Annotated in this window: 216 protein-coding genes, 3 tRNA genes and 5 pseudogenes (1 of these 224 running past the window's edge); 91 read left to right on the top strand and 133 right to left on the bottom strand. The window is 72.5% G+C overall.

The genetic code is table 11. The features are described from left to right. The 7 genes from ACFZAT_RS01120 to ACFZAT_RS01090 form a co-directional block, all read right to left on the bottom strand. Positions 1-666: the start of a DHA2 family efflux MFS transporter permease subunit gene (locus tag ACFZAT_RS01120; protein WP_391258356.1), read on the bottom strand. The gene continues 789 nt to the left of window position 1, outside the view; the window shows 666 of its 1455 coding nt (coding positions 1-666); its start codon is at positions 664-666; the stop codon falls past the left edge of the window. Positions 667-743: 77 nt separating this feature from the next. Further along, positions 744-1292 carry a TetR family transcriptional regulator gene (locus tag ACFZAT_RS01115; RefSeq protein ID WP_391260149.1) on the bottom strand — a complete coding sequence of 183 codons (549 nt, stop codon included), beginning with the start codon at positions 1290-1292 and terminating at the stop codon, positions 744-746. Between the two features lie 140 nt (positions 1293-1432). Continuing rightward, positions 1433-1861, bottom strand: a complete 429-nt coding sequence (locus tag ACFZAT_RS01110; RefSeq protein WP_018101271.1) for a MaoC family dehydratase — start codon at positions 1859-1861, stop codon at positions 1433-1435. Then, positions 1861-2313: a MaoC family dehydratase N-terminal domain-containing protein gene (locus tag ACFZAT_RS01105; protein ID WP_391258353.1), complete on the bottom strand. Its 453-nt coding sequence runs from the start codon at positions 2311-2313 to the stop codon at positions 1861-1863. Before ACFZAT_RS01105 ends, ACFZAT_RS01110 begins: the two co-directional genes overlap by 1 nt. A gap of 133 nt (positions 2314-2446) precedes the next feature. Beyond that, complete coding sequence (gene rpmG / locus ACFZAT_RS01100; protein ID WP_003956487.1) at positions 2447-2611, bottom strand: 50S ribosomal protein L33; 165 nt, start codon at positions 2609-2611, stop codon at positions 2447-2449. An 88-nt stretch (positions 2612-2699) separates the two neighbouring features. After that, positions 2700-2772 (bottom strand) — tRNA-Met (locus tag ACFZAT_RS01095). A 44-nt stretch (positions 2773-2816) separates the two neighbouring features. Further along, positions 2817-2889: transfer RNA gene (locus ACFZAT_RS01090), tRNA-Thr, on the bottom strand. A gap of 214 nt (positions 2890-3103) precedes the next feature. Between ACFZAT_RS01090 and ACFZAT_RS01085 the strand changes: the two genes are divergently transcribed. Both ACFZAT_RS01085 and ACFZAT_RS01080 read left to right on the top strand, forming a co-directional pair. Further along, positions 3104-4363 (top strand): amidohydrolase family protein, encoded by a 1260-nt coding sequence (locus ACFZAT_RS01085; RefSeq protein ID WP_391258352.1) that lies wholly within the window; start codon positions 3104-3106, stop codon positions 4361-4363. A gap of 34 nt (positions 4364-4397) precedes the next feature. Next, the gene (locus ACFZAT_RS01080) at positions 4398-5054 is read left to right on the top strand and encodes an NAD(P)H-binding protein (protein WP_391258349.1); all 657 of its coding nucleotides are present in this window, start codon (positions 4398-4400) and stop codon (positions 5052-5054) included. A gap of 48 nt (positions 5055-5102) precedes the next feature. On the opposite strand, the gene ACFZAT_RS01075 is transcribed toward ACFZAT_RS01080, so the two are convergent. Continuing rightward, positions 5103-5184, bottom strand: a tRNA-Tyr gene (locus ACFZAT_RS01075). A gap of 191 nt (positions 5185-5375) precedes the next feature. Between ACFZAT_RS01075 and ACFZAT_RS01070 the strand changes: the two genes are divergently transcribed. The 3 genes from ACFZAT_RS01070 (at position 5376) to ACFZAT_RS01060 (ending at position 7193) form a co-directional block, all read left to right on the top strand. Then, complete coding sequence (locus ACFZAT_RS01070; protein WP_018519335.1) at positions 5376-5864, top strand: YajQ family cyclic di-GMP-binding protein; 489 nt, start codon at positions 5376-5378, stop codon at positions 5862-5864. A gap of 146 nt (positions 5865-6010) precedes the next feature. Continuing rightward, a complete protein-coding gene (locus ACFZAT_RS01065) occupies positions 6011-6517 on the top strand; it encodes a methylated-DNA--[protein]-cysteine S-methyltransferase (RefSeq protein WP_391258346.1) in 507 nt (168 codons plus the stop codon). A gap of 13 nt (positions 6518-6530) precedes the next feature. Further along, positions 6531-7193 (top strand): alpha-ketoglutarate-dependent dioxygenase AlkB, encoded by a 663-nt coding sequence (locus tag ACFZAT_RS01060; RefSeq protein WP_391258344.1) that lies wholly within the window; start codon positions 6531-6533, stop codon positions 7191-7193. Positions 7194-7195: 2 nt separating this feature from the next. On the opposite strand, the gene ACFZAT_RS01055 is transcribed toward ACFZAT_RS01060, so the two are convergent. From ACFZAT_RS01055 to ACFZAT_RS00990, 14 genes are all read right to left on the bottom strand, one after another. Next, positions 7196-7468 carry a GlsB/YeaQ/YmgE family stress response membrane protein gene (locus ACFZAT_RS01055; protein ID WP_391258341.1) on the bottom strand — a complete coding sequence of 91 codons (273 nt, stop codon included), beginning with the start codon at positions 7466-7468 and terminating at the stop codon, positions 7196-7198. A 90-nt stretch (positions 7469-7558) separates the two neighbouring features. Continuing rightward, positions 7559-7951 carry a YccF domain-containing protein gene (locus tag ACFZAT_RS01050; protein WP_391258338.1) on the bottom strand — a complete coding sequence of 131 codons (393 nt, stop codon included), beginning with the start codon at positions 7949-7951 and terminating at the stop codon, positions 7559-7561. Beyond that, positions 7948-8811: a zinc metalloprotease HtpX gene (gene htpX, locus ACFZAT_RS01045; RefSeq protein ID WP_391258335.1), complete on the bottom strand. Its 864-nt coding sequence runs from the start codon at positions 8809-8811 to the stop codon at positions 7948-7950. Before htpX (ACFZAT_RS01045) ends, ACFZAT_RS01050 begins: the two co-directional genes overlap by 4 nt. Before the next feature lie 196 nt (positions 8812-9007). After that, positions 9008-9472: an MscL family protein gene (locus ACFZAT_RS01040; protein WP_391258332.1), complete on the bottom strand. Its 465-nt coding sequence runs from the start codon at positions 9470-9472 to the stop codon at positions 9008-9010. A 116-nt stretch (positions 9473-9588) separates the two neighbouring features. Beyond that, positions 9589-11106, bottom strand: a complete 1518-nt coding sequence (locus tag ACFZAT_RS01035) for a proton-conducting transporter membrane subunit (protein ID WP_391258330.1) — start codon at positions 11104-11106, stop codon at positions 9589-9591. Then, entirely contained in the window at positions 11103-12653 is a 1551-nt protein-coding gene (locus ACFZAT_RS01030; protein WP_391260146.1) for an NADH-quinone oxidoreductase subunit M, read from the bottom strand. The genes ACFZAT_RS01035 and ACFZAT_RS01030 overlap by 4 nt, the downstream gene beginning before the upstream one ends. 27 nt (positions 12654-12680) lie before the next feature. Beyond that, positions 12681-14681 (bottom strand): NADH-quinone oxidoreductase subunit L, encoded by a 2001-nt coding sequence (locus ACFZAT_RS01025; RefSeq protein ID WP_391258327.1) that lies wholly within the window; start codon positions 14679-14681, stop codon positions 12681-12683. Then, the gene (gene nuoK, locus ACFZAT_RS01020) at positions 14678-15109 is read right to left on the bottom strand and encodes an NADH-quinone oxidoreductase subunit NuoK (RefSeq protein ID WP_391258324.1); all 432 of its coding nucleotides are present in this window, start codon (positions 15107-15109) and stop codon (positions 14678-14680) included. The genes ACFZAT_RS01025 and nuoK (ACFZAT_RS01020) overlap by 4 nt, the downstream gene beginning before the upstream one ends. Then, the gene (locus ACFZAT_RS01015; protein WP_391258321.1) at positions 15109-15693 is read right to left on the bottom strand and encodes an NADH-quinone oxidoreductase subunit J; all 585 of its coding nucleotides are present in this window, start codon (positions 15691-15693) and stop codon (positions 15109-15111) included. The genes nuoK (ACFZAT_RS01020) and ACFZAT_RS01015 overlap by 1 nt, the downstream gene beginning before the upstream one ends. After that, a complete protein-coding gene (locus tag ACFZAT_RS01010) occupies positions 15690-16334 on the bottom strand; it encodes a 4Fe-4S binding protein (RefSeq protein WP_391258319.1) in 645 nt (214 codons plus the stop codon). The genes ACFZAT_RS01015 and ACFZAT_RS01010 overlap by 4 nt, the downstream gene beginning before the upstream one ends. Further along, positions 16334-17302 carry an NADH-quinone oxidoreductase subunit H gene (locus ACFZAT_RS01005; RefSeq protein ID WP_391258316.1) on the bottom strand — a complete coding sequence of 323 codons (969 nt, stop codon included), beginning with the start codon at positions 17300-17302 and terminating at the stop codon, positions 16334-16336. The genes ACFZAT_RS01010 and ACFZAT_RS01005 overlap by 1 nt, the downstream gene beginning before the upstream one ends. Next, on the bottom strand, positions 17299-18141 hold the full coding sequence (locus ACFZAT_RS01000) for an NADH-quinone oxidoreductase subunit C (RefSeq protein WP_391258314.1): 843 nt from the start codon (positions 18139-18141) through the stop codon (positions 17299-17301). Before ACFZAT_RS01000 ends, ACFZAT_RS01005 begins: the two co-directional genes overlap by 4 nt. Continuing rightward, on the bottom strand, positions 18138-18773 hold the full coding sequence (locus ACFZAT_RS00995; RefSeq protein ID WP_391258311.1) for an NADH-quinone oxidoreductase subunit NuoB: 636 nt from the start codon (positions 18771-18773) through the stop codon (positions 18138-18140). Before ACFZAT_RS00995 ends, ACFZAT_RS01000 begins: the two co-directional genes overlap by 4 nt. Beyond that, positions 18764-19186, bottom strand: a complete 423-nt coding sequence (locus tag ACFZAT_RS00990) for an NADH-quinone oxidoreductase subunit A (protein ID WP_376455720.1) — start codon at positions 19184-19186, stop codon at positions 18764-18766. The genes ACFZAT_RS00995 and ACFZAT_RS00990 overlap by 10 nt, the downstream gene beginning before the upstream one ends. A gap of 211 nt (positions 19187-19397) precedes the next feature. On the opposite strand from ACFZAT_RS00990, the gene ACFZAT_RS00985 reads away from it, so the two are divergent. From ACFZAT_RS00985 to ACFZAT_RS00950, 8 genes are all read left to right on the top strand, one after another. Further along, entirely contained in the window at positions 19398-20594 is a 1197-nt protein-coding gene (locus tag ACFZAT_RS00985) for a sensor domain-containing protein (RefSeq protein ID WP_391258308.1), read from the top strand. A gap of 160 nt (positions 20595-20754) precedes the next feature. Next, positions 20755-22110, top strand: a complete 1356-nt coding sequence (locus ACFZAT_RS00980; protein WP_391258306.1) for a sensor domain-containing protein — start codon at positions 20755-20757, stop codon at positions 22108-22110. Between the two features lie 150 nt (positions 22111-22260). Next, positions 22261-22920, top strand: a complete 660-nt coding sequence (locus ACFZAT_RS00975; RefSeq protein WP_391260145.1) for a LuxR C-terminal-related transcriptional regulator — start codon at positions 22261-22263, stop codon at positions 22918-22920. A 242-nt stretch (positions 22921-23162) separates the two neighbouring features. Beyond that, the gene (locus ACFZAT_RS00970) at positions 23163-25109 is read left to right on the top strand and encodes a 2-oxoacid:acceptor oxidoreductase subunit alpha (RefSeq protein ID WP_391258304.1); all 1947 of its coding nucleotides are present in this window, start codon (positions 23163-23165) and stop codon (positions 25107-25109) included. Next, on the top strand, positions 25102-26160 hold the full coding sequence (locus ACFZAT_RS00965) for a thiamine pyrophosphate-dependent enzyme (protein WP_391258302.1): 1059 nt from the start codon (positions 25102-25104) through the stop codon (positions 26158-26160). The genes ACFZAT_RS00970 and ACFZAT_RS00965 overlap by 8 nt, the downstream gene beginning before the upstream one ends. A gap of 155 nt (positions 26161-26315) precedes the next feature. Then, positions 26316-27176 carry an NmrA family NAD(P)-binding protein gene (locus ACFZAT_RS00960; protein ID WP_391258300.1) on the top strand — a complete coding sequence of 287 codons (861 nt, stop codon included), beginning with the start codon at positions 26316-26318 and terminating at the stop codon, positions 27174-27176. Positions 27177-27293: 117 nt separating this feature from the next. Beyond that, entirely contained in the window at positions 27294-28298 is a 1005-nt protein-coding gene (gene rarD, locus ACFZAT_RS00955; RefSeq protein ID WP_391258297.1) for an EamA family transporter RarD, read from the top strand. Next, entirely contained in the window at positions 28286-28744 is a 459-nt protein-coding gene (locus ACFZAT_RS00950) for a VOC family protein (protein WP_391258294.1), read from the top strand. The genes rarD and ACFZAT_RS00950 overlap by 13 nt, the downstream gene beginning before the upstream one ends. A 202-nt stretch (positions 28745-28946) precedes the next feature. On the opposite strand, the gene ACFZAT_RS00945 is transcribed toward ACFZAT_RS00950, so the two are convergent. After that, complete coding sequence (locus tag ACFZAT_RS00945; protein WP_391258291.1) at positions 28947-29645, bottom strand: hypothetical protein; 699 nt, start codon at positions 29643-29645, stop codon at positions 28947-28949. A 370-nt stretch (positions 29646-30015) separates the two neighbouring features. Between ACFZAT_RS00945 and ACFZAT_RS00940 the strand changes: the two genes are divergently transcribed. From ACFZAT_RS00940 to ACFZAT_RS00930, 3 genes are read left to right on the top strand one after another with little or no spacing between them, the layout of a single operon-like run. Further along, positions 30016-31428: a DUF4331 family protein gene (locus ACFZAT_RS00940; protein ID WP_391258288.1), complete on the top strand. Its 1413-nt coding sequence runs from the start codon at positions 30016-30018 to the stop codon at positions 31426-31428. Then, positions 31425-32687 (top strand): tetratricopeptide repeat protein, encoded by a 1263-nt coding sequence (locus ACFZAT_RS00935; RefSeq protein ID WP_391258286.1) that lies wholly within the window; start codon positions 31425-31427, stop codon positions 32685-32687. Before ACFZAT_RS00940 ends, ACFZAT_RS00935 begins: the two co-directional genes overlap by 4 nt. A gap of 3 nt (positions 32688-32690) precedes the next feature. Next, positions 32691-34271: a nickel transporter gene (locus tag ACFZAT_RS00930; protein ID WP_391258284.1), complete on the top strand. Its 1581-nt coding sequence runs from the start codon at positions 32691-32693 to the stop codon at positions 34269-34271. A 91-nt stretch (positions 34272-34362) separates the two neighbouring features. On the opposite strand, the gene ACFZAT_RS00925 is transcribed toward ACFZAT_RS00930, so the two are convergent. Next, a complete protein-coding gene (locus ACFZAT_RS00925) occupies positions 34363-34881 on the bottom strand; it encodes a hypothetical protein (RefSeq protein WP_391258282.1) in 519 nt (172 codons plus the stop codon). Positions 34882-35221: 340 nt separating this feature from the next. Then, positions 35222-35461, bottom strand: coding sequence for a hypothetical protein (locus ACFZAT_RS00920; RefSeq protein ID WP_391258280.1), 240 nt, complete (start codon positions 35459-35461; stop codon positions 35222-35224). A 105-nt stretch (positions 35462-35566) separates the two neighbouring features. Between ACFZAT_RS00920 and ACFZAT_RS00915 the strand changes: the two genes are divergently transcribed. From ACFZAT_RS00915 to ACFZAT_RS00905, 3 genes are read left to right on the top strand one after another with little or no spacing between them, the layout of a single operon-like run. Beyond that, the gene (locus tag ACFZAT_RS00915) at positions 35567-36403 is read left to right on the top strand and encodes a Scr1 family TA system antitoxin-like transcriptional regulator (RefSeq protein WP_391258278.1); all 837 of its coding nucleotides are present in this window, start codon (positions 35567-35569) and stop codon (positions 36401-36403) included. Then, positions 36400-36609 (top strand): DUF397 domain-containing protein, encoded by a 210-nt coding sequence (locus tag ACFZAT_RS00910; RefSeq protein ID WP_391258275.1) that lies wholly within the window; start codon positions 36400-36402, stop codon positions 36607-36609. Before ACFZAT_RS00915 ends, ACFZAT_RS00910 begins: the two co-directional genes overlap by 4 nt. A gap of 23 nt (positions 36610-36632) precedes the next feature. Further along, positions 36633-36842, top strand: a complete 210-nt coding sequence (locus ACFZAT_RS00905) for a DUF397 domain-containing protein (RefSeq protein WP_391258273.1) — start codon at positions 36633-36635, stop codon at positions 36840-36842. Here ACFZAT_RS00905 and ACFZAT_RS00900 read toward each other — a convergent pair. Further along, positions 36839-37303 (bottom strand): MarR family transcriptional regulator, encoded by a 465-nt coding sequence (locus ACFZAT_RS00900; RefSeq protein WP_391258270.1) that lies wholly within the window; start codon positions 37301-37303, stop codon positions 36839-36841. The two genes, ACFZAT_RS00905 and ACFZAT_RS00900, sit on opposite strands and share 4 nt — an antisense overlap. 87 nt (positions 37304-37390) lie before the next feature. On the opposite strand from ACFZAT_RS00900, the gene ACFZAT_RS00895 reads away from it, so the two are divergent. From ACFZAT_RS00895 to ACFZAT_RS00885, 3 genes are all read left to right on the top strand, one after another. After that, positions 37391-38317, top strand: a complete 927-nt coding sequence (locus ACFZAT_RS00895) for a zinc-binding dehydrogenase (protein WP_391258268.1) — start codon at positions 37391-37393, stop codon at positions 38315-38317. Positions 38318-38388: 71 nt separating this feature from the next. After that, a complete protein-coding gene (locus tag ACFZAT_RS00890; protein WP_391258265.1) occupies positions 38389-38838 on the top strand; it encodes a hypothetical protein in 450 nt (149 codons plus the stop codon). Between the two features lie 80 nt (positions 38839-38918). After that, positions 38919-39725: a Cof-type HAD-IIB family hydrolase gene (locus ACFZAT_RS00885; RefSeq protein ID WP_391258262.1), complete on the top strand. Its 807-nt coding sequence runs from the start codon at positions 38919-38921 to the stop codon at positions 39723-39725. 24 nt (positions 39726-39749) lie between these two features. Here the strand turns inward: ACFZAT_RS00885 and ACFZAT_RS00880 are convergent, their stop codons facing one another. The 5 genes from ACFZAT_RS00880 to ACFZAT_RS00860 form a co-directional block, all read right to left on the bottom strand. Beyond that, on the bottom strand, positions 39750-40337 hold the full coding sequence (locus tag ACFZAT_RS00880; RefSeq protein WP_391258260.1) for a TetR/AcrR family transcriptional regulator C-terminal ligand-binding domain-containing protein: 588 nt from the start codon (positions 40335-40337) through the stop codon (positions 39750-39752). A 193-nt stretch (positions 40338-40530) separates the two neighbouring features. Then, positions 40531-41418, bottom strand: a complete 888-nt coding sequence (locus ACFZAT_RS00875) for an ABC transporter permease subunit (RefSeq protein WP_391258257.1) — start codon at positions 41416-41418, stop codon at positions 40531-40533. Then, positions 41405-42385 carry an ATP-binding cassette domain-containing protein gene (locus ACFZAT_RS00870; protein ID WP_391258254.1) on the bottom strand — a complete coding sequence of 327 codons (981 nt, stop codon included), beginning with the start codon at positions 42383-42385 and terminating at the stop codon, positions 41405-41407. The genes ACFZAT_RS00875 and ACFZAT_RS00870 overlap by 14 nt, the downstream gene beginning before the upstream one ends. 75 nt (positions 42386-42460) lie before the next feature. Continuing rightward, a complete protein-coding gene (locus ACFZAT_RS00865) occupies positions 42461-43714 on the bottom strand; it encodes an outer membrane lipoprotein carrier protein LolA (protein WP_391258252.1) in 1254 nt (417 codons plus the stop codon). A 228-nt stretch (positions 43715-43942) separates the two neighbouring features. Further along, a complete protein-coding gene (locus ACFZAT_RS00860; RefSeq protein WP_391258250.1) occupies positions 43943-44953 on the bottom strand; it encodes a polyprenyl synthetase family protein in 1011 nt (336 codons plus the stop codon). Positions 44954-45109: 156 nt separating this feature from the next. On the opposite strand from ACFZAT_RS00860, the gene ACFZAT_RS00855 reads away from it, so the two are divergent. The 3 genes from ACFZAT_RS00855 to fahA all read left to right on the top strand — a co-directional run bounded on the left by ACFZAT_RS00855 (position 45110) and on the right by fahA (position 50006). Next, the gene (locus ACFZAT_RS00855; protein WP_391258247.1) at positions 45110-46609 is read left to right on the top strand and encodes an oligopeptide:H+ symporter; all 1500 of its coding nucleotides are present in this window, start codon (positions 45110-45112) and stop codon (positions 46607-46609) included. A 9-nt stretch (positions 46610-46618) separates the two neighbouring features. Further along, positions 46619-48613, top strand: coding sequence for a CocE/NonD family hydrolase (locus tag ACFZAT_RS00850; protein ID WP_391258244.1), 1995 nt, complete (start codon positions 46619-46621; stop codon positions 48611-48613). Positions 48614-48773: 160 nt separating this feature from the next. Continuing rightward, the gene (gene fahA, locus ACFZAT_RS00845; protein WP_391258241.1) at positions 48774-50006 is read left to right on the top strand and encodes a fumarylacetoacetase; all 1233 of its coding nucleotides are present in this window, start codon (positions 48774-48776) and stop codon (positions 50004-50006) included. A 12-nt stretch (positions 50007-50018) separates the two neighbouring features. Here the strand turns inward: fahA and recQ are convergent, their stop codons facing one another. The 15 genes from recQ to ACFZAT_RS00770 all read right to left on the bottom strand — a co-directional run bounded on the left by recQ (position 50019) and on the right by ACFZAT_RS00770 (position 68262). Next, positions 50019-52064 carry a DNA helicase RecQ gene (gene recQ / locus ACFZAT_RS00840; RefSeq protein WP_391260142.1) on the bottom strand — a complete coding sequence of 682 codons (2046 nt, stop codon included), beginning with the start codon at positions 52062-52064 and terminating at the stop codon, positions 50019-50021. A 168-nt stretch (positions 52065-52232) separates the two neighbouring features. After that, positions 52233-53897 (bottom strand): NADH-quinone oxidoreductase subunit NuoN, encoded by a 1665-nt coding sequence (gene nuoN, locus ACFZAT_RS00835; RefSeq protein ID WP_391258238.1) that lies wholly within the window; start codon positions 53895-53897, stop codon positions 52233-52235. After that, on the bottom strand, positions 53894-55465 hold the full coding sequence (locus ACFZAT_RS00830) for an NADH-quinone oxidoreductase subunit M (protein WP_391258235.1): 1572 nt from the start codon (positions 55463-55465) through the stop codon (positions 53894-53896). The genes nuoN and ACFZAT_RS00830 overlap by 4 nt, the downstream gene beginning before the upstream one ends. A 4-nt stretch (positions 55466-55469) precedes the next feature. Further along, complete coding sequence (gene nuoL / locus ACFZAT_RS00825; protein ID WP_391258232.1) at positions 55470-57365, bottom strand: NADH-quinone oxidoreductase subunit L; 1896 nt, start codon at positions 57363-57365, stop codon at positions 55470-55472. A 14-nt stretch (positions 57366-57379) separates the two neighbouring features. Then, entirely contained in the window at positions 57380-57679 is a 300-nt protein-coding gene (gene nuoK / locus ACFZAT_RS00820) for an NADH-quinone oxidoreductase subunit NuoK (protein ID WP_018101339.1), read from the bottom strand. After that, positions 57676-58503 carry an NADH-quinone oxidoreductase subunit J gene (locus tag ACFZAT_RS00815; protein ID WP_391258229.1) on the bottom strand — a complete coding sequence of 276 codons (828 nt, stop codon included), beginning with the start codon at positions 58501-58503 and terminating at the stop codon, positions 57676-57678. Before ACFZAT_RS00815 ends, nuoK (ACFZAT_RS00820) begins: the two co-directional genes overlap by 4 nt. Beyond that, positions 58500-59195: an NADH-quinone oxidoreductase subunit NuoI gene (gene nuoI / locus ACFZAT_RS00810; RefSeq protein WP_391258228.1), complete on the bottom strand. Its 696-nt coding sequence runs from the start codon at positions 59193-59195 to the stop codon at positions 58500-58502. The genes ACFZAT_RS00815 and nuoI overlap by 4 nt, the downstream gene beginning before the upstream one ends. Beyond that, the gene (gene nuoH, locus ACFZAT_RS00805; RefSeq protein WP_391258225.1) at positions 59188-60591 is read right to left on the bottom strand and encodes an NADH-quinone oxidoreductase subunit NuoH; all 1404 of its coding nucleotides are present in this window, start codon (positions 60589-60591) and stop codon (positions 59188-59190) included. Before nuoH ends, nuoI begins: the two co-directional genes overlap by 8 nt. Continuing rightward, positions 60588-63095: an NADH-quinone oxidoreductase subunit G gene (locus tag ACFZAT_RS00800; protein ID WP_391258223.1), complete on the bottom strand. Its 2508-nt coding sequence runs from the start codon at positions 63093-63095 to the stop codon at positions 60588-60590. Before ACFZAT_RS00800 ends, nuoH begins: the two co-directional genes overlap by 4 nt. Then, on the bottom strand, positions 63092-64456 hold the full coding sequence (gene nuoF, locus ACFZAT_RS00795; RefSeq protein ID WP_383167719.1) for an NADH-quinone oxidoreductase subunit NuoF: 1365 nt from the start codon (positions 64454-64456) through the stop codon (positions 63092-63094). The genes ACFZAT_RS00800 and nuoF overlap by 4 nt, the downstream gene beginning before the upstream one ends. Beyond that, the gene (nuoE, locus tag ACFZAT_RS00790; RefSeq protein WP_391260139.1) at positions 64456-65271 is read right to left on the bottom strand and encodes an NADH-quinone oxidoreductase subunit NuoE; all 816 of its coding nucleotides are present in this window, start codon (positions 65269-65271) and stop codon (positions 64456-64458) included. Before nuoE ends, nuoF begins: the two co-directional genes overlap by 1 nt. Before the next feature lie 29 nt (positions 65272-65300). After that, positions 65301-66623, bottom strand: coding sequence for an NADH-quinone oxidoreductase subunit D (locus ACFZAT_RS00785; protein ID WP_365678776.1), 1323 nt, complete (start codon positions 66621-66623; stop codon positions 65301-65303). Beyond that, complete coding sequence (locus tag ACFZAT_RS00780) at positions 66623-67333, bottom strand: NADH-quinone oxidoreductase subunit C (protein ID WP_391258220.1); 711 nt, start codon at positions 67331-67333, stop codon at positions 66623-66625. Before ACFZAT_RS00780 ends, ACFZAT_RS00785 begins: the two co-directional genes overlap by 1 nt. Further along, positions 67330-67884, bottom strand: a complete 555-nt coding sequence (locus tag ACFZAT_RS00775; protein WP_073964532.1) for an NADH-quinone oxidoreductase subunit B family protein — start codon at positions 67882-67884, stop codon at positions 67330-67332. Before ACFZAT_RS00775 ends, ACFZAT_RS00780 begins: the two co-directional genes overlap by 4 nt. Before the next feature lie 18 nt (positions 67885-67902). Then, entirely contained in the window at positions 67903-68262 is a 360-nt protein-coding gene (locus ACFZAT_RS00770; RefSeq protein ID WP_003967084.1) for an NADH-quinone oxidoreductase subunit A, read from the bottom strand. A gap of 761 nt (positions 68263-69023) precedes the next feature. On the opposite strand from ACFZAT_RS00770, the gene ACFZAT_RS00765 reads away from it, so the two are divergent. Further along, the gene (locus ACFZAT_RS00765) at positions 69024-69857 is read left to right on the top strand and encodes an NlpC/P60 family protein (protein ID WP_391258217.1); all 834 of its coding nucleotides are present in this window, start codon (positions 69024-69026) and stop codon (positions 69855-69857) included. 126 nt (positions 69858-69983) lie between these two features. Here ACFZAT_RS00765 and ACFZAT_RS00760 read toward each other — a convergent pair whose 3' ends face one another. Then, positions 69984-71267, bottom strand: a complete 1284-nt coding sequence (locus ACFZAT_RS00760) for a geranylgeranyl reductase family protein (protein ID WP_391258215.1) — start codon at positions 71265-71267, stop codon at positions 69984-69986. 97 nt (positions 71268-71364) lie between these two features. On the opposite strand from ACFZAT_RS00760, the gene ACFZAT_RS00755 reads away from it, so the two are divergent. After that, positions 71365-71883 carry a GNAT family N-acetyltransferase gene (locus ACFZAT_RS00755; protein ID WP_391258212.1) on the top strand — a complete coding sequence of 173 codons (519 nt, stop codon included), beginning with the start codon at positions 71365-71367 and terminating at the stop codon, positions 71881-71883. Between the two features lie 138 nt (positions 71884-72021). Here the strand turns inward: ACFZAT_RS00755 and ACFZAT_RS00750 are convergent, their stop codons facing one another. Both ACFZAT_RS00750 and ACFZAT_RS00745 read right to left on the bottom strand, forming a co-directional pair. Beyond that, positions 72022-74292 (bottom strand): DUF3824 domain-containing protein, encoded by a 2271-nt coding sequence (locus ACFZAT_RS00750; RefSeq protein WP_391260290.1) that lies wholly within the window; start codon positions 74290-74292, stop codon positions 72022-72024. A gap of 99 nt (positions 74293-74391) precedes the next feature. Continuing rightward, positions 74392-74460 (bottom strand): annotated as a pseudogene (locus ACFZAT_RS00745) (zinc-ribbon domain-containing protein); the annotation flags it as partial. Positions 74461-74652: 192 nt separating this feature from the next. Between ACFZAT_RS00745 and ACFZAT_RS00740 the strand changes: the two are divergent. Both ACFZAT_RS00740 and ACFZAT_RS00735 read left to right on the top strand, forming a co-directional pair. Further along, entirely contained in the window at positions 74653-75393 is a 741-nt protein-coding gene (locus ACFZAT_RS00740; RefSeq protein WP_391258209.1) for a peptidase inhibitor family I36 protein, read from the top strand. A gap of 2 nt (positions 75394-75395) precedes the next feature. Further along, a complete protein-coding gene (locus tag ACFZAT_RS00735; protein WP_391258206.1) occupies positions 75396-76847 on the top strand; it encodes a phosphodiester glycosidase family protein in 1452 nt (483 codons plus the stop codon). Between the two features lie 2 nt (positions 76848-76849). Here the strand turns inward: ACFZAT_RS00735 and ACFZAT_RS00730 are convergent, their stop codons facing one another. Beyond that, a complete protein-coding gene (locus ACFZAT_RS00730; RefSeq protein WP_391258203.1) occupies positions 76850-77545 on the bottom strand; it encodes a demethylmenaquinone methyltransferase in 696 nt (231 codons plus the stop codon). A gap of 134 nt (positions 77546-77679) precedes the next feature. On the opposite strand from ACFZAT_RS00730, the gene ACFZAT_RS00725 reads away from it, so the two are divergent. From ACFZAT_RS00725 to ACFZAT_RS00710, 4 genes are all read left to right on the top strand, one after another. Beyond that, complete coding sequence (locus tag ACFZAT_RS00725) at positions 77680-78189, top strand: SigE family RNA polymerase sigma factor (RefSeq protein WP_391258201.1); 510 nt, start codon at positions 77680-77682, stop codon at positions 78187-78189. Between the two features lie 11 nt (positions 78190-78200). After that, positions 78201-79088, top strand: coding sequence for a hypothetical protein (locus ACFZAT_RS00720; RefSeq protein ID WP_391258199.1), 888 nt, complete (start codon positions 78201-78203; stop codon positions 79086-79088). A gap of 121 nt (positions 79089-79209) precedes the next feature. Then, positions 79210-79932 carry a DUF3152 domain-containing protein gene (locus tag ACFZAT_RS00715; protein ID WP_391260136.1) on the top strand — a complete coding sequence of 241 codons (723 nt, stop codon included), beginning with the start codon at positions 79210-79212 and terminating at the stop codon, positions 79930-79932. 124 nt (positions 79933-80056) lie between these two features. Further along, on the top strand, positions 80057-80731 hold the full coding sequence (locus ACFZAT_RS00710; protein WP_391258197.1) for a DUF3152 domain-containing protein: 675 nt from the start codon (positions 80057-80059) through the stop codon (positions 80729-80731). A 3-nt stretch (positions 80732-80734) separates the two neighbouring features. On the opposite strand, the gene ACFZAT_RS00705 is transcribed toward ACFZAT_RS00710, so the two are convergent. The 4 genes from ACFZAT_RS00705 to ACFZAT_RS00690 all read right to left on the bottom strand — a co-directional run bounded on the left by ACFZAT_RS00705 (position 80735) and on the right by ACFZAT_RS00690 (position 85766). Then, positions 80735-81394, bottom strand: coding sequence for a hypothetical protein (locus ACFZAT_RS00705; RefSeq protein WP_391258194.1), 660 nt, complete (start codon positions 81392-81394; stop codon positions 80735-80737). 206 nt (positions 81395-81600) lie between these two features. Then, positions 81601-82800 (bottom strand): cyclic dehypoxanthinyl futalosine synthase, encoded by a 1200-nt coding sequence (mqnC, locus tag ACFZAT_RS00700; protein ID WP_073964542.1) that lies wholly within the window; start codon positions 82798-82800, stop codon positions 81601-81603. 72 nt (positions 82801-82872) lie between these two features. Beyond that, positions 82873-84645: a protein kinase gene (locus tag ACFZAT_RS00695; protein WP_391258192.1), complete on the bottom strand. Its 1773-nt coding sequence runs from the start codon at positions 84643-84645 to the stop codon at positions 82873-82875. 242 nt (positions 84646-84887) lie between these two features. Beyond that, entirely contained in the window at positions 84888-85766 is an 879-nt protein-coding gene (locus tag ACFZAT_RS00690; RefSeq protein ID WP_391258189.1) for an MqnA/MqnD/SBP family protein, read from the bottom strand. Between the two features lie 284 nt (positions 85767-86050). On the opposite strand from ACFZAT_RS00690, the gene ACFZAT_RS00685 reads away from it, so the two are divergent. The 4 genes from ACFZAT_RS00685 to ACFZAT_RS00670 all read left to right on the top strand — a co-directional run bounded on the left by ACFZAT_RS00685 (position 86051) and on the right by ACFZAT_RS00670 (position 90836). Next, entirely contained in the window at positions 86051-86254 is a 204-nt protein-coding gene (locus ACFZAT_RS00685; RefSeq protein WP_003967102.1) for a cold-shock protein, read from the top strand. A 154-nt stretch (positions 86255-86408) separates the two neighbouring features. Beyond that, entirely contained in the window at positions 86409-87242 is an 834-nt protein-coding gene (locus ACFZAT_RS00680; RefSeq protein ID WP_391258186.1) for a MerR family transcriptional regulator, read from the top strand. 239 nt (positions 87243-87481) lie between these two features. Continuing rightward, complete coding sequence (locus ACFZAT_RS00675; protein WP_391258184.1) at positions 87482-90448, top strand: BTAD domain-containing putative transcriptional regulator; 2967 nt, start codon at positions 87482-87484, stop codon at positions 90446-90448. A gap of 208 nt (positions 90449-90656) precedes the next feature. Next, positions 90657-90836, top strand: coding sequence for a hypothetical protein (locus ACFZAT_RS00670; protein ID WP_391258181.1), 180 nt, complete (start codon positions 90657-90659; stop codon positions 90834-90836). Between the two features lie 89 nt (positions 90837-90925). On the opposite strand, the gene ACFZAT_RS00665 is transcribed toward ACFZAT_RS00670, so the two are convergent. Further along, the gene (locus tag ACFZAT_RS00665) at positions 90926-91483 is read right to left on the bottom strand and encodes a hypothetical protein (RefSeq protein WP_391258179.1); all 558 of its coding nucleotides are present in this window, start codon (positions 91481-91483) and stop codon (positions 90926-90928) included. Between the two features lie 193 nt (positions 91484-91676). Between ACFZAT_RS00665 and ACFZAT_RS00660 the strand changes: the two genes are divergently transcribed. Further along, positions 91677-91940 carry a hypothetical protein gene (locus tag ACFZAT_RS00660; protein WP_391258176.1) on the top strand — a complete coding sequence of 88 codons (264 nt, stop codon included), beginning with the start codon at positions 91677-91679 and terminating at the stop codon, positions 91938-91940. A 45-nt stretch (positions 91941-91985) separates the two neighbouring features. Here ACFZAT_RS00660 and ACFZAT_RS00655 read toward each other — a convergent pair whose 3' ends face one another. Together ACFZAT_RS00655 and ACFZAT_RS00650 are read right to left on the bottom strand one after the other, a co-directional pair. After that, complete coding sequence (locus tag ACFZAT_RS00655; protein ID WP_391258174.1) at positions 91986-94385, bottom strand: PQQ-binding-like beta-propeller repeat protein; 2400 nt, start codon at positions 94383-94385, stop codon at positions 91986-91988. Between the two features lie 174 nt (positions 94386-94559). Next, entirely contained in the window at positions 94560-95360 is an 801-nt protein-coding gene (locus tag ACFZAT_RS00650; protein WP_391258171.1) for a VOC family protein, read from the bottom strand. Positions 95361-95645: 285 nt separating this feature from the next. On the opposite strand from ACFZAT_RS00650, the gene ACFZAT_RS00645 reads away from it, so the two are divergent. Continuing rightward, positions 95646-96293, top strand: coding sequence for a TetR family transcriptional regulator (locus ACFZAT_RS00645; protein WP_391258169.1), 648 nt, complete (start codon positions 95646-95648; stop codon positions 96291-96293). A gap of 148 nt (positions 96294-96441) precedes the next feature. After that, positions 96442-97140, top strand: coding sequence for a pyridoxal 5'-phosphate synthase (locus ACFZAT_RS00640; protein ID WP_391258166.1), 699 nt, complete (start codon positions 96442-96444; stop codon positions 97138-97140). 9 nt (positions 97141-97149) lie between these two features. Here ACFZAT_RS00640 and ACFZAT_RS00635 read toward each other — a convergent pair whose 3' ends face one another. Together ACFZAT_RS00635 and ACFZAT_RS00630 are read right to left on the bottom strand one after the other, a co-directional pair. After that, positions 97150-97329, bottom strand: coding sequence for a ferredoxin (locus ACFZAT_RS00635; protein ID WP_391258164.1), 180 nt, complete (start codon positions 97327-97329; stop codon positions 97150-97152). Positions 97330-97343: 14 nt separating this feature from the next. After that, positions 97344-98567, bottom strand: a complete 1224-nt coding sequence (locus ACFZAT_RS00630) for a cytochrome P450 (protein WP_391258163.1) — start codon at positions 98565-98567, stop codon at positions 97344-97346. Positions 98568-98740: 173 nt separating this feature from the next. On the opposite strand from ACFZAT_RS00630, the gene htpX (ACFZAT_RS00625) reads away from it, so the two are divergent. The 3 genes from htpX (ACFZAT_RS00625) to ACFZAT_RS00615 are packed head-to-tail and all read left to right on the top strand — an operon-like array spanning position 98741 to position 100720. Next, positions 98741-99652 (top strand): zinc metalloprotease HtpX, encoded by a 912-nt coding sequence (htpX, locus tag ACFZAT_RS00625; protein ID WP_391258160.1) that lies wholly within the window; start codon positions 98741-98743, stop codon positions 99650-99652. A gap of 29 nt (positions 99653-99681) precedes the next feature. Beyond that, the gene (locus tag ACFZAT_RS00620; RefSeq protein ID WP_391258158.1) at positions 99682-100266 is read left to right on the top strand and encodes a hypothetical protein; all 585 of its coding nucleotides are present in this window, start codon (positions 99682-99684) and stop codon (positions 100264-100266) included. 13 nt (positions 100267-100279) lie between these two features. Beyond that, positions 100280-100720: a GNAT family N-acetyltransferase gene (locus ACFZAT_RS00615; RefSeq protein WP_391258155.1), complete on the top strand. Its 441-nt coding sequence runs from the start codon at positions 100280-100282 to the stop codon at positions 100718-100720. Between the two features lie 129 nt (positions 100721-100849). On the opposite strand, the gene ACFZAT_RS00610 is transcribed toward ACFZAT_RS00615, so the two are convergent. Then, entirely contained in the window at positions 100850-101710 is an 861-nt protein-coding gene (locus ACFZAT_RS00610) for a hypothetical protein (RefSeq protein ID WP_391258152.1), read from the bottom strand. A 62-nt stretch (positions 101711-101772) separates the two neighbouring features. Between ACFZAT_RS00610 and glsA the strand changes: the two genes are divergently transcribed. Beyond that, complete coding sequence (gene glsA / locus ACFZAT_RS00605) at positions 101773-102801, top strand: glutaminase A (protein WP_391258150.1); 1029 nt, start codon at positions 101773-101775, stop codon at positions 102799-102801. Positions 102802-102811: 10 nt separating this feature from the next. On the opposite strand, the gene ACFZAT_RS00600 is transcribed toward glsA, so the two are convergent. The 14 genes from ACFZAT_RS00600 to ACFZAT_RS00535 form a co-directional block, all read right to left on the bottom strand. Then, entirely contained in the window at positions 102812-104023 is a 1212-nt protein-coding gene (locus ACFZAT_RS00600) for an NADase-type glycan-binding domain-containing protein (protein WP_391258147.1), read from the bottom strand. Next, positions 104020-104562, bottom strand: coding sequence for a phage tail protein (locus ACFZAT_RS00595; protein WP_391258146.1), 543 nt, complete (start codon positions 104560-104562; stop codon positions 104020-104022). The genes ACFZAT_RS00600 and ACFZAT_RS00595 overlap by 4 nt, the downstream gene beginning before the upstream one ends. 49 nt (positions 104563-104611) lie before the next feature. Next, on the bottom strand, positions 104612-106567 hold the full coding sequence (locus tag ACFZAT_RS00590; RefSeq protein ID WP_391258143.1) for a putative baseplate assembly protein: 1956 nt from the start codon (positions 106565-106567) through the stop codon (positions 104612-104614). Then, entirely contained in the window at positions 106567-106974 is a 408-nt protein-coding gene (locus ACFZAT_RS00585) for a GPW/gp25 family protein (protein WP_018101386.1), read from the bottom strand. Before ACFZAT_RS00585 ends, ACFZAT_RS00590 begins: the two co-directional genes overlap by 1 nt. After that, a complete protein-coding gene (locus ACFZAT_RS00580) occupies positions 106971-107288 on the bottom strand; it encodes a PAAR domain-containing protein (RefSeq protein WP_391258140.1) in 318 nt (105 codons plus the stop codon). Before ACFZAT_RS00580 ends, ACFZAT_RS00585 begins: the two co-directional genes overlap by 4 nt. Before the next feature lie 27 nt (positions 107289-107315). Continuing rightward, positions 107316-109085: a VgrG-related protein gene (locus ACFZAT_RS00575; RefSeq protein ID WP_391258139.1), complete on the bottom strand. Its 1770-nt coding sequence runs from the start codon at positions 109083-109085 to the stop codon at positions 107316-107318. Further along, positions 109082-109771 (bottom strand): LysM peptidoglycan-binding domain-containing protein, encoded by a 690-nt coding sequence (locus ACFZAT_RS00570; RefSeq protein WP_391260134.1) that lies wholly within the window; start codon positions 109769-109771, stop codon positions 109082-109084. Before ACFZAT_RS00570 ends, ACFZAT_RS00575 begins: the two co-directional genes overlap by 4 nt. An 85-nt stretch (positions 109772-109856) precedes the next feature. Continuing rightward, positions 109857-110282 (bottom strand): phage tail protein, encoded by a 426-nt coding sequence (locus tag ACFZAT_RS00565; protein ID WP_018101390.1) that lies wholly within the window; start codon positions 110280-110282, stop codon positions 109857-109859. Positions 110283-110298: 16 nt separating this feature from the next. Then, positions 110299-113382, bottom strand: a complete 3084-nt coding sequence (locus tag ACFZAT_RS00560; RefSeq protein WP_391258136.1) for a hypothetical protein — start codon at positions 113380-113382, stop codon at positions 110299-110301. Positions 113383-113386: 4 nt separating this feature from the next. Next, on the bottom strand, positions 113387-113545 hold the full coding sequence (locus ACFZAT_RS00555) for a DUF6760 family protein (RefSeq protein WP_391258134.1): 159 nt from the start codon (positions 113543-113545) through the stop codon (positions 113387-113389). After that, positions 113542-114030: a hypothetical protein gene (locus ACFZAT_RS00550; RefSeq protein WP_391258131.1), complete on the bottom strand. Its 489-nt coding sequence runs from the start codon at positions 114028-114030 to the stop codon at positions 113542-113544. Before ACFZAT_RS00550 ends, ACFZAT_RS00555 begins: the two co-directional genes overlap by 4 nt. Further along, positions 114027-114467, bottom strand: a complete 441-nt coding sequence (locus ACFZAT_RS00545; protein ID WP_018101393.1) for a phage tail protein — start codon at positions 114465-114467, stop codon at positions 114027-114029. Before ACFZAT_RS00545 ends, ACFZAT_RS00550 begins: the two co-directional genes overlap by 4 nt. Before the next feature lie 63 nt (positions 114468-114530). Continuing rightward, a complete protein-coding gene (locus ACFZAT_RS00540; RefSeq protein WP_391258128.1) occupies positions 114531-116057 on the bottom strand; it encodes a phage tail sheath subtilisin-like domain-containing protein in 1527 nt (508 codons plus the stop codon). A gap of 470 nt (positions 116058-116527) precedes the next feature. Further along, a complete protein-coding gene (locus tag ACFZAT_RS00535; RefSeq protein WP_391260131.1) occupies positions 116528-117835 on the bottom strand; it encodes a hydrolytic protein in 1308 nt (435 codons plus the stop codon). A gap of 224 nt (positions 117836-118059) precedes the next feature. Between ACFZAT_RS00535 and ACFZAT_RS00530 the strand changes: the two genes are divergently transcribed. From ACFZAT_RS00530 to ACFZAT_RS00510, 5 genes are all read left to right on the top strand, one after another. Then, entirely contained in the window at positions 118060-118782 is a 723-nt protein-coding gene (locus tag ACFZAT_RS00530) for a LuxR C-terminal-related transcriptional regulator (protein ID WP_391258126.1), read from the top strand. A 181-nt stretch (positions 118783-118963) separates the two neighbouring features. Further along, a complete protein-coding gene (locus ACFZAT_RS00525; RefSeq protein WP_391258123.1) occupies positions 118964-120355 on the top strand; it encodes a DUF4157 domain-containing protein in 1392 nt (463 codons plus the stop codon). A 127-nt stretch (positions 120356-120482) separates the two neighbouring features. Beyond that, on the top strand, positions 120483-123677 hold the full coding sequence (locus tag ACFZAT_RS00520) for a hypothetical protein (protein ID WP_391258120.1): 3195 nt from the start codon (positions 120483-120485) through the stop codon (positions 123675-123677). Beyond that, positions 123674-124384 carry a Pvc16 family protein gene (locus ACFZAT_RS00515; RefSeq protein WP_391258117.1) on the top strand — a complete coding sequence of 237 codons (711 nt, stop codon included), beginning with the start codon at positions 123674-123676 and terminating at the stop codon, positions 124382-124384. The genes ACFZAT_RS00520 and ACFZAT_RS00515 overlap by 4 nt, the downstream gene beginning before the upstream one ends. Further along, entirely contained in the window at positions 124381-126483 is a 2103-nt protein-coding gene (locus tag ACFZAT_RS00510; protein WP_391258115.1) for an AAA family ATPase, read from the top strand. Before ACFZAT_RS00515 ends, ACFZAT_RS00510 begins: the two co-directional genes overlap by 4 nt. 53 nt (positions 126484-126536) lie before the next feature. Here ACFZAT_RS00510 and ACFZAT_RS00505 read toward each other — a convergent pair whose 3' ends face one another. Beyond that, the gene (locus tag ACFZAT_RS00505; RefSeq protein WP_391258112.1) at positions 126537-127319 is read right to left on the bottom strand and encodes an acyl-CoA thioesterase domain-containing protein; all 783 of its coding nucleotides are present in this window, start codon (positions 127317-127319) and stop codon (positions 126537-126539) included. Between the two features lie 173 nt (positions 127320-127492). Between ACFZAT_RS00505 and ACFZAT_RS00500 the strand changes: the two genes are divergently transcribed. Beyond that, complete coding sequence (locus ACFZAT_RS00500; protein ID WP_391258109.1) at positions 127493-128683, top strand: NAD(P)-binding domain-containing protein; 1191 nt, start codon at positions 127493-127495, stop codon at positions 128681-128683. 156 nt (positions 128684-128839) lie between these two features. Here ACFZAT_RS00500 and ACFZAT_RS00495 read toward each other — a convergent pair whose 3' ends face one another. Then, positions 128840-130153, bottom strand: coding sequence for an MFS transporter (locus tag ACFZAT_RS00495; RefSeq protein WP_391258106.1), 1314 nt, complete (start codon positions 130151-130153; stop codon positions 128840-128842). Positions 130154-130341: 188 nt separating this feature from the next. Further along, positions 130342-131622, bottom strand: a complete 1281-nt coding sequence (locus tag ACFZAT_RS00490) for an MFS transporter (RefSeq protein WP_391258103.1) — start codon at positions 131620-131622, stop codon at positions 130342-130344. A 103-nt stretch (positions 131623-131725) separates the two neighbouring features. On the opposite strand from ACFZAT_RS00490, the gene ACFZAT_RS00485 reads away from it, so the two are divergent. After that, on the top strand, positions 131726-132718 hold the full coding sequence (locus ACFZAT_RS00485; RefSeq protein WP_391258100.1) for a helix-turn-helix domain-containing protein: 993 nt from the start codon (positions 131726-131728) through the stop codon (positions 132716-132718). Here ACFZAT_RS00485 and ACFZAT_RS00480 read toward each other — a convergent pair. The 3 genes from ACFZAT_RS00480 to ACFZAT_RS00470 all read right to left on the bottom strand — a co-directional run bounded on the left by ACFZAT_RS00480 (position 132715) and on the right by ACFZAT_RS00470 (position 134556). Continuing rightward, the gene (locus ACFZAT_RS00480) at positions 132715-133182 is read right to left on the bottom strand and encodes an ATP-binding protein (protein ID WP_391258097.1); all 468 of its coding nucleotides are present in this window, start codon (positions 133180-133182) and stop codon (positions 132715-132717) included. The two genes, ACFZAT_RS00485 and ACFZAT_RS00480, sit on opposite strands and share 4 nt — an antisense overlap. 384 nt (positions 133183-133566) lie before the next feature. Continuing rightward, a complete protein-coding gene (locus tag ACFZAT_RS00475; RefSeq protein WP_391258094.1) occupies positions 133567-134088 on the bottom strand; it encodes an EF-hand domain-containing protein in 522 nt (173 codons plus the stop codon). Between the two features lie 93 nt (positions 134089-134181). Continuing rightward, positions 134182-134556: an anti-sigma factor antagonist gene (locus ACFZAT_RS00470; protein WP_391258093.1), complete on the bottom strand. Its 375-nt coding sequence runs from the start codon at positions 134554-134556 to the stop codon at positions 134182-134184. A gap of 236 nt (positions 134557-134792) precedes the next feature. Between ACFZAT_RS00470 and ACFZAT_RS00465 the strand changes: the two genes are divergently transcribed. Together ACFZAT_RS00465 and ACFZAT_RS00460 are read left to right on the top strand one after the other, a co-directional pair. Further along, positions 134793-135389 (top strand): sigma factor, encoded by a 597-nt coding sequence (locus ACFZAT_RS00465; protein ID WP_391258090.1) that lies wholly within the window; start codon positions 134793-134795, stop codon positions 135387-135389. After that, a complete protein-coding gene (locus ACFZAT_RS00460) occupies positions 135386-136678 on the top strand; it encodes a zf-HC2 domain-containing protein (protein WP_391258088.1) in 1293 nt (430 codons plus the stop codon). The genes ACFZAT_RS00465 and ACFZAT_RS00460 overlap by 4 nt, the downstream gene beginning before the upstream one ends. A 9-nt stretch (positions 136679-136687) precedes the next feature. Here the strand turns inward: ACFZAT_RS00460 and purU are convergent, their stop codons facing one another. Both purU and ACFZAT_RS00450 read right to left on the bottom strand, forming a co-directional pair. Continuing rightward, on the bottom strand, positions 136688-137557 hold the full coding sequence (gene purU, locus ACFZAT_RS00455) for a formyltetrahydrofolate deformylase (protein WP_391258085.1): 870 nt from the start codon (positions 137555-137557) through the stop codon (positions 136688-136690). Positions 137558-137585: 28 nt separating this feature from the next. Next, positions 137586-138023 carry a hypothetical protein gene (locus tag ACFZAT_RS00450; protein ID WP_391258083.1) on the bottom strand — a complete coding sequence of 146 codons (438 nt, stop codon included), beginning with the start codon at positions 138021-138023 and terminating at the stop codon, positions 137586-137588. 183 nt (positions 138024-138206) lie between these two features. On the opposite strand from ACFZAT_RS00450, the gene ACFZAT_RS00445 reads away from it, so the two are divergent. Then, positions 138207-139487, top strand: a complete 1281-nt coding sequence (locus ACFZAT_RS00445) for an ABC transporter substrate-binding protein (protein ID WP_391258080.1) — start codon at positions 138207-138209, stop codon at positions 139485-139487. A 40-nt stretch (positions 139488-139527) separates the two neighbouring features. On the opposite strand, the gene ACFZAT_RS00440 is transcribed toward ACFZAT_RS00445, so the two are convergent. Both ACFZAT_RS00440 and ACFZAT_RS00435 read right to left on the bottom strand, forming a co-directional pair. Further along, a complete protein-coding gene (locus ACFZAT_RS00440; RefSeq protein WP_391260127.1) occupies positions 139528-140916 on the bottom strand; it encodes a hypothetical protein in 1389 nt (462 codons plus the stop codon). Between the two features lie 223 nt (positions 140917-141139). Next, a complete protein-coding gene (locus ACFZAT_RS00435) occupies positions 141140-142522 on the bottom strand; it encodes a transcriptional regulator (RefSeq protein WP_391258077.1) in 1383 nt (460 codons plus the stop codon). A gap of 312 nt (positions 142523-142834) precedes the next feature. Here ACFZAT_RS00435 and ACFZAT_RS00430 point away from each other — a divergent pair, with 312 nt between their 5' ends. The 3 genes from ACFZAT_RS00430 to ACFZAT_RS00420 are packed head-to-tail and all read left to right on the top strand — an operon-like array spanning position 142835 to position 146003. After that, positions 142835-143482 carry a bifunctional DNA primase/polymerase gene (locus tag ACFZAT_RS00430; protein ID WP_391258074.1) on the top strand — a complete coding sequence of 216 codons (648 nt, stop codon included), beginning with the start codon at positions 142835-142837 and terminating at the stop codon, positions 143480-143482. Positions 143483-143532: 50 nt separating this feature from the next. After that, positions 143533-144354 (top strand): ATP-binding cassette domain-containing protein, encoded by an 822-nt coding sequence (locus tag ACFZAT_RS00425; RefSeq protein WP_391258071.1) that lies wholly within the window; start codon positions 143533-143535, stop codon positions 144352-144354. Further along, entirely contained in the window at positions 144351-146003 is a 1653-nt protein-coding gene (locus ACFZAT_RS00420) for a transporter (protein WP_391258068.1), read from the top strand. Before ACFZAT_RS00425 ends, ACFZAT_RS00420 begins: the two co-directional genes overlap by 4 nt. Positions 146004-146066: 63 nt before the next feature. Here ACFZAT_RS00420 and ACFZAT_RS00415 read toward each other — a convergent pair whose 3' ends face one another. Further along, entirely contained in the window at positions 146067-146954 is an 888-nt protein-coding gene (locus tag ACFZAT_RS00415; protein ID WP_391260124.1) for an alpha/beta fold hydrolase, read from the bottom strand. Between the two features lie 574 nt (positions 146955-147528). Then, positions 147529-148221: an iron dependent repressor, metal binding and dimerization domain protein gene (locus tag ACFZAT_RS00410; protein ID WP_391258065.1), complete on the bottom strand. Its 693-nt coding sequence runs from the start codon at positions 148219-148221 to the stop codon at positions 147529-147531. Positions 148222-148405: 184 nt separating this feature from the next. Here ACFZAT_RS00410 and ACFZAT_RS00405 point away from each other — a divergent pair, with 184 nt between their 5' ends. Next, a complete protein-coding gene (locus tag ACFZAT_RS00405; RefSeq protein WP_391258062.1) occupies positions 148406-149161 on the top strand; it encodes a sugar isomerase domain-containing protein in 756 nt (251 codons plus the stop codon). A 3-nt stretch (positions 149162-149164) separates the two neighbouring features. Here the strand turns inward: ACFZAT_RS00405 and ACFZAT_RS00400 are convergent, their stop codons facing one another. After that, a complete protein-coding gene (locus tag ACFZAT_RS00400) occupies positions 149165-150502 on the bottom strand; it encodes a PAS domain-containing protein (RefSeq protein WP_391258059.1) in 1338 nt (445 codons plus the stop codon). 370 nt (positions 150503-150872) lie between these two features. Further along, entirely contained in the window at positions 150873-151508 is a 636-nt protein-coding gene (gene pdxH / locus ACFZAT_RS00395) for a pyridoxamine 5'-phosphate oxidase (protein ID WP_391260121.1), read from the bottom strand. Between the two features lie 123 nt (positions 151509-151631). Between pdxH and ACFZAT_RS00390 the strand changes: the two genes are divergently transcribed. Continuing rightward, positions 151632-152735 carry a citrate synthase gene (locus ACFZAT_RS00390; RefSeq protein WP_391258056.1) on the top strand — a complete coding sequence of 368 codons (1104 nt, stop codon included), beginning with the start codon at positions 151632-151634 and terminating at the stop codon, positions 152733-152735. A gap of 7 nt (positions 152736-152742) precedes the next feature. On the opposite strand, the gene ACFZAT_RS00385 is transcribed toward ACFZAT_RS00390, so the two are convergent. The 5 genes from ACFZAT_RS00385 to ACFZAT_RS00365 all read right to left on the bottom strand — a co-directional run bounded on the left by ACFZAT_RS00385 (position 152743) and on the right by ACFZAT_RS00365 (position 155934). Beyond that, positions 152743-153288 (bottom strand): GNAT family N-acetyltransferase, encoded by a 546-nt coding sequence (locus ACFZAT_RS00385; RefSeq protein ID WP_391258053.1) that lies wholly within the window; start codon positions 153286-153288, stop codon positions 152743-152745. Positions 153289-153354: 66 nt separating this feature from the next. Then, complete coding sequence (locus tag ACFZAT_RS00380; RefSeq protein ID WP_073964601.1) at positions 153355-153951, bottom strand: TetR/AcrR family transcriptional regulator; 597 nt, start codon at positions 153949-153951, stop codon at positions 153355-153357. Beyond that, complete coding sequence (locus ACFZAT_RS00375; RefSeq protein WP_391258050.1) at positions 153939-154676, bottom strand: enoyl-CoA hydratase family protein; 738 nt, start codon at positions 154674-154676, stop codon at positions 153939-153941. Before ACFZAT_RS00375 ends, ACFZAT_RS00380 begins: the two co-directional genes overlap by 13 nt. A gap of 106 nt (positions 154677-154782) precedes the next feature. Beyond that, on the bottom strand, positions 154783-154959 hold the full coding sequence (locus ACFZAT_RS00370; protein WP_391258047.1) for a hypothetical protein: 177 nt from the start codon (positions 154957-154959) through the stop codon (positions 154783-154785). Positions 154960-155067: 108 nt separating this feature from the next. Then, positions 155068-155934 (bottom strand): NmrA family NAD(P)-binding protein, encoded by an 867-nt coding sequence (locus ACFZAT_RS00365; RefSeq protein ID WP_391258044.1) that lies wholly within the window; start codon positions 155932-155934, stop codon positions 155068-155070. Positions 155935-156094: 160 nt separating this feature from the next. Here ACFZAT_RS00365 and ACFZAT_RS00360 point away from each other — a divergent pair, with 160 nt between their 5' ends. Continuing rightward, positions 156095-156730 carry a Type 1 glutamine amidotransferase-like domain-containing protein gene (locus ACFZAT_RS00360; protein WP_391258041.1) on the top strand — a complete coding sequence of 212 codons (636 nt, stop codon included), beginning with the start codon at positions 156095-156097 and terminating at the stop codon, positions 156728-156730. Positions 156731-156751: 21 nt separating this feature from the next. Here ACFZAT_RS00360 and ACFZAT_RS00355 read toward each other — a convergent pair. Beyond that, positions 156752-157146 (bottom strand): annotated as a pseudogene (locus ACFZAT_RS00355) (helix-turn-helix transcriptional regulator); the annotation flags it as partial. 51 nt (positions 157147-157197) lie between these two features. Further along, the gene (locus ACFZAT_RS00350; RefSeq protein ID WP_391258038.1) at positions 157198-158055 is read right to left on the bottom strand and encodes an oxidoreductase; all 858 of its coding nucleotides are present in this window, start codon (positions 158053-158055) and stop codon (positions 157198-157200) included. A gap of 79 nt (positions 158056-158134) precedes the next feature. Between ACFZAT_RS00350 and ACFZAT_RS00345 the strand changes: the two genes are divergently transcribed. After that, entirely contained in the window at positions 158135-158284 is a 150-nt protein-coding gene (locus tag ACFZAT_RS00345; RefSeq protein ID WP_391258035.1) for a hypothetical protein, read from the top strand. A gap of 241 nt (positions 158285-158525) precedes the next feature. Here the strand turns inward: ACFZAT_RS00345 and ACFZAT_RS00340 are convergent, their stop codons facing one another. From ACFZAT_RS00340 to ACFZAT_RS00330, 3 genes are read right to left on the bottom strand one after another with little or no spacing between them, the layout of a single operon-like run. Next, complete coding sequence (locus ACFZAT_RS00340; protein WP_391258033.1) at positions 158526-159254, bottom strand: DUF2625 family protein; 729 nt, start codon at positions 159252-159254, stop codon at positions 158526-158528. A 42-nt stretch (positions 159255-159296) separates the two neighbouring features. Continuing rightward, the gene (locus ACFZAT_RS00335; protein WP_391258029.1) at positions 159297-160274 is read right to left on the bottom strand and encodes an oxidoreductase; all 978 of its coding nucleotides are present in this window, start codon (positions 160272-160274) and stop codon (positions 159297-159299) included. 33 nt (positions 160275-160307) lie between these two features. Beyond that, positions 160308-161060, bottom strand: coding sequence for a phosphotransferase (locus tag ACFZAT_RS00330; protein ID WP_391258026.1), 753 nt, complete (start codon positions 161058-161060; stop codon positions 160308-160310). A gap of 150 nt (positions 161061-161210) precedes the next feature. On the opposite strand from ACFZAT_RS00330, the gene ACFZAT_RS00325 reads away from it, so the two are divergent. Beyond that, positions 161211-162086, top strand: coding sequence for a hypothetical protein (locus ACFZAT_RS00325; RefSeq protein WP_391258024.1), 876 nt, complete (start codon positions 161211-161213; stop codon positions 162084-162086). A gap of 250 nt (positions 162087-162336) precedes the next feature. Here ACFZAT_RS00325 and ACFZAT_RS00320 read toward each other — a convergent pair whose 3' ends face one another. From ACFZAT_RS00320 to ACFZAT_RS00270, 11 genes and pseudogenes are all read right to left on the bottom strand, one after another. Next, positions 162337-163062, bottom strand: coding sequence for a dienelactone hydrolase family protein (locus tag ACFZAT_RS00320; protein WP_391258021.1), 726 nt, complete (start codon positions 163060-163062; stop codon positions 162337-162339). 114 nt (positions 163063-163176) lie between these two features. Next, a complete protein-coding gene (locus ACFZAT_RS00315; protein WP_391260118.1) occupies positions 163177-164025 on the bottom strand; it encodes an aminoglycoside phosphotransferase in 849 nt (282 codons plus the stop codon). A 319-nt stretch (positions 164026-164344) separates the two neighbouring features. Then, positions 164345-164869 carry a signal peptidase II gene (lspA, locus tag ACFZAT_RS00310; protein WP_391258018.1) on the bottom strand — a complete coding sequence of 175 codons (525 nt, stop codon included), beginning with the start codon at positions 164867-164869 and terminating at the stop codon, positions 164345-164347. A gap of 77 nt (positions 164870-164946) precedes the next feature. Further along, positions 164947-166533 carry an AMP-binding protein gene (locus ACFZAT_RS00305; RefSeq protein WP_391258016.1) on the bottom strand — a complete coding sequence of 529 codons (1587 nt, stop codon included), beginning with the start codon at positions 166531-166533 and terminating at the stop codon, positions 164947-164949. A 67-nt stretch (positions 166534-166600) separates the two neighbouring features. Beyond that, the gene (locus tag ACFZAT_RS00300; RefSeq protein ID WP_391258012.1) at positions 166601-167767 is read right to left on the bottom strand and encodes an acyl-CoA dehydrogenase family protein; all 1167 of its coding nucleotides are present in this window, start codon (positions 167765-167767) and stop codon (positions 166601-166603) included. After that, positions 167764-169713 (bottom strand): biotin carboxylase N-terminal domain-containing protein, encoded by a 1950-nt coding sequence (locus ACFZAT_RS00295; protein ID WP_391258010.1) that lies wholly within the window; start codon positions 169711-169713, stop codon positions 167764-167766. Before ACFZAT_RS00295 ends, ACFZAT_RS00300 begins: the two co-directional genes overlap by 4 nt. A 6-nt stretch (positions 169714-169719) precedes the next feature. Beyond that, a complete protein-coding gene (locus tag ACFZAT_RS00290) occupies positions 169720-171318 on the bottom strand; it encodes a carboxyl transferase domain-containing protein (protein WP_391258007.1) in 1599 nt (532 codons plus the stop codon). Then, positions 171315-173015: an acyclic terpene utilization AtuA family protein gene (locus tag ACFZAT_RS00285; protein ID WP_391258005.1), complete on the bottom strand. Its 1701-nt coding sequence runs from the start codon at positions 173013-173015 to the stop codon at positions 171315-171317. The genes ACFZAT_RS00290 and ACFZAT_RS00285 overlap by 4 nt, the downstream gene beginning before the upstream one ends. Continuing rightward, positions 173012-173806 (bottom strand): TIGR03084 family metal-binding protein, encoded by a 795-nt coding sequence (locus ACFZAT_RS00280; protein WP_391258003.1) that lies wholly within the window; start codon positions 173804-173806, stop codon positions 173012-173014. The genes ACFZAT_RS00285 and ACFZAT_RS00280 overlap by 4 nt, the downstream gene beginning before the upstream one ends. 110 nt (positions 173807-173916) lie before the next feature. Then, positions 173917-174120, bottom strand: coding sequence for a hypothetical protein (locus ACFZAT_RS00275; RefSeq protein WP_391258000.1), 204 nt, complete (start codon positions 174118-174120; stop codon positions 173917-173919). A gap of 143 nt (positions 174121-174263) precedes the next feature. Next, a pseudogene (locus ACFZAT_RS00270) lies at positions 174264-175716 on the bottom strand (MFS transporter). A 153-nt stretch (positions 175717-175869) separates the two neighbouring features. On the opposite strand from ACFZAT_RS00270, the gene ACFZAT_RS00265 reads away from it, so the two are divergent. Further along, on the top strand, positions 175870-176271 hold the full coding sequence (locus ACFZAT_RS00265; protein ID WP_391257997.1) for a winged helix-turn-helix transcriptional regulator: 402 nt from the start codon (positions 175870-175872) through the stop codon (positions 176269-176271). 4 nt (positions 176272-176275) lie between these two features. Here ACFZAT_RS00265 and ACFZAT_RS00260 read toward each other — a convergent pair whose 3' ends face one another. After that, a complete protein-coding gene (locus ACFZAT_RS00260) occupies positions 176276-177238 on the bottom strand; it encodes an EamA family transporter (protein WP_391257994.1) in 963 nt (320 codons plus the stop codon). Positions 177239-177488: 250 nt separating this feature from the next. Here ACFZAT_RS00260 and ACFZAT_RS00255 point away from each other — a divergent pair, with 250 nt between their 5' ends. The 8 genes and pseudogenes from ACFZAT_RS00255 to ACFZAT_RS00220 all read left to right on the top strand — a co-directional run. Beyond that, entirely contained in the window at positions 177489-178934 is a 1446-nt protein-coding gene (locus ACFZAT_RS00255) for an ATP-binding protein (protein ID WP_391257991.1), read from the top strand. Next, positions 178931-179368 carry a roadblock/LC7 domain-containing protein gene (locus tag ACFZAT_RS00250; protein ID WP_391257988.1) on the top strand — a complete coding sequence of 146 codons (438 nt, stop codon included), beginning with the start codon at positions 178931-178933 and terminating at the stop codon, positions 179366-179368. The genes ACFZAT_RS00255 and ACFZAT_RS00250 overlap by 4 nt, the downstream gene beginning before the upstream one ends. Next, a complete protein-coding gene (locus ACFZAT_RS00245; RefSeq protein ID WP_391257985.1) occupies positions 179365-179730 on the top strand; it encodes a DUF742 domain-containing protein in 366 nt (121 codons plus the stop codon). Before ACFZAT_RS00250 ends, ACFZAT_RS00245 begins: the two co-directional genes overlap by 4 nt. Further along, complete coding sequence (locus tag ACFZAT_RS00240) at positions 179711-180358, top strand: ATP/GTP-binding protein (protein ID WP_391257982.1); 648 nt, start codon at positions 179711-179713, stop codon at positions 180356-180358. The genes ACFZAT_RS00245 and ACFZAT_RS00240 overlap by 20 nt, the downstream gene beginning before the upstream one ends. Beyond that, positions 180355-181590: a cytochrome P450 gene (locus tag ACFZAT_RS00235; protein WP_391257979.1), complete on the top strand. Its 1236-nt coding sequence runs from the start codon at positions 180355-180357 to the stop codon at positions 181588-181590. The genes ACFZAT_RS00240 and ACFZAT_RS00235 overlap by 4 nt, the downstream gene beginning before the upstream one ends. Further along, positions 181587-182819 (top strand): cytochrome P450, encoded by a 1233-nt coding sequence (locus tag ACFZAT_RS00230; protein ID WP_391257977.1) that lies wholly within the window; start codon positions 181587-181589, stop codon positions 182817-182819. Before ACFZAT_RS00235 ends, ACFZAT_RS00230 begins: the two co-directional genes overlap by 4 nt. 117 nt (positions 182820-182936) lie before the next feature. After that, positions 182937-184055 carry a phosphoserine transaminase gene (gene serC, locus ACFZAT_RS00225; RefSeq protein ID WP_391257974.1) on the top strand — a complete coding sequence of 373 codons (1119 nt, stop codon included), beginning with the start codon at positions 182937-182939 and terminating at the stop codon, positions 184053-184055. Between the two features lie 75 nt (positions 184056-184130). After that, positions 184131-184283, top strand: a pseudogene (locus ACFZAT_RS00220) (Uma2 family endonuclease); the annotation flags it as partial. Between the two features lie 4 nt (positions 184284-184287). On the opposite strand, the gene ACFZAT_RS00215 reads toward ACFZAT_RS00220, so the two are convergent. Further along, complete coding sequence (locus tag ACFZAT_RS00215; RefSeq protein ID WP_391257971.1) at positions 184288-184782, bottom strand: GNAT family N-acetyltransferase; 495 nt, start codon at positions 184780-184782, stop codon at positions 184288-184290. A gap of 82 nt (positions 184783-184864) precedes the next feature. On the opposite strand from ACFZAT_RS00215, the gene ACFZAT_RS00210 reads away from it, so the two are divergent. Both ACFZAT_RS00210 and ACFZAT_RS00205 read left to right on the top strand, forming a co-directional pair. Next, entirely contained in the window at positions 184865-185260 is a 396-nt protein-coding gene (locus tag ACFZAT_RS00210) for a PPOX class F420-dependent oxidoreductase (RefSeq protein ID WP_391257968.1), read from the top strand. A gap of 56 nt (positions 185261-185316) precedes the next feature. Then, entirely contained in the window at positions 185317-190101 is a 4785-nt protein-coding gene (locus ACFZAT_RS00205; RefSeq protein WP_391257965.1) for a CHAT domain-containing protein, read from the top strand. A 6-nt stretch (positions 190102-190107) separates the two neighbouring features. Here the strand turns inward: ACFZAT_RS00205 and ACFZAT_RS00200 are convergent, their stop codons facing one another. The 3 genes from ACFZAT_RS00200 to ACFZAT_RS00190 all read right to left on the bottom strand — a co-directional run bounded on the left by ACFZAT_RS00200 (position 190108) and on the right by ACFZAT_RS00190 (position 192021). Next, positions 190108-190290, bottom strand: a complete 183-nt coding sequence (locus ACFZAT_RS00200) for a hypothetical protein (protein WP_391257962.1) — start codon at positions 190288-190290, stop codon at positions 190108-190110. Further along, a complete protein-coding gene (locus tag ACFZAT_RS00195; protein WP_391257958.1) occupies positions 190259-190930 on the bottom strand; it encodes a DUF6338 family protein in 672 nt (223 codons plus the stop codon). The genes ACFZAT_RS00200 and ACFZAT_RS00195 overlap by 32 nt, the downstream gene beginning before the upstream one ends. A gap of 104 nt (positions 190931-191034) precedes the next feature. Beyond that, entirely contained in the window at positions 191035-192021 is a 987-nt protein-coding gene (locus ACFZAT_RS00190) for a WD40 repeat domain-containing protein (RefSeq protein WP_391257956.1), read from the bottom strand. Between the two features lie 58 nt (positions 192022-192079). Here ACFZAT_RS00190 and ACFZAT_RS00185 point away from each other — a divergent pair, with 58 nt between their 5' ends. Next, complete coding sequence (locus tag ACFZAT_RS00185; RefSeq protein ID WP_391257953.1) at positions 192080-192787, top strand: GDSL-type esterase/lipase family protein; 708 nt, start codon at positions 192080-192082, stop codon at positions 192785-192787. Between the two features lie 208 nt (positions 192788-192995). Here the strand turns inward: ACFZAT_RS00185 and ACFZAT_RS00180 are convergent, their stop codons facing one another. The 3 genes from ACFZAT_RS00180 to ACFZAT_RS00170 all read right to left on the bottom strand — a co-directional run bounded on the left by ACFZAT_RS00180 (position 192996) and on the right by ACFZAT_RS00170 (position 194879). After that, positions 192996-193583 carry a helix-turn-helix domain-containing protein gene (locus tag ACFZAT_RS00180; RefSeq protein ID WP_073964641.1) on the bottom strand — a complete coding sequence of 196 codons (588 nt, stop codon included), beginning with the start codon at positions 193581-193583 and terminating at the stop codon, positions 192996-192998. Between the two features lie 44 nt (positions 193584-193627). Beyond that, entirely contained in the window at positions 193628-194278 is a 651-nt protein-coding gene (locus ACFZAT_RS00175) for a TetR family transcriptional regulator (RefSeq protein WP_391257950.1), read from the bottom strand. Between the two features lie 202 nt (positions 194279-194480). Beyond that, positions 194481-194879 carry a hypothetical protein gene (locus tag ACFZAT_RS00170; protein WP_391260114.1) on the bottom strand — a complete coding sequence of 133 codons (399 nt, stop codon included), beginning with the start codon at positions 194877-194879 and terminating at the stop codon, positions 194481-194483. A 144-nt stretch (positions 194880-195023) separates the two neighbouring features. Here ACFZAT_RS00170 and ACFZAT_RS00165 point away from each other — a divergent pair, with 144 nt between their 5' ends. Further along, positions 195024-195800: a Scr1 family TA system antitoxin-like transcriptional regulator gene (locus tag ACFZAT_RS00165; RefSeq protein ID WP_391257947.1), complete on the top strand. Its 777-nt coding sequence runs from the start codon at positions 195024-195026 to the stop codon at positions 195798-195800. After that, positions 195797-196036 (top strand): DUF397 domain-containing protein, encoded by a 240-nt coding sequence (locus ACFZAT_RS00160; protein ID WP_391257944.1) that lies wholly within the window; start codon positions 195797-195799, stop codon positions 196034-196036. The genes ACFZAT_RS00165 and ACFZAT_RS00160 overlap by 4 nt, the downstream gene beginning before the upstream one ends. Positions 196037-196043: 7 nt before the next feature. Here ACFZAT_RS00160 and ACFZAT_RS00155 read toward each other — a convergent pair whose 3' ends face one another. Beyond that, on the bottom strand, positions 196044-196841 hold the full coding sequence (locus tag ACFZAT_RS00155; protein ID WP_391257941.1) for a carboxymuconolactone decarboxylase family protein: 798 nt from the start codon (positions 196839-196841) through the stop codon (positions 196044-196046). Between the two features lie 94 nt (positions 196842-196935). Between ACFZAT_RS00155 and catA the strand changes: the two genes are divergently transcribed. Beyond that, complete coding sequence (gene catA / locus ACFZAT_RS00150; protein ID WP_391257939.1) at positions 196936-197589, top strand: type A chloramphenicol O-acetyltransferase; 654 nt, start codon at positions 196936-196938, stop codon at positions 197587-197589. Between the two features lie 22 nt (positions 197590-197611). Continuing rightward, positions 197612-197722 (top strand): annotated as a pseudogene (locus tag ACFZAT_RS00145) (DUF1330 domain-containing protein); the annotation flags it as partial. A 62-nt stretch (positions 197723-197784) separates the two neighbouring features. Here the strand turns inward: ACFZAT_RS00145 and ACFZAT_RS00140 are convergent. After that, on the bottom strand, positions 197785-198627 hold the full coding sequence (locus tag ACFZAT_RS00140; protein WP_391257936.1) for an oxidoreductase: 843 nt from the start codon (positions 198625-198627) through the stop codon (positions 197785-197787). A gap of 77 nt (positions 198628-198704) precedes the next feature. Here ACFZAT_RS00140 and ACFZAT_RS00135 point away from each other — a divergent pair, with 77 nt between their 5' ends. After that, the gene (locus ACFZAT_RS00135; protein ID WP_391257933.1) at positions 198705-199352 is read left to right on the top strand and encodes a DNA-binding response regulator; all 648 of its coding nucleotides are present in this window, start codon (positions 198705-198707) and stop codon (positions 199350-199352) included. 36 nt (positions 199353-199388) lie between these two features. Here ACFZAT_RS00135 and ACFZAT_RS00130 read toward each other — a convergent pair whose 3' ends face one another. The 7 genes from ACFZAT_RS00130 to ACFZAT_RS00100 form a co-directional block, all read right to left on the bottom strand. Beyond that, complete coding sequence (locus tag ACFZAT_RS00130; protein ID WP_391257930.1) at positions 199389-199739, bottom strand: hypothetical protein; 351 nt, start codon at positions 199737-199739, stop codon at positions 199389-199391. Positions 199740-199861: 122 nt separating this feature from the next. Then, positions 199862-200254: a VOC family protein gene (locus tag ACFZAT_RS00125; protein WP_391257927.1), complete on the bottom strand. Its 393-nt coding sequence runs from the start codon at positions 200252-200254 to the stop codon at positions 199862-199864. Further along, positions 200251-200946 carry a VOC family protein gene (locus tag ACFZAT_RS00120; RefSeq protein ID WP_391260111.1) on the bottom strand — a complete coding sequence of 232 codons (696 nt, stop codon included), beginning with the start codon at positions 200944-200946 and terminating at the stop codon, positions 200251-200253. Before ACFZAT_RS00120 ends, ACFZAT_RS00125 begins: the two co-directional genes overlap by 4 nt. A gap of 59 nt (positions 200947-201005) precedes the next feature. Continuing rightward, on the bottom strand, positions 201006-202031 hold the full coding sequence (locus ACFZAT_RS00115; protein WP_391260109.1) for an endonuclease/exonuclease/phosphatase family protein: 1026 nt from the start codon (positions 202029-202031) through the stop codon (positions 201006-201008). Positions 202032-202033: 2 nt separating this feature from the next. Then, the gene (locus ACFZAT_RS00110; protein ID WP_391257924.1) at positions 202034-202714 is read right to left on the bottom strand and encodes a TetR family transcriptional regulator; all 681 of its coding nucleotides are present in this window, start codon (positions 202712-202714) and stop codon (positions 202034-202036) included. Beyond that, positions 202711-203385: a DUF4166 domain-containing protein gene (locus ACFZAT_RS00105; RefSeq protein WP_391257922.1), complete on the bottom strand. Its 675-nt coding sequence runs from the start codon at positions 203383-203385 to the stop codon at positions 202711-202713. Before ACFZAT_RS00105 ends, ACFZAT_RS00110 begins: the two co-directional genes overlap by 4 nt. Then, positions 203382-204092 carry an SRPBCC family protein gene (locus tag ACFZAT_RS00100; protein WP_391257919.1) on the bottom strand — a complete coding sequence of 237 codons (711 nt, stop codon included), beginning with the start codon at positions 204090-204092 and terminating at the stop codon, positions 203382-203384. The genes ACFZAT_RS00105 and ACFZAT_RS00100 overlap by 4 nt, the downstream gene beginning before the upstream one ends. Positions 204093-204283: 191 nt before the next feature. On the opposite strand from ACFZAT_RS00100, the gene ACFZAT_RS00095 reads away from it, so the two are divergent. Together ACFZAT_RS00095 and ACFZAT_RS00090 are read left to right on the top strand one after the other, a co-directional pair. Beyond that, complete coding sequence (locus tag ACFZAT_RS00095) at positions 204284-205810, top strand: collagen-binding domain-containing protein (protein WP_391257916.1); 1527 nt, start codon at positions 204284-204286, stop codon at positions 205808-205810. Between the two features lie 111 nt (positions 205811-205921). Beyond that, the gene (locus ACFZAT_RS00090; RefSeq protein ID WP_391257913.1) at positions 205922-206707 is read left to right on the top strand and encodes an alpha/beta hydrolase fold domain-containing protein; all 786 of its coding nucleotides are present in this window, start codon (positions 205922-205924) and stop codon (positions 206705-206707) included. Between the two features lie 52 nt (positions 206708-206759). On the opposite strand, the gene ACFZAT_RS00085 is transcribed toward ACFZAT_RS00090, so the two are convergent. Then, complete coding sequence (locus tag ACFZAT_RS00085) at positions 206760-207251, bottom strand: hypothetical protein (protein WP_391257911.1); 492 nt, start codon at positions 207249-207251, stop codon at positions 206760-206762. 64 nt (positions 207252-207315) lie between these two features. Here ACFZAT_RS00085 and pip point away from each other — a divergent pair, with 64 nt between their 5' ends. Together pip and ACFZAT_RS00075 are read left to right on the top strand one after the other, a co-directional pair. Then, positions 207316-208284: a prolyl aminopeptidase gene (pip, locus tag ACFZAT_RS00080; protein WP_391257908.1), complete on the top strand. Its 969-nt coding sequence runs from the start codon at positions 207316-207318 to the stop codon at positions 208282-208284. A gap of 63 nt (positions 208285-208347) precedes the next feature. Beyond that, entirely contained in the window at positions 208348-209343 is a 996-nt protein-coding gene (locus ACFZAT_RS00075) for an aldo/keto reductase (RefSeq protein WP_391257905.1), read from the top strand. A gap of 193 nt (positions 209344-209536) precedes the next feature. Here the strand turns inward: ACFZAT_RS00075 and ACFZAT_RS00070 are convergent, their stop codons facing one another. After that, positions 209537-210871, bottom strand: a complete 1335-nt coding sequence (locus ACFZAT_RS00070; protein ID WP_391257902.1) for an MFS transporter — start codon at positions 210869-210871, stop codon at positions 209537-209539. Positions 210872-210948: 77 nt separating this feature from the next. Next, a complete protein-coding gene (locus ACFZAT_RS00065; RefSeq protein WP_018101514.1) occupies positions 210949-211389 on the bottom strand; it encodes a MarR family winged helix-turn-helix transcriptional regulator in 441 nt (146 codons plus the stop codon). A 167-nt stretch (positions 211390-211556) separates the two neighbouring features. On the opposite strand from ACFZAT_RS00065, the gene ACFZAT_RS00060 reads away from it, so the two are divergent. Continuing rightward, a complete protein-coding gene (locus tag ACFZAT_RS00060) occupies positions 211557-211781 on the top strand; it encodes a hypothetical protein (RefSeq protein WP_391257898.1) in 225 nt (74 codons plus the stop codon). Positions 211782-211808: 27 nt separating this feature from the next. Here the strand turns inward: ACFZAT_RS00060 and ACFZAT_RS00055 are convergent, their stop codons facing one another. Further along, the gene (locus ACFZAT_RS00055) at positions 211809-213263 is read right to left on the bottom strand and encodes a solute carrier family 23 protein (protein WP_391257895.1); all 1455 of its coding nucleotides are present in this window, start codon (positions 213261-213263) and stop codon (positions 211809-211811) included. Positions 213264-213474: 211 nt separating this feature from the next. Here ACFZAT_RS00055 and ACFZAT_RS00050 point away from each other — a divergent pair, with 211 nt between their 5' ends. Together ACFZAT_RS00050 and ACFZAT_RS00045 are read left to right on the top strand one after the other, a co-directional pair. Next, on the top strand, positions 213475-213747 hold the full coding sequence (locus ACFZAT_RS00050) for a DUF2530 domain-containing protein (protein WP_391257892.1): 273 nt from the start codon (positions 213475-213477) through the stop codon (positions 213745-213747). A gap of 24 nt (positions 213748-213771) precedes the next feature. Then, on the top strand, positions 213772-216201 hold the full coding sequence (locus tag ACFZAT_RS00045; RefSeq protein WP_391257889.1) for an HAD-IC family P-type ATPase: 2430 nt from the start codon (positions 213772-213774) through the stop codon (positions 216199-216201). A gap of 19 nt (positions 216202-216220) precedes the next feature. On the opposite strand, the gene ACFZAT_RS00040 is transcribed toward ACFZAT_RS00045, so the two are convergent. The 3 genes from ACFZAT_RS00040 to ACFZAT_RS00030 form a co-directional block, all read right to left on the bottom strand. Beyond that, entirely contained in the window at positions 216221-217159 is a 939-nt protein-coding gene (locus ACFZAT_RS00040; protein WP_391257886.1) for a hypothetical protein, read from the bottom strand. Positions 217160-217334: 175 nt separating this feature from the next. Next, positions 217335-220550 carry a sacsin N-terminal ATP-binding-like domain-containing protein gene (locus ACFZAT_RS00035; RefSeq protein WP_391257884.1) on the bottom strand — a complete coding sequence of 1072 codons (3216 nt, stop codon included), beginning with the start codon at positions 220548-220550 and terminating at the stop codon, positions 217335-217337. A gap of 301 nt (positions 220551-220851) precedes the next feature. Then, the gene (locus tag ACFZAT_RS00030; protein ID WP_391257881.1) at positions 220852-221754 is read right to left on the bottom strand and encodes a DUF3027 domain-containing protein; all 903 of its coding nucleotides are present in this window, start codon (positions 221752-221754) and stop codon (positions 220852-220854) included. A 446-nt stretch (positions 221755-222200) separates the two neighbouring features. Between ACFZAT_RS00030 and ACFZAT_RS00025 the strand changes: the two genes are divergently transcribed. From ACFZAT_RS00025 to ACFZAT_RS00005, 5 genes are all read left to right on the top strand, one after another. Continuing rightward, on the top strand, positions 222201-223619 hold the full coding sequence (locus ACFZAT_RS00025) for an MFS transporter (protein ID WP_391257878.1): 1419 nt from the start codon (positions 222201-222203) through the stop codon (positions 223617-223619). A 27-nt stretch (positions 223620-223646) separates the two neighbouring features. Further along, entirely contained in the window at positions 223647-224132 is a 486-nt protein-coding gene (locus ACFZAT_RS00020) for a DUF2771 domain-containing protein (RefSeq protein ID WP_391257875.1), read from the top strand. A 1-nt stretch (position 224133) separates the two neighbouring features. Then, the gene (locus ACFZAT_RS00015; protein WP_391257871.1) at positions 224134-224838 is read left to right on the top strand and encodes a futalosine hydrolase; all 705 of its coding nucleotides are present in this window, start codon (positions 224134-224136) and stop codon (positions 224836-224838) included. Continuing rightward, positions 224813-225676 (top strand): MqnA/MqnD/SBP family protein, encoded by an 864-nt coding sequence (locus ACFZAT_RS00010; protein WP_391257868.1) that lies wholly within the window; start codon positions 224813-224815, stop codon positions 225674-225676. Before ACFZAT_RS00015 ends, ACFZAT_RS00010 begins: the two co-directional genes overlap by 26 nt. 104 nt (positions 225677-225780) lie before the next feature. Beyond that, positions 225781-226038, top strand: a complete 258-nt coding sequence (locus tag ACFZAT_RS00005) for a hypothetical protein (RefSeq protein WP_391257865.1) — start codon at positions 225781-225783, stop codon at positions 226036-226038. Positions 226039-226217: the final 179 nt, after the last annotated feature.

The raw sequence follows: 226217 nt of genomic DNA, 5'->3' as shown, positions 1-226217 counted from the left end.
GGCGTTGGCGTTGACGAGGCCGTAGACGATGCCGAAGAGGCCGCCGCTGACGAGGAGGGTGCCGGGGATGTCGAGCCGGGCGCCGGGGGCGTACGACTCCGCGAGGCGGAAGCGGGCGAGCGGCAGCAGGAGCAGGCCGATCGGGACGTTGAGCCAGAAGATCCACTGCCAGGAGATGTGCTCGGTGAGGCTGCCGCCGATCAGGGGTCCACTGGCCACGGCGAGGCCGGTCGCGGCGCTGAAGATGCCGAGCGCCATGCCCCTCCGGGCGGGTTCCACGGCGGCCGTGAGCAGGGTGAGCGTGAGCGGCATCATGATCGCGGCGCCGACGCCCTGGACGGCGCGGAAGGCGATGAGTTCGTTGATGCCGGGCGAGAGGGCGGCCGCCGCGGAGGCGCCGGTGAAGACGGTGAGGCCGGTGAGGAAGAGCCGGCGGCGGCCGAAGCGGTCACCGAGGGCGGCGCCGAACATCAGCAGGACGGCGAAGGTGAGCGTGTAGGCGTTGACCGTCCACTCCAGCTCCTCCATCTCTCCGCCGAGGCTCTCGCGGATGGACGGCAGGGCGGTGGTGACGACGAGGTTGTCGAGGGCCGCCATGAAGCCGGCGACGCTGGTGATGACGAGGGCCCAGGCCGCTCCCGCGCGGCCCTTCGCTTGCTGGTTCACTGCTCCCCCTGAGGGTTAGTTATTGATGACTAACTTTTCCGGGCAGAAAACCGGGCAGAACCCGGGGTGGGACACGTTCAGGAGACCGGCTGGGCGGAGGCGTAGAAACCGGACCAGATCCGGTGTCCCGCCGGGAAGCCGAGCGAGGTCAGCGTGTTGGCGAGCATGCCGTACGCGAGGAACTGGGTGGTCTCGTCGACCTCGGCGCCGAGCGCGAGGTTGACGGAGTCGAAGAGCTCCAGCCAGCCGGCCCGCACCGATTCGCCGAACCCGTGGTCCCCCGAGGCTTCGGCGGCGGCGACGGCCGCGTACATCTGCATCTGCATGAGCAGCTTCTCGGGGTCGTCGGCGATCAGCTGCTGGTAGGCACTGGCCATGGCGTGCAGCGCCTCTTCACCGGCCAGCCCGTCGGCCGCCTCGGCGAAGACCCGCCGGGTCTCTTCGAGGCAGCGCTCGGCCGCCGCGAGGAACATCGCTTCCTTGTTGGGGAAGAGACGGAAGAGGTACGGCTGCGAGACACCCACCCGCTGGGCGATCACCGCGGTGGAGGTCGCGCTGTACCCGCCGCGGGCGAACTCGGTGATCGCCGCCCGGATGACGCTCTCGCGTCGCTCATCTGCACTCATCCTTGCCATGCCCATAAGTTAGTACTCAATCACTAACTAAGTCAAGCGGCCTGTCGGGCGGAGTCTCGGGCGACGGTACGCGTAAGGGGCACGGCCCCATGGACCGTGCCCCTTACAACGCGTCGCGTCGCCTGTCGCCCCTAGGCGAGCTGCACCACGGCCCGGGACATGCCCAGGACCTTCTTGCCGTCGCTCATGACCGTCAGGTCCACGCGCACCCGCCGGTCGTCCAGCAGCGCGCCCACCTTGCCGCTGACCTCGATCTGCGCGCCCTTGTCGTCGTCCGGGACCACGACGGGCTTGGTGAAGCGCACCCCGTACTCGACCACCGCGCCGGGGTCGCCGGTCCAGTCCGTGACCACGCGGATCGCCTCGGCCATGGTGAACATGCCGTGCGCGATCACATCGGGCAGCCCGACCTCGCGCGCGAAGCGCTCGTTCCAGTGGATCGGGTTGAAGTCGCCCGAGGCGCCCGCGTACTGCACGAGCGTCGCCCGGGTGACCGGGAAGGACCGCGCCGGCAGCTCCGTGCCGACCTCGACGGACTCGTAACTCACCTTCGCCGTCATCACGCCTCCTCGGCGGCGCGCGCCACCAGCTTCGTCCAGGCCGTCACGACCAGCTCACCGGACTCGTCGTGGACATCGCCACGGACGTCCAGGATGTCGTTGCCCGCCATCGACTTCACGGCCTCGATGGTCGAGACGACCGACAGCCGGTCACCGGCGCGCACGGGGCGGACATAGACGAACTTCTGGTCGCCGTGCACGACCCGGCTGTAGTCCAGGCCCAGCTGGGGGTCCTCGATGACCTGGCCGGCGGCCTTGAAGGTGATCGAGAACACAAAGGTCGGCGGCGCGATCACATCGGCGTGGCCGAGGGCCTCGGCGGCCTCGGGGTCGGTGTACGCGGGGTGGGCGTCGCCCACGGCCTCGGCGAACTCGCGGATCTTCTCCCGTCCGACCTCGTACGGCGCGGTGGGCGGATAGGTCCGTCCCACGAAGGACTGGTCGAGCGCCATGAACTCGCAACCTCCTGATGAAAGAACGTCTGGGCCGGCCTGTGGCGGCGTCCGGCACCATTCAACGCCAAACCCGCCGCACAACGACGCGAGGCCGCCCCCCGAAGGGGACGGCCTCGTGTACGAGCCTGATTCAGCGCGTTTCGCGGTGCGCGGTGTGCGAGTTGCAGCGCGGGCAGTGCTTCTTCATCTCAAGACGGTCCGGGTTGTTACGCCGGTTCTTCTTGGTGATGTAGTTCCGCTCCTTGCACTCCACGCAGGCCAGCGTGATCTTCGGGCGGACGTCGGTGGCAGCCACGTGAGTGCTCCTTGGACGGACGATGGACGGATGAACGCAGAAAAGAGTAGCCGATCGAAGGACCGACCCCACAATCGGCTACTTTTAGTAGCGGTGACCGGACTTGAACCGGTGACACAGCGATTATGAGCCGCTTGCTCTACCGACTGAGCTACACCGCTTTGATGACTGGTCCCCCCGCCGAAGCGGGGTTTCCGATCACCAGAGCCCCAATGCGGAATCGAACCGCAGACCTTCTCCTTACCATGGAGACGCTCTACCGACTGAGCTATTGGGGCGAGCGATGAAGACATTACACGCTCGGTCGCCGATCGCCCAAATCCGTTTCGCGGCGCCCGGCCGACCTGGTCCCGTACCCCGCTTCGGGCGCCCTCACACCGCTGATCAGCAAGGCCGCACCGGTACGACTATTGCGCTCCTCCTCCGACCGGACCGCGCCCGCCCCTAGGCTCTACTCACTCTGCGTGATCTTGACCCCTTTCCAGGAGCACGATGCCCGACAGCCAGCCGCAGCGGCCCGACGACCACGCGGCCGACGCCACCGGCGGCCCGGAGACCTCGGCCCTGACGCTCTGCGGCGCCCGCCTCACCGACGGCCGCGTCGTGGACGTACGGGTCCGCGGCGGCCGCATCGAGGCCGTCGGTACCGCGGGCAGCCTCACCGCCGCCCCCGGCGCCCGCGTCGACCTGCGCGGCCACCTCCTGCTCCCCGCGCCCGCCGAGCCGCACGCCCACAGCGACACCGCCCTCACCGCGGACGGCACCGGCCCCGCGTCCGAGCGGCCCGAGGACGTCCAGCGGCGCGCCACGGAGGCCGCGCTGCTCCAGCTCGGCCACGGCGCGACGGCGCTGCGCTCGCACGTACGGATCGGCGGCCCCCGGGGCCTGGCGGCGCTCGAAGCCGTCCTCCAGGCCCGGCGCTCGCTGCGCGGCCTGGCCGAGCTGACCCCGGTCGCCGTCCCCCGGCTGCTCACCGGCGTCGCCGGGGCGGGCAACCTCGCGATGCTCCGCGACGCGGTGAAGATGGGCGCCGGGGCGGTCGGCGGCCGCCCCGACCTCGACCCGGACCCGGCGGGCTACGCGGAGGCCGTGCTCGAAGTCGCCGCCGAGCACGGCTGCCCCGTGGACCTGCACACGGACGGCGACGATCCCGCCCGGCTCGCCCGGTTCGCCGCCCTGGCGGGCGGCCTGCGCCAGGAGGTCACCATCGGCCCCTGTGCCGGTCTCGCCCGCCTCCCCGCCGATGTCGCCGCCCGGGCCGCCGGACAGCTGGCGGCGGCCGGGGTGGGCGTCACCTGCCTCCCCCAGGGCGGCTGCTGCGGTACGGAGCACCGGGGCGCCGCCCCGGTGAGGCTGCTGCGCGAGGCCGGGGTGCGGGTCGCGGCGGGCAGCGGGGCGCTGCGCGATCCGGCCAACCCCGTGGGGCGCGGCGACCCGCTGGAGGCGGCGTTCCTGCTGTCCTCGCAGGGCGGCCTGCGCCCCGAGCACGCCTACGCGGCGGTGTCCGCCGAGGCCCGGCACGTGATGGGGCTTCCCGAGGTCCGCGTCGAGGCGGGCTTCCCGGCCGAGTTGCTCGCCGTACGCGGAGAGGGGCTGGCCGGGGCGCTGTCGCTGGCGTACAGCCGGATCGTGGTGCACCGGGGGCGGGTGGTGGCCCGGACCAGCGCGGTGCGCGAGTACTGCGATTCGGAGGCCGGCGGCGGGCCCGGTCTTCCCCGCCAGGGACGGCCTGAATCCACCGGCGGGCCGTGAGCGTCGCGGCGCGCTCCGGCGTACCGTCGGTTGTATGCGCATTGTCATCGCAGGTGGACATGGTCAGATCGCGCTGCGGCTGGAGCGCTTGCTCGCCGCGCGCGGGGATGAGGCGGCCGGCATCATCCGCAACCCCGGACAGAGCGACGACCTCAGGGCGGTGGGCGCCGAGCCCGTGGTGCTGGATCTGGAATCGGCCACGGTCGACGAGGTCGCCGAGGTGCTGCGGGGAGCCGACGCGGCGGTCTTCGCGGCCGGTGCGGGCCCCAACAGCGGTACGGCCCGCAAGGACACGGTGGACCGGGGCGCGGCCGTGCTCTTCGCGGACGCGGCGGAGCGGGCGGGGGTGCGGCGTTACGTCGTGGTCTCGTCCATGGGCGCGGACCCGGACCACGCCGGGGACGAGGTGTTCGACGCGTATCTGCGGGCCAAGGGCGAGGCGGACGCGGACGTGCGCTCCCGCCCGGCCCTGGACTGGACGATCCTGCGCCCCGGGATGCTCACCAACGACGCCGGCACCGGCCAGGTCCTCCTCGCCGCCTCCACGGGCCGGGGCCCCGTCCCCCGCGACGACGTGGCGGCGGCCCTGCTCGAACTCCTGGACACCCCGGCCACGGCGGGCCTGACCCTGGAACTGATCTCGGGCAACGTGCCGTTGACGGTCGCGGTGAAGGACATCGCGGGCAACTGACCGCGACAACGAAGAAGGCCCCCGTTCGAGGAACGGGGGCCTTGCTTGTGGCGGCGCCAGGGTTCGAACCTGGGTAGGCTGAGCCGGCAGATTTACAGTCTGCTCCCTTTGGCCACTCGGGCACACCGCCAAGGGATGCCGCCGTCGAGTCCCGGTTTCCCGCGGTGCTCTCTGGCAACGACGTAAACAATACCTGATGACCGAGGGTGCTACGCCACCGGTTTGTTCGGAGGCCCGTGCGGTCTCGGGTGGCTAGGCTTTACGCGGCCGCTGCGCCAGGTACGCACTTTCCAGCACCCCCGATCCAAGGAGCCACACGTCATGGCCGACTCCAGTTTCGACATCGTCTCGAAGGTCGAGCGGCAGGAGGTCGACAACGCCCTCAACCAGGCCGCCAAGGAGATCTCCACCCGTTACGACTTCAAGGGCACGGACGCGTCGATCGCGTGGTCCGGCGAGAAGATCCTGATGCAGGCGAACGGCGAGGAGCGGGTCAAGGCCATCCTCGACATCTTCCAGTCCAAGCTGATCAAGCGCGGGATCTCGCTGAAGTCGCTGGACGCCGGTGAGCCGCAGCTGTCCGGCAAGGAGTACAAGCTGTTCGCCTCGATCCAGGAGGGCATCTCCCAGGAGAACGCCAAGAAGGTCGCGAAGATCATCCGCGACGAGGGCCCCAAGGGCGTCAAGGCCCAGGTCCAGGGCGAGGAGCTGCGGGTCACCTCGAAGAGCCGGGACGACCTGCAGGCCGTGCAGGCCCTGCTGAAGGCCCAGGACTTCGACTTCGACGTGCAGTTCGCGAACTACCGCTAGAGCGGGGTGGTCCGGGTGCGGAAGGTTCCGTTCCGTGCCCGGACTGCATGTCCGAATACCGCCGGTTCCGGCGGTTCGGGCGCAGCAGACTGGTCCGTGGCGGCCGGCGTTCCGGCCCGTCGTACGGACGAGGAGAGGGACCGGTCATGACCATGTACGCGACGGTCGACAGCCCGCTGGGTGAGCTGCTGCTGGTCGGGGAAGAGGCCCCGGGAGCGGCGGGCATCGCGCTCGTCTCGCTCTCCGTGCCCGGTCAGAAGGGCGGCACCGTCGTCCAGGACGGCTGGGTGTGCGCGCCGGAGGCGTTCGCGGGGGTCGCCGCCCAGTTGCGGGAGTACTTCGAGGGGCGCAGGACGCGCTTCGACCTGGTGTACGCGCAGGGGCGGGGCACCGAGTTCCAGCGGCGGGTCTGGGACGCGCTGGACGCCGTCCCGTACGGCGAGACGGTCTCGTACGGGCAGATCGCCGCGCGCGTCGGCGCGAGCGGGGCCGGAGTGCGGGCCGTGGGCACGGCGATCGGGCGCAATCCGCTGCTCGTCGTGCGGCCGTGTCACCGGGTGATCGGTGCGGACGGCGCGCTGCGCGGGTACGCGGGCGGGCTGGAGCGCAAGGAACGGCTGCTGGGGCTCGAAGGGGCCCTGGCGGGGCGTTGACGGGCGGCCGCTGATGGACGGGCTCTTCCCCAGGTCGCGCGCGGTCATCGCGCCGGGGGCCGTGCATGTGCCCGACTGGCTGTCGCCCGAGCGCCAGCGGGAGCTGGTGGTGGCGTGCCGGCAGTGGGCGCGGGGGCCCGTCCCGCTGCGGCACACGGCGTTGCCGGGCGGCGGGGTCATGTCGGTGCGGACGGTGTGCCTCGGGTGGCACTGGCAGCCGTACCGCTATGCGCGTACCGCCGACGATGTGAACGGCGCCCAGGTTGCCCCGTTCCCCGGCTGGCTCGCGGAGTTGGGGCGGGCGGCGGTGGCGGAGGCGTACGGGCCGGGCGGCGGTCCGGAGGCGTACGCGCCGGATGCCGCGCTGGTCAACTTCTACGACGGAACGGCCCGGATGGGCATGCACCGGGACAACGAGGAGCGGTCGGAGGCGCCCGTCGTGTCGCTCAGCATCGGGGACACGTGTGTCTTCCGGTTCGGCAACACGGAGAGCCGGGGCAGGCCGTGGACGGACGTGGAGCTGGCGTCCGGGGATCTGTTCGTGTTCGGCGGGCCGTCGCGCCGGGCGTATCACGGTGTGCCGGCGGTCCGGCCCGGCACCGCCCCTCCCGGTACGGGGATGAGCGGCGGCCGGCTCAATGTGACGTTGCGTGAAACAGGGTTGGGGCCTGTCTGACGTCAGCGTCGTTCGCGGGAGTTGCCGAAGAGCAGGCGGTAGGCGATCAGCAGGACCAGGGAGCCGCCGATGGCCGCGACCCAGGTCGCCGGGTCGAAGAAGTCCTTGGTGATCTCGCGGTCCAGGAAGCGCGACGATATCCAGCCACCGAGGAACGCGCCGACGATTCCTATGAGCGTGGTGCCGATCAGGCCACCGGGGTCGCGCCCCGGCAGCAGGATCTTGGCGATGACGCCCGCGACGAGCCCGAGAATGATCCAGCCGATAATGGTCATGCGTGCGAACCTACCCGTCCCTCTGTCCTGGAATCCAAGACGCCCGGGACGGGCGGGCGGTTGCGTGCGGCGGTCTGCGGGCCGGGGGGCTTACCAGCCGGCGAACTGCTCGTCGGTGTCGACGATCTCCTTGCCGAACGGCATCAAGGACACCGGGATCAGCTTGAAGTTGGCGATGCCCAGGGGGATTCCGATGATCGTGAGGCACAGCGCGATGCCCGTGGTGATGTGACCGAGCGCCAGCCACCAGCCGGCGAGGACCAGCCACAGCACGTTGCCCACGCAGGACGCTCCACCGGCGTCCCGGCGGTCGACCACCCGGTGCCCGAAGGGCCACAGGGCGTAGACGCCGATCCGGAAGGCGGCCAGGCCGAAGGGGATGCCGATGATCGTGATGCAGAGCAGGACTCCCGCGAGCAGATAGCCGAGGAACATCCAGAATCCGCAGAGGACCAGCCAAATGACGTTCAGAATGGTTTTCACGGGCGAGGGCCTGCCATCTGCTCGAGTCGGGCGATGCGCTCCGCCATCGGCGGGTGGGTCGAGAACATCTTGGACATCCCCTGCCCCGCGCGGAAGGGGTTGGCGATCATCATGTGGCTCGCGGTCTCGATCTTCGGCTCCGGGGGCAGCGGGAGTTGCTGCGTCCCTGCCTCCAGCTTGCGCAGGGCACTGGCGAGGGCCAGCGGGTCGCCGGTGAGCCGGGCGCCCGAGGCGTCCGCCTCGTACTCCCGGGAGCGGCTGACGGCCAGCTGGATGACGGACGCGGCGAGCGGGCCCAGGATCATGATCAGCAGCATGCCGAGGAGGCCCGGGCCCTCGTCGTCGTTGGACCGGCCGACCGGTATCAGCCAGGCGAAGTTGACCAGGAACATCACGACGGAGGCGAGCGCTCCGGCGACCGACGAGATGAGGATGTCCCGGTTGTAGACGTGGCTCAGCTCGTGGCCGAGGACGCCCCGCAGCTCGCGCTCGTCCAGGAGGCTCAGGATGCCCTCGGTGCAGCAGACCGCGGCGTTGCGCGGATTGCGGCCGGTCGCGAAGGCGTTGGGGGCCTGGGTCGGGGAGATGTAGAGCCGGGGCATGGGCTGGCGCGCCGACGTGGAGAGCTCGCGGACCATGCGGTAGAGCTGGGGCGCCTCGAATTCGCTCACGGGGCGGGCGCGCATGGCCCGCAGCGCCAGCTTGTCGCTGTTCCAGTACGCGTACGCGTTGGTGCCGATCGCCACCAGGAGGGCGACGAGCAGCCCCGTACGGCCGAAGAAGCTGCCGATGACGATGATGAGTGCGGACAGGCCCCCGAGGAGTACGGCGGTTCTCAGCCCGTTGTGCCGGCGGTGCACGGTACGCCCTCCAAATCGTGCAGCAGGGGAGCCCTTGGCGGGTGGGGCCCCACCGCTCAGTGGAGCCTCCCTTACCGGTCAACGCCAGGCGGCGGGAGCGAGTTCCCTGCTGCGGACGGCCCGACGGCCCAGGCCGGCCCCGCTGTACGCGTGGGGTCCGGGCTCTGGGCCGTCCGGGTGGAGGTGCGGGGTGCGCTCAGCGCTGGGCGGGGAGCTTGGCGAGCTCCAGGGCCTCGGGGTCGGGCTCGACCTCGCTGGTGCAGTGGGCGCAGCGGGAGGCGATGGCCGGGATCGCGGTGTAGCAGCGGGGGCAGTCGCGCAGGGCGGCCTTGATGTCGACGGGCTCGTCGGCCTTCTTGGCGGTGAAGCGGTCCTGGACCTTGGCCATCGGCATGACGACGCAGAAGTAGAGGACCGCGGCGGTGATGACGAAGGCGATCGCGGCGCTGAGGAACAGGCCGTACGGGAAGTCCACGCCGTCGACGTCGAAGTGCGCCTTGCTGAAGTCGCCGGTGCCGCGGGTGAAGACGCCGATGAGCGGCACGATGAAGGCGTTGCTGAACCCGGTGACGACCGCGGTGAACGCGGCTCCGACGGCGAGACCGACCGCCATGGAGATGACGTTCCCGCGCAGGATGAAGTCCTTGAACCCGCTCAGCACTGCTCTGGCTCCTTGTGGTGAGGTGAACGTCGTACGCGTTCCAAGGCACCGACCTTGCCCTGTGCGGGCGGCCGGGGGCAAACCGATCTTGTCACCTTTCGAACAGGCGAACGAGATCAGAAGAGATTGACGGAAGCGAAGCGCAGGACGGTCTGCGGGGCGCCCGACAGGACGACTCCGGCGGCCGCGGTGAGGACGATCGCCGCGGTCAGGGGCGCCGGAACACGGTGCCGTAGGGCGGGCGCGGACTCTTCCCCGTCCACGGGCGCGCGGAACAGGGCGGCCGTCCACTGCAGGTAGTAATAGAGGGCGACGACGACGTTGACGGCCATCACGACGGCGAGCCAGCCCAGGCCCGCGTCGACGGCGGCGGAGAACACCGTGACCTTGGCGAAGAGCCCGATGATGCCCGGCGGCAGCCCGGCCAGGCAGAGCAGGAAGAACGCCAGCGCGAGGGCGGCCAGGGGCCGGGTGGCGTACAGGCCCCGGTAGTCGTCCAGCCGGTTGCCGGGGCGGGTACGGGCGACCAGGGCGGCCACCGCGAACGCGCCGAGGTTCACGACGGCGTACATCAGGGCGTACGCGACGGTGGAGCCGATCCTGCGCTCCCCCGCGTACGCGGCGGCGGCGATCGGGACGAGCAGGTACCCGGCCTGGGCGACGGAGGACCAGGCGAGCAGGCGTACGGCGCTGCGCGCGCGGGAAGCGCTCTGGCGCAGCGCGGCGACGTTGCCGACCGTCATCGTGAGCGCGGCCAGGACCGCGAGGGCGGGGCCCCACACGTCCGCGTAGGCCGGGAAGGCGATCACGGTGACGAGGATGAGGCCGGTGAAGCCGACCGCCTTGCCGACGACCGAGAGGTAGGCGGCGATGGGCAGCGGGGCGCCGACATAGGTGTCGGGCACCCAGAAGTGGAAGGGCGCGGCGGCCGTCTTGAAGGCGAAGCCGACCAGGGTCAGCGCGACGCCCGCCCCGGCGAGGGTGGAGAACCGGGGGTCGACGTGGCCGAGCCGGCCGGTCAGGTCCGTGAGGTGGAGCGTGCCGGTGGCCGCGTACACGAAGCTGACGCCGAGGAGCATCACGGCGGTGGCGGTCACGGAGGACAGGAAGAACTTCAGCGCGGCCTCGGAGGAGCGCCGGTCGCCGCGCTTGATGCCGACGAGGGCGAACGCGGGCAGCGAGGCCACTTCGAGGGCGATGACCAACGTGGCGAGGTCCCGGGACGCGGGCAGCAGCGCGGCGCCGGCCGCGGACGAGAGCAGCAGGAACCAGAACTCGCCGGCCGGCAGCTTGCGGGTGTCGCCGATCGAGAGCAGCGCGGTGAGCAGCGCGCCGCCGAGCACGAGGGCCTGGATGACCAGCGTGAAGTGGTCGGCGGTGTAGCTGCACGCGTGGCTGCCGGTGGTGAGGCAGAAGGTGGAGCGGTCGCCTTCGTGGAGCGGGATGATCAGGGCGAGCGAGGCGACGAGCCCGGCGACGGCCCCGTAGCCGAGGAGTGGTTTGCGGGCCTCGGCGACGAAGAGGTCGGCGACCAGGACGACGAGGGCGACGGCCGCGGCGGTGAGCGGGGGCGCGATGGCGAGCCAGTCGACGGACTGGACGAGGCTGGTGGCGCTCTCGGCCGCTGTGGTCACGACTTGCCTCCTGCGAGGAGCTTCTGCACGGCCGGGTCGGTGAGGCCGAGGAGGACGGCGGGCCACAGGCCGGCGAGGACGGTGAGGGCCGCGAGGGGGGTCCAGGCGGCGAATTCGTAGCGCTGGACGTCGGCGATCAGCTGCGGTTCGTCGCGCTGGGCGCCCATGCAGACGCGGCGGACCACGATCAGCAGGTACGCGGCGGTGAGCAGGGTGCCGAACGCGGCGATCGACATGAACGTCAGGAACGCGGGCCGGCTCAGCCCCTCGGCCGGGTCGAACGCGCCGAACAGGGCGAGCATCTCGCCCCAGAACCCGGCGAGTCCCGGCAGCCCGAGCGAGGCGACCGCGGCGAAGGCGAGGAGGCCGCCGAGGCGGGGCGCGCGGCCGTAGAGGGCGGCGCCGGTGGCCCCGGCGAGGGTGTCCAGGTCGGCGGTGCCGTAACGGTCCTTGACGGCGCCGACCAGGAAGAACAGCAGGCCGGTGATGAGCCCGTGGGCGATGTTGGCGAAGAGCGCGCCGTTGACGCCGGTGGGGGTCATGCTCGCGATGCCGAGGAGCACGAAGCCCATGTGCCCGACGGAGGAGTACGCGATGAGCCGCTTCAGGTCGCCCTTGGCGCCGGGCCGGGCGAGGGCCAGGCAGGCGAGCGATCCGTAGACGATCCCGGCGACGGCGAAGGCCGCGAGGTACGGGGCGAAGGTGTGCATCCCGTCGGGGGCGACCGGGAGCAGGATGCGGACGAAGCCGTACGTGCCCATCTTCAGCAGGACGCCCGCGAGGAGCACGGAGCCGACGGTCGGGGCGGCGGTGTGGGCGTCGGGCAGCCAGCTGTGCAGCGGCCACATCGGGGTCTTCACGGCCAGCCCGATCCCGATCGCCAGAACGGCGGTGACCTGCACGGACGAGGTGAGCCCGCGGCCGTTGTCAGTGGCGAGTGCCACCATGTCGAAGGTGCCGCTCTTCAGTCCGATGAGGAGCAGGCCCAGCAGCATGACGACCGAGCCGAGCAGTGTGTAGAGGATGAATTTCCAGGCGGCCGCCTGCCTCCCCGCACCGCCCCATCGGGCGATCAGGAAGTACATCGGGATGAGCACCATCTCGAACGCCAGGAAGAACAGGAGCAGGTCGAGGACGGCGAAGGTGGCGAGGGTGCCGGACTCCAGGAGGAGGACCAGCGCGACGAACGCCTTCGGGGAGGGGCCTTCGGGCAGCTTGAAGTAGCTGTAGAGCGCGCAGAGGAAGGTCAGCAGCGCGGTCAGGACGAGCAGGGGGAGCGAGATGCCGTCGATGCCGAGGTGGATGCGTACGTCCAGCGCCGGGATCCAGCTGATGTCGGTGGTGGCCTGCATCTTCGACGGGTGGTCGTGGTCGAAGCCGGCGGCCAGCACCAGGGTCGCCAGGAGGATGACCCCGGTGACGGTCACGCCGTGGCGGAGCACGGCCTGGTCGGGGCTGCGGCCCTTCAGCCCGGGCGGGGCGGGGAAGAGGGCGGCGACGGCCCCGATGAGCGGGCCGACGACGACGAACGCCAGAAGGAACTGCATCACGGATGCGCTGATATCGATCACGGCTCAGGACCCCGCGTTGACGTTGGCGTAGACGACGGCGGCGACCGCCAGGACCAGGGAACCGGCCAGCAGTGCGCTGAGGTAGGTCTGCACATTGCCGGTCTGGGCGCGGCGGACCGCCGTGCCGAGCCAGCGTGCGCCGGTGGCGGAGCCGCGTACGTAGGTCTCGACGACCTCGCGGTCCAGGAAGCGGACGAGGCGTGCCGCGGCCTGGACGGGGCGGACGAACAGCGCCGCGTACAGGGCGTCGAGGTGGAAGCCGGTGGCCGCGTGGCGGTGGAGGGGGCCGAGCAGCAGGCGTCCGGGGTCGGCGGGGTCGGGGGCGTCCCCGGCCGGGCCGTAGGCGGCGGTGCGGGCCTCGATGGCCTCGATCTCCACGAGGGCCGGTTCGGCGTCCGGGTGGGCGACGACCGAGCCCATGGGGACACGGGCGGCGAGCGCGGTGGTGTGGCGCCAGGCCCCGTAGGTGACCAGGCCGCCGACGAGGCCGACGCCGGTGGACAGGACGGCGGTGGTCAGCGAGGGGACGAGGCGGTGGCCGTCGAACCAGTCGCCGATGACGCCGACGCTCAGCCCGAGGGCGATGGTCGGGACGGCCAGGACCCACAGGACGGCGGTCATGGCGGCGGGCTGCCTGCCGTGGTCGGGGGCCTCGGCGCCCCGGCCCCGGAAGGCGAGGAGCCAGAGCCGGGTGGCGTAGGCGGCGGTGAGCACGGCGGCCAGCAGCCCGGCGACGAGGACCGTCCAGCCGGCGGCGGCCGGGGCGACGTGCCGGTCGCCGAGCGCGGTGTGCTCGGCGGCGACGAGGACGGCTTCCTTGGAGAAGAAGCCGGCGAACGGGGGGATGGCGGCGAGCGCGAGCAGCGCGATGGTCATCGTCCAGTAGGCGTCCGGGATGCGGCGGGCGAGGCCGCTCATCCGGGACATGGCGGCCAGTGAGTTGGTGCCGGCGGCGTGGATGACGACGCCGGCCGCGAGGAAGAGGACCGCCTTGAAGGCACCGTGCGAGACGAGGTGGAAGACGGCGGCCCCCCGGTCGCCGACGGCCAGGGCGCCCGACATGTAGCCGAGCTGCCCGATGGTCGAGTAGGCGAGGACGCGCTTGATGTCGTCCTGGGCGAGCGCGGCGAGCCCGGACCCGATCATCGTGACGGCCGCCATCACGGCGAGGACGACCAGGGCCGCGCCGGAGGACGCGAAGACGGGGAGGAGGCGGGCGACGAAGTAGATGCCGGCGGCGACCATCGTCGCCGCGTGGATCAGCGCCGAGACGGGGGTCGGGCCGGCCATGGCGTCGGGCAGCCAGGTGTGCAGGGGGAACTGCGCGGACTTGCCCGCGACCCCGGCCAGGAGGAGGAGCGCGATGAGGGTGGGGTGATCGAGGCCGCCGTGGGCGACGGCGCCCAGGATGCGGGTGATGCGGAAGGAGCCGGTGTCGGCGGCGAGCGCGAACAGGCCGATGAGGAAGGGGACGTCGCCCAGCTTGGTGACCAGGAACGCCTTCAGGGACGCGGCGCGCGCCTCGGGCGTCTCCCAGTAGTGGCCGACCAGGAAGTACGAGCAGATGCCCATGACCTCCCAGCCGACCAGCAGCACCATCAGGTCGCCGGAGTAGACGACGAGCAGCATCGCGGAGGTGAAGAGGGAGACCAGCGCCGCGTACGAGGGGTAGCGGGGGTCGTCGCGGAGATACGCGGTCGAGTAGATCTGCACGCAGCTCGCGACCAGGGCGACGAGCACGGCGACCAGGACGGCGAAGCCGTCGAGGTGCAGCGCGAGGTCGATGGGGACGGAGCCGGTGGGGGTGAGCTGGGTCGCCGCGTCGATGGCCCGGCCGCCGCCCTGCCGCGCGGCGACCACGGCCGCGAGGACGAGCGAGACCAGCGAGGGCAGTACGGCGACCGGGCGCACGTACGCGGGTGCGGTGCGGCCGATGAGCAGACCGGCGGCCGCGCCCAGGAACGGGAGGAGGGGGACGAGGACGGCGAGGGTCGTGGTGGTCACGGGGTGGCCTCCGCCTTCTTTGCCTTCCCTGCCGCAGCAGTGGCCTGGTCTTCGGGGGCGGGTACGGCGTCCGCCGGGGCGTCGTCCTCGTCGTCGCCGGCCGGGACGGTCTCGGCCTCGTCGGTCTCGGCGGTGTCGCGGAGGCGGTCGACGTCGGAGCTGCCTCGGTTGCGGTAGACGGCGAGGACGATCGCCAGGCCGATGCCGATCTCCGCCGCCGCGATGGCGATGGTGAACAGGGTGAGGGCCTGGCCGGAGTGCAGGCGGTCGCGGAGCCAGACGTCGAACGCGACCAGGTTGAGGTTGACGGCGTTGAGCATCAGCTCGACGGACATCAGGACGAGGATCGCGTTGCGGCGGGCGAGGACTCCGTACAGCCCGGTGCAGAAGAGGAGGGCGGCGAGCACCGCGGGATAGGCGAGGTGCATCAGCGCTTGTCCTCTCGGGTCGGGGTGGCGTCGGCCCGGCCGCCCTTGCGGGAGAGGACGATCGCGCCGACCAGGGCGGCGAGCAGGAGGACCGAGAGCGCTTCGAAGGGCAGCACCCAGTTGCGGAAGAGGAAGGCGCCGGTGACCTCGGTGGAGCCCCGGGCGGGCCCGTCCAGTTCGATCCACGTCGTGCGGAAGGCGTCCACGACGACCCAGACGAGGGTGCCGGCCGAGGCGACGGCGACCGCGAGGGCGGGCCACCGGTTTTCCGAGTCGGCGTCCGGGGAGCGCCCGATCGGGGCCCTGGTGAGCATCAGGCCGAACAGGAGGAGGACGACGACGGAGCCCACGTAGATCAGTACCTGCACCCAGGCGATGAACTCCGCGGTGAGCAGGAGGTACTCGACGGCGAGGCCGCCGAGCGCCACGATCAGCCAGAGGGCGGCGTGCACCAGCTGACGGGTCGTGACGGTCACCACCGCCGCGCCGAGGGTGACGATACCGACGAGGGCGAAGACGATCTCCACGCCGGTCGGGGAGAGGAATCCGGGAGCCGCCGGAGCGGCCGCGAGAGCGGTGATCATGCGTCGCCCCCCTGCGTCGGGCCGTCCTGCGCCGGGCCGCCCTGCCCCGGGCCGCCCTGCCCCGGGCCGCCCTGCGCCGGGCCGTTCTGCGCCTGCTGGGCGGCCGCTTCCGCCTCCTGCTGGGCGCGGAGCTTGTCCGCCGTCTTGCGGGCCGCGGCGAGTTCCTTCGCTTCCTCGGCGCTCGGGTCGAGTGCGGGCGGTTCCGGGACCGTCCACATCCAGTCGCGCAACTTGTCGCGCTCATGGGTGAGGTCGAGGATGTCCGTCTCCGCGTACTCGAACTCCGGCGACCAGAACAGCGCGTCGAACGGGCACACCTCGATGCAGATGCCGCAGTACATGCAGAGCGAGAAGTCGATCGCGAAGCGGTCGAGCACGTTGCGGCTGCGTTCGCGGCCGCCCGGGGCCGCGGCGGGCACCGTCTCCTTGTGGGAGTCGATGTAGATGCACCAGTCGGGACACTCGCGGGCGCACAGCATGCAGACCGTGCAGTTCTCCTCGAACAGCGCGATGACGCCGCGCGAACGGGGCGGCAGCTCGGGCTGCACGTCCGGGTACTGGGCGGTGACGGTCTTCTTCGTCATCGTCCGCAGGGTGACGGCGAGGCCCTTGGCGAGACCTGAGCCGGGGATCGGGGGCACTAGTTGATCGCCACCTTCACGATGCCGGTGAGCGCGATCTGCGCGAGGGCGAGGGGGATGAGGGTCGTCCAGGCGAGCTTCTGCAGCTGGTCCTCGCGCAGGCGCGGGTAGCTCACGCGCAGCCAGATCACGATGAACGCGAGGATGCCGGTCTTCAGCAGGGTCCACACCCAGCCGAGTCCGTCGGCGCCCAGCGGGCCGTGCCAGCCGCCGAGGAACAGCACGGTGGTCAGCCCGCACAGCACGACGATGCCGGCGTACTCGGCGAGCAGGAACAGCGCGAAGCGGAGGCCGGTGTACTCGGTGTACGCGCCGAAGATGATCTCCGAGTCGGCGACCGGCATGTCGAACGGGGGGCGCTGGAGTTCGGCGAGACCGGCCACGAAGAAGACCAGGGCGCCGGTGATCTGCCAGGGCAGCCACCACCACGCGAACGCGTCCAGGATGCCGGGCAGCGAGACCGTCCCCGCCGCCATCGCCACCGAGGCGGCGGCGAGCAGCATCGGCAGCTCGTACGCGAGGAGTTGCGCGGCGGTGCGGAGGCCGCCGAGCAGGGAGAACTTGTTGGCCGACGCCCAGCCGGCCATCAGCGAGCCCAGCACACCCACGCCCATCACGGCGAGCACGAAGAAGATGCCCGCGTCGACGACCTGGCCGACCGCGCCCTCGCCCGGGCCGATCGGGATCGCGACGAGGACGAGCAGGTACGGGAGGAGGGCCACGGCCGGCGCCAGGCGGAAGACCTTGCGGTCGGCGCCGGCGGGGACGATGTCCTCCTTCTGCGCGAACTTCACGCCGTCGGCGACGAGCTGGGCCCAGCCGTGGAAGCCGCCGGCGTACATGGGGCCGAGGCGGCCCTGCATGTGGGCCATGACCTTGTGTTCGGTCTGGCCCACGAGGAGGGGGAGGACCATGAAGACGGCGAAGACGATGACGATGCGGAGGGCGACGTCCAGGGCGTCGTTCACTCTTGCTCGCCTCCGTTGTCGGGGGTGGGGGTGTCGGGGGCCCGATCGCCTCGGGCGTCGTCGGGGGCGGGGGTGTCGGTGCGGTTCTCACCCGGCGTGCGCCACGGTGCGTCCGTCGCGGGAGGCGACCCCGCCTCCCGCTGGCTCGCCGAGCCCTGGGACGCGCTGCGGGTGCGGCGCGGGCGGGGTTCCGCCGGAGCCGTCGGGGTCGCGTCGCCCGCGGTGCGGGCGCGCCGCGCCGGGCGTGCCGGGGCCGGCGGCAGCTGGCCCTTCAGGGGGCCCCACTCGTTCGGGTCCGGGACGCCGGGCGGGAGCATCGTGCGGCGCTTCGGCCCGCCGTGGTCCGACTCGCCCGGTTCCTTCGCGCCCGGCCACGCCTTCGCGACGCGGGCGGCCAGGACGAAGTCCTTACGGAGGGGGTGGCCCTCGAAGTTCTCGGGGAGGAGGAGCGGCACCAGGTGCGGGTGGTCCTCGAAGACGACGCCGAACATCTCGTGCGTCTCGCGCTCGTGCCAGGCGGCCCCCGCGTACACACCGATCGCCGTCGGCAGCGCCGGGGCCTCGTGCGGCACCGTCGTGCGGAGGAGGAGGCGGCGGACCCCGGAGCCGGGCAGGGCCACCACATGGGCGCACACCCGGAAGCCGGTGCCCGGTTCGTCCACCGCGCTCAGCCAGTCGAAGTACGTGCAGCCGAGGGTGGACCGGGCCGTTTCCAGGGCGCTGATCCACGCGGCGGGCGGGACGTCGACCGTCAGCAGGTCGTACGCCCGTTCCGCCGTGGCGTCCTCGCCGAAGACGTCCGTCACCGCGTCCGGGAGGCGGTCGAAGGCGTCGGTCACTTGTCCTCCCCCGCGGCCGGAGGCGGCGTCACCAGGCCGCTGCGCAGCGCCGCCGTCGACGGACGGGCGCCCGCCGCATCCGCGTAACGCTCCCCCAGCGACTCGCGCGCGATCTTCTCCTGGAGCTTCAGGATGCCCTGGAGCAGCGCCTCGGGGCGGGGCGGGCAGCCGGGGACGTAGACGTCGACGGGGATGATCTGGTCGACGCCCTTCGTGACGGAGTACGAGTCCCAGTACGGGCCGCCGCAGTTGGAGCAGGCGCCGAAGGAGATGACGTACTTGGGCTCGGGCATCTGCTCGTACAGGCGCTTGACCGCCGGGGCCATCTTGTCCGTCACCGTGCCGGAGACGATCATCAGGTCGGCCTGGCGCGGGCCCGGCGCGAAGGGGATGACGCCGAGCCGGATGAAGTCGTGGCGCGCCATGGAGGCAGCGATGAATTCGATGGCGCAGCAGGCGAGTCCGAAGTTGAAGACCCAGAGGCTGTAGCGGCGGCCCCAGTTGAGGACCACCTTCATCGGTTCGGGCGCGAGCCTGGACAGGACGCCCAGGCGCTTCGGTTCCGGGAGGAACGTGGGTACGGCGGCGGGTTCGTCCCCCGCCCCGGCCGACGACGGGCTCGTCACGTCCATTCGAGGACGCCCTTCTTCCATGCGTAGAGCAGTCCCACGGCCAGGAAACCGAGGAAGATGAACATTTCCACCAGCGTGGTCGCGCCGTAGCCCGGCGCCGCGAAGACCGTCGCCCAGGGGAAGAGGAAGATCGAGTCGACGGCGAAGATCACGTACAGGAAGGCGTACACGTAGTAGCGGACCTGGGTGTGTGCCCAGCCCTCCCCCACGGGGTCCACGCCGCATTCGTACGTGAGCAGCTTCTCCGGCGTCGGGACCACCGGCCGCAGCAGCCGGCCCGCGCCGAAGGCGACGGCGACGAACAGGACGCCCACCAGGGCGAGGAGTCCGACCACCGAGTAGCTGTGGAAGTAGTCCGACGACGCGAGCACCGTCCGCGCCGGTGTCGATGCCGCACCGGGAAGACCCGTCACGTCCGCCCCTCGCTCCCTAGCCCCGTCCGAAGCCCCGTCCACGATCTGTACGCACGGGAGTCTAGGCCCTGTAAAGGACGGGTAAGCAGTTGCGTCGGGCAACGAACGGGGAACGAGGGCGGTACGGGTGGGGCACGGGTGGGGATATCCCTACTTCACCTCACCCACGAGCCCCATGGCATCCGCCTCGCGCGCCCGGCAGGCTTGGCGTATGACCACGAGCCCCCAGGCACCCTCACACGAGGGGCCGCCCCCTGTCCGCTTCGTCTTCGGCCGGTGGACGTGGAAGGAGGTCGCGCACCTTCTTTCCAACCTGCCGATGGCGATCGTCGGATTTGTTTACACCGTGTTGATGATCGCGGTCGGCGTGGGCCTCGCGGTCACCGTCGTCGGTCTGCCGCTGCTGGCCGCCGGGCTCCAGGGATCCCGGCTGATCGGGCGCGCCGAACGCGCCCGCGCCCGCAAGCTGCTGGGGGTCGTGGTCGACGAGCCGAGCCCGCCGGCCCTGGGCCGCGAGGGCGACGGGTTCTTCGCGTGGCTGTGGGGCGGCCTGCGCGACCCGGTCGCCTGGCGGGCGGCCCTCTACTCGTTCATACGGCTGCCGTGGGGCATCCTCACCTTCGCCGTGACGCTCGTCTGTCTCATCCTGTGGCCGGCGCTCCCCTATGCGGCCCGGCTGATGGGCAACGCGGACCGGGCCATGGTGCGCGGGCTGCTCTCGCCCTCCGACGACCTGGAACGCCGCATCGCGGAGCTGGAGTCGGACCGGGGCGTGGTGGTCGACACGGCCGCCGCCGACCTCCGCCGCATCGAGCGGGACCTCCACGACGGGGCGCAGGCCCGCCTCGTCGCCCTCGCCATGGGCCTCGGCCTCGCGAAGGAGAAGCTGACCGACGACCCGGAGGCCGCCGCGCGCATGGTGGACGAGGCGCACGGCGAGGTGAAGATCGCCCTCCAGGAACTGCGCGACCTCGCCCGCGGCATCCACCCCGCCGTCCTCACCGACCGCGGCCTCGACGCCGCGCTCTCCGCCATCGCCTCGCGCTGCACCGTGCCGGTCACCGTGCGGGTGGATCTTCCGGGACGCCCGGCGCAGGCCATCGAGGGCATCGCGTACTTCACGGTCTCCGAACTCCTCCAGAACGTCAGCAAGCACAGCGGGGCGCGTGCCGCGTCCGTCGACGTCTGGCGCTCGGGCGACCGGCTGCTGATCCAGGTCGGCGACGACGGGCGGGGCGGGGCCTCGATGGACGGCGGTACGGGCATGGCGGGGCTCGCCGAGCGGCTGGACGCCGTGGACGGGGTCTTCGTACTCGAATCGCCCGCCGGCGGCCCGACGACCGTCACGGCGGAGCTGCCGTGGCGCGACCGGGGCGCGGAGAAAAGCGCACAGCGCGTCAAGGGGTAGGGAAAACCCCCGGTCCGAGACGGCGACCGTCCTCATGGTGCGGCGGCCCGCCGCCCAGCACCCTTGAAGTACAGAACGCACGCACCTTCGCAGCCCCTCGCTCGCACCTTCGCAGCCCCTCACGCACCTTCGCGCACGCGGAAGAAACGGACGGAACCCCATGGCCACGGCATACGGACCGGACACACTGGACCCTCGGCGGTCGGGGCGCGGCCTCGGGGACCGTCCCGCCCGGCGGCATGTCCTGCCGGCCGCGCTGCGGGCGCCGCTGGAGGGCAGGACCTGGCGCGAGTTCCTCTATCTGATGCTGAGCCTGCCGATCAGCGTCGTGCTCTTCTCCTTCGCGATCACCATGGTCTCGCTGGGTGCCGGGCTCCTCGTCACCTTCCTCGGCATTCCGGTGCTGGCGGCGGGCCTGGCCATGTGCCGGGGCTTCGGGATGCTGGAGCGGACCCGGGCGCGGGCGCTGCTGCGGGCGGACGTGGCCGATCCGGCTCCGGCGCGCGGCCGCAAGGGCGGGCTGATGTCCTGGGTCGGCGCGGTCCTGAAGAGCGGGGTGTCCTGGCGCCACCTGCTGTACGCGCTGCTGCACTTCCCGTGGGCGGTCTTCGCGTTCTGCGTCGCGCTGACCTTCCAGGCATGGGGCTGGGCGGCGCTCACCTACCCGCTGTGGCACTGGTTCGTGCCCTCGCACACGGGCGTCTCGGGCATCCAGCTGTACGGGGACACCCAGCACGAGGTCTACCTCGACTCGGGCGTCGACCTCGCGCTGACCGCGGGGCTGGGCCTGGGCGTCGTCCTCGTCACCCCCTGGGTGATCCGGGGCCTGGCGACCGTCGACCGGCTGATGGTGGCGGGCCTGCTGAGCCCGTCCCGGCTGGCGGAGCGCGTCACGGAGCTGGAGTCCGACCGGGGTGTCGTCGTGGACACGGCCGCCGCCGACCTCCGCCGCATCGAGCGGGACCTCCACGACGGGGCGCAGGCCCGCCTCGTCGCCCTCGCCATGGACCTGGGCCTCGCGAAGGAGAAGCTGACCGACGACCCGGAGGCCGCCGCGCAGATGGTGGACGAGGCGCACGGCGAGGTGAAGGTCGCCCTCCAGGAACTGCGCGACCTCGCCCGCGGCATCCACCCCGCCGTCCTCACCGACCGCGGCCTCGACGCGGCGCTCTCCGCCGTCGCCTCGCGCTGCACCGTGCCGGTCACCGTGGAGGTGGACCTCCCGTACCGGCCCGCGCAGGCCATCGAGGGCATCGCGTACTTCACGGTCTCCGAACTCCTCCAGAACGTCAGCAAGCACTCCGGGGCCACCCGCGCCTCGGTCGACGTGTGGCGCACGGAGGACCGCCTCCTGCTCCAGGTGACCGACAACGGACGCGGCGGCGCCGACCCGGCGTCGGGCAGCGGGCTCGCCGGTCTCACCGAGCGGCTGGACGCCGTCGACGGGGTCCTGGTGGTCGACTCGCCGGTGGGCGGCCCGACGAAGATCACGGCGGAGCTGCCCTGGCGCGGCTGACCGCGGATCCACGGCACGGCACGGCACCACTTCAGGTCAACCCCGCGAACGCTCGCGACGTCACTGCCGTTACTGGGATGCTGGACGGCGTACGGACCGTGCCGGCGAGCGAGCAGCAGTGGGGGAAACAGCGTCGTGGTGGAGGACAGGGTGCGCGTGGTCATCGCCGAGGATTCGGTACTGCTCCGGGAGGGGCTGACCCGGTTGCTGACCGATCTCGGGCATGACGTCGTGGCGGGTGTCGGGGACGCGGAGGCGCTGATCAAGACGATCGGCGACCTCGACGGGGAGGGCGCGCTGCCCGACGTCGTCGTCGCGGACGTGCGGATGCCGCCGACCCACACCGACGAGGGCGTCCGGGCGGCGGTGCGGCTGCGCCGGGACTACCCGGGGATCGGGGTGCTGGTCCTCTCGCAGTACGTGGAGGAGCAGTACGCCACCGAGCTGCTGGCCGGGTCCAGCCGGGGCGTCGGTTATCTGCTGAAGGACCGGGTCGCCGAGGTCCGGGAGTTCGTGGACGCGGTGGTCCGGGTGGCCCAGGGCGGGACCGCGCTGGACCCGGAGGTGGTGGCGCAGTTGCTGGGCCGCAGCCGGAAGCAGGACGTGCTGGCCGGGCTGACGCCGCGTGAGCGCGAGGTGCTGGGCCTGATGGCGGAGGGGCGTACGAACTCCGCGGTGGCCAAGCAGCTGGTGGTGAGCGACGGAGCGGTCGAGAAGCACGTCAGCAACATCTTCCAGAAGCTGGGCCTGGCCCCGAGCGAGGGCGACCACCGCCGGGTGCTCGCCGTGCTGACGTATCTGAACTCCTGACGCGTCCGAACTCCTGACACGGCCCCACCGCCCCGGGCGCGGGTCCGACGGGGAGCCGGGCGGCTGGTGGATCATGACGGAGCAGCGCCGGGAAACGTCTCAGCATCCAGAATCACAGTGTCTCAAAATGCCGTCCATCATGTGATCTGCCCGAGGAAGGCGACCCTTACGGACGTAGGGTGAGCGGGGGACCTCCGGCGGGCCGGACGGTTCCGAGCCGCCGTCCGAGGGAGGTCCAGTACGTGACCAGCCAGGTCAGTAGCACAGCCGAGCAGGCCGACGAGGCGCTCGTAGGGGGGCAGCGCGCCCCCCAGTCCGCAGCCGCGGGAAGCGGTGAGAAGGAAGTCCGCCGTCTGGACCGGGTGATCATCCGCTTCGCGGGTGACTCGGGTGACGGGATGCAGCTGACGGGTGACCGGTTCACCTCGGAGACGGCGTCCTTCGGGAACGACCTCTCCACGCTGCCGAACTTTCCCGCCGAGATCCGCGCCCCCGCAGGCACCCTGCCGGGGGTCTCGTCGTTCCAGCTGCACTTCGCCGACCACGACATCCTGACCCCGGGCGACGCACCGAACGTGCTGGTCGCGATGAACCCGGCGGCACTGAAGGCGAACATCGCCGATGTACCGCGCGGGGCCGAGATCATCGTGAACACCGATGAGTTCACGAAGCGGCCGATGGCGAAGGTGGGGTACGAGACCAACCCGCTGGAGGACGGCTCGCTGGAGGCGTACAACGTCCATCCGGTGCCGCTGACCACGCTCACGATCGAGGCGCTGAAGGAGTTCGGGCTCTCCCGCAAGGAGGCCGAGCGCTCGAAGAACATGTTCGCGCTCGGGCTGCTGTCCTGGATGTACCACCGGCCGACCGAGGGGACCGAGGCGTTCCTGCGGGCGAAGTTCGCGAAGAAGCCGCAGATCGCCGAGGCGAACGTGGCGGCCTTCCGGGCGGGGTGGAACTTCGGTGAGACGACGGAGGACTTCGCCGTCAGCTACGAGGTCGCGCCGGCCTCGCAGGCGTTCCCCACCGGCACCTACCGCAACATCTCGGGGAATCTCGCCCTGTCGTACGGGCTGATCGCCGCGGGCCGCCAGGCCGACCTGCCGGTCTACCTCGGCTCGTACCCGATCACGCCGGCCTCGGACATCCTGCACGAGCTGAGCAAGCACAAGAACTTCGGCGTGCGCACCTTCCAGGCCGAGGACGAGATCGCGGGCATCGGTGCCGCGCTGGGCGCCGCCTTCGGCGGTTCGCTCGCCGTGACGACGACGTCGGGGCCGGGTGTGGCGCTGAAGTCGGAGACCATCGGGCTCGCCGTCTCGCTCGAACTGCCGCTGCTCATCGTGGACATCCAGCGCGGCGGGCCTTCGACGGGGCTGCCCACCAAGACCGAGCAGGCCGACCTGCTCCAGGCGATGTACGGGCGCAACGGCGAGGCCCCGGTCCCCATCGTCGCCCCCCGCACCCCCGCCGACTGCTTCGACGCGGCGCTGGACGCGGCCCGGATCGCCCTGACCTACCGCACCCCGGTCTTCCTGCTCTCCGACGGCTACCTCGCCAACGGCTCCGAGCCCTGGCGCGTCCCGGAGCTCGACCAGCTGCCCGATCTGCGCGTCCAGTTCGCGGGCGGCCCGAACCACGAACTGGCCGACGGCACCGAGGTGTTCTGGCCCTACAAACGCGACCCGCAGACGCTGGCGCGCCCGTGGGCGGTCCCGGGCACGCCCGGTCTCGAACACCGCATCGGCGGCATCGAGAAGCAGGACGGCACCGGCAACATCTCGTACGACCCCGCCAACCACGACTTCATGGTCCGCACCCGCCAGGCCAAGGTGGACGGCATCGAGGTCCCGGACCTGGAGGTCGACGACCCCGCAGAGGCCAAGACCCTCGTGCTGGGCTGGGGTTCGACGTACGGGCCGATCACGGCGGCGGTGCGGCGGCTGCGCGCTTCGGGGCGGACCATCGCCCAGGCCCATCTGCGCCACATCAACCCCTTCCCCAGGAATCTGGGCGAGGTGCTGAAGCGTTACGACAAGGTGGTCGTCCCCGAGATGAACCTCGGCCAGCTGGCCATGCTCATCCGCGCCAAGTACCTGGTGGACGCACACAGTTACAACCAGGTCAACGGCATGCCGTTCAAGGCCGAGCAGCTCGCCACCGCTCTTGAGGAGGCCATCGATGCCTGAGACGAACGAACTGCTGCAGCTCGTGCCGAAGGCCGAGACCAGGCAGTCCATGAAGGACTTCAAGTCCGACCAGGAAGTGCGCTGGTGCCCCGGCTGCGGCGACTACGCCGTCCTCGCCGCCGTGCAGGGCTTCATGCCCGATCTCGGTCTGGCGAAGGAGAACATCGTCTTCATCTCCGGCATCGGCTGCTCGTCCCGCTTCCCGTACTACATGAACACGTACGGGATGCACTCCATCCACGGCCGCGCCCCGTCCATCGCGACCGGCCTGGCCACCTCGCGGCGCGACCTGTCGGTCTGGGTCGTCACGGGCGACGGCGACGCGCTCTCCATCGGCGGCAACCACCTCATCCACGCGCTGCGCCGCAACGTCAACCTCAAGATCCTGCTCTTCAACAACCGGATCTACGGACTGACCAAGGGCCAGTACTCGCCCACCTCCGAGCTGGGCAAGATCACCAAGTCGACCCCCATGGGATCGCTCGACGCGCCGTTCAACCCGGTCTCGTTGGCGATCGGCGCGGAGGCGTCATTCGTGGCCCGCACCGTCGACTCCGACCGCAAGCACCTCACCGGCGTGCTGCGCGCCGCCGCCGACCACCCGGGCACGGCGCTGGTGGAGATCTACCAGAACTGCAACATCTTCAACGACGGCGCCTTCGAGGTCCTCAAGGACAAGGACCAGGCCCAGGAGGCGGTGATCCGCCTGGAGCACGGGCAGCCGATCGTCTTCGGCGCGGACGGTGCGAAGGGCGTCGTACGGGACTCGCTGACCGGCGACCTCAAGGTCGTCGCCGTCACCGAGGACAACAAGTCGCAGATCCTCGTCCACGACGCGCACGCCCCGAGCCCCACGACAGCCTTCGCGCTGTCCCGGCTCGCCGACGCGGACACCCTGCACCACACGCCGATCGGCGTCCTGCGCAGCGTGGAGCGCCCGGTCTACGACACGACGATGGCGGAACAGCTCGACACCGCCGTGGATCGGCACGGCAAGGGCGACCTGGCCGCACTGCTCGCCGGCAACGACACCTGGACGGTCGTCGGCTGAGATCTCCGCCCGTCACGCGAGAGCGCGCCGGACCTGCCCATGAGGGGCGGGTCCGGCGCGCTTTTACATGCGCTGACCAGCGCACTTTCCTTTAGTTAGCGCATTCCGTAAGGTGGTGTGCGAGAACGAAGCGAACAAACGAGGAGGAACCCCCCATGAGCATCGTCGTCACCGGAGCCACCGGAGCACTCGGCCGTCTCGTCGTCGAGCACCTGCTGGCCACCGTCCCCGCCTCCGAGGTCGCCGCCGTGGTCCGCGACAGGGAGAAGGCCGCCGCCCTCGCCGCCCGGGGCGTCGAGCTGCGCATCGCCGACTACGACCGCCCCGAGACCCTGGCGGACGCCTTCCACGCCGGCGACCGGGTCCTCCTCATCTCCGGCAACCAGGTCGGCAGCCGCGTCGCCCAGCACACCGCGGTCATCGACGCGGCCAAGGCGGCGGGCGTCGCCCAGCTCGCGTACACCGGCATCCTCGGCGGACCCGACGCCGACTTCCTGCTCGCCGACGAGCACAAGGCCACCGAGCAGCTGATCCTGGACTCCGGCCTGCCGTACACCTTCCTGCGCAACGGCTGGTACACGGAGAACCAGACCGAGAACCTGGCCCCGGTCCTGGAGCACGGCGCGGTCGTCGCCAGCGCCGGAGACGGCCGCATCGCCTACGCCACCCGCGACGACTACGCGGCCGCCGCTGCGGCCGTCCTGACCGGCGAGGGCCACCTCAACCGCGCGTACGAGCTGAGCGGCGACACCGCCCTGTCCTACGCCGACTACGCGGCGCTGGTCGCGAAGGCCACCGGCAAGGAGATCGCCCACAACGACGTCCCGGCCGCCGTCCACCAGGAGATCCTGACCGGCGCCGGGCTGCCCGAGGGCTTCGCGGCGATCCTGGTCGACGTGGACCAGGCCGTCCGGCGCGGGCGCCTGGCCGGCACCAGCGGCGACCTGGCCCGCCTGATCGGCCGCCCGACGACCCCGGTCGCCGACACCGTCGCCGCCGCGGTCGCCGCGCGCTGACCCGCACCCCGCCCGGTGTCATGACCGTCTGTCGATACGGACATGACACCGGGACCCCGGCGGCGCTACCTTCATGTGGTTGAGGGTCGTACGACAGCCACCCACCAGGAGGGGCCCGTGCAGGGGACGAATGAGCAACGGGCCGGACTCCTCTCCGGCTTCGCCGCGTACGGGATGTGGGGCATCGTCCCGCTGTACTGGCCGCTGCTGAAACCGGCCGGGGCGGTCGAGATCCTGGCCCACCGCATGGTGTGGTCGCTCGGCGTGGTGGCGGTCCTGCTGCTGGTCCTGCGCCGCTGGTCCTGGATCGGCCCGCTGCTGCGGCAGCCGCGCAAGCTGGGGATGCTCGCCGTCGCGGCATGCACGATCACCGTCAACTGGGGCCTGTACATCTGGGCCGTGAACAGCGGCCATGTGGTCGAGGCGTCCCTCGGCTACTTCATCAATCCGCTGGTCACCATCGCCATGGGCGTCCTCCTCCTCAAGGAGCGCCTGCGCCCGGCGCAGTGGGCGGCGGTCGCCACCGGCGTCGTGGCGGTGCTCGTCCTGGCCATCGGGTACGGGAAGCCGCCCTGGATCTCGCTGATCCTGGCGTTCTCCTTCGCGACGTACGGGCTGGTCAAGAAGAAGGTCGACATGGGCGGCCTGGAATCGCTCACCGTCGAGACCGCCGTGCTCTTCCTGCCCGCGCTCGGCTATCTGATCTGGCTCGGTGCGCAGGGCACCTCGACGCTGACCTCCGAGGGCGTCGGCCACACCGCGCTCCTCGCGTCGACCGGTGTCGTCACGGCCGTGCCGCTGATCCTGTTCGGGGCCGCCGCGATCCGCATCCCGCTCTCGACCATCGGACTGCTCCAGTACATGACCCCGATCGCCCAGTTCCTGCTGGGCGTCGCCTACTTCCACGAGGCGATGCCGCCGGAGCGGTGGGCCGGGTTCGCCCTGGTGTGGGCGGCGCTGATCGTCCTCACCTGGGACGCGCTGCGGACCGCCCGCCGCAACCGGGCCCAGGCGCAGGCGGCCCGGCTGGCCGCGACGGCGACGGCCGCGCCGGCGGGCGCGGAACGAATCGACGTATCACCCGGCAAAAGCCCCGGCGCCGGGACAGAATGCCGGTCATGACCCTTGAGTGGAAAGTCGTCATCGACGCCGCCGACCCGCACGCGCAGGCCGGCTTCTGGTCCCAGGCCCTCGGTTACGAGATCGAGGACAACAGCCCCCTCATCGAAAAGCTCCTGGGCGCCGGGGCCGTACCCGAAGCGCTCACCACCACCGCGCACGGCCGCCGCGCCTGGCTCGACCTGGCGGCGCTCCGGCACCCCGACGACCCGTACGACGAGGAGAGCGGCGCCGGACACGGCCGCCGGCTGCTCTTCCAGCGCGTCCCCGAGCCGAAGACCGTCAAGAACCGCCTCCACCTCGACCTCCACGCGGGCCGGGAGCGCCGCGAGGCCGAGGTGGCGCGGGTGGTCGGCCTGGGCGCGAAGGTCGAGCGCGAGGTCGACGAGCCGGGGGGCCGCTGGACGGTGCTCACGGACCCCGAGGGCAACGAATTCTGCGTGGAGTGAGCAGGGGCCGGGGTGGTTCGCCGCCCCCGGAAGGGGCCGACCCCGACGAACCTGGGGGAGACACCCACCCGTCCTCCACGCTTCCTCGCCCGGGACCGCGTGCACCCTGCGTTGAGCGGGTGCGCGGGAAGAAAGGCCGTTCCGTCGTTCCGCCCCGCCGAATAGCTCGACGGGGCGGACGCATCACTGGGGGCCGGGTTGCTTACGGGAAGGTCGGGAACGGCGCGGGCTGCGCCTTGCCGGGGATGTAGTCGAAGTTGGGCGTCAGCGTGCCCCAGAGGCTGCCGACGCGAGGGGGCGTGGCTCCGGTGACCGAGGCGAAGAGATCGGCGAAGTCCTGGGAGACGTAGCCGCGTACGTTCTTCACGCGGAAGCCGGTGGGGCTGGGCCGGGCGCCGGTCATGACTTCGGTGTAGACGGAGTCGGCGACCATGATCTCCTCGGAGTACGCGTGGCCGTCGACCGCGACAGACGCGGAGTAGCCGGGGGTCGGCATGACGCGGATGTACGAGGGCGTCAGGGTGATCGTCCTGCCGGATGCGGCGTGGTGGAACTCGATGCCACCGGGGTAGTAGATGCGCCCCTTGGAGTCGAGGCCGTCGCCGGCCGTGGTGCCGATCAGCATGCTGAATCCGCGGTTGTCGTCGTCCATCACGAAGGGGCTCACGGCCGACAGGGTGATGCCTTCGCGCTCCATCCAGCTCAGCATCTCGTCGCTCATCGCCACGTGGGCGTCGCCCCAAGGGGAGATGTAGGCGCCGGGCAGCGGGTCGGCGGCCGCGGTCCTGGCGGTGTGGGCCGGCGGCTGGGCGGCCGCTCCGGCCGAGGCCAGGCCGATCGGTACGGAGAGCGCGGTCACGGTGGCGAGGACGGTGAGACGGCGCAGTGCACGCATACGCATGGAGCGTTTCCAGTCTGTGAGGGGTGAGGAAGGCGTCGGAACTCGCCCCGGGAAGGCCCGACAGGTCCGGGGGCGCCCGGGTTCAACGGCGGGCATCGACGCGGTCGAAGATCGACTTCCCGGGAGAGTATGTCCGAGGATGCATGGTTGTGCGACGCGGAAAACCGCCCGTTAGGCCGTCCGGGGGAAAGAGTCATTCGAGGAGTGGATGCGTGCCGCGCAACGATCACCTCAAGATCACTTCGCGCGTTGTCCGGGGTGACCTCCGCCCCCTCGCAGCCCTTGGAGAACACACGTGCCGGGAACTCCCAGAACGTCCGCACCCCGCCCTCCGCATCGCCTGCGGCTCGCTCTTTGGGCCGCCACCACGGTGGCACTCACCGCCGCAGCCCTGTCGGGGCAGTTCGCGGGAACCAGCGAGGCGGGCGGGCACATTGACGCCCCATCGGCCGTGCTCGACTCCCCGGCGGACCTGACCGACGTGTATGCCTTCACCAGCCCGGAAGACGCGGACATGGTGACGCTCATCGCGAACGTCCGCCCCTTCCAAGTGCCCGGCACCGCGGCCAACGCACTGGTCGACTACCCCTTCGCGACCGGAGCCCGGTACGAGATCCACACGGACGCCGATGGTGACGGGGCGGCGGACACCACCTACCGCTGGACCTTCAGGGACGAGGACCGCAGGCCCTTCGGGCAAGGGCCCAAGGTCGGGCCCTTGCCGGTCAACTCGCTCGACGACGCGTCGCTGCGGGTACGCCAGAAGTACACCTTGGAGAAAGTCGCGGCGGGCGGCGCCGTCCGGACACTGCTGAAGGACGCCATCGCCTCCCCCACCGACACGGGCCGGGCGCTGATGCCCGACTACGGCAGGCTGCGCGCCCAGGCGGTCCGTCAACTTCCCGGTGGCGGACGGACCGTGGCCACACAGGCGGCGGAATCGTTCAAGGTCGACACCCAGGTATTCGGCCTGTACACGGTCGGCACCCGCGGCCCGGTACCGGGATGGCTGCCCGACGCCCAGCCGCTGTCGGCGCTGAACGTGAACAGCCTGGTCCTGCAGGTCCCCAAGAGCGAGGTCGCCCTGAACGGTGACCCCGACCGCAATCCGGTCGTCGGCGTGTGGGCATCCGTCTCCCGGCAGGGCGCGAACCTGGAGCGCGGCCTCGCGCAGCAGGCACCCGTCTTCCGACAGGTCTCCCGACAGGGCGCCCCGCATGTGGCGTTCGCGCTGTTCGGCTCCACCATCGGGCTGGCCGAACCCGGCGGGCCCGAGGACCGCTATCAGGCCCGCGCGCCGAAGGACGACCACCTGGAGAAGGACTTCCTGGCCGTGACGCTCGACCCCGTACCGCCGCACCGGATCGAGCGGGCACAGGGCCGTCCAGCGCCGGCGACCCCGCGTCACGACATCCAGGCCCTCTTCATGAAGGGCATCGGCAAGGACAACGGGGCCGGGTTCGGCTTCGACCTCAACACCCACGCGATGAACGCCGACGCCGATGTCACGCGCATCGTGCTCGCCGAGGAACTGCGCCTGAACCTCAGTACTCCCGTCAGCACCGACCCGAAGGCATTCGGTGTCCTCGACGGGGATCCGCAGGGATTCCCGAACGGGCGGCGGCTCAACGACAACATCGACGTGCCGCTGATCCGGATGCTGGAGGGCGAGCCCGCCGGGCCGTCCGCCGCGGGGCTGCTCCCGAAGCCGGTCGTCGGCCTCGAACCCGCCGACGCCCAGAGCGTTTTCCCGTACATCAACCTCCCGCACGCGGGCCCGTGAGGCGTCTGATCACCGCCGCCGGCGGGGCGGCGGCCGTGGCCGGGTGTGTGGCGGGACTTGTCTACCTCGGTCCCGGCACACCCCGGCCGCGGACCGCCGCCCCGCCCGCGGCCGCCCCCGACGCCCGGATCAACCCGGTCGACACCGCCCGCAGGGCGACCGCGGCATACCCCGAGAACCCGGCCGTCTGGGCCGGCCTGGCGCGCGCCGAGATCGAACAGGCCCGTACCACCCTCGACGCGGGTCGGCTCGACGGCGCCGACAAGGCACTGCACCGCTCCCTCGCCCTGGACCCCACGGACAACTACGGTGCCGTGACGGGCCAGGGACTGCTCGCCAACGCCCGGCACGAGTTCAGTCAGGGGCGCGCGTACGGACTGCGCGCCACCCGCATGGCACCCGACCGGGCCGACGGGTACGCCGTACTGGCGGATGCCGAGATCCAGCTCGGGCACTATCCCCAGGCGCGGGCCGCCGTACAGCGGATGCTCGACATCGCCCCGGCCACCGCCGCCTACAGCAGAGCCGCCTACGACCTGGAGACCAACGGAAGGCCCGAGGACGCGGCCATCGCCCTCCAGAGAGCACGGGACAGCGCGGTCTCACCGGACGAACGAGCCTTCACCGAAGCCCGCCTGGGCGACCTCGACTGGTCACTCGGCAAGGTGGACCGGGCGGAACAGCACTACCAGCGCGCCTTGGCCGCCGTACCCGACCATCCCTACGGGATGTCCGGGATCGCCCGGGTGGCTGCCGCACGTGGGTACACGAGTAAGGCACTCACGCTGTACTCACGGCTCGCCGAACGGACGCCGTCGCCCCAGTTCCTGCTGGAGGCGCTGGACCTTCGGCGAGAGGCCGACGGGTCCGGCCGGGGCAGCGAGAAGGCCGCCCTGTCCGCGCAACTGCGGATGGCCGACGCGGACGACGGCCCGGTCGACCCCCATCTCATCCTCTACGCGGCCGACCACGACGACCCGGACGTGGCGGTGGAGCTCGCGCGCAGGGAGTGGAAGCACGCGCACAGCGTCATCGTCGCCGACGCACTCGGATGGGCGCTGCACCGTGCTGGGCGGAACACCGAGGCCCTCACCTATGCCCGCCGGGCCGTCGCGACCGGATGGAAGAACGCCCTGTTCCTCCACCACCTCGGCACGATCGAGCGAGCACTCGCCCTGCCGGAAGGCACCCGTCATCTACGCGAGTCCGCCGCCCTGAACCCGTTCCTCTCCCTGTACCGCCCCGACCCGGATGAGTAGTCGATGAATGTTCCACGTCGTGCGGCGACCGTCGCGGTGCCTGTGCTGGTGCTGTTCGGTCTGGCCTCGGCACCGATGGCCCACGCCCACCCGCTGGGCAACTTCAGCGTCAACCACCATGACGGCCTGCGCATGTCGCACGACCGGATCCAGGACACCGCCGTCGTCGACAGCGCGGAGATCCCCACCGCGCAGGACTGGGAAGCCACCGACACCGATCACAACGGCATGATCTCCCCGGCCGAAGCGGCGGGCCGGGCGGCCGAGCGGTGCTCCCGGCTCGCCGACCGCACCCGCGTCACGGTGGGCGACGAGCCCATCGTCTGGACGGTGGGCCGCTCCACCCTGACGTACGGGAAGGGGGCGGCGGGACTTCCCGTCGCCCGGCTGACCTGCGCCCTGGGGGCCGACGCCGACCTCTCCCGGAGCACCACCGTCTCCTTCACCTCGGGAGCGGATGCGTCGCGGACCGGCTGGAAGGAGGTCACCGCCGTCGCCGATGGCGGCGTACGGCTGGCTGAATCGTCGGTTCCCACGAAGAGCCCGAGTGACGTGCTGCGCCACTATCCCCGTGCCGGGGACGAACCACCCCTGGAGGTGGTCGGGGCGGAACTGCGTACGGAACCGGCGGCGGACGGAACCGCCGCTCACGGAGCCCCCGGGGCGCTGGCGCCGGGTGAGAACGCGGCGGCTCAGGCCGCGGACCGCGGCGCCGTGCTCTTCCCGGCACTGGAACACCGGCTCACCGCTCTGACGGCGAGCCGGGATCTCACCTGGCCGATGGGGCTCCTCGCCGTGGTGCTGACCCTGCTCCTGGGCGCGGGCCACGCGGCACTGCCCGGCCACGCCAAACTCGTTGTCGCCGCCTGTCTGGCCCGCCGGGAAGGCGGCCTCCGCGCCGCGCTCGCGGTCGGAACAACCGTCACGGCCACCCACACCGCCGGTGTCCTGGCCATGGGCCTGATCCTCACCGCGGGCGGCGGACTCGTCGGCGAGCGGCTGCTCGGATGGCTGGGGGCACTCAGCGGCGCGCTGATCGCGGTCCTGGGAATGGTGCTGGCGGCAACGGCGGTACGGTCCCTGCGAACCGGACGGCCACCGGCTCACTGGCACCACGGACACACTCACGCACACCAGCACGACCACGCCCATGCGCACGCCGCGCACGCGCACGCGCACAGTCACGGCAGCGGCCACTCACACGACCACAGCGACCACACGCACGAGGCCGACACCCACAAAAGAGGGGCGGCGCGCCGCACCGGCCTGCCCGCCCTCCTCGGCGTCGGACTCGCGGCCGGCCTGGTACCCAGCCCTTCCGCGCTCGTCGTCCTGCTCGGCGCCATCGCACTCAGCCGCACGTACTTCGGCGTCCTGCTCGTCATCGGCTACGGCGCCGGAATGGCCCTCACCCTGACCGCCGCCGGCCTGCTGCTCTCCGGCAGCGGAACCAGAATGGTCGCCCTGGGCGAACGCCGCCTGCCCTCCCTGCGCCGCTACACCCGGTATACGACCCTCCTCACCGCTCTCGCCGTCCTCACCGTAGGAACCGGCCTCACCCTGCGAAGCGTCCTCACCCTCTGAGAGAGCGGGTTCGACAGCGCTGCGCGGTAGGCCCGTCCGGGGCTGTGGAACGTTCGGTCCCGGACGGGCGGGCGGGTGGTGTGCCTGGGTTCTACCGCGGGTTCGCGATCGGGTCGAAGGCGAAGAAGCCGGCCTGCTCAGGCGTCGTGCCGTTGCCGCGTACCTGGAACCCCAGGACGTTCCCGTGGCTGTTGTGCTTGAACGGGGACCAGTACGTCCTGGTGATGGAGTTGTCCTCCTGGCGGGAGACCCGGCCGTTCTTGTCCTCCTGCCACGCGTGGCCGTAGGGACTGCGGCAGAGGGACCGCTCGATCGATCCGCTTGCCAGGCACTTCCCGGTGGACAGGCTCTTGATGGCTGAGCCGTTGGGAGTCAGCTGCCACCGCTGTGCCGAGTCCGTGCTGTCACACGGGACGAGCGCGTACGTGATCGCGTCGGCTTCCCTTGAGGAGACACACAGCATGGCACCGTCGAAGGCCGTCTTGATCTGGAAGGTCGTACCGACGGCAGGTACGTCGGCTCCGGCCGGGGCGCCAACGGCCGTGACCAGTGCGGCGCTCGCGCAGAGCGACACGGCACCGCGCGTAAGAATGGACGTCCAGGCAAACAAGATTGGCTCCTCTGGGTTCGACACTTTGTCCGTACTCCGGCACGGAGAGCCCTCCGCCTCGATGACTGGGCAGGCGGGCCCTCGTACCGTGGGACAAACGATCTTTCCGGCCGTAGGTTGCGGCCGGCCGGAAGCGCCCTTCGTCAACCGCATCAACCGCACGATCAAGGAACCCGCCGGGAAGACGTGGGGCTGATCCCCGCGTGCTCCGCCTCCACGTGCCGCCTGCGCAGCACCCGGGCGTCCGTCTCCCGGCTCCCGTCCCGCTCGCTCCGGGCGACGGCCTCCGCGAGGTCGAACTCCTGGCACGTGCGGCACGGTTCGGGTTCCCCCGGCGTGCTCACGCGACCTCGCCCCGGCTCCGCGCGTTCTCCCTCGCGGTGCGCGCGGCGAGCCGTTCGGCGGGGGTCGCGTCCCGGGTGTGCTCGGGCCGCACCTCCCACTCGGTGCCGCCCCTGGGCGACCGGAGGGTCCAGTAGGGGCCGGCGACCCCTCGGAACTCCCCCACCAGCGGCTGTTCCCAGCGCCCCACGTCCACGACGATCGTTCCGATGGCCGGAACCTGCTCCTCTACGGGCATAGATGTTCCTCTCCGTAGTCATTCCACTACCAAGCGGACTCAGCGTGGCCTAGAGTCAGGGCCTGTTCAACGTGTCACTTGCGAACGAAAGGTCGGTGACGCCCCTTGAACCGCAAGGAGTTAGAGCCGGACAGCAGCCCGCAGGCCGCCTTCGGCGCGCGTATCCGCAGCTTGCGCGAGGGTCGGGGGTGGAAACAGGAGAACCTGGCCGAACGCACGGGCTACTCCAGTACGCACATCTCGGCCGTGGAAACTGGTCGCAAGATGCCAACGCTCCGTTTCTCACGCCAAGCTGACGCGGCGTTCGGCATCCAGGAAACCACTGACACGTTCGAAAGCGCGTGGCGGGAGATCCGGAACGGATCGCTGCTGGAGGGCTTCCCGCAGTACGTGGGACACGAGGGGCGGGCAGTCGAACTCCGGCTGTACGAGATCGGGATCATCCCGGGCCTGCTTCAAACCCCGGAGTACGCACGGGTGCTGGCCAACAGCGCGGTGCAGCGCGGAGCAATCGCCCAGGAGCAAGCCGATGAGCGCGTCGCGGTCCTGGCGGAAAGGCAGGCAGCCCTTGTGCGCCCCAAGCCGCCCATGCTGTTCGTCACCCTGGACGAGAGCTGCATCCGGCGTCCCGTGGGCGGTTCGGCCGTGATGGACGCCCAGTTGGAGCGGCTGATCGAGTTCGCCGAGCTGCCCAACACGCTGCTCCAGATCGCCCCGTACGAGATAGGAGAACGTCGGACCTTCAATCTGCCCGTCACTCTCCTGACCCTTCCGGATCGGTCCGTGGTCTGCTACGCCGAGTCCCAAACTCAAGGTCATCTAGACCGTGAAAGCACGTCCGTACTGCCGGTGTTGACGGCCTACCATCAGCTTCAGGCCGTAGCGCTGTCTCAAGAGGCGTCCGTGGCCATGATCAGGCAATTACGAAAGGGCACATCGTGACGACCGAATCCCCCCGCTGGTACACCTCCTCGTACAGCGACAACGGCGGCCAGTGCGTCCAGGTCGCCACCAACCTGGTTCCGGCCACCGGCACCGTTCCGGTCCGGGACTCCAAGAACCCGACCGGCCCCTCCCTCGGCCTCCGCGCCAACGCATACGCAGCCTTCGTGACGGGCATCAAGGACGGCGGGTTCAACACCCTCTGATCCGCCCTACGAAGGGAAGCCCCATGGCCACCGAATCCCCCCGTTGGTGCACCTCGTCGTACAGCGAGAACGGCGGCCAATGCGTCTCGGTCGCCACCAACCTCGCCGCCACCACCGGCACCATCCCCGTCCGGGACTCCAAGGTCCCGGACGGGCCCGCCCTCCCCCTCCGCGCCGCCGCGTTCACCGCCTTCGTGGCGGGCGTCAAGGGCGGCGGGTTCGGCGCGGTCTAGGCTCGTCCGGCCCCGCTGATCCGGCGCAGCATGTCCAGGAAGCGGACCCGCTCGTCCGGGGTCAACGGGGCCAGGAGTTCCGCGTTGGCGCGGTCGCCGGCCGCCGTGCACTCCTCCAGGCGGCGGCGCCCCGCCTCCGTCACGCTGACCGCGTTCTTGCGGCGGTCCTTCGGGTCCGGGGCGCGGACGATCAGGGACTCCTCCTGAAGGTCGTTCAGGATGCCGACCAGGTCCTTCGGGTCGAGCGCGACCGCGCGGCCCAGGTCCGCCTGGGCGACGGGTTCCAGGTCCTCGACCGCTGCGAGCACCACGTGGTGCCACATCTTCATGCCGTGCGCGGCCAGCGCATCCGCCACCAGGGACCGGCCCCGCGCGGCCGCCCGGCCCAGGAGCCAGCTCGGGAGCGGGCGGATGCGGCTCGGGGCCGTCGTCGCTGCTGCCTTGTCTGCCATGCCTCGCATCGTATCCAGGAATCGTTGGACTTCCCCACGACTTTCCGCATACCGTTGGGATTCCCAACGAACCCCGGCCGGTCGGAGGTCATCGCCATGCGGCGCATTCGGTACGAACACAGCGGCGGGCCCGAGGTGTTGTTCGAGGAGGACGTGCCCGTGCCCACGCCCGGCCCCGGCGAACTCCTCGTCAAGGTCGAGGCGGTCGGCGTCACCCTCCCGGTGGTGCGCAAAGTCCGCGAGAGCGCGCAGCCCATCCCGCTCGGCGGCGAGATCGCCGGGGAGGTGGTGGCGCTCGGGGACGGCGCGGGCGCGCACGCCGTCGGCGACCGGGTCACCGGTCTCTGCTTCGGGCACGGGTACGCCGAATACGCCCTGCTGAGCCAGGCCATGGCGTCGGCCGTCCCCGCCGGGGCCACCGCCCAGGACGCCGTCGCGCTCGTCCGCAGCGGGGTCGTCGCGCTCGGGGCGCTGGAGTCCGCGCGGCCGGAGAAGGGCGAGTCGGTCCTCGTCACGGCAGCCGCGAGCGGCGTCGGGCACCTGGCGCTCCAACTCGCCCGTCTCCGGGGCGCGTCCCGGGTCGTCGCGGCCGTGGGCGATCCGGCGAAGGCGGACTTCGTGCGGTCGCTGGGCGCCGACGAGGTGGTGACGTACGCCGACGAGAGCTGGGGCGAGCCCTGCGACATCGTCCTGGACGCGGTCGGCGGCGACCTCCTCCCCCGGGCCGTCCGGGCAACCGCCCCCGGCGGCCGGCTCGTCGCGTACAGCTCGGGCGGGGGCACGATCGAGGCGTACGACCTGCTCGTCGGCGGCAAGTCGGTCATCGGCTTCCAGGTCGCCCACATCGCCCGCACCCAGCCCGCGCGGTACGCCGCCTGGATCGCGGAGCTCTGGGCCCTGCACACGGAGGGCAGCCTCCGCCCCGCCGTCCACGCGACCCACCCCCTCGCGGACGCGACCCTCGCCCACGCGACGATCGAGGACCGGGCCAACCAGGGCAAGGTCGTCCTCACCGTCCCCTAAAAGCTCCTCACGCGACGGCAGGTTGAGGAATTCCGTTGCGGTGGAACAGGCGGGTGCCGTGATACTTCGCCATGAGCAGAGACGCCGAGGTCATCGTGCTCGCCCGCTGGGCGCACAAAGTGATGGAACCCCTGACCAGGGACGATCCGGAACGAACGTGGCGGGGCCGCTTCGTTCCGATAGTGGGCCACTGGGGCTACGGGATCGGGTGGGCCCTGGAGCTGGAGAAGGTGCGCGCCCGCAAGGGCCTGCTCAAGCACCTGGAGTCGCTGCCGTGGCCGTATCCGCTCACGGTGCAGGTCCTGCTGCGCGACCAGGACGACGACTGCTTCGGGCTGTGGATGCTCCAGGAGGGCCGACTCGTGGAGGTCCCCCTTCCGCGCACCGAGCGCTTCCACCAGCCGGCACCGCCCAACGAGGACTTCGAGCCCGACCCCGGCATGCTGCTGCGCACGGACGGCCCCGAGAAGCTGCCCGAGCAGACCCCGGAAGCGCTCCGCGACACCCGCCCGCCCTGGTAGGGCGCACACGCCTTACCCCACACCCCCGCCCCGCCACAACTCCGCCGAGGCTCCGGAAACGGGCACCTACGCTTGCTCCCATGCCCATCCCACCCGCATATGCCCTCGTGGCCACCGACCTCGACGGCACCCTCCTGCGCGGCGACGACACCGTCAGCCCCCGCACCCGCGCCTCGCTCGCCCTGGCCCGCGCGGCCGGCGCCCGCCACCTCGTCGTCACCGGGCGGCCCGTGCCCGGCGTACGGGAGCTGCTGGACGGGCTCGGGTACGAGGGGCTGGCCGTCTGCGGGCAGGGGACGCAGGTGTACGACGCCGGGGCGCGGCGCACCGTGCGGGCCGTCACGCTCGACCGGGAGGCGGCCGGGACCGCGCTCGGGAAGATCGAGGCTCAGGTGGGCCAGGTCTTCGCCGCCGTCGACCAGGACGGGCCCGGGGGGCGCACGCTCGTCGAGCCCGGCTACCGGCTGCCGCACGCCACGCTCCCCGCGCAGCGCACCCGGCACCGGGACGAGCTGTGGGCCGAACCCGTGATCAAGGTGCTCATCCGGCACCCCGAGCTGAGCGACGAGGCGCTGACCGCCGAGGCCCGCGCGGTCGTCGGAGACCTCGCGACGGTGACGCACTCGGGCCCCGGGACCGTCGAGCTGCAGCCGTACGGCGTCGACAAGGGTGCCGGGATCGCGCTCGCCGCCGAGGAGCTGGGCGTCGACCCGCGCACCGCGATCGCCTTCGGGGACATGCCCAACGACCTGCCGATGTTCCGCAGCTGCGGCTACGGCGTCGCCATGGGCAACGCCCACCCGGAGCTGCGCGCGGCGGCCGACGAGGTGACGCTCTCCAACGAGGACGACGGGATAGCGGTCGTGCTGGAACGCCTCTACGGCTGAGGCACCAGGAGACCCTGGGAGGCCCTAGAGGGTCGCCCTCAGCGCCCGCAGCACGTGGTCCACCAGCTTTCCCACGTCCTCCGCGTCCTGCATCGGCTTGCGCAGCACATGGCGGTAGTACAGCGGGCCGTAGAGCATCTCCACCGCGAGATCCAGGTCCGCGTCCGGCGGGATCTGGCCCTGCTCCTGCGCACTCCGCAGCCGGCCGACCGCCTCGTTGAAGCGGGGTTCGATCAGCTGCGTGCGAACCGTTTCGGCCAGCTGGTCGTCGTGGTGGAGCTCCGAGAGGATGCCCGCGTAGGCCGGGCCGAACGGGGGTACGGCGAGGACGTTCACCGCGCCCGTGAGGTGGGTGCGCAGGTCCTTCGCGATGTCCCCGGTGTCCACGAACGGAGTCGCCGAGACCAGCATCTCCGTAAAGGCTTCCAGGAGCACCGCGCTCTTCGACGGCCACCAGCGGTAGATCGTCTTCTTGCTCACGCCCGCCCGCGCCGCGATCGCCTCGACCGTGACCCGCCCGTAGCCCCTCTCCGTACAGAGGTCGACGGCGGCTTGCAGGGTCGCCCTGCGGGCGCTCTCGCTCCGGCGCAGTGAACTCGGCGATGTGGTCATTCGGTGAGCATAGGACTGTTCGAGCCAAACCTTATTGACAGCGAGTCGCTACAAGTCGAACAATGCTCTGGCGGAAACGGAACGTACCGTGTCGGCTCGTTCCCTCTGTTTTCCGCGCCGTTCGTGCCGTTCGTGCCGCGACGAGCCGATCGGGGGACGGCTCGCCGGCCGACGGTACGGGCGCGGCTCCCGGTCAGGCGGTGATGTCCTTCGCCGTGAACCGGGCCCAGGCCGCAGAGCCGAACACGGCCACGTACAGGCCCTGAAGTTCGAGGTTCTTCAGCAGCTGGTCCCAGTAGACGGGCTCCCGCAGCAGGTCCGCGAAGGACAGCCAGTAGTGCGGGAAGAGGTAGGGGTGGACCCCGCTCAGCTGGGGGATGGTGTCCACGATCTGGACGGTGATCAGCACGCCGACCGTCGCCGCCATGGCCGCGATGCCACTGTTCGTGAGCGTCGAGACGAACAGCCCGAGCGCCGCGAAGCCGGTGAGGGACGCCGCCACGAAGACCGCGACGACCCCCGCACGCACCAGGCCCTCGCCGAAGCCGATCGTCGTCCCCGAGATCGTCGTGACCTCGCCCACCGGGAACAGCAGCGCGCCCACCGCCAGCGCGGACGCGGCCACGACAAGGGTCGCGACCAGGCAGAAGCCGAGCGTCGCGGCGTACTTCGCGAGCAGCAGCCGCGTCCGGCCGGCCGGGGCGACGAGCAGATAGCGCAGGGTCCCCGCGTTGGCCTCGCCCGCGACCGCGTCGCCCGCGATGACGCCGACGGCCATGGGCAGGAAGACGGGGAGCGTCGCGGCGAGCGCGGCGAAGACCAGGAAGAGCCCGTTGTTGGTCACCTGGGAGAGGAAGGCGGGCCCGCCGCCCCCTCCGCCGGCCCCCGCCGACGAGCCGTCCGCCGTCTCGATGCGCACGGCGATCCCGATCAGGACGGGCACGGCGGCCAGCACGCCGAGCAGCGCGAGGGTGCGCCAGCGGCGCAGGGTGGTGGTGAACTCGGAGCGGAGGATGCCGAGGGTCCAGAGGGGGTTGCGCCCAGCAGGCACGGTTTCGGGTGCGGCTTCAACTCGCGACATCGAATCCCTCTCCCGTCAGGGCCACGAACGCGTCCTCCAGCGAGGCCCGTTCCACGCCGAACGCGCGCACCCGGACGCCCGCCCGCACCAGCGCCGCGTTGAGATCGGCCGGTTCCACCGTGCCCGGCGGGGCGTCCGCGCGGACCCGGTCGCCGTCCACCGTGATCCCCGTGACGCCCTGCTCCTTCAGCACGCGCGCCGCGTCCGCCGCGTCCGGCGTGGTGACGGCCAGGTGGCTGCCCGTGGCCAGGCCCGCGACCGGGCCCTGGGTCAGGAGGCGGCCCCGGGCCATCACCGCCGCGTGCGTGCAGACCTGCTCGATCTCGTCCAGCAGATGGGAGGAGAGGAAGACCGTGGTGCCGTCCGCCGCCAGCTCCCGGACCAGGGCGCGGATCTCGCGCATGCCCTGCGGGTCAAGGCCGTTGGTCGGCTCGTCCAGGACGAGCAGCCGGCGCGGCCGGAGCAGGGCGGCGGCGAGGCCGAGGCGCTGCTTCATGCCCAACGAGTACGCGCGCGCCTTCTTGCCGGCCGCCGGGGCGAGCCCGACCCGGTCCAGCGCGTCCCCGACCCGGGCCGTGCGGGTGCGCGGGTCGGCGGTCGGATCGGCCCGGTCGAACCGCAGGAGGTTGTCCCGGCCGCTCAGGAACCCGTACAGCGCGGGCCCCTCGATCAGCGCGCCGACCTCGGGCAGGACGGTGCGCGAGGCGTCCGGCATGGGGCGGCCGAGGACGCTCGCGGTGCCGGAGGTGGGGGCGATCAGGCCCATGAGCATCCGGATGGTGGTGGTCTTGCCGGAGCCGTTGGGCCCGAGGAAGCCGAAGACGCTGCGGCCGGGCACGGTGAGGTCCAGCCCGTCCACGGCGAGCTGGCCGCCCCGGTAGCGCTTGGTCAGCCCGCGCGTCTCGATGACGGGTGCGGTGCCGGGTGCCCCGGGCTGCCCGATGGGCTCGGCGTCGGGCCCTGCCATGCGTGCTCCCCACTGGTCGTACGGTCGCGCCCGCCCCGCCGCGCGACACGCACGGCGGGGCGGGCGTCAGGAGCGTCAGCCCGCGTTCGCGGCGGCGACCAGCGCGTCCTTGGTGACCGCGCCCACGTAGACGCGGCCGTCGTCCGTCATCAGCGCGTTGATCAGGCGGGTCTTGAAGACCGTGCCCGAGCCGAACTTCCCGCTGACCTTGTCGCCGAGCGCGTCCAGGAACTGCTGGGCCTCGGCCGGGACGTCCTTCGACGCCTCGGAGGGCAGCGCCGCGCCGCCGGGGGTCTTGAACTCGGCGATGCTGTTCCAGCCCTTGCCGATGACCTTCGGGGCGCCGGCGCCCTCCGCGTCTTCGAACGCGCCCAGGCCGCCCCGCGACTTCTCGTGGCCCTTGGCCTTCGCGTCGTCGGCCTCGGTGACCTTCGCGCCCTTGGGCGGGGTGAAGGCGAACGAGGACGCGGCGGGCTTCCCGAAGTCGACCGAGGTGAAACCGGCGTCCACGACCGCCTTGCCGCCGCTGCTGGGCTGCAGCGTGAACTTCAGCGGCACGCCGTTCTCCGCGTCCACGGCGACGGTGATGGACCCGACCGTGGAGCCCTTCTGCTCGGGCTTGAGGACCAGACGGTACGCGTCGCGCCCGGCGACCCGCGCGGTGCCGTCCACCGAGACGGACGTCGTGCCGTCGGCGGCCTTCAGAGCCTCCTCGGCGAGCGCCTTCGGCGTGGTCGGGACGCCCTCGGGAGCGGCCTGCTCCTTGCCGTGCGGAGCCTTGCCGTGCGGCGCCTCGCCCCTGCCCCTGCCGTCCGCGTGGAAGACCTCGTTGGACCCGCTGTCGTAGGCCCAGACCTCGTCGCCGTTGTGGATGAGGCTGTACTCGGAGGCCTGGTCCAGGACGGACAGGCGCTGCTTGTCGGGGCCGTCGGCGGCCACCCGGAGGGTGTGCGTACCGGAGGCCAGCTCGGTGAGCTTGCTCTGCGGGTCGGCGCTCGATCCGCCCTTGCCGCCGTCGCCGCCCTCGGCCGCGCCGGACAGGAAGGAGCCGGCCAGGCCGCCCATGGACGGGATGCCGAGGTCCGTGCTGATCTTCACCGTGCCGGAGAACTGCTCGGTGTCCGAGGCGGCGATCTTCTCGATGAGTTCCTGAGCGGTGATCTTCGGCAGATCGGGGTCGCCCGAGCTGGCGAGCGCCGGGACCAGGCCGATCGTCGCGGCCGCCACCCCCGCCACCGCTACGGGGACGATGTAGCGCGCGGCCTTGCGGCGGCCGGCGGGCCTCCGGACGGCCGTGCCTTTGGTCTCCGCGCTGTCGTTCGGTGCCATGTGTGCCCTACCTCCGTGGTCGGCGGCTTCCGTCGGGATGCACTCGTCCACTCCGTGCCGCCATTCTCACCCGTTTTGGTCAGGAGTGGTTGTTCTCCATCTGACCAAATCGGGCGGCCCGAAGCGTCAACCCCCGGGAGCAACCTCGTGTACCTCTTCGGTATGACGGCGGAGCGCCATTTCTCCGCCGCCCAGTAGGGGTTGGGCGGTCACCGGCTCCGGGGTCCGTCAGCCGGCGCGGTGGACCACCGCGTCGCACATCTCTTCCAGCGCGAGCTTCGCGTAACACTCCGGGAGCGGCTTCAGCACCGCCCGCGCCTCCTGGGCGTACCGCACGGTGTCGCGGCGGGCCTGCGCGAGCGCCGGGTGGGCGCGGAGCAGCCGCAGCGCCTCCGCGAGCCGGTCCGGGTCGCCGAGGTCGCCGTCGAGCAGCTCCACCAGGGCCAGGTCGTCCGCCTTGCCGTGCGCCGCGGCCTGCGCCCTGAGGTGGAGGACGGGGAGGGTCGGGATGCCCTCCAGGAGGTCCGTGCCGGGGGTCTTGCCGGACTCGTGGGAGTCCGACGCGATGTCCAGGACGTCGTCGGCGAGCTGGAAGGCCACGCCGAGCCGTTCACCGTACTGGGTGAGGATGTCCACCGCGGTGTCGTCGGCGCCGGACATCAGCGCCCCGAACCGGCAGGCGACGGCGATCAGGGAGCCGGTCTTGCCGCGCATCACTTCGAGGTAGTGGTCGACCGGGTCGCGGCCGTCGCGCGGGCCCGCGGTCTCCAGGATCTGGCCGGTGACCAGGCGCTCGAACGCCTCCGCCTGGATGCGGACGGCCTCCGGGCCGAGGTCGGCCAGTATGTGCGAGGCACGGGCGAACAGGAAGTCGCCGGTCAGTACGGCGACCGAGTTGCCCCAGCGGGAATTGGCGCTGTCGACCCCGCGCCGCACTTCGGCCTCGTCCATGACGTCGTCGTGGTACAGCGTCGCGAGGTGGGTCAGCTCGACCACGACGGCCGCGGGCACCACGCCCGGGGCGTCGGCGTCGCCGAACTGGGCGGCGAGCATCGCGAGGAGCGGCCGGAACCGTTTGCCGCCCGCGCGCACCAAGTGCTGGGCGGCTTCCGTGATGAAGGGCACGTCGCTCTTGGTGGCATCGAGCAGGCCCGACTCGACAGCAGCCAAACCGGCCTGGACACCGGCCTCAAGAGCCTGGTCCCGCACGCTCAGTCCGAACGGCCCGACGACGGTCACGAGGGGATCTCCTGTCTGCTGACGATCACACGGAATGTCGATGTGTCGTTGTCACCACTCAAGTCAGCGTATCCGGTCCCCTTTGGATCACCGTGGGCGCCTTCCCGCCACCGCCGGTATGTTCGGGATCAGCTCATACGATCAGGAGTTGCCGCTTTGTCCCACACAGCAGCAGACACCGAACCGGCACAGCCGCCCCCGGCCGACGACCACGCCTTCTTCGGCCAGCCACGGGGTCTGATGACCCTGTCCGGCCTGGAGGTCTGGGAACGGTTCTCGTTCCTCGGCATGCAGGCGATCCTGGTCCTCTACTTCGCGGACACGGTCGCCAACGGCGGCATGGGCATGGAGGCCGGTACCGCCGCCTCCGTCTCGGCCGCGTACGGCACGCTCGTCTATCTGGTCTCCGTGGCCGGAGGCTGGCTGGCCGACCGCATCCTGGGCTCGTACCGGGCGGTGCTCTACGGCGGCATCCTGATCGCCTGCGGGCACTACGCCATGGCGGTGCCCACCAACGCGATGACCTGGGTCGGTCTCGGCCTGATCAGCGCCGGTACGGGCCTGCTGAAGCCGAATGTGGCGACGATGGTCGGCAAGCTCTACCGGACCGACGACGAGCGCCGGGACGCGGGCTTCGCCCTGTACTACATGGGCATCAACATCGGCGCCTTCCTCGGCCCGCTGATCACCGGCTGGCTCGGTGACCACGCGAGCTGGCACTGGGGCTTCTCGGCCGCCGCCTTCGGCATGACGCTGGGCCTCATCCAGTACGTGGCGGGCCGCCGTCACCTGGCCGGGCGAAAGCACGCCGCCGAATACGCGCTGGCCCCCGGACCCATGCGCCGGGCGGTCCTGCTCATCGTCGCCGGGGCCGTGGTGGTGGCGGTCGTGGCGACCGCGCTGGCCCTGGCGGGCTGGCTGACCATGGACCGGTTCGTGGACGTGCTCACCCTGATCTCGGTGATCGCGCCCGTCGTCTACTTCGTGGTGATGTTCCGCAGCCCCCGCGTCACCGCCGAGGAGCGCGGCAGGCTGCGCCCGTACGTGGTGCTCTTCCTGGCGTCCGTGGTGTTCAACTTCATCCTCTTCCAGGCGTACTCGACGATGATGCTGCTCGCGTCGACCAACGCCCGTACGGAGATCTTCGGCTTCCACTTCCCGGCGAGCTGGTACGCCTCCGCGCTCGGCGCCTTCGAGGTGCTGCTCGCCCCGGTGGTCGCCGCCGTCTGGGCGAGGATGGGGCCGCGCCAGCCGCACGCCTCCAACAAGATCGCGATCGGGGTCATCCTCGGCGGTCTCTCGTTCCTGCTGATGGTCCTGCCCACCTCCGGGCACACCGGCGACACGTACAAGATGGCCGCCTGGTGGATCGTCGGCTCCTATCTGCTGCTCGGGCTCGGCGACATCCTGCTGGAGACCTCCGGCATGTCGGCGACGACCAAGCTGGCCCCGCAGGCGTTCGCCAGCCAGACCATGGCCCTCTGGTTCCTCTCGCTGGCCCTCGCCAACGGCATCCAGGCCCAGATCGTGAAGCTGTACGGCGAGGTGTCCAACCCCGCCTACTTCGGTGTCAACGGCGCCGTGGCGGTGGTGGCCGGTGTGGCCGTCATCGCCGCCGCCCCCTGGCTCAGGCGCACGATGCACCCCGTCCACTGAGGTACGCCCATGCACATCCAGACCGCGTTCCCGTACGAGACGACCCGCGAGGACCTCTACATCCCGCTGGCGGACGGCACCCAGCTGTACGCCCGGATCTGGCGGCCGGTCACGGACGAACCCGTGCCCGCCCTGCTGGAGTACCTGCCGTACCGGCTGAGCGACTGGACCGCGCCGCGTGACTGGCAGCGCCACCCCTGGTACGCCGGACACGGCTACGCCTCCGTCCGCGTGGACGTGCGCGGCCACGGCAACAGCGAGGGCATGCCGGGCGACGAGTACGACGCGACGGAGCTCGCCGACGGGGTCGCGGTCGTCCACTGGCTGGCCCAGCAGGAGTGGTGCTCGGGCCGGGTCGGCATGTTCGGGATCTCCTGGGGCGGCTTCAACTCGCTCCAGATCGCCGCGCTGGCCCCGGAGCCGCTGAAGGCGATCGTCACGGTCTGCTCGGCGGACGACCGCTACGACAACGACGTCCACTACATGGGCGGCTCGGTCCTCGCCGTGGACATGCACGCCTGGGCGGCGACCATGCTCGCCTTCGTCTGCCGGCCGCCCGACCCGGCGGACGTCGGCGACGACTGGCGGCAGATGTGGCTGGACCGGCTCGAAGCCGTGGACCCCTTCATCCACACCTGGCTCTCCCACCAGACCCGCGACGCCTACTGGAAGCACGGCAGCGTCTGCGAGGACTACTCCGCGATCAAGGCGAACGTCCTCGCGGTCGGCGGCTGGCACGACCCGTACCGCGACACCGTCCTGCGGCTGGTGGAGCACCTGGACCCGGCGAAGGTGCGCGGGATCATCGGCCCCTGGTCGCACCAGTACCCCGACCGGGGGCTGCCGCCCGGACCGGGCATCGGCTTCCTCCAGGAGACCCTGCGCTGGTGGGACCAGCACCTGAAGGACGAGGACACCGGGGTGATGGAGGAGCCGCTGCTGCGGTCCTGGATCAGCGAGTCGCACCCGCCCGCCACGGTGTACGAGACGCTGCCCGGCCGGTGGGTCGGGGAGACCAGCTGGCCCTCGGAGAACGTCACCCCGGTCGCGTACGCCCTCCAGGGCGGGCCGCAGATCGTCCACTCGCCGCAGCAGACCGGGCTGGACGCCGGACGGTTCTTCCCGTTCGGCAACGACGCCGACCTGCCGCCGGACCAGCGCGACGAGGACGCCAAGTCGCTCTGCTTCGAATTCCCGGTGACCGACGCGCCGATCGAGATCCTGGGCAGACCCCGGGTGAGCCTCCGCATCACCATGGACGTGCCGCGCGGCCAGGCCATCGCCCGGCTCTGCGACGTCGCCCCCGACGGCTCCTCCACCCTCGTCACGCGCGGCGCGCTCAACCTCGCCGCCCGGGGCGGCCGGGACCGCACCGAGGACTGGACCCCCGGCGCCACCGAGGACGTCACCTTCGAGCTGAACGGCATCGGGCACACCTTCCCGCCCGGCCACCGCATCCGGCTCGCCGTCTCGTCCTCGTACTGGCCCTGGATCTGGCCGCAGGCGGGCTCGGCGGGCTTCACCCTGGAGGCGGACGGCAGCCTCGTCGAACTCCCGGTCCGGCGGCACACCGAGGACCCCGCCATCCGCTTCGAGGAACCCGAGCAGTCCGAACCGCTCGGTGTGGTCTACCCGGAGACGCTGGACGCGCCGCGCCCGGAACGGCTCGTCGTCCGCGATGTGGCCGAGGGCGAGTGGCGGATGGAGGTGGACCCGCGCTACGGCGGCACGCGCGTCTACCCGGACGGGCTGGAATTCACCGAGGACGCGGTGGAGAAGTACACCATCCACGAGGGCGACCCGCTCTCCGCGCGGACCCGGTCCGACTGGACGATCCGGCTCCACCGGCCGGAGATGGCCTGGGACGTGCAGATCGACACCCGCTCCGAGATCACCGCCGACGCGCACGACTTCCACACCGTCAACGAGGTCGTCTGCACCGAGGGCGGCGAGGTCGTCTTCCACCGGACCTGGGAGAAGAGCATCCCGCGCACGTCCGGGTGACGTCGCGAGCGAGGCGTACTTTCCAGGGCATTGGGGATGGTTGGGGCACTGCCGTACGGCAGTCGTCCCGACGTGACGACCTCACCCGCGACGCCGCTGACAATCGCGGGTGGGGTCGTAACGTTGTCCCCAAGCGACCCGGAAAGCGAGGCAGCGAACGATGCCCGAGCAGAGCAGTCCGCTCGATGTGACCGAGGGCGACCCCTTCGGCCCGCACAACCTGCCGTACGGCGTGTTCTCCACCCCCGACCGCCCGGGCGAGCGGCGCGTCGGCGTCCGCATCGGCGACCACGTCCTGGACGCCGGGGCCGCCGCGCTCGCCCTCGGTTCGCCGTACGCCCAACTCCTGGCCCAGCCCGACCTGATGGCCCTGCTCGCGGCCGGGCGCACCGCCTGGCGCGACGTGCGCCGGGCGCTCACCGCCTGGGTCACGGTCCCCGCCCACCGCGCGGACATGGAGCCGCTGCTGCACCCGCTGGACGCGGTCACCCTCCATCTGCCGTACCAGGTCGCCGACTACGTGGACTTCTACGCGAGCGAGCACCACGCCACCAACGTGGGCCAGATCTTCCGGCCCGACGCCGACGCACCGCTCACCCCCAACTGGAAGCACCTGCCGATCGGTTACCACGGCCGCGCCGGGACCGTCGTGGTCTCCGGCACCGAAGTGGTCCGTCCGGCGGGCCAGCGCAAGGCACCGGCCGACCCGGCGCCCGTCTTCGGCCCCTCCGTGAAGCTCGACATCGAGGCGGAGGTCGGCTTCGTCGTCGGCACCCCGTCCGAGCAGGGCAGGCCCGTGGCCCTCACGGACTTCCGCGAGCACGTCTTCGGGCTCTCGCTGCTCAACGACTGGTCGGCGCGCGACATCCAGGCCTGGGAGTACGTCCCGCTCGGCCCGTTCCTCGGCAAGTCCTTCGCGACCTCCGTCTCCGCCTGGGTCACCCCGCTGGAGGCCCTGGACGCCGCCCGCACCGCCCCGCCCGCCCGCGACCTCCCGCTGCTCCCCTATCTGGACGACGCGGACGAGGACGAGCCCGGCGGCTACGACCTGCGGATCTCCGTCGCGGTCAACGGGCACGTCGTCGCGGAGCCGCCGTTCTCCACGATGTACTGGACGGCCGCCCAGCAGCTCGCCCAGATGACGGTCAACGGCGCCTCGCTGCGCACCGGCGACCTCTTCGGCTCCGGCACGGTCAGCGGTGCCGAACCGTCCCAGCGCGGCTGCCTGCTGGAGCTGACCTGGAACGGCCGCGACCCGCTGGAACTCCCCGAGGGCAAGCGCACGTTCCTGCAGGACGGCGACACGGTGACGATCACCGCCTGGGCGCCGGGGCCGGACGGCACCCGGGTGGGCCTGGGCGAGGTCTCCGGGCGGGTCGTGCCGACGGACTGACGCGGGCCCGTCTCACTCGTACTCCGGGGGCTCCTCGTCCCAGCCGAACTCGGCGTCGTCGTGGGAAGCGGAGGCGGGCGGGGCCGTCCGGGCCGGCTTCGGCCGGGCGGGCCCGGGCGGGGTCTCCGGGGCGGCGGCCGGGGCGTCCGGGGTGTCGTCGGCCGCCGGGGCCTCGGGCGTGTCCAGGCCCGACAGGACCTCCAGCACGCCCTCGCCGTACGTCGCGAGCTTCTTCTCGCCCAGGCCGCTGATGCCGCCCAGCTCCCCCAGCGTCGTCGGGCGGATCGTGGCGATCTCGCGGAGCGTGGCGTCGTGGAAGATCACGTACGCCGGGAGGCCCAGTTCCTTGGCCTGGGCGGCTCGCCAGGCACGCAGGGCCTCGAAGACGGGGACGGCTGTCCCGGGGAGGTCGGCGGCGGCCGCCGCCTTCGGCTTGCGCTCGCCCCGGGCAGGCGACGAGGACCGGGAGTCGGTCGGCTTCTTCGGCTCCTTGCGGAGCTGGACCTCGCGCTCGCGGCCCAGGACCGCGCCGCTCGCCTCCGTGAGGACCAGCGTGCCGTACTCGCCCTCGACGGCGATCAGGCCCTGGGCGAGGAGCTGGCGGACCACGCCGCGCCACTCCGCCTCGGAGAGGTCCTCGCCGATGCCGAAGACCGACAGCTGGTCGTGGTCGAACTGGATGACCTTGGCCGTGCGGCGGCCGAGCAGGATGTCGATGATCTGGCCCGCGCCGAACTTCTGGCCGCGCTCCCGCTTCAGCCGGACCACCGTGGACAGCAGCTTCTGGGCGGACACCGTGCCGTCCCACGTCTCCGGCGGGGTGAGGCAGGTGTCGCAGTTGCCGCAGGAGGTGGCCGTGGGCTCCTGGCCGAAGTACGTCAGGAGCTGGGCGCGGCGGCACTGGGCCGTCTCGCACAGGGCGAGCATCGAGTCCAGGTGCGAGGCGGCCCGGCGGCGGAACGCCTCGTCGCCCTCGCCGCCCTGGATGAGCTTGCGCTGCTGGACGACGTCCTGGAGGCCGTACGCCATCCACGCCGTGGACGGGGCGCCGTCGCGGCCGGCCCGGCCGGTCTCCTGGTAGTACCCCTCGACGGACTTCGGGAGGTCCAGGTGGGCGACGAAGCGGACGTCCGGCTTGTCGATGCCCATGCCGAAGGCGATCGTCGCGACGACGACCAGGCCCTCCTCGCGCAGGAAGCGGGACTGGTGGGCCGCGCGCGTCCCGGCGTCGAGCCCCGCGTGGTACGGGACGGCCTCGATGCCGTTGCGGCAGAGGAATTCGGCGGTCTTCTCCGTGGACGCCCGGGAGAGGCAGTAGACGATGCCCGCGTCCCCGGCGTGCTCCTCCTTGAGGAAGGCGAGCAGCTGCTTCTTCGGGTCGGCCTTGCCCACGATCCGGTACTGGATGTTGGGCCGGTCGAAGCTGGCGACGAAGTGCTTGGCGTCGGGCATGCCGAGCCGCTGGGTGATCTCCCGGTGCGTCGCGTCCGTCGCGGTGGCCGTCAGGGCGATGCGCGGCACGTCCGGCCAGCGCTCGCCGAGCACCGACAGGGCCAGGTAATCCGGGCGGAAGTCGTGGCCCCACTGGGCGACGCAGTGCGCCTCGTCGATGGCGAAGACGGAGATCTCGCCCCGGGACAGCAGGGAGAGCGTGGAGTCCAGCCGCAGCCGCTCCGGGGCGAGGTAGAGCAGGTCCAGCTCGCCTGCCACGAACTGGGCCTCCATCGAGCGGCGCTCGTCGAAGTCCTGCGTGGAGTTGATGAAGCCGGCCCGCACGCCGAGCGCCCGCAGCGCGTCGACCTGGTCCTGCATGAGGGCGATCAGCGGGGAGATCACGATGCCGGTGCCCCGCCGGACCAGGGCCGGGATCTGGTAGCAGAGGGACTTGCCGCCACCGGTGGGCATGAGCACGACGGCGTCTCCGCCGGCCACCACGTGGTCGACGATCGCCTCCTGCTCACCGCGGAACGCCTCGTAACCGAAGACGCGGTGCAGGGTGCGCCGCGCCTCGCTCTCGGCCGCGGCGGTGGTCCCGCCCGTGCTCAGATCCGTGGTCATGCCCGTCACGCCCGTCCCGCTCATCGCTCTGTCCCCCGATACCGCTCCCGCTGCGTCCCAGCGCTCTTCCCCTGCCACCATAGGCGCCCCCTCCGACAACGCCGGACGGGCTTGACTTCCCCTGGGGAATGCCAAGCCCGTCCGGCGTTGCCGTACAGCCGTTTCCGGCTACCTCACGAACGTCCCCGCCTGGCCCGCCAGGTCCAGGAAGTACTGCGGGGCCACACCCAGGACCACGGTCACGGCCACGCCGATCGCGATGGTGGTCATCGTCAGCGGGGACGGGACGGCGACCGTGGGGCCGTCCGCCTTCGGCTCGCTGAAGAACATCAGCACGATGACCCGGATGTAGAAGAACGCGGCGATCGCCGAGGAGATCACACCGACCACGACCAGGCCGCCCGCGCCGCCGTCCGCCGCCGCCTTGAACACCGCGAACTTCCCGGAGAATCCCGAGGTCAGCGGGATACCGGCGAAGGCGAGCAGGAACACCGCGAAGACCGCGGCGACCAGCGGCGAGCGCCTGCCCAGCCCGGCCCACTTCGACAGGTGCGTCGCCTCGCCGCCCGCGTCCCGCACCAGCGTGACGACGGCGAAGGCGCCGACCGTCACGAAGGAGTACGTGCCGAGGTAGAAGAGGACGGACGAGATGCCGTCGGGGGTGGCCGCGATCACACCGGCCAGGATGAACCCGGCGTGCGCGATCGAGGAGTAGGCCAGCAGCCGCTTGATGTCGGTCTGGGTGATCGCGACGACCGCACCGCCCACCATCGTGACGATGGCGACGCCCCACATGACCGGCCGCAGGTCCCAGGTGAGCCCGGGCAGCACCACGTACAGCAGACGCAGCAGCGCGCCGAACGCGGCGACCTTCGTGGCCGCGGCCATGAAGCCGGTGACCGGGGTCGGGGCGCCCTGGTAGACGTCCGGGGTCCACATGTGGAACGGGACGGCGCCGACCTTGAAGAGCAGGCCGGTCAGGATCATCGCGCCGCCGATGAGCAGCAGCGCGTCGTTGCCCATGGTGTCGGCGAGCGCCGGGTCGATCTTCTGGATCGAGCCGTCGACCACGGTGGCGATCTGGGCGTACGAGACGGAGCCCGCGTACCCGTAGAGGAGGGCGATCCCGAAGAGCAGGAACGCCGAGGAGAACGCGCCGAGCAGGAAGTACTTCACGGCCGACTCCTGCGACATCAGCCGCTTGCGGCGGGCGACGGCGCACAGGAGGTACAGCGGGAGGGAGAAGACCTCCAGGGCCACGAACAGCGTCAGCAGGTCGTTGGCCGCCGGGAAGACCAGCATGCCCGCCACCGAGAAGAGGACGAGCGGGAAGACCTCGGTGGTGGTGAACCCGGCCTTGACCGCGGCCTTCTCGCTGTCGCTGCCGGGCACCGACGCGGCCTGTGCCGCGAAGGAGTCGACCCTGTTTCCGTGCGACTCGGGGTCGAGCCGCCGTTCGGCGAATGTGAAGACCGCGACCAGGGACGTCAGCAGGATGACGCCCTGGAGGAACAGCGCCGGTCCGTCGACCGCGATGGCACCCATCGCGGCGATGTGCGCCTTGGTCGTCCCGTAACCGCCGGCCGCGAGGCCGACCACCGCGGCGAACGCGGCGACCAGCGCGACGACGGTCAGGAAGACCTGCGTGTGGTACCGGGCCCGGCGCGGCACGAACGCCTCGACCAGGACACCGAGGACGGCGACGCCGATCACGATCAGGACCGGGGTCAGCTGGGTGTACTCGATGATCGGGGCCTTGAACTTCTCGTCCGGAGCGGCGGATGTCACCCCGCTCGCCGTCGTCCACAGGCTGTGGACAGCTGTTGCGCTCACTTGGCGGCCTCCACCTCGGGCTGGGGGTCCTTCTTCTGTACGTCCGACATGGTGTGCCGCACCGCCGGGTTGACGATGTCCGTCAGCGGCTTCGGGTAGACACCGAGGAAGAGCAGCAGCGCGATCAGCGGGACGACCACCACGAGCTCACGGGCCTTGAGGTCCGCCATGCCCTGCACCTCGGCCTTGACCGGGCCGGTCATGGTGCGCTGGTAGAGGACCAGGACGTAGATCGCGGCGAGCACGATGCCGGTGGTGGCGATGATGCCGACCGCCGGATACGCGGCGAACGCGCCGACCAGGACCAGGAATTCGCTGACGAACGGGGCGAGCCCCGGCAGCGACAGCGTGGCCAGGCCACCGATCAGGAAGGTGCCGGCCAGGACCGGGGCCACCTTCTGCACCCCGCCGTAGTCGGCGATGAGGCGCGAGCCGCGCCGGCTGATCAGGAAGCCCGCGACCAGCATCAGCGCGGCCGTCGAGATGCCGTGGTTGACCATGTACAGCGTCGCGCCGGACTGGCCCTGGCTGGTCATCGCGAAGATGCCCAGGATGATGAAGCCGAAGTGCGAGATGGACGCGTAGGCGATCAGCCGCTTGATGTCGCGCTGGCCGACCGCGAGCAGCGCCCCGTACACGATGCTGATCAGTGCCAGGACCAGGATCACCGGCGTCGCCCACTTGCTGGCCTCCGGGAAGAGCTGGAGGCAGAAGCGGAGCATCGCGAAGGTGCCGACCTTGTCGACCACGGCGGTGATCAGCACGGCGACCGGGGCGGTCGCCTCACCCATGGCGTTGGGCAGCCAGGTGTGCAGCGGCCAGAGCGGGGCCTTCACCGCGAAGGCGAAGAAGAACCCGAGGAACAGCCACCGCTCGGTACCGGTCGCCATCGAGAACGTGCCGTTGGCCCGGGCCTCGGCGATCTCGGAGAGCGAGAACGAGCCGGCCACCACGTACAGGCCGATCACCGCGGCCAGCATGATGAGGCCGCCGACCAGGTTGTAGAGGAGGAACTTCACCGCCGCGTACGAGCGCTGCGCCGCCGCGTTCTCGTCGCTGCCGGTGTGCGCCCGGTCCCCGAAGCCGCCGATGAGGAAGTACATCGGGATGAGCATGGCTTCGAACAGGATGTAGAAGAGGAAGACGTCGGTGGCCTCGAAGGAGAGGATCACCATCGCTTCGACCATCAGGATCAGGGCGAAGAAGCCCTGGGTCGGGCGCCAGCGCGAGGAGTTCGTCTCCAGGGGGTCGGCGTCGTGCCAGCCGGCCAGGATGACGAACGGGATCAGCAGGGCGGTGAGCGCCATGAGCGCCACCCCGATGCCGTCGACGCCCAGCTCGTAGCGGACGCCGAAGTCCTTGATCCAGGCGTGCGATTCGGTGAGCTGGAAGCGGTCGCCGCCGGGCTCGAAGCGGGCGAGCGCGATGCCCGCCAGGACCAGCGTGGCCAGCGAGAAGAGCAGCGCCAGCCATTTGGCGGTGGTGCGCCGGGCGGCCGGGACGGCGGCGGTGGCCACCGCGCCGATCGCCGGGAGCGCCGCCGTCGCTGTCAGGAGGGGAAAGGACATGTGATCAGACCGCCCTCATCAGCAGGGTCGCGGCGATGAGAACCGCCGTACCGCCGAACATCGAGACCGCGTAGGAGCGGGCGTAGCCGTTCTGCAGCTTGCGCAGCCGGCCGGAGAGCCCGCCCATGGACGCGGCCGTGCCGTTGACGACGCCGTCGACCAGGGTGTGGTCCACGTAGACCAGGGAGCGCGTCAGGTGCTCGCCGCCCCGGACCAGGACCACGTGGTTGAAGTCGTCCTGGAGGAGATCGCGGCGCGCGGCCCGGGTGAGCAGGGAGCCGCGCGGGGCGGCCACCGGCACCGGCTTGCGGCCGTACATCCCCCAGGCGATGGCGACCCCGATGACGAGCGCGACCATGGTGGCCGCGGTGACGGTGGACGCGCCGATCGGGGCGTCCCCGTGGTCGTGGCCGGTGACCGGCTCCAGCCAGTGCAGGAAGCGGTCGCCGATCGAGAAGAAGCCACCGGCGAAGACCGAGCCGAAGGCCAGCACGATCATCGGGATCGTCATGGACTTCGGGGACTCGTGCGGGTGCGGCTCGTGGCCCTCGGTGTCGGGCTGCCAGCGCTTCTCGCCGAAGAAGGTCATGATCATCACGCGCGTCATGTAGAACGCGGTGATCGCGGCGCCGAGCAGGGCCACGGAGCCGAGGATCCAGCCCTCGGTGCCGCCCTTGGCGAACGCCGCCTCGATGATCTTGTCCTTGGAGAAGAAGCCGGAGAGGCCGGGGAAGCCGATGATCGCGAGGTAGCCGAGGCCGAAGGTGACGAAGGTGACCGGCATGTACTTCCGCAGGCCGCCGAACTTCCGCATGTCCACCTCGTCGTTCATGCCGTGCATGACCGAACCGGCGCCGAGGAAGAGCCCGGCCTTGAAGAAGCCGTGCGTCACCAGGTGCATGATCGCGAAGACGTAGCCGATGGGGCCGAGCCCGGCGGCCAGGATCATGTAGCCGATCTGCGACATCGTGGAGCCGGCGAGGGCCTTCTTGATGTCGTCCTTCGCGCAACCGACGATCGCACCGAACAGCAGCGTGACCGCGCCGACGACCACGACGACCGTCTGGGCGTCCGGGGCGGCGTTGAAGATCGCTCCGGAGCGGACGATCAGGTAGACACCGGCGGTGACCATGGTCGCGGCGTGGATGAGGGCGGAGACCGGGGTCGGGCCCTCCATCGCGTCACCGAGCCAGGACTGGAGCGGCACCTGGGCGGACTTGCCGCAGGCGGCCAGCAGCAGCATCAGGCCGATCGCCGTCAGCTTGCCCTCGCTCGTCTCGCCGGTCGCCTCCAGGACGGGTCCGTACGCGAACGTGCCGAAGGTGGTGAACATCAGCATGATCGCGATCGACAGGCCCATGTCGCCGACGCGGTTGACCAGGAACGCCTTCTTGGCGGCGGTCGCCGCGCTGGGCTTGTGCTGCCAGAAGCCGATGAGCAGGTACGAGGCGAGGCCCACGCCCTCCCAGCCGACGTACAGCAGCAGGTAGTTGTCGGCGATGACCAGGATCAGCATCGCCGCCAGGAACAGATTCAGGTAGCCGAAGAAGCGGCGCCGGCGCTCGTCGTGCTCCATGTAGCCGATCGAGTAGATGTGGATCAGCGTGCCCACACCGGTGATCAGGAGGACGAACGTCATCGACAGCTGGTCGAGCTGGAAGGCCACATCGGCCTGGAAGCCCTCGACCGGGATCCAGCTGAACAGCTTCTGGTGCAGCGCCCGGTCCTCGGCGCCCTTCCCCAGCATGTCGGTGAAGAGCACCACGGCCACGACGAACGAGGCGGCGGCGAGCAGGGTGCCGAGCCAGTGCCCGGCACGGTCGAGGCGCCGGCCGCCGCACAGCAGCACCGCCGCTCCGAGCAGGGGCGCCGCGACGAGCAGCGCAATCAGGTTCTCCACAGTGCAAACGCCCCTTACAGCTTCATCAGGCTGGCGTCATCGACCGAGGCCGAGTGGCGGGAACGGAACAGCGACACGATGATCGCGAGCCCGACCACGACCTCCGCGGCGGCGACGACCATCGTGAAGAAGGCGATGATCTGGCCGTCGAGGTTGCCGTGCATCCGGGAGAAGGTCACGAACGCGAGGTTGCAGGCGTTGAGCATCAGCTCGACGCACATGAACACCACGATCGCGTTCCGCCGGATCAGGACCCCGGCCGCGCCGATGGTGAACAGCAGGGCGGCGAGATAGAGGTAGTTGACCGGATTCACTTGGCGACCTCCTCTTCTTCGGTGTCCCGGCCCAGCCGCTCACCGGAGCGCTGCTCCAGTGCCTTGAGGCCGGCCAGTGATTCCTGGGACACGTCACGCATCTGGCCGCGCTTGCGCAGCGTGTTCATGACGGTCAGCTCGGACGGGGTGCCGTCGGGGAGCAGGCCCGCGATGTCCACCGCGTTGTGCCGGGCGTAGACGCCGGGGGCGGGCAGCGGCGGGAGGTGGTTGCTCCGCACGCGGTCCTCGGACATCTCCCGCTGGGTCTTGGCCCGTTCGGTGCGCTCGCGGTGCGTGAGCACCATCGCGCCGACGGTCGCGGTGATCAGCAGGGCGCCGGTGATCTCGAAGGCGAAGACGTACTTGGTGAAGATGAGGCTGGCGAGCCCCTCCACGTTTCCGCCGTGCACGGTGTTGGCGGTGCCCAGGCCGTTGAAGCTCTTCAGCGAGGCGTTGCCGATACCGGCGATCAGGAGGACACCGAAGCCGATGCCGCATCCGGCGGCCAGCCAGCGCTGGCCCTTGATCGTCTCCTTCAGCGAGTCCGCCGCCGTGACGCCGACGAGCATGACCACGAAGAGGAACAGCATCATGATCGCGCCGGTGTAGACGACGATCTGGACGATGCCGAGGAAGTACGCGCCGTTGGCGAGGTAGAACACCGCGAGGATGATCATCGTCCCGGCGAGGCTCAGCGCGCTGTGCACGGCCTTCTTCATGAGCACGGTGGACAGGGCGCCGATCACGGCGACCGTCCCGAGCACCCAGAACTGGAACGCCTCGCCGGTCGAGGTCTGCGAGGCCGCTGCGGCCAGGCCGCTCATGCGCCCACCTCCTGCGAAGCGCCGTTGCCCCGGGCCTCGTCGTCCGGCTTCTCGCCCTTGGAGACGGCGAGCTGACGCTCCGTACCGGGGGCGGCCTCGGTGACCAGGCCCCGGTAGTAGTCCTGCTCGTCCATGCCGGGGAAGATCGCGTGCGGGCTGTCGACCATGCCTTCCTCCAGGCCCGCGAGCAGCTCGTCCTTGGTGTAGATGAGGCTCTCGCGGGTGGTGTTGGCGAGCTCGAACTCATTGGTCATCGTGAGCGCCCGGGTCGGGCACGCCTCGATGCACAGTCCGCAGAGGATGCAGCGCGCGTAGTTGATCTGGTAGACGCGGCCGTAGCGCTCACCCGGGGAGTAGCGCTCCTCCTCGGTGTTGTCCGCGCCCTCCACGTAGATCGCGTCGGCGGGACAGGCCCAGGCGCACAGCTCGCAGCCGACGCACTTCTCCAGCCCGTCCGGATGGCGGTTGAGCTGGTGGCGGCCGTGGAAGCGGGGCGCCGTCACCTTCGGCGTCTCCGGATACTGCTCGGTCAGCCGCTTCTTGAACATGGCCTTGAAGGTCACGCCGAAGCCGGCCACCGGGTTGTGGAACTTGTCCTCCGAGGACTGGGAGGACTGCGACGCCGTCGACCCCGTCGGGCCGGTGGATGTCGCCGGCCTCCTGGACCCCGGCGCATCAGGCAGTTCAGACACCGTCGGCCTCCTTTCCGTCACTCGGACTTCCGTCACTCTGAGTATCCATCCCGCCACTGACAACGAGCTCCCGCTCGCGACGCGGCCGGCGCCGGGGCACCGGCGGCAGGGTCTGTCCGGGCAGCGGCGGCACCGGGAATCCGCCCGCCATCGGGTCGAACGCCGGCTCGGGCCCGGCCTGTTCGGCGGCGGCCTTGTCCTTCTTGTCGCGGAAGATGTCGGCGACGAAGGAGATCAGCAGCACCGCGATCACGGCACCCGCCACGTAGAGCAGGATCTTCGAGAAGTCGTAGCCCTCGTTGCGCAGCGCCCGTACGGTCGCGACCAGCATCAGCCAGACGACGGAGACCGGGATCAGGACCTTCCAGCCGAGCTTCATCAGCTGGTCGTAGCGGACGCGGGGCAGCGTGCCGCGCAGCCAGATGAAGAAGAACAGCAGCAGCTGGACCTTGACGACGAACCAGAGCATCGGCCACCAGCCGTGGTTCGCGCCCTCCCAGAAGGTGCTGATCGGCCACGGGGCCCGCCAGCCGCCCAGGAACAGGGTCGTGGAGACGGCGGAGACGGTGACCATGTTGACGTACTCGGCGAGCATGAACATCGCGAACTTGATCGACGAGTACTCGGTGTTGAAGCCGCCGACGAGGTCGCCCTCGGACTCCGGCATGTCGAACGGGGCGCGGTTGGTCTCGCCGACCATCGTGACGATGTAGATGATGAAGGAGACCGGCAGCAGGATGATGAACCAGCGGTCCTGCTGCGCCTCCACGATCTTCGACGTCGACATCGACCCGGAGTAGAGGAACACCGAGGCGAAAGCCGCGCCCATCGCGATCTCGTACGAGATCATCTGCGCGCACGAACGGAGCCCGCCGAGCAGCGGGTACGTCGACCCGGACGACCAGCCGGCCAGCACGATGCCGTAGATGCCGACCGAGGCGACCGCGAGGATGTACAGCATCGCGATCGGCAGGTCGGTGAGCTGCATCGCCGTACGGTGACCGAAGATCGAGACCTCGTTGTCCGAGGGGCCGAAGGGGATCACCGCGATGGCCATGAACGCGGGGATGGCGGCGACGATCGGCGCGAGGACGTAGACGACCTTGTCCGCGCGCTTGACGATGACGTCTTCCTTGAGCATCAGCTTGATGCCGTCGGCGAGCGACTGGAGCATGCCCCAGGGGCCGTGCCGGTTGGGGCCGATGCGCAGCTGCATCCAGGCGACGACCTTGCGCTCCCACACGATGGAGAAGAGCACGGTCACCATCAGGAACGCGAAGCAGAAGACGGCCTTGATGACGACGAGCCACCAGGGGTCGTTGCCGAACATCGACAGGTCCTCGGCGGCGAGCACCGAACCGTGCGGTGCCGCGGCCAGTTGAGCGAAGGCGGTCACGCCCGCACCTCCGGTGTGACGTCGGGAGTACCGGCAGCGGCGGGGCCGATCCGGACCAGGCCGCCGGGGCGGGCCCCGGTCGTGGCCGGCACGCCCCGCCCGGCCGAGTTCAGCGGCACCCAGACCACGCGGTCCGGCATGTCGGTGACCCGGAGCGGGAGTTCGACGCCGCCCGCCGGGCCGGACACCGCGAGCAGGTCGCCGTCCTTGACCCCGGTCTCCGCCGCCGTGGCGGCCGAGAGCCGGGCCACCGCCTCGTGCCGGGTCCCGGCGAGCGCGGTGTCGCCCTCCTGGAGGCGGCCCAGGTCGAGCAGCATCCGGTGGCCGGCCAGGATCGCCTCGCCGTCGCCGGGCCGGGGCAGCGGCTGCGCGGAGACGCGCGGCTCGTCCGCGTACCCGCCCTGCCAGCCGCCGAGGCGGTCCAGCTCGCGGCGGGCGGACTTCAGGTCCGGCAGCGCGAAGTGGACGTCCATGGCGTCGGCCAGCATGTGCAGGACGCGGGCGTCGTTCGGGGCGAGGTTCCGGGTCATCTGGTCGGGCTTCAGCGCGGCCTCGAACATCCGCGCCCGGCCCTCCCAGTTGAGGAAGGTCCCCGACTTCTCGGCGACCGCGGCCACCGGGAACACCACATCGGCGCGGTCGGTGACCTCGCTCGGGCGGAGCTCGAAGGAGACCAGGAAGCCGACCCGGTCCAGGGCCTCCAGGGCCCGCGCCGGGTCCGGCAGGTCCTCGGTCCCGACACCGGCGACGACCAGCGCGCCCAGCTCGCCGGTGGCCGCGGCCTCGACGATCTGGCCGGTGTCGCGGCCGAAGCGGGACGGGAGTTCGGCGACGCCCCACGCGGCGGCGACCTCGTCCCGGGCGCGCGGGTCGGTGGCCGGGCGGCCGCCGGGCAGCAGCGACGGGAGCGCGCCCGCCTCCACCGCACCGCGTTCGCCCGCCCGGCGCGGGATCCACACCAGCCGGGCCCCGGTCGCGGTCGCGGCCCGGACCGCGGCGGTCAGCCCGCCGGGCACCCCGGCCAGCCGCTCGCCGACCACGATCAGCGCGCCCTCGGCGCGCAGGGCCTCGGCCGCGGCGGCCCCTTCGCCCTCCAGGCCGACCCCGCCCGCGACGGCGTCCAGCCACTCGGTCTCGGTGCCGGGTGCGGCGGGAAGCAGCGCGCCCCCGGCCTTCGCCAGGCCCCGGGTGGCGTGCGAGGCGACGGAGAAGGTGCGCTGGCCGTGCTTGCGGTGGGCCTTGCGCAGCCGCAGGAAGACCCCGGGGGCCTCCTCCTCCGACTCGAACCCGACCAGCAGCACGGCCGGCGCCTTCTCCAGCGAGGTGTAGGTGACACCGGAGCCGTCCAGGTCCTTGCCGCGCCCGGCGACGCGCGAGGCCAGGAAGTCGGCCTCCTCGTCGCTGTGGACCCGGGCCCGGAAGTCGATGTCGTTGGTGTTCAGGGCGATCCGCGCGAACTTGCTGTACGCGTAGGCGTCCTCGACGGTCAGCCGGCCGCCGGTGAGGACGCCGGTCCGGCCGCGCGCTGCGGACAGCCCCTCGGCCGCGGCGGCCAGCGCCTCGGGCCAGCTCGCCGGTTCCAGCTCGCCGGACCCGCCCCGGACGAGCGGGGTGGTGAGGCGGTCGCGCTGCTGCACGTAGCGGAAGCCGAAGCGGCCCTTGTCGCAGAGCCACTCCTCGTTGACCTCGGGCTCGTTGGCCGCGAGGCGGCGCATGACCTTGCCGCGCCGGTGGTCGGTGCGGGTGGCGCAGCCGCCGGCGCAGTGCTCGCACACGGACGGCGTCGACACGAGGTCGAAGGGGCGGGAGCGGAATCGGTACGCCGCCGAGGTCAGCGCCCCGACCGGGCAGATCTGGATGGTGTTCCCGGAGAAGTACGACTGGAACGGGTCGCCCTCGCCGGTGCCGACCTGCTGGAGCGCGCCGCGCTCGATCAGCTCGATCATCGGGTCGCCGGCCACCTGGTTGGAGAAGCGGGTGCAGCGCGCGCAGAGCACGCAGCGCTCACGGTCCAGCAGCACCTGGGTGGAGATCGGCACGGGCTTCTCGTACGTCCGCTTCCTGCCGTCGAAGCGGGAGTCGGAGTCGCCGTGCGACATCGCCTGGTTCTGCAGCGGGCACTCGCCGCCCTTGTCGCAGACCGGGCAGTCCAGCGGGTGGTTGATGAGCAGCAGCTCCATCACACCGCGCTGCGCCTTGTCGGCGACCGGCGAGGTGATCTGCGACTTGACGACCATGCCGTCGGTGCAGGTGATGGTGCAGGACGCCATCGGCTTGCGCTGGCCCTCGACCTCGACGATGCACTGGCGGCAGGCGCCGGCCGGGTCGAGGAGGGGGTGGTCGCAGAACCGGGGGATCTCGATGCCGAGGAGTTCGGCGGCGCGGATGACCAGGGTGCCCTTGGGCACGCTGATCTCGATGCCGTCGATGGTCAGCGTGACCAGGTCCTCCGGCGGGATCGCCGCTTCGCCGCCCCCGGAGGGCGCACTCGTGGTGACTGTCATGCGTTCACCCCCTGGTGAGCGTTCTTGTCGTCGGCCCAGAGGGTCGACTTGGCGGGATCGAAGGGGCAGCCCTTGCCGGTGATGTGCTGCTCGTACTCCTCGCGGAAGTACTTCAGCGAGGAGAAGATCGGCGAGGCGGCGCCGTCGCCGAGGGCGCAGAACGACTTGCCGTTGATGTTGTCGGCGATGTCGTTGAGCTTGTCCAGGTCGGACATCTGGCCCTTGCCGGCCTCGATGTCGCGGAGCAGCTGGACGAGCCAGTAGGTGCCCTCGCGGCAGGGGGTGCACTTGCCGCAGGACTCGTGCGCGTAGAACTCGGTCCAGCGGGTGACGGCCCGCACCACGCAGGTCGTCTCGTCGAAGCACTGGAGCGCCTTGGTGCCGAGCATGGACCCGGCCGCGCCGACGCCCTCGTAGTCGAGGGGCACGTCGAGGTGTTCGTCGGTGAACATCGGTGTGGAGGAGCCGCCGGGGGTCCAGAACTTGAGGCGGTGGCCTGGGCGCATGCCGCCGCTCATGTCGAGCAGCTGGCGCAGCGTGATCCCGAGCGGCGCCTCGTACTGGCCGGGGCCGGCGACGTGGCCGCTGAGCGAGTAGAGCGTGAAGCCCGGGGACTTCTCGCTGCCCATCGACTTGAACCAGTCCTTGCCCTTGTTCAGGATCGCGGGAACCGAGGCGATGGACTCGACGTTGTTCACCACAGTGGGGCAGGCGTACAGACCGGCGACCGCAGGGAAGGGGGGCCGCAGCCGGGGCTGGCCACGCCGTCCTTCGAGAGAGTCGAGCAGCGCGGTTTCCTCACCACAGATGTACGCACCGGCGCCCGCGTGCACCGTGAGTTCCAGATCGAGCCCTGAACCCAGGATGTTCGTCCCCAGATATCCCGCCTCGTACGCCTCTCGAACGGCCTCGTGCAACCGTCGCAGCACGGGGACGACCTCACCGCGCAGATAGATGAACGCGTGCGACGACCGGATCGCGTAACAGGCGATCACGATGCCCTCGATGAGGCTGTGCGGGTTGGCGAAGAGGAGCGGGATGTCCTTGCAGGTCCCCGGCTCCGACTCGTCGGCGTTGACGACGAGGTAGTGCGGCTTGCCGTCGCCCTGCGGGATGAACTGCCACTTCATGCCGGTGGGGAAGCCGGCGCCGCCGCGTCCGCGCAGACCGGAGTCCTTGACGTACGCGATGAGGTCGTCCGGGGACATGGTGAGGGCCTTGCGCAGTCCCTCGTACCCCTCGTGGCGGCGGTAGGTGTCCAGGGTCCAGGACTCCGGCTGGTCCCAGAAGGCGGACAGGACGGGCGCGAGCAGCTTCTCGGGGCTGGTCCCGTTGTGATCGAGCTCGGTGGCCAACGTCATCACTCCCCCTCCTCGGCTGCGGGTCCGGCCGGGTGGTCCGGGTCGGATGCCGAGGTCTGCTGCGGCGCGTCGTGGGAGCTGAGGTGCTCGGCGCCCTTCTGCGGCTGGTCGCTGGGCGCCTCGCCGCGCGGGCTCACCACGCGGGCCTTCGGCGCGGCCTCGCCCTTGGCCAGCTTGAGGCCGATGAGCGAGGCGTGGCCGGCGCCGCCGGTGGCCTCGACGGCGCCGGGGCGCTCGTCGGGGAAGCCGGCGAGGATGCGCGCGGTCTCCTTGTACGTGCACAGGGGCGCGCCGCGGGTGGGCTCGACGGTGCGGCCGGCGATGAGGTCGTCCACCAGCTGGGTGGCGCTCTCCGGGGTCTGGTTGTCGAAGAACTCCCAGTTGACCATCACGACGGGCGCGAAGTCGCAGGCGGCGTTGCACTCGATGTGTTCGAGCGTCACCTTGCCGTCCTGGGTCGTCTCGTCGTTGCCGACGCCGAGGTGCTCCTTGAGCCGGTCGAAGATCGCGTCGCCGCCCATCACCGCGCAGAGCGTGTTGGTGCAGACGCCGACCTGGTAGTCGCCGCTCGGCTTGCGCCGGTACATCGTGTAGAAGGTGGCGACCGCGGTGACCTCGGCGGTGGTGAGGTCGAGCATCTCGGCGCAGAAGGCCATGCCCGTACGCGAGACGTATCCCTCCTCGGACTGCACGAGGTGCAGCAGCGGCAGCAGTGCGGAGCGGCTGCCGGGGTAGCGGGCGATCACCTCCTTCGCATCCGCTTCGAGCCTGGCGCGCACCTCGGCCGGGTAGGCGGGGGCGGGGAGCTGCGGCATCCCCAGACTGACTTCCTGACGTGCTTCGGTCACCGGTCGACGCCTCCCATCACGGGGTCGATGGATGCGACGGCGACGATGACGTCGGCGACCTGGCCGCCCTCGCACATCGCCGCCATGGCCTGGAGATTGGTGAAGGACGGGTCGCGGAAGTGGACCCGGTAGGGGCGGGTTCCGCCGTCCGAGACGACGTGCACGCCGAGTTCGCCCTTGGGGGACTCGACGGCGGTGTACGCCTGTCCGACGGGGACCCGGAAGCCCTCGGTCACCAGCTTGAAGTGGTGGATCAGGGCCTCCATGGAGGTGCCCATGATCTTCTTGATGTGGTCCAGCGAGTTGCCGAGGCCGTCCGGGCCGAGCGCGAGCTGCGCGGGCCAGGCGATCTTCTTGTCGGCGACCATGACCGGTCCGGGTTCGAGCCGGTCGATGCACTGCTCGATGATCCGCAGCGACTGGCGCATCTCCTCCAGGCGGATGAGGAAGCGGCCGTAGGCGTCGCAGCTGTCGGCGGTGGGGACCTCGAAGTCGTAGGTCTCGTAGCCGCAGTACGGGTCGGTCTTGCGCAGGTCGTGCGGGAGGCCCGCCGAGCGCAGGATCGGGCCGGTGGCGCCGAGGGCCATGCAGCCGGTGAGGTCGAGGTAGCCGACGTCCTGCATGCGGGCCTTGAAGATGGGGTTGCCGGTGGCGAGCGCGTCGTACTCCGGCAGGTTCTTCTTCATGGTCTTCACGAACTCGCGCAGCTGGTCGACCGCGCCCGGGGGCAGGTCCTGGGCGAGGCCGCCGGGGCGGATGAACGCGTGGTTCATGCGGAGCCCGGTGATCAGCTCGAAGAGGTCGAGCACCAGCTCCCGGTCGCGGAAGCCGTAGATCATGATCGTGGTGGCGCCGAGCTCCATGCCGCCGGTGGCGATGCACACCAGGTGCGAGGAGAGCCGGTTGAGCTCCATCAGGAGCACGCGCAGCACGCTGGCCCGGTCGGGGATCTGGTCCTCGATGCCGAGCAGCTTCTCGACGCCCAGGCAGTACGCCGTCTCGTTGAAGAACGGCGTCAGGTAGTCCATGCGCGTGACGAAGGTGGTGCCCTGCGTCCAGCTGCGGAATTCGAGGTTCTTCTCGATGCCGGTGTGGAGGTAGCCGATGCCGCAGCGGGCCTCGGTGACGGTCTCGCCGTCGATCTCCAGGATGAGCCGGAGCACGCCGTGCGTGGACGGGTGCTGCGGGCCCATGTTGACGATGATGCGCTCGTCGTCGGAGGCGGCGGCGTTCTCGACGATCTCGTCCCAGTCGCCGCCGGTGACCGTATATACGGTCCCCTCGGTGGTGGCGCGGGGCGTCGCGTGGGGAGTGGTCATCAGGAGTACGACCTCCGCTGGTCCGGAGCCGGGATCTGGGCGCCCTTGTACTCGACGGGGATGCCGCCGAGCGGGTAGTCCTTGCGCTGCGGGAAGCCCTGCCAGTCGTCCGGCATCATGATCCGGGTGAGGGCGGGGTGCCCGTCGAAGACGAGCCCGAAGAAGTCGTACGCCTCGCGCTCGTGCCAGTCGTTGGTCGGGTAGACCGGAACCAGCGAGGGCAGATGCCGGTCGTCGTCCGGCGTGGAGACCTCCAGGCGGATCAGCCGGCCGTGGGTGATCGAGCGCAGGTGGTAGACCGCGTGCAGTTCGCGGCCCTTGTCGCCGGGGAAGTGGACGCCGCTGACGCCGGTGCACAGCTCGAAGCGGAGCGCCGGGTCGTCGCGCAGGGTCTTGGCCACGGTGACCAGGTGCTCGCGGGCGACGTGGAAGGTCAGCTCGTCCCGGTCGACCACCGTCTTCTCGATGGCGTTCTCGGGGAGGAGGTCCTGCTCCTCCAGGGCGCCTTCGAGCTCGTCGGCGACCTCGTCGAACCAGCCGCCGTAGGGGCGGGAGGAGGCGCCGGGGAGGGCGACCGTGCGGACGAGGCCGCCGTAGCCGGAGGTGTCGCCGCCGTTGTCGGCGCCGAACATGCCCCTCCGTACGCCGATGACCTCGCCGTGCTCGTCGCGCGGGGCGGGGACGGCGGAGCCGTTCTGCTCGTCGCTCATCGCAGGAGCCCCTTCATCTCGATGAGGGGCAGGGCGTTGAGCGCCGCTTCCTCCGCCTCGCGGGCGGCTTCCTCGGCGTTGACCCCGAGCTTGGAGCCCTGGATCTTCTGGTGCAGCTTGAGGATCGCGTCCATCAGCATCTCGGGCCGCGGCGGGCAGCCCGGCAAATAAATATCAACCGGGACAATGTGATCGACACCCTGAACAATGGCGTAATTGTTGAACATCCCGCCCGATGATGCGCAAACCCCCATGGAGATGACCCACTTGGGGTTCGGCATCTGGTCGTAGACCTGCCGCAGGACGGGGGCCATCTTCTGGCTCACCCGGCCGGCCACGATCATCAGGTCCGCCTGCCGCGGCGAACCGCGGAAGACCTCCATGCCGAAACGGGCCAGGTCGTAACGGCCTGCCCCGGTGGTCATCATCTCGATGGCGCAACAGGCGAGGCCGAAGGTCGCCGGGAAGACGGAGGACTTCCGCACCCAGCCGGCCGCCTGCTCGACGGTGGTCAGAACGAAGCCGCTCGGCAGCTTCTCTTCGAGTCCCATGGTGTGCCCCTCAGCCCCTCAGTCCCATTCCAGACCGCCGCGCCGCCACACATACGCGTAGGCGACGAAGACGGTGAGCACGAAGAGCAGCATCTCCACGAGCCCGAAGATCCCCAGGGCGTCGAAGCTGACCGCCCAGGGATAGAGGAAGACGATCTCGATGTCGAAGACGATGAAGAGCATCGCCGTCAGGTAGTACTTGATGGGAAAGCGGCCGCCTCCGGCCGGCGTGGGTGTCGGTTCGATACCGCACTCGTACGCTTCGAGCTTTGCCCGGTTGTACCGCTTGGGGCCGATAAGCGTGGCCATGACCACGGAGAAGATCGCAAACCCTGCCCCGAGGGCGCCGAGCACGAGGATGGGCGCGTAGGCATTCACGCTCCTCGCTCCTTCCAGTCGTCCTTGACCGTTGGACCGCATCGGGCGAACCGGCTCCCCGCCTCACCAAGATCGTGCACATGTGAGGCAGTTCACAAGCCCGACTGCCCCGCATCCTATGCCCGCCGTCCTGTGATCTGCGACACGGGGGTAGCCAACGTCTTTGTGATCTCCACCACCTGACGAACGATCATGAAGTCGGATGAGCGGTGATCTTCGTACACGAAGCGGCCGAGTGATCACGAGAGGTGACATCTACTGCCGTTACCGCTGGTCAAAGGGGTGTCGCACTATCAAGCCACGGCGCTGCGCGCAAAATTGGCGATGGACGCGATGGGGTGATAAAGGGATCTGCCCCACTCTGGGGCCGCGAAGGGCGGGACGGGATGACCGGATGCGCGGACCGGACGGGCGTCACTCGCGCGAGGGTTCACGCGGAACGAAGTGGACGCGGACCGCGCCGCTTCCCGTGCCGAGTCCTCGTATGCCCATCACAGCAAGACCATGCTGTGAGCTGCATCACTCCACACCAGCCGTTATAGAAGCGGGCTTGGCCAACAGTGTGAACGGGTGGTAAGCGACGGGCAATTCGGGCGTATTACTGAAAACCCATGATCACAGCCATGATCACGACTGCCCGATTTGCCCGTTACGGCGTCAATAAAGGCCGTCAGAAAGCGGATTCACAGATTCCGGACGTAACTGTGTCGCAACACACGTTTCTTGATGGGACCCCGCGCGCCCTGATAGCGCTAGTACCCATGTCCCACACCGCTCACATACCCAGCCACCGGAAGCCCCGCCGAAACGCCTCGACGACGGCGCTGCGGGCCGGAGTTGCCGGTGGCGTCCTCAGCACCATCGCGGTCGCGGGTGCCGCGGGCCCGGCCCAGGCCGAACCGGTGACCCAGACGATCGAGATGCCCACCATCACGGCGGGACTCTCCACCACCGTCGCCGCCACCGCCGAGGCGACGCAGCAGGTCGCCCTGGACCTGGAGACGCAGGCGCAGGAGGACGCGGCGGCCAGCAGCGCCGCCAAGGACGCCAAGAAGGCCAAGGCCGAGGCCGTCCGCAAGGCCGAGGCCAAGAAGAAGGCCGAGGCGGCCGCCAAGGCCAAGGCGGAGGCCGCCGAGCGCGCCTCCCGCGACGCCGCGCGCACCACCCTCCAGAAGTCCACCGGCTCCTCGTCGTCCGGCTCCACCAACGCCGCCACGACCTCGTACTCCTCCAACGCCACCGGCTCCGCGGCCTCCGTCGTCGCGTTCGCCCAGGCGCAGGTGGGCGACGCGTACGTGTCCGGCGGCACCGGCCCGAACTCGTGGGACTGCTCGGGCCTGGTCCAGGCCGCGTTCCGCACCGTGGGCGTCGACCTGCCGCGCGTCTCGCAGAGCCAGTCGACCGCCGGCACCCAGGTCTCGCTGAGCAACCTCCAGCCGGGCGACATCCTGTACTGGGGCAGCGCGGGCAGCGCGTACCACGTCGGGATCTACGTGGGCGGCGGCCAGTTCGTCGGTGCGCAGAACTCCTCCACCGGTGTGGTGCAGCGCCCCCTCGACTACGACATGCCGACCGGCGCGGTCCGCGTCCTCTAGCAGCGACGCGTTCACGGATTCACAAGCCTGATCCGCACGTCAGGCCCAGAAGAAGGAGCCTCACTCCCCCGCTCGGGAGTGAGGCTCCTTCTCTTTGTGAACGGGCGCTCTCTTTGTGAACGGGCGCTACGAGCGCGGCGCGACCTTCGCCAGGCCGTTGATGATGCGGTCCATCGCGTCGCCGCCGGTCGGGTCGGTGAGGTTGGCGAGCATCTTCAGCGTGAACTTCATCAGCAGCGGGTGCGTCAGGCCGCGCTGGGTCGCGACCTTCATGATCTTCGGGTTGCCGATCAGCTTCACGAAGGCGCGGCCCATCGTGTAGTAGCCGCCGTAGGTCTCCTTGAGCACCTTCGGGTAGTTGTTCAGCGCCAGCTCCCGCTGGGCGGGGGTAGCGCGGGCCTGCGCCTGGACGATGACGTCGGCCGCGATCTGGCCGGACTCCATGGCGTACGCGATGCCCTCCCCGTTGAACGGGTTGACCATGCCGCCCGCGTCACCGACGAGCAGCAGGCCCTTGGTGTAGTGCGGCTGACGGTTGAAGGCCATCGGCAGGGCGGCGCCCCGGATGGGCATCGTCATGTTCTCCGGGGTGTAGCCCCAGTCCTCCGGCATGGACGCGCACCACGCCTTCAGGACCTCGCGCCAGTCCAGCTCCTTGAAGGCGGACGAGGAGTTGAGGATGCCGAGGCCGACGTTGGAGGTGCCGTCGCCCATGCCGAAGATCCAGCCGTAGCCGGGCAGCAGCTTCTCCTGGGGCCCGCGCCGGTCCCACAGCTCCAGCCAGGACTCCAGGTAGTCGTCGTCGTGCCGGGGCGAGGTGAAGTACGTACGCACGGCGACGCCCATCGGGCGGTCCTCGCGGCGGTGCAGGCCCATCGCCAGGGAGAGCCGGGTGGAGTTGCCGTCGGCGGCGACGACGAGCGGGGCGTGGAAGGTGACCGGGGTCTTCTCCTCGCCGAGCTTCGCGTGGACCCCGGTGATCCGGCCGGTGCGCTCGTCGGTGATCGGGGCGCCGACGTTGCACCGCTCGTACAGCCGGGCACCGGCCTTCTGCGCGTTGCGGGCCAGCTGTTCGTCGAAGTCGTCGCGCTTGCGGACGAGTCCGTAGTCCGGGTAGGAGGCCAGATCCGGCCAGTCCAGCTGGAGCCGGACGCCCCCGCCGATGATGCGGAGGCCCTTGTTCCGCAGCCAGCCCGCCTCCTCGGAGATGTCGATGCCCATGGACACGAGCTGCTTGGTGGCGCGCGGGGTGAGGCCGTCGCCGCAGACCTTCTCGCGCGGGAACGCGGTCTTCTCCAGGAGGAGGACGTCGAGTCCGGCCTTGGCCAGGTAGTACGCGGTCGTGGAGCCGGCGGGGCCCGCCCCGACGACGATGACGTCCGCGCTGTGTTCGGACAGGGGTTCGGTCACGGTCGGTTCTCCCGAAGACTCGAATTCGCGTGCCGCGCGGCACAGGTCCAAGGCAGTCTATGGGGGCCTGCCGACCAACCCTCCGAAGGGCTGCCTCATGTCAATCGCGCCTGCCGCTCCGCCCGTCGTACAGCTGCGTGTCCCGACCGACGAGGACGCCGTCGCCTGGCACCGGGCCTTCGCCGACCCGGAGGTGATGCGGTTCTTCGGCGGGCGGGCCGAGGAGCTGTCGATGTACGAGGAGTGGACCGCCCGCCAGCGCAGGCACGACGCCGAACTCGGCTACTGCCTGTGGACCGTGCTCGACGGGGAGGGGCGGGTCGTCGGCTTCACCGGCGCGCAGCCGTGGGGCCCGGCGGCCTACGGCCCGGTGGGCGAGACCGAGATCGGCTGGCGGCTGGCCCGCTCGGCCTGGGGCCTCGGTTACGCGACGGCCGCCGCGCGCGTCACGCTGGAGCGGCTGCGTGCGGCAGGCGTGGAACGCGTGGTGGCGGCGGTCGACGTGCTGAACGAGCGGTCGGCCGCGGTGGCGGTGCGCCTGGGCATGGAACCGGCCGAGACCTTCACGACGCACCGGCCGGGCCAGGAGGTGCGGGTCTTCCGGCTGGAGCTGTGACGTCCGGGCGTAGGGGGTGTCTTGTCGATCAGGACCCGGCCATGATCGGCAAGACACCCCCTAGGGTTTCGTTTGGGTCATGCTGGGCTCGCGTGCCACGCCCCGCTCGCTGATCCAGCCTGATCCGAACGAAAGGCCCTAGTCGACGTCGTTGAGCATCCAGGTGGACAGGGCGGTGTCGAAGACTTCGCGGGCACCGGCCCAGTCCACGTCCCGCTCGGTGACGTAGACGGCGTACTCGGTGCCGTCCTCGGCGATGTAGCTCTGGTCGATCGCGTGGACGGTCTGTCCGCTCTTGTCCTCGTACGTGTACTCCCACCGGGCGCCCGGGCGGCCCTGGAAGGTGTTGGCCGAGAGCTGGATCTGCTGGTAGTTCCGCTGGTTGGCGGAGGCCGTCTTCTCCAGCGCCTTGAAGTTCTCGTACGAGGTGTAGGGGGCGTCCGCGATGACGCCGACCTTCAGCAGGGCGGTGTCGCCCGGGGACGCGGCGTAGGTGACCTGGTGGTTCTTCTCGCCCTGGCGCTCCCAGTCGTCCGGCAGGGCGAGCGAGAATCCGGCGGTGTCGGCGACGACGCTGTAGCCCTCCGGGAAGTCGAGCTCCGCCGGGTCGGTGGTGGCGCTCGCCCCCTCGGAGGGAGCCCCCTCGGAGGGAGCCCCCTCGGTGGGGGCCTCGCTCGTCCGGTCCTGGGCGGGCGTCGCCCGGTCGCTCTTCCCGTCCTCGCCGTTCTCCGAGGTGCCCGGGCCGTCGTCGTGACGGTCCAGCAGGGCGAGGGTGCCCGCGGTGGCCCCGCCGCCGAAGATCAGGGCGGCGACGAGCGTGGCCCCCCAGACGAGGACCGCCCGGCGGCGCCGGGGCGCGGGGGGCTGCGCGGGCTCCGGGGCCGGGTTGTACGGACCGGGCAGGGTGGCGGTGGGCGGCTCGGCGCCGGGCGCGCCGGCCTCGGGCGCGCCGGCCTCGGCGGCCGTGGACCGGGCGGGCGGGGTGTGCGGCCCCGGGCCGGGCTCGGGGGCGTACGTGCCGGGGGCCGGGGTCTGGCCGGGCGCCGGGGTGTACGGGCCGGGGGCCGGGGTGTACGGACCGGGGATGTGCGGGCCCTGGTGCGGCGGGCCGTAGGGGCTCGGCGGGGCCGGGTACGCCGGGGAGCCGCCGCCCGGGCCGCCGCCGCCCGTCATCCGGGCCAGGTACGGCGCGACGAGCACCGCGCCGCCGACCCACAGCAGCCCGAACAGCAGCGCGTCGGCGACGCTGGGCGAGACCTCCAGGGTGCCCGAGCCACCGATGTCCGCGACATTGGCGGAGAACTCGGCGGACAGGCCGCTCATCGCGGTCAGCGCGAGGAACCCGAGCAGGAACAGGCCCCCGGCGGTGACCTGTTCGCGCCGGTCGGCGGAGCGGCGCCCCGCGAGCAGCCCGACGACGAGCGCGCAGACGAGACCGGCGGCGAGCGCGCCGACGAGGGCCCAGTCGTTGGCGGCGTCGCTCAGCTCACCGAGCCCGAACGAGCCGTGGTCCATGCCGGAGCCGATGATGTCCGCATGGCCGCGCGCGTCGTACTCGACGGAGCCGCCCCAGCTCACCGAGAGCACCATCAGCGCGATGTTGGGCAGCAGCGGCAGGGCCATCAGCAGGGCCGTGCCGTTGACGTCGTCCAGGGTGGCGTACGTGATGTAGCCGATCAGGCCGCACAGCAGGAGGACGGCGCCGAGCGCGCGGACGGCGGTCCCGGCGGCGCGTACGAAGCTCTGCGCACCCGGCCGTTGGGCCAGCCAGGCGGCCGCGGCGTCGCGTTGCAGCACGGCGCAGGTGGTGACGAGCGCGAGGGCGAGGGCGCCGAGGGCCGCGAGGACCGGCGAGGAGTGGAGCGAGTAGCCCTGGAGCTCCGGCTGGGCGTAGAGCCCGAGGACCAGGACCGCTGCGGTGGCCACGGCGCTGATCCGGACCGCCGCGTCCAGACCGCCGCCCTGCCGGCGGACACCCCGGGCGCCGAGGATGAGGGCGCCGATCCACAGCACGGTGACGGTGAGCGGGATCAGCGAGAGCGTCGTCTGGCTCTGCCCGCCCGGATCGAAGTCGCCGTACGTGTCCCCGTACGGCGAAGCGCCCCCGTATCCACCGCCGCCGCCCGGCACGTCGGCCCGGACCTCGAAGCCGCCGCCGAACGCCTGGAGCAGCATCGCGAGCGCGATCCGCAGCCGGTCGCTCCACCCGACGACGACGTCGTCCCCCTGCCCGTAGTCCGGGATGGCGAGCGCCACGGCGAGCCCGATGATCAGCCCGGTCGGCCAGACGGCCGCCCGCAGCGAGCCCGCCCAGTCCCCGCGCATCACCCGCCCGAAGAAGATCCCGGCCGGCGAGGGTCCGGCCGGCACCGGCGCGTACCCGGGCGGCGGCGCCGCGGGCCGGGTCATGTGGGCGGGCACCGCGGGCGGTTCGACGACGGGCGCCCCGGCCGGCGGCGGCGGAGCGGCGGGCTGCGGAGGCGCCGCGGGCGCGGCGGGCCGTTCACGCCCGCACTTCATGCAGAAGCGTGCCTCGTCGGGCGCCTGGGTTCCACAGAAGGGGCAGTACGAGGGCATGAGAGCTCCGCAGCGGTCCGGGGACGGGCGAGACGGTGACACACGGGAACGGGGAAGACGCGTGCCGTATCAACGGACACATCTTCCCCGCCCACCGGTTCCCGTCAACTCGGAATCCCGGCAACCGTTTACGCACGTTCACCTGCGCCACCGCGCGTCCTTTCGATTCGGGGGGCGGTGCGATGATTTGTCGTGACCATAAAGAAGATCATCACGGTGCGCGGTTCCCTGATCGCCGCCGCACTCGCCCTGCTGTGTTCCGCTTTCCTCGTACTCCCGGCGAACGCGCAGGCATTCGACGACTGCCCCTCCGAACAGCTCTGCCTCTACAGCGCGTCGGGCGGTGGCGGCACGAAGCGGACCTTCGACGTGCGGGACGACGGGACGCGTTACGACGCCTCCTGGGACAACGCGACCCTCTCCGCGAAGAACAACACCCGCTACTGGGCCTGCGTGTACGTGGACACCGAGTTCGGCGGGCTGCTCCAGACGATCAAGCCCGGCAATTCCGACGAGTACGGCGACGACCCCCGGTTCGCCGGAACGATCAGCTCCCACAAGCTGGTCCCGTCCAGGGCCCACTGCTTCACCGGATACGAGCGCTGTCCCGACAACCGCGTCTGCACCTTCACGGAGCCGGCGGGCCGCGGCCGCATGACGGTGCACATGCCCACGACCGATCCGGCCACGAAGAACTTCGGCAACGCCTACGGCGCCGACACCGCGCCGGTCTCGGTGTGGAACCGCACCAGCCACCACGTCTGCTTCTACCCGACCGACAAGTTCACCGGGACCTGGACCGATCCCGCCGCCCCTGCCACCAGGTACGGCGCCTACGTCGTGCTGAAGGGGGACAGCACGACCGTTCCGGCGCCCTTCGCGGGCACCTTCCGCTCCCACGAACTCGTCGACGGAACCTCGGAGTGCCAGTAATCATGAGCAGATCCCTCACCCGCACCTGGGCGACGGTGGCGACGGCCCTGAGCGCCCTCGTCCTCACCGCCCCCGCAGCCCCCGCCGCCGACGCACCGGCGAGCCCGCTGGCCGCCAACTGGGATCGGCAGACCCCGACGAAGCTCACGACCGGGGTCACCCTGACCCGGTACACCGAGCGCGTGCCCGAGAACCGGACCCGGGGCCGCGTCCTGAACGTGGTCGACATCGACCCGACCGCCTCCGCGCTCACCCTGGAGGGCGTCGTCGGCAAGGCCGACGGACTGACCGAGACGGTTGCCGACCAGCTCGCCGGAGTGTCGACGGTCGCCACCCGCCGCCCCTACGCGGGCGTCAACGGCGGCCTGTTCAAGTCCGAGCCCAAGCACCCCGACCACGTACTCCCGGCCGGCGCCGACGGCACCACGCTCATGCACATGGGCGTCTCGGTCACCGACGGCGTCCTGCACAGCTCCAGCTGCTGGATGAACGGGGCCGGCAGCAACGGAGTGGTCCTCCAGTACGGCATCCCGTACATCACCATGCTCCGTACGGACATGAAGCTGACCACCGCTTCGGGCGCGACCGTTCGCATAGACGACGTCAACCGCGATCCCGGCCGCAGCCGGGGCTGCGCCCGGGACGCCGAGGACACGGTGGTGAAGGACCAGACGGCGCTGTACACCGACCCGGACGAGATCGTCCTCTTCACCGACGACTACGGCTTCCCCGTGCCGAAGCCGGGGATCGACCCGACGGTCACGACGGACGACGACCCCGGTTTCGAGGTCGTCCTCGACGCGCACGGCGTCGTCACCGACGCCCGGGAACGCCGGGGCGGGCAGACGGCGGCCGAGCAGGTCCACGTCCCCGCCGGTGGCCGGATCCTCCAGGGTGTGGGCGCCGGGGCGGACTGGCTGCGCGCCCACCTGACCCGCGACGACCACCCGTCCGTCGACCTGAGACTCCATGACGTGACGCTCGACCGGGACATACCGCTGGACGACTCGGTGGACGTCGTGAGCTCCTTCCACCGGCTCCTGAGCGCGAACGGCGTACCCGCGGAGCTGCCCGACTCGTGCAACGGCCGCGTGACGGGCGCCGACGGGACGAACCTGATCTGCACCGATTCCCGCACGGCCATCGGCACCGATATCAAGGGCCACCCGGTCCTCATCACGCTCACCGGGCAGACGCAGGCCACCGCGTCGACCACACACGAGGACGGTGACTCGCTCCGGGCGTTCGCGAGCCTGCTGGACTCGGCGGAGCTGGCGCTGGTCGACGTGCTCAACCTCGACGGCGGCGGGTCCACGACGCTCATCACGGGCACCGAGGCGCGGACGCCGCCGACCGACACCGGCAAGGACCCCGCCGGGCCGAAGTACGTCCACCGGCGGGTCGCCGACTCGGTGTACACCGGGGTCGGCGGCTACGGCATGTACGCCAGATAGCGTCAGGAGGTCCTGACACCCCGGTGCAGGGCCACCACGCCGCCCGTGAGGTTGCGCCAGGCGACCTGGGACCAGCCGGCCTGCTGGAGCTTCTTCGCCAGGCCGGCCTGGTCGGGCCAGGCGCGGATGGACTCGGCGAGGTAGACGTACGCGTCGGGGTTGGAGGAGACCGCGCGGGCCACGGGGGGCAGGGCGCGCATCAGGTACTCGATGTAGACCGTGCGGAACGGGGTCCAGACGGGCTGCGAGAACTCGCAGATGACGACCCGGCCGCCCGGCTTGGTGACCCGGTACAGCTCGCGCAGCGCCGCGTCCGTGTCCTGGACGTTGCGCAGGCCGAAGGAGATGGTCACCGCGTCGAAGGTCCTGTCGCGGAAGGGGAGTTTCGTGGCGTCGCCAGCGGTGAAGGGCAGCCAGGCGTGCCGCTTCTTGCCCTCGCGGAGCATGCCGATGGAGAAGTCGCACGGCACGACGTACGCACCGGTCGCGGCGAACGGCAGCGAGGACGTCGCCGTGCCGGCCGCCAGGTCGAGGACCTTCTCGGCGGGCCGGGCGTTCACCGCCTTGGCGACCTCCTTGCGCCACACCCGGTCCTGGCCGAGCGAGAGCACATCGTTGGTCAGGTCGTAGTTCGCCGCCACGCCGTCGAACATCGAGGCGACTTCGTGCGGCTGCTTGTCCAGGGAGGCTCGGGTCACGCACCCCATTCAAGCAGCCCGGTCCGCGCGGCCTCGCGGGGGACGCCCCGGGCGGAATCCCGCTTCAACCTTTTCCCCCCTGCGGCACTCAGTAGTCACGAAGAGACCTTCGCAGAGAACAGGAAAGGGGGCAGATGTTCACGGGAGCCAGCCGGGGTGCCGACGGCTTCGAGGAATTCGCCCGCGCCGGTCAGCACCGCCTCTACCGCACCGCGTACCTGCTCTGCGGCGACGCCGACGCCGCGCGCGACCTGACCCAGACGACGCTGGCCAAGCTGTTCCAGCACTGGCACCGGGCGGGCGCCGCCGACCATCCGGACGCCTACGCCCGGACCGTGCTCACCCGCACCTACATCGCCGAGCGCCGCCGCCGGCTGCGCGACCTCCTCGCCCACACGCCGATCGCCGCGCCCGCCCCCGCCGTGGGCCCCGAGCTCACCGTCACGCTGCTCGCGGCCCTCGCCGAACTGCCGCCCCGCGCGCGGGCGATGGTCGTCCTGCGCTACTGGGAGGACCTGAGCGTGGAGACCGTCGCCGGTCTGCTGCGGTGCAGCCCGTCCACCGTCAAGAGCCAGTGCTCGCGCTCGCTGGCCACGCTGCGCGCCCGCCTGGGCGACGCCCGCCTCTACACCGCCCGAAGCTGAGGAGTTACGCCGTGTACGTGTTCATGGACCCCGCTCCGGGCGACGAGCCCGGCCGCGACGACGACGAGTTGCTGGTCCGGACCGCCATGGAGCGGGCCACCGGCGGAGCGCCGCCGCTGCCCGACCTGGTCCCCGGCGCCCTGGTCCAGGGCCGCCGCCGCCGGGCCCGGGCCCGCGCCGCGATCGGGGCGACGGCGACCGCGATCGCCGGCCTCGGCGTCCTCGGCGCCGCGCTGCCGGTGTGGGGCGGGGACGGGGAGCCGGTACGCACGTGGTCGGCGGCCTCGCAGACCTCGCCGGTCCCCACGCCGACCCCGGTGCCCGTCCGGCCCCCCGTGCACATCGAGCCGAGCCCCGGCGAAACGTCCATGGCGGACCTGCCGGAGCGCGAGTTCTCGCGGCAGCGGGTCTTCCAGAACGAGGCGGCCGGGGTGCTCGAAACGCTCCTGCCCGAGGCGATCGGCCCGGTCCGCCTGGTCGATATCGCCGTCAACCGGTACCAGGGCGGCGCGGACGGCCGGGTCTTCCCCATCACGCTCTCCATCCGCCCGCTGGCCACGGGCAAGGCGGCCCGGGCGGATTCCCCCTGCCTCGACGTGGCCGTAAAGGATCTCCGGTGCGACGAGGTGTCACTGCCGGGGGGCATCATGGCCCGGGCGATCACGGCGGCGGGGAACGCCAAGGGGGGCAAGACGATCACCGGGGTCACCGTGCGTTTCAGGTACGGGCACAGCCGCGTCACGCTCACCGTGGGGGGTGACGACACGGCCATGGTGTCGGCACCGGTCACCGCCGAGGAACTGCTGACCGTGGTCCGGGACCCGGAATTCATGAATCTGGTCGAGTACGCGGACGAACGTCCGATGGAAGCGAAGGAGGGCTCCGTCCGTGGGGGCTGAGAGCAGGCGGGGGCGGCGCGGCGGAGCGGGACGCGGACGAAGACGCGCGAGACAGGCGCGGCGACGCAGCCGCATACGCATACTCACCGCCGTCGCCGTACCGGCGGCGCTGATCGGTGTGGTGGTGGTCCTCGCACCCCGCTGGGCGGGGGGTGACGGGGCCCCGGCGGTCGCCGCGCCCAAGCCGTCGCCCGTCGCCGCGTCCCCCTCCCCCACACCTTCCGCGAAGGCCGTCCGGAGCCCGAGGCCCTCCCCGTCGCCCTCCGTGAAACCCAGCCCCACCCGTATCCCCGCGTCCGGCCCCGGCACCTTCACGACCGCCCGCGCCGGCACCTCGTCCGCCGGGCAGTACGCGTACCGCGTCGAGGTCGAGGACGGCTCCGGCGTCGATCCGGAGGAGGCCGCCGACCGGATCGCCCGCATCCTCGCCGCCCCGCGCGGCTGGGCACAGGGCGGGAAGCGCACGTTCCACCGGGTGGCCTCCGGCCCGGCCGGGCTGGTCGTCCGCATCGCGACGGCGGCCACCACGGACCGGATCTGCGGACAGGGCGGGATGAACACGCACGGCGAGGTCAACTGCCGGATCGGCGAGAAGGTGATGGTCAACCTCAAGCGCTGGCAGACCGGTTCGCCCGAGTTCGACGGGCCGCTGAACGACTACCGCGCGCTGATCATCAACCACGAGGTCGGCCACTGGCTCGGCCACGGCCACGAGACCTGCCCCGGCAAGGGCCGCCCCGCCCCCGCGATGATGCAGCAGATCTACGGACTCAAGGGCTGCGTCGCCAACGCCTGGCCGTACGACGAGAACGGGACATACCTGGGCGGCCCCTCGGTGGCGTAACGATCCTTCAGGCGCCTCCTCCACGACCGCACCGCGACCTCATATGGATGTGGACTGAACCAATTGCCCCGATCACCGGTCCTACAGCGGGGGACGGAACGTCGATCGCTGGGGAGGGTTTCGGATGCCCGGACGGAAAGGGCGCCGGGGGGAGAGCGGCCGGAGCAGGCTGCTCGCATGGGCTGTCGTCCCCGTCGTGCTCGCGGCCGCCGCCGTCGCCGGCATCCGCTGGAACGACGCGCGCGGACCCGCGCCCGCCTCCTTCACCGTGGCCCGCGCCGCCGCGACGGACACCGGCGGGGGGAACGCCTACCGGGTGGAGGTGGAGGACGGCTCCGGGCTCGACGCGGACAAGGAGGCATCCGTCGTCGCGCGCATCCTGGCCGCGCCCCGGGGCTGGTCGCACCACGGGGAGCACACGTTCCGGCAGGTGGCGAAGGGGCAGGCGGGGCTGGTCATCCGGATCGCGACGCCGGAGACCACCGACCGCGTCTGCGGCGCCAGCGGGCTCGACACGCACGGCGAGGTCAACTGCCGTGTCGGCACGGTCGTGATGGTCAACCTGAAGCGCTGGCAGACGGGTTCGCCCGAGTTCGACGGGCCACTGGGCGAGTACCGGGCGCTGATCATCAACCACGAGGTCGGGCACTGGCTCGGCCGCGGCCACGAGACCTGCCCCGGCAAGGGCCGCCCGGCGCCCGCGATGATGCAGCAGATCGACGGGCTGAAGGGCTGCGTCGCCAATGCCTGGCCGTACGACTCCGAGGGGCGTTACCTCGGCGGGCCCTCGGTGCCGTAGGCGCTAACGGCCCCGGTACACCAGCCGCCCGCCCGCGATCGTCGCCACGCAGCTCGCCGCGCCCGCCGCGAGCAGCGCCGCCTCGTCCGGCGCTTCGAAGGCCGCGAGGTCCGCGCGGCCCCCGGCGGCGAGCGGCGCCGCCGTCGCCCCGGCCACCGCGCCCGCCCCGGCCAGCGGGTCGAGGCGGGGCTCGTCGCCGGTGGTCCGCGCGGAGGGGGTGCCGGACACGCCGAGGACCGTCAGCCCGGACCGCCGGACCGCCGTGAGCAGCGCGGGCGGGGTTCCGGGGCCGGCCGTCACCGCCGTGGTGCCGTGCCGCAGCATCCGGTGCAGCCCGCGCCGCACGCTGCCCGCGCGCCACGTCTCCTCGGGGCCCAGTGCGTCGAGCGCGGCGCCGGTCAGGGGCTCGGTGCCCAGCGCGTCCGCCTCGCGGGGGTCGGGGAAGTACCACTCCTCCAGGAGCCGGACCGCGTCCCGCTGCACCAGGCCCGGGGCGAGGACGCCCGGCCAGCGCCGGACGCGGGCGGCGGGGTGGGCGGCGGCCAGTTCCCCGTACGGCCCGAACGCGGCGACCACCGCGTCCCGTACCACCACCGCGCCGCCGGGCACGGGTGCGCGGCCGCCGCCCGGCAGGAGCAGGGCGGCGGCGTGAATCGTCAGCAAGGCGGCGTGGGCCTTCCGTTTGGATCAGGCTGGATCAGGGAGCGGGGCGTGGTGCGTGCGGCTGCAAGGCGGAGGAGGGCGGCAACGCGGAGCGTTGGCCACCGACGACAACGCCGGAGGGGGTCCCTCCCTGCTTGAGCGAAGCCGAGAGCTTGGGGGAGTGCGTGCCACGCCCCGCGAGCCCAGCCTGAGCCAAGCGGAAGGCCCTAGTTGGCGCTGAGGAGCTTGAGCTCGGGGTGCGCGGTGCCGCCCTCGATCGCGACGGACGAGATGTGCGAGACGACGCGCTCGTCCACCGGGTCGTTCGCCGGGTCGTCGTGCACGACGAGGTGCTCGTACGTCGTGGCGCGCTGGGCCGGGACCCGGTCCGCCTTGCGGATCAGGTCGATGATCTCCAGCCGGTTGGAGCGGTGCTTGGCGCCGGCCGAGGAGACGACGTTCTCCTCCAGCATGATCGAGCCGAGGTCGTCCGCGCCGTAGTGCAGCGACAGCTGGCCGACCTCCTTGCCGGTGGTGAGCCAGGAGCCCTGGATGTGGGCGACGTTGTCGAGGAAGAGCCGGGCGATGGCGATCATCCGCAGGTACTCGAAGAGCGTCGCCTGCGTCTGTCCCTTCAGCTTGTTGTTCTCCGGCTGGTACGTGTACGGGATGAAGGCGCGGAAGCCGCCGGTGCGGTCCTGCACGTCACGGATCATGCGCAGGTGCTCGATGCGCTCGGCGTTCGTCTCGCCCGTGCCCATCAGCATGGTCGAGGTGGACTCGACGCCCAGCCCGTGCGCGATCTCCATGATCTCCAGCCAGCGCTCGCCGGACTCCTTCAGCGGCGCGATGGCGGTGCGCGGCCGGGCCGGCAGCAGCTCGGCTCCGGCGCCCGCGAAGGAGTCCAGACCGGCCGCGTGGATACGGCTGATCGCCTCCTCGGCGGAGACCTTGGAGATCCGGGCCATGTGCTCGATCTCGGAGGCGCCGAGCGAGTGGATCACCAGCTGCGGGAACGCCTTCTTGATGGCCGAGAAGTGCTCCTCGTAGTACTCCACGCCGTAGTCCGGGTGGTGCCCGCCCTGGAACATGATCTGCGTGCCGCCCAGCTCGACGGTCTCCGCGCAGCGCCGCAGGATGTCGTCCAGGTCCCGGGACCAGCCCTTGGCGGTGTCCTTCGGCGCGGCGTAGAACGCGCAGAACTTGCAGGCCGTGACGCACACGTTGGTGTAGTTGATGTTGCGCTCGATGATGTACGTCGCGATGTGCTCCGTACCGGCGTACCGGCGGCGGCGCACGGCGTCGGCCGCCGCGCCCAGGGCGTGCAGCGGGGCCGACCGGTAGAGGTCGAGCGCCTCGTCCGGAGTGATCCTGCCGCCTTCGGCGGCTCGGTCGAGGATGGGCTGGAGGTCGGCCTTCTCGGTCACCGGGCTGTCACCTTTCGGCGGTTTTTCAACGGATCTACGGACCGGTTCAGCCTACGCCAGGGGGCTCAGCGGTCAGCCGTCGGACCGGGTGAGCGTGCCGTACGGGAGTCCCGCGCCCTTCTCGTCGGAGCGGAAGCGGAGCGTGCCGTCGGAGGCACGCGTGAAGTGGAGGTCGGCGGGGGTGGTGGTGCAGAGCCCGGCGGTGCCGGGGCGGTCCGGGTCGGCGCGCTCGCGCAGCTTCAGCTCGTCGTCGGAGGCGGTGGTGAGGGTGGCGACGCTGTAGCAGGTGAGGTCGATGCCCATGGAGAGGGACGTGGTCAGGCGGACCACGTCCGTGCCCTTGCGGCCCTTGGTGAAGACCGCGGTGAGCGTGCCGTGCGGTGCGCCCGTGGACTTCTCGGTGAGCGGGCCCTTCCAGGTCCCGACGAACGCGTCCGGCAGCTCGGCGGCCCCGCCCGGGGTCTTCGTCGGACCCTCCGTCGGGCTCTTCGTCGCCGAGCCGGTGGCCGAGTCCTCCGGCGCGGAGGGCTCGCCGGAGGTGGCGGGCGGCGCCTGCCCCGTGTTGCCGGTGTCGCCGCCCTGGCCCGGCAGCAGGTCCATCAGGAAGGCGCTGCCCACCGTCACCGCGGCCAGCGCCCCGGCCACCGCGAGCGCGAGTGTGCAGCTCACCTGGCGGCGCCCCGCCTTGTCGCCGCCCGCCGTCGCCCCCAGGGTCAGGCTCCGGCTCCCGGTCCGCTGCCCCGGCAGCCCGTCGGCCCCGGCGGCCAGGGGGTGCGACGGGTCGGCCGGTGGGCCGAAGACACCGAGCGCGGCGGCGGGCGAGCCGTACGGGCCACCGGCGGGTTCGCCCGCGCCGGGCGAGCCGTACGGGCCCCCCGCGGGCTCGCCCACCCCCGCCCCGAAGGACGGGTTGCTGAACGGCACAGGGCCCGACTGCACCGGGGCCTCCTGCGGCTCCAGGTCCAGCAGCGCCACCGCCGACCGGCTGACCTCGCGGACCAGCGGTCCGGGCAGCCAGCCCGCGGCGACGGCCGCCGCCGCGCCGCCCGGCAGCAGCCTGCGGGCCAGCTCGTCCGGGGTGGGCCGCCGCTCCGGGTCCTTGGCCAGGCAGGCGGCGATGGTCTCGCGGAGCGCGCCCTCCAGCTCGCCCAGCTCCGGTTCCTCGTGGACGACCTTGTAGAGGAGGACGGCCGAGGAGTCGCCGAGGAACGGCGCGGAGCCGGTCGCCGCGTACGCCAGGACCGCGCCCAGCGAGAAGACGTCGGCCGCGCCGGAGATCTCGGTCCCCCGGATCTGCTCCGGCGCCATGTAGCCCGGCGAACCGACGGAGACCCCGGTGGAGGTGAGGGAGGTGGTCGCGTCGATGGCCCGGGCGATGCCGAAGTCGATCAGACGGGGGCCGTCCAGGGCGAGCAGGACGTTGGACGGCTTCACGTCCCGGTGGATCAGGCCCCGCTCGTGCACCGCGGCCAGCGCCTCGCCGAGACCGGCGCCCAGCACCCGGACCGCGTGCTCGGGCAGCGGGCCGTGCTCGGTGACGGCCGCGGAGAGCGGTGGGCCGGCCACGTAGCCGGTGGCGATCCAGGGGACGGGCGCGTCCGGGTCGGCGTCCAGGACGGGCGCGGTCCACTGGGCGCCGATCCGGCGGGCCGCCTCCACCTCGCGCCGGAAGCGGGCGCGGAACTGCTCGTCGAGCGCGAAGTGCGGGTGGACGACCTTGACGGCGACGGTGCGGCCGCCGGCGCTGCGCCCGAGGTACACCCGGCCCATGCCGCCCGCACCGAGTCTCCCGAGCAGCCGGTAGGAGCCGATGCTGCGCGGTTCCCCGGCTTCCAGCGGCTGCATATCGAGAACTCCCCCTGTGAACCGGCCGGACCTCCGACCGAAGCCTAGTTCGTGTCCGCGAAGTATCGACCGGCCACGGGAGAAACCATCCGTCGATTCCGCCCCCAGTGGAACGAACGTCTCATTCAGCGCGATAAAAGGCGTGAATGCGCCGGTTCACACCGGAGGGCCGATTGCGCAATCCACCATTCATCGCATGTTCAACGAAATCGAAAATGCCATTCCCCGGCGGCGGGATGTTCTCATCCGCCGAGGAGCTCCACCTTCACGTCCGCCGGGAAGCCCGCCGCCTCGCCGGTGCGCCGGGCGAACTCCCGGACGCCCGCCAGCTGGTCCGGGCCGAAGCGGAAGTCGAGCGTCGTGAAGTAGCGCTCCAGGACCTCCGCGTCGAAGGCCTCCCAGCGCGCCGCCTGCTCGGCGACCTTGGTGACCTCCTCCAGGGACAGGTCGCGGGAGGCGAGGAACGCCTCGTGGACCTGCTGGACGGCGGTGGGCTCGGCGGCCAGGTAGTCCTTGCGGGCGGCCCAGACGGCGAAGACGAACGGCAGGCCCGTCCACTCCTTCCACATCGCGCCCAGGTCGTGGACCTGGAGCCCGAGGCGGGGCGCGTCGTGCAGGTTGGCGCGGAGGGCCGCGTCGCCGATGAGCACGGCGGCGTCCGCCTCCTGCATCATCAGGCCCAGGTCCGGCGGGCAGGTGTAGTAGTCGGGGGTGACTCCGTACCGCTCGGCGAGCAGCAGCCGCGCCAGCCGTACGGAGGTGCGGGAGGTCGATCCGAGGGCGACGCGGGCCCGGTCCAGCTCCTCCAGCGGCCGCTGCGAGACGATCACGCACGACATGACGGGGCCGTCGCAGCCGACCGCGATGTCGGGGAAGGCGACCAGGTCGTCCGCGTTCCGCAGGAACTCGACGAGGGTGACGGGGGCGATGTCGAGCTCGCCCCTGACCAGTTGCTCGCTGAGCTTCTCCGGGGTGTCCTTCGACAGCTCCAGGTCGAGCAGGGTTCCGGTGCGTGCCAGCCCCCAGTAGAGGGGAAGGCAGTTGAGGAACTGGATGTGGCCGACGCGCGGCCGGGGGCGACGGTCGTCGCCCGCGACGTTTGAAACGGTTGAATTGTCCACATCGCGAGGCTAGACCTGTCCCGGCCCGGCCGCCCCACCGGGGGCGGCGGCGCACGGCAGGGCCCTCTCGGATGGCTCATCCGGACGGCTATCAAACATCCGGGTGAAGTGATCTTTCCCTCTACCCCTACGTACACGCTGCGTGCTAGGCTCGACGGCAAGTTGCAGTTTGGTTTCCCTTGCAGTACAGAGCCTGCGGAGCATGTAACCCCGCAGGCTTTTGTAGTTTTCAGACTTCATTGCAGGTTCTGGAGCAGGGCAACCCTTTGGCCCAAGGAGGGCTTATGGCTACCGGAACCGTCAAGTGGTTCAACGCTGAAAAGGGCTTCGGCTTCATCGCCCAGGACGGCGGCGGCCCGGATGTCTTCGTCCACTACTCCGCGATCAACGCGTCCGGGTTCCGCTCCCTCGAGGAGAACCAGGTCGTGAACTTCGACGTCACTCAGGGTCCGAAGGGCCCGCAGGCTGAGAACGTCACCCCGGCCTAGTTGCCCGGGTCGGCCGATCGCGGCCGGTAAGAGCAGTACCCAAGGAGCCCCGCTCCTCCGCACCGGCGGAGGGACGGGGCTCCTGCCCGTGCGCGGCCCGTTCCGGCCGTCTCTTGACCTTCACACCATGTGAAGCCGTGCAGTGGGAGACGTCATGTTCACCATCGGAGACTTCGCCCGGTACGGGCGGGTGTCGGCCCGCATGCTGCGTCATTACGACGAGATCGGGCTGCTGCACCCGGACCGCACCGACCCCGCGACCGGCTACCGCTACTACGGCGCCGCCCAGCTCGCCCGGCTCAACCGGATCATCGCGCTCAAGGACCTCGGCTTCACGCTCCAGCAGGTGGGGGCCGTCCTGGACGACGCGGTGGGCCCGGAGGAACTGCGCGGGATGCTGCGGCTGCGGCGTACGGAGCTGGAGGCGGCGATGGCCGCCGCGGCGGCCAGGCTGGCGCAGGTCGAGGCGAGGCTCCGGTCCATCGAGAGCGAGGGACACATGTCCACGGACGACGTCGTGATGAAGAAGGTGCCCGCGGTGCGGGTCGCGGAGCTGACCGGGGTGGCCGGCAGCTACGAGCCGCAGGACATCGGCCCGGTGATCGGCCCGCTGTACGACCGGCTCCTCCCCCTCCTCGGGGAGGCGGGTCTGACCCCGTCGGGCCCGGGGATCGCCCGGTACGAGGACGTGCCGGGCGGCGGCGGCAGCGTCGCCGTGCACGCCGGGGTGACGGTCTCCGCACCGGTCGGGCCGGTCGGTGACACCGGGATCACCGTGGTCGAGCTGCCCCCGTTCGAGGCGGCGACCGTCGTGCACCGGGGCTCCATGGACGCCGTGCTGCCCACCGCCCAGACCCTGGCCCGCTGGATCGACGCCAACGGCTACCGGTCGTCGGGGTACGCCCGCGAGATCAGCCTCGAATGCCCGGAGGACCGGGACGCGTGGGTGACCGAGCTCCAGGAGCCGGTGGTCCGGGCGACGGCCTGAGACCGGGGGGCGCCCGTCCCGGAACGGGCGCCCCGCTTCGTGCCTTCCTGCCCCAACTGCCCCGTTCCGGATCGTTGTCGAGGGCTTGTGCAGAGAGCGGTCCGTTACTGACGGGCCGACCCTTCACAAGGCAGACTGTTGACGGCGATATCAACGGTATGGAGCAGTCCGGACGGTCTGGGACCGATCCGGGCAAAGCGGCCGTGCCGGGCCGTGCGCAGGCAGGACAGGAGGCAGCAATGGGCCGTGACGACGGGCCACGGGTACGCGTTCCGCAGCAGCGGGCCCCCGAGCGGGACCCGGAGCACGAGGCCGTGCTGCACTTCTCCGTACTCGGCCCGGTCCGGGTCCGCCGGGGCGGCGAGACGCTGGCGTCCGGATCGCCGCAACAGCGCGCGCTGCTGACGGCGTTGCTGCTGCGCGGCGGGCACACGGCGACGGCCGCCGAACTCATCGACGGCATCTGGGGCGACGAGCCGCCCTCGCAGGCACTGGCCGCCGTACGCACCTACGCCTCCCGGCTCCGCAAGGTCCTCGGCCCCGAGACCCTGGCCAGCGACTCCGGCGGTTACGCGATGCGCACCGGCGCCGACGCGCTGGACCTGACAGTGGCTCAGGAGCTGGCTTCCGGTGCCGAGAAGGCACGGGCGGGCGGCGACCGGGACACGGCGAGATCCCTGCTGAACAAGGCGCTCGGCCTGTGGGACGGCGAGGCGCTCGCCTCCGTGCCCGGTCCGTACGCGGAGTACCAGCGCACCCGTCTGGAGGAGTGGCGGCTCCAGCTCACCGAGACCCGCCTCGACCTGGACCTGGAGGCCGGCTGCCACGCGGAGGCGGTCTCCGAACTGACCGCGCTCACCGCCTCGCACCCCCTGCGGGAGCGGCTGCGCGAACTGCTGATGGTGGCCCTGTACCGCAGCGGCCGGCAGGCCGAGGCGCTGGCCGTCTACGCGGACACCCGGCGGCTGCTCGCCGATGAGCTGGGGGTCGACCCGCGCCAGGAGCTGTCCCAGCTCCAGCAGCGCATCCTGCGCGCCGACGAGGAACTGGCCCGCCCGGCGGACGAACCGGCCCCCGCCGCCGCGCCGGTCCGCCCGGCCCAGCTGCCCGCCACCGTCCCGGACTTCACGGGCCGGGACGCCTTCGTACGCGAGCTGGGCGACCGGCTCGCCACGGCGGAGGGGTCCGTGATGGCCGTCTCCGCGCTGGCCGGCATCGGGGGCGTCGGCAAGACGACGCTCGCCGTCCACGTCGCCCACCGGGCCCGCCCCCACTTCCCGGACGGGCAGCTGTACGTCGACCTCCAGGGCGCCGGGGCCCGGGCCGCCGAGCCGGAGACGGTGCTCGGCGCGTTCCTGCGGGCGCTCGGGACCGCGGACTCGGCCATTCCGGAAACGCTGGACGAGCGGGCCGCGCTGTACCGCTCGACGCTGGACGGGCGCCGGGTGCTGGTCCTCCTGGACAACGCCCACGACGCGGCCCAGATCCGCCCGTTGCTCCCCGGCACGGAGGGCTGCGCGGCGCTGGTGACGAGCCGGGTGCGGATGGTCGACCTGGCGGGGGCGCATCTGGTCGACCTGGACGTGATGTCGCCGGAGGAGGCGCTTCAGCTCTTCACACGGATCGTGGGCGAGGAGCGGATCAACTCGGAGCGGGAGGCCGCGCTCGACGTGGTCGCCGCCTGCGGCTTCCTCCCCCTGGCGATCCGGATCGCCGCCTCCCGGCTGGCCTCCCGCCGCACCTGGACCGTCTCGGTCCTCGCCGCCAAGCTGGCCGACGAGCGCCGCCGCCTGGACGAGCTCCAGGCGGGCGACCTCGCGGTGAAGGCCACCTTCGAACTCGGCTACGGCCAGCTGGAACCGGCCCAGGCCCGCGCCTTCCGCCTCCTCGGCCTCGCGGACGGCCCCGACATCTCCCTGGCCGCCGCGGCCGCCCTCCTCGACCGGGACCCGCACACGGCGGAGGACCTGCTGGAGGCCCTGGTCGACACGTCCCTGGTCGAGTCCGCGGCCCCGGGCCGCTACCGCTACCACGACCTGGTCCGCCTGTACGCGCGCTCCTGCGCGGAGCGGGACGAGCAGGAACCCGGGGAACGGGATGCGGCGCTGTCGCGGCTCCTGGACTTCTACCTGGCGACGGCTGCGGGGGTGTACGCGCTGGAGCGGCCGGGGGACCGGTTGGTGGACCACCTGGAACGCACGGAGGGCGCGGGGCTGTCCTTCAGCGACCGGCACGACGCCCAGGACTGGCTGTACGCGGAGGCCGGCACGTTGCTTGCCTGTCTGCGCCAGTCGACCGCCCCGACGATGCTGCGCCGGTCGATCGATCTGCTCTGGGCCGCCCTGGACCTGGCCGAGTCCGGCGCCAACTCCAAGCAGTACGAGGCGGCTGCCTCGTTCATGCTGGACGCCGCGCGCGCAGGGGGCGACCGCAGGGCCGAGCGCCGCTCGCTGGTCACGTTGAGCAACGCCCACCTCGTGGCGGGCCGGTTCGCCCTGGCGGACCAGGAGGCGTCCCAGGTGCTGGAGTTGGCTCACGAGACGGACGATCCGCTTCCCGACTGCTGGGCGTACAACCACCGAGGCGTCATCGCCATCTACCAGAGCCGCCACGAGGACGGCGAGAAGTACCTGACCCACGCGATCGAAGCCTTCCAGGCGGGCGAGAACCTTCCCGGGGAGGCGTCGTCGCTCTGCAATCTCTCCCGGGTGCACCTGGCCATGGGCCGTACGGCGAGCGCGGTGGCCCTGGCGAGGAAGGGCATCGAGATATACGACGGCATGGGCCACTCCCTGCGGGGCGCGAACGCCCGCTACGCCCTGGGCATCGCACTGACCCGGAGCGGCGATCTCCAGGAGGCGACGAGCAGTTTCCTGGAGGCCCTGGAGGTCTTCCGCGACAGCCGGCAGCGGCTGTGGGAGGGCATGACCATCTTCCGCCTCGCGGAGACGGATCTGGCCGCCGACAACCCGGCGCAGGCCGCCTCCAAGGCGGAGACCGCGCTGACGGTACTGCGCGGCATCGGCGGGGAGTGGCGCCGGGGCAACGTGCTGACGGTCCTGGGAAGGGCCTTGGACGGCATCGGCCAGACAGGGCGTGCCGAGGCGTGCTGGCGCGAGGCGATGGCCATCTACGACACCGACGGCTCCGAGGAAGCGGCCCAGATCCGTGCGCTGCTGGCCCGTGTCCCCTCCGAGCGGTCCTGAGGGCGACGGGCTCGTCGTTCATCGTTCGTTTATCGCCGGGCGGCAAGCTCATGCCTGTCGATCCGTCGCGTCGGGGGGCAGGCGGGACGACCAGTGGCCGGACCACTAAGGTGAGCGGCCCTGACAGGGGACCCACCCGGCAGTCCACGGGGGAACAGCCGGGTGGGACCTCCCACGCAACAACGCCAGCGACAACGGAGATGACCCCATGGGTGACAAGAAGAAGACCGACCCGATTTTCAAGCCGGCCGACACCCACGCCACCGGCGGGGACGCGGATCTGACGACGCAGGACACGCACGCCACCGTGGAGCCCCTGGACACCCACGCCACCGGGGGCGAGGTCAAGCCGCTCGACACCCACGCGACGAGCGAGCCGGCCAACTGAAGCCGTAATTCGACGGGGGCACGGGGGAACGGCCGCGGCGGCGCGGAGGGGAAGCCGCCGCGGCCGTCACGTGTGCGCGCGGTGCGCGCTCAGTAGCTCAGCTCGGCCGTGACCGTGCACTTCTTGACGCGGGAGACCTGGCGCGGGCTGTCCATCCGGACGGACACGGTCTTCGTGTCGCCGTAGTCCGCCTCCACCGTCGCCTCGCCCGTGTCGACCACACTGCCCATCGCGTCGAGGAACGTCACGTCCACCTCGTAGGTATGCGTACCGGAGGCGACCGGAGTCAGGCGGACGGTGGACGCGGTGACCGCCTTGCGCTTGCCCTTCGCGGGCTGGGCGCAGCGGAAGACGTACACCTGCGGCGCGTCCGACGCGGTGGCGGTGGGGGTCGGATCGGTGTACGTGGAGCCCGACGAGCCGCTCGACGATCCGTAGTCGTCGTCGTAGTCGTCGTCCGAGTCCGTGTCGTGGTACGTGCCGTTGCTCTTCTTGGAGTTGGAGCACCCGCCGCCGCCGCTGCTGTGGCTGCCGGACCGGCTCTTCCCGCTCTTGCTCCGGCTGCCGTGGCTGCCGCTCGAGAAGCCGGTGAGCGCGAGTACCACCGCGACCAGGACCACCGTCAGCTTGACGTGCTGCCGTCTCATCGAATCCGCCCCCGATTGTGTGCTGTTGTGCGTCGCCGGCCCGGATGGCCGGGCGACACGGAACCGTAACGCACAGCATGGCGCGGCTGACCGGCGGGCCGGTCATGGCCCTGTCACGGTCTCGTTCCCGTCTGGTGGCGGCTGTCACACGGGCGGCGTAGCGTCGGAGCGAGAGCGCTCTGGAGGTACGGAGATGATCCGCAACGTCCTCGGTGCGGTCCTCGCTCTCGCCGGAGCGGCGGCCGCCGTGCTGAGCCCCTTCCGTGACTGGTACGACGGCCGCCTCGGGCGCCGTCGCCGTCGCGCCCGGGAGTCCGGCGCACCGGACTCCGCCGCCCCCGACACGTGGCCCCCGACGTGGGAGCCGGGGCCTTCGGCCCAGACGAGCCCCTACCCGGAGCCGGAGGGGGACGACACGTACGTGGGGCCTGAAAGGCCGAGCCCGTCCGGCGATTGAGGACGGAACCCTCGCCCTGATGGGAGGGTGCGCGGGGCGCAGGCCCTACGCCCGGGAGCGGGCCCCCGTGCCGGTCCCCTTCAGCGCGTCCAGGGCGTACACGCAGCGGTCCTTGCTGCACGCGTACACCACGCCGTTCCGGACCACGGGCGAGCCCGTGATCTCGCCGCCCGTGGCGAGCTTCCAGCGGAGCTGGCCGCCCGCCGCGTCGAGGGTGTACAGGACGTGGTCCGCCGAGCCGAAGTGGACGCGGCCGTCCGCGACGACCGGGGCGCCCACCACCTCGCCGCCCGCCGCGAACCGCCACTTCGGGGTGCCGGTGACCGCGTCGAGGGTGTAGAGCGCGCTGCCGCTGCCCACATGGACGTTGCCCGCGACGACGAGCACCGGCTCCGCCGACTGGCGGGCCTCCGTGGCGATGCGCCAACGGTCCTTGCCGGTCGCGGCGTCCAGGGCGTACACCGTACCGAGGTAGTCCGCGAGGTAGACCCCGCCGCCGGTGACGGCCGGGCCGGGGGCGAAGGCGGGCGGGGACAGGAAGACCGCCGGGCACTCGAAGTGCCAGCGGACGTGTCCGGCCGCGATGTCCACCGCGAGCACCCGCGTCCCGGCGGCGACGTACACGTAACCGTCCGGCGCGGGCGTCACCCGGACCGGCACTCCGCCGCAGGAGGCCGCGTCACCGATCGGGTACGACCAGCGCTCGACGCCGGTCCGGGCGTCGAGGGCCCTGAGGCGGGCGTCCTGCCAGACGTACACCGTGCCGTCGTGGATGACCGGCCCGCCCTCCGGCGTCTCGAAGTCCGTCTGCGCGCCGCTCAGGTCCCAGAGCTTCTCGCCGGTCGCCGCCTCCCACGCCTGGACGCCGCCGCCCCGGGTGGCCGTGACGACCGTTCCCCGGTCGGCCTTGAGCGCGTACACCCAGGCTTCGGCGCCCACCCGCCACCGCTCGGCGCCGCTGGTGGCGTCCAGGGCGTAGAGGGACGGGCCGTCCGAGGCGTGGATGCGGCCGCCCTCGACGGCCATCGCCCAGGCGACGTCCCGGGTCTTGAACTGGCGCCGCCCGTTGCCGGTGTCCAGCGCGTGGACCTCGAAGGACGTGACGTACAGCAGGTCGCCGATGACGACCGGCGTGCCCCACACGTCGTTGGACATGCGGAACCGCCAGGGCCGCCAGCGGGCGGGTCCGGACTGCCCGGTGTCGGGGGCCTGCGCCGGAGGGGGCACGGCGGCGGGCGGAGGCGTGCCGTTGACCCCGGTGGGCGGCCGGACCCAGCCGGTCGCGGGGCCCGCGTCGGCGCCGGAGGCCGAGGCGCGGACGTCCTGGACGCGCGGCCCGGGCCCGATCGGCACCTGGACGCCGGTCAGCCGCACCGGGCCCCCGGCGTCGGGGGCGGGCGGGGTGGCGGGCCGGGCGGGGGCACCGCTGTGCCACGGGCCGTCCCAGTCCGCGCCGGGCGGCCGGTGGGGCGCGGTCTCGGCGAGCCGGGGCGGCGCGACGGGCGGCGGGGGCTCGGCGGGCGGGGCGACGGGCGGAGCCGTACGGCCACCGCCGCGGCGCCGCTCGATCAGCGCGGTCGCGGCGGCCGGCAGCCACGCGGAAGCCGTACCGCCGTCGTCGTCACCGCCGCCGGAGGCGAAGAGGTGCGGGGCGAGCTGGGCCTGGAGGTCGGCCGGGGTGGGCCGCAGGGCCGGGTCCGTCTGCATGCACGAGTCGATCAGCGGCCGCAGATCGTCCGGCAGGCCCGACAGGTCGGGGCTCTCGCGCAGCAGCATGAACACCGTCTCGACCGGATTGGCCCCCCGGTAGGGGGCGTGCCCGGTCGCGGCGAAGACCAGCGTCGAGCCGAGCGAGAAGATGTCGCTGGCCCCGGTCACGCTTCGCGAGTCCCGGGCCTGCTCCGGTGACATGTACGCGGGCGTGCCGACGGCCACGTTGGTCATGGTGAGCCGGGTGTTGGAGACGCCGGACGCGATGCCGAAGTCGATGACCCGGGGGCCGTCCTCCACGACGAGCACGTTCGACGGCTTCATGTCGCGGTGGACGAGCTGCGCCCCGTGGATGGACTGAAGGGCCTCGGCGATGCCCGCCGCCAGCCAGCGCACCGCCTGGGTGGGCATGGGCCCGCACTCGTTCACGATCTCTTCGAGCGAGGGGGCGGGGACGTACGCCGTGGCCAGCCACGGGACCGCGGCGCGCGGGTCGGCGTCCACGACGGCGGCCGTGTAAAAGCCGCTGACGGCCCGCGCGGCCTCCACCTCGCGCGTGAAGCGCACCCGGAACAGCTGGTCCTCGGCCAGTTCCGTACGGACGGTCTTGATCGCCACCCGGCGGCCCGACGCGGACCGGGCCAGATAGACCAGCCCCATGCCGCCGGCCCCGAGCCGTCCCAGCACCTCGAAGGGGCCGATCCGCCTCGGGTCGTGCTGCGTCAGCTGCTCCACTACTTGCCACCTCCCCGTACGGACCTCAGATGACAGAGGCCCGCGAAAATCCCGCCGTGTGCAGCGTCTCATCAGTGGACGCGGCCCGGCGGTGCGCACCCCGATTGTTCCTGGCCGGGGCCCCGGTTGCGAACCCGGGGGCGGATCGGGGTGTCCTGTGCCACTCCGCCCGTATCAGGACACAGGCTCCTGAAGTACGGCGAACTCGGCGCCCTGGTCGTCCTGGAGGACCGCCATCCGCCCGTAGGGGATGGCGAGCGGGGGTTCGGTGACCCGGCCGCCGAGCCGCCGGACGGTACGGGCGGTGTCGTCGCAGTCCGCGACGTTGAAGTAGCTCAGGAAGTGGCTGGGCAGCTCGGCCGGGAACGCGGCCGTGATGACGCTCCGCCCGCCGACCGCCGTCTCGGGGCCCGGTTCGGTGCCGGGCGGGGACCACGTACGGAAGTCCACCCGGTGCTCGTCGGTGTCGGGGACGTCCAGGGGCGAGTCGTCCACGTCCGCGCAGCGGAAGCCGAAGACCTCCTCGTAGAAGGGGTCGACGCGGTCCTTGGACCGGGTGTGGACCTCGGTCCAGCAGAAGGAGCCCGGCTCGTTCTGCTTCTGGAAGCCCGCGCGCTCACCGGCCTGCCAGAGGCCGAAGACCGCGCCGCCCGGGTCGGCGGCCTGGGCGAGCACGCCGTCGCGGCCGGCCGGGACCGGTTCGGTGATCACCTGGCCGCCGGCCGCGCGGACGCGGGTGACCGATGACTCGATGTCGTCGGTGGCGAAGTAGACGCCCCAGGCGGTCGGCATCCTGCCGTCCTTCTTCGCGGCCAGCGCGGCGACCAGCTTCCCGTCACTGAGGGCGTCGGCGAGGCGGTCGCCGTTCGGCCGGAAGGTCCAGCCGAACAGCTCTCCGTAGAAGCGCTTGCCCGCCTCCAGGTCGGGGAGCTGCACATCCACCCAGCACGGTGCGGACTGCGCGAACGCGGCCATGGACCCGGATCCTTCCGTCGTGGGGGTGACGCCCGTCACAGTCACGGTAGCTTTGCGGTGCGTGCGGCGCGCCCCGGGACCTTCATGAACGAACACGGGTTCGAAAGTTATCCACCGAAGTTATCCACAGGCTGTTAATAACACTGTTCGGACTGTGGGCAACGCGGTCGGCACGGGTGCCGGTACGGGTGCCGGTACGGCCCCGGCGCGAGGGCCGAGATGGGCGCCATTCCCCATTTGCTCCGGTCGAATCGCGCTCCGATCACCCGTCGGTAAGCTGACGGCATGACAGGACAAGTACGCACCGTCGACGGCCGCGTGGCCGGTCGACGCGGTCAGGCGACGCGGCAGAAGCTGCTCGACTGCCTCAGCGAGATGCTCAGCTCCTCGCCGTACCGGGACGTCAAAGTCATCGACGTCGCCCGGAAGGCGGGGACTTCACCAGCGACCTTCTACCAGTACTTCCCCGACGTCGAGGGCGCCGTCCTCGAACTCGCCGAGGACGTCGCCAAGGAAGGGGCGGACCTGACCGAACTGGTCTCCGGGCGCTCCTGGGTCGGCAAGGCGGGCTGGCAGACCTCCGAACAACTCGTGGAGGGCTTCCTCGACTTCTGGCGGCGCAACGACGCGATCCTGCGCGTGATCGATCTCGGCGCCGCCGAGGGCGACAAGCGGTTCAACAAGATCCGCATGAAGGTCCTCAACTCCGTGACCGGCTCCCTGACGGAGTCCGTGAAGGAGCTCCAGGCGAAGGGCAAGGTCGACAAGGACATCAGCGCCGCCGCGATGGCGGGCTCCCTGGTCGTCATGCTGGCCGGCGTCGCCTCGCACCAGAAGGGCTTCACTGCCTGGGGCGTCAAGCAGGCCGAACTCAAGCCGAATCTCGCACAGTTGGTGCACCTCGGCATCACGGGCAAGAAGCCGGCGAAGTAACGATCCTCGCTGGGGCGACGCGCGGTGACCCCGGCGCCCCCAGGTCCTGTCTCACCGACGGCGGACCACACCTGTGGTCCGCCGTCGGCGTATCCGGACGGGGTGCGGCGACCGCCGGTGCCACGCGCTGCGGCGTAGCGTCGGAGCCATGACCGACGCACTCGATCCCGCCGCCCGGCAGTCCTTCCTCCGGCTGCTGCACGCCCAGCGCGTCTGGGACACCGACCTCCCCGCCTTCGACCCGGACGGCGCGCCGCCGACCCCGCACGCCCTCTTCCTCGCCTGGTTCGCCGAGGCCGTGGCCGCCGGGGCAACCGAGCCGCACACCATGAGCCTGGCCACGGTGGACGCCGACGGTCTGCCCGACGTGCGGACGCTGATGCTGCACGACGTGGACGAGCGCGGCTGGCACTTCGCGACGCACTCCACCAGCGCGAAGGGCGGCCAGCTGGCCGCCCGGCCGTGCGCCGCGCTCGGCTTCTACTGGCCCGCGCAGGGACGCCAGGTCCGCGTCCGGGGCCCCGTCACCGCCTGCCCCACGGCGGAGAGCTCCGCCGATCTGCACGCCCGCTCGACCGGGGCGCTCGCCGCCGCGCTGGTGGGCCGGCAGAGCGAGCTCCTGGACTCGCCGGCCGACCTCGCCCGCGCATCCGCCGCCGCCTGGGACCGGGCCCGCGAGGAGCCGGACGCGGAGGCGCCGGCCTGGACGCGGTACGCGGTCGAGCCGCGCGAGGCGGAGTTCTTCCAGGGCGACGCCCGGCGCCGCCACGTGCGCCTCCGGTACCGCAGGACGGCGGACGTGACGACGGGGGCGGGGACGTGGGAGCGGGAGCTGCTGTGGCCGTGAGCGGCGGACTCACTCCGTCCTGATCGCCCCCACCGGGCACGCCCGGACCGCCTCCGCCACCATCGGGCCCGGCTCCGCCTCCGGCAGGAGTTCGCTGAAGCCGTCCTCGTCCTGGGTGAAGACCCCCGGGGCCGCCAGGGCGCACTGGCCCGCGCCGATGCACACGTCCTTGTCGATGTCGATCCGCATGGGGTTCTCCTCCGTCACCAGGTCACCGGCAGTTCGAGCAGGCCCTGCACCGTGTCGCCCGGTTTGAACGGGACCTCCTCCGGGGGCACGGCGAGGCGGAGGCCCGGGAGGCGGCGGAAGAGGGCGGGCAGGGCGATCTCCAGTTCGGCGCGGGCCAGGTTCTGGCCCAGGCACTGGTGGATGCCGAAGCCGAAGGCGACGTGGTGGCGCGCCCCGCGCCCGAGGTCCAGCTCGTCCGGTGCGTCGAAGGCCGCCGCGTCCCGGTTGATCACGGCGGTGGACAGGAGCACGCCGTCGCCCGCCCGCAGCGTCTCCCCGCCGATCTCGATGTCCTCCACCGCCAGCCGGGACAGCCCGTCCGCGATGGACAGGTACCTCAGCAGCTCCTCCACGGCCGCCGGCACCGCCTCCGCCCCGCCGCCGGTCAGCCGGGCCAGCTGGTCCGGGTGCCGGAGCAGTGTGAACGTACCGAGCGAGATCATGTTCGCGGTCGTCTCGTGACCGGCCACGAGCAGGATCTCCGCCAGCCGCACCAGCGTGTCCCGCTCCACCTCGCCGGTCTCCAGCCGCTCGGCGATCAGCTCGTCCAGCAGCCCGTCGCCCGGATCGCGCCGCTTCCGCCCGATCAGCTCGCGGAAGTACGCGTCCAGGTCCTCCCGGGCCGCGACCACGTCCTCCGGTCCGGGACCCCGGAGCAGCTTGCGCGAGCGGTCCTCGAAGAACTCGTGGTCCGCGTAGGGCACCCCGAGCAGCGCGCAGATGACCATGGACGGAACCGGCAGCGCGAAGGCGCCCACCAGCTCGGCGGGCGGCCCCTGCGCCACCATCGCGTCGAGCAGCCGGTCCACGGTCTCCTGGATGCGCGGCCGCAGCGCCGCCGTCCGGCGCACCGTGAAGCTCGGGATCAGCATCCGGCGCTGCGCGTTGTGCTCCGGGTCGTCCACGCCGATCAGCTCGACGCGGCGCTGCTTGGACGCGGCGAGCCTCGGCGCGAAGAGCGGGAAGTCCGGGTGCGTGCGGTCGGACGACAGCCGGGGGTCGCTCAGCAGCGCCCGCGCCTCGGCGTGCCCGGTGACCAGCCAGACCGTACGGCCGTCGAAGAGGCGGACCCGGGACACCGAGCGCCGGCCACGGCTCTCGCTCGGGTATCCGGCGGGCGGGTGGTAGGGACAGGTGCGGTCCTGCGGGAAGGCAATGGGCTCGGACTGGGGCTGGGGCTCGGACTGGGTCTCTGTCATGACGGACCTCGCAGCGAGGGGGGTGTGGTGGTCCTGCCGATCACCCTCACTAGATGCCTCAGGCATCTACTTGGCCTAGGTGATGTTCGGCCATACCCGCCGAACGGAGCACAAACATCCGCTTTCGGCCGCCGAGGAGCACCATGGAGACAGGCGAGGAGTGGAGGGCACCCATGGCCAGGACCCGGAGCCGGTACGCCACGGACCGTGGCCTGACCACGCGCATGGTCACCACCATGTTCCTGATCGGACTGCTGTACGTGGTGCTGGTCGGCGTGCTGCTGGCGGTGCTGCGCGGGGCCTGGCCGGTCATCCTGGTGATCACCGGCGGGATGTTCGTCGCCCAGTTCTGGTTCAGCGACCGGATCGCCGCGTTCAGCATGGGCGCCCGGGAGGTCTCCCCCGCCGAGGCGCCGGAACTGCACGGGGCGATCGACCGGATATGCGCCCTTGCCGATATGCCGAAACCGCGTGTGGCGATCGCGGAGAGCGATGTGCCGAACGCCTTCGCGACCGGCCGCAGCCAGAAATCGTCGCTCGTCTGCGCCACGACGGGGCTGCTGCGCAGACTGGAGCCGGAGGAGCTGGAGGGCGTCCTCGCGCACGAGATGTCGCACGTCGCGCACCGGGACGTGGCCGTGATGACGATCGCCTCGTTCCTCGGCGTCCTGGCCGGGATCATCACCCGGGTCGCGCTCTGGGGCGGCTTCGCCCGCAACAGCCGCGGCAACGACCCGATCGGCATCCTGGTCCTGCTCATCCCCCTGGTCAGCGCGGTCGTCTACGCGCTGAGCTTCCTGCTCACCCGGCTCCTCTCCCGCTACCGGGAACTCACCGCCGACCGCACCGCCGCCCTGCTCACCGGCCGTCCGTCGGCCCTCGCCTCCGCCCTCACCAAGGTGAGCGGCCAGCTGGCCCGGATCCCGACGGAGGACCTGCGGAAGGCGGAGCCGTACAACGCCTTCTACTTCGTCCCGGCCTTCGCCTCGAAGGAGAGCATCGGCCGGCTGCTCTCCACGCACCCGACGCTGGAGCAGCGCCTCGACCAGCTGGCCCGCATCTCGGCCGACCTGTCCCGTCCGTGAGTGAAGGTGCCCGTCCGTGAGGAGTTCCCGTGGGCCTGCTCGACACGATCCTGGGCCGCAGCAAGCCGGTCCGCCCCGACCTCGACCAGCTCTTCGCCGTCCCCTCCGCCGCGCTGACCCTCCAGGCCGCGACGGGCTTCACGCCGACGGGCCTGGGCTCGGTGTGCTTCGCGGGGGTGGAGGGCTCGGCCTTCGCCCGGGTCCGGCAGGACGTACGCGAACTGCTCGACGCGGATACGGGGCGCGGCGGCATCCCGGTGGAGTTCAGCCGCGACGCGTACGGCTACACCTGGCTGCTGTCCCGGCAGCCGCCGGAGGACGCCGCCGCGCTGGTCAACGATCTGCACGCGGTCAACACCCTGCTCCAGGACGGCGGATTCGGCCCCCAGCTGCTCTGCTCCCTGGTCGCCTTCCGGGACGGGGAGGGCCGCTCGCTGGCGCTGGTGTACCTGTACAAGCGCGGCACGTTCTATCCGTTCGCCCCGGTCCCGGGCGGCGCCGAGAAACGCGACAACCAGCTGGAACTGCAGGTCCGCGCGGCCTTGGGCGACGACCTCCGGGTGGAACAGGACCTGTCCCGGTGGTTTCCGGTGTGGGGGGCGCCCGGGCTGTGAAGAATCGTGCCCCATGGACATCACGTACGAATGGCGCGGCGACTTCGAGAACGGCGCCGTCGACGCGCTCCACGCGGAGGGGTTCGGGCACGCCCGGGAGGACACCGACTGGCAAACGCGGCTGCACCGGCACAGCCTCGGCTGGGTCTGCGCCCGGCGGGCCGGCCGGCTCGTGGGCTTCGTCAACGTCGCCTGGGACGGGGGCGTGCACGCGTTCGTCCTCGACACGATGGTCGCCCCGGACGCGCGCGAGTCCGGCGTCGGCACCGCACTCGTGGCGGCCGCGGCGCGCGGTGCCCGCGCGGCGGGCTGCGAGTGGCTCCACGTCGACTTCGAGGAGCACCTGCGCCCCTTCTACTTCGACGCGTGCGGCTTCCGCCCGACGGAGGCGGGGCTCATCGCCCTGCGTACGGCGCCTGCGGGCACCTCCCGCCGACCCTCACGAACGGGCTGACGGGGTTCCTTCGCCGTCCCCGGCCCGGCTTCGCCGACGGGGGCACCGCGCGCCCGCCCGGCCGCCTCGTGCGCCCGGTCCTCCGCGTCAACGGCCGCCCGCACGGCGGCGTACCCGCGCTCAAGGGCCTCAAGGGTGCTCGAACCACTGGAGCACCCCCGTCGCGGCGAAGCAGAGCGCGCCCGCGAGGGTGCCGGTGTTGGAGACCGCCAGGCTCACCGGGACGTGGGCGCCAGGCGTGACCAGGTCCGCCAGGGCCGCGATCATGAACAGCGCCGAGCCGGCCATGTTGACGGTGACGATCCACCAGCCGAGGTCGTGCGGGCGGACGCCCGTCGGCGCGTGGCACACCTCGGCCAGGGCGAGCTGGCCGGAGATCAGGAAGAGCACGCAGCCGATCACGTCCGGCGCCCACACCAGGCGGGCCGCCTGCTGGGTGCTGAGGCCCTGGAGGAACGAGTCCAGCAGGTTGAGCCCGAAGACCAGCGTGCCGGTGAAGAGCAGGAACGCGCTGAGCCAGTCGATGCGCATCGGTTCGTAGCTCCACCACCGCCACGCGGCCGTCTCCAGCCGGTACGCGCCGGGCGGGCGGCGCGGGGCGTTGACGGACTGGAGGAGGGACGCGTAACCCCCGATGTTGAAGAAGAGGCCGCCGCCGAAGTACGTGGCCGATACGGCTGTCGCCGCCGCGCCGGTGAGCGCGAGCGCCGCCCCGGCCGCGAAGAGGAGGCCGCCGAGGGTGAACGTCACCGCCGCGACGGAGTTGAGCGTACGCATCCGGGCCAGGCCCCGGGCGTCGGCCCGGTGGACGACCGGCGCGGCACCGTCCGCCCGGCGCACCGTCAGCGACCCGCGCCTGCGGGCCCTGCGGGACTCCCACACCGCCTCGGCCCCGCCGCTCCCCCGCAGCGTCAGCCGCGTGGTGAACGGGCCCACGCCCTCGGACAGTCTCCCGCCGTCCGGACGGACCGGTTCCTCGTCTCGACGCACCCGCGTCAGTGTACTGTCCGAAATGTTCCAAAAGGACGGAACGGGCACCAGGAGGTACGGACATGGCCGGCGTGATCCACAACACCGGGGACGTCCCGGACGCCCGGACGGCGCGGGCGGCCGTCTCCACCGGGCGGCTGCCGACGGCCGATGCGGTCCGGTCGACGCTGGACGGCGTGCGGCGGCGGTTCCAGGAGGACCGCGAGGGGCAGGTCCCCGACTACATCCCGGAGCTCGCCGAGGTCGACCCCGAACTCTTCGGCATCGCCGTCGCGCACGTGAGCGGCGCCGTGTACTCCGTGGGCGACGCGGAGCACCCGTTCTCCATCCAGTCCGTCTCGAAGCCGTTCGTCTTCGCCCTCGTCAACCACGAGCTCGGGCGCGACACGGTGCGCGAGCGGATCGGCGTCAACAGCACGGGGCTGCCGTTCAATTCGGTCCTGGCGGTCGAGCTGAACCACGGCAGCCCGATGAACCCCATGGTCAACGCGGGGGCCCTGGCCACCAACGCGCTGGTGCCGGGCGCGTCGACCGAGGAGCGCTGGGAGTTCATCCGGCGCGGCCTCTCCCGCTTCGCGGGCCGTGAACTGCACCTGGACGAGCGGGTGTACACCTCCGAGTCGGGCACCAACCAGCGCAACGAGTCGATCGCCCGCCTCCTCGACAGCTACGGCGCCCTCGCCCGGGATCCCGTCGAGACCACCGACCTCTACACCCGCCAGTGCTCCCTGACCGTCTCCGCGCGCGACCTCGCGGTCATGGGCGCGACCCTCGCCAACGGCGGCGTCTGCCCGCTCACCGGCGAGCAGGTGGTGGACGCCGGAGTCTGCCGCGACACCCTCTCCGCACTGGCCACGGCCGGCCTGTACGAGCGCAGCGGCGACTGGCTGTACGAGGTCGGCATGCCCGGCAAGAGCGGCGTCTCCGGCGGCATCATCACCGTCACCCCCGGCAAGGGCGGACTCGGCGTCTTCTCCCCCCGCCTGGACGAAGCGGGCAACAGCGTACGCGGCCAGCGCGTCGCCCACTTCCTGTCCGCGGCCCTCGGCATGGACCTGTTCGCCTCCACGCCCCACGGGGCGGCCGGGTAACGGCCACCCCCTACGTCCGCTTGAAGTACTCGATCTCACCCAGGGCGATCGGGTGGCCGTTGTCCCGGCCCGCCGCCTCGCGGATCGTGAAGCGGACCGATACGACGTCGCTGATGCCCATCCGCAGGGTCTGCTCGCCCGGCTTGTCGGCCAGGGTCATCGTCTTCTCGTGGACCTTGCCGTCCTTCGTCGTGATGGTCAGGTCCGCGCGGGTCGGCCTGGCGCCCTTCTGGAAGACCTCCGCCTTCGTCGAGACGCCCGTGTGGACCGTGACGCCGACCAGCCGGAACGGGTCCTCGAACTTCGCCGTCAGCGCGTCACCCGTCTTCGGGGCGCCCCAGTACGTGTTCGTCACCCCGTCCGCCGCCGCCTTGGCCGGGTGTCCCGGGGCGGACGCGGTCGCGGTGACGTGGGCCGGGGAGACCTCGCCCGTGCCGCCGAGCTTGTCGCGTACGTCCTCCACGACGTAGCGGCCCGCCGGGACCAGCAGGAAGCCCGCGACCAGGAGGCCCGCGACCACCAGGGCGATGAGGCAGCCCCGCAGCAGCCTCCCCGAGCCCGCCCGCACCCGGCGGTTGAACGGCCACCGGGTCCGCCACCAGGGCAGCGGAGCCGCTGCGGCACGGGGCTTCAGGGGCTCGGCGCAGTTCCGGCAGAACGTGCGGCCCGGCCGGTTGTTCGTCCCGCACGAGGGGCACGGCTCGCCGTCCGGTTCCTCGTCCACCGACGCGGTCCTGACGGTGGGCCGGGCGACGATCGGCACCCCTGGCAGGACCGCGCCCACGGGCTCCTCGGCCGGTTCCGGTTCCGGCTCTCGCGGGGCCGGTCGCGTCGGCCGTACGGGGGCGGGCGCGGGGGGTCGCGGGGCGGGAGCCGGTTCCGGTTCGGGGGCGGGGGCCGGTGCCGGGGCCGGATCGGGCTCGGGGGCCGGTTGCGGCTCAGGGGCCCGCCTCCGCGCCGAGCGCCGCGTCGCGCGCGGCTCCGGCTCCGGGGCGGGGGCCGGTCCGGGTTCCGGCTGGGGCTCGGGGGCCGGTGCCGGTTCGGGGGCCGGTTGTGGCTCGGGCGCGGGGGCCGGGGCCGGTGTGTCCGGTTCCGCCGACGGGTCCGGGCCCGGCCTCCCGGGCCGTATCCGCGTCGACCAGCCCAGATACGCGCCGCAGCTCCCGCAGAAGTCCTCGTCGTCCGCGTTCGCGGCACCGCAGGTGGGGCAGGGGCGGGTCATGCGGGGCTCCCGGTGATCTCGACCCGGCAGGTCAGGTGGGCCGGGCAGGAGGCGCGGGCCACCGCGAGGACTCGGGTCTCGTCCAGCGGGCGGTCCGCGTGGATGCGTATCAGCAGTTCGCCCGTCGGGACGGGCGGCAGCGCCGAGTCCGGCTCCGACGACCACGTGACGCCGCCGCCGTCCTGGATGTCCGCCTCCACGCCGAAGCACAGGCGCAGGAGGTCCGCCAGGCCCTGCCGGGTGCCCCGGCGGCGGTGGAGTTCCACGGCCCGGGCGACGGCCGCGCGGCGGCGGTCCTCCGGCCAGGCCGGGTCGATGCCCGCGCCGACCCAGGAGGAGAGCCAGGGCAGGAAGTCCGCGGGGGCCAGCGCCGGGTCGAAGTAGGCCGGGAGGTTGTCGAGCGTGGACAGGACCGGGGCGAGGACCGTGTCCAGGCCCGCCGTGAAGCGCTGGGCGAGGTCGTCGTCCGCGTACAGGGCGGGCAGCAGCGCGCCGATCGGGTAGCGGCTGGGGAGGCCGGGGACGGCGGCCCGTGTCATGAGCGCTCCTCGGTGGCGGTGACTGCGGATCTAGTGGCGGCGGACCTCGTCATGCGCGCTCCCCCGCAGCCGCCACCGCGACCTGGTGCTGGTGGGAGAAGACCAGCGCGTTCGGTGCGACGTCGATGCGGTCCACCGCACCGCCCCGCCTCCCGGTCAGGGGATCGGCCGGGAACAGGCGGACCTCCTCGACCATGCGGACGCCGGGCACGTTCTGGAGGGCGGCGAACACCTCCCCGTACTGCACGGGCCTGCCGAACGGCCACCCCGTGCCGTCCGCGCCGCCCCGCAGCGGATCGATGAGGCGGAACAGCGCGTCGAGCGCGGCCGTCCGGACGCGGTCCGTCTCGCCGTCGTCCGCGACCAGGCCCGCGACCACCGTGACGCCCTGGTACGCGGGGGGTTCGACCACCAGACGGGTGCCGACGAGACGCCGTTCGTCCAAGCGCCCGGCCACCGTCGCGAGCACGGAGTCCGGCGGGATCAGCTGCTCGAAGCGGAGCCTGCCGCCCTCGTCGGGGACCGCGTCCGGGACCACCAGGACGCGGACCGCGCCGCCCTCACCGGGGGCGGCGGGCAGGCAGCGGACCCGGCGCAGCGAGGGCGCGGCCTCGCGGGCGATGGCCTCGTGGTCCTCGGCGGTGACGGCCCGCTCCTGGACGCGCAGGATCTGCGGCGCGCGCAGCTTCGCGTTCTCGACGGTCTCGCCGTCCACGCCGCCGCGCGCCGCCTCCCGGTTGTCGACCCCGGCGACATACGGGACGGAGCTGCGCAGGACGCGGATCGCGCCGCGCGCCACATTGCCGGAGGCGCCGCCGCCCGTGCGGTAGCGGGGGAGGCGGATGTGGGCGCCCTTCTCCGGCACCGCCCCGTACGCCCGTATCGTGCCGTCCGCCTCGCGCACCTCGGGCGGGAAGGCGAACCGGCCCGCGACGGCGTCGATCCGCACGTGCCGGTCGCCGGGCGCGGACGCGCCGAAGTGCTCGACCGGGGTCCAGGTCTGCCAGCCGTCCGCCGAGGACACCTCCACGAGCGGCGGTTCACCGTCGAGCAGGACGGGCGTCCGGGGCGCCGCGAACGTCTGGCCCGCGACCCCCTCGGAGGTGCCGAGCGGCACGTCGTACACGGTCTCCGCGTGCTCGACGCCGACCGTGCCGCCGACGGTGAAGACCTCCGCTTCGCGGATCGTCGGGGACTCGGAGTAGAAGGGCTGGCCGGGGACGGCCTCGACGACCCGGCAGCGCAGCCAGCCCGCGCGGATCCCGGCGGTGACGGACACGGTGTGCCCGGCGGGCACGAACACCGTGATCTCACCGGGCTTGTTGAGCCCGCCGGTGGAGTCGACGCCGGTCGCGCACGTCACCCAGCGCGCGCCGTCCCACGCCTCCCAGACCAGCGGCGGCTGCCGGGGGTCGACGCCGACGCCCTCGACCCGGCTGTCCAGGCGGACGGCGACGATGCAGCGCGGCACGGCGGTGGGCAGCCCGAACAGGAGGGCGTCGCCGGGCTGGGGGCGGGCCTGGAAGCAGGGGATGTCCCGGCCCTCGGCGAGCGGCGCGGTGCGGTCGGTCTGCTCGCCGGACGCCGGGACCGTGACCAGGCGGACGAGGGAGCTCGGCACGATCGCCAGGTCCTCACCGGTCGAGAAGACGACCGCCTCCTCCGTCTCGCCGCGCGCCGTCGCCACCTCCGTACCGGCCGGGAGGCGCACCGTGTCCGGCTGCGGCGCGGACAGCCAGAAGTCGACGTCGGCGCGGGCGGCCGTCGGCGGGAACAGCTGCACGCCGAGCAGGTCCAGGAAGGCGAAGTAGTTGCGGTCGGGCACTCGGTTCAGCCGGTAGAGCAGCTGGTCGACCATGTACGCGAACGTCTCGATCAGCGTGACCCCGGGGTCCGAGACGTTGTGGTCGGTCCACTCGGGCGAGCGCTGCTGGACGTACCGCTTGGCCTCGTCCACGAGCTGCTGGAAGCGGCGGTCGTCCAGATTGGGCGGGGTCAGGGACATCAGCGGGCTCCCGCCTCGGGGATCGTGTAGAAGGGGAAGACGAGGTTGCGCAGGTCGTTGGTGGACCGGACGGTGTAGTGCACGTCGATGTAGAGCGTGCCTTCCTCGACGGTGTCGTACGCGACGACCACGTCCCGGACCTCGATGCGCGGCTCCCAGCGCTCCAGGGACGTGCGCACCTCGTGGGCGATCCGCCCGGCGGTCGCGCCGTCGCCAGGGGCGAAGACGTACTCGTGGATGCCGCAGCCGAATTCGGGCCGCATGGGGCGTTCGCCGGGCGCGGTGCCGAGGATCAGGCCGATGGCCTCCTCGATCTCCTGCTCCCGCTCGACCATGCCGATGCCGCCCGTGGCGCCCACCCGCAGCGGGAAGCCCCAGCCGCGCCCGATGAAGCCGTGCTCGCTCATATCGGGCCCCCGATCAGGACGTTGGGCGCACCGGCGATGATCTTCGCGCCGCAGCTGGTGGTGTCGCCCATGCGGGCGGCGGGCAGCCCGCCGATCAGGACCTCGCCGCCAAGGGCCGCCGCAGGGTTCGGCATGATGACGTTCCCCGGGCCGAGCAGGGCGTGCGGGGGCACGACGCACACGTGCAGGCTTCCGGTGACGGCGGCCGGCTTGCCGCCGATCCACACGGTCGCCACGGCGGCCGCTCCCGGGGGCGGGGTGCCGATGGCGCCCCCGTGGACGGTGGGGTCGCCCGTACGGGCTGCCTGGGGCATGGCTGGTGATCTCCTCGGTGGGACGCGTCAGTTGATGCGGACGAGTGCGGCCTTCAGGACGGCGAGCAGGCCGCCGTCGACGGTGACGCCGGTCTTGCCGTTGATGGTCACCGACGCGCCCTTCACCTGGACGTTCCCGGTGCCCGCGTCGAGCGTGATGCCGGTGCGGCCGAGCGACAGGGAGCTGAGGACCCGGCGGGTGCCGCGCGCGTACACCTTGAGCGCGATCTCGCCGCGCCGCTCGTCCAGCACGACCTCCAGCTGCTCGTCGCCGGTGGCGAGACGGACGCCGGACGGTCCGCGCGGGGTGTCGAGCAGTTCGATGCGGTTGCCCGAACGTGACACCAGGGAACGGCGGTTGACCTTGCCGCTGGTCGGGTCCACGAGCGGGACGTCGTGCGGGGACGGCTTGTCGACACCGTTGTAGAGCCCGCCGAGCACGTACGGGGCGTCGATCAGGCCCTGTTCGAAGCCGACCAGCACCTCGTCGTTGACCTCGGGGCTGAAGACCCCGCCGCCACCCTGCCCGCCCCACTGCACCGTACGGACCCAGTCCGTGACGTACCGGTCGTCCAGCCAGGGGAACTTGAGCTTCACCGAGCCGCTCTCCTTGCCCCGGCCCTCGCGGATGTCGGTGACGATGCCGATCGCCAGGCCCGGCATGCGGGGACCGGGCACGGGTGCGCCCTGGCCGCCGGTGAGGCCGGTGAGCGAGCGGTCCGGGTCGGTGCTGACCAGGACGGTCGTACGGTAGCCGCCCTGCGGGTCCAGGGTGTGGTGGGCGGCGGTCGCGGTGTAGCGCCCGGCGAAGGCGGGGCCGACGTTGCCGAGGGCGACCGGTTCGCCCGCGCGGAGCTTCGGATTGCCCTCCGCGACCGCCTCGATCTCGCCGAAGCCGGAGGAGACCCGTCCGGCGACGGCACCGGCGACCGCGCGGGCCTCGGCCTGGGTGCGGTACGGGGTGTCGGCGACGGTCATCCGGGCGTTCTTCCCGAACAGGGCGGCGGGCGTGGCGGGGCTGGCGCCCGGGGCCACGGTCTCGGAGCGGATCGACTGCTCGCGGGCCAGGACCCGGACCTTGTTCTGCACGTCCCAGCCGCGCACCTCCACGCTGTCCGCCCCGTCCGACGCGGACAGCACGGCCCGCAGCGCCAGCAGGTTGCGGCCGTACTCCAGGACCATCGGGTGCTTGGACGCGGAGGTGGACGGGGACGGCGCCGAGGAGGCGGGCTTCTGCTTCACGAACTGGAGCAGCCCCTTCTCGTCCACCCGGACATGGGCCCCGCACTCCCCCGCGAGGTACTGGAGGAAGTCCCAGTCCGAGATGTTCGGCTGGGTCAGCTGCTTGTACATCACCGGGGCCGCCTCGACCTTCCCGCACCGCAGCCCGGCGTCGGCGGCGACCTTGCGGACGATGTCGGCGGCCTTCATGTTCCGGAACGCGACGACCTTCCGGCCGCGCCGCAGCCGGTGTGCCTTGGAGAACGCGCGGACCACGGTGAACGATCCGGTGGTGTCGCTGTCCAGCTCCAGCGCGGTCACCTCGCCCGTGAACAGCCGCTCCCGCGCCCGTTCCTGGACGGTGACCACGGAGATCTTCAGCTGGGTGCCGATCGTGATCCCGGTGGCGGTGAGCAGCGTGTGGTACGGGTCGCGGTAGGTCAGGACCGCGCTGTCGGGCAGCCCGATGTTCTCGTCCACCGTGCAGCTCACCAGCTGGGCGGCCCACGCCTGGGGCAGCTCGGCGGGCGCCTCCACGATGGGGTCGGCGGCGAAGGAGCGGGCGGGGCCGGTCATCGGGACGCCTCCGGTACGCCGGCCTCGGCCGCGCCGTCCTCCAGCGCGGGCACCAGCAGTTCGCTGCCCGGGGGCAGGTGCATGGGGTCGTCGATGCCGTTCGCCTCCGCGATCGTGCGCCAGGCCGTGGCATCGCCGTACTCCCGCCAGGCCAGCAGCGGCAGGCTGTCCCCTGCGACGACCGTGTGCGTACGCCGGGCCTCCCGCGAGCCGGACGTCGGGTTCTGCCCGGCCGGGTCGACGCTCGCCTCCTCGATGGACAGCGAGCAGGTGGCGCGCAGCGGCTTCCCGTCCACGTCGAAGAGCGTGTACGAGACCGAGAGGCTGGAGAGCACCCCGTCGAACGACGTCGTCCGCGAGGTCCCCCAGTCGAACCGCACCCACGGGCTCGACGGCTTCTTCCGGCCCAGGCTGCTCGGCGTCGGCACGCAGGCCGTCATCAGCTGCTCGACCGCCCTCTCCACGGAGTTGTCGTGCGTGGCGGTGGCGTCCAGGAACACGTCGAGGGACAGGGCGCGCGGCCCGCTGCCCACGAATTCGGGCAGCGCGGACTCGCCCGCCGTGCGGGACGGGGTCCGTCGCCACTCGGTGGACTTGCGCAGAGACAGCGTCGCCGGGTTGAACTGGAGCGTGAGCCGGGCGAGGGTCCCGCCCGGCTTGGAGCCGACATCGGACGGCGGCTCCATGATGGTCAGTTGTGCGCGGGCACGGCTCGTGCGGGCTGCGGCTGGCACGGTTTCCCTCCTTCCGGGGCGTTCTTGCGGCGGCGCATCAGGACGGCACCAGCCCCTCGTGCGCGATCTCCAGCGTCTCGACGGCCGCCTGGGAGCTGGCCGGATCGAAGGACGGCCCCTGCCAGCGGACCGGGACGATCCCCTGCACCTGCCAGCTGACGATCCGGCTGAGGTCGGGGCGCAGGGCGACGATCTCGCCGTCCTTGCGTTCCACGCGTTGCGTCGTCTCGTTCAGCCAGCGGGCGATCTTGAGGGTGTCGGCGGTGACGGGACGCGTCAGAGTGATGTTGGTCCAGGTGATCCGCCCCGGCAGCTGCCAGGTGTACCCGTTGTTGCCGCCCTCTGCGTACTGCTCGATCTCCACCTCGGCGCCGAGACCCGAGCAGGTGTGGAACGCGCCGAGGTCGCTGCCGCCGATGGTGAGCTTGAAGAACACGCTCGTCGCGAAGATGTTGTCCGTCATCTGCTGCTTTCTCTCTTCAGCGCCGGCCGTCGTACGGGCGTGCGGAACGTTCGCGGCCCCGCCGCAGGTCCGCCCGGAGCAGCCGGGCGACGGGGTCGATGAGGCGTCGGGCGAGGTCTTCGACGTCGAGGTCCGCTTCCCGCTCCGGCGCGGGCCGCTCGGGCGCAGGCCGCTCGGGCGCGGGGCTCTGGGCGGGCTTCCGCTGGACGACCGTGACCGGGACGCCGGTCAGACCGGCCTCGGCGACGGCGCGCTGTACGGCCTGCGCGTTGCCCTGCGCGTTGCCCTGCGGGGCGGTCGGCCGTACGGCGGCGGGGCGGGGGGTCTGCGCCACTTCCGGGAGCGGGGGCTCCTGTCCGGCGGGCGGCGCGGTGCGGGCCGGGAGCGGCGCGTGCGGGCGGGGCGGGGCGACGGGGTCGGCGGCGACGCGCTGGACGACGGGCTGCGCGGGCGGTGAGTCGCGCCGCCAGGTCGCCGGTACGACGGGCCGGGTGGCCCCGGCGGACGGCCGGGCGGTGAACCCTTCGGCCGCCCCGGTGCGCACGGCGAGCGTCCGCCCGGTGAGCAGCGCACGGGCCCGCTGCACGGGGGCGGGCCGGGAGGCGGGACGCGCGGGGACGGGCCGGACGCGGACGGGGGCCTCGGTGGTGCGTTGCACGGCGGGGGCGGGGGTGCGTTGCACGGCCGGAGCAGGGGTGTGCTGCACGGCCGGGGTGGGGCGCAGGGGCATCGCGGGCGGCGCGCTCGGCTGCGCCTGGCCTGCGGCGGCGGTGGGCGGGAGGGCGGACAGGGGCGCGCCGAGGCCGCCCCGGGTGCGGGCGTGGAAGCCGGGGCCGGGGGCCGGGTGCGCGGGGCCGGTGCTGTCCGCCGCCTGCCGCTGGACGACGGGCAGCGCGGGGCCCGCTTCGCGCGCGGGCGGGGCGAAGGGGGCCGCCTCTGCGGGGAGTTCGCGGAGGGGCTTGCCCAGGGTGGGGCGGGCCGCGGGTGGGCGCGGTCCGTGTCCGGGACGATCCGTGGACGCCCGTCCGGGGGCGGTGGAGGCGGCCCCGGGCTGGTCGGGCCCGGCGGACGCGTCCGCCCGGCGCTGGGTGACCGGGTCCGCGGTGGACGGCTGCCCGCCGGGGGTCGGGCGTACGGAGGAGCCGTCCGCCTGGCGTTGCAGCACCGGTGGGGTGGGGGCGGCCACGGACGGCTGCCCGGTCGGGTCCACCTGGCGCTGCACCACCGGCAGGCCGGGCCCGCCCGGTGCCGCCACGGACCGCTGCGCGTCCGGGGCCGGACGTACGGAGGGGACGCGCGCGGCCTGGTCCGCCACGGGCTGCTGCCCGCCCAGCGTCGGGCGCACGGAAGTGGCGTCCGCCTGGCGTTGCAGCACCGGTGGGGTGGGGGCGGCCACGGACGGCTGCCCGGTCGGGTCCACCTGGCGCTGCACCACCGGCAGGTCGGGCCCGCCCGGTGCCGTCACGGACCGCTGCGCGTCCGGGGCCGGACGTGCGGAGGGGACGGGCGCGGCCTGGTCCGCCACGGGCTGCTGCCCGCCCAGCGTCGGGCGCACGGACGGACCGGCTCCCGGACCGGTGGACGTGGGGCCGGGCTGCTCCGGAGCGACGGACGTGTCCGCCTGACGCTGGACCACGGGCAGGTCGGGAGCGGGGACACCTCCGCCCGGCGTCGGGCGCACGGAGGGACCGGTCTCCGGTCCGGCGGGCGCGTCCACCTGACGCTGAGGCGTCGGCAGGTGGGGAGCGGGGGCAGCCCCGGGCAGCGTCGGACGCGCGGACGGACCGGCAGCCGGTCCAGCGGGCTCGTCCACCTGCCGCTGCACCACCGGCAGCGCAGGCCCCGCCGGACCGCCCGGCGCGGGACGCACCGGGCTGGTGGAAGCGTCCACCTGGCGCTGCACCGCGGGCAGGCCGGGCCCCGCCGAGGCGCCCGGCGCGGACCGCACCGGCGCGGCGGACACGTCCACCTGGCCCTGCACCACCGGCAGGCCGGCCCCTGCCTGGACATCAGGCGCGGGCCGCTCCGGAACACTGGAAGTGTCCACTTGGCGCTGCACCACCGGCAGGCCGGACCCCGCCTGGACACCCGGCGCGGCGGACACGTCCACCTGGCGCTGGACCACCGGACGTTCGGCCCCGCCCGGTGCCGCCGCGGGCGGCTGCGCGTCCAGGGTCGGGCGTACGGAGGGACCGGCGGGCGCGCCCGGAGGGGCTTCCCCGGCGGGCGGTTCGCCCGCACCAGGACGCACCCCCGGCCCGGCGGACGGATCCGCCCGGCGCTGGACCACGGGCAGCTCCGGCGCCCCGGGCGCCAAGCGCTCGCCCGGCCCGGGACGGACCCCGGGCCCGGCGGACAGCCCCGGCGTGGACGCGGCGGCCCCGCCCCCCTCGGCCGGGGCCGCCTGAACCGGCAGCGTGCCCAGAGGCTCGCCGATCCCGGGCCGTACCGCAGGGACCGCCGTGGAGGCGACGGCCGGCACCGTGCGCGGAGGCGTCGCCGGGCGCCGGGCGACGATCAGCGGGGGCCCGGTCCGGCGGGCGCGTACCGGTGCGGGGGTCGCCTGCGGGGGCGCGGGCGTCCCACCGCCCCCGGACGCCGATCCGGCCACGGCGCGGACCACGCGCCGGGGCGCACGCGCGCCCCGGGCCTCCGGCACCGGAGGCGCCACGGGCGCAGCCGCGCCCGTGGCCGTATCACCGGCGACCGGGTCCGCAGGGGCGTCCACCGCCCGCAACACCAACGGCGTCCCCGAGGGCGCGGTGCGCGGGGTGCCCGGTGTCCGGGTCACCCCGTGCACGAGCCCCACCGGGGCCGACGGCAGCACCGCGTGGCCGAGGTCTCCGTCGCTGTAGGCCACGTTCTGCCAGGACGCGAGGCGGGACCGGAAGCGGAGGCCGTCGCTGACGCCGATCGACGAGCGGGCGACGGTCACCGTGGGCGGAGCGACGCGACGCCACCCGCCGTCCCAGTCCGCACCGGGACCACCGGGGCGCGGGGAGCCGTGCCCCTGCGCCGGGGCGGCAAGCGGCTCCGGAGCGCGGTCAGCGTCGGGGGCGCCCGCCCCCGGCCGCTTCCTGAACCAGCCCCTCAACTCCACGCCCTCACCCGCTCTCGTTCACGCGGGTGTTGATCCGCGCTATCTCCTTCACCCATTCCTGCCGCTCACCATGCGTGAGGTCGAGGATCTCCTCGCGCTGCCAGTGGAAGTGGTAGGCGATGTACGCGATCTCCTCCCGCAGCCGGGAAGGCGCGTACGTCACGATTCCCCCAGGCGCTCACCCGACAGGTCCACCTCGAACGAGCCCTGGCACAGCGGGCAGGTGACCGCCGCGTGGGTGTGGCCCTCGCTGTTGATGCGCCGGTAGAAGTCCTGGAGGAACGCCACGTCGGTCGCGTACATCCGCTCGACCACCCCCGCGTGCACATCGGTGATCGTGCCGAGGCGGGTGATGACCTGGCTGAGGAGCACCACGCTCAGGTACGCGGGGTTCTCCTTGACCCGGAGATCGATCTGCGGACGCAGCTCGTCGCGGGCGGTGGCGAGCCGCATGGTCCCGGTCCGGTGGGTCCGGCCCTCGTCGTCCACGTAACCGCGCGGCAGCTCGAAGTCGAACTCGTCCGGCCGCCGGGCGGCCGGGGGCGGCGCGGGGGCCGCGGCCTCGGCCGGAGCGGGCGCCGGTGTCGCGGCGGCGAGGGTGTCCAGGACCTGGTCGAGGTCGCCGCCGGAAACGGTCCTGCGCCTCATTCGACCACGATCTCCTCGAAGGTGATGGTGACCGTCTCGGTCGCCGCGCTGGACTCGCCCGCCTTCAGCGAGGGGCCCTCCCAGCGGCTGGCCCAGCCCTGCATCAGCTGGATGCGGCGGACGGTGTCACCCTTCGAGTCCTTGATCTCGATGGTGAGGTTCTGCCGCGCGGTGTCGACGGCGCCGTTGTTCAGCGTCTCCTTGATCCACTTGGTGAACTCGCTGCTCTTGTCGAGTCCCCGGGTGATCGTCACCTCGCCGGCCTGCCGCGCGCCGGGCTGCTTGCGGATGATCTGCTTGCCGGTGGAGGTCACCTGCCGGACCTCCACCACCTCCTCCTCGACGGTGAGGCCGCTGATCTCCTGGATGGACTCCACGAGGTAGCCGCCGAGCTGCACGCCGAAGACGTGGGTGGAAAGAGCGTCGCCCTCTGCCATGACTGTGTGTCACCTGTTCCGTTCGCTGTCGTCGCTTCGGTTACTGCGGGAGAGGGAGTGCGGTCACTCGTCCACGAGGCTCGTGCTGTCCGAGAACTGGGAGAGGCGGAAGACGACGAACTCCGCCGGCTTCACCGGCGCGACGCCGATCTCGCAGACGACCTGCCCCAGGTCGATGGACGACTGCGGGTTGTTGTCCCGGTCGCACTTGACGTAGAACGCCTCCTCCGCCGTACGGCCGAAGAGCGCGCCCCGGCGCCACTCCTCGGAGAGGAACGCCGTGACGTTGCGCCGGATGCTCGACCAGAGGCGGTCGTCGTTGGGCTCGAAGACGACCCACTGGGTGCCCAGGAGGATGGATTCCTCCAGGTAGTTGAAGAGCCGGCGGACGTTGAGGTAGCGCCAGGCCGGGTCGGAGGAGAGGGTGCGGGCACCCCAGATCCGGATGCCCCGGCCGGGGAACGCGCGGACGCAGTTGACGCCGATCGGGTTCAGGAGGTCCTGCTCGCCCCGGCTCAGGCGGAGTTCGAGGTCGAGCGCGCCCCGGATGACTTCGTTCGCGGGCGCCTTGTGCACCCCGCGCTCGCCGTCGCTGCGCGCCCAGACACCGGCGACGTGGCCGCTCGGGGGCATCAGGGTCTGGCGGCCGGTGGCCGGGTCGAGGACCTTGAGCCAGGGGTAGTACACCGTCGCGTAGCGCGAGTCGTAGCCGGCGTCGTCGTTGCGCCAGGTGCGGACGCGCTGGGCGTTCATGCCGGGCGGGGTGTCCAGGACGGCGACCCGGTCGCCCATCTGCTCGCAGTGCGCGATGAGGGCGAGCTGTACGGCGCGGACGCCCTCGTCGTCGATGTCGCCGCGCTGGTGGGCGCTCATCAGGTCGGGGACGGCGACCATGGTGATCTCGTCGATCGCCTCAAGGGCCGCGATGCCGGTACGCGCCGACGCGTCGCCCACGTACTCGGGGGGGCCGGTCCGGCCGGTGGTGCTCGCGTCCGGGGTGGCGGGCGCGAGGGTCAGGCTCTGCTTCTCGGGGCGGGACTGCGCCGCACCGGGCTGCTCGGTGACCTCGATGAGCTTGGACTGGCGGGCCTGGGTGACCAGGTAGCCCTTCACGTTCTTGCGTACGGAGGTGTCGAAGGTCTCCACCACCTTGCCGCCCTGACGGACCAGCAGGCGGAAGCGGTCCTCCGGCGGGTTCTCGCCCTCGGCGTCGGCGACCTCGATGGAGATCCCGTCGCCGGCGCCCGGCCGGGCCGAGACCAGGAAGCCGCCGACGGCCACGGAGGGGGCCGCCGCGGGCGCCTCACCCTGCGGCGCGTCCTCGGCGGGGCCTCCGATGCGCACGATGTACGCGGCGCCGCCGCCGTTGCTGAAGAACCCGTGGACGGCGAGCGTCAGATACGTGTCCGGGGTGAAGGTGCCGAACGTCGAAACGTACTGGTCCCAGCTGGTCACCAGCGTCGGCCGGTGGAAGGGGCCGGTCTCCGCGAAGCCGACGAAGGCGGCGACCGCGGTGCCGACACCCTCGATGGGCCGTGCTCCGGACTGCACCTCCTCCACGTATACACCTGGGGTGAGGTACGACGGCATGCTCGCTCCTTCGGCTGGTCAGACGTTCGCCCGCCCAGTCTTGCCAGCACGTACGCACGGACAGAAGGCCCCGGAGTCCCGGCCCGGGGGCAGGGCCACTGCCTTTCCGGGCCCACCCGGCCGAGACCCCACGCCGGCGATTAATTTCAGCCAGAAACTACCCGGGCCCCGCACCGGATTCGGCTGGATTTCCATGGTCGTCCGGGGCAACCCGAGGCGGCCCGATCCACTCCGCCCGGCCGGGGCGGAAGTGGTCCAGTCCATTCGTCACTTCCGGAAATGCCCGGGAATCACCCGGGAATCACCCCGATTCACCTGCTGCCCGCACTCCGCGCATTTACGCGTCCAGTCGTTCCGGGCGTGTCCGGGTGTGTGGAGGGACACATCCGGATGAACGCCGGGTGGCGCATCCCCGCAGGTGGGAATCCCGTCTGTTCACACGTCCGGAATAAAGAGAAGGGGACCCGGCGCTATCGTTCGTCTCGCGAGACATCGCTCAGCTCACCGCTGACATTGAGCACTTGGTGACACCCGGAAGCCTGCTTACCGGTGGCCGGAGTCCCAGGCTTCGCGCAGGTCACAGAAACGGTGACCGCTGCCTTCTCCGGTATCTGAATGGGGGTGACCCAGTGATAGTCCTGGTTCCTGAACGTCTCCAGGGCAATGGTGGTGATCTTCCGCTGCCCGAAGGAGATGGTCAGCAGCCCCTCGTCGCCCTGGAAATTGGCGACCACGATGTCCGTGACCCCGAAAGTCTTGCCTTCCGGAACCACATAGGTACCGGTCTTCCGGCCCCCGGCGCCGGTCTGCACGTCGATGGTCTCGGACACCTGCTGCGGGTTCCCGCCGCCCGAGCCGCCCGAGCCGCCGGTGGAACCGCCCGAGCCGGAACCGCCCGAGCCGCCGCCGGACCCGTCGGCACCTGCCGAGCCCTCCCCCTTGCCCTGGGGGTCCTGCTGCCCGCCGCCGGACGCCGAACCGCCCTGCCGGGGCTGCCGGTTCTCCTCCTGCGCGGCCTTGGCGCCCGCCTCCTTGGCGGTGGAACGGACGGCCGGGCGCACCAGCGCGAACCAGGCGAGGAGCAGCGCGAGTATCGCCGCGAGCAGGATCAGCAGCCACTTCGGGAACACCGGGATCTGGGCGAACTCGCCCTGCAGCGGCTCCGGGCCGCCCTGCCGGGGCTCCTCGGCCCCGGCGTCCTCCGGCTCCCCGGCCACCACCTCGAACGGCCAGGCGGCCGGAGCGCCGAACCAGATCAGCTTGCGGGCCCGGACCTTGAGGCCCGCCTCGGCGGACTCGCCGGGCTCCAGCTTCCGGCGCTCCGGCGTGAACGCGAGACGCAGTTCCTCGCCCTGCTGCCGGCCCGCGAGGGACACCTCCGCGGGGGCGTTCCCGAGGTTCTGCACGACGGTACGGAAGCGGGCCCCCAGCCAGCCCCGGCGGCGCCCCGGTTCCAGGCGGGCGCGCAGCTCGTGGAACGGCTCGACCACCACCGTCATCTCGGGGACGGCCACCGACTCGGGGTGCTCGGCGGGCAGCACCCGTATCCCCAGGGGCTTCTCACCGGCGCGGACCTCGTGGGACCGGGGCGGCGCGAAGCGCACCGTGACGGTCTCGGAGGTGCCGGGGTAGAGGGAGACCCGGGCCGGTTCCACCGTGGTCCACGCCGCACAGTCGCCGACCACGTCCAGGGTGTACGCCTCGACGATGTCGCCGTCGTTGCGCACGGTGAGCGTGGTCGTCGCTTCGGCGCCGGGCGTCACCGTCACCGTGGGCATTGCGAGTTCGGCAGATGTGGTCACCCTGCGACGTTAGGCCGCGCCGCGCCCCCGGCAGCAGGGGCGCGAGGGCAATGTGCGGGCAGGGGCGGTGCCCCGGGGGCACACCCGCGCCGGGTGCCCGCACCGCACCCCCGGGCCAGGTCGCCCTGCGCCTCCCGGACGTTCGCGTACGGCACCGGACGTAACGGAATTCGGCGGAAGCGGCCCAGAAGGACGAGCACATGACCACGATCACGACAGACATGACGACGACGGGGGCGGCGCACCCGCGCTCCCCCGCCCCGCCCGAGCAGCCCGCCCCCGGCATACCCGCCCCGGCGTCCGGCCGGGTCTCGGTGGCGGTGTACGCGGAGGACCTGATCCTCCGGACCGGGGTGGTGCAACAACTGCGCCTGCGACCGGAGATCGAGCTGGTCCCGGAGGCCGAGGCGGACCGGGCCCAGGTCTCCCTGGTGGTGGTCGACGTGGTGAACGAGCCCGCCGTCCAGCTCCTGCACCGCCTCCAGCGCAATACGGCCACCCGGACCGGCCTGGTCGTCGGCTATTTCGAGGCGGGCGCCCTCCAGACCCTGATCGAGTACGGGGTGGCCGCCGTGCTGCGGCGCGGGGAGGCCGACCAGGACCGGCTGGTCCATCTGGTGACGGCCATCGCGAAGGGCGAGGGGGTGCTTCCCGGGGATCTCCTCGGCAAGCTCATCGACCACGTCAGCAGCCTGCACCGCTCGGTCCTGGACCCGAGGGGCCTCTCGCTGTCCACGCTGACGACGCGCGAGGCGGAGATGATCCGGCTGGTGTCGGAGGGGTACGGCACGGCGGAGATCGCGCAGAAGACGTCGTACTCCGAACGCACCGTCAAGAACGTGCTGCACGAGGTCGCGACCCGGCTCAACCTCCGCAACCGGGCGCACGCGGTGGGATACGCGATGCGGCACGGACTGATCTGACGCACCATCGGACACCGGGAGGGCAGCCGCCGTTGCCCCCTCGGTGCCCCCGCGCGGCCGTCCGGCCGGGGGCCGCGTCCCGGGGTCTGCCCCGGCACCCCTTGCCCCGGACCGGGCCGGACCGGTCTGGTGGTGGTGACCGTTCGTGGAAAGGCAGACCGCTTCATGGAAGGGCAGACCGTTGTCCCAGCGTGAGCACCGCACCGACCGGACCGCCGAGACCCGGTCCGCCCCTCCGCGCGGCCAGTCCCCCGCCGAACGGGCCGAACTCCTCGAAGTCCAGCGCACCCTGGGCAACGCGGCCGCCCTGCACCTGCTGCGGCGGGCCCGCGAGGAGGCCCGGGAGCAGCCCGCCGTGCAGCGCTCGGCCGTCCACGACGTGCTGAGCGGCAGCGGCAGGCCCCTGGCGGCGTCGCTGCGCGCGGAGATGGAGTCCCGGCTCGGCGCGGACTTCTCGGACGTCCGCGTCCACGACGACGCGGCGGCCCGCGCGTCCGCCGCCGGGGTCGGGGCCCGCGCCTACACCAGCGGCCACCACGTCGTCATCGGTGAGGGCGGCGGCGACAAGCACACGCTGGCCCACGAGCTGACCCACGTCATCCAGCAGCGTCAGGGACCCGTGTCCGGCAGCGACAACGGCTCCGGGCTGCGCGTCTCCGACCCGTCCGACCGCTTCGAGCGGGACGCCGAGGCCAACGCGCACCGGGTGATGCGCGGCGCGGCCCCGTCCGCGCACGAGGGCCACGCGCACGAGCACGCCCACGCGGCGGGGGACGGCGTCGTGCAGCGGGCGCCGGAGCAGACCATGGGCCGGAACATCGCCGCGGGCCTCGGCCAGTACGGGGCACAGATCGGTGAACTGGCTGCGGCGGTCGGCACATCGAGCGAGAACGTGCTCAACGCGCTGCTCGATCCCGCGTACGACCTGATGAACGCGCACGCGATCGCCCCCGAACTCCTGGACAGCAACCTCAAGGACCCGATCGAGTACTCGGCGTGCTTCGACACCGCGCACGATCTCTTCCCGGTACTGACCGACCCCGCCGTGAACCCGCCCCGGCAGGGGCCCAACCCGGAGAAGGCCGCCGACATCCAGGAGTTCCAGGCGGCGGTGCGCACCCTGACCGACTCCGTCCGGGAGGCGTGGGCGGAGGGCCTGCAATCGGTGTTCCGCATCGAGTACGCGGGGCACGGCTTCACCCTGGTGATCCGGATCGCCGAGGACGGGCAGCCGCACGTCGAGCTCATCGAGAGCCTGGCCCACGCGGCAGGGATCACCACGTCGCTGAGCAACGCGCCGGGCATGAGCCTGGAGCACGTGCTCGAAGCCCTGACCGCGATGTCCTCCGACACCGTGGCCGAGCGGGTGCGGGGCGCCCACATGTTCGGCTGGAACGCCCACGCGCTCTACCTCGGGGACCCCCAGCCGACCGAGAAGGAGCGTTTCCCGCAGACCCGGATGAAGTGGTGGCGGCAGCCGCTGTCCCCGCAGGCCGGCGACAACTGGTTCGCCCAGTTCAAGCTGCGCTTCAACTTCGTCGCCCAGACCTACGGCACGACGCAGCTGACCTGACCCGGTCCGGCAGCCGCAAAGGGCACCCGTTCTTCCCCCACCCCGGGTACTCCCGGCCCTGTTCCGCCGGCCCCCATCGGCGGATGCTCATCGTGGAGAACCATCGACCCAGACTGTGAGGTGGACCGTGGGCGGTCCTGCTGGCCCGGCAAGGGGAGCCCGGTTGCGCCGGCTCGGCGGTGCCGTGCTGCTGCTGACGCCGTTGCTGGTGGCGGGGTCCGTGTCCGCCCCGCAGGGCGCCCAGCCGGCCGCCGCCGCCTCGAAGGCGGTGACCGACACCGGGCGGATCGCCTTCGCCGGTACGGGGCACCGCAGCCTCGGCCGGGTCTCGTCCGAGAACGACACCGAGGACCTGTTCGGGGGCGGCGGCCCGGCCCACTACGACCAGGACGCCTACGGGCGCGGCGGCACCCTCGTCTTCACCAGCCTCCGGGACGAGGTGCGCCCCCAGGTGTACCTGCGCGGCGCGGACGGCACCGTACTGCGCCTGACCACCGGCATGGACGCCGCGCACCCCGAACTCTCCCCCGACGGCCGGACCGTGGTCTTCGACTCGCCCGGCAACGGCGGCCGCAGGGACCTGTGGTCGGTGGCCGTCGACGAGCCCGGGAAGCCCCGGCAGCTGACGGACACCCCCGCCGAGGAGACGTCCCCGACGCTCTCCCCGGACGGCAGGCGCATCGCGTACGCGAGCGACGGCGGGCCCGAGCCGGGCACCCAGGTCTACGCCCGCGACCTCGCCGGCGGCCCGGTGACCTGCCTCAGCGACAGCGCGGAGGGCGACGCGGACGAGCCGGAGTGGAACCCGGTGAACGACGACGTCCACCGGTCCCGCCTCTCGTACACGCTGCACGTCGAACCGGCCTCCGACACGGACACCGGGCACCGGCTGCGGGTCACCGACGGGCCCGGGACCGCGCGGCCCGTGCTGACCGGGCTCGGCAACGACTGGGGCTCCCGCTCCTCGGCCTGGCTGCCCGACGGCGAGGGCCTGCTCTTCCTCAGCCCCAACACGGACTGCGGCTGCTCCGTCTACGACCACGTCTACCGGATCGTGTCCCTCGGCGACCCCACCCCCCGCATGGTGCTGGACGAGGACCGCGAGGTCGGGCCCCCGGCGGCGCTCGGCTCCCCCGACTCCTGGACCGCGGTCGTCACCCGCAGGACCACGAAGGACGGGAACCTCGTCACGCTCCAGGACATGCGGCAGGACGGCTCCGACCCGCGCGACCTGCGGATCGACGTCCTGCGCGAGGACCCCGAGGCGAAGACGAACACCAGCGACGACCCCGTCGACGACCCGCTGTTCCACCCGCGCCCCGGCTACGACCCCTGGACCGAGCGGCAGACGTACACGCCCGACGGGCGGCGGATCGCCGTGACCCGGTTCGAGACGATCGACGGGCAACGGGTCCAGCGGATCTGGCTCGCCGACACGGACGGGACGCACCCGTCGGCCATGAAGCTGGACGGGCGCGGCGCCCGGGACCGCGACACCGACCCCTCGTTCTCGCCGGACGGCACCCGACTCGCCTTCACCCGGTCCACACCCGGTACGGACGGCGCCTGGACGAGCCGGGTGCTCGTCGCGGACGTGGCCTCCGGGCGCATCACCGGTGAAGTGGTCCCGCCGCAGGGCGAGGTCACCGGCGCCGACGCGCAGCCCACGTGGTCGTCGGACGGCACGATGCTGGCGTTCACCCGGGCCGAGGTCATCCGGGGTCTCGGCGGCATCAAGCACATCTGGACCGCCCCGGTGAAGGCGCTGGAGCAGCAGCGGGACCTGAGCCGCGCCGGCGGCTGCCCCGGCGAGTGCAAGGTCATCGACGACAGCCCCGCCTTCTCGCCCGACGGCAGGTCCATCGCCTTCAACCGCAAGGACCGGGCGGACCAGATCAACCAGCGCGCCAGCGTCGTCGTCGTCGCGCCGGACGGGACGGACTGCCGGGTCGTCCTGCCGGCCGGCCGGAGCAACGATCCCACCGCGTGCGCCGCGCCGATCCCGGACGTCGAGACGACCGGCCCCTACCAGCCGCGTGACGTGGCCTGGTCGCCGGACGCCTCCCGGCTGGTCCTCAGCCACCGCCGCGACCGGGCGCCCAGCTCCCCGGAGCAGCTCTCCGAACTCGACCTGGCCACCGGCACCCTGACCCCGCTCACCGCGGAGCTGCCCGGCCGCCAGAAGGAGCCCGCGTTCCAGCAGAAGGTGGACCTGGCGGTCACCGCGCCGCCCACCGCGCCCACCGTCGACACCGGCTCCTCGGTGACCGTCACGGTCACCGTCACCAACAACGGGCCCGCCTCGTCGCCCGGCACCACGCTGGTCGCCGACCTCCCGCCGGGCGTCCGGCTGGACGGCATGACCACGCCCACAGGCCCGTGCGCCGAGGACTCCCCGGTCTGCGACCTCGGCGTGCTGGCGCCCGGCGCCCAGGTGCCGGTCACCGTGCGGCTCATCGGCGTCACCAACGGGCCCTGGCAGCTGGGCTGGTCGGTCAACGGGGCGGTGGTCGACCCGAACCCCACGGACAACGCCACCGGCACCTCCGTACGCGTCCGCACCATGCCCGACCCGCCCAGCCCGCCGCCCTCCGGACCGGCGACCCCGCCCAAGCTGCCGCCCCCGGCCGCGCAGCCCCCCGCACAGCCGCCGGCGCCCACACCCGCACCCGCGCCCGAGGCCGGTCCCGGTGTTGTCGTCCGGGCGCAGCCCAGCCCCGGCTATGTCGGCGGCCGGGTCGTGGTCACGTACACCGTCCGCAACGGGAAGAACGCGCTGGCCACCGGCCTCCGGCTGCGCCTCGGGCTGCCCTCCGGCATCCCCGTGTCCACGCTCCCGGCGGGCTGCACCGGCGAGGTGTGCGCGCTGCCCGACCTGGCGCCGGGCGCATCCTCGGTCCTGCGGGTGGTGCTCGCCCCGGACCACGCCCTGCGCACCCGGATCACCGGCACGCTGACGACCACCGGCACCGACGCGGACCGGGGCGACAACGTCTCGCGCATCCCGCTGCGGATCCTCCAGCCCCGGATCGTCTCGGTGCCGGAGATCGGCAAGCCCGGCTTCGTCACCTCGGTGCGCGGCAAGGACTTCCCGCCCGGGGTGCCGGTGAAGCTGGCCTGGAAGCCCGGGATCACGGCCGCCGCGGCGCCTACCCTGCCGGGCCGGGACGGCACGTTCATCGCCCAGCTCCTGATCCTCGTCAAGGACCGGACCGGGCCGCGCACGATCACCGCGTCGGGCCCCGGCTTCTCGCCGGTGAAGACGGACTTCCTCGTGGTGACGGGCAACCTGGTGCCGCCGGACGAGATGGGGCGCCGGTGATCCACGAAGTGGACGAGGCGCTGCGGCTGTTGCTGGTGGACGCGGGCCTTGAGGACAGCGGCGTGGACCTGGTCTTCGACGCCCCGACGAAGGACTGGTCCGCCCGCCGCAACGCGCCCACGGTGAGCGTCTTCCTGTACGGCATCCGCGAGGACGCGACGCGACGCCGCAGCGGCACGTCCGAGGAGTACGACGCCGAGGGGCTGGTCACCGGCCGCCGCACGCCCCCGCGCTGGTTCGAGCTGACGTACCTGGTGACCGCGTGGACCAACCGCCCCCAGGACGAACACCGCCTGCTCTCCGAGGTGTTGCGCTGCCTGATCCGCACCCGCGCGCTGCCCGCGAGGATGCTCACGGGCAGCCTCGCCGACCTCGCCCTCACGGTCGAGATGGAGGCCGCGTCGGCGGGCACGGGCGACCGCCCGTCCACGGTGGACGTCTGGTCCGCGCTGGGCGGCGAACTGAAGGCCGCGATCGACGTACGCGTCTGGGCCCCGCTCTCCGGCGAGGTGGAGCCGGCCGGGCCCCCGGTCACGGAGGGCCTGCTCGTCCGCACGGCTGCCGCCGTGGACGGTGCGGCGACGGACCCGGGCCGCCGCCTGCGGTACGAGGGCGCCACGGACGTCTCCGGCGAGGGCTTCGCGGCCGAACGGGAGCGCCGGCTGCCGCCGGGGCGGCGGAAGCGCGGGGGCGGGGTCACCCGGTGACCACCGCTCAGCGGCTCTCCGCCCCCGACACCGCCCTCGCCGAGCTCTGGGAACGGCTCGGGCACGTCGAGCGGCGGGTGCGGGTCGCCGTCGCGTTGCGGCACGAGGAGGACCCCGCACCGGACGATCCGCTGCGGGGGCAGTACCTCACGCCCGCCGGTGCCGAGCGCGTCCTCGACTCGCGCGACGCGTTCCTCCCCGTACCGGACCTCGGGTCCGAAGCACCGGCCGAGCGCGGGCGGATCGCGGAACTGGCCGGGCGGTTCGGGCTGACCGGGCCCGACGTGGAGCTGCTGCTCGTCGCCCTGGCGCCGGACGTCGACGCACGGTTCGAGCGGCTGTACGGGTATCTCAACGACGACCTGACCCGGCGCCGCGCCACGATCGGCCTGGCGCTCGAACTGTGCGGGCTGCCCGGCGCGGGCCCCGGCCGCTTCCGGTTCGCGCCGTCCGCGCCGCTCGTCGCGGGCGGTCTCGTGGAGGTGCTGGAGCCCGAACGGCCCCTGCTCTCCCGGGTGCTGCGCGTCCCGGACCGGATCACCGCGCATCTCCTCGGCGACGACGAGGTGGACGCCCGGCTGCACGGGCTGGTCCGGGTCGCCGACCCGGACGACGGGCCGGACGGCGGCCCGGTCATCCGGCGCGTCGCGGCGGCGGCCTCCGCCGGGAGCGGGTTCACGCACCTGCTGGACCGGGGCGGCGACCCGGCCCGCCTCGCCGTGGGCGCGCTCGCCGCGTCCGGGCTGCGCCCGCTCGTCGTGGACCCGGCGGCCCTGGCGGCGGCGCCGGAGCCCGCGCGGGCGGCCCGGATGCTGGCGGCCGAGGCCCGGCTGAGCGGTGGCGGGCTCGTCCTCGGGCCACTGGAGACGCTGGCGCCGGAACAGCCCAAGGGCGCCGCGCTGCTCGGGGCGGTGTGCGCGGCGGTCGGCGGCCTGTCGCCGTTGCTCGTGTACGGGCGGAAGCACTGGGACCCGTTGTGGGCCGGGGAGAGCCCGGTGACGGTCCCGGTCCCGCCGCCGGACCCGGCGGACGCGGTACGGCGGTGGCGCGGCGCGCTCACCGGCGCCGGTGCCGCCGCCGGGCTCGCCGCCGGGACGGAGGAGGCCGACGCCCTGCTCGCGGACGCGACCCGGGCGTACCGGCTGGACTCCGGCCAGATCCGCCGGGCTGCCGACGTGGCCGTCCGGCTGGCCGCGCAGGAGGACCGCCCGGTGGAGGCCGCCGATCTGCGGACCGCCGTCCGGGCGCAGAACGGCGCGGGGCTCGCCCGCCTCGCCCGGCGCATCGAGCCCACGGTCGGCTGGGACGACCTGGTGCTGCCCCCGGCGACCCGCCGCCAGCTCTCCGACCTGGCCCTGCGCGCCCGCCACCGCGACCAGGTGCTGGGGCGGTGGCGGATGCGGCCGGGCGGCGGCCGGGGGCGGGGCATCGTCGCGCTGTTCGCCGGGGAGTCCGGGACGGGCAAGACCATGTCGGCGGAGGTCGTCGCGGCGGACCTGGGCATGGAGCTGTACGTGGTCGACCTGTCGTCCGTGGTCGACAAGTACGTCGGGGAGACCGAGAAGAACCTGGAACGGATCTTCGTGGAGGCGTCCGAGGTCAACGCGGTGCTGCTGTTCGACGAGGCGGACGCCGTCTTCGGGAAGCGGTCGCAGGTCAAGGACGCCCAGGACCGGCACGCGAACGTGGAGTCGGCGTACCTGCTCCAGCGCGTCGAGTCCTTCGACGGCATCGCCGTACTCACGACGAACCTGCGGGCCAACCTGGACGAGGCGTTCACCCGCCGCATCGACGTGGTCGCCGACTTCCCCGTACCGGACGCGCAGCAGCGCCTGGCCCTGTGGGAACGCTGCCTGGGTACGGAGATCCCCCGCGCCCCGGACCTCGACCTGTCGACGTGCGCGGACAGGTTCGAGCTGACCGGCGGCTCGATCCGGGCGTGCGCGGTGACCGCCGCGTACCAGGCGGCGGAGTCGGGCCGTCCGCTGGACACGGAGCAGCTGGTCGGGGCGGTGCTCGCGGAGTACCGGAAGCTCGGACGGCTGGTCCTGGAGAGCGAGTTCGGCCCGTGGCTGGAGCGTACGAGGCGACGCGGATAGTCCTCGGCGCTCCCGCCGCGTCCGGCCGGACGCGGCGGGAGCGCCGAGGACCCTCAGAGCGGGCGGACCGTGAGTATCTGCTCCGCCCGGCCCACCGGCCCGTTGACGTCGTGCAGGACCGTGCTGGTGAGGCCCTGCCCGGTGGGACCGAAGACGACCGTGGTGTCCAGGCCGGTCCAGCGGCCCTCGGGCTGGCGGTGCAGATGGATCGTCAGGTCCACGTTCGGGAACATCCACTCGGTCGGCTGCTCGCGTACGGCGATGCCGTTGGCGGTGTCGACGAGCGCCACGTACGAGGCCAGCGGCCCGGCGGTCTCGCCCGCGACCAGGTCGAGCGGGGTGGAGATCCAGGCGGTCGTCCGGCCGGGCAGCGGCGGGGCGAGCGGGCGGACGTCGAGCGAGGCGATGTAGCCGCCGGGCCAGAGGTCGGCCATCGGCCAGGGGGCGAGCGCCTCGGGCGGGGTGAGCCGGTCGTCCTCGCCGTCGGCGACCTCGGTGGTGTCGACGCGGGCGAGCGACCAGGCCCTGGCCCGTACGACCGGGCGGCCCGCGATGAGGGCGACGGCCTCCACCAACTCGATGGTGCGGCCGGGGCGGACGGTCTCGACGCGGATCTCGCACTCGTCCAGGGCGAGCCGCCCGAGGATGTCGAAGCTGATCCGGGACAGCAGCAACCGCTCGCCGGGCCGCTCCGCGAGGTGCCGCTCGACGGCGTGGACGAGGAGCCCGCCGAACGGGCTGAAGTGCACCTCGTCCGTGCTCCACGCGCCGCTCGCGTGGGCGGTCGGCTTGTAGCGGTGGGCGTCGATGCGCTCGTAGTAGCTGCCGGTGTTCAACGGATCGTTCCCTCACGGCCGTACGGATCGGGCACCCCCAGCGTGCCACCGGGGGCGTTCCGGCCGATGCGCGGGTACCGCGCCCCGCACCCGCGTTCGAGCGTGATCAATTCGCAATCGATTCCGGTCTTGACCGAGACCCATCAAGGAGTCACGCGATTACGCTCCGATGCATGTCCGACAGCGCACCTACCGCCGGTAGCACCTCCCCGGCCCCCACCGACCTCACCGAGGACCGCCCCGTCTACGTCATCGGCGGCGGCCCGGGCGGACTGGCCGCTGCGGCCGCCCTGCGCGCGCGGGGCGTCCGGGCGGTCGTCCTGGAGAAGTCCGGCAGCGTCGGCGCCTCCTGGCGCGGCCACTACGACCGGCTGCACCTGCACACCACCCGCCGCTGGTCCGCGCTGCCCGGGCTGCCGATGCCGAGGAAGTTCGGCCGCTGGGTCGCCCGCGACAACGTCGTGCGGTATCTGGAGAAGTACGCCGAACACCACGAACTCGAAGTCATCACCGGCGTCGAGGTCTCCCGGGTCGACCGCGCGGCGGACGGCACCGGCTGGCGGCTGAGCGCCAGCGGGGGCCGGGAGCTGACCGGCCGCGCCGTCGTCGTCGCCACCGGCTTCAACCACACCCCGCGCCTGCCGGACTGGCCCGGCCGCGAGACCTTCACCGGGGACCTGCTGCACGCCTCGGACTACCGCTCCCCGGCCCCGTACGCGGGCAAGGACGTCCTGGTCGTCGGCGTCGGCAACACGGGCGCGGAGATCGCCGTCGACCTCGTGGAGGGCGGCGCCTCGCGCGTACGGCTCGCGGTGCGCACCGTCCCGCACATCGTGCGCCGCTCCACGGCGGGCTGGCCCGCGCAGGCGACCGGCATCCTGGTCCGCCGGCTGCCCGTCGCCCTGGTGGACCGGGCCGGCCGCCTGATGGCCAGGGCAGCCGTCCCCGACCTCTCCGAACACGGGCTGCCCCGCCCCGGCACGGGTCTGTACTCCCGCGTCAAGGAGGGCGCGATCCCGGTCCAGGACGTCGGCCTGATCGACGCGGTGAAGGGCGGCCGGGTCCAACCGGTGGCGGCCGTCGAGTCGTTCGACAAGGACGCGGTGGTCCTCGCGGACGGCACCCGGGCCACCCCCGAGGTCGTGATCGCGGCCACCGGCTACCGCCGCGCCCTCGAACCCCTGGTCGGCCACCTGGGCGTTCTGGACGACCGGGGCCGCCCGGCGGTCCACGGCCCCCGCGCCCCCAAGCAGGCCCCCGGTCTCTACTTCACCGGCTTCACCAACCCCATCAGCGGCATGCTCCGCGAACTGGCCAGGGACGCGGAAAGGATCGCCAAGCGGGTGGCCCGCAAGGGGCGTTGAGGGTCAGGGACGGGCCCCGGGCTGAGGAAGATCCCGGCGACGACCGCGGCGGCGGCCCCGAAGGCGGCGGACCCCCTTGCCACGTCCTCCATGGCTGACGCGCTTCCCACTCTGTTTCCTCCGGCATGCGAGCCCCCTCCCGCACGCATTCCGGCCCTACGCCGCCAGCCGCACCTCCGCCGCCCCCCGCCGGAGCACCAGCACCATCAGCGCCGCCACCGCGCACAACGCCCCCGCCGCGTACCAGACCACGTCATACGTACCGAAGTAGTCCCGTGCCACCCCGCCCAGGAACGCGACCAGCGCCGCGCCCACCTGGTGCGACGCCAGCACCCAGCCGAAGACGATCGCGCTGTCGTCGCCGTACTGCTCGCGGCACAGGGCCAGCGTCGGCGGGACCGTGGCGACCCAGTCCAGGCCGTAGAAGACGATGAAGAAGACCATCGGCGGCTCCACCGTCGGGTGCATCAGGAGCGGCAGGAAGAGCAGTGAGATCCCGCGCAGCCCGTAGTACACCGCCAGCAGGCGGCGCGCGTCGAAGCGGTCCGTGAGCCAGCCGGAGAAGACCGTCCCGACGATGTCGAAGATCCCGATCACCGCGAGGAGCGAGGCCGCCGCGGTGATCGGCATGTCGTGGTCGTGCGCCGAGGGCACGAAGTGCGTACGGATCAGGCCGTTGGTGGAGGCGCCGCAAATCGCGAAGGACCCGGCCAACAGCCAGAACGGACCCGTGCGCGCCGCGTCGAACAGCACCCGCACCGCCCGGACCGCCGCCCCGCGCGCGGGCGCCGGCTTCTCGGCGTACTCACCGCCGTACGGGGCGAGCCCCACGTCGGCCGGGTGGTCGCGCATCAGGAGCCACACGAACGGGACGACGACCAGGGCCGCCAGCGCCACCGTCACCGAAGCCGGGCGCCAGCCGTGCCGGTCCACGATCCACGCGCAGAGCGGCAGGAAGACCAACTGCCCGGAGGCCCCGGCGGCGGTCAGGACACCGGTCACCAGGCCGCGCCGGGCGGTGAACCAGCGATGGGTGACCGTCGCGGAGAACGCCAGCGCCATCGAGCCCGTGCCGAGTCCCACGAGAAGGCCCCAGTAGAGCATCAGCTGCCAGGCGGACGTCATCCACACGCTCGCCAGCGCCCCGGCCGCGACCATGCTCAGCGCCACGGCCACCACCCGGCGGATCCCGAACCGGTCCATCAGCGCGGCGGCGAACGGCGCGGTGAGCCCGTACAGCGCCATGTCGATGGAGACGGCGAGCCCGATCTGCCCGCGCGACCAGCCGAACTCGTCCTGGAGCGGGTCGAAGAGCAGACCGGGCAGCGAGTTGAAGGCGGCCCCGCCGATGATCGTCACGAAGGTGACGGCGGCGACGATCCAGGCGCGGTGGACACGCCACCGGCCGGGCTTCCCGGGGGCGTTCGGAGCGGGGGCGACGGGAGCGGCGCTCGCGGTTGTCGGATTCACCCGCCCAGCATCCGGGCGAGGCCCCCTCCCCCACGAGTGGCCCGAGGGCCACGGTTCGCAAGGATCGGGCCACCGTCCCGGCCGGACCCCGCTCCTCAAACGCCGGCGAGGCCGAAGGCGGCGGCGAGGCAAATCCAAGCCCCTCCGGCGATCGAGGAGCGGGGGCCCGGGGGCGGCGCCCCCGGACCTCAGCCGATCCGTTCCAGGCGGCGGATCGGACGGGCCGCGAGAAGCACGGCCACCGCCGCGATGTTGACCACCGCACCCGCGAACAGCACCTCGGGCGCGCCCAGTTGGTCCGCGAGCGGACCGGCCAGGGCGCGGCCCGCCGCCACCATGAGCAGCGACCCGGCGACGTCGTACGCGTGCAGCCGGTTCAGCGATTCGGACGGTACGTGGGTCTGGACCGTCGTGGACCACATCACCAGCCAGAACGCGGAGGCCGCGCCCGCCACGAACTGGCCCGCGCCCAGGGCCGGTACGGAGAGCCCGAGGCCCAGCACGACGAGGTTCGCGCAGACGCCGGTGAGCGCGACGGCCCCCGCCGCGAGCGGGCGGCGCGGGCGCAGCCGCAGCGCGAGCAGGCCGCCGACGACGCTGCCCGCCCCGTTCACCGCCATCATCGCGCCGTACGTCCCCGAGCCGTGCGCCTCGGTGACGCGGACGGCGGTGAGTGGGAGCATCGGGCCGAGCACGGCGAAGCCGTACACCGTCCAGACCGCGATCACGCCCCAGAGCCAGCTGCGCGCGGTGAACTCGCGCCAGCCGTCCACCAGCTCGGCGAGGAACGAACCGCGCGGCGTCCCGTCCGAGGGGGCCGGGGCGAGCCGGAGCAGGAAGAGGCACACCCCGGAGACCAGGAACGTCGAGGCGTTCGCCGCGTAGACCGCACCCGCGCTAGCCAGGCCGACGAGGACGCCCGCGAAGGCCGGGCCCGCCATGGTCATCAGCGCCTCGGAGACGCGCAGCACGGCGTTGGCGCGCTGCACGTCCGGGGCGACGCGCGGCACGGTGGACGCGACGCCCGGCTGGAAGAGGGCCGCGCCGACACCGGCGACCGAGCTCAGCGCGTACACCGCCCACAGCGGCGGGTTGCCGGTCGCGAAGGTCACGGCGAGCACGGAGGCGCCGACCAGCCGGAGCGCGTCGGCGATGATCATCATGCGGCGCGGCGTGAACCGGTCCGCGAGGACACCGCCGAAGAGGACGAACACGGCGAGCGGGCCCATCCAGCAGGCCAGCGCGTAACCGACCGTTGAGGCCGGGCGGTCGGCGCCGAGCAGCCCGGCGGTCAGAGCGACGGGGATCATGCCGTCGCCGAAGAGGGCGGCGGTGCGGGCGACGAAGAACAGCCTGAAATTACGGTTCCAGAGCTGCCCGCCGGACTCCTCGAACAGGGCCGGCAGGGGCGGGAGGGGGGACGGACCGCCGAGGGCGGCGGCCTGGGGGTCCGTGGCGGGAATGCGCACGGAGTCAGCTGACTTTTCCTTCACACCGATGACATGTATCAGCTTATGGTCTATACCAGCTAGGGCCTTTTCACCGGGCCCCGCCGGCCGAAGGGAGTCCGCTGTGCCGCACCGGGTCGTCGTCCTCGCCCTCGACGGGCTGCTCCCCTTCGAACTGGGCATCCCTCAGCGGATCTTCGGGCTCGCCCGCCCCCCGGAGCCGCAGGACCGGGCGCGGAAGCTGTACGACGTGGTGACCTGCTCGGTCCGGCCGCCGGGTCCGGTCCACACCGAAGCGGACTTCTCGATCATGGTCGGGCACGGACCCGAGGCGCTCGCCACGGCCGACACGGTCGTCGTCCCGGCCAGTTACGAACTGGGGCCGGTGTACGACGAGGGCCGGCTCTCCGACGAACTGGCCGCCGCGTTCACGTACATCCGGCCGGGCACCCGCATGGTGTCCATCTGCACCGGCAGCTACGTCCTGGCCGCCGCGGGCTGCCTCGACGGGCGCCCCGCCACCACGCACTGGGCCTCCGCCGACCACTTCCAGCGGCTCTTCCCCGCCGTGCGGGTCGATCCGGACGTCCTGTTCATCGACGACGGGGACGTGCTGACGTCCGCCGGGGTGGCCGCCGGGATCGACCTCTGCCTGCACATGGTGCGGCGCGACCACGGGACCGCCGTCGCCAACGATGTCGCCCGGCGCACGGTCGTGCCGCCGCACCGGGACGGGGGCCAGGCGCAGTACATCCAGCGGCCCGTGCCGGACACCCAGTTCGCCACGACGACGACCGCCCGGGCCTGGGCGCTGGCCCGGCTGGAGCGGCCGATCCTGCTGCGGGACATGGCCCAGCAGGAGTCGATGAGCGTACGGACGTTCACCCGGCGGTTCCGCGAGGAGGTCGGCGTCAGCCCCGTGCAGTGGCTCACCCAGCAGCGCGTGGAGCTGGCGCGCCGGCTCCTGGAGTCCACGGACCTGTCCATCGACCAGGTCGCCCGGGACGCCGGTTTCGGCACGTCCACCTCGCTGCGGCAGCACCTCCAGGCGGCGCTGGGCGTCTCGCCGACGGTGTACCGCCGCACGTTCCGCTCGGCGGCGGGGAAGAGCGCCTAGGCGTGGCTGGGCTCGGCGCCGTGTGCGCCGGGCTGGAGGCGGCTCTGGAGCAGCGGGACCGCGCGGTCCACCTCGCACCAGATCCGCTTGCCCGCACCCTCCGGCTGCCAGCCCCAGCGGTCGGCGAGGCCGTCGACCAGCTCCAGGCCCCGGCCACCGGTGTCCTCGCCGCGCGCGTGCCGCTGCTGCGGCGGGCGGCAGCTGGCGTCGGCCACCTCGACGCGCACGGTCCCGGCGCCGCCCGGGGCGCCCGCCGGGCCGAAGAGCATGCGCAGCACGGCCGGGCAGCCGGTGTGCACCACCGCGTTGGTGACCAGCTCCGAGATGAGCAGGATGAGGGTCTCGGCCAGCGGCTCGTCATCCCTCACACCGGACCCGGCGAGCCGTGAGCGCGCCCATCTGCGGGCCCGTCCGACCTCCGCGGGGTCGGGCCCGACCTCCAACTGAACCTGAAGCACCTGCACCGCTCACACCATCCGAACCGGCGGACACATCGCCTCGCGCCTCCACAGGGTCACGGAACGTGATTCCCTTGCACGACAGCATGGTTGACGTACAGTCACCGCAACAAGCGCTTCGGGCATATTCCAGCGCGAAGGAGTACGCGTAGTGCATACTGTGCGACGCACATTGCGGAGAGTCGAACAGCACCTCACCCGGACCCGCCGCGCCGTACAGGCCGCGTCCGGACCGACAGGTTCCAGAACCACTCGCATCTCACGGAGGGTACCCGAGGCGGGCGCCGACTCCACGCCGTGACGAATCACGCGAAGGACACAAGCCGGTATCGGTGACCGGCCGTCGCGCTGCGTCACGCCCAGGGGCCGGGTGCCCCTGGGCGTCCCGCGCTAATCCGGTTCGATGACTGTCACGTACTGCGCCAGCGCGGCCACCGCGTCCTCCTCGACGACCCCGCCGTCCCGGTCCGTGTCCAGGCTCTGCGCGGCGAACGCCGCCGCGTCCGGGCTCGCGCCGAGGACCTTCAGGGCCCGCTCCACGGCCGGCACCGGTGCCCTGCCGTCGCCGGACGGCCCCGCCGCCACCGCGAGCGCCGCGCGCAGGAACGGGCGCGCGATCTCCGCGAACCGCTCCGGGTTGTCGCGCAGCCGCTTCACCGCGCCGCCGACGAACTCCTCACGGGTGACGCGCTGGTCCCCGTCCACGTCGGCGATGCCCGCCATGCCCTGCCAGAACGCCTCGGCGCCGTTGTAGAGCGCCTGGCCCTTGTCGCAGCGGGCCGTCGTACCGAATTCGGTGAGCAGACGGGCCGCGGCGGCGTTGAAATCCGCGCGATCGATGTATCCGTTGCCGTCCTGGTCGAAGGCGGCGAAGCGGAAGGCGATCTTGCGCTCATACTCTGCGCTGTCCATGCGGGGAGCGTACGACGCCTTCAGGCGTCACGTGTCACTTACGGGGCTCAGCCCTGTGACAGCTCCGCACGAGACGGTGCGGCGACGGCCCTTTCAGGCCGTCATGGGCTCGGCCTCCTCGTCCACGGCCGCGTCCCAGTCCGGGAAGACATCGAACAAGCGCCGCACGCCGAGGGCGGCGAGCACGCGGTTGACGTGGGAGCCCTCCTCGGCGCCCCGGGCGGGCAGGATCAGGCGCAGCCGGCCGCCGCAGGACCGCATCAGGCGGCGCAGGGCGATGAGCACCCCGACCCCGCTGGAATCGCAGAACTGGACACCGGACAGGTCCAGCACCACGTCGTGGCGGCCGACGGCCACCACCTCGTGGACGGACTGGCGGACGGTGGCCGAAGTCAGCAGGTCCAGTTCGCCGCCAATGTGCAGCACGGTCCATCCGCCCCGCTCGGTCTCAGAGACTTTCAGGGTCACGCGTCTGAACCTCTCGTTCCGGGGATTCCGGGGCAGCCCAGTGATCCGGAAGTTTGCGTTCCTCCCTGGCGGCTGCCCCCGTACGTCCCTCGCGAAACACGCGTCTCGCAAAGAGGGCGTGTTCCCAGGACGTACTTGTCGTAAAGGGGCGTGCTTCTCCGGAGGCGGGGACTACATTCGGACAGGACGAGTGGGACAGGGACGCACAGGTCCGACGGCGGAGGGCTGGGGGGCAGATGGCCGAAAACGCACCACCCCGCTGGGACCGCAGGATGCAGCAGCGGCTGTCGCGCGGCGAGGCCGCCGCCCTCGGCGAGATGTACGACCGGTTCGCCGCCCTCGTCCACAGCCAGGCCAACCGGATGCTGGACGACGAGGACGCCGCCGGCCTGGTCACCCGCGAGGTCTTCGGCTACGTCTGGGAGAACCCGGACATGTACGACCCGAAGCAGGGCTCCATGCGGGCCTGGCTGGCCTTCCTCACGCACCGCGAGTCCGTACGGCGGCTGCGCGGCGCGGCGGACGGCGGCGACCCCGAGGACCCCGACGATCCCGGCGGCCCCGAGGACCCGGACGCCCTGGACGAGCGGGTCCGCCGGGCCACCGCCGCCGCCCGGGCCGACTACATCGTCGCCTCCATGCCGGCGCCGCTGCGGGCCGCCCTGGAGCTGGCCTACGTACAGCGCCGCGACTACCGGCAGACGGCGGCGGACCTCGGCGTCACGGCGGACGAGGCGCGGCGCCGGCTGCGGCTCGGGCTCCAGCTGCTGTCCACCGCCCGGACCCGTCCGGTCGAGGGCGCCCCGCCGCCCGGATACGGGAGGGCGCTGTGAGCGGCGGCGCGGGCGGCGACCGGGACGGGGAGGGCCGCGACGAGGTGCGCGGCGCCCGGCGCATACCGGGGCCCAGGCCCGCCGCGGACGACTTCGGCGACCTGGGGCGCGTACCGCCGCCGGAGCAGCCGCCCGTACGGCCGGAACCGGAACCCGAGGCGGAACGCGTGCCGCCTCCCGCAGCGCCCGCCCCGGTCCTCCCGCACCGGGTGCTCCAGGCCCTCCTGGGTGCCTGGGCGCTCGCCGCGTGCTCCGCCGAGGAGACCGAGGCCGTCGAGGCGCACCTGACCGGGTGCGCGCCCTGCGTCGAGGAGGCGCGGCGGCTGCGGGACGCGGTCGGGCTGCTGCACACCGACCGGAGCCTGGACCTCGATCCGCTGCTGCGGGCCCGGGTGCTGGACAGCTGCCTCGCCCGGCGCCCCGCGAAGATCCCGGTGCCGGACTGGGCCGCGCCGTACGACGCCGAGACGGCGCGGCTCGACGCCCTGCTGCGGGACATCGACGCCGCCGAGTGGCACGCCCCGGTGCGGCTGAAGTGGTTCGAGGACGAACGGCAGGCGGGCCGCCGGACCACGGTCGCCGGGGTGATCGGGCACCTGATGAGCGTGGACGGCCTGGTCGGCGCCGCGCTGGGCCTGGACGACCCGCTCCCGGAGGCCCCGCCCACCCCGACCGCGCGGACCGAGGCGTACTGGTCGTCCGCCCGGCGCCCGCCCACCCGCGCGGTGCGTGAGCCGTGGCGCGAGCAGAGCCACACGCTGATCAGGACCGTGTCGTTCGCCCGGCGCGGGGCCTCGGAGCTGTCCGTGCCGTACGGGGCGTTCGCGCTGCCCTTGCAGGACGCGATGCTCGACCGGGCCTTCGAGTGCTGGGTGCACGCGCGGGACATCGCGGAGGCGGTGGACTACCCGTACGAGCCGCCGTCCGCCGGGCATCTGCACCGGATGATCGACCTCGCGGTCCGGATGCTGCCGGATGCGCTGGCCCTGCGGCGCCGGGCGGGGCTCGCGGCGCCGGCCGGGCGGCTGGTGCCGGCCGGGTCGCCCGGGCGCTCGCTGCACCTGGAGATCGAGGGCTCGGGCGGCGGCGACTGGTACATCGCGCTGGACTCCCCCGCCGCGCGCGGGTCCGCCGACCACGTGGTGGCGCAGGTCGCGCTGGAGGGCGTGGAGTTCTGCCGGCTGGTGGCGGGGCACGTGCCGCCGGTGGACGCGGCGGCCGGGCAGCGCGGGGACCGCGAGGCGATCAGCGACGTGCTGTTCGCGGCCGCCTCGCTCAGCCGGCTGTGAGCGCGCCGCTCAGTCGAAGACGACCGTGCGGCGGCCGTTGAGCAGGATGCGGCGTTCCGCGTGCCACTTCACCGCGCGGGCCAGCGCCTGGCACTCCACGTCCCGGCCGATGGCGACCAGCTGGTCCGGGGTCACGTTGTGGCCGACGCGCTCGACCTCCTGCTCGATGATCGGGCCCTCGTCCAGGTCGGCGGTGACGTAGTGGGCGGTGGCGCCGATGAGCTTCACACCGCGCGCGTGTGCCTGGTGGTACGGCTTGGCGCCCTTGAAGCTCGGCAGGAAGGAGTGGTGGATGTTGATGATCCGGCCGCTCAGCTGCTTGCACAGGTCGTCCGAGAGGACCTGCATATAGCGGGCCAGGACGACCAGCTCGACGTTCTCCTCGCGGACCAGGTCCAGCAGCTCCGCCTCGGCCTGCGCCTTGTTGTCGCGGGTCACCGGGATGTGCCGGAAGGGCACGTCGTACGAGGCGACGAGCTCGGCGAAGTCCGGGTGGTTGGAGACGACGGCGGCGATCTCGACCGGCAGGGCGCCGATCCGGGACCGGAAGAGCAGGTCGTTGAGGCAGTGGCCGAACTTGCTGACCATGAGCACGATCCGCATGCGCTCCGACGCGCGGTGGATCTGCCAGTCCATCGCGAAGGAGTCGCCGATCGCGGCGAAGCTGGCCCGCAGCTTGTCGACGGTGACCGGGGTGCCCGCCGAGAAGTGGACGCGCATGAAGAACAGACCGGTGTCGTGGTCCCCGAACTGCTGGCTGTCCTCGATGTTGCAGCCGGTCATGAAGAGATAGCTCGACACGGCGTGCACGATGCCCTGTTTGTCGGGGCAGGACAGCGTGAGGACGTACTGGTCGGGGGCAGGCTGCGGCGCGGTCATCCCCGTAGCGTGCCACAACCTCGGGGCGTCAGGCGGACCTGGTCAGAATGCGGAGGACGTCCAGCGAGCGCGGCGGGGTGCCGGGGTCCTCGCCGTCGTTGCCGGCGAGCAGCACATGCGCCTCGCGGGCGGCGGCGACGGCCTCCGGCCAGCCGGGGTGCTCCAGGTAGACGGAGACGGGGGCGTCCGCTCCGACCTGGTGCAGGATGCGCAGCACCCGGAGCACGGCGGCGTCCACGAGGGCGGCCTCGGTGGCGTCCCGGAAGATCGTGCCGACGTACTTCTCGGCGGACCAGTTGTCGAGCCAGGTGTCCTCGACCAGGCGGTACACGGCGTCGGTGACGTCGCCGTACCCCTCCCGGCCGGCCAGCCAGCACTCACGGTGGAAGACGGGATCGGAGAGCATGTGCAGCGCCGAGCGCACGTTGCTGCGCCAGCGCCACCACGGAAGGTCGTTGAGCGGCATGCCGCCCATGGTGGAGGAGCGACGGCCACGACGGGAAGAGTTCTCGGAACCTTGCTGCACGGTTGTCGATCGTACGTTCCCTTTTCGGTGCCCTTGACCGGCCCCTGGCGTTCACGGTGACGTCACCCCCCGTTGACGGCTCCACACCACGGCGTTACCCGGGGCGGGGAAAGGTCTCGGTCCATGACCGGACGGCGACGCCCCCTTCCCTCCCGCCCCTTCGCAACGCTCACCGGTGCGGTGACGGCCGGGGCCCTGCTGCTGTCCGGCTGCGGCGCGCTCCCTGGGGGATCGGGGGACTCCAGGGAGCCCGTCACCGTCATGACCTGGGCGCCGGGCGGCGCCGCCGGCCCGGACGCCGAGAACATGGCCGGAATGACCGCCATGGCCCAGGCGTACGGGCGCTGGATCAACGCGCGGGGCGGCATCGACGGGCACAAGCTGCGCATCGTCACCTGTGACGAGCAGGACGCCTGGACCGGCGCGGGGGACTGCGCCCGCAAGGCCGTCGAGGAGAAGGCGGTCGCGGTCGTCGGCTCGTACAGCCGGCACGGGCGGGCGTACCTGGCCCCGCTGGAGGTCGCCGGAATCCCGTACATCGGCGGTTACGGCGCCTCCGAGGAGGAGTTCCGCAGCTTTGCGTCCTACCCGGTGACCGGGGGCCAGTCCGCGCTGCTCGCCGGGACCGCCGAGCAGTTGGCGCACGACTGCGCGCGGGTCTCGCTGGTGCGCCCGGACACGCTGTCCGGCGACAGCCAGGCGTGGCTGCTGCGTACCGGCCTCAAGGGCGCCGGGCGGCCCGCCCCGCTCGACATACCGGCCGCCGAGGGCGCCACCTCGTACGACGCGGAAGCGGAACGCGCGCTGTCCGGCGCGGGCGCGACCGGCGGCTGCGTGACGTCCGTGCTGGGCAACCGTACGGAGACCTTCTTCGACTCGTTCCGGCGGCTGGAACCGCAGGGCACCGCCGTGCGCGTGGCCTCCGTGCTCGGCAGCGTGGGGCAGCCGCTCATCGACCGCACCGGCGGCCGGGACAGCCCGTTCGAGGGGGCGTACGTCACCGGCTGGTACCCGCCCCCGGGCGACGCCAGGTGGAACCCGATGCGGAAGGTGATCCGCGAGCACGCCTTCGGCGACAACCGGATCGACCCGGACGACACGGGCGTGCAGACCACCTGGATCGCGTACACCGCGCTGAAGTCGGTCATCGAGTCGATGCACGAGTCCGGGATCACCGCGGCGAAACTCACCCGGGCCCTCGGCCGGGGCGTCCGCGCCGGCACCGGGGGCCTCACGCCCCCGCTGCGCTGGCGCTACGAGGACATGATCGGCTCGCGGTCCTATCCGCGCGTCGTCAACAGCGAGGTGACGTTCCAGGTGGTGCGCGACGGGCGCCTGGTCGCGGCGCGGAAGGGCTTCGTGGACGTCACGGAGACCATGGCCGAGGCCAGCGCGACCCGCTGAACCGGCGCGGGCGCGGGCGCGCCGGTCCGGCGGGCTCGGCTCAGAGCGCCGTCGCCTCGCGCTTCGTCAGGCCGTACTTCTCGGCGATCTTGTTCCACAGCGCGGCCGCCTCCCGCTTCGCGGTGCTGGCCTCGCCGCTCTTCACGGTCGCCTGCTGGGTGTGCGAGGTGGTCTTCGCGTGGCCGTGCTTGCAGACCTTCTTGCTCTTGGCCTGCGCCGCCCAGGCCGCGTAGTGGTCGTCCGCGGAGGCGGACGCCTGCCACGCCCTGGTGAGCGCGGAGGTCAGCCGGTCGTGGTCCGGCAGCTTGTCCACGGAGAGCGCCTGGAGCCGGGTGACCAGGTCGCGGCGCTGCTTGGCGGCGCCCTTGAGGTCGGAGACGGCCGTGTCCAGGTCGGTGCAGGACTTGGTCTTCTCGACCGCCCCGATCACCGCGGCACGGCTGTTGTTGCTGTCCGCGAGGAGCTTGTCCAACTCCTCGGCCTGCGGCTTCGCCGGGTCGGCCGCGGGCTGCTCCTTCTCCTTGGACGGTCCACCGGCGGCCGGTGAACTCGCGGACGCCACCGGCTGCTTGGCGTCCTTGTCGTCATCGTCGCCGCCGCTCATCAGCGCACCGGCGCCGAGCCCGATCACCGCGCAGCCGACGACGACGGCCGCGATCAGCGGCACCGCTCCGGACTTCTTGCGCCGCCCGCCGTCGCCCTCGTCGAGCCCGGGCCCGTCCTGGGGACCGCTGTACGGGGGCGGCGGCTGCTGGAAGCCCTGCTGCGGCGGCGGACCCGCCTGGTAAGGCTGCTGCGGGCGCTGCTGGTACGGGGGCTGCTGCTGGGCCGGGTCGAACCGGGGCATCTGCTGCGTCGCGCCCTCGGGGGCGTCGCTGCGGAAGAGGTTGTCGAACTCGGCGGGCGGCTGCCGCTCGCCGGGCGTCCCGGGCCGGATGCCATACGGGGCGCCGCCGGGTACCGGCGGGATGTACTGCGTCGCCTCGGAGTCCCCGCCGCCGCCCTGGGGGGCCTGCGCACCGCGGCCCAGGAACTGCGTGGACTCCGCGGGGTTCTCCGGCGGCAGCCCGCCGGGTGCGGGGCCGCCGGGTATCGGCGCGATGTACTGCGTGGCGTCGGCGTCCCCGCCCGGAGCCGCCCCGTGCCCGGCCTCGGGCGGCAGCGGCTGCGCGGGCGGCAGGGGCGCGGCGCCCTGGTTCCCGCCGTACGGGGCGCCGTACGCGTCCTGCTGCCCGTACCCGCCCTGCTGCTGCCCGTACGGATCCGGCTGTTGCTGGTACGGCTGCTGCGGCGGCTGCTGCCCGTACGGGTCCTGGTTCCCGCCGTTCTGCGGGCCCCACGCCTGCCCCCACGGCCGGCCGCCGGCCGGGGCCGCCTGGTCCGCCGCTCTTCCCGGCGTCCAGGGCTCGCCGCCGTCCGAGGGCAGCACGACACCCTCGTGCGCGGGTCGTACAGCAGGGTGCTGCTGCTCGTCGCCCTGTCCGCTCTGTGTCACCGGGACTCCTACGTACGTGTCAACTATGGAATCGTCGGCTCACGCTATCGGGTGGCAGCCGCGGTATGCCAAGTGCCCGTGGTCCGCAGCACACCCGTGACACAGGGTGTAACACCGCGACCTCTTGAGACGCAGTTAAGGGTTCACCCGCCCCGGCTCAGGCCGCCTGGAGCTCCAGCCGCGCCCCGAACTCCCGTACCGCGGGCTCGTCCCCGTACGGCAGGAGGCGCTGCTGGAGGTCCTCCAGATACTCCGCGCCCCGGGTCGAGCGCACCGTGCCCAGCAGCTCCATCGCCCGGGTCCCCGTGTGGCACGCCTGCTCGACCTCCCGCAGCTGCACCTGGGCCGTGGCCAGCAGCGCGAGGCCGATGCCGCGGCGCCGGGCCCGGGTCTCCGGGTGGCCGTCCAGGGACTCCTTCGCCCGGCGCGCGGCGGCCTCCGCCTGCCCCAGGTCCCGGTGGCAGTGGGCGAGTTCGTCCGCGAGGTAGGCGTGGTCGAAGTGGGCGATCCAGTCCGGGTCGTCCCCGCTGTCCGGCTCGGCCCGCTCCAGGGCGGCCTCGGCCCGGCCCGCGGTCTCCAGGCAGGTGCGGGCGTCGCCGAGCAGCGCGTGGCCGCGCGCCTCCGCCGCGTAGAACATCGCCTCCGCGCGCGGGGTGACCCGGCCGCGCGCCCCCTCCTGCGCGGCCCGCGCCAGCTGGGCGATCTCGCGCGGATTGCCGAGCTGAGCGGCGAGGTGGCTCATCGACGCTGCCAGCACATAGCCGCCGTAGGCCCGGTCGCCCGCCGCCTGCGCGAGGCGCAGCGCCTGGATGTAATAGCGCTGGGCCAGGCCCGGCTGGCCGGTGTCGATGGCCATGTAGCCGGCGAGTTCGGTGAGCCGGGAGACCGCGGCGAAGAGCTGACGGCCCGTCGACTCGCGGTACGCCCCCGAAAGGAGTCCGGACACCACGCTGTTGAGGTAGTGCACGAGGACCGGGCGGACATGGCCGCTGCCGAAGCGGTGGTCGAGGTCGACCAGCGCGGCCGTCGTCGCCCGCACCGCCTCGACGTCCGCCATCCCGACCCGGGACCCGGAGACCCGGGCGACCTGCGGGTCGGCGCCCGTGATCAGCCAGTCGCGGCTGGGCTCCACGAGCGCGGACGAGGCGACCGCCGAGCCGGTGAGGAAGTCGCGGCGGCCGACGTCGCTGCGCCACAGCTCGCAGACCTGCTCGATCGCCCCGATCACCGTCGGCGCGAACTGGAGGCCGACGCCCGAGGCGAGGTTCTTGCCGTTGGCCATGCCGATCTCGTCGATCGTGACCGTACGGCCGAGCTTGCGGCCCAGCGCCTCGGCGATGGTGCCCGGCGCCCGGCCTCGTGGCTGCTGGCCGCGCAGCCAGCGGGCCACGGAGGTCTTGTCGTAGCGGAGGTCGAGGCCGCGTTCGGCGCCGACCATGTTGACCCGGCGGGCCAGGCCCGCGTTGGAGCATCCGGCTTCCTGGATGAGCGCCTGGAGCCGTTCGTTCGGCTGACGAGCGACGAGTGGCCTGGCTGCCATGTGTATCCCCCTGAGGCCGCAGTGATAGGTGGCGGGATCACTGCCCGACATATGACTGAGAAATGCGCCGATTCATCGTGTTGGTCACTTTCCGCGCGACTTACCTCATTCGTCACGGCCGGTCACTAAAATGCCGCGCCGGACCGGACCGGCCGGACGTCCCGTAACCAGCTACCCGCCCAGGGCCCGTGCCTCTCCCACGCGCCCCCGCCCATGCATCCGTGCGCCCCGTATGCGGAACCGCGCACCGGGCGGCCGTAACTCTTCGTGAAGCCCGTAGTTGAGCCGGACGTGGAAGAGCCCATCGGAGTCATGGAAGCCGCACAGGTCCCCCGGCAGCGCGTGGAGCAGCTGCTCGACGCCGCCGTGCGGTACACGGAGGAGAGGCACTGGGACGTGTGCCCGGGCACCTGGCTGGAGCCGTCCGGCGGCGGCAGCCGGTGCTCGTGCGGCGAGGAGACGTGCGCCGCACCCGGCGCCCATCCCACCGGGGAGGACTGGACGGACGGGGCCACCGGCAGCGGTGCCGCGGCCCGCCGGATGTGGACCCAGCGGCCCGGGGCAGCCGTGCTGCTGCCCACCGGGCGCGCGTTCGACGCCGTCGACGTGCCGGAGTCGGCGGGCTTCCTGGCGCTCGCCCGGATGGAGCGGATGAGCCTGCCGCTCGGCCCGGTCACCCGCACCCCGGACCGCCGCATGCAGTTCTTCGTGCTGCCCGGCGCGGCCGGGAAGGCGGACGACCTGGTCCGCCGGGCCGGCTGGAACGCCGCGTCGATCGGCCTGCGCGGGGTCGGCGAGGGCGGTTACGTCGTCGCGCCCCCGACCCGGGTCGGGGGGGTCGGCGCCGTGCAGTGGGCCCGCTCGCCCACGACCGCCAACCGCTGGCTGCCCGAGGTCGAGGAGCTGATCGGCCCGCTCGCTTACGCCTGCGGGCGCGCCAAGGCGGACGCGCGCCGGTAACCCCTTTCGTAGGGTGGTCCCCACACACGGGGACTTCGAAAGGCGTGCGCATGCCGGACCGGGCAGAACGCGAGGGTGCGGAAGGGACAGAGGCACCGCGGGCGACGCCGCCCGCGGTGCGCGTCCAGGGGCTGTGGAAGAGGTTCGGCGAGCAGACCGCGGTCGCCGGCATCGATCTGGAGCTGCCCGCGGGCAAGTTCATCGGCCTGGTCGGACCCAACGGGGCGGGGAAGACCACCACGCTCTCGATGGTCACCGGTCTGCTCCGGCCCGATCAGGGGCGGATCGAGATCGGCGGGCGCGACGTCTGGGGCGACCCGGTCGAGGTGAAGTCCCGGATCGGGGTCCTGCCCGAGGGCCTGCGCCTCTTCGAGCGGCTCTCCGGCCGCGAACTCCTGTCCTACACCGGCCGGTTGCGCGGACTGCCGGGGCACGAGGTGGACAGCAGGGCCACCCAGCTGCTCGACGTGCTGGACCTGGCGGGCTCCCAGCACAAGCTGGTCATCGACTACTCGACCGGGATGCGCAAGAAGATCGGGCTCGCCGCCGCCCTGCTGCACAACCCCGAAGTGCTCTTCCTGGACGAGCCGTTCGAGGGCGTCGACCCCGTCTCGGCGCAGACCATCCGCAAGGTCCTGGAGCGCTACACGCGATCCGGGGCGACCGTCGTCTTCTCCAGCCATGTAATGGAGCTGGTCGAGTCGCTGTGCGACTGGGTGGCCGTCATGGCGGCCGGCAGCATCCGCGCCCAGGGCCCCCTGGCCGAGGTGCGCGGCGAGGCGTCCTCCCTCCAGAACGCGTTCCTGGAGCTGGTCGGCGCGGGCGACCGCGATACCGGCGAGACCCTGGACTGGCTGGGCGGCGACCGATGAGCGTGCTCGACGCCCCCGCCGGCACCGGCCCCCGGACCGGGGCCACGACCGGCGCTTCGGCGTTGATCCCCGTATTCGCCCGGCTCAAGCTGGCCCTGCTCCGCAACGGGCTGCGCCAGTCCAGCGGGCGGAAGGCGGTCTACCTGATCTCGGTCGTGGGCGCCCTGCTCGCCGCGGCCGTGCTGCTGCTCGGGCTCGTCCTGCTGCGCGGCCGCGACCACGCGGACTCGGTGGTGGTGCTGCTCACCGCGGTCGTGGCCCTCGGCTGGGCGGTGATGCCGCTGTTCTTCTCGGCCGGGGACGAGACCCTGGACCCGACCCGTCTGGTGATGCTCCCGCTGCGGCCCCGGCCGCTGATCATCGCGCTGCTGGTCTCCTCGCTGATCGGGCTCGGCCCGCTGTTCACGCTGTGCCTGGCGGCCGGGTCGGTGGCGGCGCTGGCCGAGGGGGCGGGTGCGGTCGTCTTCGCGGTGCTCGCCGTGCCGCTGACGCTGCTGGTCTGCGTGGCCCTGGCCCGCGCGGTGGCCGCCGCCAACACGCGGCTGCTGACCTCGCGCAAGGGCCGGGACCTGGCCGTTCTCAGCGGCCTGGTGATCGCGGTGGGCATCCAGGTCGTCAACTTCGGTGCCCAGCGCCTCGGCCGGGCCGGCGGGCTCTCCTCGCTCGGTCCGGCGGCGGACGTGGTGCGCTGGCTGCCGCCCGCCTCGGCCGTGGGGTCCGTGGACTCCGCCGCCGAGGGGGCGTACGGGCGGGCCGTCGTCCAGCTGCTGATCGCGGCGGCCGCGCTGGTGGTGCTGCTGTGGCTGTGGCAGCGCAGCCTGACGAAGCTGATGACCGCGCCGGACGGTTCCACGACCGCCGCCGCCGGGCCGGACCGTGAGAAGTCCGGCCGGATCGGCGCGGGCCTGTGGGCGCTGCTCCCCGAGGACCGCACCGGCACAGTGATGCAGCGGGCCCTGCGGTACGTGGCACGGGACCCGAAGACCAAGGCGGCCTGGGTGACCGCGCTGGCGATCGGGCTGATCGTGCCGCTGATCAACGCCCTCCAGGGCCAGGGCAGCGCGTACTTCGCCTGCTTCGCCGCCGGGATGCTCGGCATGCAGATGTGCAACCAGTTCGGGCAGGACACCTCCGCGTTCTGGATGGTCGCCCAGACGATCTCCTCGCCCCGGGACGGGTACCTCGAACTGCGCGCCCGGGCACTGGCGCTGCTGCTGATCACCCTTCCCTACACGGTGCTCGTGGCGGTGGTGACGGCGGCGCTGCTCGGTGACTGGAAGCTCCTGCCCGGGGTGATCGGCCTGTCGTTCGCGCTGCTGGGCGCGATGCTGGCGACGGGCGCGGTCGCCTCGGTGAACTTCCCGTACTCGATTCCGCAGGAGGGGGCGTTCAAGAACGTGGCGCCGGGGCAGGCCGGGCTCGCCTGGATCTCCATCCTCGGCAGTGTGGTCTCGGCGGCCGTGCTGAGCGCCCCGGTGATCGCCCTGACGATCACCCTGCACATCACGGACCGCACGGACTGGCTGTGGCTGCTGCTGCCGGTCGGAGCGGTGTACGGGGCACTGATCGGCTGGGGCGGTCTGCGGCTCGCGGCCCCGCGCCTGGCGATGCGGCTGCCGGAGATCCTGACGGCGGTCAGCAAGGGCTGAGAGCCGCCGGGCTTACGAAGACGGCTCACGCAGACGGCTCACGGAGACGGCTTCGGGGGCGGCTTACGGAGACACCGGCTCGCGGTCGTCCCGCGCGTCCTCGGAGAGCTGTTCGAGGAACGGTTCGACCGCGGCGCGCCAGCCCTCCGGCTGGTCGAAGTGCACGAGGTGGCCGGCGTCGGCCACCTCGGCGTACTGACCGCGCGGCAGGACCCGGACCATCTCCTGGGCCTCCGCCCGGCCGAGTTCGCCGTCCAGTCCGCGCAGCACCAGCGTCGGGCATCTGACCTGGGCCAGCTCCTCCCAGTGCGCGTCGAACACCCAGGTGGCACGGGACTCCAGCATCTGGCGGCGGGAGAACACGGGCCACCAGCCGCCGTCCCGTTCGGCCATCACCTCCGCGTAGAACGCGCCCCGGGACCGACTGGGGCCCTCCGCCCAGGGGTCCTCCTCGCCGAACCACCGCCGCACCGCTTCGGGCGAGGCGAAGGGGAGCGGCCAGCTCCCGAACCAGTCCTCCCACTCGCGCTGCGAGGCCGCGCCGAGCGCGGAGGCGCGCATGTCGCAGACGACGAGCGCGCGCACCAGGTCGGGGCGCTTGGCGGCGAGCTGCCAGGCGGTGAGCGCGCCCATGGAGTGGCCGACGAGGGTGACGGGGGCGAGCCCCAGCTGTTCGATCACCGCCTCGGCGTCCGCCACGTAGGCGTCGCGGGTGTAGGGGCCGTCCGCCGGCTTCCCGCTGTCGCCGTGGCCGCGCTGGTCCAGGCCGACCGGGCGGTGCCGCTCGGCGAGCCAGTCGGCGACGGGCGTCCAGTGCGAGGCCCGGCCCATCAGGCCGTGCAGCAGTAAGACGGCGGGGGCGCCGTCCGCGCCCGCGCGGGGCGGGTCGGCGAACTCCCAGGCCGCGAGGCGTACGCCGTCCGATCCGGTCACTTCGATGCGCCGCGCCATAGCTTCTGGCACCCCCTTCTCTCCCTGAGACACCGGGTGGGTCACCGGCTGGGTCACCGGGTGGTCGTGTCGGCCAGACTATCGAACCTTTATTCGAAAACCGGGATCTGCCGGCGAACACCGCTCGTTCGAGTGACTGCTTCCCAGGATTGACGGCGGCAGCTGCGGGGAGATCTTCTGCGGGAGGCGGGCCACTCGGGGATGAGGGCCCGCGGGACCGACCTCGGGAGCTCGGGGCTCCAGGTCGGGCACAGGGAGGGACAGGCCCCGGCGCCTTGCGGCGCCGGGGCCATCCGCTTGTCTGCGTACGACGGGTGCATCGCAGCTCCCCTCCCCGGCGGCGGGGCGGCGGCCGGCACGCTCAGCCACCCCTCCGCCACAGCCTGGCACGGTCCGCGCCGGAGCGCTGCGGTTCGGGCCGGAAAAAGAGAACCGGACGGAAAAAGAGAAACCGGGCACCGGCGGCTGCCGGTGCCCGGTCTCCCGGAAGGCGGGTCTCCCGCTTCGGTCTCCCTCTTAGGTCTGCTTCTCCGGTCTGCTTCTCCGGTCTGCTTCTTCGGTCTGCTTCCTCGGTCTACTTCTTCGCCACGAAGACGTGCGAGGCGATCTCGGAGTCCAGCTCCGCCGCCTCGCCGCTGCTGCCGACCAGCACCCCGCCGGGCGACTGCGTCACGCTGACCACGGACCCGGGCTGCACGCCCGCCCGCCGCAGCGTGTACATCAGCTGGGCGTCCGTCTGGATCGGCTCCCCGATCCGGCGGACCACCACCGTCTTGCCGTCGCTGCCCGGGTCGAGGTCGGACAGGCTGACCATGCCCTCGTCGAGGAACGGGTCGGCCTCCGTCTTCTCGCCCAGCTCTTCGAGACCCGGGATCGGATTCCCGTACGGCGACTCCGTCGGGTGGCGCAGCAGCTCCAGCACCCGGCGCTCGACCGCCTCGCTCATCACGTGTTCCCACCGGCACGCCTCGGCGTGGACCTGCTCCCACTCCAGGCCGATCACGTCGACCAGCAGGCACTCGGCCAGCCGGTGCTTGCGCATGACGCGGGTCGCCAGGCGGCGGCCCTCCTCCGTCAGCTCCAGGTGCCGGTCGCCCGCGACCTGCACCAGGCCGTCGCGCTCCATGCGCGCCACGGTCTGGCTCACGGTCGGACCGCTCTGGTCCAGCCGTTCCGCGATCCGGGCGCGCATGGGGACCACGCCTTCCTCTTCGAGTTCGAGGATGGTGCGGAGATACATCTCCGTGGTGTCGATCAGTCCGGACATTCGTGCCCCTCGATGCAATCGTGCGCTGGCCCTGACCCCAATTCTGACGCATCCCGCCCGTAACCGTGCCGTGCCGTCCTCGCCGGGGCCGTGCGGTATTGACAGGCCACTGGTCCAGACCGCAACGTGATCGGCGTTACGGACGCCCCATGGACATCCCACCCCGCCGGAAAGGTCCTCCTCGATGAGCGAAAGCAAGCTGGCCGGTCAGTTCCTCGATGCGGCGATCGGCCTGCTGGGGAGGGTGCGGGACGAGGAGGCCGGCAACATCGCGGCCGCCGGTGCCGCCATCGCCGACACCGTCGAGGCGGGCGGCCGGCTCTTCGCTTTCGGCGCCGGGCACTCCTCGCTCGCCGCGCAGGACGTCGTCTACCGGGCGGGCGGGCTCGCCCTGATGAACCTCATGGCCGTCCCCGGGGCCCTCGGCGTGGACGTCATGCCCGCGACGCTGGGCTCCGCCCTGGAACGCGTGGACGGCCTCGCGGGCGCGGTGCTCGACTCCAGCCCGGCGAAGTCCGGCGACCTGCTCGTGATCATCTCGCTCTCCGGACGCAACGCCCTGCCCGTCGAGATGGCGCTCAACGCCCGTGCGCTGGGCCTGAAGGTCATCGGCGTCACCTCGGTCGCGTACGCGGAGGAGACCCGGTCCCGGCACAGCTCGGGCGGCTTCCTGCGGGACCACTGCGACATCGTCCTCGACAGCAAGATCGCGATCGGCGACGCGGAGCTGGAGGTGGACGGCATCGAGGCGCCGTTCGCGCCCGCGTCCACGGTGGTCACCAGCGCGCTCATGCAGAGCATGATGGCCGCGGCGGCGGAACGGCTGCTGGAGCGGGGGATCGAGCCGCCGCTGCTGCGGTCGGGGAACGTGGACGGCGGGCACGAGTGGAACGGGCGCGTGATGGCGCGGTACGCGGACCGGATCTTCTACCGGCACTAAGGCTTACGCGGGGCCATAGCCGCCCAGTTGGTGCAGGTCCACCGACGCGGCCACCCGGGCCGCCACGCTCTCCGCGTACATCGCGTCCGGGCGTTCGAACGCGGTGCGGTGCGTGGAGCGGAGGAACGTCAGCACGCCCAGGGTCCGGCCGCGGCTGCGCAGGACCGTGGAGAGGGCGTGCACCGCGTCCGGGGGCCACTGCCGCTGCCGGGCCCACTCCCCGTCCGTACGGCCCGCTCCCGCCGACGTACGCACCGAGCCGGTGCGGTCCACCGCCTGGAGGGCCGGGTGGCCCGGCGCGTAACGCAACGGGATGCCGCCGCCCGCCACCGGGAGGCAGGGGCCGGGGGCGTCCGCAGGGGTGGCCGCGGCCCGGACCAGCCGCTCCCCCGCCACCAGGTCGACCAGCGCGTGGTCGGCGAACCCGGCCAGCGCGAAGTCGAGCGACGCCATCGCGGCCTCCATCGGGTCCTCGCACTCCGCGGCGGACCGCGAGGCGCGGTGCAGCTGGTTGGAGCGGAAGCGCAGCCGGTCCGCCTCCTGGGCGGCGAGCCGGGCGTCCGTGACGTCCTGGAAGACCCAGCCGGCGCCCAGCGGCACGGGCTCCTCGGTGAGCGGCGATGCCAGCCGCAGGAAGCCGCTGCGCCAGCAGCGACGGCGGGTGCCCTCACCACCGCGCAGCGTCACCCACAGCTCGGCGGGCGGCGCGTCCGGCGCCCCCTCGGCGAGTACGTGCTGGAGGGCGCCCTCCAGCTCCTCGACCCCCTGGGCGATCAGCTCGCCGAGGGGCCGCCCCAGCAGGGTCGTGCGGCCGCCGCCCAGGGCGCGGGCCGCGTGGGCGTTCACGACGGTGGGGCGCAGGTCCACGTCGACCAGGACGACGCCCCAGGAGGCGTCCTCGAACAGGGCCTCGCTGAGCGCGATGGCCCGCTCCAGGTCGATCTGGGCGTGCACCTCGCTGAACGCGCAGTACACCCCGGCCGGCTTCCCGTCCGCGCCCCGGACCCCGGCGGACTGGGTGCGCACCAGGACCCGGCCGCCGTCCTTGCGCAGCAGCGCGAACTCGTGGACCTGGCGGCCCGGCGCCTCCATGACCGCCATCAGCCGCCCCTGCACCTCGTCCGCGTCGGCCCGGCGCACCGCCCAGCCGGCCAGCCCGGGCCGGCCCACGGCCTCGTCGGCGGACCAGCCGAGGACGCGTTCGGCCTCGCGGTTCCAGTGGGTGACGGTGCCGTCCGCGTCGAAGGCGCACAGCGCCGCGTCCATGCCGTCGAGGAGCGCCGCCAGCAGCTCCGCCCCGGGAATGGCACCGGCCGTCCCCCTGCTCGTGGAAGCACTCATCCCGGTCCCCCTGCGCCAGGTGTCCGCCATAGCCGCACGTCAGACCATTGAACTCGAACGTGACCCGGACCACAGCGACTTCCCGGAAATCGGTCCCCCGTTAATTCGGTTGTGCGGGCCCGGAGGGGTTCCTAAGCTGTCCGTACACGTTGAAAGGAGGTGATCCGAAAAGTGCAGTCTTATCGGATTCGTGAGGTGGCTGCGGGCTGACAGCCCGTCGTCGCACATCGTGCACCTCGGCGGGCTGTCCGCCGAAACCCAGGCAGTCACCGACCCGCAGGCTCGCCGGTAGATCCGGCCGGCTCCTCCGCAAGGAGGGACCAGAGCCTGCGGGTTCCGCCTTTTCCGGGCCCGTACGGGCGTTACGGCTTTACGGGCACAGGCGCTCGACGCGCCACGTGCCTTCCTCGCCGCCCTCGCGGACGTAACGCAGCCGGTCGTGCAGCCGGTTCTCGTGGCCCTGCCAGAACTCGATCGTCTCGGGGACCACGCGGAAGCCGCCCCAGTGCGGGGGTGCCGGGACCTTTTCACCCTCCGGGTAGCGGGCCGACAACTCCTCGTAGCGGGCGGTCAGCTCCTCGCGGCTGCCGATCACCGTGGACTGCTCGCTCGCCCAGGCGCCGAGCTGTGAGCCGTGCGGGCGGGTGCGGAAGTAGGCGACGGTCTCCTCGCGCGGGACGCGGGCCGCCGTGCCGGTGACGATGACCTGGCGGGCCAGCGGGTGCCAGGGGAAGAGCAGCGAGACGTACGGGTTGGCCGTCAGCTCGCGGCCCTTGCGGGAGCCGTAGTTGGTGAAGAAGACGAAGCCGCGCGCGTCGTACATCTTCAGCAGCACCGTGCGGGAGGAGGGGCGGCCCTCGGGGGTCGCCGTGGAGACCACCATGGCGTTCGGCTCGTGGAGCATGCCGCCGGCGGCGACCTGGCGGAACCAGCGCGCGAACTGGTCCATCGGGTCGGGCGCGAGCGAGTCCTCGGCGAAGGTCTCGGATCGGTATTGCTCGCGCATCGCGGCCGGATCGGTGGTGGAATCGAAGGAGGAGTCTGGGGTGGGCACGGTGCCATCCTGCCGCAGCGGCCGGACGGGCCGGAGGTCCGCCCGGCGCAACCGTCGAACCGAGGGAGCCGCCTGATGTCCGACTTCGTACCCGGGCTCGAAGGAGTCGTCGCGTTCGAGACGGAAATCGCCGAACCCGACAAGGAAGGCGGTTCGCTCCGGTACCGGGGCGTCGACATCGAGGATCTCGTCGGCCATGTCTCCTTCGGCCATGTGTGGGGGCTGCTGGTGGACGGGGCCTTCGAGCCCGGTCTGCCGCCCGCCGAACCGTTTCCGCTCCCCGTGCACTCCGGGGACGTCCGGGTCGACGTGCAGGCCGCGCTGGCGATGCTCGCGCCGGTCTGGGGGCTGAAGCCGCTGCTCGACATCGACGCGGAGACCGCCCGCGAGAACTTGGCGCGGGCCGCCGTGATGGCGCTGTCGTACGTGGCGCAGTCGGCGCGCGGACAGGGCCTGCCGATGGTCCCGCAGCGGGAGATCGACAAGGCCGAGTCCGTCGTGGAGCGGTTCATGATCCGCTGGCGCGGCGAGCCGGACCCGCGCCACGTGAAGGCCGTCGACGCGTACTGGACGTCCGCCGCCGAGCACGGCATGAACGCCTCCACGTTCACCGCCCGGGTCATCGCCTCGACCGGGGCCGACGTGGCGGCCGCGCTGTCCGGCGCGGTGGGCGCCATGTCGGGCCCGCTGCACGGCGGCGCCCCGTCCCGGGTCCTCGGCATGATCGAGGAGATCGAGCGGACCGGGGACGCCACGGCGTACGTGAAGAAGGCGCTCGACAAGGGCGAGCGGCTGATGGGCTTCGGCCACCGCGTCTACCGCGCCGAGGACCCGCGTGCCCGGGTGCTGCGGCGCACCGCCGAGGAGCTGGGCGCGCCCAGGTACGAGGTGGCGCGGGCGCTGGAGAAGGCGGCCCTGGAGGAACTGCACGCGCGGCGCCCGGACCGGGTGCTGGCGACGAACGTGGAGTTCTGGGCGGCGATCATGCTGGACTTCGCCGAGGTGCCGGCGCCCATGTTCACGTCGATGTTCACGTGTGCCCGTACGGCGGGCTGGTCGGCGCACATCCTGGAGCAGAAGCGCACGGGCCGCCTGGTGCGTCCGTCGGCGCGTTACGTGGGCCCCGGCGCGCGGAGCCCGCGGGAGGTCGCGGGCTTCGAGGAGCTGAACAGGCCGTAGGGCGGGCTCAGTCCCGGTCGAGCGCCCAGGTCTGGAGGGCGTACGGGCGCCCCTTCTCCTCGCCCTCGATGAGGGGGACGCCGAGCAGCCGGAAGCCGTTCGCGGCGGCGACGGCGACGCTGGCCGCGTTCTCCGCCTCCAGTTCCAGGATGACCCGGTCGACGCCCAGCTCCTCGAAGGCGTACGCCGCCATCACCCGCACCGCCCGCCCGGCGAGCCCCTGGCCGCGGTGGGCGGGGCCGACCGCGTAACCCAGCTCCGTGCCCTCGGGGGCGCGCCGCAGCATGACCTCGCCGAGCGGGGCGCCGCCGTCGAGCGTGATGGCGAGCAGGACGGCCGTCCCGTCCGCGCGCAGCTGCCGGGCCTTCGCCAGCCGTGCGCGGGCGGCCTCGGCGTCGAACGGCGAGACGATCGGCGTCCAGTACGCGATGTCCGGGTGGTCGAAGAGCTCCGGCATGGCGGCGAGGTCGTCCTCGGTCCAGTCGCGCAGCACGAGCCCCTCACCCGTGAGTTCGATGTGCTGGGGGAAGGGAGGCGTGGCGCTGCTGGTCATGGTCGGGACCTTATCCGGGCGTTCCGCTGACACCAAGGCGTTTCCCGCTCCCCGGGCCGGCCCCCCTCAGCCCAGGGCCTCGTCCAGGAGCGCGCCCCACTGGGCGACCACCTTGCGGCGGCGGGCGGTGTCGTCGGTGAGGACGTTGGCGAGGCCGAGGCCGCGGGCCATGTCGAGCAGTCCCTGCACGGTCTCGCGCACCCCGGGCCTCGTCTCGTCGGCGCGCAGGAGGTGGACGGCGATGCGGTGCGTCTCGCGGCCGACCCGGGCCTCCAGCTCGGTCACGCGCGGGCGCAGTTGCTCCTCGTTGGAGGCGGCGACCCAGAGCTGGAGGGCGGCGCGGAAGAGGGGCCCGGTGTAGAGGTCGACCAGGGCGGCGACTACGGCGGCGCGGTCCTGGTCGGGGACGGCGCGCAGGGCGGCGGAGCGTTCCTCGGCGACGTATTCGACGGCGGCGGTGAACAGGTCCTCGCGGGTCGGGAAGTGGTGCTGGGCGGCGCCCCGCGAGACCCCGGCGCGTTCCGCGACGACGGCGACGGTGGACCCGGCCCAGCCGTGCTCGGCGAGGCAGGCCACCGCGGCCTCCAGGAGGCGCCGGCGGGTGGCACGGCTGCGGTCCTGTTTGGGGCCCGGGCTGCTGCCGCCCGGTGTCACAACGCCCATGCGGGGTCCCGTCGTTCGAGGAAGGCCGTCATCCCCTCCCGGGCCTCGTCGGAGGCGAAGAGCTGGGCGGAGCGGGCGATGAGGTCTTCGGCGTGCTGGTCGAAATTCTCCAGCACAGTAGCCGTGACCAGTGCCTTGGACGCCGCCAGCCCCTGCGGCGAGGCCCGCCGCAGCTCGTCCAGTACGAGGTCCAGCGAGCCGTCCACGTCGTCGGCGGCTATCGTGACGAGCCCGATGCGCTCGGCCTCGTCCGCGTGGAACTTCTCGCCGGTCAGGTAGTAGCGGGCGGCGGCGCGCGGATCGATGCGCGGGAGCAGCGGCATCGAGATCACGGCGGGCGCGAGGCCGAGCCGTGCCTCGGTGAGCGCGAAGGTCGCGCCGGTCCCGGCCACGGAGATGTCGCAGGCCGCGAGCAGCCCGAGCCCCCCGGCGCGCACATGCCCGTCGACCCGCGCCACCACGGGCTTCGGCAGCGCGACGATCCGCCGCATCAGGGCCACGAAGTCGTGCGGATCGGCCGGGGCCCGCAGATCGGCGCCCGCGCAGAAGGTGGTCCCGGTGTGGGTGAGCACGACGGCCCGCACGGAGTCGTCGTCCGCGCACGCGTCCAGCGCCTCCGCGAGACCGGCGACGAGACCGGCGCTGAGGGCGTTGCGGTTGGCGGGCGAGTCGAGCGTGAGGGTGGTGACGCCGCGCGTGTGGGCGGGCGGTGCGAGCGGGCTCATCCGCGATCTCCTTCTCTGCGGGCCGTCGCGTCGAGCGTGGCAGCAGGACCCGGAACAATCAAGCGCGCTTGCATGATTTTGCTCAGCGGGGCCCGAGCCCCGTACGTCAGCGGGGCCCGAGCCCCGCACGCCCGTCGAGGAGTTCCCGGGCGATGTCCAGATGACCGGCGTGCCGCTCGGCATGCCCCAGGTGCTCCACGAGCCCGAGCGGGGTCCAGCCCGAGGGCACCAGCGCCGCGCCCAGCGCCCGGGCGTCGAGCCCGTCGACGATCCCCCCGCACACTCGCCCGCTGGGCCGCCAGGAACGCCGTCAGCGTCTTCTTCTCCGTACCGCCCGAGTCCACACCGGCAGGGTGCCGGCCGCCACTGACAGCGGGCCCGGCCGCCGACGTCACGCCCGGGGCACGCTCCAGTGCTCCGCGACCCAGCTCTCCAGGGTGACCGGGGCGGGCAGCGCGCGGCGCAGGTCGTCCGCCTCGGCGCGGAATCCGACCTCGTTGAACCAGGCGAACATGGCACCCATCTCCTCGCTGTGCGCACGGAGTTGGCCGACGGGCATCGGGGCGAAACGCACCGGGTGCCCGGCGGCACGGGCGAACACCTCGGCGATCTGCGGCCCCGTGAGTGCGTCGCCGGCCATCTCCACGATGCGGCCGAGGTAGTCGGCCGGGGCGGCGAAGGCGGCTGCCGCGAGGGCGCCGATGTCGTCGGGGCTGACCATCTGGAGCCGGGTGTGCGGGTCGAGCGCCAGGGTGAGCGTCAGGTCGTCGCCGTCCCGGCGCGGGCCCAGGCCCTCGAAGTTGGAGATGAAGAACGTGGGTCGCAGGATCGTCGCGGGCAGGCCCAGGGCCTCGATGTGCTGCTCGATCTCGCCCTTGCTCGCGAAGTGCCGTACGTCACCGGCGCGGTCGGCGCCGTCGACGGAGCTGTAGACGAAGTGCGCGACGCCCGCCCGGGCGGCGGCGTCGGCGACCGCCTTGCCCTGCCGGATCTCCCCGTCGAAGCCGTCCGGCCCGGCGAACGTCTGCACGCTGAAGACGCCGTACGCCCCCGCCAGGGCCGCGTCCAGGGAGGCGGCGTCGTCCAGGTCCCCGCGTATCAGCACCGCGCCCGCGTCCTTCAGCGCGAGCGCGGCGGGCTTGTCCGGGTCGCGCACCAGCGCCCGTACGTCCCAGCCGCTGTCCAGCAGCGCACGGGCGGCGGCCCCGCCCTGCTTGCCCGTCGCGCCGGTGACCAGGATGACTCGGTTGTCGGACATGGGTGTTCCTCCTGCGTACGGGGCCCGCCATCGGTGCGGCGGACCGGCATACCCAGACGATGAACCCTCAAGCGCGATTGAGGTCAAGCGCCCGTCGTAGGATGCCCGCATCCCGGCCCCCGCGGCGCCCCTGATCAGCCCTCACCCCCCGGAGGCCGACGTGCGACTCCTGCTCAGCTCCTGGTACCTCGAGCCGGGCAGCGACCGCCCCGCGGTGCTGCCGCCCGCGACCGGCACCGCCCGCGCCGGGATCGTCCTCAACGCGCTCGATGCACAAGGGACTTCGCGGAATCTGAACCTGCCGCGCGAGATACGCACCTGGGAGTCCTTCGGGTACACCTGCGAGGAACTCGACCTGCGCGACCACTTCTCCGCCCCGGACGGGCTCACCGGCCGGCTGGCCGCGCTCGACCTGGTCTGGGTGCTCGGCGGCAACGCCTTCGTCCTGGCCCGCGCGATGACGCAGGCCCGCTTCGGGGACGCCCTCCGGGAGCAACGGCACCGGCCCGACTTCGTGTACGGCGGCTTCTCCGCCGGGGCCTGCGTCACCGGCCCCGACCTGCGCGGCATCGACCTGATCGACGACCCGGACGTCCTCCCCGAGGGCTACCCGTCCGGCGTCGAGCCGTCCTGTCTCGGCCTGGTGCCCTTCCGGATCGTCCCGCACTGGCGCTCCGACCACCCCGAGGCCCCCGGCGCGGAACGGGCCGCCGCCCACCTGGCCGAGGCGGGGCTGCCGCACCGCTGCCTCAGCGACGGGCAGACCATCGGCATCGACCCGGCGCCCCTGAGCTGACGGAACCCCGGCTCATCCCCCGTACCAGCCGGGCGCGTCCAGCAGGAAGCGCTCCTGGATGCGCTCCGCGTGCTCGCGCAGCTCCGCCGGGAGGGCGGCGTGCAGCTGGAGCCGGGCGGTCATCAGCGCCTCGCCCAGGCCGAGTTCGGCGGCGGCGCCGGGCAGCGCGGCCAAGAACGCGGCCCGCGCCTCGTCGGCGGTCAACCCGGTCAGGCGCGTCCGATGGCCGCCGACCAGGCGGTAGCCGCCCGCGTGCCCGGCGGCACCGTAGAGCGGGATGCCGGCGGCGCCCAGCGCCTCGACGTCCCGGTACACGGTCCGGACGGAGACCTCCAGTTCGTCGGCCAGTCCCGGGCGGTCATCCGGCCCCTGTTCTGGAGCAGCAGAAGCAGGTGGACGAGCCGGCTCGCGCGCATGGCGCCCAGTATCCCCGGCGGGGCCGTCCGGGTGCGGCCGGCCGTCCGCCGTCAGCGCAGGGTCGCCAGGTCCTCGTCGCTCAGCCGCAGGGCGCCCGCCGCGATGTTCTCCTCCAGGTGGGCCGGGGAGCCGGTGCCGGGGATGAGCAGGATGTTCGGCGAGCGGGCCAGCAGCCAGGCGAGCGCCACCTGCGGGACGGTGGTCCCGTGGCGCTTGGCGACGGCTTCGAGGCGTTCGGCGGTCAGGGGCTGGAAGCCGCCGACCGGATAGAACGGCACATAGGCGATACCGGCTTCGGCGCAGGCGTCGACCAGGGAGTCGTCGTCGCGGCGCGCGATGTTGTACGCGTTCTGCACACAGGCGATCGGCGCCAGCTCGCACGCCTGCGTGAACTGGTCGAGGGACACGTTGGAGATGCCGATGTGCCGGATCAGGCCCTCGTCGCGCAGGGCCAGCAGCGTCGTGAGGGGGGCGTCGAGCGGGGCGTCCTCATGGCCCCGGTCGCCCAGGCGCAGGTTCACCACGTCAAGCCGGTCCAGGCCGAGCGACGTCAGGTTCGCCTCGACCCCGCGCCGCAGGCCGTCCGGGGTGAGTCCGCGCTGTTCGGCGACCGGCCGCGCGATGTCCGGGCCCTCGACCAGGGCACCGACCTTGGTGACGATCACCAGGTCGTCCGGGTAGGGGTGCAACGCGGACCGGATCAGCTCGTTGGCCGAAACCCCGTCGCGCGCGTAGTAGTTCGAGGTGTCGATGTGGTTGACGCCCAGCTCCACCGCCCGCCGCAGGACGGCCGTCGCCGTGTCCCGGTCGGGCCGCTCGCCCCGGGGCCACCCCGTCAGCTTCATCGCGCCGTAGCCGACCCGGGCGACCCCCAGGTCCCCGCCCAGTTCCCACCGTATGAAGTCCATGACCCCCAACGTAGGTCACGAACGCCGCCGCATTCTCACTGACAGAAGATGTCAGTGGACCGCTCCTAACCTCCCCCGCATGAACCACTTCGACTTCCTGACCGGCACCTGGGACGTGGCCAACCGCCGTCTCATCGCCCCGCTCACGCCCGGCCCCGCCACCTGGGAGGAGTTCCCCGGTACGACGACGGGCCGGCGGCCTTCGACACGTACGCGGCCCGCCACCTGACCCCGTCCCACGCGCTCCACCGCACCGAGCACGCCGCGAACGACTTCCCCCGCCTGCCCGTCCGCACCGGCGAGGACGTACGCGTCTGGTTCGGCCCGTCGACACCCCCGCCGTGGCCGTACGTTCGGCTGCGCCTGGAACCGGTGGGGGCCTGACGGCACCGGCTTACGGGCGTACGGGGGCGGCCCGGGGCCCTGTGGCTCCGACCGTTCCCCGGACCACACCGCCGCCCCGTCCCGCTTCACACCGCCCCGAGGAACCCCGGATCGCCGCCGTCCAGCTGCCGGCACGCGTCACGCGCGACGCCCAGGAGCTCCGCCATCGGCACCGCCCGCCGGCTCGTCGCCGCCAGGTCCTCGCGGGCCTCGGCCGACCAGAGGGGCGGGTGGCAGGACAGCCCCCGGTGCCCGTCCAGCGCGGCGGTCTCCTCCTGCCAGCCGTCCCACCGCAGGCCCTGGTAGAAGTCCCGCAGGCCCCCGGCGAGCAGCCAGGCCAGCCAGGCCGAGTGCCCGGCGCCCAGGGCCAGCCAGCCGAGGGCGTCGGGCGCGAAGTAGATCATCTCGCCGGGGCCGCCGGGCCGCCCGGCCGCGCCGGGGTCGCCCCCGTTGACGGCGAAGACGCCGCCCAGCACGTCGTGCGCGACCACCAGCCCGGCCCCCGGCCTCCAGGACGGATCGGCCTGCGCCGGCATCGCGTTGACGGCGGCGAGGCCGGGCACGCCGTGCGCCGCGCCGGGCTCCGGGCTGCCGAAGACGCGCAGCCACCCGCCGTCCACGAGGAGCCCGCCGCAGTTGAGCGCGAGGCCGCCCAGGTTCGACCGGGCGGAGACCTGGAGCTGCCACAGGGTCGCCCGCCCCGCCCCGGGGTCACCGGGCAGCACCTCGACGGGCGTGCCCGTGCGGGCCACCTCTTCGAGGAACAACGGCCAGGCGGGGTCTTCGACGTCGGTCAGCTCATCGAGTGCGCGCATCCACGCATCGTGGCAAAGCGGTCCGGCGCCCCGCCCGCCGGGTCACCGTCCGATCGGCGTGGCCCCCGTAGCGGCCACCGACAGCTCCCACAGGCGCGCCGCCGCGTCCGGATCGACGGCGTACGCACGGACCCCGCCGTCGTCCATGGGCGTCCCCGGCGCGGTGACCACCGCGACCTCGCAGTCCTCCAGGTAGAGGCCGCCGCGCCCGGCGAGCAGGGGCGAGGTCGCGGCCCACAACCCGGTCGCGGCGCCCTGCGACGGGGACTTGAAGCCGGCGCCGACCACCCGCCCCCGCTCGTCCACCCATCCGAGATCGACCTGCTCCTGGAGCGTCATCTCCCGCTGCAAGCCGGTGATGATCTTGCCCGGGTGCAGCACGAACGCCCGCACCCCGTCACCCCGGCCGAGGGCGTCGAGGTGCACCGCGAACAGCGCGTTCGCCGTCTTGGCCTGCCCGTACGCGAGCCACTTGTCGTATCCCGTACGGAAGTGGGGGTCGTCCCAGCGGATGCCGGTGAGGGTGTGCCCGGCGGAGCTGTTGACGACGACACGCGCCCCGTCCCGGGCGGCGGCGAGGAGTGGGTAGAGCTCGCAGGCGAGCGCGAAGTGCCCGAAGTGGTTGACCGCCAGCTGGCTCTCCCACCCGGGCCCGGCATACCGCTCCGGGGTGGCCATGACCCCGGCGGTGGCGAAGAGCAGATCGAGCGCGCCCAGCGCCTCGCGGATGTGCGCGGCCGCCGCCCGTACGCTCCCGAGGTCACCGAGGTCCATGGCGACGACCTCGACGTCCCCGCCCACCCCGTCGAGCGCCGCCCGCGCGACCTCGGGCCGCCGCGCGGGCACGACCACCCGCGCCCCGGCGGCGACGAGCGCGCGGGTCGTTTCGAGCCCGAGTCCGGAGTAGCCCCCGGTCACGACGGCGCTCCGGCCGGAGAGGTCGAGCCCGGCGGTGACGTCCTGGGCGGTGCCGGCGGCGGAGAAGGGCGAGCCGATGGGCTGCTGTGCTGTGCTGGTCATGCGCCGAAGCTACGACTTGGAGCGCACTCCATCTCAAGTCCCCCGCCGCATCGCCGCCCGCAGCACATCCAGCTCGCACCCGGGCGCCCCCGGGTCGAAGCCGTGCTGGACCAGCCAGCGGTACGCGGTGAGGCTGCGCAGCGACCACCAGGCGCGGACGGTGTCCAGGTCGACGTCGGTGCCGTATCCGGCCACGAGGTCGCCCAGGCGCTCCTCGTGCCCGAGCGTCAGTGTGGCGAGGTCGAAGAGCGCGTCCCCCCGCGCCGCCTCGGACCAGTCGATGATGCCGGTGACCTCGTCGTCGTCGCCGGTGAACACATGGGTGATCTGCAGGTCGCCGTGCACGAACACCGGCTCCCACGGCCGCAGCGCCGCCTCCGCGATCCGGCGGTTGCGGGTGACCAGCTCGGCGGGCAGGACCTCGTGCGCCAGGAGCCAGTCGCACTCCCGCTCCAGCTCGGCCGCCAGGCCGTCCGCGCTCCGCCCGGGCCACGGCGGCAGCGGCGCCCCGTGCAGCGTCCGGATCGCCGCCCCCGCCGCGGCCCACGCCTCCGGGGACGCGGGCGACGGCTCCCCGAGGCGGCCGAGCGCGGTGCCCCGGACGGCGGCGAGCGCCAGCACGGACGGCTTCCGCCACAACACCTCCGGCGTCGGGACCGGCGCCAGCGCCAGCGCCTCGGCCTCGACGGCGAGCCGCGCCCGGTCCGCGTCCACCTTCAGGAACATGTCCCCGACACGCAGCGTCGTCCGCTCGGAGTGGGCTACGACGACTTCGACCTCATCCATGCCGCCCAGTCTCCCGGGGTGTGCCGTAGGACCCCGACTCCCTTGCCGTACAACGTTGTACGCGCACCCTTCCCGTAACTGCCGACCCGCCCCACAATGGCGTGGGCGCGCTCCCACGATCCCGCCTCCCCCCACCCGAAAGGGCGCAGGATGAGCCTCGCGACCGTACGGAAACCGAACCCCGCCCGCCCCCGGCTCCGGCACCGGGCCCTGCTCGTGGCCGCCGCGCTGCTGCCCGCGCTGTTGGCCGGGGCCGGTCCGGCGTCCGCGGCCACCGTCACCCCGGCGACGGTGGCGACGGCGGCGGCCGTCCAGAGCCCCGTGCCCCAGGCCGTGGTGAACCGCTTCCGGCTGGACACCGGCTGGTACGCGAAGTACGTGGAGGGGCCCAGGGACGTGAACACCGGCGCCTCCGTCGCGGTCCTGGGCTCCGCGCAGGTCTCCGACTCCACCCTCCTCAAGGCGGCCCGCCAGCTGGAGGCCCTGGTCCGCACCTGGCCCTACTACCCGGTCGGCGAACTGGACCGCCGCAACCTCCGCGTGGTGATCACCGCCCGGAACGAGCGGATGAGTTCGGTCCCCGAGGTGCGCGCGGCGTTCGGGACCTCGCTCGACGACCGCTACTGGGCGGGGATGGGGGCCACCGACTCCCTTCCGCTGTCGGTGGGCACCGAGGCGAACCTCGCGGACAACCAGGGCCGGGAGAACGTCTTCGTGCACGAATTCGGACACTCGGTGGCCGACATGGGCCTCCGGCACATCGACCCGGCCTTCACCGGCGAGCTGCAGAGCGCGTACGACCAGGCCCGCGCGTCCGGCCGCTGGGCCAACACGTACGCCATCAGCAACACCAGCGAGTACTGGGCCGAGGGCATCCAGAGCTACTTCGACGTCAACTACGAAGGCCGCCCCGGCGGCGACGGAGTGCACAACGAGATCAACACCCGCGCCGAGCTGGCGCGTTACGACGCCCCACTGTTCCGCCTGCTGGACCGTGTGTACCGGGGCGCGGCGCTGCCCTCGTGACCCGGCGGGCTCACTGCCGTCACGACGTGTCCTGTGCAGTGCCTCAGCTGCGCGTAGCGACCGGAAGCCATCCCATGACGCGCTCGTCGTTCCGGTCGGGACCGCCTGGACCTTCCGCATCCTCCGAACGACCCGGACCCTCCGGACCCCTCGCTTCGAACGACGGGCTGCCAGGGCCACTTCGGCGGTCCTGATCGCTCTCGGGGTCCGGGTGGCTGTGGTGTGACCCCGATGCCCGGGCGCGGCCGGATCACTCCGTCACCGGCAGGCACTCGCCCAGCAGGTCCACGACGTCGCGCCAGGCTCGCGCCGCGTGCCGTGGGTGGTGGCCGACGCCCGGCGGGGTCGTGTGGTCGACCGGGGGGTGGTGGAAGGCGTGCAGGGCGCCGCCGTAGACCACGAAGCGCCAGTCGACGCCCGCCGACCGCAGCTCGGCCGTGAACGCGTCCCGTTGCGCGGGCGCCATGATCGGGTCCTCCGAGCCGACCCCGGCCCACACCGGGCAGCGGATGCGCGCGGTCTCGCCCGGGCGGCCGGTGCTCAGTCCGTTGACGGTCCCGATCGCGCGCAGGTCGACCCCGTCGCGCCCGAGTTCCAGCGCGATGATGCCGCCGGTGCCGTAGCCGATGGCGGCGATCCGGCCGGGGTCGGCCCTCGGTTCGGCGCGCAGCACGTCGAGCGCCGCGTGGCCGATGCCCCGCATCCGCTCGGGGTCGTCGAGCAGCGGCAGGCAGCGGGCCAGCATCTCCCCGGGTTCGCCCAGGTACCGCCCGCCGTGGAGGTCGAAGGCCAGCGTGACGTAACCGAGTTCGGCGAGGGCCTCGGCCCGGCGCCGCTCGACGTCGCTGAGGCCCATGCCCTCCGGCCCGAGCAGCACGGCGGGCCGGCGGCCGGTGCCGGCCGGGAGCGCGAGGTGCCCGACCATCGTCAGGCCGTCGGCGGGGTACGTGACCGTGCGTGTGGTGACCGTCGTCATAAGACGGACCGTATTCCGCGCCGGGCGACGCCGGGCCGGGGTTCACCGCGGGCGGAAGCGGTGGGCTGCCGCCGGGGTTCACCGCGGGCGGAAGCGGTGGGCTGCCGCCGGGGTTCACCGCGGGCGGAAGCCCCGGGAGAACGGCGCCAGCCGCCTCACCACCTCGGCCGCCCTCGCATGGCGTTCCGCCTCGCCCGGCTGAGCCAGCCCCGGCGGACCCGCGTTCTCGCTGTGCGCGACGAGCCTGAAGATCAGTGCGCGGATCAGCGTCTGCGGCCAGTCGGGATGGTCGCCGCCGGCCTCCAACAGGTCGGGCGGAAGGTCGAACCACAGCAGCCCGTCCGCCACCACGACCGCCTCGGCGAACAGCGGCGGCCGCCAGTACGGGGAGAAGTCGATCACGACGGGCGCCTGGTCCGGAGCGAACAGGACATTGCCCGTGAGGTCGCCGTGGATGAGCTGAGCGGAGTCCTGCTTGATGGGGCGCCTCAGCTCCAACAGGGTCGAGAACGGTACGGCGAGGTCGTCGATCACGTCGACGTCCTGCTCGCCCCAGGCGACCCGGTCGGCCACCGCCCACGGGTGCGAGTGCCGGCCGAGGAAGCCGGGCCGGGGCACACCCCGCAGAGCCTTGTGGAAGGCACGGCCGGCGTCGAGCACACGGGTCCAGTGCCCCTCCGGTCCGGACTGACCGGTCAGGAACTCACTGGCGGTCCAGCCGTCCACGACGCTCCGCCCGTCGGCGGCCCGCAACGGCAGCGGAACGCGGAAGCCGCCGTCCGACGCGAGCCCTTCGAGCAGGCAGGTCGCCCACTCGACCTCGTCGTCGGTGCCCTCGGCAGGCTTGAACACGTACCCGCCCACGAGAACGCTCCGCCCCTGCCCACCTGCCAGCGGGACGGCAGCGCCCTCCACACCAAAGGCGTCGAGGACCGCGGGGGAGGGCACGGCGTTGCTCGGCATGTCAGTCACGCCGCGCATCCTGCCGAGGTCATCGGTCCCGGCGCACCTTGTTTTCGCCCGACTCGGGGAACGCTCCGGCCGCGTCGGTAGTCTCTCCGGAACAGCCCCGGCGAATGGTGAGAAGCCAGTGGTCCGAGACCTGTACAACGTCCGTGTGCAGTCACCGGAAGGCGGCCCCACGCCGCTGACCGAGGAGGAGGAGCAACGCGCGCGGGCGGTGCTGTTCAACGACCTCGGCAACACCATCGCCGAACGGGGCTGGGTCCGCTTCCCCGCGTACTCGCCCGAGGAACGCCGCCGACAGACCGCGCGACGGCCCCTACGCCCGGGGCGCCCGCGCCCCCGCACCGGCCGTGACCGTCATCGGCGAACTCCGGAACGACAGCACCACGGCCAACGCGCATCCGCCGGTGATCGCCCAGTCGGCCAGGTTCATCACGCTGAAGTCCCGGACGGCGATGAAGTCGACCACCGCGCCCTGGAAGTCGCCCGGGGTGCGGAAGAGGCGGTCGGTCAGGTTGCCGAGGGCGCCGCCGAGGAGGAGGCCGAGGGCGACCGCCCACGGGGTGCTCGCCAGGCGGCGTGAGTAGCGGGCCACGACGACGACCACGGCCGTGGCGACCAGGGTGAAGACGATCGTCGTCGCGGCACCCATGCCGAAGGCGGCGCCGGGGTTGCGCTGGACCCGCAGCACGAGCCAGTCCCCGAGCACCGACACGGTCGTACGGCCTTCGAGCTTCGCGACCACCGCCAGCTTGGTCCCGAGGTCGACGGCGTACGCGAGGGCCGCGACCGCCCACAGCAGGTAGGCGCGCCTGCGCACACCCGTCGTCACGTCCGGCATGCTCGCCCTCCCGGCCCTCGTCGCACCACGGACGGCGCGCTCCCCGCAGGGAACGTATCCCGCTCAGGGGCTTCCCGTCACCGTCCGCCCACCCGCCCCCGCAGCTCACGCCGCAGTATCTTGCCCGACACCGCCCGCGGCACCGTCTCGATGAATTCGACCTCCCGGACCTTCTTGTACGGGGCCACCCTCTCCGCCACCCACGCCATCAGGTCCTCCGCCGTCACCGCCGCGCCCGCGCACCGCACCACGCAGGCCTTCGGGATCTCGTTGCCGTCGGGGTCCCGGACGCCGATGACCGCCGCGTCCGCCACCCCCTCGTGGCCGAGCAGCAGCGCCTCCAGCTCCGCGGGGGCGACCTGGTAGCCCTTGTACTTGATGAGCTCCTTCACGCGGTCGACCACGAAGAGCCAGCCCGCCTCGTCCACCCGGCCGACGTCGCCGGTGTGCACCCAGCCGTCCGGGTCGATCATCTCGGCGGTGGCGTCGGGGCGGCCCAGGTACCCCTTCATGACCTGGGGGCCCCGGATCAGGATCTCGCCGGGCTCCCCGGCCGGGGCGTCGGCAGACGGGTCGTCCAGGGACACGATCCGCATCTCCGTGTTCGGGAGCAGCGTGCCGACCGCGCCCGGCGGCGGGTTCTCGGCGGCGAGCGGGACGACGTGCGTGCCCGGGGACAGCTCCGTCATGCCGTACGCCTGGCGGACCGGCGGCAGCCCCAGGCGGCGGGAGCACGCGGCGGCCAGCTCCGCGTCGAGCGGGGCTGCGGCGCTGACGATGTACTCCAGCGAGGACAGGTCGTAGCGGTCGACCACCGGGTGCTTCGCGAGCGCCAGCACGATCGGCGGAGCCACGTACAGGCCGTTGATGCGGTGCGTCTCGATCGCCGCCAGGAACTGCGCGAGGTCGAAGCGCGGGAGGACGACGACCGTCGCGCCCAGCCGCAGCGGGGCGTTCATCAGGGCCGTGAGTCCGTAGATGTGGAAGAACGGGAGGACCGCCAGGATCCGGTGTCCTTCCCCCAACGGCACGAACGGGCTCAGCTGTTCCAGGTTCGTCGCCATCGAGCGGTGCGTCAGCATCACGCCCTTCGGCGCGCCCGTCGTGCCCGAGGAGTACGGGAGGGCGGCGACGTCCTCCGCCGGGTCCACGGTCACCATCGGTTCCGGGGCGGTCGTGGTGAGCATGTCCAGGAGCGAGGTGTGCCCTTCCGCGTGGTCGCAGACGAACACCTCCTCGATGCCGCCCACGAGTTCGGCCGCCCGGCGCGCGACCGCGAGCAGCGGGGACACCGTGACGATCCAGCGCGCGGCGGAGTCGCGGAGCTGCTTCGCGAACTCCTCCGCCGTGGCCAGCGGGTGCACCGTCGTGACCGTGGCGCCCGCCCGCGTCGCGGCGTGGAAGACGGCCGGGTACGCGATGGTGTTCGGGCTGTGCAGGGCGAGCACGTCGCCCTTGACCAGACCGGCGGCGGCGAGCCCGGCGGCGATCCTGCGGTGGAACGCGTCGAGCTGCGCGTAGGTGAGGCGGCTGGACTCGTTGGTGCCGTCGATCAGGGCGATGGTCTCGCCGAACCGCTCGGTGGCGTGCCCGAGCACCGCGTCGTGGATGGCGGCGTCGAGCGGCTGGACGTCGGGGTAATCGCTGCGGAACACGTGCGCCATGCTGGGTCGGTCCCTTCGATGCGGTGGGGGGCGGCCTCTGGCTTGTGTACGGGCAACTGTGCGCTTCTCAGTAGGACTTGGGGAGACCCAGGGTCTGGTGGGATACGTAGTTCAGGATCATTTCCCGGCTGACGGGCGCGATCCGCGCCACCCGCGCCCCCGTGATCAGCGAGGCCAGCCCGTACTCACGGGTCAGCCCGTTGCCGCCCAGCGTGTGCACCGCCTGGTCCACCGCCCGCACGCACGCCTCGCCCGCCGCGTACTTCGCCATGTTCGCCGCCTCACCCGCGCCGAAGTCGTCGCCCGCGTCGTACAGCCGGGCGGCCTTCTGCATCATCAGACGGGCCAGTTCGAGTTCGATGTGCGCCTGGGCCAGCGGGTGAGCGACCGCCTGGTGGGCGCCGATCGGCTCCTTCCAGACCTGGCGCGTCTTCGCGTACTCGACCGCCCGGCCGAGCGCGTAACGCCCCATTCCGATCCCGAAGGCGGCGGTCATGATGCGTTCCGGGTTGAGGCCCGCGAACAGCTGGAGCAGCCCCGCGTCCTCATCCCCCACCAGCGCCTCGGCGGGCAGTCGCACGTCGTCCAGGACCAGTTCGAACTGCTTCTCCGGGGCGTGGACCTCCATGTCGATCCGGTTCCGCTGGAAGCCGGGCGTCTCGCGCGGGACGATGAAGAGGCACGCCTTGAGCTTGCCGGTCCTCGCGTCCTCCGTACGGCCGACGATCAGCGTGGCGTCCGCGATGTCCACACCGGACACGAACACCTTGCGGCCGGTGAGCAGCCAGTCCCCGCCGTCCCGGCGCGCCGTGGTCGTGATGCGGTGCGAGTTGGAGCCGGCGTCCGGCTCGGTGATGCCGAACGCCATGGTGAGGGAGCCGTCGGCGAGACCCGGGAGCCACTGCCGCTTCTGCTCCTCCGTGCCGAAGCGGGATATCACCGTGCCGCAGATCGCGGGCGACACGATCATCATCAGGAGCGGGGAGCCGGACGCGCCCAACTCCTCAAGTACGATGGACAGTTCCGCCATGCCCGCGCCCCCGCCGCCGTACTCCTCGGGGAGGTTCACGCCGAGGAAGCCCGCCTTCGCGGCGTCCGCCCACAGCTCGCGGGGGTGGCTGCCCTCGCTGACGAGGGACTGCATGTATGGACGCCCGTAGCGCTTCCCGAGGGCGGCGACGGCGGCGCGCAGGGCCTGGTGCTCTTCGGTTTCGAGGACGGTGCTCGTGCTCATGCGGGCTGCTCCTCAGAGGGGTCCGTGGATGATTCCGTGACGACGGCGAGCAGGGCGCCGACCTCCACCTGGAGGCCGGGCGCGGCGTGCAGGGCGGTGAGCGTGCCGGAGGCGGGGGCGAGGATGCGGTGCTCCATCTTCATCGCCTCCAGCCAGATCAGCGGCTGCCCGGCCTCGACGGCCGCCCCCTCCGCGAGGCCGTCCGCGAGGCGGACCACCGTGCCGGGCATGGGGGCGAGCAGCGAGCCGGGCTCGGTGCGGTCGGCCGGGTCGGTGAAGCGGGGCAGGGCGGTGAAGGTGTACGCGCCGGAGGCGGTGTCCACGTACGCCCTGGTGTCGTGGACGGTTACGTGGAAGGTCCGCGTCACCCCGCCGGTTTCCAGCGTGACGCGGTCGGGGGCGGCGGCCACGACGCGGACGCCGTCGTCGGGGACGGACAGCCCGTCGCGGCCGGAGCGGTACGTGATCGTGTGCTCGACGCCGTCCGGCTCGCTCCGGTAGCCCCGGGCCTGGGGGCGGGACGGCAGGTTCCGCCAGGCGCCGAAGCGGGCGACGCCGCCCGCCTCCGCACCCCGCGCCGCCCCCGCCAGGGCTGCCGCGGTGGCCGCGAGCCGGGCCTCAGCCTCGTCCCGCGCGGTGGTCAGCTCCGGAAGGTGGCGGTCGTAGAACCCGGTGTCCAGCCGCCCGCCCACGAAGTCCGGGTGCCGCAACGACCTCACGAGCAGGTCCCGGTTGGTCACCGGTCCGTGGACGCGCGCCCGCTCCAGGGCGTGGGCGAGCAGCCGCACCGCCTCGGCCCTGGTCGGCGCCCGGGCGATCACCTTGGCGATCATCGGGTCGTAGTGCACGCCGATCGTGTCGCCCCCGGTATACCCGGTGTCGAGCCGCACCCCCGGCACGTCCAGCGAGAGCAGTGCTCCGGTCTGCGGCTGCCAGTCCCGCGCCGGGTCCTCCGCGTACAGCCGGGCCTCCACGGCGTGCCCGGACGGTGCCGGGGGCCCGGCGGCGGGCAGCGGCTCGCCCTCCGCGATCCGGAGCTGGAGCGCGACGAGGTCGAGCCCGTACACCTCCTCGGTCACCGGGTGCTCCACCTGAAGCCGCGTGTTCATCTCCAGGAAGTACGGCCGCCCGTCCGGGGCGACCAGGAACTCCACGGTCCCGGCGCCCCGATAGCCCACGGCCCGGGCGGCGGCCACCGCCGCCTCGTGCAGCCGCTCGCGCAGCTCGTCCGGCAGGCCCGGCGCGGGCGCCTCCTCGATGACCTTCTGGTGCCGCCGCTGGAGCGAGCAGTCCCGGGTCCCCAGCGCCCACACCCCGTCGTGCTCGTCCGCCATCACCTGGACCTCGACGTGCCGGCCGCGCTCCACGTACGGCTCGGCGAACACCTCCCCGTCCCCGAACGCGGACAGCGCCTCGGCCCCGGCGGCGGTCAACTCGCCCGGCAGGTCCCCCAGGTCCCGCACGATCCGCATCCCGCGCCCCCCGCCGCCCGCCGCCGCCTTCAGCAGCAGCGGCAGGTCCTCGGCGGTCGCGGCGGCCGGGTCCACCGGCGCGAGGAGCGGCACCCCGGCGGCGGCCATCAGCTCCTTGGCGCGGGTCTTCGACGCCATCAGCTCGATCGCCTTCACGGGCGGCCCGATCCACCGCAGCCCGGCGTCCTGCACGGCGGCGGCGAAGTCCGCGTTCTCGGAGAGGAACCCGTACCCGGGGTGCACCGCGTCCGCCCCGGCCGCGAGCGCGGCGGCGACGACGAGATCGCCGCGCAGATACGTGTCGGCGGGGACCGCGCCCGGCAGCCGTACGGCGGTGTCGGCCTCCCGGACGTGCAGCGCACCGGCGTCCGCGTCGGAGTACACGGCGACGGTGGCGATGCCGAGGGTCCGGCAGGTGCGGAAGATCCGGCAGGCGATCTCGCCCCGGTTGGCGACCAGCAGACTCTTGATCATCTCAGCTCACATCCGGAAGATTCCGAAGCCGCCCCGGGTGCCCTCGACCGGCGCGGTGTGGATGGCGGACAGGCACAGCCCGAGGACGGTCCGGGTGTCGCGCGGGTCGATGACCCCGTCGTCGTACAGCCGCCCGGACAGGAACATGGGCAGGGACTCGGACTCGATCTGCTGCTCGACCATCGCGCGCAGGGCGGCGTCCGCCTCGTCGTCGTAGGGGCGGCCCTTCGCGGCGGCCGAGGCGCGGGCGACGATGGAGAGCACCCCGGCGAGCTGCTGCGGGCCCATGACGGCGGACTTGCTGCCGGGCCAGGCGAAGAGGAAGCGCGGGTCGTACGCCCTGCCGCACATGCCGTAGTGCCCGGCGCCGTAGGAGGCGCCCATCAGGACCGAGAGGTGCGGGACCCTGGAGTTCGACACCGCGTTGATCATCATCGCGCCGTGCTTGATGATGCCGCCCTGCTCGTACTCCTTGCCGACCATGTAGCCGGTGGTGTTGTGCAGGAAGAGCAGCGGGATGTCCCGCTGGTTGGCGAGCTGGATGAACTGCGCGGCCTTCTGCGACTCCTCGCTGAACAGCACGCCCTGCGCGTTGGCGAGGATGCCGACCGGGTAGCCGTGCAGCCGCGCCCAGCCGGTGACCAGGCTCGTCCCGTACAGCGGTTTGAACGCGTCGAAGTCCGAGCCGTCGACCAGCCGGGCGATCACCTCGCGCGGGTCGAACGGCACCTTCAGGTCGCCGGGCACGATCCCGATCAGCTCGTCCTCGTCGTACTTGGGCGGCTCGACCGGGCCCGGATCGGTGTGCGCCTTGCGCCAGTTGAGGCGGGCGACGATGCGGCGGGCCTGGCGCAGCGCGTCGTGCTCGTCGACGGCGAAGTGGTCGGCGAGCCCGGACGTACGGGCGTGCATCGCGGCGCCGCCGAGCGATTCGTCGTCGCTCTCCTCGCCGGTCGCCATCTTGACCAGAGGCGGTCCGCCCAGGAAGACCTTGGAGCGCTCCTGGATCATCACGGTGTGGTCGGACATGCCGGGGACGTACGCGCCTCCGGCGGTGGAATTGCCGAAGACGACGGCGACGGTGGGGATTCCGGCGGCGGAGAGCCGCGTGAGGTCGCGGAAGAGCGCGCCGCCGGGGATGAATATCTCTTTCTGGGACGGCAGATCGGCGCCCCCGGACTCGACCAGGCTGATGACCGGGAGCCGGTTGGCGAAGGCGATCTCGTTCGCCCGCAGCGCTTTCTTCAGCGTCCAGGGATTCGACGCCCCGCCGCGTACGGTCGGGTCGTTGGCGGTGATCAGGCACTCCACGCCCGCCACCACCCCGATCCCGGTGACGAGCGAGGCGCCGACCGCGTATTCGCTGCCCCAGGCGGCGAGCGGCGACAGCTCCAGGAACGGCGTGTCCGGATCGAGCAGCAGCTCGACGCGCTCGCGGGCGAGCAGCTTGCCGCGCCCGCGGTGCCGCTCGACGTACTTCTCGCCGCCGCCCTCCAGCGCCTTGGCGTGCGCGGCCTCCAGCTCGGCCAGCTTGTCGAGCATGGCGGCCCGGTTGGCCGCGTAGTCGGGGCTCGCGGTGTCGAGCCCGGTGGGCAGGACGGTCATGCGGGCACCTCCAGAAGGGTCACGGGTATCTCCAGGTGGCGGGCGCGCAGCCACTCGCCCAGCGCCTTGGCCTGCGGGTCGAAGCGGTGCTGTGCGGCGACGCCTTCGCCGAGCAGCCCGTGCACGGTGAAGTTCAACGCCCGCAGGTTGGGCAGGACATGGCGTACGACGGTGAGCCCGGTGGTCTCCGGGAGGAGTTCCCGGAAGCGGTCGACGGTCAGCTCGTGCGCCAGCCACCGCCACGCGTCCGCGTCCCGGACCCACACCCCGACGTTGGCGTCCCCGCCCTTGTCCCCGCTCCGGGCCCCGGCGACGCGGCCGAGCGGGACGCGGCGGGTGGGGCCGTGCTCCAACGGCGCCGGCAGATCGGGCTGTCCGACGCCCTCAAGCTCCAGCGTCCGAGCGGGATGATCAATGGTGCGGCGCGTCCCATCCGGCAGTACGGCGAAGTGCTCCACGTCCTCCGCCGCCACGTACCGCGCCTCGAACACCCCGTAGGGCGCGCCCTTCCCGGGCGGGGCGGTGACATGGAAGCCGGGGTAGCTGCCGAGGGCCAGCTCGATCGCCGCGCCGGACAACGCCCGCCCCACGGCGTCCTGTTCGCGGTCCCGGACGACCAGCCGGAGCAGCGCGCTCGCGGTCTCCTCGGTGTCGGCGTCGGCCCTGTCCGTGCGGATCAGCTCCCAGCGGACCTCCTGCGGCCGGCGTCCGGCGCGTGCGAAGGCGTCCGCGAACTGGTCCTGGACGAGAGCCGCCTTGGCCTCGATGTCGAGCCCGGTGAGCACGAAGGCGACCTCGTTGCGCCAGCCGCCGAGCCGGGTGAGCCCGGCCTTGAGCGTGGGCGGCGGGGCCTCCCCGCGTACGCCGGAGACCGCGACCCGGTCCGGCCCGTCCTGCGTCAGCCGTACGGTGTCGAGACGGGCGGTGACGTCGGGGCCCGCGTACCGGGCTCCGCCGGTCTCGTACAGGAGTTGGGCGGTGACCGTGCCGAGGTCCACGACGCCCCCGGTGCCGTCGTGCTTGGTGATGACGGAGCTGCCGTCCGCGTGGATCTCCGCGACCGGGAAGCCGGGGCGGCGGATGTCGTGGTCGCGGAAGAAGGCGTAGTTGCCGCCCGTCGCCTGCGTGCCGCACTCCAGGACGTGTCCGGCGACGACGGCCCCGGCGAGCGCGTCGTGGTCCTCGGGGCCCCAGTCGAAATGGGCGGCGGCTGGGCCGGTGACGAGGGCGGCGTCCGTCACCCGGCCGGTGACGACGACCTCGGCACCGGCCCGCAGGCAAGCCGCGATGCCTGCCCCACCAAGGTACGCGTTGGCCGTGAGAAAGCCCTCCGGTACGGGGATGTTGTCGCCCTCCACGTGCGCGACCCGCACCGGCACGCCGACCTTCTCGGCCAGCTCCCGGATCGCGTCGGCGAGCCCGGCCGGATTGAGGCCGCCCGCGTTGGCGACGATCCGCACCCCGCGCTCGCGGGCGAGCCCGAGCCCGTCCTCCAACTGCCGTAGGAACGTGGAGGCGTAGCCGCGCGTGGGGTCCTTCAGGCGGCTGCGGCCGAGGATGAGCATCGTCAGCTCGGCGAGGTAGTCACCGGTGAGGACGTCGAGCGGGCCGCCGGTCAGCATCTCGCGCAGGGCGTCGAAACGGTCGCCGTAGAACCCGGAGGCGTTGCCTATGCGGAGGGGCGCGGGGTCCGTCATCGATCCCCCTTCGGCGCCCGGCCCGCCCCCGCAGGCCCCGCGAATGCCTGGGCGATCGACAGCCAGGCATCGGCGTCCGCCCCCTCCGCGCGCACCGCCAGGTCGTCGCGGTGGGCGCGCTGCGTGACGAGGAGGCAGAAGTCGTGCAGCGGCCCGGTGACCCGCTGACCGGCACCCTCGGGGCCGTACGTGATCAACTCGCCGTCCGGCGCGACCAGTTCCACGCGGAATTCTTCAGTGGGCGGCTGCTTCCCCCGTACGAAGTAGGCGTAGTCGCGGGCCCGGACGCCGATGCGGGCCACGTGCCGGAGCCGGGCGGTCGGGGTACGAGTGGCCCCGAGGGCGTCGGCGATGTCCTGGCCGTGCGCCCAGGTCTCCATCAGCCGCCCGGTCGCCATGGAGGCGACGCTCATCGGCGGCCCGTACCAGGGGAACTTCGACCCGGCGGGTGCGGCGCGCAGGGCCTCCTGCAAGCGCTCGCGGCCCTCGCGCCAGCGGACGAGCAGCGCGTCCGGCGGGTAGGCGGCGACGACCTCGTCGGCGGCCCGGCCCACGAAGCCCTCGGGGTCCTCCATGGCCCTCGCCACCTCGTGCCCGAAGCGGCCGGGGTCGGTGACGGAGATCAGCGCGACATCGTCGGTCCAGCTCAGGTGGGCGATCTGATGGGCCAGGGTCCATCCGTCGGCCGGGGTCTCCCCCGCCCACTGTCTCGCGGTCGCCCCGGCGACGAGCAGATCGAGCTCCAGGCTCTCGCTGCGCAGATCGTCCAGCACGGCTGAGGCATCGGACACGGTGCGCTCCCCTCGGGGCATGACGGCGTGCCCGGGAGCCTGCCAGCGCGACGTAAAACAATCAAGCATGCTTGCATGATTTTTTTACGGTGCCCGGCCTCGCGCTTCGGTCAGCGGGCGCGGCGCTCGGCTTCGGCATGCCACCAGCGGGGCGGCGACGCGCCGGTCACCCGGGACGACGACTGGTCGGGATGCAGCCCGAGCGGGCGCAGCGCGTCGGCGCGCACGCGGACGTCGAACCAGCCGTGCCAGTGCCCGTCGGCGCCGGCACCGCAGGCCAGGTCCACCTGGATCTCGCCCGGTGCGAAGGGCATCCAGTCGATGCCCCGGTCCCGCAGTCAACCGCGCACGGCCGCCATCGGGGGGAGGCGGCCGGGCAGGTTCTCGTAGGCGGCGACGGTGATCCACTCGGCGGGCGAGGTGTCCATGGACCCATGATGCCGGGCGGGCCTTCCACTCAACGAGCGGGCCGGCGGGGCGCCTTCGCCCCGGACTCCTCCGGCTCCGGCCCTGACCCCGGCTCCGGCTCCGGCTCCGGGGAGGCCACCCGCTCGCCTGCCACACGCGGCGCTGCCGCGTTCCGCAGCAGCGTCGCCGCCAGCACCAGCGCTACGGTGACGAGCCCCGCGCCCACCCGGAAGGCGAGCCGGTAGCCGGAGGTCAGGGCCTCCCCCGTGCTCGTGCCCCCGCCGAGCAGCGTGTCCGTGTGCGAGGTGGCGAGGGTGCTGAGGACGGCGAGGCCGAAGGCGCTGCCGATCTGCTGCATGGTGTTGAACATGCCGGACGCGATGCCCGAGTCCTCCGGCGTCGCCCCGGACATCGCCAGCGTGGCGAGCGACGGCATGGCGAGGCCGAAGCCCGATGCCCAGCGGCAGCAGGGCCGGGAGAACGTCCGTCGCGTAACTCCCGTCCGCCGGTACGCGCCCCAGCACCGCGAGCCCCGCCGCGATGAGCGCGAGCCCCGGCAGCAGGACCGTGCGCGGGCCGAAGCGGGCGATCAGCGAGGGCGCGAGGCCGAGGGACAGGGCACCGATGGCGACGGAGACCGGGGAGAGACCGAGCCCGGTACGGATCTCGTCGTACCCGAGCACCTTCTGCACGTACAGCACGCACAGGAACTGGAAGCTGAACATCCCGGCCACCATCAGCGCCTGGATGCCCATCGCCCCCGCGACCACCCGCGACCGGAACACGCGCAGCGGAAGCAGCGGGTGGGCCGCCCTCGCCTGACGCACCACAAAGCCGAGAAGCAGGGCGAGGGCGGCGGCGCCGAGGCCCAGCGTGTGCACCGAGGCCCAGCCGTGCGCGGCGGTCCCGACGATCGTGTAGACGCCGAGCATCAGCGCGGAGGTGACCAGGAGGGCACCGGCGGCATCGGCCCCCCGGCCCAGCCCGGACCCGCGTTCGGGCGCGAGGACGCGTCCGGCGGCGAGCACGGCGGCGGCGCCGATCGGCACGTTGATGACGAAGATCCAATGCCAGCTGAGGGCCTGCGTGAGGACGCCGCCCGCGAGGAGGCCCAGCGAGCCTCCGGCGGACTGGACGAAGCTGTAGACGCCGATCGCCCTCGCCCGCTCCCTGGCCTCGGGGAACAGCGTCACCACCATGCCGAGCGTCCCCGCCGAGGTCACGGCGCCGCCGACGCCCTGGACGAACCGGGCGGCCAGCAGCATCGCCGGGTCCTGTGCGAGCCCGCACAGCAGGGACGCCGTCGTGAAGAGGGCCAGACCGGCGACGAAGACGCGCTTGCGTCCGACGAGGTCGCCGAGCCGGCCGGAGAGCAGCAGCAGGCCGCCGAAGGGGACGAGATAGATGTTGACCACCCAGGCCAGGGCGGACGGCGAGAAGCCGAGGTCGCGCTGGACGGCGGGCAGCGCGACGTTGACGACGGTCCCGTCGAGGATGACCATCAGCTGACCCGCGCAGAGGACGGCGAGGGCGCGCCAACGCGAGTGCGGGGCGGCTGTTTCGGTTCGCGACACGGCGACTACCTCCAAAGGTGCACGTCTTGTTACAGGCGTCATCCTCTGTAACCATCAGCCGTGGCGTAAGGAGGCACTTTCATGTCACGCAGTCACACCGATGTGTCCGACCAGGTCATCAGCGAGGCGTGCCCGCTCACCGAGGTCCTCGACCATGTGGCGGGCAAGTGGAGCATCGGGATTCTGGTCGCGGCGGCGCACGGGCCGGTCCGGTTCACCGAGCTGGAGCGGACCATCACGGGCATCAGCCGCCGCATGCTCACCCTGAACCTGCGCAAGCTGGAGCGCGACGGGCTGCTGATCCGGACCGTGTATCCGACGGTGCCGCCCAAGGTGGAGTACAGCCTCACGCCGATGGCCCGCGAGCTGCACGCCACGCTCACCGGGCTCGTCGGCTGGGCGGAGCGCCACCGGGCGGACATCACGGCGGCCCGCGCCGCGTTCGACGCGGGGAGCGCGGCGGGCGCCGCGAAGGCGCCCTGACCGGCTACCGCTTCGCGACTCCCCGCACCTGACTCCGCACCGCCCCCATGCTCGCCCCGATGACCAGTGCGATGGCGAGGGCGTCCGTGACGGACAGGGCCTGGTGGAGGATGAGGAATCCGGCCATGGCGGCGATCGCCGGTTCCAGGCTCATCAGGATGGCGAAGGTGGGCGCGGGCAGGCGGCGCAGCGCGATGAGTTCCAGGGTGTACGGGAGCACGGAGCTGAGCAGCGCGACGGCCGCGCCGAGCCCGAGCGTCGTGGGGACGAGGAGCTTGGAGCCCGCGTCCATGATGCCGAGGGGCAGTGAGAGGAGCGCGGCGACCACCATCGCCAGGGCGAGGCCGTCGGCCTGCGGGAAGCGGCGGCCGGTGCGGGCGCTGAAGACGATGTACGCCGCCCACATCGCCCCGGCCCCCAGCGCGAAGGCGGCGCCCACCGGGTCGAGCCGGTCGAAGCCGCCGCCGCTGAGGAGGACGACGCCGCCGAGGGCGAGGGCCGCCCAGACGACGTTGACCAGGCGGCGCGAGGCGATCACGGACAGGGCGAGCGGGCCGAGCACTTCGAGGGTGACGGCGGCGCCGAGCGGGATGCGGTCGGCGGCCTGGTAGAACAGCGTGTTCATGCCGCCCATGGCGATGCCGAAGGCGATCACGGTGCCCCAGTCGGCGCGCGAGTGGCCGCGCAGTTTCGGGCGGCAGACGACGAGCAGGACGAGCGCGGCGGCGGCCAGCCGCAGCGTGACGACCCCGAGCGCCCCGGCCCGGGGCATCAGCAGCACCGCGATGGCGGCGCCGAACTGCACGGACAGCCCGCCCGCGACGACCAGCGCGACCGGGGCGAGCGCGGCCCGCCGCCCGCCGGGCCGCTCCGGACCGCCGAGCGCCGGCGAGGCGACCGCCTCCGGCACGGCGACGGCGGCGGCTGCGGCCGGTTCTGCGGCGGTGGTGGTGGGCCGGTCATTCACTGGGGCCTGTCCTTCTGAGTCCTGAATCGTGCGGTATTTCCACTCCCCCCAGGCTAACGGTCATAAATTGACAAGTTGAAATCAGAAACAGAACAGTTTTCACCACAAGTTCTTCCCAACCAGTTCCCCAATTCTCATATAGTGACGGGGACTTACTGGTGAATCAGCTGTTCCAGTTGTCCCGCTTGTCTCTGGTGCCACGCTCGTCCGAACCGCCCCGTCCGCCGCCGTCCGCCCCAAGGACTCCGCTTTGCGCCCCTCTACCCGGCCGACCGCACTGGCCCTTCCGGTCACGGTGGCCCTCACCGCAGCCCTGAGCGTGTGGGCGACCTTCGCCGCTCCCGAATCGGCCAGGACCGCGGTGGCCTGGGGCTCCGGCGGGGCCGCCCTGCTGCTCGTGGCCGCCGTCACCACCGCCGTCCACGCCCGGGCCACGGTGCGCCGGCTCCGCGAGACGCACGCCGCCGAGAGCGGCCGGTTCACGGCGGAGGTCTCGCGCATGGTCTCGGCCTCCGCGGCCGAGGCCCAGAAGTTCACCGCGGAGAACGCCCGCGTCAAGGCGGCCGCCGCCGCGGAGACGGCGAAGGTCAAGGAGGCGGCCGAGGCCGGCACCGCCCGCCTCACCACCGAGAACGCCCGGCTGAAGGCCCGCGCCTCGCGCGCCGAGACCGAGCGCTCCGCAGCCCTCACCGCCTGCGCCAACGCGGCCGGCCGGATGCAGGCCCTGGCCACGAGCATGCTCGCCGACCTCCGCGAGATGGAGCACCGGCACACCTCCGAGGACGTCCTCGCCGACCTGCTCCACCTCGACCACCGCACCGCCCAGGCCGGCCGCCTCGCCGACTCCATCGCCGTGCTCACCGGCGCCCGCTCCGGCCGGCGCTGGGCCAAGCCCATCGTCATGGAGTCCGTGCTGCGCGGCGCGATGGGCCGGATCAGCGGCTACCAGCGCGTCCGGCTCCACTCCACCAGCGATGTCGCCGTCGCCGGTCACGCCGCCGAGGGCGTCATGCACGCGCTGGCCGAGCTCCTCGACAACGCCGCGAACTTCTCGCCGCCCACCGCCGAGGTCCATGTGTACGTGGAGGAGGTCCCGGCCGGGATCGTCGTCACCGTCGAGGACAGCGGCCTCGTCATGAGCGATGTGCAGCTGCGCCGGGCGGAGCGCGCGGTGGCCGCCGAGGACGCCGACCTCACCGGCCTGACCGGCACCCGCCTCGGGCTCGCCGTCGTCGGCCGGCTGGCCCGCAAGCACGGCCTGACCGTCTCCTTCCGGCCCTCCGCACGCGGCGGTACCGGCGCGCTGATGATGCTCCCGCAGGAGATCATCACCCGCACCACCGCGGTCCGGGCCGCCCCGGAACCCGCGTCCGCCCCCGCCGAGCCCGAGCCCGTCCACACCCTGGGGACGGACCCCGCCGCCCGGCCCGCCGCCCCGGAGCCCATGCGCTCCGACTCCGCGTCGGACACCACCGGCAACCTCCCGAAGTTCGGCGAGAGTGGCCTGCCCAAGCGTTCGCGCGGGCGCACCCTGGCCGCCGCCGAGGCCAGGGCCCGGGCCACCGCCCCCGAGCCCGCCCGGGAGACCGCCGCCGCGGCCGACGCACCCGACCCCAAGGCCCGGGCGGCCCGCTTCAGCAGCTTCCGCAACGCAGTACGGCCCGACTCCCCACCCCCGGAGGACAGCTCCCGATGACCGCGACCACCGACGAGAAGCTCAACTGGCTGCTGGAGGGGCTCCTCGAACGGACCCCCGGCGCCCGGCACGCCCTCGTGCTGTCGAGGGACGGCCTCAAGCTGTGCCGTACGCCGGAACTCTCCGTCGACCAGGCCGACCAGCTCGCCGCGATCTCCGCCGGCATCCAGAGCCTGTCCCACGGCGCGTCCGTGGAGTTCGGCAACGGCAGCGGCGGCGTCCGCTCCGCCATGGCCGAGTTCTACGGCGGCATCCTGTTCATCGTGGAGGCGGGCGCCGGCGCCCACCTCGCGGTCGTCGCCGCCGAGAGCGCCGACGTGGGCCTCGTCGGCCACAACATGAGCGAGCTGGTCGAGCAGCTGGGCGAGCACCTGGTCGCCCCGCCGCGCGAGGCCGTCGACGCGGTCGCCGCCGCCCGGGGCACGGCCGTATGACGCCCCGCCCCCGCCCCGGCAGGGACGACGCGCCGGACCGGCTCTACACCCTGACGGGCGGCCGCACCCGGTCCGACTCCGCCGCCTTCGACCTGGTCACGCTGGTCGTCGCCGAGTGCGAGCCGGCCCCCGGCATGCAGTCGGAGCACGTCGCGATCCTGCGGATGTGCGAACGGCCCACCGCCGTCGTGGAGATCGCCGCCGATCTCGACCTGCCCGTCAGCATCGTGCGCATCCTGCTCTGCGATCTGCTCGACACCGGCCGGATCAGCGCCCGCCATCCGCGTACCGCACGCGTATCGGACCGGCTTCCCGACCCCGACATCCTGGAACAGGTGCTCGTTGGACTCCGCAACCTCTGACCGCGCCGCCCTGAGAGCGACGGCCGACAACGGACTGAAAATAGTCGTGGTCGGCGGCTTCGGGGTCGGCAAGACCACCATGGTCCGATCCGTGAGCGAGATCCGTCCGCTCAACACGGAGGAGACGATGACCCGTGCGGGCGAGGCGGTCGACCACCTCGACGGCGTCGGGTCCAAGACGTCCACCACGGTCGCCTTCGACTTCGGCCGGATCAGCCTGGACGAACGCTCGGTGCTCTACCTGTTCGGCGCGCCCGGCCAGGAGCGCTTCTGGTTCCTGTGGGACCGGCTGTTCTCCGGCACCCTGGGCGCCGTCGTCCTCGTCGACACCCGGCGCCTGGCCGATTCCTGGTACGCGATCGACCGCCTCGAACACCACGGCACGCCGTTCATCGTCGCCTGCAACGACTTCGGCGGCCCGCTCCACACCGAGCAGCAGATCCGGGAGGCGCTCGACATCTCGCCGGACGTCCCGCTCGTGGAGTGCGACGCGCGCGACCGGTCGTCCAGCAAGTACGTGCTGATCACCCTCGTCGAGCACCTGCACCGGCTCTCGGCGGCCCGTGCCGGGGAGGCCCCCGCGCCCGCCGAGGGCGCCCCCGCCCTGACCCCGGAGCCCACCCCGTGACCGAGTGCCCCCACGCGTCCGGTGCCGTGCCGCTGTCCGGACCCCGCTTCCAGGGCGAACCGGCGGCGCTCTACCGCGAGCTGCGGCGCGACCACGGACCGGTCGCCCCGATCGTGCTGCCCGGTGACGTCCCGGCCTGGCTCGTCCTCGGCTACCGCGAGCTGCACCAGGTCACCGGGGACCCGGCCCTCTTCTCCCGCGACTCGCAGCTGTGGAACCAGTGGGACGCGATCCCCGAGGACTGGCCGCTGATGCCGATGATCAGCCGGGACCAGCCGTCGATCCTCTACACGGTCGGCGAGCGCCACAGCCTCCGGGCGGCCGTGATCTGCGAGGCGCTGGAGGCCACGAACCCCTTCGAGCTCAAGAAGGGCACCGAGGAGTTCGCGGACGAACTCATCGACGCGTTCTGCGCGGCCGGTTCGACGGACCTCGTCGCCGACTACGCGATGCTCCTCCCCGTACGCGTCCTGGCGAAGCTGTACGGCTTCTCCGACGACAAGGGCCCCGCCCTCGTCACCGCGATGAACGACATGATCAACGGCGGGCCCGGCGCGCTCGCCGGGCAGCGGCACATCGCCGGCTCCGTGTACGCGCTGCTCGCCGACCGGCGCGCCGAGCCCGGGGACGACGTCGCCTCGCGGATGCTCGCCAACACCGCCGGGTTCACGGACGAGGACGTGGCCCGGGACCTCATGGTGATGATGGCGGCCGGGCACCAGCCGACCGCCGACTGGATCGGCAACTCGCTGCGCCTGATGCTCACTGACGACCGCTTCGCCGCCTCGCTCTCCGGCGGCCGGCACAGCGTCGGCGAGGCGATGAACGAGGTGCTGTGGGAGGACACCCCCAGCCAGAACATCGCGGGCCGCTGGGCCGCCCGCGACACGCACCTCGGCGGCCGCCACATCGAGGCCGGCGACCTGCTCGTCCTCTCCCTCGCCGGGGCCAACGCCGACCCCCAGGTCCGTACGGACGGCTCCACGCTCACCGGCGGCAACAACGCGTTCTTCTCCTTCAGCCATGGCGAGCACCGCTGCCCGTTCCCGGCGCAGGAGACCGCCGAGGTCATCGCCCGTACGGCTATCGAGGTCATCCTCGACCGGCTGCCCGACGTGGACCTCGCCGTCCCCGCCGAGCGGCTGACCCGGCGCCCTTCCCCCTGGCTGCGCGGCCTGACCGACCTGCCCGTGACCTTCACGCCCACCCCCGCTCTCGGAGGCCCCCGATGACCGCGCCCGCCGCAGAAGAGACCGACCGCATCGTCCTCGACCCCTTCGTCACCGACCTCGCGGGCGAGAGCGCGCGGCTGCACGCGGCGGGCCCGCTCGCCCGGGTCGAGCTGCCGGGCGGGGTGCCCGTCTACACCGTCACGCACTACGCGGAGGCGAAGGCGCTGCTCACCGACAGCCGCCTGGTGAAGGACATCAACGTGTGGGGCGCCTGGCAGCGCGGCGAGATCCCGCTCGACTGGCCGCTCATCGGCCTGGTCAACCCGGGCCGCACCATGCTCACCGCCGACGGCGCCGAACACCGCCGGCTGCGCGGCCTGGTCGCGCAGGCGCTCACCGTGCGCCGGGTGGAGCGGCTGCGCGAGGGCATCGAGGCCCGCACGAAGGTGCTGCTCGACCGTCTGGCGGAGCACGTGGCGGGCGAAACAGTGGACCTGAAGGCGGAGTTCGCCTACCCGCTGCCGATGAACGTGATCAGCGAGCTGATGGGCATCGACTCGGCGGACCTGCCGAGGATGAAGGAACTGTTCGACAAGTTCTTCTCCAACCTGACGCCGCGCGCCGAGGTCCCGCAGATGATGGCGGACATCCACGCCCTGTTCTCGCGCATCCTGGCCGAGAAGAAGGAGTCCCCCGGCGACGACCTGACCGGGGCGCTGCTCCTGGCGTCCGAGGACGGGGACCACCTCACCGACGACGAGATCCTCAACACCCTGAAGCTGATCATCGCGGCGGGCCACGAGACGACGATCAGCCTCATCGTGAACGCGGTGGTCGCGCTGGAGACCCACCCCGAGCAGCGGCGGGCGGTGCTGGCCGGCGAGGTGGGCTGGGACGGGGTGATCGAGGAGACGCTGCGCTGGTCGGCGCCGACCTCGCACATCCTGATCCGGTTCGCCACGGAGGACATCCGGGTGGGCGACCGGGTGCTGCCGAAGGGCGAGGGCGTCATGACGTCGTTCGCGGCCCTCGCGCACGACGAGGGGCAGTGGGGGGCGTCGGCCACGGAGTTCGACGTGACCCGCTCCCCGAACCGCCACATCTCCTTCGGGCACGGCCCGCACGTCTGCCCGGGGGCCGCGCTGTCCCGCCTGGAGGCGTCGGTGGCGCTGCCCGCGCTGTACGCCCGCTTCCCGGAGCTGTCCCTCGCCGTCCCGGCGTCGGAGCTGCGCAACAAGCCGATCGTGACGCAGAACGACCTGTACGAACTCCCGGTCACACTGCGCTGACATCGTACGCACGGAGAAACGTACGGATGTTCCTCCGACGACCACGGGTCGGACTGTCTGTCTCATCCGACGGACAGGGGTACGTAGCCGCCGCACCGAGGCACTACGCTCCGACCCGTGGCCGACATCCAGATTCCCGCTGACATCAAGCCCGCAGACGGGCGCTTCGGCGCCGGTCCCTCCAAGGTGCGGACCGAGGCGCTCGACGCGCTGGCCGCCACCGGCACGTCTCTGCTCGGTACGTCCCACCGCCAGGCCCCGGTGAAGAACCTGGTCGGCGCGGTCCGCGAGGGCGTACGCGACCTCTTCTCCCTCCCCGAGGGCTACGAGGTGATCCTGGGCAACGGCGGCTCCACCGCCTTCTGGGACATCGCGACGCACGGTCTGATCGAGTCGAAGTCCCAGCACCTGAACTTCGGTGAGTTCTCCTCGAAGTTCGCGAAGGCCGCCAAGCTGGCCCCGTGGCTGGCGGACCCGACCGTCATCGCCTCCGACCCGGGCACCCACCCGGACCCGCAGGCCGAGGCGGGCGTCGACGTCTACGCCTTCACGCACAACGAGACCTCCACCGGTGTCGCCGCGCCGATCAAGCGCGTCGCGGGCGCCGACGAGGGCGCGCTCGTCCTGGTGGACGCCACCTCCGGCGCGGGCGGCCTCCCGGTCGACATCGCCGAGACGGACGTCTACTACTTCGCCCCGCAGAAGTCCTTCGCCTCCGACGGCGGCCTCTGGATCGGCGTCTTCTCGCCGGCCGCCCTGGAGCGCGCGGCCCGGATCCACGCCTCGGGCCGGCACATCCCGGAGTTCTTCTCGCTGCCCACGGCGATCGACAACTCGCTGAAGAACCAGACGTACAACACCCCGGCGCTCGCCACGCTCTTCCTGCTGAACGAGCAGCTGACGTGGATGAACACCCAGGGCGGCCTGGACTTCACGACCGGCCGCACGGCCGCCTCCTCCGGCCACCTGTACGGCTGGGCCGAGGAGTCCAAGTACGCGACCCCGTTCGTCACCGACCCGGCCAAGCGCTCCCAGGTCATCGGCACGATCGACTTCGCGGACGAGATCGACGCCTCCGCGATCGCCAAGGCCCTCCGCGCCAACGGCATCGTGGACACCGAGCCGTACCGCAAGCTCGGCCGCAACCAGCTCCGCGTGGCGATGTTCCCGGCGATCGACCCGTCGGACGTGCAGGCCCTGACGGCGTGCATCGACTACGTGATCGAGAAGCTGTAGCCCGTACGCCCCGGAACGGCCCTGCGCACCGCGAGGTGTGCGGGGCCGTTTCTGCTTCGCCCGACCCTGCGACGAACGGAACCGCTGGGCAGCTCGTACGACCGCCACGAGGTGCACGCCCCCGGCCGGCAGGCGCCCCTGCCCGCATCGATCGGCGCCGAGGTGAGCCTCGATGTCGCCGAACTGATCCAGGCGGACCGCGCCAAGCCCCGCACGCCGGACGCCTGAGGCGCTAGAGCCCCAGCCCCCACCGCTCCTCGCCGTCCTCCCACTCCCCCGTCCGCGCCAGGCCCGCCCCGGCGGCCACCGACGCCGACGCGGCGTGTTCGGGGTGAATGTGTGCGACGACGGTCGTGACGCCCACCTCCCGGAGATGCGCGACCAGGCCCCGGGCCGCTTCCCCGGCGTACCCACGGCCCTGCCAGGGGACGCCCACCACCCAGGCGATCTCGGCGCGGTCGCCGCGTACCGTCGCCTGCACGTACCCGACGAGGGCGTCGCCGGACCGCAGCACCCAGTTCCACCACAGCTCGCCGGGCTCCGGCGCCCCGGCGGTCTGCCGTGCGTACCGCGCCCGCAGGGCCTCGGCGGTCTCCGGCTCGCCTCCCGTGAACGCGTGCAGGGCCGGGTCGGCGAGGACGGCTGCCATCTCGTCCGCGTACTCCACCCGCAGGGGCAGCGCGTCCAGGCGGGGGGTGGCGAAGGGCTCGGGGGCGCGGGGGCTCATGGTCAGGGGACCATACGCGAAACCCCTGCGGGGCGCACCGCGCCCGGATGAGCGGCGGCCCGTACCGGCGGACCATGGAGGCATGGATACGATCCCGCAGTTCAAGCCCTTCGTGAAGCAGTACGCGGTCCTGCTGAGCACGCGGCGGCAGGACGGGACGCACGCCGACACCCCGGTGAACATCGCGGTCGAGGGCGACCACGCCTACATCCGGACGTTCTCCTCGGCGTGGAAGGTGGAACGCATGCGCAACCACCCGAGGGTGCGGATCGGCCCGTGCACCGTACGCGGCCACCCCACGGGCCCCCAGATCGAGGCCCACGCCCGCCTCCTCCCGGCGGGCTCGAAGGAGAACACGCACGCGTCGCGGATGCTGTCCCGCAAGTACCCGGCGATGCAGGGCGTCCTCGTCCCGCTGACCCACCGGCTGAAACGGGACCGGACGCTCCATTACGAGATCCGGCCCCTGGATTCCTGAGTCAAGTCCCGCCCCCGGTAGGTAGGTTGGAGGAGCTGACGGCCGACGGGAGGGCGATGACACCGGGGACCGCCGAGAGCGCGGCGCGCCTTCTCCTCGACCTGGCCGCCCGCGCCGCGACCGACCCCCGCGCCCTGGAGTGGTTCCTCGGCGCCGAGGCCGTGGCGGCGGCCGAGGAAGTGCGCGCCCGGACCGCCCTGCCGGATGGAAGCGTGTGGACCCTCGGGGCCCTCGCCCTCGGCCACGCCGAGTGGTCGCGCTTCCTCGCCGTCCACGAGGCCGACCCGGTGGCCCTCGGCGCCGCCGTCCTCTGGTTCGCCGCGCTCGACGGCCTCGCCCCGGAGCAACTGCCCTACGGGGTGCGCCCCCTCCTCGCGACCCTCTCCGGCGGACCGGACGGCGCCGCCACCGAGCCCGGCCTCGCGTACCAGGCGGCGGTCGGGATGACCGTGCTCTTCCAGCAGGGGCTGGCCCCGGGCGCTCTGCCGCTCGCCGAGACCCTGTTGTGCCACGCCGCCGCCACCGCGGGCGAGGGCAGCCTCGAACAGGGCAGCTACCTGTCCGACCTGGGGCTCGTCCTCCTCTACGCCACCCAGGCCGGCGCCGGACCGCAGGCCCTCGCCGCCGCCGACGAGGCGTCCCGCGCCGCCGTCCTCTGCGCCCCGGGCCCCCGCGACGAGCAGGCCCGCCGGCACGGCAACCTCGGCCATGTCCTCCGGCACCGGGCCGAGGCGACCGGCGACCCGGACGCCGTCCGGGAAGCGGTCGCCGAGCTGCGGACGGCGGCGGAGCTCACCACCTGGAACAACCCGAGCCGCGCGCAGCTCGGCGCCACCCTCGGCTCGGCCCTGTGCGCGGCGGCCAGGATCCTGGACGACCCCGCGCTCCGCCAGGAGGGCGTCACCCGGCTGCGCGACGCCCTCGCCGAGCCCGACGTCCCGCTGCCCTCCCGCGCCTCGTTCCTCTCCGATCTGGGCGTCGCCCTCGTCCAGGGCTCCCTGCAGGACCGCACGGCGTACGAGGAGGGCATCGCCCTCTGCCGCGAGGCCGCCGAAGCCGCGCCCAGCCCGTACGAACGCACCGTGTACCTCAGCAACCTCGGCCTCCTCCTGGGCGGCCACGCCGTCAACACCGGGGACCCGCAGGCCCTGGAGGACGCGTACGCGGGCGCCCGGGAGGCCCTGGCCGGGGCACCGGACGGGCATCCCGTCCGCGCCCAGGCGCACTGGGTCCTCTCCCGGGTCCTGGACGCCCGGTACGGCGCGTCCGGCAGCCCGCAGGACCTGGCGGACGCCGTCGCCCACGCCCTGCCCGGGATGGCGGGCCTGCCGCCCGGCGACCTGGCCCGGCGCATGCTGCACGCCGACGACCTGGCCGACCTGGTGACCAAGCGGGCCCTCCGGCAGACCCGGGCCACCGTGCCGGAGAGCGACCCGGCCGGCCTGCGGGCCCCGGCCGCCCTGATCCGCGCCCTCGCCGGGGACCTGCCGCCCCGCTCCCCCGAGCGCGCCCGGGTCCTGGCGGCGCTCGGACGCTGCCTGCGCCTGTCCAGCGACCCGGCCGATGTGGACGAGGCCGTCGGCCGCTTCCGCGAGGCGCTGGCCCTGCCCTCCCCCGACGACGGCTTCGAGGCCGCCACCCGCTTCGCCCTCGGCGCCGCCCTGGCCCACCGCGCGGGCCCGGACGAGCGGGCGTGGCGGGCGGGCGCCGACGCGATGCGCGGGGCGCTCGCGCTGTTCCCGCCCGGCAGCCGGGCCTACTGGGAATGCCACACGGACTTCGCGAACGTCCTCACCGCCCGGGCCGACGAGACGACCGGCGTCGAGCTGTACGAGGAGGTGGTGCGCCTCCTCCGCGAGGAGTTGGCACACGCCCCGCTCCCGCGCACCGAGCACTCCGCGGTCCTGTCGAACCTCGCCCTCGCCCAGCTGAAGACCGCACTGCGCTCCGGCCGCCCCGAGCTGATCACCGAGGCGGTGGCGTCGCACCGCGAGGCCGTGGCCCGGTCCTCACCGGACGACCTGCTCCACGCCCACCAGCTCCTCTGCTTCGGCGAGGCCCTGCTCGCCCGCGCCGAGTTCTGCTCGGACACCGCCGCGCTGCGGGAGGGCGTCGAGGTCCTGCGCCGGGCGGTCGCCGTCTCCGACGAGGACACCTACGGCGGGTCCGCCTGCCGCACCGCGCTCGGCGACGCCCTGCGCAACCTCGCCCGGCTCGCCGCCGACCCCGTCGCCCCGCTGGAGGAGTCCGTCGACCGGCACCGGGAAGCCCTGGTGATGGTCCCGGGCCCGCCCGACCCCGTAAGCCTGCTCGGCCTCGCGAACAGCCTCTACGCGCTCCACCGCTGCACCCGGGACCCGCGCCAGGCCGACGAGGCGGTGTTCCAGTTCCGGGCCGCCCTGCGCGCGCTGACCCCGGCGACGGCCGAGTCGCGCGGCTCGATCCTGCTCGGCCTGGGGGCCCTCCAGTGGCTGCGGGCCCGCCACACCGGCGACGAAGCCCTGCTGGACACCGCCGTCGAGACGCTGCGCGAAGCGGTGTCCTGCGCGCCCCGCGCCCGGATCGCCATGGCGCTCACCAATCTGGGCGGCGCGCTCATGGACCGGGGGCGGCGCACCGGGAACCGGGCCTGGATGGCGGAGGCGGTGGCGGTGCTGCGGCGGGCGCTCGACCTGAGCCTGCCCGGGGCCATGGAGCGCAGGCTCCACCTGAACAACCTCGCCGAGGCACTGCGCCACTGGGGCGATCTCACCGGCGACACCACGGGCCCCGAGGAGGCGATCTCGCTGCTGCGCGAGGCGATGGCGGCGGAGACCGGCGACCGGGAGGGCGGCGAGTGGGCCGCGATGAACCTCGCGGACCTGCTGACCGACCTCGCCCGGGCGAACGGCGACGCCGGCCTGGCCGACGAGGCCCGCCGGCTGCTGGAGCACACCCTGGACCGGCTCGGCGAGGGCCATCCCGCGCGTTTCTTCGCGCTCCAGAAGCTCACGATGGCCTGTCACGCGCGCGTCCGCCTCGCCGATGACCCGTCCGGGCCGGCCGCCCGCGAGGCGTGGACCCGCGCGGCCGAAGCCGCCCGCGCCTCCCTCACCGGCCTGTCCGATGACGACCCGAGCCGCACCCTCTCCGCGGTGCTGCTGGCCATGGCGCAGCTCAGCCGCCACGCCCTGGGCGAGTCCGTCGACCTGGCGGAGGCCCTGCGCCTGGCCCGCGACGGCGCCCGCAGCCCGGTCGCGCACCTCGTGGCCCGGGTCGAGGCCGGGCGCGTCTGGGGGCTGGCCGCGCTGCGGACGGGCGACCACGCCGAGGCCCTGGAGGGCTACGCCTACGCCGTGGGGCTGCTGCCCGGCATCGCGCCGCGCGGCCTCGCCCGCGTCGACCAGGAGGCCCGCCTCGGCGGTACCGACGGCCTCGCGAGCGACGCCGCCGCGCTGGCCCTCGAAGCGGGCGACCCGGAACGCGCGCTCGCCTTGCTGGAACAGGGCCGGGGCGTGCTGCTGGGCCAGGGCCTGGAGAACCGCGCCGACGTGTCACGGCTGCGCGCCGTCGACCCGGCCCGCGCGGCAGAATTCGAGCACGTACGCGGCGAGTTGAGCGCGCCGGCCGCGTTCACCCCCGCCCCGGACGGGCCGCCCGGGGCGGGGGAGAGCGCCGAGGCCCGCCATGCCCTGGCCCGCCGCTGGGACCGGCTCCTCGCCGAGGTCCGGGAGCTGCCGGGCCTCGCGGACTTCCTGCGCCCGCCCTCCGTCCCGGAGCTGCTCTCGGCGGCAGAGGGCGGCCCGGTCGTGGTCGTCAACGTCAGCACCTACCGCTGCGACGCCCTGGTCGTGACCTCCGCCGGGATCGACGTGGTCCCGCTGCCCGGCCTCACCCGGGACGCCGTCGCCGGGTGGGCGGCGGATTTCGTCGACGGCGTCGACACGGCTTACGGCGCACACGGCACGGACGAGGCCGTCGCCATGATGCGCACCCTGTCCGGCAGGCTCGGCCTGCTCTGGGACACGGTCGCGGAGCCCGTGCTCGGCCGCCTCGGGCTCGATGCCGCACCGGCCGCCGGGAAGCCCTGGCCCCGGCTGTGGTGGTGCCCGACCGGCCTGCTGTCGTTCCTGCCGCTGCACGCCGCCGGGCGCGGCGGGCCGGACTCCGGCACCTGGGTCATGGACCGTGCCGTCTCCTCGTACACCCCGACCGTGCGCGCCCTGGCCCGCGCCCGCGCCGGGCTCACCGCCGGTGTCCGGGGCGTGCGGCCCGCGCCGCTGGTCGTGGCGCTGGCCGAGACGCCGGGGGCCGCGCCGCTGCCCGGAGTCGCACGCGAGGCGGAGGTGCTGGCGGAGCTGTTCCCGGGCGGGCGGCTGCTGTCCGGGGCCGAGGCGACGGTGGACGCGGTCGGCGGGGCGCTCGAAGCGCACCCGTGGGTCCACTTCAGCTGCCACGGGGTCAGCGAGCTGCTGGCCCCGTCCCGGAGCGGCCTCGTCCTGCACGACGGCCGCCTCACCGTCTCCGACGTGGCCGCCCGCCGCCCGGCGGCCCCGGAGCTGGCCGTGCTCTCCGCCTGCTCCGCGTCCCGGGGCGGCACCCGGCTCTCCGACGAGGCGGTGCAGCTGGCCGCGGCCTTCCAGCTCGCCGGGTACCCGCACGTGATCGGCACGCTGTGGCCCGTCGCGGACAAGCTGGCGCCCCGGGTGACCGAGGCGTTCTACGCGGCCCTCGCGAAGGACGTCTCCGGCGGCCACCCCATCGGCCCGGCCGCCGCCCTGCACGCCGCGATCCGGGCCCTGCGCGACCGCTACACGGCCGCCCCGCACCTCTGGGCGGCGCACATCCACACCGGGCCGTGAGGCCCCTCACTCCTCGTCCGGCTCGCCCTGCTCCACCGGTCCGCTCATCACCGACCCCGAAGGCCCCTGCGGCAGTTCGTCCGGCTCGGCCATGAGGCGGGTGGGCCGGTACGTCTTGGTGGAGGAGAACTCCACCACCCATTCCGCGAGTTCGTCGTCACTGCCCGGCTCCGGTTCCCGTTCGCTCACCGTCGTCCGCTCCTCTCACCACCGGCTGCCGCCGCTCGGGCGGCAGCAGCACCTCCAGTACGTCGATCTCCTCCGCCCGTACGTACACGCCCCCGGTGCCGGGGACCCGGCCCACGAAGCTGCCGTCCGGCGCCATCCGGTACTGGGCCTCCAGATAGAGGTCCCCGCTGTGCGGATACGCCGATGCGGCGGACCGGGTGCCCAGCCAACCGCCCACCCACAGACCGCTCTTGAGCCGTACGCGCACGAAGCAGGAGTCGCGCCCCCGGAACAGCGCGTCCCAGGCGGTCGGTGTCGGCTCGTACCGCGCCCGTGCGTCCCGCCGCCGCCAGGCGGCCTCCGCCCAGGCGAGCGCGGCCGGTACGGCGACGATCAGCAGCAGCGCGGCGAGACCCGCCTGCCGGGGCTGCCGGGCCACGCCCGCGAGGGGCCCCTCGCCGTCGCCGAGGAGCAGCCGCAGCAGCCAGGGCCCGGCGGCCACCACGTACACGATGTCGAGCAGGGCGCCCGTGGCGATGGCGCGTACGAGGCGGTTCTGCGGCTCCTGCTCGGCGGCGAGGGGGCCGCGCAGGCGCTCGCGGACGGCCTGGTGGAAGACGCCGGGCAGCACGAGGATCAGCAGGATGGTCAGTTGCTGCACCGTTCCCGGGACCATCGTGGTGCCGCACCCCCGTGCCGTGTACGTGCCCGAACCTGCCTCCAGGATGGCGCACCGGGCGTCCCCGCGTCAGGGGTTCCGGGCCCTCAGCGCTTGCGGCGGCGGCGCCCGAGGAAGAGCACGAGGGCGAACGCGGCGAGCACGACGCCGCCGGTGAGCGTGCTGCCCTTCACGGGTACGCCGTTCCCGCTGTCGGCCGTGTCCTTCACCCCGCCGGCCCGGTGCGTGGACCCACCGCCCCCGTCCCCGGTCTTCTTCAGGTCCACCCGTACGACACTGCTCCGCTCGCCCTCGGAGCCGTACATCAGGGCGGAGCCGTCCGCCGTGTACGTCACGGACTCGGACTGCGGGAGCAGCGGCGACTCGACGTCGTAGTCCTTGCCGAGGCGGCCGTTCGCGAAGGCGTAGCCCCGGGCGCTGAAGTAGGAGCGCAGGACGAGCTCCTTGCCGTCCGGCGAGAAGGCCCCGTCGGTCACCCAGGGGACCTCGCCGACCCGCCGGAAGACGTTGTCGCCGCCGGTGGTGAGCTTCGCGGGCCCCTCGTACAGGCCGCCGCCGTCCTCGTTCTTCGACGCGATGTAGACGCGCCCGGTCTTGGGGTGGACCATCAGCGCCTCCGCGTTGCGCGGCCCGTCGGCGTACTTCACGTCGAACTGGGTGGCCCTGACCGTGGCGTCCTTCAGGGTCTTCGGCTCGGGGAAGCGGTAGATCCAGACGTGGTCCCAGCTGCCGTTGAGGTTGTCGCCGATGTCTCCGACGTAGACGTTCCCGTCCGGCCCGATCGAGATCGCCTCGACGTCGCGGGGGGCGCCGACGCCCTTCATGGTGATGGTCGCGACGGTCCTGCCCGTACGCGAATCGACCGCGAAGACGTACGGACCGTCGTCGCTGTCGTTGTGCGTCCAGTAGATCCCCGGGTGCAGGCGGCTCGCGGCGAGGCCGCTGGACTCGGTGATCCGGGGGTCCTCGATGGTGAAGCTCCGGTCGGCCCCGTCGTCGGCGAGCGCGGGGGCCGGGGCGAGGGCGAGGAGGACGGCGGCACCCAGGAAGGACGTCATTCGGTACGAACGCATGGCACAAGTGTCCATCGTCACCTACCGGCGCGTAGCCAGGATCCGCCATGATGACGCCATGCGTTTCATGTGTGTCGGCGATTCCATGACCATCGGACGCGCCGGCGACTTCACGTGGCGCTACCGCATGTGGCAGCACCTGGAGGCGGCGCCGGACGGCCCGCACGAGCTGGTGGGCCCGCGCACGACCCTGTACGACGCGGCTACGGGCACGGCGTCGGCCTCCGCGTACGCCGCCGACGACTTCCCGCCCGCCGCCCGCCGCCACCTCGCGGGCTGGGGCGAGGGCTGGCTCCACATGGCCCCGCTGATAGCGGACGCCGTGACCGCACACCGCCCGGACGTCCTCCTGGTCTCCCTCGGCCTGATAGACCTGGGCTTCTACACGGACAGCGCGCAGACGGCGGAGAACGCCCACGCCTTCCTGACAGCGGCCCGCGAGGCGAACCCGCACATCCGCGTGGTGCTGCTCCCGGTGATCCCGAACATCCGCGCGGAGACGGACGCGCCGTTCGCGGCGGAGTGCGCGCACTTCAACACGCTCCTGGCGAAGACGGTGGCCGACCTCTCCACCCCGCCGTCCCCCCTCCTCCTGGCCTCCCACCCTCCGACGTACGACATCCACACCTCCACGTACGACGGCACCCACCCCAACCCCACGGGCGAACACCACCTGGCGGCGGCCTTCGCGGACGCGATGCACGAGGCCTGGGGCGTGGGCGGCCGGTACGCGGGCGCGGCAGCGACTGTTTCGGGAACCCGCTGAGGTCGTCGACGCTCCTCAGAAGCCGTCGATCCCGGTGACGTTCCCGAACCTGCGCGATGAGGGCGAGTTCAACGGGACGGGCTTCCGCATCCGGATCCGTTCGTCCTTCCGCCGGTCCGCCTGGATCGTCACGACTGGTACTTCAGCGGCTCGGGCTTGCCGATCCCCGTGAAGGGGTCGCGCCTGACGTCCTCGTCGACCCCCGCCGTCACCCCGACGGCTTCGCCCGTACGTGCATCCGCTCGCCCTGCGGTCCGAACAGGCTCAGGAACTCCACGGGGTCCGGCCCCGCCGCCCCCCACCAGTGCGGGGTGTGGGTGTCGAACTCGGCCGCCTCGCCCGCCGTCAGGACCAGGTCGTGGTCGCCCAGGACCAGCCGCAGCCGCCCCGACAGGACGTACAGCCACTCGTATCCCTCGTGGACCCGCTGCTCGACCGGGCCGGTCGGGCCGGTCGCCCCCGGCATGACCTGCTTGTACGCGTTCACGCCGCCCAGATGCCGGGTCAGCGGGACGAAGGTCATCCCGTGGCGCTTGAAGGGGCGGAACGTCACGCGCGGATCCCCCGTGTCCGGCGCGCCGACCAGTTCGTCCAGCTGGACGCCGTACGCCTTCGCCAGGGGCAGCAGCAGCTCAAGCGTCGGTTTGCGGCCGCCCGATTCCAGGCGGGACAGCGTGCTGAGCGAGATGCCCGTCGTCTCGCTGAGCTGCGTCAGCGTCGTCCCGCGCTCGGTCCGCAGCGCGCGCAGGCGGGGGCCGACGCCCGTCAGGACGGCGGCCAGGTCCTCGTCACCCATCGGATCAGCCATGGTTCCATTTGCCGACCCGGCAACGCCCCTTGTCAAACGGTGTCGCCCTCCGCCGGGCCGATCATCGCCATCGACAACCGCGTGAACTCACTGGTCAGCCAAGACGGCGGCACCTGCCGGGGCCGCCGCCCGTGGTGCGCGAGCAGCTCGTCCACCGACCGCGTCAGCACCTTCACGACGACCGCGAGGTCCCCGTCCACCCCGTGCCCCCGCGTCCGGGCCCGTTCCGACTCCGCCGTCAGGAACTCCACCCACACCGAGCGCCACATCGTGAGGTGCTCCTCCATCGCCCGGCTCACGCCCAGCACCTCCACGAAGGCCACCCGCGCCGCCTGCGGGTCCCGCGTCACCGCCCGGACATACGCGTCGAAGAGCCTGCGGACCCGCTCCTCGGTCGGACACGTCTCCATGCCCTCCGCCGCCAGCTCCGCCTGCGCGGCCTGCATCCCCGCCATCGCGACCTCGTCGTAGAGGTCGGTCAGCAGCGCCTCGCGGGAGGCGAACTCGCGGTGGAAGTCCCGCACTTCCACCTGCGCCTCCGCGCACAGGTCCTCGACGGACGTGTAGGCATAGCCGTACACCGCGAACAACGTCCGCCCCGCCGCCATGAGTTGCGCACGCACCCGCGCGGGGTCGCGCACCGCTCGTACGCCGTCCCAAAGCTCCACCACGGTATCCACCACGGGTCCTCCTCAGTCCGTATCGCCCCCGGCCACCACTGTCCCCGTCCCGCCGCATCCACGGCAAAGACCGCCACACCGCGAACGGACGTGCGCCTCAGTGCGCTGCGAGGTTCGCCTCTCGAAGGCCCTCGGACCCGGTGCTGCGAGCACCCCCGGGCGGCACCCCGTGTGCGCGAGTCGCACACGGAGCGTAACGACGCGATCAACGTACAGCAGAGATTCCGTCCGACACCACCTTGGTTACCAGCTCGAACAGAAGTGCCGTATCCACGAACGGATCCTCGGCCGTCGGCTCCGAACGCCAGTCCAGCGGATACGTCAGCCCGCGCAGCGCGGGCACGCCCACGAAGTCCGAGCCCTTCCGCACGAGCGCGTCCACGCCCGCCGGCCAGCGGTAGGCACTCGCCGTGCCGGGCTCGACCAGGAAGTACATGCTCCGCATCCCGATCCGGGAGCGGATGACCGGGCCGGCCTGAAAATCCGTGAACTGCATGATCTCGTAGGAGACTTGCTCGCCGAGTACGCCGGAGATCCGGACCGCGTCGAAGTGAATGCCCGCGTGTCGCAGGGCGTGGCCGCTGGCGGGGATCCAGGTGGGCACCGGGTTCGGTGAATTTTTCGGTTCCATACGGTAAGCGTCGGCGTCCGCACTTACCGTGACCAGGGACACAAGGCGTCTGTGCACTGCTGTGCACTTGGAGGTAGAGCTGTGCACCCCAGTAATACCAGCGGCAGCACCCCCCGTATGTTCGGTGCGCTGCTGCGCCACTACCGCGACCGGGCGGGACTCTCGCAAGAAGCGCTAGGGCTCCGGATCGGCTTCTCCAAGTCACAGGTGGCGATGGTGGAGAGGGGGCAGAGGCCGCCGAGAGGGGACTTCATCCCCAAGGCGGATTCGGCGACGGCCGCGAACGGCGCGTTGCTCGTTGCGGCGGTGGAACTGAAGTTCAGCAGCGTGGCGACTTGGTTCGAACCGTTCGCCGACGAGGAAGCCAAGGCCGTAGCACGCTACGAGTACGAGTGCCATGTGGTGCCCGGACTGCTGCAGACCGAGGAGCACGCACGCGCTGTGTTCCGTCAAGCCTGCCCACCCCTGGACGACGACGCGATCGAGACACTGGTAGCCGGACGTCTGGCGCGGCAGGCCCTGCTGACACGCAGGCCTCTTCCGGACATCAGCTTCGTTCTCGAACCCAGCGCGCTTCTGCGTCCCATCGGTGGGCGCGATGTGCACAGGACCCAGCTTCAGCACATTCTTGAGATCAGCCAATTACGACATGTGCAGCTCCAGGTCATGTCCCCCCAGCGGGAGACGCACTCGGGCCTGAGTGGTTCCTTCGTCCTGCTGGAGACCGATGATCGGCGGCGGCTGGCTTACCTGGAGGTACAGGACCGCAACTTCCTCGTCAGTGAACAGGCCCACCTGGGAGACCTGTTCGCCAAGTATGGGAGGCTGCGGACCGAGGCTCTCGGACTTGAAGAGTCGCGCGAGTGGATCAAGCGGACGATTGAAGGACTATGAGTACTGACCTCAGGTGGCTCAAAAGCAGCTACAGCGGCGAAGGTGGCGGCAACTGCGTCGAGGTCGCCCTCTCCTGGTCCAAGTCCAGCTACAGCGGCACGAACGGCGGTGACTGCGTAGAGATCGCCACCTGCCCGCACACCGTCCACGTCCGCGACTCCAAGGACATCACCGTCCCGGCCCTCTCCCTCTCCCCCGACGCCTGGGACACGTTCATCCGCCACACCGCCGCGTAACGCGGCACTACACAGCGTCGCGGGCCGCGAAGACCTCACGCGCGGCCGTGAGGCCGTTGAGCGCGGCCGGGAAACCGGCGTAACCGGCCATCTGCGTGATGATCTCCACGGCCTCCTCCCGCGTGCCGCCCACGTTGAGCAGGCCGTGGAGGTGCACGCGGAGCTGCGGGCCGACCGTGCCGAGGGCGGTGCAGAGGGCGACGGTGACGAGTTCGCGGGTCGGGAGGTCGAGGCCCGTACGGGAGTAGACGTCGCCGAAGGCGAATTCCAGCAGGTAGCGGGCGAGGTCGGGCGCGATGTCCTTGAGGGAGTCGATGACCTGCTGGCCCGCGTGCCCGTCGATGTCGGCGAGGGCCTGCTGGCCGCGTACGAAACGGTCGCCGTCCGGGGCGTCGGAGACGGGGACGAGCGCGGGCTCGTCGGGGCGGGACTCGAAGACCTCGCGGGCGGCGGTCAGGCCGTTGAGGGCGGCCGGGAACCCGGCGTACACGCAGACGTGGATCAGCACCTCCACGATCTCCTGCCGCGTGCAGCCGACGTTGAGCGCGCCGCCGATGTGGAAGCGGAGCTGCGGCGCGGCGTTGCCCATCGCGGCGAGGGCGGCGACGGTGCCCAACTGGCGCTGGCGGCGGGTGAGTCCGGGGCGGGTGTAGATGTCGCCGAAGCCGAATTCCACGATGTAGCGGCCCATGTGGGGGGCGATGTCGGCGAGGCCGTCGATGACGGCGTCCTGGGCGCCGTCGGCGACCTCGCTGAGGGCCGCGTAACCACGCTCGTACCGGTCGTTCTGCTGTTCGGTGTTCATGCGGTGAACGTTAGGAGTTGGAGTGCACTCCAACGCAAGCGCGCCCCGCGAAAACGAGTGGGCGGGGGGTGGGGGCGGCTGCGATGATGCCCGGATGGACGTGCCGAACCCGATCGATCTGGACGCCTGGCCGCGCCGGGAGCACTTCGCACATTACCGGCGGCGGGTGCCGTGCACGTACTCGATGACGGTGGAGGTGGACGTCACGGCGTTCACGGCCGCGCTGCGGCACTCGCCGCGCAAGTCGTACGTGGCGCAGGTGTGGGCGCTGGCGACGGTGGTGAACCGGCACGAGGAATTCCGGCTGTGCCTGACGGAGTCGGGTGACCCGGCGGTGTGGCCGGTGGTGCACCCGGCGTTCACGGTGTTCAACGCGGAGCGGGAGACGTTCGCGTGCGTGTGGACGCCCTATGACGCGGACTTCGGGGCGTTCCACGAGGCGGCGGCGCCGCTGCTGGCTGAGCACGCGGAGGCCACGGAGTTCTTCCCGCAGGGCCCGCCCCCACCGAACGCGTTCGACGTGTCGAGCCTGCCGTGGCGGGCGTTCACGGGCTTCAACCTCAACATCCGCGACGGCTACGACCACATGGCCCCGATCTTCACGCTGGGCCGGTACGTGTCGCGCGACGACCGCGTCCTCCTCCCGCTGGCGGTGCAGGTGCACCACGCGGCGGCGGACGGCTTCCACACGGCGCGCCTGGTGAACGAGCTGGAGACGCTGCTCGCGGACGCGGAAGGGTGGGTGTAGCGCCACGCCCAAGGGCTACTGGATGAGCTCCTACCGCACCGTCTCCGACCCCGAGCGCCTGGCCGCGTACAACGTCCTGGCCGGAGCAGCGGTCCGCGCGGGCGGCGGCCGCCGCCTCGTGGTCGGCGGCCGGGGCGGCGGGAGCCGGGCGCGGCGCTCTCTTTCGAGTGAAGGTTTCCCGGCCGCGTCCGGGCGTCAGCCCCGCAGTTCCGCGATGTCCTCCTCGGTCAGGACCAGGTCGCGGGCCGCCATGTTCTCCTCCAGGTGGGCGAGGTTTCCCGTACCGGGGATGGCGAGCAGGGTCGGGGACGAGGCCAGGAGCAGGGCGAGCTGGACCTGGGCCGTCGTGGCGTTCAGGCGGTTCGCGACCTTTTCCAGGCGGGTCGTGTCCAGGGGGGTGAAGCCGCCGCCGAGGAGGAAGAACGGGACGTACGCGATGCCGGCGGCCTCGCACTCCTTGAGGAGGGCCAGGTCGTCCGCGTACGGGTTCTGGACGCAGACCACGGGGGCGATGGCGCGGGCCTCCGCGAGCTGCGCGGCGTCGATGTTGCTGACGCCGAGGTGGCGGATCAGGCCCTCCTCGCGGAGGGCGGCCAGGGCGGTGAAGCGTTCGGCGACGGACTCGCCGCCGGGGCCGCTCATGCCGCCGACCCGGAGGTTGACGACGTCGAGCCGGTCGACGCCGAGGGAGGTCAGGTCCGCCTCTACCAGGGCGCGCAGCTGGTCGGGGGTCGCCTGGGCGCTCGGGTGGCCGTCCGGGCCGGGCAGGGGGCCGACCTTCGTCACGATGACCAGGTCGTCGGGGTAGGGGGCCAGCGCCTCCCGGATGAGGTCGTTGGCGCGGACGTCGCCCCGGGCGTAGAAAGCGGCGGTGTCGATGTGGTTCACGCCCAGCTCGACGGCCCGGCGGAGGACCGCGATGCCGTTCTCCGGGGTGCGGGCGGGGCCGTCGAACGTGCTCATGGGCAGGCGCATCGCGCCGAAGCCGAGACGGTCGACGGTGAGGTCGCCGCCGAGGGCGAAAGTGGTGGTCGTCATGGATTCATGCTCTCCGGGGGCCTCGGGGCGGCCCAGCGCGTGGCAGGTTGCTGCCACGCGTGCGCCAGACTGGCGGTATGCGGAACGAACAGATCTTCTCGGTCCACGGCGACGCGGAGCTGCTGACACGCGCCGGACACCTCCTCGAATCCGCCCGCACCGAGTTCCTGTGCGCCGCCCGCACCCTCACGACCTGGCCCCGGCCGGAGACCTGGACGACCCCCGGCCCCGGTTTCACCACCCGGAAGCTGCTCACCCCGGCGGCCCTGGCGGACGAGGCGACCCGCGAGCACCTGCGGCTCGTGCTGGACGCGGGCGCCCAGGTGCGCATCACCGACGCGGAGCTCCCGCACGAGACGATCATCATCGACCGCCGTGTCATGATCCTGGCCGGCCGCGAGTCGCCCACCGGTCGCGAATACTCGGTCACCACCGCGAAGACCATGATCGACGGGGTGCATTCCCTGTTCGACGCGATGTGGGACCGGTCGGCGGACTACGGCGCGTACCTCGCCACGGACACCCCGCAGCTGACCACGGACGCCCGCCGCATCCTGGAGGCGCTGAGCACGGGCCGCACCGACGACTCGGCCGCCCGCCACCTCGGCCTCTCCCTCCGCACGTACCGCCGCCGCGTGGCGGAGCTGATGGTCACGCTCCAGGCGGCGTCCCGCTTCCAGGCGGGGCTGCGGGCGGGCGAGATGAGGCTGCCGGGGACGCACTGACCCCGGGGCGCCGGAAGGCACCCCGGGGGGTGCGGGTCAGGAGAGGCAGCCCGCGTTCGTCGGCCCCATCGAGGTGATCGTGTGCGTCACCTGAATGGTCTGGCCCGGAGACAGGGTGAAGTTGTACTCGGCGTCGACGCAGTACAGCTTCGACGTGTCGTTCGAGATGGTGGTGACCTCGGTGGGCCGCAGGAACGTGTAGTCGTCCCCGTCGGCGACGTACACCGTCGGCGTGTAGATGTCGTTCGTGGTCATGCAGATGTAGCCGTCGATGTGGCAGGGCGTGGCGTCGGCCGTCGCCGCCGTCGCCGCGCCCGAGCCGAAGGCGGTGAGGCCGGCCAGGGTGGCACCGACCAGGACTCCGCGCATGACGTTGTGTCGCAACATGAGGGTGTTCCTTTGCTGTTGGGCGCGAAGGGTGACCGCGCTCTCCGAACTCCGCCGTTCCGCTTGGGGGTTGCTGCGAACCGGCGCCGATCGGACGCTAGGGAAAGCCCGTTACACGTGCGTTACGGAACCGCCAGCGTGCGCACGACGCAGAACTCGTTGCCCTCCGGGTCCGCCATGACCACCCAGCTGCGGCCCTCGCCCTGGCCCACGTCCACCCGGGTGGCGCCCAGGGCGAGGAGGCGGGTGACCTCGGCCTCCGTGGAGCAGTCGATCGGGCTCACGTCCAGGTGGAGGCGGTTCTTGACCGCCTTGGTCTCCGGAACCCGCTGGAAGTAGAGCGTCGGCGGCATCTGGCGGGACCGGATGTCCTCCGCCGTCGGGTCCCAGGAGCTGATCTCGACCATGTCTTTCCCGCGGTCGAGCACCGTGAAGCCCAGCACCTCGCACCAGAAGGCCGCCAGGCGCTCCGGGTCGTGGCAGTCGACGCTCAGCTCAGTGAACCTGCTGGTCATTCCGCAGCCTTCCGTAGGGTGAATTCATTGCCGTCCGGGTCCAGGAGCACCCCGTCCGGTCCGCGCCGCGCGCCCAGACCGACGAGGCGGGCGGTCTCCGCCTCCGCGTTCCCGTCCGGCGGGAGCGTCAGCTCGAAGTACAGGCGGTTCACGTCCGTCTTCTCGTTGACCGGCGGCCCGCCCCAGGTGAGCTTCGTGCCGCCCTCCGGGGACTGGACCGCCGTCTCCTCGTCCTGGTCCCAGACCAGCGGCCAGCCCAGGGCCTCGCTCCAGAAGTAGCCCACCGCCTGGGTGCCGTCGCAGGCGACCGCGCCGATCACCCCGGTGTCCGCGAGGAACGAGTTGCCGGCCTCGATCACGCAGAACTCGTTGCCGTCCGGGTCGGCGAGGACGATGTGGCCCTCCTCCGGGGTCTGGCCGATGTCGATGTGCCGGCCGCCGAGTTCCAGCGCGCGGGCCACCGTGTCCCGCTGGGCCTCCGGGGTCGCGCTCGTCAGGTCGAAGTGCGCCTGGTTCTGCCGGGTCTTGGGCTCCTGGCTCTCGGTGAAGCGGAGCGCGAGACCCCCGCCGTCCGGGAGAACGACGACCGTGCCGTCGCCGGACAGCTCCCCGTGCAGGAGCCCGGCCCAGAAGCGGGCCAGGTTCGGCGGGTCGGTCGCGTGGAAGCCGATCGCTGAAAGGCGGGGCGTCATGTAGAGGTGGGGCGGCATGTGCCGTACGTCTCCGATCCGTTGGCGTGCGCCCGCGCATACTAGGGACCGCGTACGGGAAGGGCATCCTGATTTCCGGGACGCCCCCGGTCCGGCGTCACCCGCGCCGTCACCGGCAGGTGGTCGCTCCCCGTCGCCGGCAGCGTGCGCACCCGGCCCACGGACGCCTCCCGCGCCATCACCTGGTCGATCCTCACCAGCGGGAAGGACGCCGGGAAGCTGAACGCGAATCCGCGCTCCGGGACGTTCAGCCGGGACGTCAGGGGGCCGGTCCCCCGGTCGTCCACCGTGGCGTTGAAGTCGCCCAGCACGATCACCGGGCCCGTGGTCTCCGCGTCGAGCGCCCGGCCCAGCAGCCGGGCGCTCTCGTCGCGGCGGGCGGTGCCCAGGCCGCCCGCGCCGAGCCGGAAGGACGGCAGGTGCGCCACGTACACCGCGACCTCGCCGTGCGGGGTGCGGGCCACCGTGCGCAGACCCCGGCTCCACGGCCCCGCGACGGACTCCGGCTTGATGTCCACGGCCCGGGTGCCGCTGAGGGGGTGCCGCGACCAGATCCCGACCGTGCCCCGGACCTCGTGGAACGGGTAGCGCGCCGCGAGTCCGTTCTCGTACGCGGGCAGCGCCTCCGGGACCAGCTCCTCCAGCGCGATCAGGTCGGCGCCCCGGGCCGCCAGCGCACGGGCCGTGCCCGCCGGGTCCCCGTTCACGTCGCTGACGTTGTGCTGCACGACGACCAGGTCACGCGGGCCCGGGTCCGCCGCCGGGAGCAGCAGCCCGCCGAATGCGTACGCCCACGCCACCACCGGCAGGACCGCCGCAGCCAGTGCGAGTGCCGACCGGCGCAGCACGGCGAGGGTCAGCAGGGGCACGACGGCGAGCCCGAGCCAGGGCAGGAACGATTCCAGCAGGCTGCCGACGTGGCCGGGGGTGTTGGGGACGAGGCCGGGGGCGACGAGGAGGAGCGCCGTCAGGGCGCAGAGGGCGGCGAGGACCTTGCCGCGCCGCCAAGGGCCGGGGCGAGGGGCCCCCTCTTGAACGCGCCGCCTCGCCGCACGCCTCCCCAGCACGCTCACGCCCGCCCCCGGCTCCCCGACTTGCGCAGCCTGGACCGGACCGCGCGCTGCGCCACCGGGCCCAGACCCTCCAGCGCGGCGGCCAGCGCGGCGAGTTGGTCGAGGGAGGCCAGGGCCCGTTCGGCGCCGGACGGGTCGACGCCCTCGTAGAGTTCGAGGCCGACGAAGGCCGCCGAGGCCGCCTTCGCCAGACCCGGCACATCGACGAACTCGGCGAGCGGTGTGCCCGCCAGGACCCGGCCGAGGACCCGCTCGATCTCGTCGGTCCAGAGGGCGAGACCGGCCGCCGTGGCCGCCGCGAGGCGCGGTTGCGTCTGGCCTCCGGCGAGCAGCTGGCCCAGCACGGCGACCTGGCCGCCCGCACGCTCGGAGGCGTTCAGCTCACGGGCCACGACGAGGAGTTCGCCCAGCGAGCGGACCGCGTCCAGGCGCTCCCGGTAGGCGGCGAGGCGCTGTTCGGCGCCGTAGCGGCAGGCGGCGGCGAGCAGGTCGTCGACGGTGCCGAAGTGGTAGAAGACGAGGGCCTGGTTGACACCGGCGGTCGCGGCGATGCTCCGCGCGGAGGTCTTCGCGATGCCCTGCTCGGTGAGCGTGGCGAGGGCTCCGGCGAGGAGCTTGTTACGGGTGTCCTCGGCGGAGGACGACCGCGCGGCCTTGCTCCGGGGTTCCCCGCTCATGCCCGTACCTCCTCGCGTACCGGACGCAGATCCTGCCGTATCCCGCGCGCCGGTGCGTACTCCGCCGTGAACGAGCCCTCGTAGCCGAAGAGGGGGCCGAAGCGGCGGTTGGTGACGCGGACCTGGATGCGGAAGCGGCCCGCCGCCTCGTCGTACGACTCGCGGACGACCGCGTCGCCCCCGATCAGATGCGGCACCCGGGCGTCCACCGGGCCCTCCCGGAAGCGGTGTTCGCCGGAGCGGATGACGAGGGCGCCCGCGTCGTCCACCGCGAGGTGCAGGTCGGTGGCGAGGTGCTGGTGCGTACCGAGGTAGTCCACCACGCAACCGCGTTCCGGGCTGTGGACCATCGTCGCGTCGAAGCGCCGGGGCCCGTCCGGGAAGGCGAACGTCCTGACGAAGGTGACCGTTTCGCGGCCGAAGGAGTCCGTGAAGGGCACGTTCTCGATGGTGAAGGGGATGTCGCGGCCGGTGCGCGGGACCAGGATGTTGCGCGTGCCGCCCAGCGCGAGGAACGGCCGCACCCACGGTCCGCCGTGCCAGACGCGGTCCATGACCCCGCGCCCCGTACAGGACTCGCCGCTGTCCAGGCCGACGGAGAAGCGGCGCCGGATGCGGGGGTGGAGGCGGTCGAAGTCGGCCCCCAGGGCCTGCCGGAAGATCGAGTTCACGGGTGCTCCAAGCGGTCGAGCAGGGCGGGCGGGGCGGCGGCGGTCGCGGCGTCGGGGCCGCGCCCCGGCGGGCGGCGCAGGCAGCGGCGGGCCGCCGGGGTGCCGGGCAGCGGCGGCAGCAGGAGGGCGGCGACGAGCACCGGCACGGCGGCGGGCAGGGCGATCCAGGCGGCGAGCGCCACCGCAGCCGACCGGGCCGCCACCTCCCCCAGGGCCCGCCACAGCGCCCGCTCCGGGGTGGTCCCGCGCTCGCACCACAGCCGCAGCCGGTCGAACGACCAGGCGGTCGCCCAGCCCATCAGCGGCCGGAAGAGGAAGCGGTCCGCGAACCGGCCCCAGCGCGGTGCGTAGTCGTACCCGGTGAAGAAGCGGAGGCCGCCCTCCGCGAGGGGCACGTAACGCCAGTAGCCCCGCCCCTCCGTGAGGAACGACAGCGGATGCGCGCAGGCGAACCGGAGCGCCGACGTCCGCGTCCCGTCCGGCCGGTGGCGCTCCCCGGCCGAGATCCCGGTGCCGGAGACGAAGAACCCCGGCAGCACCCGCACGCCGTACGTGAAGCGCTGCGGCTCCCCCTCCGCACCCGGCAGATACGCGATCCGCGTGAACCGCAGATCCCAGCGCTGATGCCGCGCCGGGTCCTGGGTGCGTTCCCAGACCAGGTCCAGGTCAACCGCTATCCGCGCCTCGATGTACAGGCCACCGCCCACGATCCCCCACCCCCCTCGGGCCGATTGAGCAGTCGCTCAAATCGCAACGGTGCAGACAGTAAAGCAATTTGAGCGACCGCTCAAGTGGCGGTACGGGTCGCCGCCAGTGGAGGGACGCGGGCGCGTGCGTGCGGGTGGCCCACGGCCCCGCCGCCCGGGGCCGCCGGAAGCACGGACTTACGTTCCCGGGCATGAAACGGACCTCTGCCCTCGCTACGACGGCCTGCCTCCTGTGCCTGGCCGCGACCGCCGTCCCCACCGCCCCCGCCGCGGCCGACTACTCCGGCAACCCGCTGGCCGGGGACAACGGCTTCGGGGTGCTCGTCCAGGACGACGCCGTCCTCGGCAGTACGGAGGCCGAGGGGCCGGTGGCAATCGGCGGGAACCTCACCTACGGGCCGGGATACAACGTCGCGCTGAACACCCCCGGCACGTTCACCGCGCCGGGCGACGACCGCCCGACCGCCCTGCTCGTCGGCGGCAGAATCGATCATGCGGCCAGCTCGCCGCAGGGCGTGCTCCAGGTCCTCAGCGACGGCTACGTGAAGGTCGGCGACCCGACCGGCTCGTCGGTCCTGGACGAGGACTCCAACGGCGCCGAGGTGAATACCCGCATCGTCGCCGAGGGCGCGGGATACGACTCGACGCCCCGCGTCCAGGAAACGGTTCACCAGCCGGTCGAGTCCGTCACCGACACGACGGGCCTGCCGGATCTCGACGCCCTCTTCGCGACCTTCCGCGACCGCTCGGACGCCATCGACACCTGCGACACCAACGTCGTCCTGCGCGACGCGTCCGGCACCCCGCTGCCCGACCAGACGGGCTTCCCCGCCGGGACGAGCGCACACATCACCCTCACCGAGGGCGGGACGAACGTGCTCCGGCTGACCGGCGAGCAGCTGAACAACCTGTCCGAGATCACGTTCGACAACCAGCCGGACGCGACGACCCCGTTCGTGGTGGACATCGACACGACCGGCACGAACAGCACGTACGTCTGGCACATCCCGAACCTCGCGGGCGTCTCCGGCGACCAGGCCCCCTACATGCTGTGGAACTTCCCCGACGCCACCGACATCACCATCGCGGACGGCGACTCGCTGGAAGGCACCATCTACGCGCCCCGCGCCCACCTCACGGACCTCGACGCGTCCAACATCGAGGGCACGATCGTCGTACGGGAACTCACGGCCGGACCGCTCGGTGACGGCGGTACCCCGGTGAACGCGGGCGAGATCCACCAGTTCCCGTTCGCCGCCGACATCGACTGCGACGGTACGGGCCCCGCCCCGTCCCCCAGCCCGACGGACTCCACGCCTGCGCCCACACCCACGCCGACTCCGAGCCCCACGGACTCCATGCCCACGCCGACTCCGAGCCCCACAGCCTCCATGCCCGCACCCACCCCGACGCCGACCCCAAGCCCCTCAGACTCCACCCCGGCACCCACCCCGAGCCCCACAGCCTCCATGCCCGCACCCACCCCGACGATGTCGCCCCCCGGCCCTTCGCCGACGGACAGCTGCCCCCCGCCGCCTCACCCGGACCACGGCGGCCACGACCACCGTCCGCCGCACGGCGGCCACGACCACCGTCCGCCGCACGGCGGACTGGCCGACACGGGGACATCCACCACTCTCTACGCGGCGGGCGGCGCCTTCGCGCTGGCGACGGCGGGAATCTTCCTGCTGGGCCGCAGGCGCAGGCCGAAGCACTGACGTACTGAAACTGCGCCCACCTGTAATGTTTTTGCCACTCGATAACGACTACTTGCAGCTCGTCCGGCGCGACAGCTAGGTTCGCCCGCAGTCGAGCGAGTGGAGAAACACGTGCAGAGGGACCTCGCGCGGGTCGAGTACCGGGACGTCGTCTTCGCGGAGATCGACGGCTACCGCCCGCTGCTCCTCGACCTGACCGTGCCGGCCGACGCCCCCGCTCCCGTGCCGCTGCTGATCTGGATCCACGGCGGCGCCTGGCGCGTCGGCTCGCCGCGGGTCGGCGATTCCTGGCTGGGCGTCGCGGACCCGGTCGGGGCCGCGCTGGCCGCCGGATACGCCGTGGCCACCGTCCAGTACCGGTTCAGCGGCGAGGCGCACTACCCCGCGCAGCGCGACGACGTCCGCGCGGCGGTCGCCGCCCTGCGCCGCCTCGCGCCGGAAGCGGGGCTGGACCCCGCGCGGTTCGGGGCGTGGGGCGAGTCGGCGGGCGGCCACCTCGCCGCCGTACTCGGGCTCGACCGGCGGGAGGCGGAGCCCGATTCAGAGGTTCAGGCTGTCGTGGCGTGGTACGCGCCGAGCGACCTCACCACCCTGGGGCGCGCCCCCGGCTCACCGGAGAGCCTGCTCCTCGGCCCGGCCGCCGAGCAGGAGGAGGCCCGCAGGCTGGCCGGGCCGTTGGCCCACGTGTCCCCGGCCGCGCCGCCCACGCTGCTCCTGCACGGCGACGCGGACAAGCTCGTCCCGTGCGACCAGAGCCGCAGGTTCGCGGACGCGCTCACGGCTGCGGGCGCCATCGCCGAGTTCGTCGTCGTCCCGGGGGCCGGTCATTGTTTCGATGGGGCGGATCTGCGGGAACCCGTACGTCTCAGCCTGGACTTCTTCGACCGCCACCTGTGAGCGGCTCCGGGCTTCCCCGCGCGCCCCGAGCCGAAACGCACCGCCCCCGGCCTCACCGCTCCGGGAACCGCTCCCCGCACGCGCTGCAGAACACCGGTGCCGGCTCCGGGGACATCCGCCCGCACTCCGGGCACACCCGGTCCAGCGCGCAGGGGGCCTCGCCGCCCTCCCCCGCGTACACCGTCGGCTTGAGCGTGAGGCCGGGGCGGCGGCGGTGGACCGTCAGGTAGGCGAGGCCGTCCGGGCCCGCCGTCAGGGAGCGGCGCGAGGTGCGGGGCAGCCACGTGACCGTGCTCGGGGCCAGCGTCAGCGGCGCGGAACCGTCGCCGGGCACCAGCAGGCCGCCGCCCGCGAGGACGACCAGCAGCACGTCGAGCACGTCCTCCTGGTGCTCCCCGACCTCCGCGCCCGGCGGCAGCCGCACGAGGTTCGCGTCCAGTTCCCTCCCCCGCCGGTCGAGCTGCCACAGGGCGCCCCGGTCCATGGGGGATGCGGCGGCGAGCAGGTCGTCCAGTACGGCGAGTACCTCGGGGGTCGCGTTCACGCCGCCCAGGCTACGACCGCGTACCCCTAAGCTGTACCGCTGCCGAGCGAGGAGACACCGCGTCATGCGCGACGAGACATATCCCCCGATCGAGCCCCACGACCACGGTTCGCTCGACGTCGGCGACGGCAACCGCGTGTACTGGGAGGTCTGCGGCAACCCCGCCGGGAAGCCCGCCCTCGTCGTCCACGGCGGCCCCGGCTCCGGCTGCACCGAGCGGCCCCGGCAGTACTTCGACCCGGAGCGCTACCGCGTCGTCCTCTTCGACCAGCGCAACTGCGGCCGCTCCACCCCGCACGCGAGCGACCCGGCCGTCGACCTGCGGCACAACACCACGGACCACCTGATCGCCGACATGGAACGCCTCCGCGCCCACCTCGGGATCGACCGCTGGCTGCTGTACGGGGGTTCCTGGGGCTCCACGCTGATCCTGGCGTACGCGGAGCTTCACCCGGAGCGGGTGAGCGAGATCGTGATCCCGGCGGTGACCACGACCCGCCGCTCCGAGATCGACTGGCTGTACCGCGGCGCCGGCCTCTTCTACCCGGAGGCGTGGGACCGCTTCCGGGCCCACGTCCCGGAGGCCGCCGGCAACGCGACCCCGGATGTGCTCGCCGCCTACGCCCGGCGCACCGCGGACCCCGATCCGGAGGTACGGGCGCGGGCGACGGCGGAGTGGTGCGCCTGGGAGGACGCGGTGCTGTCCGGCGAGGCGTACGCGGGCCCGCCCCCGTACAGCGGGCGGCCCGGCCGGGCGCAGGCGGCGCTGGTGCGGATCTGCTCGCACTACTTCTCGCACGGCGCCTGGCTGGAGGAGGGCCGGCTGATCCGCGACGCGGGGCGGCTGGCCGGGATTCCCGGGGTGCTGGTGCACGGGCGGCGGGACATGGGCGGGCCGCTCGGCACGGCGTGGGAGCTGGCCAGGGCGTGGCCGGGCGCGGAGCTGACGGTGATCGAGGACGCGGGGCACCTGGGCGGGGCGGCGACCAGCCGGGCGGTCCTCACGGCACTCGACCGGTTCGCGGGGGCGTGATCCCCGCATGCGCGGAGCGACACGCTTGCTTCGAGCGCGCTCGAAGGAGTTGGCTTGGGGTCCATGAAGTACACGCAGCTCGGACGCACCGGACTCAAGGTAAGCCGCCTCGTCCTGGGGACGATGAACTTCGGCCCCCAGACCAACGAGAGCGACAGTCACGACCTCATGGACGCCGCGCTGGACGCCGGCGTCAACTTCTTCGACACCGCGAACGTCTACGGCTGGGGCGAGAACAAGGGCCGCACCGAGGAGATCCTCGGCACCTGGTTCGCCAAGGGCGGCGACCGCCGCGACAAGGTCGTGCTCGCCACCAAGGTCTACGGCAACATGGGCGCCGACGGCGAGGCGTGGCCCAACCACGACAAGCTGTCCGCCGTCAACATCCGCCGGGCCGTCGACGCCAGCCTGAAGCGGCTCCAGACGGACCACATCGACCTGTACCAGTTCCACCACGTCGACCGGGACACCCCGATCGAGGAGATCTGGCAGGCCATCGACGTACTGGTCCAGCAGGGCAAGATCCTGTACGCCGGTTCCTCGAACTTCTCCGGCTACAAGATCGCCCAGGCCAACGAGCGCGCCCGGCAGCGCGGCAGCTACGGCCTGGTCAGCGAGCAGTGCATCTACAACCTGATGGAACGCGGCGCCGAGATGGAGGTCATCCCGGCCGCCCAGGAGTACGGCCTCGGCGTCATCCCGTGGTCGCCGTTGCACGGCGGCCTGCTCGGCGGCGCGATCCGCAAGGAGCGCGAGGGCGGCGGCGCCCGCTCCACCTCCGGCCGCTCCGGCGACGCACTGGCCGACCCGAAGGTGCGGGCGCAGATCCAGGCGTACGAGGACCTGCTCGGCAAGCACGGCCTGGAGCCCGGTGAGGTGGGCCTCGCCTGGCTGCTGACGCGGCCCGGGATCACCGGCCCGATCTCCGGCCCGCGCACGCGGGAGCAGCTCGACTCGGCGCTGCGCGCGGTGGAGCTGGAGCTGTCGGCGGAGGTGCTGGACGCGCTGGAGGAGATCTTCCCCGGTCCGGGCCCGTCGCCGGAGAACTTCGCCTGGTAGAGGCGCCCGTCAGCCGACGGCGGCCGCCACGGCGACGACGGCGAACATCAGTACGAGCACGGCCGCCATGATGCGGTTTCTGGTCTTCGGGTCCACCCGACGAGCGTAACCGGACCTGCATGCGTGAACGCGACGCGGCCCCGCCCCCGAGAACCGGGAGCGGGGCCGCGTCGTCGCGTACGGGCGTGAATCCTTACGCCGCCGTGGCCAGCTGCTCGCGCTGGACGAAGCGGACGTGCGGGCGGCCCGGGCGCAGGTCCACCTTGAGGCGCAGACCGCCGAGACGGGCCAGGATCACGCCGATGCCGACCGCAGCCGCGAGGGACAGCGCGCCGCCGACCACCATGCCGGTGCGGGCACCGTACGCGTCGCTGATCCAGCCGACGATCGGGGCGCCCACCGGCGTACCCCCGGCGAAGACCATCATGTAGAGGCTCATCACCCGGCCGCGCATGGCCGGGTCCGATGCCATCTGGACGCTGGTGTTGGCGCTGATGTTGGTCGTCAGGCCGATCATGCCGATGGGGACGAGCAGGACCGCGAAGACCCAGACGTTCGGCGCGAGCGCCGCGACGATCTCCAGCAGGCCGAACGCCGTGCCGGCGGCGACCAGCATCCGCAGCCGCGAGGAGCGGCGGCGGGCGGCGAGCAGGGCACCGGCCAGCGAGCCGGCGGCCATGAGGATGTTGAAGAACGAGTACATCCCGGCGCCGCCGTGGAAGATCTCGTCCGCGAAGGCCGTCAGCCAGATCGGGAAGTTGAAGCCGAAGGTGCCGACGAAGCCGACCAGGACGATCGGCCAGATCAGCTCGGGGCGTCCGGAGACGTACCGCAGCCCCTCACGGAGCTGGCCCTTCGCACGCGGCACGATGACCGACTTGTGGAGCTCGCTCGGCCGCATCATCATCAGGCCGACGAGCGGGGCGAGGAAAGACAGGCCGTTGAACATGAAGGCCCAGCCGCTGCCGACCGTGGTGATCAGCACACCCGCGACGGCGGGACCGATGAGCCGGGCCGACTGGAAGTTCGCCGAGTTCAGGCTGACCGCGTTGCGCAGCTGCGCGGGGCCGACCATCTCGGACACGAACGCCTGCCGGGCCGGGTTGTCGACCACGGTGACCATGCCGAGCAGGAACGCGATCAGATAGACGTGCCAGACCTGCACCACGCCGGAGAGCGTGAGCACGGCGAGCACGACACCGCAGGCGCCCAGGGCGGCCTGGCTGACGAGCAGGAGCTTGCGCTTCGGCAGCCGGTCGGCGATGACGCCGCCGTACAGACCGAACAGCAGCATGGGGAGGAACTGGAGCGCCGTGGTGATGCCCACGGCGGCGGCGGACCCGGTGAGGCTCAGAACGAGCCAGTCCTGCGTGATGCGGGACATCCAGGTACCGGTGTTGGAGATCACGGCGCCCGTGGCGAACAGGCGGTAGTTGCGGATCTTCAGCGACGAGAAGGTCCCGCCGGTCTTGCTCTCGTGGGTGGAAGTCGGTGCGGGGGCGGAGTCTGCTCCGGATCCCGTACTCAAAAGGGTTCGCCTCCTCGGCGTGGACATCTTGCTGGTCGACGGGGACGGAGTCGCGTCTCTCGGCGGAGACGCGGCTCTCACAGGTGGGCGAGCTTCTCCAGCACGGGCGCCGCGTTGCGCAGCGTCTCCCACTCGTCCTCGTCCAGGCCCTCGGCGAGCGTGGTCAGCCAGGCGTTCCGCTTCTTGCGGCTCTCGGCGAGCATGGCCTCGGCCTGCTCGGTCTGGCTGACCATCTTCTGACGACGGTCATCGGGGTGCGGTTCCAGCCTGACCAGACCCTTCGATTCCAGCAAGGCGACGATGCGGGTCATCGACGGCGGCTGGACGTGCTCCTTGCGGGCGAGCTCACCCGGAGTGGCGGAACCACAACGGGCGAGCGTCCCGAGCACCGACATCTCGGTCGGGCTCAGCGACTCGTCGACGCGCTGGTGCTTCAGGCGCCGGCCGAGCAGCATGACGGCGGAACGGAGGGAGCTCACGGCGGCGGCACTGTCGCTGTCGTGGATCAGGTCAGGCATGTTTGTTAGCGTAACTCATTACCTACTCTAAAGACCACTTGTGTTACACGCGCGTAAGCGGGATCACCTCCGCCGGATGGGCCGGATCACCAATCGATCACCCAAACGAGTGAGGCGGTGGCGGAAAATCTCGCGCGGCGGGCCCGTGGGGCGTAACCCTGCTTGGCATGGGATCGACAGTGCTCAGCCTGCGCATAGACGGTGAGCTGCTCGACCGGCTCAAGCAGCATGCCGCAAAACGCGGAATGAGCGTCCAGGACTACGTGGTCCGGACGCTCATTCGCGACGACTTCGACGAGCGCTTTCAGACGGCTGTCGAGGAGACGGAGAAGTTCTACGGGCAGGAGAAGCTCTGCCCGGCGGACGGCGTCCCGGCCGAGGAGGTCAACTGACCCCCGGGGCCGGTCCGCGCACCGCCCTTACGTGAGGCCGAGCGCCGGCATCATGTAGTAGAAGACGAAGACCGCCGACACCGCGTACATCGCGGCGGGCACCTCGCGGCCCCGGCCGGAGGCCAGGCGCAGCACGGTGAAGGCGATGAAGCCGATGCCGATGCCGTTGGTGATCGAGTACGTGAACGGCATCATGACCATCGCGAGGAACGCCGGGATCGCGAGCGTGAAGTCGCTCCAGTCGATGTCCCGCACCGAGCCCGCGATGATCAGGAAGCCCACCGCCAGCAGGGCGGGGGTCGCCGCCTGCGAGGGGACCATGGTCGCCAGCGGCGTGAGGAACAGCGCCACCGTGAACAGCAGGCCCGTGACGATGCTCGCCAGACCCGTGCGGGCCCCCTCGCCGACGCCCGCCGTGGACTCCACGAAGCAGGTCGAGGCGGAGGAGGAGCTGGCACCGCCCGCGGCGACCGCGACACCGTCCACGAAGAGCACCCGGTTGATGCCCGGGAAGTTGCCGTTGGCGTCCGTCAGCTTCGCCTCGTCGCCGACACCCAGGATGGTGCCCATCGCGTCGAAGAAGCAGGACAGCAGCACGGTGAAGACGAACAGGATGCCGGTCAGCACGCCCACCTTGTGGAAGCCGCCGAACAGGCTGAAGTGACCCAGCAGCCCGAAGTCCGGCGTGGCCACGGGGTTGCCCGGCCACTCCGGCACGGTCAGCCCCCACGCCTCGCCCGGCAGGTCCGCGACCGCGTCGATGATCAGCGCGACGACGGTCATCGCCACGATGGAGATCAGGATCGCGCCCGGGACCTTGCGGACGATCAGGATCAGGGTGAGCAGCGCGCCCAGCACGAAGACCAGGACCGGCCAGCCGTTGAGGTGACCGTCGGAGCCGAGCTGGAGCGGCACGGTGGTGTGCGCGACGTCCGGGATGCGGGAGACGAAGCCCGAGTCGACCAGGCCGATGAGCAGGATGAACAGGCCGATACCGATCGCGATGCCCTTGCGCAGCGAGCCCGGTACGGCGTTCATCACGCGCTCCCGCAGCCCGGTCGCGACCAGCAGCATGACCACGATGCCCGCGAGGACCACCATGCCCATGGCGTCGGGCCAGCTCATCCGGGGGGCGAGCTGGAGGGCGACGACGGTGTTGACGCCGAGGCCCGCGGCCAGCGCGATCGGCACGTTGCCGATGACGCCCATGAGCAGCGTGGAGAACGCGGCGGTGAGCACGGTCGCGGTGACCAGCTGGCCGCCGTCGAGCTGGTGGCCGTACATGTCCTTCGCGCTGCCCAGGATGATCGGGTTCAGCACGATGATGTAGGCCATCGCGAAGAAGGTCGCGAATCCGCCACGGATCTCGCGGGCTACCGACGACCCCCGCTCGGAGATCTTGAAGAAGCCGTCCAGGCCGCCGGAGGACGGGGAGGGCGGAGGCGGCGTGGCGTCGACCTTAGCGGGGGCCGAGGGGGACATGTATGACCTCAGTCAGGGTGCGTAGAGGGGTTCAAAAGCGGTCGGCTTTGGACTTTCACACGAATAATTCGAGCCAGCCATAAGCAGATTCAGTATGAATACATAAGGCGAAGATCGCTATCTCCGCGCGTAGACCCATGGGCCGACTGGCCCGACGAGGCGAAGTGGTCGCGCGACACGCTGGTTGTGTTGCGCGACCTAACATGTCTGCATGACGAAGTGGACACCCAAGCACGAGGCGCCGGAGCCCCTGGAGGGCCCGGTCGTCGCGACCATCACCGGCGGCACGATCCTCTGGTTCGTCCTCTTCCTCGTCCAGATCCCGTTCTACAACTGGTACGACGACCACGGCCACCTGTGGTGGGTGTGGACCTGCCTGGCCGGCGCGGGCCTCGGCCTGATCGGCATCTGGTACGTACGGGGGCGGGACGCGGCCCTCAAGCGCGCGGCGGCGGCAGCGGCGGCGGATCCACAGGCCGACTGAGGCGGAGCCCCGTACCGTCGAACCATGACGCAGCGGGCATCCGAACTTTCCGGGGGGCAGCGCACCGGCGCCTCCGGGCGCGGGCTCACCTCGGCCGAGGTCGCCGAGCGGATCTCGCGGGGCGAGGTCAACGACGTACCGGTGCGGTCCTCGCGGTCGCTGACCGAGATCGTCCGGGCCAACGTCTTCACCCGGTTCAACCTGATCATCGGCGTGCTCTGGGTGATCATGCTGGCCGTCGCGCCGATCCAGGACAGCCTGTTCGGCTTCGTGATCATCGCCAACACCGGCATCGGCATCGTGCAGGAGTGGCGGGCCAAGAAGACCCTGGACAGCCTCGCGGTCATCGGTGAGTCGAAACCCGTCGTCCGGCGCGACGGGAGATCCGCCGAGATCCACACCTCCGAGATCGTCCTCGGCGACCTGGTCGAGCTGGGCCCCGGGGACAAGGTCGTCGTGGACGGCACGGTCGCCGAGGCGGACGGGCTGGAGATCGACGAGTCCCTGCTCACCGGCGAGGCCGACCCGGTCCTCAAGAAGACCGGCGACACGGTGATGTCCGGCAGCTTCGTCGTCGCCGGGGGCGGCGCGTTCACCGCGACGAAGGTGGGGCGCGAGGCGTACGCGGCGCAGCTCGCCGAGGAGGCGTCCCGCTTCACGCTCGTCCGGTCCGAGCTGCGCAGCGGCATCTCGACCATCCTGAAGTACATCACCTGGATGATGGTGCCGACCGCGACCGCCCTGGTGATCAGCCAGCTGGTGGTCAAGGAGCACAACTTCAAGGACTCCGTCGCCCGCACGGTCGGCGGGATCGTCCCGATGATCCCGGAGGGGCTGGTCCTGCTGACCTCGGTCGCCTTCGCGATCGGGGTCGTGCGCCTGGGCCGCAAGCAGTGCCTGGTGCAGGAGCTGCCCGCCATCGAGGGCCTGGCCCGGGTCGACGTGGTCTGCCTGGACAAGACCGGCACGCTCACCGAGGGCGGCATGGACGTCACGGAGCTGCGTCCGCTGGGCGGTGCCGAGGAACCGTATCTGCGCCGCGTCCTGGCGGCCTTCGGCGCGTCCGAGCCCCGACCCAACGCCAGCCTCCAGGCCATCGTCGACGCCTACCCGGCCCCGGAGAACGCCCCGGAGGACACCCCGCAGAACGCCCCGGCGGACGGCGCCTGGACGACCACCGGGACCCTGCCGTTCTCCTCCGCCCGCAAGTACAGCGGCGCCGCGTTCACCGAGGACGGCGGCGCCTCCTCCGCCTGGCTGCTCGGCGCGCCGGACGTGCTGCTGTCCGAGGACGACCCGGCGCTCGCGGAGATCGGGCAGCTCAACGAGCAGGGCCTGCGGGTGCTGCTGCTGGCCCGGGCGCGGGGCGGACTGGACGCGCCGGACGCGGCCCGGGGGGCTGACCCGGCCGCCCTCGTCGTGCTGGAACAGCGGCTGCGGCCCGACGCGGGACAGACCCTCGCGTACTTCGGCGAGCAGCGGGTCGCGACGAAGGTGATCTCCGGCGACAACGCGGTCTCGGTCGGCGCGGTCGCCGCGAAGCTCGGCATGGAGGGCGCGGAGCACCCGTTGGACGCGCGCAGGCTCCCGAAGGGCACCGACGAGATGGCCTCCGCGATGGAGCAGAACGCGGTGTTCGGCCGGGTCACCCCGCAGCAGAAGCGGGAGATGGTCGCCGCGCTCCAGTCACGCGGCCACACGGTCGCGATGACCGGCGACGGCGTCAACGACGTCCTCGCCCTGAAGGACGCCGACATCGGCGTCTCCATGGGCTCGGGCTCCGAGGCGACGCGCGCGGTCGCCCAGATCGTGCTGCTGAACAACAGCTTCGCGACCCTGCCGTCCGTGGTCGCCGAGGGCCGCCGCGTGATCGGCAACATCACCCGGGTCGCGACCCTGTTCCTGACGAAGACCGTGTACTCGGTGCTGCTGGCCGTCCTGGTGGTCTGCTTCCAGGTCGAGTACCCGTTCCTGCCGCGCCATCTGACGCTGCTGTCCACGCTGACGATCGGCGTCCCGGCGTTCTTCCTGGCCCTCGCCCCGAACAAGGAGCGCGCGCATCCGCACTTCGTGCGCCGCGTCATGCGGTACGCGATCCCCTCGGGCGTCATCTGCGCCGCCGCGACCTTCGTGATGTACCTGGTCGCCCGCCACCACTACTCCGGTACGGGCGCGCTGGACGCGGAGACGAGCGCGGCGACGCTCACGCTGTTCCTGGTCTCGATGTGGGTCCTGGCGATCATCGCCCGCCCGTACACCTGGTGGCGGATCTGCCTGGTGGCCGCGATGGGCCTGGCGTTCCTGGTGGTGCTCGCGGTGCCGTGGCTCCAGGACTTCTTCGCGCTGAAACTGGTGGGCACGCAGATGCCGTGGACGGCGGTGGGCATCGCGGTGGTGGCGTCGGTGGCGCTGGAGTACGCGTGGCGGCTGGTGGGCCGCCGCTTCGGGGGGTGAGGCGGCGGCCCTGGCCGGGCTACTTCACGTCGACGTAGTCGCCCGTGGCGGTGGCGGCCGGGGTGGTGGACGTACCGGCGAAGCTGTAGCGCCAGTAGCCGTCGACCGTGGCCTTCACGGTCGTCTTGGCGTCACCCTTGTTGTTCGTCCTGACGGTCTTCACCGTGGTGTACGTGCTGCTGCCCTTCTTGCGGAACTGCAGCTTCACGGACTGGCTGGTGTAGCCGTGGTACTTGTAGTCGTCCCAGTTGGCCCGCGAGAGCCAGCCGGTGACGGTGATGGTCCCGCCCTTCTTGACCGGCTCGGGCGAGGCGTTGACGGTCTGCTTCGAGGCGCGCTGCACGAGGGTGGTGCCCAGGTTGTCCTGGACGACGAAGCCGATGTCGCCCGGGTCGACGTCCTCCGGGTCCTGGCCGTTGAGCGCGACCGCGTAGCCCACGGCCTTCCACTTCGTGGCGTCGGCGTTGCCGAACAGGTCGAACTCGGGGTAGACCGCGATGTTGCCCTTGCAGGTGGCGACCGTGGCGGACACCTTCTTGCAGACGGGCGTGTCGTCGCCGTAGAACTCGTTGGCCGGGTTGTCGAACGAACCGCGGTAGAGCCCGACCTCCAGCATGAAGTCCTCGGCGAAGATGTCCACGTTCGCGGCGTGCGTCACGGTGAAGGTGGTCGGGACGCGCTTGGTGTACGTGGTCCCCACCACCAGCGGCTTGCCGCCGTTGACCGTGAACTTCGAGAAGGTGAGGTCGAGCGGACCCGGCTCGTCCGCGGATGCGGCGGAGCGGGCGCCGGACTTGGCGCCCGTGGGCGCGGCGGCGGACTGCGCCGCGCGCGCCAGCTGAGCGGTGCTGCTGCCGGTCGAACCGTGCGCGCCGTCGGCCTGGGCGGCCGACGGAAGGGCGAGAGCGGAAAGGGCCAGGGCGCCGCTGACAGCGGCCACGGTGGCACGTATGCGCATGTTCGTTCCCCAAGGTGGAGAAGGGGGCCCGCCGCGACGGTCGTCGCGCGGGCCCAATCGTCTGTGGAGCCTGGTGGCTCGACAGACGAGACGGTCCCCATCTGTGAACGGTTGTGTGTGTCCTGAGACTTTTTTGTGAAGGCGTGCTTCCGGTTCACTCGGTCGAACGATTCGCTCAGTCGAACCAGCGGTCGCGGGCCAGTTCCTCCGTCCGGGACGGGTCTTCGAGCAGCGCCGCGACCTCGAAGCGGCGGGGCCACTGGCCGGAGGCCCAGGCCAGGCCCGCCGCGACGCCCTCCAGCGTCGAGGCGTGCACCACCCCGTCCGGGGTGCGCCGCCAGTCCAGTTCCACGCCGCCCGCGCGGAGCTCGCCGTGTTCGATGTACGTCGCCGGGGTCGCCGGCCCCAGCAGCACGCGCACGGACTCGGGCACCTCGTGCGCCTCGCCGTCGCTCGTGACCTCGGCCGCCACGGTCTCGCCGAGCCGCCGCACCTGGAACAGCTCGGCCAGCTCGGCCGCGTGCGCCGGGGCGACGGGCAGCAGCGGCAGCCCCTCGGTGAGCGGCAGCAGGTCCGGCGCGTCCGCGATCACCGCGTCCGCCGCGTCCACGACGCGCACCTCGCCGTCCACGACCGCCCGCAGCTCGTCCGGCAGCGTGACCTGTTCCGGGTCGAGCGCGGACAGCGCGGTGTACAGCGCGTGCAGGTGGACGCCGGTGACCGCGCGGTCCTCGTCGGCGAGCCGGCCGAGCAGTTCGGCGGCCCCGCCCGGCTCGTCCAGGAGCGCGGCGACCGAGGTCCGTACGCCCAGGGCGCGCAGCACCTCGGCGTCCTCGAAGCCGGTCGCGTCGGCGGAGTCGTAGAGCCCCGCGAGCAGCGGATCGCCGCCGTGGGCGCGCAGGCCCGCCGGGCGGCGGCCACCCAGCACCGGGTGGCCGCGCAGCCACCAGGCGGTGTACGGGCGGACGGACTCCGTGGTGCCGTCCGGGAGCAGCACCCGGACCGGCTGCGTGAGCGCGTCCCGCAGCGGCGGCCGCGCCAGCATGGCGAGCGCCTGCGGCCAGGCGTCGTCGTCCACCAGGTCCAGATCGCGTACGGCGACCAGCTCGGTGGCGACCGGCGGCACCGGGCTGTCCGGCAACTGGTCGAGGATGTCCTCGCACCACACGTCCACCGCGTCGAGCAGCCCGGCGTCGTCCGGCTCCGCGAAGTCGCTGTCACGCGGTTCCAGTTCGTCCGGGTCCAGCACCACGTCGGCGGCCCGTACGAGCGCGAAGGTGGCGAGCACCCCGCAGGCGGTCAGCGGCTGTTCGCCCCAGCGCTCGGCCAGCTCCGCGTCGCACAGGGCGAGTTCGCCCTCGCGCATGACCTGGGCGAACGGGCTGTCCGGCAGCACGAGTTCCCCGGCGGGGGCGAGTTCGCCGTCCTCGTCGGGCAGCGCGAGCGCGCCGAGCCAGGACTCCTCGCCCGGTTCCAGGGCGGCGTCGCGGACCAGGGTGAGCACGGTCTCCACCAGCTCGTCGCCGTCGAGCGCGTCCTCGTCCCAGATCTCCCCCGCGTCCAGCGACCCGGCGACGGCCGCCCGCACCTGCGGGGTCGTCAGCACGGCGCGCGGCGTGGCGGGCAGGGCCCCCAGCTTCTCCAGGAGCGGATGCGCGGCGTCCGGGTGCGCGACCTTGAGCCCGAGCCGGCCGAGGCGGTCGAGGACGGGGCCGGAGAGGGCGTCGGGGAGCGGGAGGAGGACCTGCCGGGGGCCGATGGTGGTGCGGGGGAGCGCGGGCGCTCCGGGGTCGCCGGAGGGGGCCTCCGGGCCGCCCCCGGCCAGTCCCGTACCCGCACCCGCCAGCGGGACCGGGAGGCCCGAGAGGCGGTCCGGGTCGACCCCGGCCAGGCTGTCGTAGAGCCGCCGCCACCAGGCGGGTTCGCGTTCCAGGCCGGCCAGGCGGTCGATCGCCTCGGTCAGCGGGACCCGGGCGACGCCGAGCGTGCGCAGCTCGACGCGCCGTTCCAGGCCGGCCGGGAGCAGGCACGGCAGCACCTCGGCCAGCACGGCGACGGTCAGGGCCCCGGCGCCCTCCACCACCTCGGCCTCGACCGGGCGCAGCCCGACGGTGTCCTTGCGGACGCCCTCGTCCCAGTCCTCCCAGCGCTCCGGTTCTCGCGGGGCGGCGGGCTCCAGGAACGCCACGCGCGGCAGCCGCTCCAGGATCGCGCCGCGCAGGGCGCCGTCCAGCACGCCCTGGCCGAGGGGGCCCGGGACCAGGGCGATCGTCGCGACGGACACCGGCTCCCAGTCGCCGAGCAGCTCCGCGTACGCGTCGGCGGCGCGCTGCACCAGGAAGTCGGTGAGCGGTCCGGGGGCGGGGTGCCTGCGGGTGGTGTCCAGCGGCAGCGAGGCGATGAGCAGCGCGGGCAGCCCGAGCGGTTCGTCGGTGGGCGTCGGCGCGTGCACGACGGGTGCGGTACGAGGGTGGACCGGGGCGCCGTCCGCGTCGACCGGGACGGCCCAGGTCACCGACCAGTGCGGGCGGAGGCGTTCCTCCAGCGGGCGGTCGGCGAGGAGTTCGGGCCCGATCGGGCCGTGGTGGACGGCGGTGCGCCAGCGGTGCGTACCGTGCGCGGAGTCCTCGATGTGCGTGTACGGGCCGTGCTGGAAGCGGCGGAGGGTGCGTACGCCCTCCGGGGTCTCGACGACGACCTCTTCGAGCCCGGCCAGGGTGAGGAGCAGGGCGTCGTCCACGGCGGCCAGCAGCCGTTCGACCAGGTCCTCGGCGACGCCGTCGCGCAGCGGCAGCACGACGACGGTGTCGTAGCCGTCGGGCGCGGTGCCCTCGGCGGGCAGCGGGAGGCGCAGCAGCGGTACGTGGCCGTCGCGGCGGCGCAGCTCGTCGCCGAGTCCGGGGCTGCCGACGGCGGCCTCCCGGGCGAGCTCGCGGGCCTCGGGGAGGGACCAGCGGACGCCGCCGTGCCGGCCCGTGATCGCCGGCTCGTCGCTCACCGCGAGGACGGCGGCGAACCCGACGCCGAACCGGCCCACGGCGCCCTCGTGCCCTTCCCGCTTCGCGGAGGCGCGCAGGGTGGACAGCGATTCGACGCCGGTGGCGTCCAGGGGGGCGCCGGTGTTCGCGGCGGCGAGGACGGCGGGGGTGCCGGCCCCTGCGGGGTGCAGCGTGAGCCTGAGGCGGCCGGGGGTGCCGGCGCGGGCCGCGGCGTCGGCGGCGTTCTGGGCCAGCTCGACCACGAGGCGGTCGCGGTAGCCGCCGAGCGCGAGGTCTTCCTCGGCGTTGGCGTCCTCCCGGAACCGGGCGGGTCCGGCGCCCCAGGCGGCGAGCACGCCGCGCCGCAACCGCGCGGTGCCGAACGGATCGCCCTCCGTCGCGTTGATGCCCATGCGCGTGCTCCCTCTGCCGGTGCGGTGTCACGTACCCCGCGAAGCTACCGGGTACAGCCCGGGCCCTCCGACTCCCCGCCCCCCGGGGTGCACGCCCCCCACCTCAAGGCTTCCGTCCTCAACGCCGGACGGGCTGGATGTGGCCGGTGCGCGTCGACAGAGGCTCGCGAGCCGGCAGCGAGCCTCAACCGGCCCGCACCCGGGAGCCCGCACCGGCACAATCGAAGCCCGTCCGGCGCTTGCGGACGGAACCGGTTCCCCGGGGAAGCCCGAGACCGCGTGGGCCCCGGGCAGCGCCCGGCTACGCGTGGCCCAGGTCCTCCGGCGAAGCCGAATCGTGCAGCGGATACTCATCCACCCGCACCGTGTCCAACCGATGCGGCACCGCCGCAGGCGGCTTCGGCATCACCGCCGCCTCCGAATGCCCCCCGCACCCGTACGACAGCGACACCACATGCCCGTCCGCCGGACCGAACTCGTTCGCGCACACCCCGAACGCCTGACGCAGCGAGCCCGCCAGCGGCATCAGGAAGGCACAGGAGGCGCACGACGCCGGCGCGGCCTGCGCCATCGGTGTCTTCGGGCCGAACTCCTCGTCCCAGCGGTCCGCCGCCGAGTGCAGCCCGTAACGCGACAGCACCCGCGCCCGCCGCATGCCCAGCTCGTCCGCCACCGCCGCGATCGATCCGCGCGCGGCCGGATCCGGGCGCGTCGTCAGCTCCGCGTCCTCGACGTCCACCAGGTCGGCCAGCTCATCCGTGGCCGGCGCGTTCGGCAGCGGCTCGTCCGCCCCCGTGTACCCGGGTTCGAGCCGCAGGTCGTCCGCCTCGGTCGGCAGCAGGTCGCCGGGGCCCATGTCCCCCGGCCGCAGCCGCTCGCTCCACGGCACCCACTCCGGCGCGAGCAGCGCGTCGGAGCCCGGCAGCAGCACCGTCTCGTCCAGGGTGACGTTCTTCGCGCGGGAGGCCCGGGCCACCGTCACGGCCCAGCGCCAGCCCCGGTAGCCGGGGTCCTTGCACTCGAAATAATGCGTGACGACCCGGTCCCCCTCGGAGACCACCGCCACATGCTCACCCACGATCCCCGGCGCGGCCGCCTCCTCCGCCGCCGCGCGGGCGAGGTCTACCGCCTCGGCGCACAGACGGTCGGGAGCGGGGGTACGGGCGGTCCGGGCCGTACGGCCTCGCGTCGTCGCAGCACTCACAGGTCTCGCTTCTCTCCTACGCCAGTCTCACGAGCGCGCCAGCACATCGACCATCGATTTCGGCCATACGGTCGCGGACGGAGCGGACCTGGGGGCCGCGTCGACGTCCACACCCGTTGAGCCAACCTCGGGCACGCCTTCCGCAATCCATTCTGCGGGATCGCCGAGAGGCGCGCGGCCGAGAACAACCGCCGGTGGCGCGCTACGCACGCTACCCTCTCCGCCGCTCCCCGCCCACCTGCCGTCCGAAACGCCGCCGTTTCCACCACCCGGCACCGACCCCGAACCGCCCCCGTGCCGGCCCCGAACCGAACTCCGACCCGGCCGTTTCGCGCCTTCGGCGCGCCGCGCGTGACCAGGCCCGACACTGACCCGACGGGGCGGTCCCGACCGCGCCCCGCGAGGATGCCGGTTCGCATCACACGGTCCTGGGGCACTATGACCAAGTGGCTTCAGCCAGGTCGCACGACGGTCCCGGCCCGCTCCGCAGTGCGGGCCGGTCGATCGGTCATGCCCTGCGCGTCCCCTTCACCGGTACCGCCCGGGGCATCCGCAAGGCGACCCACGCGCACGGCGCCGGTGAGAGCGGCCTCGGCAAGCTGATCGAGCTGCACGCGGTGAACGGCGCCGGGGACGTGATGATCACCGTCGCGCTCGCGTCCACCGTGTTCTTCTCCGTACCGACCGACCAGGCGCGCGGCCGGGTCGCGCTGTACCTCGCGGTGACGATGGCGCCGTTCATCCTGCTGGCGCCGGTCATCGGCCCGCTCCTGGACCACCTGCCGCACGGCCGCCGGGCCGCGATGGCCGGCTCCATGCTGGCGCGGGCGGTGCTGGCGCTGACCATGTCCGGCGCGGTCGCGACCGGCGACCTGGAGCTGTACCCGGCGGCGCTCGGCGTACTGGTCTGCTCGAAGGCGTACGGAGTGGTGCGCAGCGCCGTCGTACCGCGCCTGCTGCCACCGAAGTTCTCGCTGGTGAAGGCCAACTCACGGGTGACCCTCGCGGGGCTGCTGGCCACCGGGGCCGCCGCGCCGGTCGGCGCCGGGCTCCAGACGATCGGCCCGCAGTGGCCGCTGTACGGGGCGTGCGCGATCTTCGTCGGCGGCGGGATCCTGGCGTTCACGCTGCCGCCGAAGGTGGACTCGGCGAAGGGCGAAAGCCGGGCGCAGCTCGTACCGCCGCACGGCGACAACGCGCCACGCCCCTCCACGAAGGCGGGGGCCAAGTCCGGGAACAAGTCCGGCGCCAAGGGCCGCGAGCGGCGGCCGGGGCTCCGGTCGGTCGGCCCCTCCGTGCTGCACGGCCTCCAGGCCAACGCGGCGCACCGGGCGCTCTCCGGGTTCCTGATCTTCTTCCTGGCGTTCCTGCTGCGCGAGCACCCGCTCGCCGGGCAGAGCGCCGCGATCTCGCTGGGCATCGTCGGCGTGGCGGCGGGCGTCGGCAACGCGCTGGGCACGGCGGTCGGCTCCTGGCTGAAGGCGCGCGGCCCGGAGATCATCGTCGCCTCGGTACTGGGCCTGGCGCTCGGCGTCGCCGTCCTCGCGGCCATCTTCTTCTCCACCGTCATGGTCGCCGCGCTCGCCGCGACGGCGGGCCTGACGCAGGCGCTGTCGAAGCTGTCGCTGGACGCGATGATCCAGCGCGATGTTCCGGAGGAGGTGCGGACCTCCGCGTTCGCCCGCTCCGAGACGCTGCTCCAGATGGCCTGGGTGGTGGGCGGCGCGATCGGCATCGCCCTCCCCCTCAACGGCGTACTGGGCATGTCCGTCGCCGCCGGGCTGCTGGCGCTGGGTGCCTCCGCCTCCGTACGGGGGCTGCTGGGCGCCGCGCGACGCGGCTCGCCGCACCCCCGCGTGGCGTGAGCGGGAGCGACCGATAGCCTTCGGCCCATGACCGTTGCGTTCTTCTCCGGTAAGGGCCGTCGAATCGGCGTCGCTCTTGGTGCCGTGTCCGCGGGACTCCTCGTCCTCTCCGCCTGCGACAAGCCGACGCCGCTCGCCACCGTGACGGTCGGCGACAACTCGGTGAGCGCCGAGGCCGCCTGCTACAACGACGGCAAGGCCCTCAAGAACTCCGATGCCCAGAAGTGCCTGAACAAGGACGCGGAGAAGAGCATCGACGTATCGATGACCGACACGGTCCACTTCGGTGTCGACCCGGAGATCGCGGACAACGGCTGGACCCTCTTCGTCGACGGCCAGCGCGGCGAGCCGGAGCCCTCCAAGAAGACCTACCGGTCCATCACGGGCAGCGCGTTCTTCTCCAGCCAGAGCCAGACCGGCGAGGCCCCGAAGAACACGCAGATCAGCATCGTGGAGACCAAGGGCGCGAAGGTCATCGGCATCTGGCACTTCAAGCTGAAGAAGACCGACTGACGTGCACGTACTCGTCGTGACCGCGGTCCCGGTGGAACGGGACGCGGTCACGCGTGCGTACGGGGACGAGCCGGCGGTCCACGTGATCCGCGGCGCGGAGATCCACCGCACCGGTCCGCTGGACGTGCTCGCGGGCGGCGTCGGCCCGGCCGCCGCGGCGGCGTCGACGGCGTTCGCGCTGGCGGCCCACCCGTACGACCTGGTGGTTTCGGCGGGCATCGGCGGCGGCTTCGCACCGGCCGCCCCGGTCGGCTCGCTGGCCGTGTCCCGCCGCATCGGCGCGGCGGACCTGGGCGCCGAAACCCCGGACGGCTTCGTTCCGGTGACCGGGCTCGGCTTCGGCCGGACCTGGCACCTCCCGCCCCGCTCCCTCGTCCGCGCCGCCGCCGAGGCGACCGGGGCGACGGCCGGCGACATCCTCACCGTCTCCACCGTCACCGGCACGGCGGACCGCACCGCCGCCCTGCTGGCCGCCCACCCGCACGCGGTCGCCGAGGCCATGGAGGGCTTCGGGGTCGCGGAGGCGGCGGACCTGGCCGGCGTACCGGTCCTGGAGATCAGGGCCGTGTCGAACACCGTCGGCCCGCGCGACCGCGACGCCTGGCGCATCGGCGACGCGCTGACCGCGCTGACCGAGGCGTTCGGGAAGCTCATACCCGTACTGGAAGGCTGGACCCGCCATGACCGAGACGAATCCGCAGGCTGACGCGCTGCGCATCGCCTTCTCGCCCTGCCCGAACGACACGTTCGTCTTCGACGCCTGGGCACACGGCAGGGTCCCCGGCGCACCGGCGCTGGACGTCACCTTCGCGGACATCGACATCACCAACGGCATGGCCGAGCGCGGCGAACTGGACGTGCTCAAGGTGTCGTACGCGGTGCTGCCCTGGGTCCTGGAGGAGTACGCGCTGCTGCCGTGCGGCGGTGCGCTGGGCCGGGGCTGCGGCCCGCTCGTCCTGACCCGTGAGGCGGGCACCGACCTGACCGGGAAGACGGTCGCGGTGCCGAGCGAGCGCTCGACGGCGTACCTGCTGTTCCGCCTCTGGGCTGCCGAGACGGTTCCGGGCGGGGTCGGCGAGATCGTCGTCATGCCGTTCGACGAGATCATGCCGGCGGTCCGGGACGGCAAGGTGGACGCCGGTCTGGTGATCCACGAGGCGCGCTTCACGTACCAGAACTACGGCCTGCACAACCTGGCCGACATGGGGCGGCACTGGGAGGACACCACCGGCCTGCCGATCCCGCTCGGCGCGATCATCGCCAAGCGCTCGCTGGGCGCGGACACGCTGAAGCTCCTCGCCGAATCCGCCCGCACCTCGGTCCGCATGGCCTGGGACGACCCGGAGGCCTCCCGCCCGTACGTCCAGGCCCACGCCCAGGAAATGGACCCGTCGGTCGCGGACCAGCACATCGGCCTGTACGTGAACGAGTTCACCGCGGACCTGGGCGAGGACGGCTACGCGGCGGTCCGCGGCCTGCTGACCCGCGCGGCGGCGGAGGGCCTGGTGCCGCCGCTGGCCCCGGACGCGCTGTCGTTCGGCTGAGCGCACGTTTCCCCCACATTCCCCACGCCACACACGGGGCGCGTGGTGACATGGTTGACCGGCCGGCGTATCCGAGGCCGGTACATCAACCCTGGGGGGTATCCATGCGCGTCCGCGCCGCCGCGGCCTCTGCGGCCGTCGTCCTGCTCACTCTGCTGGGCTCGGCCGCCTGCTCGACCACTTCGGACAGCGCTCCGTCGTCCGGAAACGCCGAGCAGGGGGCCCGGAGCAAGCCCGCGATCGACCCGTCGACGTGCGCGGGGCCCGTGGACAAGATCCCGGAGGAGTGCGAGATCAAGGCGTCCTTCGCGGTTGTCGAGGAGGGGGTACCCGTCGAGGGAGCGCCGACCATGGCGCCCTAGGTGTATTGACCACGAGCGTTGTTAACTCGGATCAGGTCTTGATCATGACGAAGACCTCCGGTGTGGTGGAGGTGTCTAGGCTCCACACCGCACACGGAGGTCTTCGTGTCCCACCGTAATGCCCGGCTGACCGTGCACGGCAGGCGGATCCTGGTCGAGCGCGTCCAGTCCGGCCGTCC

Origin of the sequence: Streptomyces sp. NPDC008163 (genome assembly GCF_042956885.1) — a bacterium.
GTDB lineage: Bacteria > Actinomycetota > Actinomycetes > Streptomycetales > Streptomycetaceae > Streptomyces > Streptomyces drozdowiczii_A.
This window is presented reverse-complemented; position numbering and strand designations above follow the sequence as displayed.

Coding starts and splice junctions, on each gene's coding strand:
- ACFZAT_RS01115 (WP_391260149.1), bottom strand. CDS start 1,292: ATGAGTGCAGATGAGCGACGCGAGAGCGTCATCCGGGCGGCGATCACC.
- ACFZAT_RS01110 (WP_018101271.1), bottom strand. CDS start 1,861: ATGACGGCGAAGGTGAGTTACGAGTCCGTCGAGGTCGGCACGGAGCTG.
- ACFZAT_RS01105 (WP_391258353.1), bottom strand. CDS start 2,313: ATGGCGCTCGACCAGTCCTTCGTGGGACGGACCTATCCGCCCACCGCG.
- ACFZAT_RS01085 (WP_391258352.1), top strand. CDS start 3,104: ATGCCCGACAGCCAGCCGCAGCGGCCCGACGACCACGCGGCCGACGCC.
- ACFZAT_RS01080 (WP_391258349.1), top strand. CDS start 4,398: ATGCGCATTGTCATCGCAGGTGGACATGGTCAGATCGCGCTGCGGCTG.
- ACFZAT_RS01070 (WP_018519335.1), top strand. CDS start 5,376: ATGGCCGACTCCAGTTTCGACATCGTCTCGAAGGTCGAGCGGCAGGAG.
- ACFZAT_RS01065 (WP_391258346.1), top strand. CDS start 6,011: ATGACCATGTACGCGACGGTCGACAGCCCGCTGGGTGAGCTGCTGCTG.
- ACFZAT_RS01060 (WP_391258344.1), top strand. CDS start 6,531: ATGGACGGGCTCTTCCCCAGGTCGCGCGCGGTCATCGCGCCGGGGGCC.
- ACFZAT_RS01055 (WP_391258341.1), bottom strand. CDS start 7,468: ATGACCATTATCGGCTGGATCATTCTCGGGCTCGTCGCGGGCGTCATC.
- ACFZAT_RS01030 (WP_391260146.1), bottom strand. CDS start 12,653: ATGCAGTTCCTTCTGGCGTTCGTCGTCGTCGGCCCGCTCATCGGGGCC.
- nuoK (WP_391258324.1), bottom strand. CDS start 15,109: ATGCACCTCGCCTATCCCGCGGTGCTCGCCGCCCTCCTCTTCTGCACC.
- ACFZAT_RS01015 (WP_391258321.1), bottom strand. CDS start 15,693: ATGATCACCGCTCTCGCGGCCGCTCCGGCGGCTCCCGGATTCCTCTCC.
- ACFZAT_RS00995 (WP_391258311.1), bottom strand. CDS start 18,773: ATGGACGTGACGAGCCCGTCGTCGGCCGGGGCGGGGGACGAACCCGCC.
- ACFZAT_RS00985 (WP_391258308.1), top strand. CDS start 19,398: ATGACCACGAGCCCCCAGGCACCCTCACACGAGGGGCCGCCCCCTGTC.
- ACFZAT_RS00980 (WP_391258306.1), top strand. CDS start 20,755: ATGGCCACGGCATACGGACCGGACACACTGGACCCTCGGCGGTCGGGG.
- ACFZAT_RS00965 (WP_391258302.1), top strand. CDS start 25,102: ATGCCTGAGACGAACGAACTGCTGCAGCTCGTGCCGAAGGCCGAGACC.
- ACFZAT_RS00960 (WP_391258300.1), top strand. CDS start 26,316: ATGAGCATCGTCGTCACCGGAGCCACCGGAGCACTCGGCCGTCTCGTC.
- ACFZAT_RS00950 (WP_391258294.1), top strand. CDS start 28,286: ATGCCGGTCATGACCCTTGAGTGGAAAGTCGTCATCGACGCCGCCGAC.
- ACFZAT_RS00945 (WP_391258291.1), bottom strand. CDS start 29,645: ATGCGTATGCGTGCACTGCGCCGTCTCACCGTCCTCGCCACCGTGACC.
- ACFZAT_RS00930 (WP_391258284.1), top strand. CDS start 32,691: ATGAATGTTCCACGTCGTGCGGCGACCGTCGCGGTGCCTGTGCTGGTG.
- ACFZAT_RS00920 (WP_391258280.1), bottom strand. CDS start 35,461: ATGCCCGTAGAGGAGCAGGTTCCGGCCATCGGAACGATCGTCGTGGAC.
- ACFZAT_RS00905 (WP_391258273.1), top strand. CDS start 36,633: ATGGCCACCGAATCCCCCCGTTGGTGCACCTCGTCGTACAGCGAGAAC.
- ACFZAT_RS00900 (WP_391258270.1), bottom strand. CDS start 37,303: ATGCGAGGCATGGCAGACAAGGCAGCAGCGACGACGGCCCCGAGCCGC.
- ACFZAT_RS00895 (WP_391258268.1), top strand. CDS start 37,391: ATGCGGCGCATTCGGTACGAACACAGCGGCGGGCCCGAGGTGTTGTTC.
- ACFZAT_RS00890 (WP_391258265.1), top strand. CDS start 38,389: ATGAGCAGAGACGCCGAGGTCATCGTGCTCGCCCGCTGGGCGCACAAA.
- ACFZAT_RS00885 (WP_391258262.1), top strand. CDS start 38,919: ATGCCCATCCCACCCGCATATGCCCTCGTGGCCACCGACCTCGACGGC.
- ACFZAT_RS00880 (WP_391258260.1), bottom strand. CDS start 40,337: ATGACCACATCGCCGAGTTCACTGCGCCGGAGCGAGAGCGCCCGCAGG.
- ACFZAT_RS00875 (WP_391258257.1), bottom strand. CDS start 41,418: ATGTCGCGAGTTGAAGCCGCACCCGAAACCGTGCCTGCTGGGCGCAAC.
- ACFZAT_RS00870 (WP_391258254.1), bottom strand. CDS start 42,385: ATGGCAGGGCCCGACGCCGAGCCCATCGGGCAGCCCGGGGCACCCGGC.
- ACFZAT_RS00865 (WP_391258252.1), bottom strand. CDS start 43,714: ATGGCACCGAACGACAGCGCGGAGACCAAAGGCACGGCCGTCCGGAGG.
- ACFZAT_RS00850 (WP_391258244.1), top strand. CDS start 46,619: ATGCACATCCAGACCGCGTTCCCGTACGAGACGACCCGCGAGGACCTC.
- fahA (WP_391258241.1), top strand. CDS start 48,774: ATGCCCGAGCAGAGCAGTCCGCTCGATGTGACCGAGGGCGACCCCTTC.
- recQ (WP_391260142.1), bottom strand. CDS start 52,064: ATGACCACGGATCTGAGCACGGGCGGGACCACCGCCGCGGCCGAGAGC.
- ACFZAT_RS00830 (WP_391258235.1), bottom strand. CDS start 55,465: ATGTCCTTTCCCCTCCTGACAGCGACGGCGGCGCTCCCGGCGATCGGC.
- ACFZAT_RS00815 (WP_391258229.1), bottom strand. CDS start 58,503: ATGAGCGGCCTGGCCGCAGCGGCCTCGCAGACCTCGACCGGCGAGGCG.
- ACFZAT_RS00800 (WP_391258223.1), bottom strand. CDS start 63,095: ATGACAGTCACCACGAGTGCGCCCTCCGGGGGCGGCGAAGCGGCGATC.
- nuoF (WP_383167719.1), bottom strand. CDS start 64,456: ATGACGTTGGCCACCGAGCTCGATCACAACGGGACCAGCCCCGAGAAG.
- nuoE (WP_391260139.1), bottom strand. CDS start 65,271: ATGCCGCAGCTCCCCGCCCCCGCCTACCCGGCCGAGGTGCGCGCCAGG.
- ACFZAT_RS00785 (WP_365678776.1), bottom strand. CDS start 66,623: ATGACCACTCCCCACGCGACGCCCCGCGCCACCACCGAGGGGACCGTA.
- ACFZAT_RS00780 (WP_391258220.1), bottom strand. CDS start 67,333: ATGAGCGACGAGCAGAACGGCTCCGCCGTCCCCGCCCCGCGCGACGAG.
- ACFZAT_RS00775 (WP_073964532.1), bottom strand. CDS start 67,884: ATGGGACTCGAAGAGAAGCTGCCGAGCGGCTTCGTTCTGACCACCGTC.
- ACFZAT_RS00765 (WP_391258217.1), top strand. CDS start 69,024: ATGTCCCACACCGCTCACATACCCAGCCACCGGAAGCCCCGCCGAAAC.
- ACFZAT_RS00755 (WP_391258212.1), top strand. CDS start 71,365: ATGTCAATCGCGCCTGCCGCTCCGCCCGTCGTACAGCTGCGTGTCCCG.
- ACFZAT_RS00750 (WP_391260290.1), bottom strand. CDS start 74,292: ATGACCCGGCCCGCGGCGCCGCCGCCCGGGTACGCGCCGGTGCCGGCC.
- ACFZAT_RS00735 (WP_391258206.1), top strand. CDS start 75,396: ATGAGCAGATCCCTCACCCGCACCTGGGCGACGGTGGCGACGGCCCTG.
- ACFZAT_RS00725 (WP_391258201.1), top strand. CDS start 77,680: ATGTTCACGGGAGCCAGCCGGGGTGCCGACGGCTTCGAGGAATTCGCC.
- ACFZAT_RS00710 (WP_391258197.1), top strand. CDS start 80,057: ATGCCCGGACGGAAAGGGCGCCGGGGGGAGAGCGGCCGGAGCAGGCTG.
- ACFZAT_RS00695 (WP_391258192.1), bottom strand. CDS start 84,645: ATGCAGCCGCTGGAAGCCGGGGAACCGCGCAGCATCGGCTCCTACCGG.
- ACFZAT_RS00685 (WP_003967102.1), top strand. CDS start 86,051: ATGGCTACCGGAACCGTCAAGTGGTTCAACGCTGAAAAGGGCTTCGGC.
- ACFZAT_RS00680 (WP_391258186.1), top strand. CDS start 86,409: ATGTTCACCATCGGAGACTTCGCCCGGTACGGGCGGGTGTCGGCCCGC.
- ACFZAT_RS00675 (WP_391258184.1), top strand. CDS start 87,482: ATGGGCCGTGACGACGGGCCACGGGTACGCGTTCCGCAGCAGCGGGCC.
- ACFZAT_RS00670 (WP_391258181.1), top strand. CDS start 90,657: ATGGGTGACAAGAAGAAGACCGACCCGATTTTCAAGCCGGCCGACACC.
- ACFZAT_RS00665 (WP_391258179.1), bottom strand. CDS start 91,483: ATGAGACGGCAGCACGTCAAGCTGACGGTGGTCCTGGTCGCGGTGGTA.
- ACFZAT_RS00660 (WP_391258176.1), top strand. CDS start 91,677: ATGATCCGCAACGTCCTCGGTGCGGTCCTCGCTCTCGCCGGAGCGGCG.
- ACFZAT_RS00650 (WP_391258171.1), bottom strand. CDS start 95,360: ATGGCCGCGTTCGCGCAGTCCGCACCGTGCTGGGTGGATGTGCAGCTC.
- ACFZAT_RS00645 (WP_391258169.1), top strand. CDS start 95,646: ATGACAGGACAAGTACGCACCGTCGACGGCCGCGTGGCCGGTCGACGC.
- ACFZAT_RS00640 (WP_391258166.1), top strand. CDS start 96,442: ATGACCGACGCACTCGATCCCGCCGCCCGGCAGTCCTTCCTCCGGCTG.
- ACFZAT_RS00635 (WP_391258164.1), bottom strand. CDS start 97,329: ATGCGGATCGACATCGACAAGGACGTGTGCATCGGCGCGGGCCAGTGC.
- ACFZAT_RS00630 (WP_391258163.1), bottom strand. CDS start 98,567: ATGACAGAGACCCAGTCCGAGCCCCAGCCCCAGTCCGAGCCCATTGCC.
- htpX (WP_391258160.1), top strand. CDS start 98,741: ATGGCCAGGACCCGGAGCCGGTACGCCACGGACCGTGGCCTGACCACG.
- ACFZAT_RS00615 (WP_391258155.1), top strand. CDS start 100,280: ATGGACATCACGTACGAATGGCGCGGCGACTTCGAGAACGGCGCCGTC.
- glsA (WP_391258150.1), top strand. CDS start 101,773: ATGGCCGGCGTGATCCACAACACCGGGGACGTCCCGGACGCCCGGACG.
- ACFZAT_RS00600 (WP_391258147.1), bottom strand. CDS start 104,023: ATGACCCGCCCCTGCCCCACCTGCGGTGCCGCGAACGCGGACGACGAG.
- ACFZAT_RS00595 (WP_391258146.1), bottom strand. CDS start 104,562: ATGACACGGGCCGCCGTCCCCGGCCTCCCCAGCCGCTACCCGATCGGC.
- ACFZAT_RS00590 (WP_391258143.1), bottom strand. CDS start 106,567: ATGTCCCTGACCCCGCCCAATCTGGACGACCGCCGCTTCCAGCAGCTC.
- ACFZAT_RS00585 (WP_018101386.1), bottom strand. CDS start 106,974: ATGAGCGAGCACGGCTTCATCGGGCGCGGCTGGGGCTTCCCGCTGCGG.
- ACFZAT_RS00580 (WP_391258140.1), bottom strand. CDS start 107,288: ATGCCCCAGGCAGCCCGTACGGGCGACCCCACCGTCCACGGGGGCGCC.
- ACFZAT_RS00575 (WP_391258139.1), bottom strand. CDS start 109,085: ATGACCGGCCCCGCCCGCTCCTTCGCCGCCGACCCCATCGTGGAGGCG.
- ACFZAT_RS00570 (WP_391260134.1), bottom strand. CDS start 109,771: ATGGAGCCGCCGTCCGATGTCGGCTCCAAGCCGGGCGGGACCCTCGCC.
- ACFZAT_RS00565 (WP_018101390.1), bottom strand. CDS start 110,282: ATGACGGACAACATCTTCGCGACGAGCGTGTTCTTCAAGCTCACCATC.
- ACFZAT_RS00550 (WP_391258131.1), bottom strand. CDS start 114,030: ATGAGGCGCAGGACCGTTTCCGGCGGCGACCTCGACCAGGTCCTGGAC.
- ACFZAT_RS00545 (WP_018101393.1), bottom strand. CDS start 114,467: ATGGCAGAGGGCGACGCTCTTTCCACCCACGTCTTCGGCGTGCAGCTC.
- ACFZAT_RS00540 (WP_391258128.1), bottom strand. CDS start 116,057: ATGCCGTCGTACCTCACCCCAGGTGTATACGTGGAGGAGGTGCAGTCC.
- ACFZAT_RS00535 (WP_391260131.1), bottom strand. CDS start 117,835: ATGCCCACGGTGACGGTGACGCCCGGCGCCGAAGCGACGACCACGCTC.
- ACFZAT_RS00530 (WP_391258126.1), top strand. CDS start 118,060: ATGACCACGATCACGACAGACATGACGACGACGGGGGCGGCGCACCCG.
- ACFZAT_RS00500 (WP_391258109.1), top strand. CDS start 127,493: ATGTCCGACAGCGCACCTACCGCCGGTAGCACCTCCCCGGCCCCCACC.
- ACFZAT_RS00475 (WP_391258094.1), bottom strand. CDS start 134,088: ATGGACAGCGCAGAGTATGAGCGCAAGATCGCCTTCCGCTTCGCCGCC.
- ACFZAT_RS00465 (WP_391258090.1), top strand. CDS start 134,793: ATGGCCGAAAACGCACCACCCCGCTGGGACCGCAGGATGCAGCAGCGG.
- purU (WP_391258085.1), bottom strand. CDS start 137,557: ATGACCGCGCCGCAGCCTGCCCCCGACCAGTACGTCCTCACGCTGTCC.
- ACFZAT_RS00450 (WP_391258083.1), bottom strand. CDS start 138,023: ATGCCGCTCAACGACCTTCCGTGGTGGCGCTGGCGCAGCAACGTGCGC.
- ACFZAT_RS00445 (WP_391258080.1), top strand. CDS start 138,207: ATGACCGGACGGCGACGCCCCCTTCCCTCCCGCCCCTTCGCAACGCTC.
- ACFZAT_RS00435 (WP_391258077.1), bottom strand. CDS start 142,522: ATGGCAGCCAGGCCACTCGTCGCTCGTCAGCCGAACGAACGGCTCCAG.
- ACFZAT_RS00430 (WP_391258074.1), top strand. CDS start 142,835: ATGGAAGCCGCACAGGTCCCCCGGCAGCGCGTGGAGCAGCTGCTCGAC.
- ACFZAT_RS00425 (WP_391258071.1), top strand. CDS start 143,533: ATGCCGGACCGGGCAGAACGCGAGGGTGCGGAAGGGACAGAGGCACCG.
- ACFZAT_RS00420 (WP_391258068.1), top strand. CDS start 144,351: ATGAGCGTGCTCGACGCCCCCGCCGGCACCGGCCCCCGGACCGGGGCC.
- ACFZAT_RS00415 (WP_391260124.1), bottom strand. CDS start 146,954: ATGGCGCGGCGCATCGAAGTGACCGGATCGGACGGCGTACGCCTCGCG.
- ACFZAT_RS00410 (WP_391258065.1), bottom strand. CDS start 148,221: ATGTCCGGACTGATCGACACCACGGAGATGTATCTCCGCACCATCCTC.
- ACFZAT_RS00405 (WP_391258062.1), top strand. CDS start 148,406: ATGAGCGAAAGCAAGCTGGCCGGTCAGTTCCTCGATGCGGCGATCGGC.
- ACFZAT_RS00400 (WP_391258059.1), bottom strand. CDS start 150,502: ATGAGTGCTTCCACGAGCAGGGGGACGGCCGGTGCCATTCCCGGGGCG.
- pdxH (WP_391260121.1), bottom strand. CDS start 151,508: ATGCGCGAGCAATACCGATCCGAGACCTTCGCCGAGGACTCGCTCGCG.
- ACFZAT_RS00390 (WP_391258056.1), top strand. CDS start 151,632: ATGTCCGACTTCGTACCCGGGCTCGAAGGAGTCGTCGCGTTCGAGACG.
- ACFZAT_RS00385 (WP_391258053.1), bottom strand. CDS start 153,288: ATGACCAGCAGCGCCACGCCTCCCTTCCCCCAGCACATCGAACTCACG.
- ACFZAT_RS00380 (WP_073964601.1), bottom strand. CDS start 153,951: ATGGGCGTTGTGACACCGGGCGGCAGCAGCCCGGGCCCCAAACAGGAC.
- ACFZAT_RS00375 (WP_391258050.1), bottom strand. CDS start 154,676: ATGAGCCCGCTCGCACCGCCCGCCCACACGCGCGGCGTCACCACCCTC.
- ACFZAT_RS00365 (WP_391258044.1), bottom strand. CDS start 155,934: ATGTCCGACAACCGAGTCATCCTGGTCACCGGCGCGACGGGCAAGCAG.
- ACFZAT_RS00350 (WP_391258038.1), bottom strand. CDS start 158,055: ATGGACTTCATACGGTGGGAACTGGGCGGGGACCTGGGGGTCGCCCGG.
- ACFZAT_RS00345 (WP_391258035.1), top strand. CDS start 158,135: ATGAACCACTTCGACTTCCTGACCGGCACCTGGGACGTGGCCAACCGC.
- ACFZAT_RS00340 (WP_391258033.1), bottom strand. CDS start 159,254: ATGCGCGCACTCGATGAGCTGACCGACGTCGAAGACCCCGCCTGGCCG.
- ACFZAT_RS00335 (WP_391258029.1), bottom strand. CDS start 160,274: ATGACCAGCACAGCACAGCAGCCCATCGGCTCGCCCTTCTCCGCCGCC.
- ACFZAT_RS00330 (WP_391258026.1), bottom strand. CDS start 161,060: ATGGATGAGGTCGAAGTCGTCGTAGCCCACTCCGAGCGGACGACGCTG.
- ACFZAT_RS00325 (WP_391258024.1), top strand. CDS start 161,211: ATGAGCCTCGCGACCGTACGGAAACCGAACCCCGCCCGCCCCCGGCTC.
- ACFZAT_RS00320 (WP_391258021.1), bottom strand. CDS start 163,062: ATGACGACGGTCACCACACGCACGGTCACGTACCCCGCCGACGGCCTG.
- ACFZAT_RS00315 (WP_391260118.1), bottom strand. CDS start 164,025: ATGCCGAGCAACGCCGTGCCCTCCCCCGCGGTCCTCGACGCCTTTGGT.
- lspA (WP_391258018.1), bottom strand. CDS start 164,869: ATGCCGGACGTGACGACGGGTGTGCGCAGGCGCGCCTACCTGCTGTGG.
- ACFZAT_RS00305 (WP_391258016.1), bottom strand. CDS start 166,533: ATGGCGCACGTGTTCCGCAGCGATTACCCCGACGTCCAGCCGCTCGAC.
- ACFZAT_RS00300 (WP_391258012.1), bottom strand. CDS start 167,767: ATGAGCACGAGCACCGTCCTCGAAACCGAAGAGCACCAGGCCCTGCGC.
- ACFZAT_RS00295 (WP_391258010.1), bottom strand. CDS start 169,713: ATGATCAAGAGTCTGCTGGTCGCCAACCGGGGCGAGATCGCCTGCCGG.
- ACFZAT_RS00290 (WP_391258007.1), bottom strand. CDS start 171,318: ATGACCGTCCTGCCCACCGGGCTCGACACCGCGAGCCCCGACTACGCG.
- ACFZAT_RS00285 (WP_391258005.1), bottom strand. CDS start 173,015: ATGACGGACCCCGCGCCCCTCCGCATAGGCAACGCCTCCGGGTTCTAC.
- ACFZAT_RS00275 (WP_391258000.1), bottom strand. CDS start 174,120: ATGCCCTTCGCACCGGGCGAGATCCAGGTGGACCTGGCCTGCGGTGCC.
- ACFZAT_RS00265 (WP_391257997.1), top strand. CDS start 175,870: ATGTCACGCAGTCACACCGATGTGTCCGACCAGGTCATCAGCGAGGCG.
- ACFZAT_RS00250 (WP_391257988.1), top strand. CDS start 178,931: ATGACCGCGACCACCGACGAGAAGCTCAACTGGCTGCTGGAGGGGCTC.
- ACFZAT_RS00245 (WP_391257985.1), top strand. CDS start 179,365: ATGACGCCCCGCCCCCGCCCCGGCAGGGACGACGCGCCGGACCGGCTC.
- ACFZAT_RS00230 (WP_391257977.1), top strand. CDS start 181,587: ATGACCGCGCCCGCCGCAGAAGAGACCGACCGCATCGTCCTCGACCCC.
- ACFZAT_RS00215 (WP_391257971.1), bottom strand. CDS start 184,782: ATGAGCCCCCGCGCCCCCGAGCCCTTCGCCACCCCCCGCCTGGACGCG.
- ACFZAT_RS00210 (WP_391257968.1), top strand. CDS start 184,865: ATGGATACGATCCCGCAGTTCAAGCCCTTCGTGAAGCAGTACGCGGTC.
- ACFZAT_RS00205 (WP_391257965.1), top strand. CDS start 185,317: ATGACACCGGGGACCGCCGAGAGCGCGGCGCGCCTTCTCCTCGACCTG.
- ACFZAT_RS00190 (WP_391257956.1), bottom strand. CDS start 192,021: ATGCGTTCGTACCGAATGACGTCCTTCCTGGGTGCCGCCGTCCTCCTC.
- ACFZAT_RS00185 (WP_391257953.1), top strand. CDS start 192,080: ATGCGTTTCATGTGTGTCGGCGATTCCATGACCATCGGACGCGCCGGC.
- ACFZAT_RS00180 (WP_073964641.1), bottom strand. CDS start 193,583: ATGGGTGACGAGGACCTGGCCGCCGTCCTGACGGGCGTCGGCCCCCGC.
- ACFZAT_RS00165 (WP_391257947.1), top strand. CDS start 195,024: ATGTTCGGTGCGCTGCTGCGCCACTACCGCGACCGGGCGGGACTCTCG.
- ACFZAT_RS00160 (WP_391257944.1), top strand. CDS start 195,797: ATGAGTACTGACCTCAGGTGGCTCAAAAGCAGCTACAGCGGCGAAGGT.
- ACFZAT_RS00155 (WP_391257941.1), bottom strand. CDS start 196,841: ATGAACACCGAACAGCAGAACGACCGGTACGAGCGTGGTTACGCGGCC.
- catA (WP_391257939.1), top strand. CDS start 196,936: ATGGACGTGCCGAACCCGATCGATCTGGACGCCTGGCCGCGCCGGGAG.
- ACFZAT_RS00140 (WP_391257936.1), bottom strand. CDS start 198,627: ATGACGACCACCACTTTCGCCCTCGGCGGCGACCTCACCGTCGACCGT.
- ACFZAT_RS00135 (WP_391257933.1), top strand. CDS start 198,705: ATGCGGAACGAACAGATCTTCTCGGTCCACGGCGACGCGGAGCTGCTG.
- ACFZAT_RS00130 (WP_391257930.1), bottom strand. CDS start 199,739: ATGTTGCGACACAACGTCATGCGCGGAGTCCTGGTCGGTGCCACCCTG.
- ACFZAT_RS00125 (WP_391257927.1), bottom strand. CDS start 200,254: ATGACCAGCAGGTTCACTGAGCTGAGCGTCGACTGCCACGACCCGGAG.
- ACFZAT_RS00120 (WP_391260111.1), bottom strand. CDS start 200,946: ATGACGCCCCGCCTTTCAGCGATCGGCTTCCACGCGACCGACCCGCCG.
- ACFZAT_RS00110 (WP_391257924.1), bottom strand. CDS start 202,714: ATGAGCGGGGAACCCCGGAGCAAGGCCGCGCGGTCGTCCTCCGCCGAG.
- ACFZAT_RS00095 (WP_391257916.1), top strand. CDS start 204,284: ATGAAACGGACCTCTGCCCTCGCTACGACGGCCTGCCTCCTGTGCCTG.
- pip (WP_391257908.1), top strand. CDS start 207,316: ATGCGCGACGAGACATATCCCCCGATCGAGCCCCACGACCACGGTTCG.
- ACFZAT_RS00075 (WP_391257905.1), top strand. CDS start 208,348: ATGAAGTACACGCAGCTCGGACGCACCGGACTCAAGGTAAGCCGCCTC.
- ACFZAT_RS00065 (WP_018101514.1), bottom strand. CDS start 211,389: ATGCCTGACCTGATCCACGACAGCGACAGTGCCGCCGCCGTGAGCTCC.
- ACFZAT_RS00060 (WP_391257898.1), top strand. CDS start 211,557: ATGGGATCGACAGTGCTCAGCCTGCGCATAGACGGTGAGCTGCTCGAC.
- ACFZAT_RS00055 (WP_391257895.1), bottom strand. CDS start 213,263: ATGTCCCCCTCGGCCCCCGCTAAGGTCGACGCCACGCCGCCTCCGCCC.
- ACFZAT_RS00050 (WP_391257892.1), top strand. CDS start 213,475: ATGACGAAGTGGACACCCAAGCACGAGGCGCCGGAGCCCCTGGAGGGC.
- ACFZAT_RS00045 (WP_391257889.1), top strand. CDS start 213,772: ATGACGCAGCGGGCATCCGAACTTTCCGGGGGGCAGCGCACCGGCGCC.
- ACFZAT_RS00040 (WP_391257886.1), bottom strand. CDS start 217,159: ATGCGCATACGTGCCACCGTGGCCGCTGTCAGCGGCGCCCTGGCCCTT.
- ACFZAT_RS00035 (WP_391257884.1), bottom strand. CDS start 220,550: ATGGGCATCAACGCGACGGAGGGCGATCCGTTCGGCACCGCGCGGTTG.
- ACFZAT_RS00020 (WP_391257875.1), top strand. CDS start 223,647: ATGACCGTTGCGTTCTTCTCCGGTAAGGGCCGTCGAATCGGCGTCGCT.
- ACFZAT_RS00010 (WP_391257868.1), top strand. CDS start 224,813: ATGACCGAGACGAATCCGCAGGCTGACGCGCTGCGCATCGCCTTCTCG.
- ACFZAT_RS00005 (WP_391257865.1), top strand. CDS start 225,781: ATGCGCGTCCGCGCCGCCGCGGCCTCTGCGGCCGTCGTCCTGCTCACT.